At 68.6% G+C, this 226,943-nt stretch carries 224 protein-coding genes, 9 tRNA genes, 1 other RNA gene and 1 pseudogene (1 of these 235 cut by a window edge); 83 read left to right on the top strand and 152 right to left on the bottom strand.

All coding sequences use genetic code 11. The features are described from left to right. From ACOQPQ_RS10835 to ACOQPQ_RS10810, 6 genes are all read left to right on the top strand, one after another. On the top strand, positions 1-423 hold the 3' portion of the coding sequence (locus ACOQPQ_RS10835; protein ID WP_420640398.1) for an RNA polymerase sigma factor. Its footprint begins 150 nt before the window's first position; only the last 423 of its 573 coding nucleotides appear in the window; its start codon lies off the left edge, out of view; it ends in the stop codon at positions 421-423. Then, positions 423-1,508, top strand: a complete 1,086-nt coding sequence (locus tag ACOQPQ_RS10830; RefSeq protein WP_420639442.1) for an anti-sigma factor family protein — start codon at positions 423-425, stop codon at positions 1,506-1,508. Before ACOQPQ_RS10835 ends, ACOQPQ_RS10830 begins: the two co-directional genes overlap by 1 nt. A 49-nt stretch (positions 1,509-1,557) precedes the next feature. Continuing rightward, a complete protein-coding gene (locus tag ACOQPQ_RS10825; RefSeq protein WP_420639441.1) occupies positions 1,558-1,887 on the top strand; it encodes a hypothetical protein in 330 nt (109 codons plus the stop codon). Then, on the top strand, positions 1,884-2,855 hold the full coding sequence (gene trxB / locus ACOQPQ_RS10820; protein WP_420639440.1) for a thioredoxin-disulfide reductase: 972 nt from the start codon (positions 1,884-1,886) through the stop codon (positions 2,853-2,855). The genes ACOQPQ_RS10825 and trxB overlap by 4 nt, the downstream gene beginning before the upstream one ends. 90 nt (positions 2,856-2,945) lie before the next feature. Beyond that, on the top strand, positions 2,946-3,275 hold the full coding sequence (gene trxA, locus ACOQPQ_RS10815) for a thioredoxin (RefSeq protein WP_420639439.1): 330 nt from the start codon (positions 2,946-2,948) through the stop codon (positions 3,273-3,275). Between the two features lie 56 nt (positions 3,276-3,331). Beyond that, a complete protein-coding gene (locus ACOQPQ_RS10810; protein ID WP_420639438.1) occupies positions 3,332-4,312 on the top strand; it encodes a peptidoglycan-binding protein in 981 nt (326 codons plus the stop codon). A 25-nt stretch (positions 4,313-4,337) separates the two neighbouring features. Here ACOQPQ_RS10810 and ACOQPQ_RS10805 read toward each other — a convergent pair whose 3' ends face one another. The 9 genes and pseudogenes from ACOQPQ_RS10805 to rpmH all read right to left on the bottom strand — a co-directional run bounded on the left by ACOQPQ_RS10805 (position 4,338) and on the right by rpmH (position 9,799). Further along, positions 4,338-5,213 (bottom strand): ParB/RepB/Spo0J family partition protein, encoded by an 876-nt coding sequence (locus ACOQPQ_RS10805; RefSeq protein WP_420639437.1) that lies wholly within the window; start codon positions 5,211-5,213, stop codon positions 4,338-4,340. Further along, positions 5,188-5,946 carry a ParA family protein gene (locus ACOQPQ_RS10800; RefSeq protein WP_420639436.1) on the bottom strand — a complete coding sequence of 253 codons (759 nt, stop codon included), beginning with the start codon at positions 5,944-5,946 and terminating at the stop codon, positions 5,188-5,190. Before ACOQPQ_RS10800 ends, ACOQPQ_RS10805 begins: the two co-directional genes overlap by 26 nt. A gap of 186 nt (positions 5,947-6,132) precedes the next feature. Further along, entirely contained in the window at positions 6,133-6,702 is a 570-nt protein-coding gene (locus tag ACOQPQ_RS10795) for a 16S rRNA (guanine(527)-N(7))-methyltransferase RsmG (protein WP_420639435.1), read from the bottom strand. Positions 6,703-6,774: 72 nt separating this feature from the next. Then, on the bottom strand, positions 6,775-7,242 hold the full coding sequence (locus tag ACOQPQ_RS10790) for a protein jag (protein WP_420640397.1): 468 nt from the start codon (positions 7,240-7,242) through the stop codon (positions 6,775-6,777). A 471-nt stretch (positions 7,243-7,713) separates the two neighbouring features. Then, positions 7,714-7,818, bottom strand: a pseudogene (locus ACOQPQ_RS10785) (protein jag); the annotation flags it as partial. A gap of 2 nt (positions 7,819-7,820) precedes the next feature. Beyond that, a complete protein-coding gene (locus tag ACOQPQ_RS10780; protein ID WP_420639434.1) occupies positions 7,821-9,026 on the bottom strand; it encodes a YidC/Oxa1 family membrane protein insertase in 1,206 nt (401 codons plus the stop codon). Continuing rightward, complete coding sequence (yidD, locus tag ACOQPQ_RS10775; protein ID WP_420639433.1) at positions 9,019-9,291, bottom strand: membrane protein insertion efficiency factor YidD; 273 nt, start codon at positions 9,289-9,291, stop codon at positions 9,019-9,021. The genes ACOQPQ_RS10780 and yidD overlap by 8 nt, the downstream gene beginning before the upstream one ends. A gap of 32 nt (positions 9,292-9,323) precedes the next feature. After that, entirely contained in the window at positions 9,324-9,656 is a 333-nt protein-coding gene (gene rnpA, locus ACOQPQ_RS10770; protein WP_420640396.1) for a ribonuclease P protein component, read from the bottom strand. Positions 9,657-9,664: 8 nt separating this feature from the next. Further along, a complete protein-coding gene (rpmH, locus tag ACOQPQ_RS10765; RefSeq protein WP_420640395.1) occupies positions 9,665-9,799 on the bottom strand; it encodes a 50S ribosomal protein L34 in 135 nt (44 codons plus the stop codon). 311 nt (positions 9,800-10,110) lie between these two features. Here rpmH and dnaA point away from each other — a divergent pair, with 311 nt between their 5' ends. From dnaA to ACOQPQ_RS10710, 11 genes are all read left to right on the top strand, one after another. Next, positions 10,111-11,526 carry a chromosomal replication initiator protein DnaA gene (dnaA, locus tag ACOQPQ_RS10760; protein ID WP_420639432.1) on the top strand — a complete coding sequence of 472 codons (1,416 nt, stop codon included), beginning with the start codon at positions 10,111-10,113 and terminating at the stop codon, positions 11,524-11,526. 241 nt (positions 11,527-11,767) lie between these two features. Continuing rightward, complete coding sequence (dnaN, locus tag ACOQPQ_RS10755; protein WP_420639431.1) at positions 11,768-12,862, top strand: DNA polymerase III subunit beta; 1,095 nt, start codon at positions 11,768-11,770, stop codon at positions 12,860-12,862. A 7-nt stretch (positions 12,863-12,869) separates the two neighbouring features. Next, entirely contained in the window at positions 12,870-13,955 is a 1,086-nt protein-coding gene (gene recF / locus ACOQPQ_RS10750; RefSeq protein WP_420639430.1) for a DNA replication/repair protein RecF, read from the top strand. Positions 13,956-13,959: 4 nt separating this feature from the next. Then, the gene (locus tag ACOQPQ_RS10745) at positions 13,960-14,280 is read left to right on the top strand and encodes a DciA family protein (RefSeq protein WP_420639429.1); all 321 of its coding nucleotides are present in this window, start codon (positions 13,960-13,962) and stop codon (positions 14,278-14,280) included. Positions 14,281-14,468: 188 nt separating this feature from the next. Next, positions 14,469-16,475, top strand: coding sequence for a DNA gyrase/topoisomerase IV subunit B (locus ACOQPQ_RS10740; protein ID WP_420639428.1), 2,007 nt, complete (start codon positions 14,469-14,471; stop codon positions 16,473-16,475). Further along, positions 16,472-18,973 (top strand): DNA gyrase subunit A, encoded by a 2,502-nt coding sequence (gyrA, locus tag ACOQPQ_RS10735; protein ID WP_420639427.1) that lies wholly within the window; start codon positions 16,472-16,474, stop codon positions 18,971-18,973. The genes ACOQPQ_RS10740 and gyrA overlap by 4 nt, the downstream gene beginning before the upstream one ends. Before the next feature lie 46 nt (positions 18,974-19,019). Further along, on the top strand, positions 19,020-19,451 hold the full coding sequence (locus ACOQPQ_RS10730) for a hypothetical protein (RefSeq protein ID WP_420639426.1): 432 nt from the start codon (positions 19,020-19,022) through the stop codon (positions 19,449-19,451). Then, positions 19,427-19,960: a DUF3566 domain-containing protein gene (locus ACOQPQ_RS10725; RefSeq protein WP_420639425.1), complete on the top strand. Its 534-nt coding sequence runs from the start codon at positions 19,427-19,429 to the stop codon at positions 19,958-19,960. Before ACOQPQ_RS10730 ends, ACOQPQ_RS10725 begins: the two co-directional genes overlap by 25 nt. A gap of 17 nt (positions 19,961-19,977) precedes the next feature. Beyond that, positions 19,978-20,051: transfer RNA gene (locus ACOQPQ_RS10720), tRNA-Ile, on the top strand. A gap of 56 nt (positions 20,052-20,107) precedes the next feature. Next, a complete protein-coding gene (locus ACOQPQ_RS10715) occupies positions 20,108-20,245 on the top strand; it encodes a hypothetical protein (protein WP_420639424.1) in 138 nt (45 codons plus the stop codon). 19 nt (positions 20,246-20,264) lie between these two features. Then, a complete protein-coding gene (locus tag ACOQPQ_RS10710) occupies positions 20,265-21,236 on the top strand; it encodes an NAD(P)-binding domain-containing protein (RefSeq protein WP_420639423.1) in 972 nt (323 codons plus the stop codon). Between the two features lie 17 nt (positions 21,237-21,253). Here the strand turns inward: ACOQPQ_RS10710 and ACOQPQ_RS10705 are convergent, their stop codons facing one another. The 6 genes from ACOQPQ_RS10705 to pheA all read right to left on the bottom strand — a co-directional run bounded on the left by ACOQPQ_RS10705 (position 21,254) and on the right by pheA (position 26,963). After that, positions 21,254-22,054, bottom strand: a complete 801-nt coding sequence (locus tag ACOQPQ_RS10705) for an inositol monophosphatase family protein (RefSeq protein WP_420639422.1) — start codon at positions 22,052-22,054, stop codon at positions 21,254-21,256. Next, on the bottom strand, positions 22,051-23,283 hold the full coding sequence (locus tag ACOQPQ_RS10700; RefSeq protein ID WP_420639421.1) for a CaiB/BaiF CoA transferase family protein: 1,233 nt from the start codon (positions 23,281-23,283) through the stop codon (positions 22,051-22,053). Before ACOQPQ_RS10700 ends, ACOQPQ_RS10705 begins: the two co-directional genes overlap by 4 nt. Beyond that, positions 23,280-23,993: an SDR family NAD(P)-dependent oxidoreductase gene (locus ACOQPQ_RS10695; protein ID WP_420639420.1), complete on the bottom strand. Its 714-nt coding sequence runs from the start codon at positions 23,991-23,993 to the stop codon at positions 23,280-23,282. The genes ACOQPQ_RS10700 and ACOQPQ_RS10695 overlap by 4 nt, the downstream gene beginning before the upstream one ends. 106 nt (positions 23,994-24,099) lie before the next feature. Further along, positions 24,100-24,729, bottom strand: a complete 630-nt coding sequence (locus ACOQPQ_RS10690) for a TetR/AcrR family transcriptional regulator (protein WP_420639419.1) — start codon at positions 24,727-24,729, stop codon at positions 24,100-24,102. Next, a complete protein-coding gene (locus ACOQPQ_RS10685) occupies positions 24,719-25,945 on the bottom strand; it encodes an LLM class flavin-dependent oxidoreductase (protein WP_420639418.1) in 1,227 nt (408 codons plus the stop codon). Before ACOQPQ_RS10685 ends, ACOQPQ_RS10690 begins: the two co-directional genes overlap by 11 nt. A gap of 70 nt (positions 25,946-26,015) precedes the next feature. After that, positions 26,016-26,963, bottom strand: coding sequence for a prephenate dehydratase (gene pheA / locus ACOQPQ_RS10680; RefSeq protein WP_420639417.1), 948 nt, complete (start codon positions 26,961-26,963; stop codon positions 26,016-26,018). A gap of 81 nt (positions 26,964-27,044) precedes the next feature. Here pheA and larB point away from each other — a divergent pair, with 81 nt between their 5' ends. The 6 genes from larB to ACOQPQ_RS10650 all read left to right on the top strand — a co-directional run bounded on the left by larB (position 27,045) and on the right by ACOQPQ_RS10650 (position 30,684). Further along, the gene (larB, locus tag ACOQPQ_RS10675; protein WP_420639416.1) at positions 27,045-27,821 is read left to right on the top strand and encodes a nickel pincer cofactor biosynthesis protein LarB; all 777 of its coding nucleotides are present in this window, start codon (positions 27,045-27,047) and stop codon (positions 27,819-27,821) included. Continuing rightward, positions 27,814-29,001 carry a nickel pincer cofactor biosynthesis protein LarC gene (gene larC, locus ACOQPQ_RS10670; RefSeq protein ID WP_420639415.1) on the top strand — a complete coding sequence of 396 codons (1,188 nt, stop codon included), beginning with the start codon at positions 27,814-27,816 and terminating at the stop codon, positions 28,999-29,001. Before larB ends, larC begins: the two co-directional genes overlap by 8 nt. Positions 29,002-29,032: 31 nt before the next feature. After that, on the top strand, positions 29,033-29,749 hold the full coding sequence (locus ACOQPQ_RS10665) for an MBL fold metallo-hydrolase (RefSeq protein WP_420639414.1): 717 nt from the start codon (positions 29,033-29,035) through the stop codon (positions 29,747-29,749). Between the two features lie 66 nt (positions 29,750-29,815). Further along, positions 29,816-30,184 (top strand): hypothetical protein, encoded by a 369-nt coding sequence (locus ACOQPQ_RS10660; protein ID WP_420639413.1) that lies wholly within the window; start codon positions 29,816-29,818, stop codon positions 30,182-30,184. After that, a complete protein-coding gene (locus ACOQPQ_RS10655) occupies positions 30,181-30,354 on the top strand; it encodes a carboxymuconolactone decarboxylase family protein (protein WP_420639412.1) in 174 nt (57 codons plus the stop codon). The genes ACOQPQ_RS10660 and ACOQPQ_RS10655 overlap by 4 nt, the downstream gene beginning before the upstream one ends. A gap of 51 nt (positions 30,355-30,405) precedes the next feature. Next, the gene (locus ACOQPQ_RS10650) at positions 30,406-30,684 is read left to right on the top strand and encodes a carboxymuconolactone decarboxylase family protein (RefSeq protein ID WP_420639411.1); all 279 of its coding nucleotides are present in this window, start codon (positions 30,406-30,408) and stop codon (positions 30,682-30,684) included. A 46-nt stretch (positions 30,685-30,730) separates the two neighbouring features. Here ACOQPQ_RS10650 and ACOQPQ_RS10645 read toward each other — a convergent pair. Continuing rightward, positions 30,731-30,814, bottom strand: a tRNA-Leu gene (locus ACOQPQ_RS10645). A gap of 139 nt (positions 30,815-30,953) precedes the next feature. Here ACOQPQ_RS10645 and ACOQPQ_RS10640 point away from each other — a divergent pair. Both ACOQPQ_RS10640 and pknB read left to right on the top strand, forming a co-directional pair. Further along, the gene (locus ACOQPQ_RS10640) at positions 30,954-31,748 is read left to right on the top strand and encodes a PP2C family protein-serine/threonine phosphatase (RefSeq protein ID WP_420639410.1); all 795 of its coding nucleotides are present in this window, start codon (positions 30,954-30,956) and stop codon (positions 31,746-31,748) included. Between the two features lie 34 nt (positions 31,749-31,782). Next, the gene (gene pknB / locus ACOQPQ_RS10635) at positions 31,783-34,110 is read left to right on the top strand and encodes a Stk1 family PASTA domain-containing Ser/Thr kinase (RefSeq protein WP_420639409.1); all 2,328 of its coding nucleotides are present in this window, start codon (positions 31,783-31,785) and stop codon (positions 34,108-34,110) included. A 7-nt stretch (positions 34,111-34,117) separates the two neighbouring features. Here pknB and ACOQPQ_RS10630 read toward each other — a convergent pair whose 3' ends face one another. Next, positions 34,118-34,699 carry an anthranilate synthase component II gene (locus tag ACOQPQ_RS10630; protein ID WP_420639408.1) on the bottom strand — a complete coding sequence of 194 codons (582 nt, stop codon included), beginning with the start codon at positions 34,697-34,699 and terminating at the stop codon, positions 34,118-34,120. 37 nt (positions 34,700-34,736) lie between these two features. Here ACOQPQ_RS10630 and ACOQPQ_RS10625 point away from each other — a divergent pair, with 37 nt between their 5' ends. Beyond that, entirely contained in the window at positions 34,737-35,012 is a 276-nt protein-coding gene (locus tag ACOQPQ_RS10625; protein ID WP_420639407.1) for a cell division protein CrgA, read from the top strand. 76 nt (positions 35,013-35,088) lie between these two features. On the opposite strand, the gene ACOQPQ_RS10620 is transcribed toward ACOQPQ_RS10625, so the two are convergent. Further along, positions 35,089-35,346, bottom strand: a complete 258-nt coding sequence (locus ACOQPQ_RS10620; RefSeq protein WP_420639406.1) for a hypothetical protein — start codon at positions 35,344-35,346, stop codon at positions 35,089-35,091. Positions 35,347-35,450: 104 nt separating this feature from the next. Here ACOQPQ_RS10620 and ACOQPQ_RS10615 point away from each other — a divergent pair, with 104 nt between their 5' ends. After that, positions 35,451-35,963: a DoxX family protein gene (locus tag ACOQPQ_RS10615; protein WP_420639405.1), complete on the top strand. Its 513-nt coding sequence runs from the start codon at positions 35,451-35,453 to the stop codon at positions 35,961-35,963. Positions 35,964-35,966: 3 nt separating this feature from the next. Continuing rightward, on the top strand, positions 35,967-37,058 hold the full coding sequence (locus ACOQPQ_RS10610) for an Ldh family oxidoreductase (protein ID WP_420639404.1): 1,092 nt from the start codon (positions 35,967-35,969) through the stop codon (positions 37,056-37,058). A gap of 31 nt (positions 37,059-37,089) precedes the next feature. On the opposite strand, the gene ACOQPQ_RS10605 is transcribed toward ACOQPQ_RS10610, so the two are convergent. After that, positions 37,090-38,256, bottom strand: coding sequence for a zinc-dependent alcohol dehydrogenase (locus tag ACOQPQ_RS10605; protein ID WP_420639403.1), 1,167 nt, complete (start codon positions 38,254-38,256; stop codon positions 37,090-37,092). 74 nt (positions 38,257-38,330) lie between these two features. Further along, the gene (locus ACOQPQ_RS10600) at positions 38,331-39,674 is read right to left on the bottom strand and encodes a peptidoglycan DD-metalloendopeptidase family protein (protein ID WP_420639402.1); all 1,344 of its coding nucleotides are present in this window, start codon (positions 39,672-39,674) and stop codon (positions 38,331-38,333) included. Between the two features lie 209 nt (positions 39,675-39,883). Here ACOQPQ_RS10600 and ACOQPQ_RS10595 point away from each other — a divergent pair, with 209 nt between their 5' ends. Continuing rightward, positions 39,884-40,288, top strand: a complete 405-nt coding sequence (locus ACOQPQ_RS10595) for a hypothetical protein (RefSeq protein ID WP_420639401.1) — start codon at positions 39,884-39,886, stop codon at positions 40,286-40,288. A gap of 8 nt (positions 40,289-40,296) precedes the next feature. Here the strand turns inward: ACOQPQ_RS10595 and ACOQPQ_RS10590 are convergent, their stop codons facing one another. The 4 genes from ACOQPQ_RS10590 to ACOQPQ_RS10575 form a co-directional block, all read right to left on the bottom strand. Continuing rightward, positions 40,297-42,012, bottom strand: coding sequence for an acyl-CoA dehydrogenase (locus tag ACOQPQ_RS10590; RefSeq protein WP_420639400.1), 1,716 nt, complete (start codon positions 42,010-42,012; stop codon positions 40,297-40,299). A gap of 1 nt (position 42,013) precedes the next feature. After that, positions 42,014-42,973 (bottom strand): methylmalonyl Co-A mutase-associated GTPase MeaB, encoded by a 960-nt coding sequence (meaB, locus tag ACOQPQ_RS10585; RefSeq protein WP_420639399.1) that lies wholly within the window; start codon positions 42,971-42,973, stop codon positions 42,014-42,016. Continuing rightward, positions 42,970-43,365: a cobalamin B12-binding domain-containing protein gene (locus tag ACOQPQ_RS10580; RefSeq protein WP_420640394.1), complete on the bottom strand. Its 396-nt coding sequence runs from the start codon at positions 43,363-43,365 to the stop codon at positions 42,970-42,972. The genes meaB and ACOQPQ_RS10580 overlap by 4 nt, the downstream gene beginning before the upstream one ends. 70 nt (positions 43,366-43,435) lie before the next feature. Next, entirely contained in the window at positions 43,436-45,001 is a 1,566-nt protein-coding gene (locus ACOQPQ_RS10575) for an acyl-CoA mutase large subunit family protein (protein ID WP_420639398.1), read from the bottom strand. An 86-nt stretch (positions 45,002-45,087) separates the two neighbouring features. Here ACOQPQ_RS10575 and ACOQPQ_RS10570 point away from each other — a divergent pair, with 86 nt between their 5' ends. From ACOQPQ_RS10570 to ACOQPQ_RS10555, 4 genes are all read left to right on the top strand, one after another. After that, on the top strand, positions 45,088-45,477 hold the full coding sequence (locus ACOQPQ_RS10570) for a nuclear transport factor 2 family protein (protein WP_420639397.1): 390 nt from the start codon (positions 45,088-45,090) through the stop codon (positions 45,475-45,477). A 36-nt stretch (positions 45,478-45,513) separates the two neighbouring features. Next, complete coding sequence (locus tag ACOQPQ_RS10565; protein ID WP_420639396.1) at positions 45,514-46,710, top strand: amidohydrolase family protein; 1,197 nt, start codon at positions 45,514-45,516, stop codon at positions 46,708-46,710. Between the two features lie 4 nt (positions 46,711-46,714). Beyond that, positions 46,715-47,509 (top strand): SDR family NAD(P)-dependent oxidoreductase, encoded by a 795-nt coding sequence (locus ACOQPQ_RS10560; protein WP_420639395.1) that lies wholly within the window; start codon positions 46,715-46,717, stop codon positions 47,507-47,509. 90 nt (positions 47,510-47,599) lie between these two features. Further along, positions 47,600-47,857, top strand: coding sequence for a MazG nucleotide pyrophosphohydrolase domain-containing protein (locus ACOQPQ_RS10555; RefSeq protein WP_420639394.1), 258 nt, complete (start codon positions 47,600-47,602; stop codon positions 47,855-47,857). Here ACOQPQ_RS10555 and ACOQPQ_RS10550 read toward each other — a convergent pair. Further along, entirely contained in the window at positions 47,854-48,873 is a 1,020-nt protein-coding gene (locus ACOQPQ_RS10550; RefSeq protein ID WP_420639393.1) for an aspartate-semialdehyde dehydrogenase, read from the bottom strand. The genes ACOQPQ_RS10555 and ACOQPQ_RS10550 overlap by 4 nt on opposite strands. A 41-nt stretch (positions 48,874-48,914) precedes the next feature. Further along, entirely contained in the window at positions 48,915-50,129 is a 1,215-nt protein-coding gene (locus tag ACOQPQ_RS10545) for an aspartate kinase (RefSeq protein WP_420639392.1), read from the bottom strand. Positions 50,130-50,298: 169 nt separating this feature from the next. On the opposite strand from ACOQPQ_RS10545, the gene ACOQPQ_RS10540 reads away from it, so the two are divergent. Further along, complete coding sequence (locus ACOQPQ_RS10540; RefSeq protein WP_420639391.1) at positions 50,299-51,789, top strand: peptidylprolyl isomerase; 1,491 nt, start codon at positions 50,299-50,301, stop codon at positions 51,787-51,789. Positions 51,790-51,826: 37 nt separating this feature from the next. Beyond that, positions 51,827-52,540, top strand: a complete 714-nt coding sequence (gene aat, locus ACOQPQ_RS10535; RefSeq protein ID WP_420639390.1) for a leucyl/phenylalanyl-tRNA--protein transferase — start codon at positions 51,827-51,829, stop codon at positions 52,538-52,540. Here aat and ACOQPQ_RS10530 read toward each other — a convergent pair. The 3 genes from ACOQPQ_RS10530 to ACOQPQ_RS10520 are packed head-to-tail and all read right to left on the bottom strand — an operon-like array spanning position 52,497 to position 54,865. Then, positions 52,497-53,072, bottom strand: a complete 576-nt coding sequence (locus tag ACOQPQ_RS10530) for an MOSC domain-containing protein (RefSeq protein ID WP_420639389.1) — start codon at positions 53,070-53,072, stop codon at positions 52,497-52,499. The two genes, aat and ACOQPQ_RS10530, sit on opposite strands and share 44 nt — an antisense overlap. Then, complete coding sequence (locus ACOQPQ_RS10525) at positions 53,069-53,263, bottom strand: hypothetical protein (RefSeq protein WP_420639388.1); 195 nt, start codon at positions 53,261-53,263, stop codon at positions 53,069-53,071. The genes ACOQPQ_RS10530 and ACOQPQ_RS10525 overlap by 4 nt, the downstream gene beginning before the upstream one ends. Before the next feature lie 60 nt (positions 53,264-53,323). Beyond that, entirely contained in the window at positions 53,324-54,865 is a 1,542-nt protein-coding gene (locus tag ACOQPQ_RS10520) for an acyl-CoA carboxylase subunit beta (RefSeq protein WP_420640393.1), read from the bottom strand. Positions 54,866-54,990: 125 nt separating this feature from the next. Here ACOQPQ_RS10520 and ACOQPQ_RS10515 point away from each other — a divergent pair, with 125 nt between their 5' ends. Further along, a complete protein-coding gene (locus ACOQPQ_RS10515; protein ID WP_420639387.1) occupies positions 54,991-55,596 on the top strand; it encodes a TIGR00730 family Rossman fold protein in 606 nt (201 codons plus the stop codon). On the opposite strand, the gene ACOQPQ_RS10510 is transcribed toward ACOQPQ_RS10515, so the two are convergent. Further along, on the bottom strand, positions 55,587-56,462 hold the full coding sequence (locus tag ACOQPQ_RS10510) for a 5'-3' exonuclease (RefSeq protein ID WP_420639386.1): 876 nt from the start codon (positions 56,460-56,462) through the stop codon (positions 55,587-55,589). The two genes, ACOQPQ_RS10515 and ACOQPQ_RS10510, sit on opposite strands and share 10 nt — an antisense overlap. Positions 56,463-56,548: 86 nt before the next feature. Between ACOQPQ_RS10510 and ACOQPQ_RS10505 the strand changes: the two genes are divergently transcribed. Next, on the top strand, positions 56,549-57,727 hold the full coding sequence (locus ACOQPQ_RS10505; protein WP_420639385.1) for an acetyl-CoA C-acyltransferase: 1,179 nt from the start codon (positions 56,549-56,551) through the stop codon (positions 57,725-57,727). Positions 57,728-57,924: 197 nt separating this feature from the next. Here ACOQPQ_RS10505 and recR read toward each other — a convergent pair whose 3' ends face one another. The 3 genes from recR to ffs form a co-directional block, all read right to left on the bottom strand. Then, positions 57,925-58,545, bottom strand: a complete 621-nt coding sequence (gene recR / locus ACOQPQ_RS10500) for a recombination mediator RecR (protein ID WP_420639384.1) — start codon at positions 58,543-58,545, stop codon at positions 57,925-57,927. Next, entirely contained in the window at positions 58,542-60,425 is a 1,884-nt protein-coding gene (gene dnaX, locus ACOQPQ_RS10495) for a DNA polymerase III subunit gamma/tau (protein ID WP_420639383.1), read from the bottom strand. The genes recR and dnaX overlap by 4 nt, the downstream gene beginning before the upstream one ends. 69 nt (positions 60,426-60,494) lie before the next feature. Further along, positions 60,495-60,593: signal recognition particle sRNA small type (gene ffs, locus ACOQPQ_RS10490), an RNA gene on the bottom strand. A gap of 97 nt (positions 60,594-60,690) precedes the next feature. Between ffs and ACOQPQ_RS10485 the strand changes: the two genes are divergently transcribed. Beyond that, positions 60,691-60,775, top strand: a tRNA-Ser gene (locus ACOQPQ_RS10485). 79 nt (positions 60,776-60,854) lie between these two features. On the opposite strand, the gene ACOQPQ_RS10480 is transcribed toward ACOQPQ_RS10485, so the two are convergent. Further along, on the bottom strand, positions 60,855-61,610 hold the full coding sequence (locus tag ACOQPQ_RS10480) for an SDR family NAD(P)-dependent oxidoreductase (protein WP_420639382.1): 756 nt from the start codon (positions 61,608-61,610) through the stop codon (positions 60,855-60,857). 55 nt (positions 61,611-61,665) lie between these two features. Then, positions 61,666-61,756: transfer RNA gene (locus ACOQPQ_RS10475), tRNA-Ser, on the bottom strand. A 161-nt stretch (positions 61,757-61,917) separates the two neighbouring features. Between ACOQPQ_RS10475 and ACOQPQ_RS10470 the strand changes: the two genes are divergently transcribed. Next, positions 61,918-62,004, top strand: a tRNA-Ser gene (locus ACOQPQ_RS10470). A 44-nt stretch (positions 62,005-62,048) separates the two neighbouring features. Continuing rightward, the gene (locus ACOQPQ_RS10465) at positions 62,049-62,819 is read left to right on the top strand and encodes an SDR family NAD(P)-dependent oxidoreductase (protein WP_420639381.1); all 771 of its coding nucleotides are present in this window, start codon (positions 62,049-62,051) and stop codon (positions 62,817-62,819) included. A 29-nt stretch (positions 62,820-62,848) separates the two neighbouring features. Here ACOQPQ_RS10465 and ACOQPQ_RS10460 read toward each other — a convergent pair whose 3' ends face one another. After that, positions 62,849-63,979, bottom strand: a complete 1,131-nt coding sequence (locus ACOQPQ_RS10460; RefSeq protein ID WP_420639380.1) for a hypothetical protein — start codon at positions 63,977-63,979, stop codon at positions 62,849-62,851. Between the two features lie 92 nt (positions 63,980-64,071). On the opposite strand from ACOQPQ_RS10460, the gene ACOQPQ_RS10455 reads away from it, so the two are divergent. Next, complete coding sequence (locus ACOQPQ_RS10455) at positions 64,072-65,436, top strand: KamA family radical SAM protein (protein ID WP_420639379.1); 1,365 nt, start codon at positions 64,072-64,074, stop codon at positions 65,434-65,436. A gap of 68 nt (positions 65,437-65,504) precedes the next feature. Here the strand turns inward: ACOQPQ_RS10455 and guaA are convergent, their stop codons facing one another. The 10 genes from guaA to ACOQPQ_RS10405 form a co-directional block, all read right to left on the bottom strand. Beyond that, a complete protein-coding gene (gene guaA / locus ACOQPQ_RS10450; protein WP_420639378.1) occupies positions 65,505-67,136 on the bottom strand; it encodes a glutamine-hydrolyzing GMP synthase in 1,632 nt (543 codons plus the stop codon). Then, positions 67,133-68,296, bottom strand: coding sequence for a GuaB3 family IMP dehydrogenase-related protein (locus tag ACOQPQ_RS10445; protein WP_420639377.1), 1,164 nt, complete (start codon positions 68,294-68,296; stop codon positions 67,133-67,135). The genes guaA and ACOQPQ_RS10445 overlap by 4 nt, the downstream gene beginning before the upstream one ends. Positions 68,297-68,386: 90 nt before the next feature. Further along, entirely contained in the window at positions 68,387-69,796 is a 1,410-nt protein-coding gene (locus tag ACOQPQ_RS10440; RefSeq protein WP_420639376.1) for a pyridoxal-dependent decarboxylase, read from the bottom strand. 113 nt (positions 69,797-69,909) lie between these two features. After that, positions 69,910-71,556 carry a chaperonin GroEL gene (gene groL / locus ACOQPQ_RS10435; RefSeq protein WP_420639375.1) on the bottom strand — a complete coding sequence of 549 codons (1,647 nt, stop codon included), beginning with the start codon at positions 71,554-71,556 and terminating at the stop codon, positions 69,910-69,912. 5 nt (positions 71,557-71,561) lie between these two features. Next, entirely contained in the window at positions 71,562-71,852 is a 291-nt protein-coding gene (gene groES, locus ACOQPQ_RS10430; protein ID WP_420639374.1) for a co-chaperone GroES, read from the bottom strand. Between the two features lie 85 nt (positions 71,853-71,937). Then, entirely contained in the window at positions 71,938-72,987 is a 1,050-nt protein-coding gene (gene tsaD / locus ACOQPQ_RS10425) for a tRNA (adenosine(37)-N6)-threonylcarbamoyltransferase complex transferase subunit TsaD (RefSeq protein ID WP_420639373.1), read from the bottom strand. 61 nt (positions 72,988-73,048) lie between these two features. Further along, entirely contained in the window at positions 73,049-73,624 is a 576-nt protein-coding gene (gene rimI / locus ACOQPQ_RS10420) for a ribosomal protein S18-alanine N-acetyltransferase (protein WP_420639372.1), read from the bottom strand. After that, positions 73,621-74,319, bottom strand: a complete 699-nt coding sequence (gene tsaB, locus ACOQPQ_RS10415; protein WP_420639371.1) for a tRNA (adenosine(37)-N6)-threonylcarbamoyltransferase complex dimerization subunit type 1 TsaB — start codon at positions 74,317-74,319, stop codon at positions 73,621-73,623. Before tsaB ends, rimI begins: the two co-directional genes overlap by 4 nt. Positions 74,320-74,380: 61 nt before the next feature. After that, positions 74,381-74,881, bottom strand: coding sequence for a tRNA (adenosine(37)-N6)-threonylcarbamoyltransferase complex ATPase subunit type 1 TsaE (tsaE, locus tag ACOQPQ_RS10410; RefSeq protein WP_420639370.1), 501 nt, complete (start codon positions 74,879-74,881; stop codon positions 74,381-74,383). Next, positions 74,878-75,441 (bottom strand): uracil-DNA glycosylase, encoded by a 564-nt coding sequence (locus ACOQPQ_RS10405; protein ID WP_420639369.1) that lies wholly within the window; start codon positions 75,439-75,441, stop codon positions 74,878-74,880. The genes tsaE and ACOQPQ_RS10405 overlap by 4 nt, the downstream gene beginning before the upstream one ends. Positions 75,442-75,528: 87 nt before the next feature. Between ACOQPQ_RS10405 and ACOQPQ_RS10400 the strand changes: the two genes are divergently transcribed. Both ACOQPQ_RS10400 and ACOQPQ_RS10395 read left to right on the top strand, forming a co-directional pair. After that, positions 75,529-76,440 (top strand): P1 family peptidase, encoded by a 912-nt coding sequence (locus ACOQPQ_RS10400; RefSeq protein WP_420639368.1) that lies wholly within the window; start codon positions 75,529-75,531, stop codon positions 76,438-76,440. Positions 76,441-76,457: 17 nt separating this feature from the next. Beyond that, on the top strand, positions 76,458-77,321 hold the full coding sequence (locus ACOQPQ_RS10395; protein WP_420639367.1) for an SDR family NAD(P)-dependent oxidoreductase: 864 nt from the start codon (positions 76,458-76,460) through the stop codon (positions 77,319-77,321). Positions 77,322-77,392: 71 nt separating this feature from the next. On the opposite strand, the gene alr is transcribed toward ACOQPQ_RS10395, so the two are convergent. The 36 genes from alr to rplC form a co-directional block, all read right to left on the bottom strand. Continuing rightward, positions 77,393-78,502 (bottom strand): alanine racemase, encoded by a 1,110-nt coding sequence (gene alr / locus ACOQPQ_RS10390; RefSeq protein ID WP_420639366.1) that lies wholly within the window; start codon positions 78,500-78,502, stop codon positions 77,393-77,395. Next, positions 78,499-79,974, bottom strand: coding sequence for an NAD(P)H-hydrate dehydratase (locus ACOQPQ_RS10385; RefSeq protein ID WP_420639365.1), 1,476 nt, complete (start codon positions 79,972-79,974; stop codon positions 78,499-78,501). The genes alr and ACOQPQ_RS10385 overlap by 4 nt, the downstream gene beginning before the upstream one ends. Positions 79,975-80,041: 67 nt before the next feature. Then, positions 80,042-83,542, bottom strand: coding sequence for an SIS domain-containing protein (locus ACOQPQ_RS10380; RefSeq protein ID WP_420639364.1), 3,501 nt, complete (start codon positions 83,540-83,542; stop codon positions 80,042-80,044). Between the two features lie 58 nt (positions 83,543-83,600). Continuing rightward, a complete protein-coding gene (gene glmM, locus ACOQPQ_RS10375) occupies positions 83,601-84,908 on the bottom strand; it encodes a phosphoglucosamine mutase (RefSeq protein WP_420639363.1) in 1,308 nt (435 codons plus the stop codon). Next, positions 84,909-85,301, bottom strand: a complete 393-nt coding sequence (gene rpsI, locus ACOQPQ_RS10370; RefSeq protein ID WP_420639362.1) for a 30S ribosomal protein S9 — start codon at positions 85,299-85,301, stop codon at positions 84,909-84,911. Beyond that, positions 85,301-85,759: a 50S ribosomal protein L13 gene (gene rplM / locus ACOQPQ_RS10365; protein ID WP_420639361.1), complete on the bottom strand. Its 459-nt coding sequence runs from the start codon at positions 85,757-85,759 to the stop codon at positions 85,301-85,303. Before rplM ends, rpsI begins: the two co-directional genes overlap by 1 nt. Positions 85,760-85,838: 79 nt before the next feature. Next, positions 85,839-86,600 carry a tRNA pseudouridine(38-40) synthase TruA gene (gene truA, locus ACOQPQ_RS10360; RefSeq protein ID WP_420639360.1) on the bottom strand — a complete coding sequence of 254 codons (762 nt, stop codon included), beginning with the start codon at positions 86,598-86,600 and terminating at the stop codon, positions 85,839-85,841. 36 nt (positions 86,601-86,636) lie between these two features. After that, entirely contained in the window at positions 86,637-86,990 is a 354-nt protein-coding gene (gene rplQ, locus ACOQPQ_RS10355; protein WP_420639359.1) for a 50S ribosomal protein L17, read from the bottom strand. A 13-nt stretch (positions 86,991-87,003) separates the two neighbouring features. Then, complete coding sequence (locus ACOQPQ_RS10350; protein ID WP_420639358.1) at positions 87,004-87,945, bottom strand: DNA-directed RNA polymerase subunit alpha; 942 nt, start codon at positions 87,943-87,945, stop codon at positions 87,004-87,006. A gap of 79 nt (positions 87,946-88,024) precedes the next feature. Next, entirely contained in the window at positions 88,025-88,642 is a 618-nt protein-coding gene (gene rpsD / locus ACOQPQ_RS10345) for a 30S ribosomal protein S4 (RefSeq protein WP_420639357.1), read from the bottom strand. Position 88,643: 1 nt separating this feature from the next. After that, complete coding sequence (gene rpsK, locus ACOQPQ_RS10340; RefSeq protein ID WP_420639356.1) at positions 88,644-89,042, bottom strand: 30S ribosomal protein S11; 399 nt, start codon at positions 89,040-89,042, stop codon at positions 88,644-88,646. Positions 89,043-89,064: 22 nt separating this feature from the next. Next, complete coding sequence (gene rpsM / locus ACOQPQ_RS10335; RefSeq protein ID WP_420639355.1) at positions 89,065-89,445, bottom strand: 30S ribosomal protein S13; 381 nt, start codon at positions 89,443-89,445, stop codon at positions 89,065-89,067. 3 nt (positions 89,446-89,448) lie between these two features. After that, a complete protein-coding gene (gene rpmJ, locus ACOQPQ_RS10330; RefSeq protein ID WP_420639354.1) occupies positions 89,449-89,562 on the bottom strand; it encodes a 50S ribosomal protein L36 in 114 nt (37 codons plus the stop codon). 34 nt (positions 89,563-89,596) lie between these two features. Continuing rightward, positions 89,597-89,821 (bottom strand): translation initiation factor IF-1, encoded by a 225-nt coding sequence (gene infA / locus ACOQPQ_RS10325; RefSeq protein WP_419845009.1) that lies wholly within the window; start codon positions 89,819-89,821, stop codon positions 89,597-89,599. A gap of 132 nt (positions 89,822-89,953) precedes the next feature. Next, positions 89,954-90,511: an adenylate kinase gene (locus tag ACOQPQ_RS10320; protein ID WP_420639353.1), complete on the bottom strand. Its 558-nt coding sequence runs from the start codon at positions 90,509-90,511 to the stop codon at positions 89,954-89,956. A gap of 64 nt (positions 90,512-90,575) precedes the next feature. After that, positions 90,576-91,925, bottom strand: a complete 1,350-nt coding sequence (gene secY, locus ACOQPQ_RS10315) for a preprotein translocase subunit SecY (protein ID WP_420639352.1) — start codon at positions 91,923-91,925, stop codon at positions 90,576-90,578. 36 nt (positions 91,926-91,961) lie between these two features. Further along, on the bottom strand, positions 91,962-92,447 hold the full coding sequence (rplO, locus tag ACOQPQ_RS10310) for a 50S ribosomal protein L15 (protein WP_420639351.1): 486 nt from the start codon (positions 92,445-92,447) through the stop codon (positions 91,962-91,964). Beyond that, the gene (gene rpmD / locus ACOQPQ_RS10305) at positions 92,444-92,629 is read right to left on the bottom strand and encodes a 50S ribosomal protein L30 (protein ID WP_420639350.1); all 186 of its coding nucleotides are present in this window, start codon (positions 92,627-92,629) and stop codon (positions 92,444-92,446) included. The genes rplO and rpmD overlap by 4 nt, the downstream gene beginning before the upstream one ends. Positions 92,630-92,631: 2 nt before the next feature. Beyond that, a complete protein-coding gene (gene rpsE, locus ACOQPQ_RS10300) occupies positions 92,632-93,213 on the bottom strand; it encodes a 30S ribosomal protein S5 (protein WP_420639349.1) in 582 nt (193 codons plus the stop codon). Beyond that, positions 93,214-93,576 (bottom strand): 50S ribosomal protein L18, encoded by a 363-nt coding sequence (gene rplR / locus ACOQPQ_RS10295; protein WP_420639348.1) that lies wholly within the window; start codon positions 93,574-93,576, stop codon positions 93,214-93,216. A gap of 91 nt (positions 93,577-93,667) precedes the next feature. Then, entirely contained in the window at positions 93,668-94,207 is a 540-nt protein-coding gene (gene rplF, locus ACOQPQ_RS10290) for a 50S ribosomal protein L6 (RefSeq protein WP_420639347.1), read from the bottom strand. Positions 94,208-94,217: 10 nt separating this feature from the next. Beyond that, complete coding sequence (gene rpsH, locus ACOQPQ_RS10285) at positions 94,218-94,622, bottom strand: 30S ribosomal protein S8 (RefSeq protein WP_420639346.1); 405 nt, start codon at positions 94,620-94,622, stop codon at positions 94,218-94,220. A 12-nt stretch (positions 94,623-94,634) separates the two neighbouring features. Then, positions 94,635-94,820: a type Z 30S ribosomal protein S14 gene (locus ACOQPQ_RS10280; RefSeq protein WP_420639345.1), complete on the bottom strand. Its 186-nt coding sequence runs from the start codon at positions 94,818-94,820 to the stop codon at positions 94,635-94,637. A 5-nt stretch (positions 94,821-94,825) separates the two neighbouring features. After that, on the bottom strand, positions 94,826-95,389 hold the full coding sequence (rplE, locus tag ACOQPQ_RS10275) for a 50S ribosomal protein L5 (RefSeq protein WP_420639344.1): 564 nt from the start codon (positions 95,387-95,389) through the stop codon (positions 94,826-94,828). Continuing rightward, positions 95,389-95,697 (bottom strand): 50S ribosomal protein L24, encoded by a 309-nt coding sequence (gene rplX / locus ACOQPQ_RS10270; protein WP_420639343.1) that lies wholly within the window; start codon positions 95,695-95,697, stop codon positions 95,389-95,391. Before rplX ends, rplE begins: the two co-directional genes overlap by 1 nt. 5 nt (positions 95,698-95,702) lie before the next feature. Continuing rightward, the gene (gene rplN / locus ACOQPQ_RS10265; RefSeq protein ID WP_420639342.1) at positions 95,703-96,071 is read right to left on the bottom strand and encodes a 50S ribosomal protein L14; all 369 of its coding nucleotides are present in this window, start codon (positions 96,069-96,071) and stop codon (positions 95,703-95,705) included. After that, positions 96,068-96,355: a 30S ribosomal protein S17 gene (gene rpsQ, locus ACOQPQ_RS10260; protein ID WP_420639341.1), complete on the bottom strand. Its 288-nt coding sequence runs from the start codon at positions 96,353-96,355 to the stop codon at positions 96,068-96,070. Before rpsQ ends, rplN begins: the two co-directional genes overlap by 4 nt. Then, positions 96,348-96,587 carry a 50S ribosomal protein L29 gene (gene rpmC / locus ACOQPQ_RS10255; protein WP_420639340.1) on the bottom strand — a complete coding sequence of 80 codons (240 nt, stop codon included), beginning with the start codon at positions 96,585-96,587 and terminating at the stop codon, positions 96,348-96,350. Before rpmC ends, rpsQ begins: the two co-directional genes overlap by 8 nt. A gap of 5 nt (positions 96,588-96,592) precedes the next feature. Beyond that, positions 96,593-97,006 (bottom strand): 50S ribosomal protein L16, encoded by a 414-nt coding sequence (rplP, locus tag ACOQPQ_RS10250; protein ID WP_420639339.1) that lies wholly within the window; start codon positions 97,004-97,006, stop codon positions 96,593-96,595. Positions 97,007-97,011: 5 nt separating this feature from the next. After that, positions 97,012-97,917 (bottom strand): 30S ribosomal protein S3, encoded by a 906-nt coding sequence (rpsC, locus tag ACOQPQ_RS10245; protein WP_420639338.1) that lies wholly within the window; start codon positions 97,915-97,917, stop codon positions 97,012-97,014. Further along, positions 97,917-98,717 (bottom strand): 50S ribosomal protein L22, encoded by an 801-nt coding sequence (rplV, locus tag ACOQPQ_RS10240; RefSeq protein ID WP_420639337.1) that lies wholly within the window; start codon positions 98,715-98,717, stop codon positions 97,917-97,919. Before rplV ends, rpsC begins: the two co-directional genes overlap by 1 nt. Further along, positions 98,717-98,995 (bottom strand): 30S ribosomal protein S19, encoded by a 279-nt coding sequence (rpsS, locus tag ACOQPQ_RS10235; protein WP_420639336.1) that lies wholly within the window; start codon positions 98,993-98,995, stop codon positions 98,717-98,719. Before rpsS ends, rplV begins: the two co-directional genes overlap by 1 nt. 28 nt (positions 98,996-99,023) lie before the next feature. Continuing rightward, positions 99,024-99,860 (bottom strand): 50S ribosomal protein L2, encoded by an 837-nt coding sequence (rplB, locus tag ACOQPQ_RS10230; protein WP_420639335.1) that lies wholly within the window; start codon positions 99,858-99,860, stop codon positions 99,024-99,026. A gap of 8 nt (positions 99,861-99,868) precedes the next feature. Continuing rightward, positions 99,869-100,159, bottom strand: coding sequence for a 50S ribosomal protein L23 (gene rplW / locus ACOQPQ_RS10225; protein ID WP_420639334.1), 291 nt, complete (start codon positions 100,157-100,159; stop codon positions 99,869-99,871). Continuing rightward, positions 100,156-100,920, bottom strand: a complete 765-nt coding sequence (rplD, locus tag ACOQPQ_RS10220; RefSeq protein ID WP_420639333.1) for a 50S ribosomal protein L4 — start codon at positions 100,918-100,920, stop codon at positions 100,156-100,158. The genes rplW and rplD overlap by 4 nt, the downstream gene beginning before the upstream one ends. Then, the gene (gene rplC / locus ACOQPQ_RS10215; protein ID WP_420639332.1) at positions 100,917-101,561 is read right to left on the bottom strand and encodes a 50S ribosomal protein L3; all 645 of its coding nucleotides are present in this window, start codon (positions 101,559-101,561) and stop codon (positions 100,917-100,919) included. Before rplC ends, rplD begins: the two co-directional genes overlap by 4 nt. Positions 101,562-101,849: 288 nt before the next feature. Here rplC and ACOQPQ_RS10210 point away from each other — a divergent pair, with 288 nt between their 5' ends. After that, a complete protein-coding gene (locus ACOQPQ_RS10210; protein WP_420639331.1) occupies positions 101,850-103,103 on the top strand; it encodes an AI-2E family transporter in 1,254 nt (417 codons plus the stop codon). Positions 103,104-103,167: 64 nt separating this feature from the next. Here ACOQPQ_RS10210 and tpx read toward each other — a convergent pair whose 3' ends face one another. Together tpx and ACOQPQ_RS10200 are read right to left on the bottom strand one after the other, a co-directional pair. Then, positions 103,168-103,668 carry a thiol peroxidase gene (gene tpx / locus ACOQPQ_RS10205; protein ID WP_420639330.1) on the bottom strand — a complete coding sequence of 167 codons (501 nt, stop codon included), beginning with the start codon at positions 103,666-103,668 and terminating at the stop codon, positions 103,168-103,170. 34 nt (positions 103,669-103,702) lie between these two features. Then, a complete protein-coding gene (locus tag ACOQPQ_RS10200) occupies positions 103,703-104,098 on the bottom strand; it encodes a hypothetical protein (RefSeq protein ID WP_420639329.1) in 396 nt (131 codons plus the stop codon). 225 nt (positions 104,099-104,323) lie between these two features. Here ACOQPQ_RS10200 and ACOQPQ_RS10195 point away from each other — a divergent pair, with 225 nt between their 5' ends. Further along, positions 104,324-106,750 carry a hypothetical protein gene (locus tag ACOQPQ_RS10195; protein ID WP_420639328.1) on the top strand — a complete coding sequence of 809 codons (2,427 nt, stop codon included), beginning with the start codon at positions 104,324-104,326 and terminating at the stop codon, positions 106,748-106,750. Here the strand turns inward: ACOQPQ_RS10195 and ACOQPQ_RS10190 are convergent. From ACOQPQ_RS10190 to ACOQPQ_RS10095, 20 genes are all read right to left on the bottom strand, one after another. After that, positions 106,743-107,624, bottom strand: coding sequence for an HpcH/HpaI aldolase/citrate lyase family protein (locus ACOQPQ_RS10190; protein WP_420639327.1), 882 nt, complete (start codon positions 107,622-107,624; stop codon positions 106,743-106,745). The two genes, ACOQPQ_RS10195 and ACOQPQ_RS10190, sit on opposite strands and share 8 nt — an antisense overlap. Positions 107,625-107,635: 11 nt before the next feature. Further along, positions 107,636-108,805, bottom strand: a complete 1,170-nt coding sequence (gene serB / locus ACOQPQ_RS10185) for a phosphoserine phosphatase SerB (RefSeq protein ID WP_420639326.1) — start codon at positions 108,803-108,805, stop codon at positions 107,636-107,638. A 105-nt stretch (positions 108,806-108,910) separates the two neighbouring features. After that, on the bottom strand, positions 108,911-109,231 hold the full coding sequence (gene rpsJ, locus ACOQPQ_RS10180) for a 30S ribosomal protein S10 (protein WP_419845036.1): 321 nt from the start codon (positions 109,229-109,231) through the stop codon (positions 108,911-108,913). Positions 109,232-109,236: 5 nt separating this feature from the next. Continuing rightward, positions 109,237-110,427, bottom strand: coding sequence for an elongation factor Tu (gene tuf, locus ACOQPQ_RS10175; protein ID WP_420639325.1), 1,191 nt, complete (start codon positions 110,425-110,427; stop codon positions 109,237-109,239). A gap of 37 nt (positions 110,428-110,464) precedes the next feature. Continuing rightward, positions 110,465-112,543: an elongation factor G gene (fusA, locus tag ACOQPQ_RS10170; RefSeq protein WP_420639324.1), complete on the bottom strand. Its 2,079-nt coding sequence runs from the start codon at positions 112,541-112,543 to the stop codon at positions 110,465-110,467. A 24-nt stretch (positions 112,544-112,567) separates the two neighbouring features. Then, positions 112,568-113,038: a 30S ribosomal protein S7 gene (gene rpsG / locus ACOQPQ_RS10165; protein WP_420639323.1), complete on the bottom strand. Its 471-nt coding sequence runs from the start codon at positions 113,036-113,038 to the stop codon at positions 112,568-112,570. Positions 113,039-113,040: 2 nt separating this feature from the next. Beyond that, a complete protein-coding gene (rpsL, locus tag ACOQPQ_RS10160; protein ID WP_420639322.1) occupies positions 113,041-113,412 on the bottom strand; it encodes a 30S ribosomal protein S12 in 372 nt (123 codons plus the stop codon). Positions 113,413-113,477: 65 nt separating this feature from the next. Beyond that, positions 113,478-117,404 (bottom strand): DNA-directed RNA polymerase subunit beta', encoded by a 3,927-nt coding sequence (locus tag ACOQPQ_RS10155; protein WP_420639321.1) that lies wholly within the window; start codon positions 117,402-117,404, stop codon positions 113,478-113,480. Beyond that, complete coding sequence (locus tag ACOQPQ_RS10150; RefSeq protein WP_420639320.1) at positions 117,405-120,989, bottom strand: DNA-directed RNA polymerase subunit beta; 3,585 nt, start codon at positions 120,987-120,989, stop codon at positions 117,405-117,407. It lies immediately after the preceding gene. 209 nt (positions 120,990-121,198) lie between these two features. After that, positions 121,199-121,591, bottom strand: a complete 393-nt coding sequence (gene rplL, locus ACOQPQ_RS10145; RefSeq protein WP_420639319.1) for a 50S ribosomal protein L7/L12 — start codon at positions 121,589-121,591, stop codon at positions 121,199-121,201. An 84-nt stretch (positions 121,592-121,675) separates the two neighbouring features. Further along, the gene (gene rplJ, locus ACOQPQ_RS10140) at positions 121,676-122,254 is read right to left on the bottom strand and encodes a 50S ribosomal protein L10 (RefSeq protein ID WP_420639318.1); all 579 of its coding nucleotides are present in this window, start codon (positions 122,252-122,254) and stop codon (positions 121,676-121,678) included. Positions 122,255-122,456: 202 nt separating this feature from the next. After that, positions 122,457-123,158 (bottom strand): 50S ribosomal protein L1, encoded by a 702-nt coding sequence (rplA, locus tag ACOQPQ_RS10135; RefSeq protein WP_420639317.1) that lies wholly within the window; start codon positions 123,156-123,158, stop codon positions 122,457-122,459. Positions 123,159-123,244: 86 nt separating this feature from the next. Further along, positions 123,245-123,670, bottom strand: coding sequence for a 50S ribosomal protein L11 (gene rplK, locus ACOQPQ_RS10130; protein WP_420639316.1), 426 nt, complete (start codon positions 123,668-123,670; stop codon positions 123,245-123,247). A gap of 10 nt (positions 123,671-123,680) precedes the next feature. Then, positions 123,681-124,523: a transcription termination/antitermination protein NusG gene (gene nusG / locus ACOQPQ_RS10125; RefSeq protein WP_420639315.1), complete on the bottom strand. Its 843-nt coding sequence runs from the start codon at positions 124,521-124,523 to the stop codon at positions 123,681-123,683. Further along, positions 124,520-124,825 carry a preprotein translocase subunit SecE gene (secE, locus tag ACOQPQ_RS10120; protein ID WP_420639314.1) on the bottom strand — a complete coding sequence of 102 codons (306 nt, stop codon included), beginning with the start codon at positions 124,823-124,825 and terminating at the stop codon, positions 124,520-124,522. Before secE ends, nusG begins: the two co-directional genes overlap by 4 nt. 45 nt (positions 124,826-124,870) lie before the next feature. Further along, positions 124,871-124,943 (bottom strand) — tRNA-Trp (locus tag ACOQPQ_RS10115). Positions 124,944-125,036: 93 nt separating this feature from the next. Further along, complete coding sequence (locus ACOQPQ_RS10110) at positions 125,037-125,237, bottom strand: hypothetical protein (RefSeq protein WP_420639313.1); 201 nt, start codon at positions 125,235-125,237, stop codon at positions 125,037-125,039. A 2-nt stretch (positions 125,238-125,239) separates the two neighbouring features. After that, positions 125,240-125,836, bottom strand: a complete 597-nt coding sequence (locus ACOQPQ_RS10105; protein ID WP_420640392.1) for an RNA polymerase sigma factor — start codon at positions 125,834-125,836, stop codon at positions 125,240-125,242. Positions 125,837-125,927: 91 nt separating this feature from the next. Then, positions 125,928-126,004 (bottom strand) — tRNA-Met (locus tag ACOQPQ_RS10100). 42 nt (positions 126,005-126,046) lie between these two features. Next, positions 126,047-126,119 (bottom strand) — tRNA-Thr (locus ACOQPQ_RS10095). 152 nt (positions 126,120-126,271) lie between these two features. On the opposite strand from ACOQPQ_RS10095, the gene ACOQPQ_RS10090 reads away from it, so the two are divergent. Next, a complete protein-coding gene (locus tag ACOQPQ_RS10090; RefSeq protein WP_420639312.1) occupies positions 126,272-126,772 on the top strand; it encodes a GNAT family N-acetyltransferase in 501 nt (166 codons plus the stop codon). Positions 126,773-126,807: 35 nt separating this feature from the next. Here the strand turns inward: ACOQPQ_RS10090 and ACOQPQ_RS10085 are convergent, their stop codons facing one another. Beyond that, positions 126,808-127,995 (bottom strand): RtcB family protein, encoded by a 1,188-nt coding sequence (locus ACOQPQ_RS10085; protein WP_420639311.1) that lies wholly within the window; start codon positions 127,993-127,995, stop codon positions 126,808-126,810. A gap of 78 nt (positions 127,996-128,073) precedes the next feature. Then, positions 128,074-128,155: transfer RNA gene (locus ACOQPQ_RS10080), tRNA-Tyr, on the bottom strand. A 79-nt stretch (positions 128,156-128,234) separates the two neighbouring features. On the opposite strand from ACOQPQ_RS10080, the gene ACOQPQ_RS10075 reads away from it, so the two are divergent. Then, positions 128,235-128,723, top strand: coding sequence for a YajQ family cyclic di-GMP-binding protein (locus ACOQPQ_RS10075; protein WP_420639310.1), 489 nt, complete (start codon positions 128,235-128,237; stop codon positions 128,721-128,723). A gap of 190 nt (positions 128,724-128,913) precedes the next feature. Here the strand turns inward: ACOQPQ_RS10075 and ACOQPQ_RS10070 are convergent, their stop codons facing one another. The 9 genes from ACOQPQ_RS10070 to ACOQPQ_RS10030 form a co-directional block, all read right to left on the bottom strand. Then, entirely contained in the window at positions 128,914-129,774 is an 861-nt protein-coding gene (locus ACOQPQ_RS10070; protein WP_420639309.1) for a M48 family metalloprotease, read from the bottom strand. 115 nt (positions 129,775-129,889) lie between these two features. Then, positions 129,890-130,807 (bottom strand): ABC transporter permease, encoded by a 918-nt coding sequence (locus ACOQPQ_RS10065; protein ID WP_420639308.1) that lies wholly within the window; start codon positions 130,805-130,807, stop codon positions 129,890-129,892. After that, on the bottom strand, positions 130,807-131,853 hold the full coding sequence (locus ACOQPQ_RS10060) for an ABC transporter permease (protein WP_420639307.1): 1,047 nt from the start codon (positions 131,851-131,853) through the stop codon (positions 130,807-130,809). The genes ACOQPQ_RS10065 and ACOQPQ_RS10060 overlap by 1 nt, the downstream gene beginning before the upstream one ends. After that, positions 131,850-133,397, bottom strand: a complete 1,548-nt coding sequence (locus ACOQPQ_RS10055) for an ABC transporter ATP-binding protein (RefSeq protein WP_420639306.1) — start codon at positions 133,395-133,397, stop codon at positions 131,850-131,852. Before ACOQPQ_RS10055 ends, ACOQPQ_RS10060 begins: the two co-directional genes overlap by 4 nt. A 26-nt stretch (positions 133,398-133,423) precedes the next feature. Continuing rightward, positions 133,424-134,527 (bottom strand): BMP family ABC transporter substrate-binding protein, encoded by a 1,104-nt coding sequence (locus ACOQPQ_RS10050; RefSeq protein WP_420639305.1) that lies wholly within the window; start codon positions 134,525-134,527, stop codon positions 133,424-133,426. 111 nt (positions 134,528-134,638) lie between these two features. Next, a complete protein-coding gene (locus ACOQPQ_RS10045) occupies positions 134,639-135,412 on the bottom strand; it encodes an enoyl-CoA hydratase-related protein (RefSeq protein ID WP_420639304.1) in 774 nt (257 codons plus the stop codon). After that, a complete protein-coding gene (locus tag ACOQPQ_RS10040; RefSeq protein ID WP_420639303.1) occupies positions 135,409-136,608 on the bottom strand; it encodes a CaiB/BaiF CoA transferase family protein in 1,200 nt (399 codons plus the stop codon). The genes ACOQPQ_RS10045 and ACOQPQ_RS10040 overlap by 4 nt, the downstream gene beginning before the upstream one ends. Beyond that, a complete protein-coding gene (locus tag ACOQPQ_RS10035) occupies positions 136,605-137,966 on the bottom strand; it encodes an FAD-dependent oxidoreductase (protein WP_420639302.1) in 1,362 nt (453 codons plus the stop codon). The genes ACOQPQ_RS10040 and ACOQPQ_RS10035 overlap by 4 nt, the downstream gene beginning before the upstream one ends. A 3-nt stretch (positions 137,967-137,969) precedes the next feature. After that, complete coding sequence (locus tag ACOQPQ_RS10030; protein WP_420639301.1) at positions 137,970-138,554, bottom strand: helix-turn-helix domain-containing protein; 585 nt, start codon at positions 138,552-138,554, stop codon at positions 137,970-137,972. Positions 138,555-138,662: 108 nt separating this feature from the next. On the opposite strand from ACOQPQ_RS10030, the gene ACOQPQ_RS10025 reads away from it, so the two are divergent. Genes ACOQPQ_RS10025 through fdxA form a run of 3 tightly spaced genes read left to right on the top strand, consistent with a single transcriptional unit; the run spans position 138,663 to position 141,048 of the window. Continuing rightward, positions 138,663-140,306: a GMC oxidoreductase gene (locus ACOQPQ_RS10025; RefSeq protein ID WP_420639300.1), complete on the top strand. Its 1,644-nt coding sequence runs from the start codon at positions 138,663-138,665 to the stop codon at positions 140,304-140,306. Beyond that, positions 140,303-140,722 (top strand): hypothetical protein, encoded by a 420-nt coding sequence (locus tag ACOQPQ_RS10020; RefSeq protein ID WP_420639299.1) that lies wholly within the window; start codon positions 140,303-140,305, stop codon positions 140,720-140,722. The genes ACOQPQ_RS10025 and ACOQPQ_RS10020 overlap by 4 nt, the downstream gene beginning before the upstream one ends. Next, the gene (gene fdxA, locus ACOQPQ_RS10015) at positions 140,719-141,048 is read left to right on the top strand and encodes a ferredoxin (RefSeq protein ID WP_420640391.1); all 330 of its coding nucleotides are present in this window, start codon (positions 140,719-140,721) and stop codon (positions 141,046-141,048) included. The genes ACOQPQ_RS10020 and fdxA overlap by 4 nt, the downstream gene beginning before the upstream one ends. Before the next feature lie 48 nt (positions 141,049-141,096). Here the strand turns inward: fdxA and ACOQPQ_RS10010 are convergent, their stop codons facing one another. Beyond that, positions 141,097-141,588: a hypothetical protein gene (locus tag ACOQPQ_RS10010; RefSeq protein WP_420639298.1), complete on the bottom strand. Its 492-nt coding sequence runs from the start codon at positions 141,586-141,588 to the stop codon at positions 141,097-141,099. Beyond that, positions 141,589-143,547 (bottom strand): acetate--CoA ligase, encoded by a 1,959-nt coding sequence (gene acs / locus ACOQPQ_RS10005; RefSeq protein WP_420639297.1) that lies wholly within the window; start codon positions 143,545-143,547, stop codon positions 141,589-141,591. A 123-nt stretch (positions 143,548-143,670) separates the two neighbouring features. Between acs and ACOQPQ_RS10000 the strand changes: the two genes are divergently transcribed. Next, positions 143,671-144,084, top strand: coding sequence for a DUF6941 family protein (locus tag ACOQPQ_RS10000; protein ID WP_420639296.1), 414 nt, complete (start codon positions 143,671-143,673; stop codon positions 144,082-144,084). Here the strand turns inward: ACOQPQ_RS10000 and ACOQPQ_RS09995 are convergent, their stop codons facing one another. Then, positions 144,085-145,005 (bottom strand): SAM-dependent methyltransferase, encoded by a 921-nt coding sequence (locus ACOQPQ_RS09995; RefSeq protein ID WP_420639295.1) that lies wholly within the window; start codon positions 145,003-145,005, stop codon positions 144,085-144,087. Between the two features lie 115 nt (positions 145,006-145,120). On the opposite strand from ACOQPQ_RS09995, the gene ACOQPQ_RS09990 reads away from it, so the two are divergent. After that, a complete protein-coding gene (locus tag ACOQPQ_RS09990; protein ID WP_420639294.1) occupies positions 145,121-145,885 on the top strand; it encodes an acetoacetate decarboxylase family protein in 765 nt (254 codons plus the stop codon). A gap of 155 nt (positions 145,886-146,040) precedes the next feature. On the opposite strand, the gene ACOQPQ_RS09985 is transcribed toward ACOQPQ_RS09990, so the two are convergent. From ACOQPQ_RS09985 to ACOQPQ_RS09920, 14 genes are all read right to left on the bottom strand, one after another. Continuing rightward, positions 146,041-146,991, bottom strand: a complete 951-nt coding sequence (locus tag ACOQPQ_RS09985) for an SDR family NAD(P)-dependent oxidoreductase (protein ID WP_420639293.1) — start codon at positions 146,989-146,991, stop codon at positions 146,041-146,043. 64 nt (positions 146,992-147,055) lie between these two features. After that, entirely contained in the window at positions 147,056-148,558 is a 1,503-nt protein-coding gene (locus ACOQPQ_RS09980; RefSeq protein WP_420639292.1) for an NADH-quinone oxidoreductase subunit N, read from the bottom strand. 71 nt (positions 148,559-148,629) lie between these two features. Further along, positions 148,630-150,207: a complex I subunit 4 family protein gene (locus ACOQPQ_RS09975; protein ID WP_420639291.1), complete on the bottom strand. Its 1,578-nt coding sequence runs from the start codon at positions 150,205-150,207 to the stop codon at positions 148,630-148,632. 15 nt (positions 150,208-150,222) lie between these two features. Next, positions 150,223-152,427: an NADH-quinone oxidoreductase subunit L gene (locus tag ACOQPQ_RS09970; protein WP_420639290.1), complete on the bottom strand. Its 2,205-nt coding sequence runs from the start codon at positions 152,425-152,427 to the stop codon at positions 150,223-150,225. A gap of 7 nt (positions 152,428-152,434) precedes the next feature. Further along, positions 152,435-152,734, bottom strand: coding sequence for an NADH-quinone oxidoreductase subunit NuoK (gene nuoK / locus ACOQPQ_RS09965; protein ID WP_420639289.1), 300 nt, complete (start codon positions 152,732-152,734; stop codon positions 152,435-152,437). Between the two features lie 46 nt (positions 152,735-152,780). Then, complete coding sequence (locus ACOQPQ_RS09960; protein WP_420639288.1) at positions 152,781-153,299, bottom strand: NADH-quinone oxidoreductase subunit J; 519 nt, start codon at positions 153,297-153,299, stop codon at positions 152,781-152,783. Continuing rightward, entirely contained in the window at positions 153,296-153,829 is a 534-nt protein-coding gene (locus tag ACOQPQ_RS09955) for a NuoI/complex I 23 kDa subunit family protein (protein WP_420639287.1), read from the bottom strand. The genes ACOQPQ_RS09960 and ACOQPQ_RS09955 overlap by 4 nt, the downstream gene beginning before the upstream one ends. A 9-nt stretch (positions 153,830-153,838) precedes the next feature. Then, the gene (nuoH, locus tag ACOQPQ_RS09950; protein WP_420639286.1) at positions 153,839-154,891 is read right to left on the bottom strand and encodes an NADH-quinone oxidoreductase subunit NuoH; all 1,053 of its coding nucleotides are present in this window, start codon (positions 154,889-154,891) and stop codon (positions 153,839-153,841) included. Then, positions 154,888-156,033 (bottom strand): NADH-quinone oxidoreductase subunit D, encoded by a 1,146-nt coding sequence (locus ACOQPQ_RS09945; RefSeq protein WP_420640390.1) that lies wholly within the window; start codon positions 156,031-156,033, stop codon positions 154,888-154,890. The genes nuoH and ACOQPQ_RS09945 overlap by 4 nt, the downstream gene beginning before the upstream one ends. 59 nt (positions 156,034-156,092) lie before the next feature. Next, a complete protein-coding gene (locus tag ACOQPQ_RS09940) occupies positions 156,093-156,740 on the bottom strand; it encodes an NADH-quinone oxidoreductase subunit C (protein ID WP_420639285.1) in 648 nt (215 codons plus the stop codon). Further along, entirely contained in the window at positions 156,727-157,227 is a 501-nt protein-coding gene (locus ACOQPQ_RS09935; RefSeq protein WP_420639284.1) for an NADH-quinone oxidoreductase subunit B, read from the bottom strand. Before ACOQPQ_RS09935 ends, ACOQPQ_RS09940 begins: the two co-directional genes overlap by 14 nt. A gap of 8 nt (positions 157,228-157,235) precedes the next feature. After that, the gene (locus ACOQPQ_RS09930) at positions 157,236-157,601 is read right to left on the bottom strand and encodes an NADH-quinone oxidoreductase subunit A (RefSeq protein WP_420639283.1); all 366 of its coding nucleotides are present in this window, start codon (positions 157,599-157,601) and stop codon (positions 157,236-157,238) included. A gap of 44 nt (positions 157,602-157,645) precedes the next feature. Next, entirely contained in the window at positions 157,646-158,485 is an 840-nt protein-coding gene (locus ACOQPQ_RS09925) for a DegV family protein (RefSeq protein WP_420639282.1), read from the bottom strand. Positions 158,486-158,605: 120 nt separating this feature from the next. Beyond that, positions 158,606-160,663 carry a DUF6049 family protein gene (locus ACOQPQ_RS09920; protein ID WP_420640389.1) on the bottom strand — a complete coding sequence of 686 codons (2,058 nt, stop codon included), beginning with the start codon at positions 160,661-160,663 and terminating at the stop codon, positions 158,606-158,608. Positions 160,664-160,742: 79 nt separating this feature from the next. Between ACOQPQ_RS09920 and ACOQPQ_RS09915 the strand changes: the two genes are divergently transcribed. From ACOQPQ_RS09915 to ACOQPQ_RS09880, 8 genes are all read left to right on the top strand, one after another. Continuing rightward, complete coding sequence (locus ACOQPQ_RS09915; RefSeq protein WP_420639281.1) at positions 160,743-161,738, top strand: histone deacetylase; 996 nt, start codon at positions 160,743-160,745, stop codon at positions 161,736-161,738. After that, complete coding sequence (locus ACOQPQ_RS09910) at positions 161,735-162,970, top strand: CCA tRNA nucleotidyltransferase (protein WP_420639280.1); 1,236 nt, start codon at positions 161,735-161,737, stop codon at positions 162,968-162,970. The genes ACOQPQ_RS09915 and ACOQPQ_RS09910 overlap by 4 nt, the downstream gene beginning before the upstream one ends. A 19-nt stretch (positions 162,971-162,989) precedes the next feature. After that, positions 162,990-176,768 carry a fibronectin type III domain-containing protein gene (locus tag ACOQPQ_RS09905; RefSeq protein WP_420639279.1) on the top strand — a complete coding sequence of 4,593 codons (13,779 nt, stop codon included), beginning with the start codon at positions 162,990-162,992 and terminating at the stop codon, positions 176,766-176,768. Positions 176,769-176,858: 90 nt separating this feature from the next. Next, positions 176,859-177,107, top strand: a complete 249-nt coding sequence (locus tag ACOQPQ_RS09900) for a type II toxin-antitoxin system VapB family antitoxin (protein ID WP_420639278.1) — start codon at positions 176,859-176,861, stop codon at positions 177,105-177,107. Next, entirely contained in the window at positions 177,104-177,511 is a 408-nt protein-coding gene (gene vapC / locus ACOQPQ_RS09895; RefSeq protein ID WP_420639277.1) for a type II toxin-antitoxin system VapC family toxin, read from the top strand. The genes ACOQPQ_RS09900 and vapC overlap by 4 nt, the downstream gene beginning before the upstream one ends. A gap of 72 nt (positions 177,512-177,583) precedes the next feature. After that, positions 177,584-178,102: a nuclear transport factor 2 family protein gene (locus ACOQPQ_RS09890; RefSeq protein WP_420639276.1), complete on the top strand. Its 519-nt coding sequence runs from the start codon at positions 177,584-177,586 to the stop codon at positions 178,100-178,102. A gap of 77 nt (positions 178,103-178,179) precedes the next feature. Then, positions 178,180-178,794, top strand: coding sequence for a PadR family transcriptional regulator (locus ACOQPQ_RS09885; protein ID WP_420639275.1), 615 nt, complete (start codon positions 178,180-178,182; stop codon positions 178,792-178,794). A gap of 43 nt (positions 178,795-178,837) precedes the next feature. Further along, positions 178,838-179,917, top strand: coding sequence for an inositol-3-phosphate synthase (locus ACOQPQ_RS09880; protein WP_420639274.1), 1,080 nt, complete (start codon positions 178,838-178,840; stop codon positions 179,915-179,917). On the opposite strand, the gene ACOQPQ_RS09875 is transcribed toward ACOQPQ_RS09880, so the two are convergent. After that, a complete protein-coding gene (locus ACOQPQ_RS09875) occupies positions 179,914-180,363 on the bottom strand; it encodes a nuclear transport factor 2 family protein (RefSeq protein ID WP_420639273.1) in 450 nt (149 codons plus the stop codon). The two genes, ACOQPQ_RS09880 and ACOQPQ_RS09875, sit on opposite strands and share 4 nt — an antisense overlap. 44 nt (positions 180,364-180,407) lie before the next feature. Here ACOQPQ_RS09875 and ACOQPQ_RS09870 point away from each other — a divergent pair, with 44 nt between their 5' ends. After that, positions 180,408-181,874: an acetyl-CoA acetyltransferase gene (locus ACOQPQ_RS09870; RefSeq protein ID WP_420639272.1), complete on the top strand. Its 1,467-nt coding sequence runs from the start codon at positions 180,408-180,410 to the stop codon at positions 181,872-181,874. Between the two features lie 67 nt (positions 181,875-181,941). Continuing rightward, entirely contained in the window at positions 181,942-183,375 is a 1,434-nt protein-coding gene (locus ACOQPQ_RS09865; protein WP_420639271.1) for a cryptochrome/photolyase family protein, read from the top strand. Here ACOQPQ_RS09865 and ACOQPQ_RS09860 read toward each other — a convergent pair. Then, on the bottom strand, positions 183,372-184,454 hold the full coding sequence (locus ACOQPQ_RS09860; protein WP_420639270.1) for a mechanosensitive ion channel family protein: 1,083 nt from the start codon (positions 184,452-184,454) through the stop codon (positions 183,372-183,374). The genes ACOQPQ_RS09865 and ACOQPQ_RS09860 overlap by 4 nt on opposite strands. Positions 184,455-184,671: 217 nt before the next feature. Between ACOQPQ_RS09860 and ACOQPQ_RS09855 the strand changes: the two genes are divergently transcribed. Together ACOQPQ_RS09855 and ACOQPQ_RS09850 are read left to right on the top strand one after the other, a co-directional pair. Next, complete coding sequence (locus tag ACOQPQ_RS09855) at positions 184,672-185,370, top strand: ABC transporter ATP-binding protein (RefSeq protein ID WP_420639269.1); 699 nt, start codon at positions 184,672-184,674, stop codon at positions 185,368-185,370. An 86-nt stretch (positions 185,371-185,456) separates the two neighbouring features. After that, positions 185,457-187,436, top strand: a complete 1,980-nt coding sequence (locus tag ACOQPQ_RS09850) for a hypothetical protein (RefSeq protein ID WP_420639268.1) — start codon at positions 185,457-185,459, stop codon at positions 187,434-187,436. 10 nt (positions 187,437-187,446) lie between these two features. Here the strand turns inward: ACOQPQ_RS09850 and ACOQPQ_RS09845 are convergent, their stop codons facing one another. Together ACOQPQ_RS09845 and ACOQPQ_RS09840 are read right to left on the bottom strand one after the other, a co-directional pair. Continuing rightward, complete coding sequence (locus ACOQPQ_RS09845; RefSeq protein WP_420639267.1) at positions 187,447-188,580, bottom strand: acyl-CoA dehydrogenase family protein; 1,134 nt, start codon at positions 188,578-188,580, stop codon at positions 187,447-187,449. 103 nt (positions 188,581-188,683) lie between these two features. Then, positions 188,684-189,586: a 3-keto-5-aminohexanoate cleavage protein gene (locus tag ACOQPQ_RS09840; protein WP_420639266.1), complete on the bottom strand. Its 903-nt coding sequence runs from the start codon at positions 189,584-189,586 to the stop codon at positions 188,684-188,686. A 174-nt stretch (positions 189,587-189,760) separates the two neighbouring features. Here ACOQPQ_RS09840 and ACOQPQ_RS09835 point away from each other — a divergent pair, with 174 nt between their 5' ends. After that, positions 189,761-192,238 carry an ATP-dependent Clp protease ATP-binding subunit gene (locus ACOQPQ_RS09835; RefSeq protein WP_420639265.1) on the top strand — a complete coding sequence of 826 codons (2,478 nt, stop codon included), beginning with the start codon at positions 189,761-189,763 and terminating at the stop codon, positions 192,236-192,238. Between the two features lie 54 nt (positions 192,239-192,292). Then, positions 192,293-193,591 (top strand): N-acetylmuramoyl-L-alanine amidase family protein, encoded by a 1,299-nt coding sequence (locus ACOQPQ_RS09830; RefSeq protein ID WP_420639264.1) that lies wholly within the window; start codon positions 192,293-192,295, stop codon positions 193,589-193,591. Between the two features lie 33 nt (positions 193,592-193,624). Here the strand turns inward: ACOQPQ_RS09830 and ACOQPQ_RS09825 are convergent, their stop codons facing one another. Beyond that, positions 193,625-193,990, bottom strand: a complete 366-nt coding sequence (locus tag ACOQPQ_RS09825; RefSeq protein ID WP_420639263.1) for a carboxymuconolactone decarboxylase family protein — start codon at positions 193,988-193,990, stop codon at positions 193,625-193,627. A gap of 22 nt (positions 193,991-194,012) precedes the next feature. Here ACOQPQ_RS09825 and ACOQPQ_RS09820 point away from each other — a divergent pair, with 22 nt between their 5' ends. After that, positions 194,013-194,657: a histidine phosphatase family protein gene (locus tag ACOQPQ_RS09820; RefSeq protein WP_420639262.1), complete on the top strand. Its 645-nt coding sequence runs from the start codon at positions 194,013-194,015 to the stop codon at positions 194,655-194,657. 16 nt (positions 194,658-194,673) lie between these two features. Continuing rightward, positions 194,674-196,203 (top strand): class I adenylate-forming enzyme family protein, encoded by a 1,530-nt coding sequence (locus ACOQPQ_RS09815; protein WP_420639261.1) that lies wholly within the window; start codon positions 194,674-194,676, stop codon positions 196,201-196,203. Between the two features lie 44 nt (positions 196,204-196,247). On the opposite strand, the gene ACOQPQ_RS09810 is transcribed toward ACOQPQ_RS09815, so the two are convergent. Then, positions 196,248-197,258 carry a DUF445 domain-containing protein gene (locus tag ACOQPQ_RS09810; RefSeq protein ID WP_420639260.1) on the bottom strand — a complete coding sequence of 337 codons (1,011 nt, stop codon included), beginning with the start codon at positions 197,256-197,258 and terminating at the stop codon, positions 196,248-196,250. Beyond that, a complete protein-coding gene (locus ACOQPQ_RS09805; RefSeq protein WP_420639259.1) occupies positions 197,234-197,965 on the bottom strand; it encodes a hypothetical protein in 732 nt (243 codons plus the stop codon). Before ACOQPQ_RS09805 ends, ACOQPQ_RS09810 begins: the two co-directional genes overlap by 25 nt. 94 nt (positions 197,966-198,059) lie before the next feature. Between ACOQPQ_RS09805 and ACOQPQ_RS09800 the strand changes: the two genes are divergently transcribed. The 6 genes from ACOQPQ_RS09800 to menC all read left to right on the top strand — a co-directional run bounded on the left by ACOQPQ_RS09800 (position 198,060) and on the right by menC (position 204,549). Next, a complete protein-coding gene (locus ACOQPQ_RS09800) occupies positions 198,060-198,977 on the top strand; it encodes a formylglycine-generating enzyme family protein (protein ID WP_420639258.1) in 918 nt (305 codons plus the stop codon). A 10-nt stretch (positions 198,978-198,987) separates the two neighbouring features. Then, the gene (locus ACOQPQ_RS09795; protein ID WP_420639257.1) at positions 198,988-200,121 is read left to right on the top strand and encodes an LLM class flavin-dependent oxidoreductase; all 1,134 of its coding nucleotides are present in this window, start codon (positions 198,988-198,990) and stop codon (positions 200,119-200,121) included. A gap of 82 nt (positions 200,122-200,203) precedes the next feature. Further along, the gene (locus ACOQPQ_RS09790) at positions 200,204-200,620 is read left to right on the top strand and encodes a hypothetical protein (RefSeq protein ID WP_420639256.1); all 417 of its coding nucleotides are present in this window, start codon (positions 200,204-200,206) and stop codon (positions 200,618-200,620) included. Continuing rightward, the gene (locus ACOQPQ_RS09785; protein ID WP_420639255.1) at positions 200,617-201,786 is read left to right on the top strand and encodes an isochorismate synthase; all 1,170 of its coding nucleotides are present in this window, start codon (positions 200,617-200,619) and stop codon (positions 201,784-201,786) included. Before ACOQPQ_RS09790 ends, ACOQPQ_RS09785 begins: the two co-directional genes overlap by 4 nt. Then, positions 201,783-203,456, top strand: a complete 1,674-nt coding sequence (gene menD / locus ACOQPQ_RS09780; protein WP_420639254.1) for a 2-succinyl-5-enolpyruvyl-6-hydroxy-3-cyclohexene-1-carboxylic-acid synthase — start codon at positions 201,783-201,785, stop codon at positions 203,454-203,456. Before ACOQPQ_RS09785 ends, menD begins: the two co-directional genes overlap by 4 nt. Before the next feature lie 25 nt (positions 203,457-203,481). Next, positions 203,482-204,549, top strand: a complete 1,068-nt coding sequence (gene menC / locus ACOQPQ_RS09775) for an o-succinylbenzoate synthase (RefSeq protein ID WP_420639253.1) — start codon at positions 203,482-203,484, stop codon at positions 204,547-204,549. A 10-nt stretch (positions 204,550-204,559) separates the two neighbouring features. On the opposite strand, the gene ACOQPQ_RS09770 is transcribed toward menC, so the two are convergent. Beyond that, positions 204,560-204,916 carry a hypothetical protein gene (locus ACOQPQ_RS09770; protein ID WP_420639252.1) on the bottom strand — a complete coding sequence of 119 codons (357 nt, stop codon included), beginning with the start codon at positions 204,914-204,916 and terminating at the stop codon, positions 204,560-204,562. A 116-nt stretch (positions 204,917-205,032) separates the two neighbouring features. Between ACOQPQ_RS09770 and ACOQPQ_RS09765 the strand changes: the two genes are divergently transcribed. Continuing rightward, positions 205,033-206,229: an MFS transporter gene (locus ACOQPQ_RS09765; RefSeq protein WP_420639251.1), complete on the top strand. Its 1,197-nt coding sequence runs from the start codon at positions 205,033-205,035 to the stop codon at positions 206,227-206,229. Here the strand turns inward: ACOQPQ_RS09765 and ACOQPQ_RS09760 are convergent. Beyond that, complete coding sequence (locus tag ACOQPQ_RS09760) at positions 206,226-207,164, bottom strand: TIGR03619 family F420-dependent LLM class oxidoreductase (RefSeq protein ID WP_420639250.1); 939 nt, start codon at positions 207,162-207,164, stop codon at positions 206,226-206,228. The genes ACOQPQ_RS09765 and ACOQPQ_RS09760 overlap by 4 nt on opposite strands. A gap of 49 nt (positions 207,165-207,213) precedes the next feature. Between ACOQPQ_RS09760 and ACOQPQ_RS09755 the strand changes: the two genes are divergently transcribed. Then, the gene (locus tag ACOQPQ_RS09755; RefSeq protein WP_420639249.1) at positions 207,214-208,464 is read left to right on the top strand and encodes an acyl-CoA dehydrogenase family protein; all 1,251 of its coding nucleotides are present in this window, start codon (positions 207,214-207,216) and stop codon (positions 208,462-208,464) included. Between the two features lie 24 nt (positions 208,465-208,488). Here ACOQPQ_RS09755 and ACOQPQ_RS09750 read toward each other — a convergent pair whose 3' ends face one another. Next, on the bottom strand, positions 208,489-209,994 hold the full coding sequence (locus ACOQPQ_RS09750) for a class I adenylate-forming enzyme family protein (protein WP_420639248.1): 1,506 nt from the start codon (positions 209,992-209,994) through the stop codon (positions 208,489-208,491). 174 nt (positions 209,995-210,168) lie between these two features. On the opposite strand from ACOQPQ_RS09750, the gene ACOQPQ_RS09745 reads away from it, so the two are divergent. After that, a complete protein-coding gene (locus tag ACOQPQ_RS09745) occupies positions 210,169-210,951 on the top strand; it encodes an enoyl-CoA hydratase/isomerase family protein (RefSeq protein ID WP_420639247.1) in 783 nt (260 codons plus the stop codon). A gap of 4 nt (positions 210,952-210,955) precedes the next feature. Here the strand turns inward: ACOQPQ_RS09745 and ACOQPQ_RS09740 are convergent, their stop codons facing one another. From ACOQPQ_RS09740 to ACOQPQ_RS09730, 3 genes are all read right to left on the bottom strand, one after another. Beyond that, on the bottom strand, positions 210,956-211,945 hold the full coding sequence (locus ACOQPQ_RS09740; protein WP_420639246.1) for a hypothetical protein: 990 nt from the start codon (positions 211,943-211,945) through the stop codon (positions 210,956-210,958). A gap of 66 nt (positions 211,946-212,011) precedes the next feature. Next, a complete protein-coding gene (locus ACOQPQ_RS09735; protein WP_420639245.1) occupies positions 212,012-212,311 on the bottom strand; it encodes a putative quinol monooxygenase in 300 nt (99 codons plus the stop codon). A 64-nt stretch (positions 212,312-212,375) separates the two neighbouring features. Then, a complete protein-coding gene (locus ACOQPQ_RS09730; protein ID WP_420639244.1) occupies positions 212,376-212,675 on the bottom strand; it encodes an antibiotic biosynthesis monooxygenase in 300 nt (99 codons plus the stop codon). A gap of 78 nt (positions 212,676-212,753) precedes the next feature. On the opposite strand from ACOQPQ_RS09730, the gene ACOQPQ_RS09725 reads away from it, so the two are divergent. Next, the gene (locus tag ACOQPQ_RS09725) at positions 212,754-213,314 is read left to right on the top strand and encodes a MarR family transcriptional regulator (protein ID WP_420639243.1); all 561 of its coding nucleotides are present in this window, start codon (positions 212,754-212,756) and stop codon (positions 213,312-213,314) included. Next, positions 213,311-214,126: a TauD/TfdA dioxygenase family protein gene (locus ACOQPQ_RS09720; protein WP_420639242.1), complete on the top strand. Its 816-nt coding sequence runs from the start codon at positions 213,311-213,313 to the stop codon at positions 214,124-214,126. The genes ACOQPQ_RS09725 and ACOQPQ_RS09720 overlap by 4 nt, the downstream gene beginning before the upstream one ends. A gap of 54 nt (positions 214,127-214,180) precedes the next feature. On the opposite strand, the gene ACOQPQ_RS09715 is transcribed toward ACOQPQ_RS09720, so the two are convergent. After that, complete coding sequence (locus ACOQPQ_RS09715) at positions 214,181-214,951, bottom strand: SDR family NAD(P)-dependent oxidoreductase (protein ID WP_420639241.1); 771 nt, start codon at positions 214,949-214,951, stop codon at positions 214,181-214,183. 78 nt (positions 214,952-215,029) lie between these two features. After that, positions 215,030-216,229, bottom strand: coding sequence for a cytochrome P450 (locus ACOQPQ_RS09710; protein ID WP_420639240.1), 1,200 nt, complete (start codon positions 216,227-216,229; stop codon positions 215,030-215,032). A 122-nt stretch (positions 216,230-216,351) separates the two neighbouring features. Here ACOQPQ_RS09710 and ACOQPQ_RS09705 point away from each other — a divergent pair, with 122 nt between their 5' ends. Both ACOQPQ_RS09705 and ACOQPQ_RS09700 read left to right on the top strand, forming a co-directional pair. Then, positions 216,352-217,335, top strand: coding sequence for an NAD(P)-binding domain-containing protein (locus ACOQPQ_RS09705; RefSeq protein WP_420639239.1), 984 nt, complete (start codon positions 216,352-216,354; stop codon positions 217,333-217,335). Next, a complete protein-coding gene (locus ACOQPQ_RS09700; protein ID WP_420639238.1) occupies positions 217,332-218,738 on the top strand; it encodes an MFS transporter in 1,407 nt (468 codons plus the stop codon). The genes ACOQPQ_RS09705 and ACOQPQ_RS09700 overlap by 4 nt, the downstream gene beginning before the upstream one ends. 115 nt (positions 218,739-218,853) lie before the next feature. On the opposite strand, the gene ACOQPQ_RS09695 is transcribed toward ACOQPQ_RS09700, so the two are convergent. The 3 genes from ACOQPQ_RS09695 to ACOQPQ_RS09685 form a co-directional block, all read right to left on the bottom strand. After that, positions 218,854-219,105 (bottom strand): hypothetical protein, encoded by a 252-nt coding sequence (locus ACOQPQ_RS09695; RefSeq protein WP_420639237.1) that lies wholly within the window; start codon positions 219,103-219,105, stop codon positions 218,854-218,856. A 15-nt stretch (positions 219,106-219,120) separates the two neighbouring features. After that, positions 219,121-221,157, bottom strand: coding sequence for an elongation factor G (gene fusA / locus ACOQPQ_RS09690; protein WP_420639236.1), 2,037 nt, complete (start codon positions 221,155-221,157; stop codon positions 219,121-219,123). Positions 221,158-221,245: 88 nt separating this feature from the next. Further along, the gene (locus ACOQPQ_RS09685; RefSeq protein ID WP_420639235.1) at positions 221,246-223,582 is read right to left on the bottom strand and encodes a xanthine dehydrogenase family protein molybdopterin-binding subunit; all 2,337 of its coding nucleotides are present in this window, start codon (positions 223,580-223,582) and stop codon (positions 221,246-221,248) included. A 192-nt stretch (positions 223,583-223,774) separates the two neighbouring features. Between ACOQPQ_RS09685 and msrA the strand changes: the two genes are divergently transcribed. Together msrA and ACOQPQ_RS09675 are read left to right on the top strand one after the other, a co-directional pair. Continuing rightward, positions 223,775-224,425 (top strand): peptide-methionine (S)-S-oxide reductase MsrA, encoded by a 651-nt coding sequence (msrA, locus tag ACOQPQ_RS09680; RefSeq protein WP_420639234.1) that lies wholly within the window; start codon positions 223,775-223,777, stop codon positions 224,423-224,425. Positions 224,426-224,471: 46 nt separating this feature from the next. Continuing rightward, positions 224,472-225,662 carry an LLM class flavin-dependent oxidoreductase gene (locus ACOQPQ_RS09675; RefSeq protein ID WP_420639233.1) on the top strand — a complete coding sequence of 397 codons (1,191 nt, stop codon included), beginning with the start codon at positions 224,472-224,474 and terminating at the stop codon, positions 225,660-225,662. 24 nt (positions 225,663-225,686) lie between these two features. Here ACOQPQ_RS09675 and ACOQPQ_RS09670 read toward each other — a convergent pair whose 3' ends face one another. Together ACOQPQ_RS09670 and ACOQPQ_RS09665 are read right to left on the bottom strand one after the other, a co-directional pair. Continuing rightward, positions 225,687-226,127, bottom strand: a complete 441-nt coding sequence (locus tag ACOQPQ_RS09670) for an SH3 domain-containing protein (RefSeq protein ID WP_420639232.1) — start codon at positions 226,125-226,127, stop codon at positions 225,687-225,689. Between the two features lie 14 nt (positions 226,128-226,141). Continuing rightward, positions 226,142-226,918 (bottom strand): enoyl-CoA hydratase/isomerase family protein, encoded by a 777-nt coding sequence (locus tag ACOQPQ_RS09665; RefSeq protein WP_420640388.1) that lies wholly within the window; start codon positions 226,916-226,918, stop codon positions 226,142-226,144. Between the last annotated feature and the right edge of the window lie 25 nt (positions 226,919-226,943).

Here is a 226,943-nt window from a genome sequence, read left to right as displayed (position 1 = left end):
ACCCAGGAAGCCCTCATCACCCTAGTGCGGCGCATCGACCGCTTCGACGGCCGCTCGCGCTTCACCACCTGGATGCACCGGGTGGTGGTCAACGCCTGCCTCGACGAGCTGCGACGACGGAACCGTCGACCGGTGCCGGCCGACGTCGAGGAGCAGCCGCTGACCGATCGCGACCGACCGGTGGCCGACTCGGTGGCCGATCGCCTGGACATCGAATCGGCCTTGGCCCTGCTCCCCGAGGTGTTTCGGGTGCCGGTGGTGCTGTGCGACCAGTTGGGCATGAGCTATGAGGAGATCGCCCAGGACTTGGGCATCCCCCCGGGCACCGTTCGATCCCGCATCTCCCGGGGGCGTCGACAGCTCGCCGAGCTGTTGCGCGGGAACCGGGGCGGCCCCGACCAACGTCACACTGGGGAGAGATGATGAGTGACGATCACGGCGAGATGACCCCGGAAGAACGAGACGAACTGGCCTCCGCCCATCTGGACGGGGAGACCACCCCGGCCGAGTCGGCTCGGGTGAGCAGCGATCCCGACCTGCAAGCGGTGGTGGAGGAGTTTCGGTCCATCAAGGATCTGTCCGCCGCGCCGGTCGAGGCTTCCCTCCCCGAGCTACCGGCCGAGGTGCGGGATCAGATGATCACCCGGGCCCTGGATCATCGGGCCCCGGTGGAGTCCCTCGGCCGGGCCCGGCGCAGGCTGCGCTCCGTGCCCACCTCGGCCCGGGTGGTGTTGGCGGCGGCGGCCGCGGTCATCGCCGTCGCCGTCATCGGGGTGACCCTCATCGATCGGTCCGATGACGACACCGGCGACACGTTTGCGTCCAATGACGCGGCGCCGAGTGACACCGCGTCCAGTGACGCGGCCATGCCGGCAAGCGGAGAAAGCGACGACGCCGGCCTACTCCCCCGAGCCGAGAGCGCCGAGCAGACTGGGCCCGCTGAGGAGACAATGTCGGCTGACGAAGCAACAGCCGAGGAGCCGGAGGAGGCCGACGAAGGCTTTGTCCCAATGTACGACGACTCCGACGAGGCGCCTGCGAGCGAGGAAGCTCCGGCTGCCCCCGATGCACCGCTCGAACCGATGGATGAACCCGCGGCACCGGCGCCGGTATCCGGGCCGGATTCCCCCGACGGGGCTCCCCCGTCGGACGCGGACGCCACCGAAGAGGAGCCCCTGGGAGACGCCGCCATGGTGGCCGAAGCGTCTCCGCTGGTGTTCGACAGCGCGGCCGAACTCGTGGATCACCTCAACCAGCGAGCTCAACTCGCCCCCGAGACCTGGCGCGCCGATGGCGTCGAGGCTCCCCTCGCGGTCGACCTCCTGGGCTGCCCGGGGTCACCGACTTCGGACCTGCGACTGGTGGAGCGATTCCCCGTGGTGGTGGAGGGAAGCGATGGTCAGGCCTCGGTGTACGTGGGCGACGGACAACTCCTGGTCACCTACACGACGCCGCCGCCCGACTGCGACCTCCTCCGATCCGTTGATGCGTTGGAGGCGTCCGAGTAGCCCGACTCAACATCTGATTCGGGCCGGCCCGCCGATAGTCTGAGCGGGTATGGCCGACGCCGCCGAACCCCCCCAGGAAGCCAGCACCGCTTCGACGTTGGGCCTGCCCGAGGATTGGCCCGAGCAGGCCACCGACGTGGTGGTCCGCGGGGTGGATCGAGTCCGCCGCGTGACCACCGGCCCGGTGGTCAAACTCTGCCGCCTGCTGGCCTACCTGATCTTCGGGATCTTCCCGGTGATCATCGTGTTGGTGTTGGCTGTCATCGCCGCCGGCCGCGGCCTGGAGGTGGCCACCGGACGAGCGTGGGCCGCCCACGGCATCCTTGGCCTACTGTTTGTCTCCATGGGCATCTACGCCTGGTCGAGGCGACCCTCATGATCGACAGTGACGTCCACAAGGTGATCATCATCGGCTCGGGACCGGCCGGGCTGACCGCGGCCATCTACTCTGCTCGGGCCAACCTCAACCCTTTGGTCATCGAGGGGGAACCCTCGTCCAACAGCGACCAGCCCGGTGGCCAACTCATGCTCACCACCGACGTCGAGAACTACCCCGGCTTCCCCGAGGGGGTGATGGGCCCCGAACTGATGGTCAAGTTCCGGGAGCAGGCCCAGCGGTTCGGCGCCCACATGCTGGGCGGGAAGGTCAGCCGGGTCGACCTCTCCGGGCCACCTCACGGAGTCTGGGTGGGCGACCCCAACACCCCTGAACCGACGTACCGGGCCTGGGCCCTGATCCTGTCCACCGGGGCCCGATCGATCATGCTGGGCCTGCCCGCCGAGGAACGCCTCATTGGCCACGGCCTGTCCACCTGTGCCACCTGCGACGGATTCTTCTTCCGGGATCAGCACATCGCGGTCGTGGGCGGGGGTGACTCCGCCATGGAAGAGGCCAACTTCCTGACACGATTTGCATCAAAAGTGACTGTAATACACCGAAGAGATGAGCTGCGGGCCTCCAAGATCATGCAAGACCGAGCGTTCGCCAACGAACGCATTGAGTTCCTCTGGAACACCGTGGTCACCGACATCCTGGGGGAGGACACCCTCACCGGCGTCAAAGTCCGCAATGTGGTCACCGACGAGGACTCCGTGCTGGACGTGACCGGGTTGTTCATCGCCATCGGCCACCGTCCCAACACCACCCTGTTCGAGGGCCAGCTCACCCTCACCGACACCGGCTACCTGGTCACGCAGCCCGACTCCAGTCGTACCGAGATCGAGGGCGTGTTCGCCAGCGGTGATGTCCAGGACGACGTGTACCGCCAGGCGGTGACCGCCGCCGGGTCGGGGTGCATGGCGGCCATCGACGCCGAGCGCTGGTTGGAGGCGGCCGGACACGGCTGAACCGCCGGGCCGTTGTTGGTGGCGGGTCGCAGAAAAGGCCACGTGGATTGCTAGGCTGACGGCTCGCGGCAACCGAAGGGAAGGCCAAAAATGGCGGAGAGCATAACCACGCTCACCAATGAAACGTTTGATGAGGTGATCGGCAGCGCGGAGTTGCCGGTCGTCGTTGACTTCTGGGCGGAATGGTGCGGACCCTGCAAGATGATCGCCCCCATCCTCGATGAAATCGCCGTGGAGAAGGCCGGTGTGATCAGCGTGGCCAAGCTCAATGTGGATGATGCCCAGGACGTGGCGTTGCGCTACCAGGTGATGAGCATTCCCACCCTGATCGTGTTCAAGGACGGAGAACCGGCCAAGCGCATCGTGGGGGCCAAAGGCAAGCAGCAACTGCTTCAGGAAATCGGTGAGATCGCCTTCTAGTCGAACAGCATCCACCACCCCGGGAGGTGGCCTGACGCCGGCAAGGCGTGCCTGAGGTGGCCGAACACCCCTTGCCCACCCTGAAGCGGGGAGACGAGAACGAAAGCGTCGTGCGCCTGCAACAACAGCTCGCCGCCGCCGGATTTGCTCTGGCCCTGGCGGCCAACGGGGACTTCGACGCCGCCACCGCCACGGCGGTGGCTGATTTCCAGGCCAGTCGGGGCCTGACCGTCGACGGCATTTGCGGACCCCACACCTGGGCTGCCCTGGAGGAGGCCAACTGGTCGCTGGGTGACCGGAACCTCTATCTGAGCCAACCCATGCTGCGGGGCGATGACGTGGCCGAGTTGCAGTTGCGATTGGGTTCCATGGGATTCGACGCCGGTCGGGTGGACGGCATCTTCGGCCCCAACACCGCGGGCGCAGTACGGGAGTTCCAGCTCAACAGCGGGCTCGAGGCCGACGCGGTGTCCGGAGCAGCTACCACCAATGCCCTCATCCGCATGTCGGCCCGGGTCACTCCGGCCACCGTGGCCGCCGTCCGTGAGCGGGCCAAGCTCCAACGGGCCCCCCGGCGGTTGACCGAGCAGCACATCATGATTGCCACCCAGGGCAGCATGGCTGCCCTGGCCGGAGAGTTGGCCAGGGGATTGCGACGCTCCGGTGCCACCGTGAGCGAGAGCGGTGACTGGTCAGAGACCGAACGGGCCGACGAGGCCAACCGTCTGTCGGTGGATGTCTACATGGAATTGCTCCCCTCGCCGGTGGACGAGTGTCGAGTGGCGTACTTTGCCGTGGAAGGTTTCGTGTCCCCGGGTGGGCAACGCTTGGCTGCCATCCTGGGGCAGCGACTACCGGCGGCGTTGGGAGTCGAACACGCCGACGTCAAGGGGATGCGTCTGCCCATCCTGCGGCACACCCGAATGACCGCAGTGCAGTGTCTGCTGGGAGCGCCGGGATTGGTGCAGGCCCGGCTGTCGCCGTTGGCTCGTGCCATTGAGGGTGGTTTGGCCCGTTGGGCCACCCAGCCGGCCTGATCCCCCGCCGGCCCCTGCGTGGGCGCTACGAGTCCAGCATGACCCGGTAGATCCGCTCCAGATCATCCAGATCGGCGAACTGAATCACCAGCTTCCCCTGGCCCTTGCCCAAGGTCACGTCCACTTTGGTGTCCAGGTGGTCGCTGAGCAGGCTCTCCAGTTCGAGCACCGCGGCTCCCCGATTGGCATTGGCCGGCGATGGCGGTCCCCGTCGGGCATTCTTGGCTGTTTCCGGCCCGCGAGCTGCCGTCTCCACCATGCGCACGGTCAGACCGTCTCTGACCGCCTTCTTGGCCAAGGTGATCAATCGCTTCCGGTTGTCGACCCCGAGCAGGGCGCGAGCATGACCAGCCGACAGTGAACCATCCACCACCATGGCCTTCACCTCATCGGGAAGCTGCAAGAGCCGAAGGGTATTGGCCACCGCCGATCGGCTTCGTCCCAACCGTCGGGCCACCGCTTCCTGCGTGAAGCCGAACTCGTCGATCAACTGCTGACAAGCCGATGCTTCCTCGATGGCGTTCAGATCTTCCCGATGCAGGTTTTCCAACAGGGCCTGTTCCAGGGCGTCGGCGTCCGCCGCGGTTCGAACAATGGCCGGGATTCGGTCGAGGCCGGCCTGCTTGGCCGCCCGGCACCGACGTTCCCCGGCAATCAGCTCGTAGGTGCCCTCGGTACCGGGACGTACCAGCACCGGCTGCAACACGCCGACTTCGCGAATCGACTCGGTGAGCACGTTCAGCGCCGTCTGATCGAAGGTGTCCCGAGGCTGATACCGATTGACCGCAATGGCATCCAGCGGCAACTCCACATACGACGACGCATGGACCCCTTCACCAGGCGACGAAGAGTCCGTGATGAGGGCGCTGAGTCCCCTACCCAGCCCGGGCGAGCGCGCCATCGGCCACCTCCTTGGCGAGTTCTCGATACGCCAGCGCCCCTCGCGACTCCGGATGGGTGATGGTGATGGGCGCGCCGAAGGAAGGCGCCTCGGCCAGGCGGATGTTCCGGGGGATCATTTGTCGGCACACTTTGTCACCGAAGTACTTGCGGATCTCCGAAGCCACCTGCGAAGACAGCTTGGTGCGGCCGTCGTACATGACGAGAACGATGAGCGAGATCTCCAGATCGGGATTGAGGCTGTTACGAACCAGGTCGATGTTTCGCATGAGCTGCCCCAGACCCTCCAGCGCGTAGTACTCACACTGAATGGGGACCAGCACTTCTCGAGCGGCCGCCAACGCGTTCACGGTGAGCAGTCCCAGTGACGGGGGGCAGTCCATGAAGACGAAATCAAACTCGCCCTCCACGGTGGCCAAGGCGTCGCCGAGGCGCTTCTCCCGGCTGAATGCCGGTACCAGCTCGATCTCCGCGCCGGCCAGGTCCAGGGTGGACGGTGAGACCCACAGATTCTCGACCTGGGTGGCCAGGATGCTGTCCTTCATGCTCCCGTTCTGCAATAGCACGTCGTAAGTGGACACGCCGCCGGCGTACGGGTCTATGCCCAGCCCGGTCGTGGCGTTGGCCTGAGGATCCAGATCCACCACCAGCACACGGTGCCCGATCTCCGCCAGACATGCCGACAAGTTGACGGTGGTCGTCGTCTTGCCCACGCCACCCTTCTGATTGGCCACCGCCAGCACACGACACGGCGCTGACCGGTTCCTGTTGAGATCCGACACCGACACCTCCGACAACACCACCTTTCTCCCTGAGCCTCAACCTGGGATGTAGGTTACCCGCTCGGGACTCCCGAATGGTGTTTCACGTGAAACACCGTCCGTCCACCCGGAGCCCACCCGAGGACCGGGTCGGGTGTTTCACGTGAAACACAATCGGGTGGAGCGATGGAATCGAGGGCTGGACGGAGTGAGGCGATCGGCGGTCATCGAATGGGTGCGCAGTTGGTCCGGGGGCCACGGAACCGCGTTCGGTGCTGCACTGACCACCAACTCCCCGCCCACCCGAAGGAGCTGCGACGCCAGCTCGACAATCACCTCCGGTGACCCAAATCCGCGAGCGGTCACCAGGTCGACTCGGGCTCGGAACTGCGCTTGGCCACCGAGCGATTGGGCCGGCCCGTGGTGGACACGCACCCGCTCGGACCAGCCCAGACGAGCGCACTGCAATTCGAGAAACGCCGCCCGGGGGAGCGAAGACTCCGTCAACACCCATTCGGACTGCGGCCACACGGCGGCCAGAACGAGGGCGGGCAGACCGCCGCCGCTGCCCACATCCACGGCCAAGCCTGGGGGCCCGGCCGCCACGGCGGCAAACCCCAGGGCATGGTGAATGTGCTGGTCAACGGCTTGCCTGCCGATCCAGCCCCGCTCTTGCGCCTGCCGAAACACCTCGGAAAGCCTCGAACGTTCGGCCTCGGGCAGGTCCACGGCTCAATCCGGAATAATGACGGACACCGACGCGTTGAAATCGCCCCGCGCCGCCTGGGACAACGCCCTGGCTCAATCCGGAATGATGACGACCCATCGACGAGGTTCTTGGCCCTCCGATACCGTGGAGACACCGTCCATGTCGGAAACGACATCGTGGACCACCTTGCGGTCGGCGGCGTTCATGGGTTCCAGAGGACGCTCCTCGCCGGTGTCCAGGACTTCCCCGGCGATCTTCTCGCAAAAGGCCTCCAAGGCGGCTCGCCGGCGCTCGCGATACCCTCCGATGTCAACTCGGATGCGGCCTTCGCAGTTCCCGTCGGCTTTGCGCTGCACCAGCATCCGGGACAAGTCCTCCACCGCACGCAGGGTGTTGCCCTTGGGCCCGATGAGCAAGCCCACCCCCTCGGTGTTGCCCACCCGCATTTCCATGGTGGTGTCATCCACCCGCTCGGTCTCCACATCGGCATCCAATCCGAAGGCGTCCAGGAGGCCGTCCAGAAAGTCGGTGACCAGGTCGCTCTGCTCGTCAAGACTCATCGCTTCTTCCATGGGTTTGCTCTCCCTTGTTCGTTCCCCCTTGGGGGTGTTGGTCGGACGTTTGGTACCGGCGTCGCCTTTGGTACCGGTTGTTTGGCGATCCCTCTGCTCGTTCTGCGGCTTGCCCCGTGGCCGTCGATCTCCCTTGGACGCCTCCGGGCGTTGGTCGCGGCCTTCGGCCTGTCGGTCCGGTTTGCGCCCGTCCTGGGCCTGATTGTCCCCGTTCCGGCGACCCTGTTTGCGACCGTCCTGGCTCTGCCGATTCTGGCTCTGCCGATTCTGATCGGATTGACCGCCTCGGCGTCCGTCCTGCCTCCCGTCACCCCGACCCCCTTCACGGCCGCGCTGGCGATTTCGGCCGCGCGGCGTCCGTCGATTCTGCTTCTGGCGCTCACGGGGAGGAGCGGGTCGAACCCGGGCTCTGATCCGAGCGTCGGTCTTCCGCAATCCCAAGAGCTGGGACTTCGGTTCATCCATCACCGAGAACTCGGCCTCGCTTCGGTCCACCCCCAGCCGATCGAGGGCTACTTCCTCGGCCTGGGCGATGGTCTTTCCGGTGACTTCCAGCCACTCCATGGCTACCTTCTCCTCTTCTTCCGGCGGCGTCGCTGGGCCGTCGGATGCGACTGATGACCCTTCTGGGTGGTTCGGGCGGTCGCCCGACTGGCCGGCGCTGCTTGTCCCTTTTCTTGCCCCTTGTCCGTCTTGGCCTGGGCCGTCCGGCCATTCTTCTCGCGGGCGCTCTTCGGTTCGGTCTCCTTGGCCGCTCGGGATGGCGGTCGTGACTCCGCCGGTTTGGTGGTCGTGCGACGGCTGTCGGTGCGTCGTTGGGGCGGGGTCCTCGACGTCGGGCGGCGGCGGCCGTGGTCCGGGCCCGACGCCCGAGACCGAGGCGACGGACGAGGGCTCGGTTCCACCGGCGGTAGTTCTTCCTCGTCATCCTCCGTGCCCTTGAGCAAAGCCTGGCGTTCCTGGTGAGGCCGGTAGATCCGGCGGGTGATCACCGCCTGCTGCCCCACCCGCACGATGTTGGAGCTCACGAAGTACAAGTTCAGGCCCGCCGGGAAGCCGATGGAGATAATGGGCAGGAACCAGGGCATGAGCTTCATGATCATCTGCTGCTGCGGGTTCACCGGGGTGTCCGGATCGCGTCGCCCGGCGATCTGACGCTGCTGGACGTAACTGGTCACCCCGATGAGGATGATCAGCAGGAGAAACGGCAGTGACGTGGAGAAGGAATCCCGAAAGGCATCGGTGAGGCTGGACGACAGATCCATGCCCAGAAAGTTCATCTCCGTGTCGTTCTCCAGGGCCACCCGCATGTCGGAATCGGCCGCCAGGTACTCGGGGTTGAAGGTCCGCTCCGGAAAGTCCGGGGTGGGGACCGCGTTCTCGCCGAACGGCAGTCGCCATCCCGCGTAGGTGCCCAAATCACTCACCCGGCGAGTGAGACCGCGAATGAGTCGAAAGAGCACGAAAAACACCGGGAGCTGGGCGATGATGGGCAGGCAACTCCCCAGGGGGTTGACGCTGTTGGCCTGATAGAGCCGCATCGTCTCTTCGTTCATCCGCTGGCGGTCGCCCTGAAATTGAGCTTGGATCTTCTTCACCTGGGGCTGCAGGGCCTGCATTCGCAGCATGGATCGGGTGGTGTAGAAGGTGAGAGGCGTCAGCAGCAGCATCACCGTCAGGGTGAACAGCATGATGGCGATGCCGTAGCTCTCGCCCAAGGAGTAGTAGATGGCCAACAGCCAGGCCAGGCCGTCGAACAGAGCATCAAACACCGGTTGGCACCTCCTCGGCGGTCGGGTCGGGGGCCCGGCGGCCGTGCTCGTCGGGTACCGGATCCCAACCCGACGGTCCCCCTGGTCGACACCGCAACAGTCGGGTCAACCCCAGCCAGGTACCCTTGAGGGCCCCGTGGACTTCCACGGCCTCCACCGCATAGTAGGAACAACTGGGCACGTAACGGCAAGGGCTGGGCCGATGGTCGGTGGCCCGTTGGTACCCCACGATCAAACCCCGCACCAGCCGGGCCGCCGGCGTCAACGGAGGATCGCCACGGAGGTGGTGCCGGGTGGTCACGATGCCGTGGCGCCCAGCCGAGACCAGCAGGCCGCCAGGGAAACCCGCAGGTCAGCGTAGGAACACCGCCCGTCGGAGCGATGAACTCCGATCAGATACAGGCCCGGAGCCAGGCCCGTCGGACAATCCCGGTCCCGGTCCCGCACCAGGGCGCGCAAACGACGGCGGATGGTGTTCCGCTTCACCGCTGTTCCCACTCGACGGGGTATGGCGTAGGCCACGTGGGCTGCAGCCAACGACGGATCCGGCACATGGCGCACCCACAACCGGTCATGGTCGGTGCGGATCCCCTCGGTGGTCAGGCGACTGAACGCCGAACGTTCCCGAATCGGTTCGATCAGGCCGACAACCTTTGACGACCACGGCGCCGGCGGGCGTTGACAATCGCTCGCCCGCTCCTCGTCTTCATTCGGTGCCGAAATCCGTGCCGCCGAGCTCGTCGCTGCACATTCGGCTGATATGTACGCTTCACAGGTACCTCCAGGTGCGACCCGACCCCTGGCCAGGAGCCGCTGGATCGACGGCAATCCGGCGCCGATCCACCTCTACGCTACGGCCTCCCGCCAGATCGCGACAACCAATGGACCAGCCCGTCCTGATTCCCACCCTCAACGACAATGGCAACTTTGTCCACACAGGCCTCTGACCTGCGACTATTCGCCAACCAGCCCGTGCAGGACCGCCGGCGAGGTGCTACAGTGCGGCCCTCCAGTCGAGGTGGTGCCAGCTTGAGTGGGCGCAATAGAACGCTGCCAGTTATCCACAATTTATGCACATATGTGGATGACGCTGATCGAAAGTGATGGGGTTTCCGATAGCATGGTGTCAGCCACACTCCTCTGGTCCTCCTGTGCCAACAACATTCGAGCCCAAGTGCCGGATGCGGTTTGGCAGTCCACCTTCAACCCCGCAAGACCCACATCATTCGAGGAAGATGTCCTGGAACTCACGGTTCCCAATGCCATTATCAAGGACCGTCTCGAGGGGGAGTACTTTGAGGTTCTGCGGAACGCGTTGGCCAGTTCCAATGCGACCCACATCACCCTGAAGATCAGCGCAGAGACCAACACCAACGGAGACGAACCCCATACGGTGGAGCCTGCGCCACCTGTCGTTCTTCCCGAAGTCGAGAGTTCTCCGCCCACCCGCAAAGCCACTACGGCGCTTCACCCGAACTACACCTTTGACAAGTTCGTCACCGGGCCATCCAACCGCTTTGCCCTCGCGGCGGCCTTGTCCGTGGCGGAAACCCCTGGCAAGTCCTACAATCCCCTCTTTGTCCACGGACATGCCGGCTTGGGCAAGACGCACCTTCTCCAGGCCATTGGCCACTATGTCAAGAGCCATTATGTCGACGATCACCGACACCCTATCAGCCGTGTTGTGTATGTTTCCACTGAGACCTTTCTCAACCAATTTGTGGACGCCATCCGCACCAACAAGCGGAGTGAATTCAAGCGAGCCTACCGTGAAGTTGACGTCCTGCTCATGGATGATGTGCAGTTCCTGGAAGGCAAGGAAGGTCTCCAGGAGGAGTTCTTTCACACGTTCAATTCCCTGCACGAGGTCAACAAGCAAATTGTCCTGACCAGCGATCGCCCCCCCGACGCCATCCCTACTCTGGAAGATCGGATGACCAGCCGCTTCAAGATGGGATTGCTCACCGATATACAAGCCCCAGATCTGGAAACCAGACTTGCCATTCTCCGAAAGAAGGCTGAGCAATCCAATTTCTTCATAGACGACGAAGTGTTGACATTCATTGCCAGCAACGTCAAGGACAATATCCGCGAGCTGGAGGGAGCCCTAACTCGGATTACGGCCTACGCCAGTTTCAACAAAATGCAGCTTGATCTTGAACTGGCTCAGTTCGTCCTTCGGGACATTACCGCCCGCCGGGAACCCCAACTGATCACGGCCGACGTGATTCTTGCCGCAACGTCGGAACTCTTTGGCTTTGCCGTCGCGGACATCGTGGGACCGCGACGGCAACGTCCCTTGGTAAAGGCTCGCCAGGTGTCCATGTATGTGTTTCGGGAATTGACCGACTTGAGTTATCCCGATATTGCTCGGGTCTTCGGGGGCCGTGACCATACAACAGCAATCCACGCCGTGCAGAAGATCACCCGCCAGATGGGGGAGCAACCGGAGACCTTCAATCAAATCACCCAACTCATTCAACGGATCAAGAATGCATAGCCCGACGAGCTGGGGACAAAGTGGCGGAGGAATTCGGGAAAACGTCGCTAATCCTGTGGATGGTGCCGCCCTGGTACACAGGCTCAGGCATTCGCCAGGCTTGCGTCCCCACTCTTGGGGAAATTCCACCGAGAAGAAAACCGCATGTGACCAGGAGAGATGCGGGTTCTCCACATATCCACACACCTACTGCTGACAGCAGTAAAATATATAGCTATCAGAGAGGAAAGAGAGTCCACCTGTGAAATTCCGATGTGAACGAGATGCCCTGCTGGATGCCCTGGCTGTGGTGGGACGAGCAGCCGGTACCCGCGGGGGGTACCAATTGGTCTTGTCCGGGGTCCATCTGTCACTCGATGGCGACGACTTGGCATTGACCGCTACCGATCGTGAGCTGACCATCCGGAAGCACCTCACCGTGGCCGGTGGAGAGAACGGGGAGGCAGTGGTGACGGCCCGGTTGGCCGGTGATGTGGTTCGCTCCCTGGAAGCAGGTTCGGTCAACGTCGCGGTGAACGAGGAGGGGATCCACATCGAGTCGGCCCGATCGGAGTTTTCCCTCCAGACGATGGGGGCCGAGGACTTCCCGCAGATCTCCGACGTGGAGGGAGACTCGGTGGTCATCGGGGCGGAGGGGCTGTTGACGGCCTTGCGACAAGTGGTGAGGGCGGCTTCGGCTGACGAGTCACGGCCCGTGCTGACCGGCGTTCTCTTGGCCGCCGAGGAGGCCGGCCTCCGGCTGGTGACCACGGACTCCTACCGTCTGGCCTTGTGTGATCTGCCCGGCCTAGAGGTGTTGGGCTCGGAGCAGAGCGTGCTCGTCCCATCACGGGCTTTGCAGGAGGTCATTCGTCTCCTGGGCGATGTCGAGCAGGTGAGCGTGCGGTTCAGCGAGCGCGAGGCGTCATTCTCGTTGAACTCCGTGACCATCATGACCCGGTTGATCGAGGGGGATTTCCCCAGCTATCAGGGACTGATCCCGTCACACCAACCGAACCGGTTGACGGTGAACCGGGAGGAGTTCATCAATGCGGTGAAGCGGGTACGGTTGATGGCCCAGGATTCGACGCCAATCCGACTGGACATGTCCGCGACCGGCTTGGATTTGTCGGCAACGACGCAAGATGTCGGCCGGGCCAACGAAACCGTTGACGCCAGCTTTGAGGGTGAGGATCTGGTGGTTGCCTTCAACCCCGAGTATCTGTTGGACGGTGCTGAGGCGGCACCAGGTCAGGAGATCGTCCTGCACACCGTGGATGCTCTCAAGCCCGCAGTCATTCGAGCACCGGAGTACGAGGAGTTCCTCTATCTTCTGATGCCGGTACGGATCAATTGACGGAGGGGTGCAACTCCAACACCTTTGGTTGACCGACTTTCGCAACTACGCGGGCCTGGACCTGGAATTGCCCGCAGGGACCAGCGTCTTTGTGGGGCGCAACGGACAGGGAAAGAGCAACCTGCTGGAGGCGGTGTACTTTCTGGCCACGATGGCGTCGTTCCGGGTCCGTTCCACCGACGCCCTGATCGGTCACCGCCAGGACGAGTCTCCGGCGGTGGCACGAGGCGAGTTCGTGGGCCAGGGCAGGGAGATCCTGGTGGAAGCCGCTCTGCGGGCGGGCGGTCGACCGCAGATGCAGGTCAACCGGCAACGAGTGCGTCGCCGGGAACTATTGGGCCTGTTGCCGGTGTCGATCTTCATGCCGGAGGACTTGGAGTTGATCAAGGGAGGACCGGCGGCCCGCCGCCAGTTTCTGGACGAAGCCTTGGCCCAGATGGATCCTCGCCTGGACGGGGTGAGGAGCGAGACCGAGGGTGTGCTCCGCCAGCGGAACGCGCTGCTCCGACAAGTCAGGGGTCGCTTGGATGCGGACGCGGCGGTGACGTTGGACGTGTGGGACGAGAAGCTCGCTCACGCCGGGGAACAACTGCGCCGGGCCCGGGAGGATGTGGTGGCCCGACTGGCGGCGCGGGTCCCCAATGTATGCGCCGGGATTGCCGGGAGCACCGGCCAGGTCGAGCTGGCCTATTCGTCGGCGTGGGTTTCCGGGGAACTGCGGAACACCCTCTGCGAGGTTCGCCAGGAAGATCTGCGTCGGGGGGCAACCTCGGTGGGGCCTCACCGGGATGATCTTGTGGTGTCCCTGCACGGTCAGCCGGCCCGCACCCACGCTTCACAAGGGGAGCAACGCACCTTGGCCCTGGCGTTGCGGTTGGCCGTCCATGAGGAGTTGGCCACCGCCACCGGCCAATGGCCGCTGCTGCTGCTCGATGACGTGTTCTCGGAACTGGACGAGGAACGGGCCCGGGGGGTGCTGGGCGCCCTCGAGTCGGAGCAGACGCTGCTGACCACCGCGGGCTCGCTTCCTCCCGGCATTGCCCACAGTGCCCTCTTCCGAGTGGCTGACGGCCGCGTGGTACGGGAGGCCTGAGGGGATGGTGTGGGAACGACTGTCCGAGCACACCGGCCCCCGGCGATTGCGGGAGGCCCTGGATCAGTTGGCCGACCGGTTGCGCACGCCATCGGCGTCGGTGCTGCGTATGGTGTTCGACAACTGGGACGAGCTGGTGGGCTCGGTCATCGCCCAGGAGACCACGCCGGTGCGGCTGGTGGACGGCGAACTGGTGGTGGCGGTGGACGACCCGGCGTGGGCCACCGAGATGCGGTTCTTCGGGGCCGAACTCATGGAACGAATCAACGCCGTTGCCGGGAAGGAAGCGGTGACCACCGTGACCGTCAGGGTGCGTCGCCGATAGGGGCGCAACCGGCGGAGAAGCAGCCCTTCGGTGAGTCAATCCGGGCCGGAAAACTGGTAGAATAACGGCATCGGAGGCGGTGCCCTCGCCGGTGCCCTTGACAGGGGGATTTCCGATCGGGAAGCGCGACGGGAGCACCAACCCACCCCAACCACGAGGCCCGCGGCGCCGGGCAGAAAAGCCAGGTCGTGACGGATACGTCCGAGTCTTACCGAGCCGAAGACATCACCATTCTGGAGGGCTTGGACGCTGTCCGCATGCGTCCCGGCATGTACATCGGCTCCACTTCGGTCACCGGACTCCACCACTTGGTCTACGAGGTGGTGGACAACGCGGTGGACGAGGCGATGGCGGGCTACTGCACCACCATCGAGGTGACCCTTTTGGCCGACGGCGGCTGCGAGGTTCGAGACGATGGCCGGGGCATTCCCGTGGACCCCCATCCCCAGCACCCGGAGATGAGCGCGGTGGCCGTGGTGCTCACCCTCCTGCACGCGGGCGGCAAATTCGGGGGTACCGGCTACAAGGTGTCGGGGGGCCTGCACGGGGTGGGGGTGTCGGTGGTGAACGCGCTGTCGACACGGTTGGAGGTGGAAATCGACCGGGACGGGCAGCGCCACACCATGTCGTTTTCCGACGGGGGTGAGATCGAGAACGACTTGCGGGTGATCGGGGACAGCCCCGAGGGCCGGACGGGCACGACGGTTCGGTTTTGGCCCGACGAATCCATCTTCGACGACGTGAGGTTCCGGGCGCAGGCGTTGCTGGAGCGTCTGCAGATGATGGCGTTCTTGAATCGCAACCTGGAGATCAAGTTCCGTGACCTGCGGGCCGACGGCACCGTGGGGGCCGACTGGACGGTGTACTGCTACCAGAACGGCATCGCCGACTTCGTCCGAGAGGTCAACAGCTCCAAGGAGGCCCTCTTCGACGAGATCGGGTTCTTTGCCCAGGAGGCCGACGGCGACGAGGTGGAAGTGGCCTTCCAGTGGAACACGGGCTACAACACCGACGGTTTGCATTCCTTCGCCAACGGCATCAACACCGTCGAAGGAGGCATGCACGAGGAGGGCTTCCGCAAGGGCCTCACCCGGGTGGTCAACGACTACTGCCGGGCCAAGGGGCATCTCAAGGCGAAGGACGACAACCTGGCGGGGGAGGACATCCGGGAGGGGTTGACCGCCATCGTCAGCGTCCGGTTGCGGGAACCACAGTTCGAGGGTCAAACCAAGTCCAAGCTGGGCAACACGTCGATGCGCTCGTTGGTGGAGCGGGCCACCAACGAAAAGCTGGCCGAATGGCTGGAGGAGAACCCGTCCAATGCCCGCCGCATGGTCACCAAGTGCCTCCAGGCCCAGAAGGCCCGGTTGGCCGCTCGCCAAGCCCGGGACGCAACCCGGCGAAAGTCGGCCCTCGACGGTGCCGGGCTTCCCGGCAAGCTGGTGGACTGTACGTCCACCAATCGGGATGAATGCGAGCTGTTCATCGTGGAGGGAAACTCGGCGGGCGGCTCGGCCAAGGACGCTCGTGACCCCCGGACGATGGCGATTTTGCCCATCCGGGGGAAGATCCTCAACGTGGAACGGGTCCAGGTCGACCGAATGCTCCGCAACACCGAAATCCAGGCGTTGGTGGCCGCCATCGGGGCCGGTTTCGGCGATGAGTTCGACCACATGGGTTCCAATGGCGACCAGGGTTCGGACAACGGGGACACGAGCGCGGACAATGGCGGACCGGAGCTGACGTCCCGGATTCGCTACGGCAAGGTGATCCTGCTGGCCGACGCCGACGTGGACGGCAGCCACATTCGTACGTTGCTGCTCACGTTTCTCTACCGGCAAATGCGCAAGCTGGTGGTGGGGGGCCATGTGTACATTGCCCAGCCCCCGCTGTATTCCACCGAAGTGGGGCGCTCGAAGATCTACCTGAAGGACGACCACGCCAAAGAGGCGTTCTTGGCGGAAAACCCCAAGCACAGCGCCGAGTTCCAACGCCTCAAGGGCCTGGGTGAGATGGACGCCGACGAGCTGTGGTCCACCACCATGGACCCGGAACAGCGAACACTGCTGCGGGTGTCGGTGGAACAGGCGGCGGCCGCCGACGAGGTGTTCTCCAAGTTGATGGGCGAGGACGTGCAGTCACGCAAGCGGTTCATCCAGACGAACGCCAAGGACGTTCGCTTTCTCGACATATGAGCCCCGAGGAGTCCCCACCGGAGGATTCGGGCCGGCCCGAGGAAGCGAACGGAGGTGCCGCTCCCACCGGCACCGTCCAGGACATCGACATCCAAACGGAGATGGAGCAGTCGTTTCTGGACTACGCCATGTCGGTCATCACCGCTCGGGCGCTGCCGGACGTGCGCGACGGCCTCAAACCGGTCCACCGTCGAATCCTGTGGGGCATGTACGACCAGGGCAACCGACCCAACCGACCCCACGTGAAGTGCGCCCGGGTGGTGGGCGACGTGATGGGCAAATACCACCCCCACGGCGACCAGGCGATTTACGACGCGTTGGTGCGGCTGGGCCAGCGTTTCTCGCTGCGTCACCCGTTGATCGATCCTCACGGCAACTTCGGTTCTCCCAACGATCCTCCGGCGGCCATGCGCTACACCGAGTGTCGCCTCGACGAGCTGGCCATGCGGTTGCTGGACGGCATCGACGAGCAGACGGTGGACTTCACCGACAACTTCGACGCCACCGAGCAGGAGCCGTTGGTGTTGCCGTCGCGCTTTCCCAACCTGCTGGTGAACGGCAGCCAGGGCATCGCCGTGGGGATGGCCACCAACATTCCCCCCCACAACCTGGGTGAGGTGGTCGACGCGGTGAACCACCTGCTGGAGAACCCCGACGCCGACAACGAGGCTCTGATGCAGTTCGTGAAGGGACCGGACTTCCCCACCCGAGGCTGCATCATGGGTCATCAAGGGATTCGGGACGCCTACACCACCGGCCAGGGGGCGATCAAGGTGCGAGCGGCGGCGGAGATCGTCGAGGACGGCGCCAATACGCGAATCGTGGTGACCGAGATTCCGTACCAGACCAGCGCGGAGATCATCGAGGAAAAGGTGGCCGACCTGGTCAACCGGCGGGCGGTGGACGGCATACGTCAGATTCACAACGAATCGGCCAAGGGCCGGACCAAGTTGGTGTTCGACTTGAAGCGGGACGCTCCGGCGCTGGTGGTGCTCAACAACCTGTACAAGCACTCACCGCTGCAGACCAACTTCACGGTGAACATGGTGGCCCTGGTGGACGGGGTGCCCCGGACCATGACCCTGCGGGAATGTCTGGTGGCCTACGTGCGTCACCAGGAGGAGGTGGTCCGCCGCCGGACGGAGTTCCGATTGGAGGAGGCTCGCCGTCGGGAGCACATCCTGGAGGGGCTGGTCCGGGCGGTGGACATGATCGACGAGATCATCGCCGCCATCCGAAGCTCGGAGAACCGGGCGGCCGCCCGGGCGACGCTGACCGGTGAGCAGTTCGCGTTCAGCGAGATCCAGGCCAATCACATCCTGGACATGCCGCTGGGCCGACTCACGCAACTCGGCCGCCAGGAACTGAACGAGGAACTGGCCCAGAAGCGGGCCCTGATCTCGGAGTTGGAGGCCATCCTGGCCGACGAGGCCACCCTTCGGTCGGTGGTCCGAGAAGAACTGAACGAGGTGCGGACGGGCCACGCCACCGAACGCCGCACCAGGATTCTGGCCGATGAGGGTGAGATCGACATCGAAGCCCTCATCGACGACGAGGACTTGATGTTCAGCCTGAGCGCGGCCGGCTACGTGAAGACGGTGGTGCCCGATGAGTTCAAGACCCAGAGCCGGGGCGGCAAGGGGGTGATCGGGGCCAATCTGAAGGACGGGGACTACATCTCGACCCTCATTCACACCACCGCCCACGCCTATCTGATGTTCTTCACCAGCAGAGGACGGGTGTTCCGCATCAAAGCTCACGAAGTGCCCCGTACCAGTCGCACCGCTCGGGGTATGGCCATCGTGAACCTCCTGCAGCTCGCCCCGGACGAGACGGTCTCGGCGGTCATCGACACCCGCGACTACGAGACCATGCGGTACCTGTTGTTCGTGACCCGCGGCGGGATGGTGAAGCGCACCCGGTTCCTGGAGTACGACAAGACCCGCTCCGCGGGGCTCATCGCCATCAACCTGCGGGAGGGTGACGAGCTGGTGCGGGTGTTGCCCACCAGCGGCACCGACGACGTCTGTCTGGTGAGCGCCTCGGGGCGGCTCATGCGGTTCTCCGAGTCCGAGGTGCGATCCATGGGTCGATCGGCGGCGGGCGTGCGGGGGATGCGGCTGGTCGGCGAGGACGGGGTGGTGGCGGCCAGCGCCGTTCACCCCGGCGACGAGATGCTGGTGGCCACCGACCAGGGTTTCGGCAAGCGACTGGATCTGGATCACTTTGTGGCCAAGCATCGGGGTGGGCAGGGGAACATCGCCATGAAGCTGTCCGACGAACGCGGCGCCGTGGTGGCCGCTCGGGTGGTGGCCGCCACCGATGAGGTGTTCGCGGTGGCCTCCAACGGGGTCACCATCCGAATGCCGGTGGCGTCGGTGTCCCAGCAAGGTCCCTACGCCGCGGGCGTGCGGATCATGACGGTGCCCGATGATCAGACCATGGTTGCCATCGCCCCGGTGTTCGTGGGCGACCAGAGGGACGACCAGACGGAGTAGCCTGGGTCCGCGCTTCCCCCGCATCCACACCACAACAGGTAGGGCCATGGGCGATCGGGGTTGGAATTCGGTGGTGGCCGCGGCACTGTCGCGTGCCTCGGGACGGCTCACGAGCGAGCGGGGTTCGATTTCGGTGGTGGCCGCGGCAATGGTGGGGGTGTTGGCCATGGCGATAGGGCTGATGGGCCAACTGGGGGCGGACGCCGTTCGTCGGGCGCGGGTGACGGCGGTGGCCGACGTGGTGGCCATGGCCGCCGCCGCTGAGCCACACACCGCCACGACGGTGGCCGCGGCCAACGGGGCCACGGTGGTGTCGTCGATCCGCGAGGACTTCCAGACCGAAGTGGTGGTGCGTCTCGGCGCGGCCACCGCGGTGGCCCGGGCCGAGTACCGCCCCGAGGGATGGTGGCAGTGCCACCGGGATTCCGCCAACGATCCCGTACACTTCGAGTCGTGTCCATCGACCCCGGTCGGGTGAGCGACCCGCCTGTTGCCCCGGCGCCGAGTCAGGCCGTGGCCCACCAGCCGGTGAGGGTCACCCCCAGGGAGTACCGGCGAGCAGTTCGGTTGCAGGCCCGCAAGGTCCGCCGGGTGATTCGCCACATCGAACCGTGGTCGGCGCTGAAGATCTCCTTGATCTTCTACCTGTGCCTGTGGGTGATCGTGATGTTGGCCGGGGTCATGCTGTGGAGTGTGGCCGTGGGCTCGGGCACGGTGGACGACACCGAATCGTTCATCGAGGAGCTGTTCGCGCTGGAGGAGTTCAAGTTCAACGCCGGGCAGATCTTCCGGGGGCTGGCTGTGGGCGGACTGGTCCTGGTGGTGGCCGGCACGTTCTTCAACGTGCTGTTGTGCGTGCTGTTCAATCTCATCAGCGACCTCACCGGGGGCATGAGGATCACGGTGATCGAGGAGGAGACGGCTCGGCAGCGGCCCCGCACCCGGGCCCGGCGATTTCGTTGGCCTGAGTGGAACCCCCGAAAGTAGGCTGACGAGCCGTGCTCGGGGCTATAGCTCAGTCGGTTAGAGCGCACCCCTGATAAGGGTGAGGTCGCTGGTTCGAATCCAGCTAGCCCCACGTGGCGACCGGGCGGGCCGGTTGCGCCTTGGTGACGATTCGTTAGGATGGGGCGCGTGAAGATTCTGCGACGCGCTCTGATCGCGCTGGCCGGTGCCGCGGCCATCGCTGCGATCCTGCGGGCTCGGGGAACCGGGGGTGTGCCGCCCCAATCGGGGGGCTGGCGACAGTTGAGTGGGGGCCAGACCTCCTGATCCGGTCCGGTTCCCCAACGTGAACATCCTGGTTGTCGGCACCGGTGTGGTCGGCGCGGGCCTGGTGGAGCGCTTGGTGGCGTCCCCCCTGTCCATCACCCGGTTGACGGTGGTGGATCGTCACCCCGAGCGAGCGGGGCAGGTGGCCGAGGAGTGCGGAGCCCCGGTGACGGTGGGCAGACTCGAAGACCCGGCCGACGTGGTGGTGTTGGCCACGGCGGCGGGGAGCCAAGGTCGTCTGGCCCGCCGTCTCATGGGCCGGGGACGGGTGGTGCTGGCCACATCCGACTCGGTGTCGGACGTGAAACAGTTGCTGGACCTGGATGACGCCGCCCGCCGGCAAGAAGGACTGGTGGTTGCCGGGGTGGGTATGGCCCCCGGACTGAGCGACGTGTTGGCGGTGCGGGCGGCGGGCGACCTGGAACAGGTGAGCGAGGTACACGTGGCCAAGTTCGGCACGGGGGGCCCGGCGTGCGCCCGCCAGCATCATCGGGCGCTGGCTTCGTCGGCACTGGAGTGGCGGCGGGGTTGGCGGTCCCGCCCGGGGGGCACCGGGCGGGAGCTGTGTTGGTTCCCCGATCCGGTGGACGGGGCCGACTGCTATCGGGCCGCCCTTCCCGATCCCTTGCTGTTGGTGCGACGGTTCGGTGGCGCCGAGCGCATCACCGCCCGAATGGCGGCCACCCGCCGGGATCGGTTCAGCTCGTGGTTGCCCATGCTGCGGCCCCCGCACCCGGAGGGAAAAGTCGGGGCGGTACGGGTGGAGGTGCGGGGCCGCCGGGGCCCCCGGTGGAGCGGGCGGATCATGGGAGCCTCCGCACCCCCCGGTGAGGCCACCGCCGCGGTGCTGTTGAGCGTGATCACCCTCATCGAGCGGGGTCGGGTGGACCAGCGAGGGGCGATGGGATTGGCCGAAGTGGTGGAGGCTACCGAGTTCCTGGACGTTCTGGCCGACAACGGGGTGACCCCCCAGGTGTTCTCCGGCAGCTAGTGCCCAGTCCTCGGCGGTCAGCCGGTGAGATCCGACGGTGGGGGCGACAGCAGGGACAAGAGTTCGGAATGCAGTGCGCCGTTGGTGGCCAGCCAGTCGCCGGCACCGGCGTCGGTACCGCCGGACCAGGTGGTGATGCGGCCACCGGCTTCGGGAATGACCACCAACATGGGGGCGATGTCCCACAGGTTGAGCCCCGGATCCACCATGGCCTCCACCCGCCCGGTGGCCACCAGGACGTAGCCGTACCCGTCGCCCCACGTTCGCATCCGGGGTTCTCGGTGGCGGACCCGGTCGAAGGCGCCGTCGGGCCACCACTCGAACCCCGAGGCGCTCACGTACGACCGACCCAGGTCGGATTGGGTGCTCACCCGGCACCGACGACCGTTGTGGAAGCAACCCCGTTGCCGTCCGGCCCACACCGCTTCGTCGAGGCCGGGAACGGCCACCACGCCCGCCGCGGGCCCGTGACCGTCGAACATGGCCAGCAACGTGGTGTACAGGGGAACCCCCCGGACGAAACTGCGGGTGCCGTCGATGGGGTCGATGATCCAGGTCCTGTCCGAGGAGCCTTGCTGGTCGGCGAACTCCTCGCCCACGATGGCGTCGTCGGGGAAGCGGGTGGCCAACTCCTCCCGGAGAAACGTCTCCGCGGCCTGGTCGGCGTCGGTCACCGGTGACCCGTCGTCCTTGCGACGCACGGACAACTCGTGGTCGGCAAACCACCGGAGCGTGAGCCGACCCGCCTCTCGGGTCAGGTGGACGGCCTCGTCCAGCAGTTCCTGGTTCACCGGCGGGGGGCTGCCGGTGTCGGTCATCCCAGGATGCCCTCGTCACGCAGTCGGGCCAGGCGCTCCTCGCTGAGTCCGAGCACCTCGCTCAGCACCTCATCGGTCTGCTGACCGACCGTGGGCGCGTGGGTGGGGGTGGGGAGTTCCTCGTCGAAGAACCGGACCGGCAGGGGAAGCTGCTCGCACCCCAACTGTTCGGCGGAAAACAGGGGGAGCCGGTCCTGGAACTGGGGGTCGTCGACCACCGTCTTGGCGTTGTTGACCGGGGCGATGGGGGTGTTCACCCGGTCGCCGAACTCCAACCACTCGGCGCTGGTCTTGGTGCGGAAGATCTCCCGCAGCTCCCGCTGCAACTCCATGTTGCCCCGGGCGTGGTCGGCGTACTTGGACCCCGGCCAGCGGTCGAAGAGATCCATACGATCGAGGGCTTCGCAGAAGTTGCGCCAAAAGGCCTGCTCGGAGGCCATGAACAGCACGTGTCCGTCGGAGGACTCGTACATCTGGTAGCGGACCCCCTCCCACATGCCGGCCAGGCCGGGAGCGCGGCGCTCGTAGTTGTCGGCGGGGTTGCCGGTGACCTCGTCGGCGGGTCGCTCGTAGGCCCGCCACGTCTCGATCCGGTACCAGTCCATGTAGGCGGCGGCGTCGGATTGGGCCAGTTCCAGACGACAGCCCTCTCCGGTGGAACGGGCTCGGATGATGCCCGACAACAAGGCCAGGGCGCCGATGAGCGGCCCCACGTTGATGCCGATGTTGGGCATCTCCGGGATGCGGCAAAACCCGTCGTCGTCGTAGTCGGGGGGGATGAGTCCGGCCCAGGTGTCGTAGGCGATGCCGTGGCTGGGCATGTCCTTGTAGGGGCCGGTCATGCCGTAACCGCTGATCGTGGCGAACACGATGCGGGGGTTCACCTCCTTGAGCTGCTCGAACCCCAGGCCCCGACGCTCCAGCGCGCCCGGACGCATGGCCTCCACCACGGCGTCGGCGTTGCGAACCAGGTCCAGATACAGCTCCACCCCGTCGGGTTGGCGCAGATCCAACACGATGCTGCGCTTGCCGCGGTGGGTGTGCAGGTGCAACAGGGACACACCGTTGACGATGGGCCACGTCATCTGGCGGATGTAATCGCCCTGGGGCGGTTCCACCTTGATGACGTCGGCCCCGAGGTCGGACAAGAAGGTGGTGAGGAACCCCGGTCCGAGCAGCGAACTCTCGATCACCCGGAGACCGGCCAGGGGCGGTGCTGAGTGGCTCATGCCTGCATTCCTCCATCCACTCGAAGGATGATTCCGTTGCAATAGCTTGCGTCATCACCGGCCAGGAAGGCGAAGGCGGCGGCCAGCTCCGCGGGCCGGCCCATACGGTCGAAGGGAAGGATGCGGTTCATCAGGGCCAAGTCCACGTCGTCGGGGGGAAGGAATTGCTCGGTGATCGGCGTCTCCACGCCGCCGGGGGCAATGCAGTTGACCCGGACGCCCGTCTTCCCGTTGGTGATGGCCATGGTCTGGGTGAGGGCGATCACCCCGCCCTTGGACGCCGAGTAGGCCGAACTCCAGGGCTGGGCGTTGGTGCCCGCGGTGGAGGCGGTGTTCACGATGGCGCCCTTGGACTCGATCAAATGGGGGAGGCAGGCGGTGGACATGAAGTAGGTGCCGGTGAGGTTCACCCCGATGGTCCGGTTCCAGCCCTCGAGGGTCTCTTCCTCATCGCGGATGAAGTGGCCGAGGCCGGCTATGTTGCACAACACGTCGATGCGGCCGTAGGCGGCGATCACCTGATCGACCGCCGGTTGGATGGCGGCCACGTCCAGCAGGTCCAACTGGATGGCCAAATCCACGTCCGACACCGGGTCACGGTCGACGCCCACCACCGTGGCCCCCTCGGATCGCAGACGGGCTGCGGTGGCCTGACCGATGCCGGAGGCCGCGCCGGTCACGATGGCGACTTTGTCTTGAAATCGGTTCATGGCCCCAGCATTGCCCATGGGACCGATCAGTCGGGCATCGAAGCCGCCAATGTCCCTGCCCGTTCGGGGGCGGGCGTCGGGTGCGCCTGCAAGACGGCCCTGTCGGTCAGGGGCGGGTGACGGCCAGGGCTCGGGCGGGGGCTTCGATGACCCCGGCCAACATGTCCACCAGGTTGGCCTGGTAGACGTCCTCGGTGGTGGCCAGTGGCTCCCCGGCTTCGATGCACCGGGCCCGCTCGGCCAGCGACGAGATCATCAACTGGATCATGCCCAGAACCCGCTCATCCTGCTGGGCCGGGCTCTCCACCGGCGGCCGATCTCGCAGTCGCCGCAGGATGGTGTCCAGGTGGGCGGGTACGTGGGTGGGGTCGAGATTCCAGCGGCCGAACTCGGCGCTGAGCTGGGCCACGATCCGCAGGTAGCAGCGCCCGCTGGGGGTGGACAGCCGGCGGATCAAGGGCCGGATCAGCGCTTCGATGAGCGCCGGTGTTCGGTTGTCGTCCAGAGCGGTCCACACCTCACCCCGTTCCCGGTCGATGGGTTCCCCGTGGTCGGCCAGGATGGCGTCGAGCACCCCACGACGGGATCCGAAGTGGTAGGTGAGCGCGGAGCTGTTGCGTTGACCGGCAGCGGCCACGATGTCCTGCACCCGGACCCGCCAGATGCCCTGGTCGGCGAAGAGGCGCTCGGCCTCGGCGATCAGTCGGCTGCGAGTCTCGGTGGCGTCACGCGGCACTACCGTAACTCAGGGGCAAGAGGGCGGTTTCCGGGATGAGCTCCACGTTGATGCCGTCGGGCAGGGGATGCTGGAAATCGGGATAGCGCCGCTGGGCGGTGGCCCGGTAGCGGTCGGTGGAGTGGACCGGGTCGGTGTCGTACTCGGGAATGACCTTGGTACCGAAGACCTCGAGCATCTCCTCGATCTCCTCGTGCTCCATGCCCTCGCCGGGCAGGCCGAACACCACCTGGTCGCAGCCCACCTTCTGGTAGCGGGCCACCTGCTCGCAGACCTCCTCGGCGTTGCCGCACAGCATGTAGCCGCCGTCGATGGCCGCGTCGAGCATCTCGTCGGTCCAATCGATCTGCATCGGGGGCGAAGGCCAGGTGATGGCGTCGGGGGACTTGGGCATGGTGTCGTGGTAGAGGTTGACCATGGTGACCAGGTAGCCCCGGCCCTTGGTCTTGGCGATCTCCCGGGCCCGCTCCCGGTCCTCAAGGCAGACCACGGCGTTGGTCATCATGACGTTGTCGTTCTTGAACTGGCCGATCTGCTCGACGGGGTTCTGGATGGCCTCCTTGTAGGCGTCGATTCGATCCTGGAGGGCGAAAATGGGCTCGAAATTGAAGGCAATGGCCCCGATGCCCAGCGAACCCGCCTTGGCGAAGGTGGGAGGGTTGCCACAGGCCACCCAAATGGGCGGATGGCCCTGGCCGTGGGGCTTGGGCAGCACGTTGTGGGGCTTGGGCACCGAGAAGTGCTCTCCCTCGAAGTCATAATCCCGCTGCTCCCACATGCGGGGGATCTCGCGGATCACCTCGTCCCACATGGACTTGGTTTCGGGAGGCGTCAACCCGCCGAAGGTGGCCACCTCATGGCTGCCCGCCCCCCGACCGGTGCCGAACTCGAAGCGACCCTCGGTGATGTGGTCGAGCATGGCCGCCCGCTCGGCGATCCGGACCGGGTGTTCCTTGGCGGTGGGCAGGCTGGTGATGCCGGTGGACAGGTGGATGCGGTCGGTCTTGGCGGCCACGTAGCCCATCACCGGCGCGGGTGCCGACATGTGGCTGTACTCGGTCAGGCAGTGATGCTCACCGAACCAGGCGTACTTCCAGTTGTACTTGTCGGCGGTGATGGCGTAGTGGGCCTCGCGCATCAAGGCGGTGTGCTCGGCCGTGGTGTCGTGGGCCGCCGGCCCGGGAATGTAGCCGTTCAGGAAAACGCCGAACTCCATGGTCTCCTCCGAAGGTTGGTCGAGTCAGTGGACGAGACCAGTTCTAATGGATGCTATTAGAACTGTCAAGTCAGGGTCGGTCCACCTGGCGGTGCAGTTCCTCGATCCAACGCTGGGCATCGGCCCACGCCGAGGCCACCGCGGCGGTTTGGTCGTCGTGGCCCCTGGTGGAAGTGGGATAGGAGCCCAGGAACTTCACCTCGCCGTGTTTGGCCACGATGCTGGTCAGGCAGTCGGACACGAGTGGGTCGGCCACGTGGCCCTCCAAGTCGATGAGGAAGCAATAGTCCCCCAGCGCCTTCTTGGTGGGGCGCGACTCCAGCTTGGTGAGGTTGATGGAGCGAGCCGCGAACTCGGCCAGGATCCCCATCAACGAGCCCGACCGGTCGGACCGCTGAAACACCACGATGGAGGTCTTGTCGTGTCCGGTGGGGGCGGGCACGCCGGTGGGGGCCACCGCCACGAAGCGGGTTTGGTTGTCGGGATGGTCCTCGATGTCGGTGGCCAACAACTCCAAGCCGTAGAGCTTCTGGGACAGGGCGGTGCCGATGGCCGCGCTGGTGGGGTCGTGGGAGTCGGCCAGGTCCCGGACGGCGGCGGCGGTGGAGTTGGCCGCCGCCTCATCGGCGTGGGGGAAGTGCTTGTTCAGGTAGCGGCGGCATTGGGCGGTGGCCACGGGAAAGCTGAAGATCCGGCCGATCCGGTCGATTGTTGCGCCGGGCAGGCCGAGCAGGTGGAGGCGGATGTCGATGACCACCTCCCGCTGAATGAGCAGATTGTGCTCGAAGATCAGGGCGTCCAGGGCCACGTTGACCGTGCCCTCGATGGAGTTCTCGATGGCGGTGAAACCCCAGTCCACCCGGCCGTCGGTGGCGTATTCCAGCACCTCGGGGATGGAGCGGCAGAGCCGGTGGTCGGCGGCGGCCAGATCGGGCTGGGTCAACAGCGCTTCCTCGGTGAAGGTGCCCGGTGGGCCCAGGTAGGCCACAGAGGCCGGTGTCCGGGCCGTATTCGTCACAAAAGGGCAGGATAGTGGTACCGGGTCGGGGGAAAGCGGTGGGTAAATTGCAGGGACGATGGTGAAGGACGGGACCGAGCGGTGGATGAGGATCACCTGCGGCAACTGATGGCCGACGTGCGCGACGGCACGGTGTCGGCCGACGACGCCGTGCGGGTGCTGCGCAAGTTGCCCTTCGCCGACTTGGGGTTCGCCCGGGTGGATCACCACCGCAGCCTCCGCCAGGGTCTGGCCGAGGTGGTGTACGGGCCGGGCAAGACGCCTCAACAGTGTCGCGCCATCGTGAGTGAGTTGCTGGGGCAGCCGGGCGGGCCGGTGTTGTTGACCCGATGTACGGATGAGCAGTCCGAGGCGGTCCTGGCCGTGAATCCCGAGGGGAAACGCCAGGGCACCACGGTGGTGTGGCGACCGGCACCGACGCGGCCCGGCCACATTGTGCTGGCCGCCGCGGGCACCGCCGATCTCCCGGTGGCCGAGGAGTGCGAGGTGGTGCTGGCGGCCCACGGCGTGGTACCGGAGCGACTGCTGGATGTGGGGGTGGCCGGTCTCCACCGACTCCTGGGTGACGCCGAGACGCTGGTGCGGGCCGATGCGGTGGTGGTGGTGGCCGGAATGGAAGGGGCGTTGGCCTCGGTGGTGGGGGGTCTGACCCCGGCCCCGGTGGTGGCGGTGCCCACCAGCGCGGGGTACGGCTCGTCGCTGGAAGGGGTGACGGCGCTGTTGGCCATGCTGTCGTCGTGTGCGGCCGGGATCACGGTGGTCGGGGTGGACAACGGCTTCGGGGCGGCGTGCGCGGCGCTGCGGCTGCTGGCCGCTCGACAGCGCGGTCCCACGGTGAAGGAGGTGACCAATGGCTGAGCCCGCCCGTGTGGGGTGGTTTCACTGCTTCAGCGGCATCGCCGGCGACATGGCCCTGGGGGCGTTGATCGACGCCGGGGCGGACGTGGCCGAGGTGCGGGAGATCTGCGAGCTGTTGCCGGTGGGAGGCTGGGATCTGCAGGCTCATCCCACGCAGCGGGGAGGCATCGCGGCCACCGACGTGCGGGTGATCAGCAGCGAGACGTCGGTGGTGCGCACCGCCAGCCACATCAATGCCCTGGTCGGCGAAGCCCGGTTGCCGGAACGGGTGGCCGATCGGGCGTTGGCGGTGTTCGACGCCCTGGCTCGGGCGGAAGGCAAGCTGCATCGCCGCCCGCCCGAACAGGTCCACTTTCACGAGGTGGGCGGGCTGGACGCCATCATCGACGTGGTGGGCACGTGCGCCGCGCTCGAAGTCCTGGGCATCGAGGAGGTCCACTCCAGCGCAGTGGCCTGTGGCCGGGGCATGATCCGCAGCGCCCACGGGCGGCTCCCCAACCCGCCCCCGGCGGTGGTCGAGCTGCTGGTGGGCTGTCCGACGTTCGGTTTGGACGTGGGGTTGGAGCTGACCACCCCGACCGGGGCGGCCATCGTGTCGGCGTTGGCCACCGGCTGGGGCCCCATGCCCCCGATGACCGTGGTGGCCAGCGGATTCGGGGCCGGCGACAACCAACTGGAGGATCGCCCCAACCTGACGCAGGTGGTGATCGGCACCACGGCGTCGTCCCGCCCGGAGGGTCAGCCGGTCATGTTGTTCGAGACCAACGTGGACGACGCCACCGGGGAGTCGGTGGCGCACGCGGTGGCCGAGTTGCTGAATGCCGGGGCTCATGATGCCTGGATCACCCCCATTGTGATGAAGAAGGGGCGCCCGGCCTACACGGTCAGTGCCCTGGCCGATCCCGCGCTGGGCGAACAGGTGGCGGCGACGCTGGCGGCGGAAACCGGCTCGTTGGGGGTGCGGGGCCGACTGATGGAACGGTGGCCCCGGTCGCGCCTGGACCAGGAGGTGGACGTCCACGGACGCCGGGTGCGGGTCAAGGTGAGCGCCGGTCGGGTCAAGGTGGAGCACGACGAGGCGGTGCGGGCGTCCAATCTGTTGGGGATGCCCGCCCGGGAGGTGGTGTCGTTGGCCGAGGAGGCGTGGCGCCGCCGGGGCGACGACGAGCCGGTGGCCTAGTCATCAGGCCGGCCCCCTATCATCGATGGCTGTGAGCGAGGACCGGTTCTATTTTCGGCAACTCCTGTCGGGGCGGGATGTGGCCGTGGGGGACATGCTCGCCCGCCAGATGGTGAACTTCGTCTACCTGATCGGTGATCGGGCCACCGGCGAGGCCGTGGTGGTGGATCCGGCGTACGATCCCGAGGGAATCGTGGCCCTGTTGGAGGCCGACGGCATGCGCCTGACCGGGGTATTGGCCACCCACTACCACCCCGATCACGTGGGGGGCTCGATGATGCAGTTCTCCATCACCGGGGTGGCCGAGTTGCTGGAGTTGGTGTCGGTTCCGGTTCACGTGCAGGCCGACGAAGCCCACTACGTGAGCCTGGCCACCGGCATCAGCGAAGACGAACTCTGCGTGCATCGCAGTGGTGACGTGCTGTCGGTGGGCGCGGTGGACATCGAGATGATCCACACGCCGGGCCACACGCCGGGCAGCCAGTGCTTTCTGACCAACGGCAAACTGGTGGCGGGCGACACCCTGTTCCTGGAGGGGTGCGGCCGCACCGACTTGCCGGGCAGCGACCCGGCGGCCATGTACGAGAGCCTCACCCAGCGCCTGGCGAGGGTGCCCGACAGTGCGACGTTGTATCCCGGCCACCTCTACTCGCCCCAGCCGTCGGCGTCGCTGGGGGAGACCCGGCGCACCAACTACGTGTTCATGCCCCGCTCGGCCGAGCAGTGGCTGGCCATGTTCGGCGGGTGAGTACGGTGCGGGCTCCACGGGGGCGGCGGGTTCGGTTTGTGTCCCCTGATCGGCCCCTTTCGGCGGGTGACCGAGGTGGGTGACCCGCTGGCCGCTTTGGATGCCCACGTGGGGGAGTCGCTGGAGGCGTTGTTGGCGGCCCTGGACCAGGCGGGCTTCGACGCCGGGCTGTGGGAACTGTGCCGAGGGCGTATCGAACAGATGATAGGGGACGGCCCGAACGTCGAGGTCGGTCAACCCCGCAGCGAGCGGGAGCAGGTGGTGCTGGCCTTCGTGGAGCAGTACGTGCTGGATGCCCACGGCGTGACCGATGAGCTGTGCGCCGAACTGAACGCCTGCTTCACGCCACCGGAATTGGCCGCGCTCACCACCGCCATTGCCACCTGGGAGGGCTTGGCCCGTAGCCGAGCCGCACTGAAAGGAGTCATCTCTTGACCAGAATCGTCATCCCCGAGGGGGGAGCATCGCTGTTCGACCATCAGCCCGAGCTGTTTGCGGCGTTCAACCGCTTCTACGGCACGCTGTGGAGCGAGGGCAGGCTGGATCAGGCCACCAAGGAGGTGGGCCGGCTCCGCAACGCCCGGGTGAACGACTGCAACATTTGAAAGAACCTGCGCTTCGCAGGTGCGAAGCAGCAGGGGCTCACCGAGGAGCTGGTGGACCAGGTCCACGACGGCTACGCCGACGGCGACCTGCCCGATCGGTTCAAACTGGCCCTGCGGCTGGCCGACGCGGTGATCACCGATCCCACCGGCATCAGCCCGTCCGAGCAGGAGGCGTTGCGTGAGGAGTTCTCCTCCGAGGAGCTGGCCGAGTTGGCCTTGACCGTGGCCATGGCGGCGGGTTTCTCCAAGGCCGCCATCGCCTGGGGACCACCCCCACCCATCCCCGTCACCGAAATCCCCACCCCCACCCCCACCAGCACCGTGGCCTGAGGCTCGGCGTGGGGGCGCGGTCTGAGAGAGCAAGTTGAGGGGGACGTGCGCGAGGAGGGACTTGAACCCTCACGTCCTTGCGGACACAGGAACCTGAATCCTGCGCGTCTGCCAATTCCGCCACTCGCGCCGACTGTCGGGGTGCCAGCGTACAAGACGGATGGTCGGATCGGTAAGCGAGAATCGGTTGGTGGCAGTGAACTGTCGAGGGGGGTGGGGGGTGGGTATAGTCCATCGCAAAGTGGGGGCACCACGGCGATGGAACTCGGATGATTCGGCTGGAGGCGGGGCAAGCCACCGACACGGGCCGACGTCGGGAGAAGAACGAAGACTCGATGCTGGTGACCGACCGGTTGTTCGCGGTTGCCGACGGCTTGGGCGGTCACCAGGGCGGTGAGGTGGCCTCCGCGCTGGCGGTGGCCACGCTGGCCGCCGAGGTCGACGCCGCGGTGGCGGCCCGCAGCGAGAGCCGCCGCCGACTGGGCCGGGCTCGCCGGGACTCGGACCCCCCTTCGCCGACCGTCGGGGAGTTGCTGGAGGCGATGGACCGGGCCAACCAGGCGATTCTGAGCCGGGCATCGACGGATGCGGCCTTGACGGGAATGGCCACCACCCTGTGTGTGCTGGCCGTGGTGGAGGACGGCCCGCAGGAGGGGCTGGCGGTGTTGAACATCGGGGATTCCCGGGTGTACCGCAGCGACGACCGCGGCTTTCGCCAACTGACCCACGACCACACGGTGGGCCAGGAGATGTTGCGGTTCGGGGCCACCCAACAGGAGGCCGACGCCCACCCCGAGAGCCATCAACTGAGCCGCGTCCTGGGCGTTGAGCCGACGATCGCGGTGGAGGACTGGACGCTGACACCGGTGTGTGGTGATCGCTACCTGCTGTGTTCCGACGGATTGACCAACATGGTTACCGACCGGGACATCCATGCGGTCCTCCGGCTGAACCAGTCGCCGACGGCCGCCGCCGAGGCGCTGGTGCAGGTCGCTTTGGCCCACGGTGGCAAGGACAACGTCACCGTGGTGATCGTGGATGTAGCGGACGTAGGCCGCCCCTAGTTGGCCCCCACCAGCCGGTACGCTGTTTTCTGCCATGTCAGCCAACGACCAAGAGCTGCTGGGCGGTCGCTACCAACTCCGAAATCAGATCGCTCGTGGCGGCATGACCGACGTTTTCCTGGGACAGGACACCCTGCTGTCCCGTCCGGTGGCCATCAAACGCCTGTTTCCGGAGTTTGCCGCCGACCCCAGCTTCGTGGAGCGGTTCAAGCGGGAGGCCACCGCGGCGGCCAACCTCAGCCACCCCAACATCGTGGCGGTGTACGACTGGGGCTCGGCCGACCGCACCTACTTCATCGTCATGGAATACGTGGAGGGCCACAGCCTGGCCGAGCTGCTTCGCTCGAGCGGGCCGTTGCCCCCGGAGCGCGCCGCGGAGATCGCCATGTACGTGGCCGGTGCGCTGGGATTCGCCCACAACAACGGGGTGATCCATCGGGATGTGAAGCCGGGAAACGTGCTGCTGTCGCCCGACGGCAAAGTGAAGGTGACCGACTTCGGCATCGCCATCGCCGCCTTCGGGGGCGCGGAGTCGAACTTGACCCAAACCGGCTCGGTGATGGGAACCGCCACGTACTTCTCGCCCGAACAGGCCCAGGGCAAGGCCCTGGACCACCGGAGCGACCTGTACTCGTTGGGGGTGGTGCTGTACGAGATGCTGTGCGGGCGTCCCCCCTTCACCGGGGACAGTTCGGTGGCGGTGGCCTACAAGCACGTTCAGGAGACCGTGCCCTCCCCGTCGTCGTTGGGGGTGGTGCTGCCCGAGTCGCTGGAGGCCATCACCCAGAAACTGCTGGCCAAGAATCCGGCCCGGCGCTACCCCACCGCCTCCGACCTCCAGCGGGACCTGCGACGATTTCGCGAGGGACGCCATCAACTGGGATCCCGCCCGGCGGCGGGCGACGGGCCGCGGGGGACTCCGGCACCGCCCGTGCAGGAACCCGAGACTCCGGCCCCCGTGGCCGGTACCCCGGTGGCGGGGGGCGGCGGACCGATGCCGCCTTCGGCCCCCGCCCCGGCGCCGGTGCTGGAACCGTCGTCACGCGCCGGGCTGTACACCGCAGCGGCGGTGATTTTCGTGGCCGTGGCGGTACTGGTCTTCTTCGTGTTGTCCAACGTGCTCGACAACGGTGACGACCCACCGCCGGTGGTGGCCACCGCCACCCCCGTTCCCCTGGTGTCGGTGCCCGACGTGGTGGGGATGACGCACCAAGCAGCGGTCGGACAATTGCGGGCCGCCGGTTTCGGTGTGGTCCAGGTGTTCCAGGCCAGTGATGCGGTGGCCGCCAACGAGGTAATCGCCCAGGATCCGGCCGGGCTCACCGAGCTGGAACAAGGGGAGGAAATCGAACTGGTGGTGAGTTCGGGCGCCGAACCGGTCGCCGTGCCCGGCGTGGTGGGCCAGAGTGCCGATGACGCCGCCCGCTTCCTGCAGGATCGAGGGTTCGCCTCCGAATTACGAGTGGAGACCGGATCGACCGCGCCGGCGGGGCAGGTGTTGCGGCAGGATCCCCCGGTGGACACCCCGGTGGCACCGGGCAGCACGGTGGTGCTCTACGTGGCCGAGGGCATTCAGGCCATCGAGGTGCCGCAGGTGGCGGGGATGACCCTGCTCCAGGCCACCCAGGTGCTGGTGCAAGCCGGCCTGGAGGTGAGCGAAGAGGTGCTGGAGGAGCCGTCCCCGGAAGTGGAGGAGGGCTTGGTGATCACCACCGACCCCGCGCCGCCGGTGCTGTTGCTACCCGATACCCCCATCACCATCGTGGTGTCGACGGGTCCGGAGCGCGTGGTCGTGCCCAACCTGATCGGCTTGACCCCGCAAGCCGCCGGGCAGCGGCTGGAGGAGTTGCAACTGGTGTTGCTGCAGCCGGTACCGGAGTGCGACGTGCCCAACGACACCGAGGAGCTGGTGGGTCGAATCCTGGAGCAGGTGCCGGTCGCCGATGAGGAACTCCTGGCGGGCACCGAGGTCACGGCCTGTGTGGGCTCGCCCCCATCGGTCATCCCGGTGGTGACGCCCGGGCCCAACGGCACGCCCGTTGGGCCGGTGGACGCCCTGACCCCCCGCCGGAACGAGGCGGCCGCCGCTGCCGCCCAGGTGAATGCCCGATCCATCGCCGCCGCCCAGCAACCCAATGCCCTGAACAGCATTGCCCGGTGGAATGCCCTGTCGAGCAGGTTTGCCGCGGAGTGCCGGGCGTTGTCGGCCACTTACGCCGACATTCCCGGATTCGGCGTGGCCTGGAATCTGGAGCCCCCTTATCCGATGCCGGCATCCGCGGCCAATGCCGCCAACTGGGCCGAGGGCATCGACGGCGACACCCCCGGTGTGGACGACGGCTGCACCGTGTCCTGGAGTTAGCCCGGCCTCAGCGCTCGGTCAGGGCCAAGAAGTTGGCCAACATGTCGTGGCCCGCCGCGGTGAGGATCGACTCCGGGTGGAACTGCACTCCTTCCACCGGATGGTCCCGGTGGCGCAGGCCCATGACCAGCCCGTCGTCGGTTTCGGCGGTGACCTCGAGGACGTCGGGCACCGATGACCGTTCCACGATGAGGGAGTGGTAGCGGGTGGCCTCCAGGGGATTGGGGAGATCGGCGAAGACTCCTTGACCGGTGTGGCGGATGATCGACGTCTTGCCGTGCATGACCTGGGGGGCCCGCACCACCTGCCCGCCGAAGACCTCCCCGAGGCACTGCAACCCGAGACACACCCCGAGCACGGGCCGAACGCCGCAGAACGCCCGGATGACGGCGTTGCTCAGACCGGCGTCCGACGGCCGCCCCGGTCCGGGACTGATGAGCACGCCGTCGGGATCGAGTTGCCGGGCGTCGTCCAGGGAGATGGCGTCGTGGCGGTGGACGACGGGCGTGGCCCCCAACTCACCCAGGTACTGCACCAGGTTGTAGACGAAGGAGTCGTAGTTGTCGATCACCAGGATTCTGGGGCTCACCGTCGTCCACGATACCGGGGTCCGGTATTCTTGGGCCATGGCCAAGCCGACCAAGCGCAGAGTGCAGGGCGGGCGGGTGACCCCGAGGGGAACCCGGCCCGAGAACGAAGCCGCCCCCCGGGTGTCGGCCACCGCCGAGAAGATCAGCCCGACGTGGGTGCCGGTGCTGATGATCGCGCTGCTCTCCCTGGGGGCCATCGTGATCGTTCTCAACTACGTGGCCCTGCTCCCCGGCGACACCAGCAACTGGTACCTGCTCGGCGGGCTGGGTCTGTTGCTGGCCGGAATGATGGTGGCCACCCAGTGGCATTAGGGGTCAGCAGGTGACCGCCGCGTAGTTACGCTTTTGTAGTTTATGCCCAGATTGGTCCACAGTCTGTGGAAAACTCTCAGTCCTCGATGGGGGCCACCAGGTCCATGTCGTCGCCACAATGGCGGGGAGGATCCGGATCCTCCTCGGGGGCCACGGTCATGCGGACTTCGGTGGCACACAGGGAGCAGCGGTAGGAGATCTTGACCTTCCGCAACTCTCCCGGCGGCGGTGGCGGCGGGAGCGGTTGGCGGATCATCAGCAGGACTCCGATACCGACCCGGATCAGGGTCATGCCGACCACGATGGCAATGGGCACGCTGAGCCAAAGGGGCACTCCTCCAGGCTACCGGTGTGTTGTTGCCCAGAGCAGCAGTGGGCGGGCCGCCCCCGGGTTGCGGGTGTGCGGCCCCCGCCGGGGCATCACGGTACTGTGGGCTCATGGATGAGATGAATCTGGCCATGTTGATCCTGCGGGTGGGCATCGGCCTGACGTTTGCGGCTCACGGATACGGCAAGCTCTTCCAGGGCGGTCGCATCAGCGGAACGGCGGGCTGGTTCGACAGCATGGGAATGAAGCCGGGCAAATTGCACGCCTGGCTGGCGGCGCTCACCGAGATGGGGGCCGGGTTGCTGTTGGCCTTGGGGTTCTTGACCCCGCTGGCCGCCGCAGGCATGGTCGGCGTGATGGTGGTGGCCGGCTGGACCGTTCACCGCCACAACGGCTTCATGATCGTTCGGGAGGGCTGGGAGTACACCTTTGTGCTGGCCGTGGTGGCGGTGGTTGTGGCCACCATGGGCCCCCTGGAGTGGTCGGTGGACCACGGGTTGGGCATCGCCGAGGATTGGGATGGCTACATCGGTTTGGCCATCGCCGGCGGCGGCGGTGTGCTGGCCGCCCTGACCCAGCTCTTGGTGTTCTACCGACCGCCCAAGACGGACGACAACGGCTGAGCGGTGAGCGGCGGCGGCGTGGTCCTGGTGGATCACGAGGTCTTGCGGCGCTATGAGATCGCCATCCTGGAGCGGTGGGGGGTGCCCTCGGATCAGGCGGCGGTGGTGGCCGACAATCTGGTGGAAGCCGACCTGCGGGGTGTGGAATCCCACGGGGCCCATCTGGTGGAGCTGTACGTGGCCCGACTGAAGTCGGGGCATCTGCGGCCCCGCACCGAGGTCACCACCGTGCGCGACGACGGGGCCACCGTGATGTTGGACGGCGGTGTGGGCTTCGGCCAGGTGGCCGGGGTGGCCGCCATGGAACTGGCCGTGGCCCGGGCCAAGACCCACGGGGTGGCCGCGGTCACCGTGCGCGAGGGGACCCATCTGGGCGCGCTGGCCTACTACACCCTGCCCGCGGCCGAAGCCGGGTGCTTTGCCATGGCCGTGCAGAACGGACCGACCATCGTCCCTCCCTTCGGTGGCCGAACGGGCATCTTCTCGACCAACCCGTTCTCCTGGGCGGCGCCGGCAGGAAAAGAGCTGCCGGTGGTGTACGACATCGCCACCACCGCGGTGGCGGGCAACAAGATCCTGCTGGCCAAGAAGCGGGGCGACCCGACCATTCCCGAAGGGTGGGCCAACGACGAGATGGGTCGGCCCACCACCGACACCGCGTCGGCGTCGGCCCAGAACCTGTGCTGGTTCGGGGGCTACAAGGGGTTCGGCATCGCGTTGATGGTGGAGGTGCTGTCGGGGATCGTGGCCGGGAGCAGCTTCGGGCACACCGAACAGACCGACAGCGAGTTGGTCGGCAAGAGGCGACTGGCCAAAGGGTGGATGTTCCTCACCCTGGATTTGGAACGGTTCTGCGGGGTTGACCGGTTTCGGGAGCAGATGGATCAGCTCATCCGCGACGTCCACGCCACCGAGCGGGCCGAGGGGGTGGAGCGGATCTACGTGCCTGGCGAGATCGAACACGAAACCCGGGCCGAGCGGCTGGCCGGGGGCATCCCCCTGTCGGTGGAGCTGGCCGACGAGCTCAGCGCCCTCGGCGGCGACGTGGGCCTGGCTCCCCTGGGAACCCCGTCGACCGACGCCGGGGTTCCCTAGACGGGGGCTTGGCGATCAGCGGTCTCGGCGATCAGGGGTTCTGCTCGAAGACCACTTTGACGGCTCCCCGGGCCCCGGCCTCGGCCGCGTGGGTGATGGCCTCCCGGTAGCGTTCCAGGGGGTAGCGGGCCGACACCAGGCGGTGGAGCTCGGCGGACACCACCAAGTCGAAGGCCATGGCGAAGCTGGTGGCCGTTTGGTCGCCGGGGAGGGTCTCGGTGCCGTAGGTGTAGGCCCCGACCATCTCGGTCTCGCGGTGCCACAGGCCGGTCAGGTCCAGCCGAGCGGCTTCGGGCATGCCCAACAGCACGATGCGGCCCCGCGGCCGGGTGATGGCGATGGCGTCGGCCACCGAGGTCGGACTGCCCACCGCGTCGATGGTCACGTCCACCCCGCCGGAGAGATAGTCGCCCAGCATCCGACAGCCGCAGAACCGCCGCACGGCCCGGCGGGCCTCTCGGGGTTCGACCACGATGTCGGCCCCCAGGGAGTCGGCCAGGTCGCGCTGGTGGGGGTATTTGGCGGTGATGAGGACGGTGCCCGCCTCGGTGAGGGCCCGCACCGCGGCCACCGAGCACAACCCCATGGTGCCTGCCCCCAGCACGGCCACCGAGGCCCCCGGCTGAACGTGGGCCTTCAGGGCGGCGTGGACGCCCCCGGCGGCGGGCTCGAGCATGACGGCCGCCTCGTCGCTGAGATCATCGGGGACTTCGTGGAGCTGGCTCTGGTGGGCCACCAGGGCTTCTCCCCAGCCGCCACCGGTGGAGGCGCAAAAGCCGATCTGGATGCCGTCGTCGATGGCGCCCCCGAGGAGGTAGCCGTAGTCGAGGCCGTCGCCCGGCGCGGCGCCGGGGAAGGGGAGGGGTTCGTCACGGGCGGCGGGCCCCAACACCGGTTCCAGGGCCACCCGGCGGCCGGTCTCGTCGAGGCCCACCACCTCGTGGCCGGGCACGAACGGGAAGGACACCAGCGGCTCGAAGTAGCGGGAGGATCGCCCCTCGACGGTGGCCAGGTCGGATCCGCAAATTCCGGTCAGCCGAGGGCGGACGGTATGCCAACCGGGCCCCGGTACTTCGGGCGGGTCGATGTCGAGCCTGCGCAGCGGGCCGACGCCGCCCCCGGCGCCGGGTACCACCCGGGAGGCCACCGCGGCGGCGGCGTACCGGGCCGGCTTGCGCTCGAAGACCAGGGCCTGCATGGGCTCAGTCTTGCCGTGGCCCGGGGTCGGCGACAACCGAACGGGGCGACGTCACTTGGTGGGCGCCGTTCGGCTCAGGCGTTGAGGTAGAGGGCCGGGTCGCGGGGCGAACCCCGGTAACGCACCTCGAAGTGCAGGTGGGGACCGGTGGACCAGCCGGTGCTGCCCACGTAGCCGATGACGTCGCCGATCTCGACCTGTTGGCCGACGGAGGCGTTGAAGCCGGACAGGTGGGCGTACAGCGTGGTCCAGTCGTCGCCGTGGTCGACGACCACGGTGTTGCCGTAGCCCTCCCGCCACTGCGCCTGGGTCACGGTGCCCGAGGCGGCGGCCCGAATGGGATCGCCGGTGTTGCCGCCGAAGTCGGCCCCGGCGTGGAAGCGAACGGTGCCGAAGATGGGGTGGACCCGGTTGCCGAAACCGGAGCCGATGGTGCCCGGTACCGGCTGGAAGAATTCGGGGGGAGCGGCGATGTCGGGGTCGTCGAACTGGCCGCCGCTCGCTTGATCTGCGAGGCGGTCCAGGTCGGCCTGACGCTGGCGCTCCAGTTCGGCCAATCGGGCCAGCTCGGCTTCCCGCTTGCGTCGTTCCTCTTCGAGGCGTCGTCGTTCGTTCTCCCGTTCGATCTCGTTCTCGAAGCCGGAGATTTCCTGGTTGAGCCCGGCGATCTCGTCCTCCAGGGCACGCTGGACCTCGGCCTCGGCGTCGATGCGATCCTGCAGCTCTTGGCGGCGGTGGTCCCACTCTTCCTGGAGCTTCTCCTGGGCCTGGCGGAGGTCCTCGAGTTCGGCCAGGGTTGCCTGGATTTCGGTCTGGGCCTGGTCGAACTCGGTCTGGGCCTGCTCGGCCTGGTCGATGGCCGCCTGCAGGTCGTCGCTCGCTCGGCGCAGCCGGTCGATGAGCACCTGGGCGTCGGCCCCGAGTTCCTCGATGTAGTACTGGCGGCGGGCGTTGCGGTTGGGGTCGCCGTCCTCGAGGAGGAAGTTCTCCTCCTCCACCAAGTCCAGGTAGATCTGCACCACTTGCCCGCGCAGGCGCTCACGGATGGCGGTGATCTCCTGACTCAGTTCCCCCTGGCGCTCCTGGGCGTTGTCGGCCCGTTGGCGGGCGGCTGTCCGGGAGAGTTCCACCGCCTCCAATCGGGTCTGGGCGGCGGCAATCCACCCGTTGATTTCGGTGAGGTAGGCGTCCACCTCTTCGATCTGGGCGTTGGTGGCGTCAAGCTGAGAGACGGCGAACAGGGCCTGGTTCTGCAGGACCTCCTGTTGGCGTCGCCGCTCCTCGATGTCCCGCTCCCGTTGCTCGATGGCGGCTCGGCGCTCGTCGACGAAGGTGTCCTGGGCCACGCCGGTGGCGCTCAACACCAAGAGCTGGGTGGCGGCCACCAGCAGCGCAATGCGAGCAAACTTGGGAATCACGGCGACTCTACGGCCTCTTTCTGTGGCCCCTTGGCCTGCTCTCCGACCGCCCCACTGACGGAGATTGTAACCAAACCGCAATAATGAGCCAAGTACCCGCAGCCGCCCGCATTGTGGCCAATGTTGCTGAAGTTGTCAATATTGGGCTGGTTTGCTGGTGGTGCGTTGGTGGTTTCCCCGGATGGGCCGTCACTGGGTACCCTGAGGCGATGGCCGGAGGGACCGACGTGTTGGGTCGCCGAGATCGAGTCGTTTTGGCCGAGGATCTGGCGGGCGTGGCCGAGGGCACGTCGGGCGAGGTGTTGATGCACACCGGTATGCGGTGGCTGCGCTACTGGGTGCGGTTCGACACCGGGGCCGAGCGGGGGTCGATCCATCGCCACAAGCTGGTCCGGGAGGACGACTGGGAGGGTTTCCTGGCCCAGCGAGCCGCCGGCGAGGCCGCGGCGGCCTCCGGTGCGACGTCGGACACGGGGGATGGTTCGGCGGCGTCGGACGAGGCCCCAGCCGGTGCCAATGGCGAGGCTGCCGGGGACGTGGACGTGAACGGGGCCACCGTGCCCGCTCATCTTTTGGCCCGAAGCGCGGCCGCCCGCCAACGCCTGGGCGGTTAGTAGAGCAATCAGCCCAAAGCGGCGACTCCGGCGGTGACCGCCGGGTACAGCGCGGGAGCCGCGGGCAGGATTTGGTCGAGATAGAAGCGCCCGGTCAGCTCTTTCGTTTGCCAGAACGCCGTTCGATCAGGTTCGGTGGTGGCCAGGTGCTCGGCGGTGCGCACGGCCCGAGCCATGACCCAGCCCCCGGCGGTGAGGCCCAGCATCTGCAGAAAGGGGGTGGCGCCCGCCAGGGCGTCGTCGCCGGGGTGGGCGGCCAACCAGCGGGCGGCGTCGGCCACTGCGGCCACCGCCCGGTCCAGGTTGTCGTCCAGACCGGTCATGTCCTCCAGGAAGCGGGCCAAGGGGGCACCGTCGTCCATGGACAGCTTGCGGCCCACCAGATCGATGGCCTGGATGCCGTTGGTGCCCTCGTAGATGGGGGCGATGCGGCTGTCACGCCAGTGTTGGGCCGCCCCGGTCTCCTCGATGAAACCCATGCCCCCGTGTACCTGGATGCCCACCGAGGCCACCTCGACCCCCTGGTCGGTACACCAGGCCTTGACCACTGGGGTGAGCAACTCGGCCCGCAGCCGGGCGTGTTGCCGCTCGCCCTCGTCGGGATGGGCGGCCGCCCGGTCGGACGTCGACGCGGTGTACAGCACCAGACCCCGCATGGCCTCGGTGCGGGCCCGCATGTCCAGCAACATGCGACGCACGTCGGGGTGGTGGGCAATGGGTGCCTGATGGCCGGGATCGGTGTCGGGTCGGCGGCCCTGGCGACGCTCGGCGGCGAAGGCGGCCGCCTGCTGGTAGGCCCGCTCGGCGATGGCCAGACCTTCCAGCCCGACGAGGAGCCGAGCCTTGTTCATCATGGTGAACATCAGGCGCATCCCTTGGTTGGGCTCTCCCACCAACTCGCCCACGGCGCCGTCCAGTTCCATGACGCAGGTCGGGCTGGCATGGATGCCCACCTTGTGCTCCAAGCCGATGCAGCGAATGGCGTTGCGCTCCCCCAGGCCGCCGTCGGGTGCCACGAGGTGTTTGGGCACCAGGAACAGGGAGATGCCCCGGGTGCCGGCGGGAGCGTCGGGGGTGCGGGCCAACACGCAGTGGACGATGTTGTCGGCCAGGTCGTGCTCGCCCCAGGTGATGAAGATCTTCTGGCCCCACAGCTTGTAGCTGCCGTCGCTTTGGCGCTCGGCCCGGGTAGTGAGGGCGCCCACGTCGGAGCCGGCCTGGGGTTCGGTCAACAACATGGTTCCGGTCCAGGTGCCGGTGGTGAGTGACGGCAGCCAGCGGTGCTGCTGCTCGGGGCTGCCGTGGGCCGCGATGGCACCGATGGCGCTCTGGCTGAGCATCGGGCACAGCGAGAAGGCCATGTTGGCCGAGGTGAACATCTCCTGGATGGCCACGTCCACCACCAGGGGAAAGCCGGCCCCTCCGTGGTCGGGATCGGCCGACACTGCGGTCCAGCCGCCGTGGGTGAACTGCTGATAAGCCTCGCGAAATCCGGGCGGGGTGATCACGTTGCCCTCGTCGTCGAGCACGCTGCCGATCTGATCACCCACTCGGTTGGCGGGAGCGACGACCTCGGCGGCCAGCCGTCCGGCCTCGGCCAAGAGGTCCTCGGTGTGTTCCAGGCCGGCGTCCGCCCAGGCGGGGTACCGGCCCAGCTCGTCGAGATCGGCCAGGTGGCGCAGGGCGAAGGTCAGGTCGTCCAGAGGTGGGTGGTAGGTGGTCATGTCAGTTCTTCGGGGGTTCGGGGGCGGCCAAGGCAGCCAACAACTGGTACGCCCCCGCCGCCGGTGACAGCTCGCGGTGGTCCACCCGGTCGAGGACGGCCCGACCGGCGGGGCCTTCGAGCAACTCTCTGATGCGGGTGCGCAGGCCGAAGTCAAGCCGGTCGGCCACTTCGGTGCGAAGTCGTTCCCGGCGGCGCAGCCGGAGTTCGCCGGAGTCGTGCAGGTGCGTGGTGTGGCGCTCTATCTCGGCCCACAGGTCGTCGATGCCGGTTCCCTCGGTGGCCGTGGTGAGCACGATGGGCGCCCGCCAGTCGCCCCGGTGGCCGAAATCGAGCATCAACTCCAAGTCTCGACGGGCCCCGCGGGCGTCGGGTCGGTCGGCCTTGTTCACCACGAACACGTCGGCGATTTCCAGCAGGCCCGCCTTGTTGGCCTGCACCGCATCACCCCAGCCGGGGGTGACCACCACCACCGTGGTGTCGGTGGCCGCCGCGATGGCCACCTCCACCTGGCCGACCCCCACCGTTTCCACCAGGATCGGGTCGCAGCCGGCGGCGTCCAGCACCCGCACGGCGTCGGGTACCGCCACCGCCAGCCCACCGCCATGGCCCCGAGTGGCCATGGATCGGACGAAGGCTCCGGTGCCCACATGGTTGTCCATGCGGATGCGGTCGCCCAGGATGGCCCCGCCGGTGAGGGGAGAGCTGGGATCAATGGCCAAGACGGCGGGCCGAGGGGCGTGGGAGGCGGCGGCCAAGCGCCCCACGATGGTGGACTTGCCCGCGCCGGGGGCCCCGGTGATACCGAGGACTCGGGCCTGACCCGCCCGGCGATGGGCCCACTGGGCCACCTCGGTGGCCGGGGAGCCGCCACGCTCCACCAGAGTGAGCAACCGACCCAGGGCCCGACGGTCGCCCGCCCGGGCGGCCTCGCACAGGGGCTGAAGCGGCGGGCTGGTCACCGGGTGCCGGACGGCTGGCGGGCGGCGAGCCGGACTGCGGTCACCACCTCGGTGGCCGACGCCCCCGGACCCAGCACCGCGGCCACCCCGGCATCGAGCAGAAGGGGGATGTCGTCGGCGGGCACGATGCCGCCGATCACCACGGGAACGTCCAGGCCGGCGTCGGCGGCGGCCTGCACCATGCGGGGGGCCAGGGTGAGATGACCGGCATTGTGCATCGACAATCCGATCACGTCGGCGTCCTCTTGCTCGCAGGCGGCCACGATGCTGTCGGTGGTCTGGCGAAGGCCGAGGTAGATCACCTCCAGGCCCGCGTCCCTCAGGGTGCGGGCTACCACCTTGAGGCCGCGGTCATGGCCGTCCAATCCCAATTTGGCCAGCACCACCCGGATGGGAACGTCGTCGTGGGCATGGTGGTGGTTCGGGACATGTTCGGTGGGGGTGCTCGAGTCGCTCACCGGATCACACCACGGCGGCTTCGACGTAGGTGCCGAACACCGATTCCAGCGAGGCGATGATCTCCCCTTCGGTGGCGTAGGTCCGGGTGGCGTCGATGATGAAGGGCATCAGGTTGACGTCGGGCTGTTCGGCGGCCTCGGCCAATGCGGCCAGCGATTCCCGCACCGCCTGCTGGTTGCGGTCGCCCCGAATCTGGTGGAGCCGCTTGAGTTGCATCTCCTCGGTGTCCGGACCGATGGACAACAGGTTGGCCGGTCCGTCGTCGCCTTCGGTGAACTCGTTCACCCCCACGATGATGCGCCGTCCGGCGTTCACCTCCCGCTCGAAGCGGTAGGCCGCATCGGCGATCTCCCCGGTGAAGTAGCCCGATTCGATGCCGGCGTAGACCCCTTCCAGCATGGAGCCGTCGCCGAGCCGTTGGATGTGGTCGAAGATCTCGGTGGCCTGGCGCTCCATCTCGTCGGTCATCCACTCCACGAAGGGGGCGCCGCCCAAGGGGTCGACCACCGAGGCCGCACCGGTCTCGTGGGCCACGATCTGCTGGGTGCGAAGGGCGATGCGGGCCGCTTTCTCGGTGGGAAGGGCCAAGGCCTCGTCGTAGGAATCGGTGTGCAGGCTCTGGGTGCCGCCCAACACGGCCGACAGGGCCTGGATGGCCACCCGGGCGATGTTGTTCTCCGGTTGCTGCGCGGTGAGGGAGACCCCGGCGGTCTGGGTGTGGAACCGGCACATGAGCGACTTGGGGTTGGTGGCGCCGTATCGATCCCGCATCCACGTGGCCCAGATGCGCCGGGCGGCCCGGAACTTGCCGATCTCCTCGAAGAAGTCACTGTGGGCGTTGAAGAAGAACGACAGCCGGGGGGCGAACTGGTCGACGGGCAGCCCGGCGGCCATGGCCGCCTCCACGTAGGCGAAACCGTTGGCCAAGGTGAAGGCCAGCTCCTGGGCGGCGGTGGAACCGGCCTCGCGGATGTGGTAGCCGGAAATGGACACCGGATGCCACCGGGGCATCTCGGCGGTGGTGAAGCGAATCAGGTCGGTCACCAGGCGCACCGACGGGCGGGGCGGGAAGATGTACTCCTTTTGGGCCTGGTACTCCTTCAGGATGTCGTTCTGGATGGTGCCGCCGAGATCGGCCCGGCTCACCCCGCTCTTCTCGGCGACGGCCACGTACATGGCCATGAGCACCGCCGCCGGTCCGTTGATGGTCATCGAGGTGGTGACCTGGTCGAGGTGAATGCCGGCGAAGAGGTCTTCCATGTCGGCCAGGGTGTCCACCGCCACTCCGGCTCGGCCCACCTCGCCCACCGACCACGGGTGGTCGGAGTCGCGGCCCATGAGGGTGGGCATGTCGAACGCGGTGGACAGGCCGGTGCCCCCGGCCCGGAGCAGGGCATGAAATCGGGCATTGGTGTCGGTGGCGGTACCGAACCCGGCGAACATGCGCATGGTCCACAACTTGGTGCGGTAGCCGGTGGGGTGCAGTCCTCGGGTGTAGGGGTAGTCGCCCGGTTGCAGCCCATCGCCGTAGGTGGGGTCGAGGGGGATCCCCGACATGGTCTCGGCCATTGGCGGATGTTAGCAAGGAAGTCCGATAGTTGGAAGTGCAATGAATGGGATGAGGGGCGCCATCGGGGACGCGTTAGGGTCACGGCATGAATGACGACGCGGCAATTCGCAACGTGGTGGCCCGTTTGGCGCTACTGGCCGATGAGGGGGACCTGGAGGAGTACGCCGGGTTGTTCACCGAGGATGGGCTTTGGGAGATGCCGGGGTCGACCATTCAGGGGCGAGCAGACCTGTTGGCCGGGGCCATCGAGCGACGAGCCTCGGGCAACGTGGGGCCGGGCACCAACACCCGCCATGTGATCACCACCCAGGCGGTGGAGTTGGACGGCGACCAGGCCCACTCCGACGCCTACTTCCAGTTCTGGGTGAACACCGCCACCGAGCCCTCGGTGGTGTTGTTCGGAAGGTATCGGGATCGCCTGGTGCGCACCGATCAGGGGTGGAAGCTGGCCCATCGTCACATCTCCTACGGCTGAGGGGCCATGACGACGACCGTTCGGGGATAGGGAGGCATGGCCGTGGACGTACTCGTGGTGGACGGTGACGGCCACACCATGGAGCCCACCGACCTGTGGGTGGAGCGCATGGATGCCGCCAAGTGGGGAGATTGGATTCCCCAGGCTCGGGGGGAGTTGCTGTTCGGCGAGTTCTGGGTGGGGGGCGAGTTGCGCAGCGGGGGCCGGGAGGCCCTGGAGCGCATTTGCGACCATGCCGGGGTGACCGCCGAGGAGTACCGGGCCGGATTGGCCACCCTGATGCTGAAGGGCGGAGGTGATCCCGATGCCCGCATCGTGGACCTGGACCGGGTGGGGATCGACGTGGCCGTGCTGTATCCCACCCGGACGATGTTCTTCGGTCCCGTCGATCCGATCGGCGCGCTGGGCAATGCCGAGTTCGTGCGGGACTGCCAGCGGGCCTACAACCAATGGGTGGCCGAGTACTGCGGGGCCGCTCCCGACCGGCTGTTCGCGGTGGGGGCGGTGCCGCTGCAGGACATGGAGCTGGCGGTGGCCGAGGTGGAGCGGGTGGCGGCCATGGGGTTGGTGGGGGTGATGATCCGCCCGTCGGCCTACATCGACGAGCTGCCCTTGAGTCACGAGGTCTACGACCGATTCTGGGCGGCGTGCCAGGACCACGACCTGGCGGTGGGCTTCCACCCCGGTGTTCACGTGGACACCCCCGACGTGATCCGCAAACTCGGGCTGTGCCGGTTCGACAAGAACCTCCAGATCACCAACGCCGACGTGGATCCGGTGTACGGGGGCTCCGGGTTGGGTCAGGCCATCGGCAACACCGCCAACATGATGGTGACCATGGGCCGCATCCTCATGGGCGGCGTGGCCGAGAGGTTTCCCCGGCTGCGGTTCTTGTTCCTGGAGTCGGGTGGGGGCTGGTGCGCCACCCAGTTGGATCGGATGGACGAGCAGGTGGAGGCCTTTGCCCTGGAGGGCCGGTGGCTCTCCCTGTTGCCCAGCGAGTACTTCGCCCGCCAGTGCTACATCAGCTTCGAGCCCGGCGAATGGAACCTGGCGGCGTCGGCGGAGAAGCTCGGTGCCGACCGGGTGCTGTGGGCCTCGGATTACCCTCATCCCGAGTACCACGACGGGGTGGTGACCGAGCTACAGGCGTCGGTGTCCTCGCTCAGCGCCGAGGATCAGCGCAGGATCGTGGGGGAGAACGCCATCGAGGCCTACCGGTTGCCCCGGTGAGCTCATGGCGGGGGTGGTCGGGGTGAGCGGGTCGCTGGCCGGCCGGGTGGCGGTGATCACCGGTGGCGGCCGGGGGATCGGTCGGGCCCTTGCGCTGGGCATGGCGGAGGCGGGGGCCACGGTGGTGGTGTCGTCGCGCACCGGCGAGCAACTGGAGCAGGTGGTGTCGGAGATTGCCGCCCGGGGTGGCCAGGGGCGGGCGGTGGTGGCCGACGCCGCCGACGAAGCCCAGGCCCGGTTACCGGTGCGAGCGGCCGTCGAGCGCTTCGGGCGCGTCGACGTGCTGGTGAACAACGCCGGGGGTTCCGCCCCGGGCAACCACGATCCGTTCTCCGGCGACGCCGAGGCCTTTGCCGCCACCCTGCGGCTCAATCTGGAGTCCGCCTTTTGGACCAGCCAGGAGGCGCTGCCGGTGATGCGAACCCATGGCTTCGGTCGCATTGTCAACATTGGCTCGGGGGCGTCCAAACGGGCCGCGGCCAGCGTGGGGTACACCGCGGCCAAGCACGGGCTGGTGGGGTTGACCCGGCAACTGGCGGTGTCGGCGGCGGCCCACGGGATCACGGTCAACTGCTTGTGTCCGGGGTGGACCAACACGTCGTTGGTGGACTTTGAGCGATTGGGCCGGGCCAAGGGCGTCAGCGCGGCCCAGGCTCGGGCCGACGCGGAAGCCGAGAGCGCCCAGCGCCGGGTGCTGGAGCCCGACGAGCTGGTCCCCATGGCGGTGCTGTTGGCCTCGGAGGCCGGTGGCGGCATCACCGGCCAGGTGATCAGCGTGGACGGCGGGTACCGCCTCTGACCGGCATGGTCAAGGCTGGTCGAGGCCCTGGGGGCTCATCGCTCGTCGGGTCACCCCGATCGGTCCGGCGATCGAGTAGACAGAGCCGCAGTGGAGATTGCCGCCTTTCAGCAGCTCATGGAGGATCTCTACGGGCCTCAAGACCGGGAGCGGGGCATCGCGGCCACGGTGGCGTGGTTGTGCGAGGAGCTGGGGGAGCTGGCCCAAGCGGTGCGCAAGGGCACCGATGCCGAGCGGCTGCACGAGATGGGTGACGTGCTGGCTTGGTTGGCGTCGTTGGCCAATCAGCTCGATCTGAGCCTGGAGGAGGCGGCGATGCGGTATCGCCTCAACCCGCCAGGGTTCTAGGCGGCGACGAGGGCCTCGGCGATCTGGACGGCGTTGAGGGCGGCGCCCTTGCGGAGGTTGTCACCGGCCACGAACAAGGAGAGGCCGTGGGCCACGCTGGGGTCGGTGCGAATACGGCCCACCCGGGTGGGATCGGTGCCCGCGGCGGCCAGCGGGGTGGGAACGTCGTCGAGCACCACGCCGGGGGCGTCACCCAGCAGGGCGGTGGCCCGTTCCGGGCTGAGGGGGCGGTCGAACTCGGCGTTGACGGCCAGGCAATGGCCGGTGAACACCGGGACCCGCACGCAGGTGGCGCTCACCGCCAAACCGGGAAGCTCCAGGATCTTGCGGCTCTCGTCCACCAACTTGCGCTCCTCGGAGGTCTCCCCCGAACCGTCGTCCACCCATGACCCGCACTCGGGCACCACGTTGAAGGCGATGGGAGCGGCGAACACCGAGGGATCGGGGAACGAGGCCACCCGGCCGTCGTGGGTCAATCCGGCGGCCTCGCCCGCCACCTTGGCCACTTGTTGGTCCAGTTCGTCGACCCCGGCCAGACCGGCGCCGGAAACCGCCTGGTAGGAGGAGATCACCAAGCGGCGTAGCCCGGCCTCCACGGCCAGCGGCTTGAGCACCGGCATGGCCACCATGGTGGTGCAGTTGGGGTTGGCCACGATGCCCTTGGGAATGCGATCGAGGGTGTGGGCGTTGACCTCGGGCACCACCAGGGGAACGTCGGGGTCCATGCGCCACGCCGAGGAGTTGTCGATGACGATGGCGCCGGCGTCGGCCACCCGAGGGGCCAGCTCCTTGGCGGTGCCGCCCCCGGCGGAGAACAGGGCGATGTCCACACCGTGGTAATCAGCGGTGGCCGCATCCTCGACCACCAGGTCGTGCCCTCGCCAGGAGATGACCCGACCAGCGGACCGAGATGAGGCCAGCAGCCGCAGCCTGTCCACCGGAAAGCGGCGTTCATCCAAGAGGCGGCGCATCACCCCGCCCACCTGACCGGTGGCACCCACAACGGCGACGTTCACGGCCCCCATGCTACCGGCGATGCATCGAGTGACGGTTGTCGTTATTCGGCCAAACCGAAGGCCTCGTGCAGGGCTTGGGTGGCGGCGTCGGCGTGGTCCTGTCGGATCACGCAACTGATGCGAATGGGGGACGTGGAGATCATCTCGATGTTGATCTGATGATCCGACAGGGTCTCGAACATGGTGGCGGCCACGCCGGGATGCGACTTCATCCCCGCGCCCACCAGGCTGATGCGGGCGATGTCCCGGTCGGCGGTCACCCCGGTGGCCCCGATGTCGGCGGCCGCGCTCTTGGTGATTTCGGCGGCGGTGTCCACGTCACCGTCGGGGACGGTGAAGGAGATGTCGGTGATGCCCCGCTCGGAGGCGTTCTGCACGATCATGTCGACGTTGACCCCGGCGTCGGCGAGCCGGCGGAACACGGCCGCGGCCACGCCGGGGCGGTCGGCGACCCCGGTGACGGTGATTTTGGCCTCCGAGGTGTCGGGGGTGACCGATCGGATGATGGGTTGCTCCATGGAGGGCTCCTCCTTGACCACCCAGGTGCCCTGCTCCCAGGTGAATGCGGATCGTATGTGCAGCTTGACCCCGTAGTTCTGGGCGACCTCGACGGAGCGCATCGCCGGTTTGGGGCAACCCACCGCCGTCATCTCCAGCAGCTCGTCGAAGGAGATGCTGCTCAGCTTGCGAGCGTCGGCGCACACCCGGGGATCGGTGGTGAACACCCCGGACACGTCGGTGTACAGCTCGCAGGCGTCGGCGGCCAGGCTGTGGGCCAGGGCCACCGCGGTGGTGTCGGACCCGCCTCGACCGAGAAACGTCACGTCGTTGTGGGTGCTCACCCCCTGTGATCCGGCCACCACCGGTACCCGATCGGCGTCCAGCGCGGCCTGCACCCGGCTGGGCGTGATCTCGATGATCTTGGCGTTGCCGTGGTTGGTGTCGGTGACGAAGCCGGCCTGACTCCCGGTGAAGGAGTCGGCGGGAACGCCCAGATCGTGGAGGGCCATGCACACCAGGGCGCAGGCTTTTCGCTCTCCGGCGGTGATGAGCATGTCCAGTTCCCGGCCCGGTTGGGTGTCGGACACCGCCGCGGCCAGGGCCAGCAGCTCGTCGGTCTCCTTGCCCATGGCGCTGACCACCAGCACCACCTGGTCGCCCCGGTCGCGGCACCGGCGCACATGGTCGGCCACCTCGCGGATGCGGTCGGCGTTGGCCACCGACGTTCCGCCGAACTTCTGTACCACCAGGGCCACGGGGAAAACGCTACCGGGCGGGGTCTTCCGGTGAGTGCTCGTTGCCGCAATTCGGATGGTTCCCACTCGCGGCCATCCGGAGGTCGGCATGAACAGGCGCCGTTCGTCGCCGGGGGAGTTTCTCGGGCTGTTCGCCACGTTGGCAGCCGCGCCTCTAGATTTTCTGGCGATGGCCACGAACAAGCGGGAGCGGCAGCGGCAGCGACGCCAGGTTGCCCAACGGCGGAGCCAGGCGACGGCCGCCCGGGGTCGTCTTCGGTCTCGGGGGGTGCGGGTCACGCTGATCGTGCTGGCGATCGCCGCCGCGGTGGCCATCGTCTACTGGTACTCCACCCGGGGGGATGACGGGCCGGAGACGCCGGATCCCGTTGCCGTGGAGGCCGACGAGGGGACCGACGGAGAATCTGCCGGTAACGGCGGCTCACCCCCCGGCGACATCGGGGTACCCCCACCTGTTGCCGGGGGCAACGCGCGGTACGGGAGCACGCCGTGCCCCGACTTCCAGGGCGAGGTGCCTCGGACGACCATCTTCGACACTGCCCCGCCCCTGTGCTTGGACCCCGAGGTGGGCTACACAGCGGTGTTCGACACCAGCGCCGGGGAGATCCGGGTTGTGTTGGACCCCGCGGGGTCGCCGAATTCGGTCAACGCCTTCGCCGTGCTGGCCGGGTACGGCTACTACGACGGCTCCGCCGTGTTCAAGACCGATCCCGGCGGCGGCTACATCAAGGGCGGCTCGCCCAACACCAACACCTCGCAGGACCCCGGACCCGGATTCACGGTGCCGGCCGACGGCAACACCGACTACCGGGCCGGCCAACTGGTGTGGGCCCCCACCGAGGGGGCCATCGGCCAGTTCTACCTGGTGGCCGCGGAGCCGTTCGTGTCCGATGAGCCCACCGGCGATGTGTTGGGGGAGATCACCGCCGGCGGCGTCGACGTGGTGCTCGACATCCTGGAGACCCACGTGGACGATCCCGAAACCGCCTTCGGTGGATGGCCGAGCCCACCGGTGTACGTCAACTCCATCGACATCCAGACCACCGAACCCACTCCTGAAGGGACCATTGACGTGAGCAACTGTCCACCGGCCGACGGATCAGGCCCCACCGTTTTGAACTTCGACGGTCCCCAGCCCATGTGCTTGGACGCCTCCAAGCAGTACACCGCGGTGTTCGACACCACCGCCGGGGTGATGCGCATCGCCCTCGACACGGCCAACACGCCCATCACGGCCAATAACTTCGCGGTGCTGGCCCGGTACCACTACTACGACAACACCGTGTTGTTCCGCACCGATCCGGGCATCGGCATCATCCAGGGGGGCTCCCCCCACACCAACTCGCCCAGCGACCCCGGGCCGGGCTACACCATCGTCGACGAGGGCTCCGGCTTCACCTACGAACCCGGCCAGATCGTGATGGCTCGCACCGCCCAGCCCGACAGCGCCGGGGCCCAGTTCTTCTTCGCCGTCAACGAGAACACCGCCCTGCTGAACAATCAGGGCACCTACGTGGTGTTCGGCCAGATGGACGAGGAGAGCCTGGCGGTGGCCGAGGCCATTTTGGCCAGCCACGTGGACCAGCCCAACAATCCGCTCGGCGGGGCCCCCGACCCCCAAGTCATCGTGAACTCGGTGGTCATCGAGGAATCCGGCTAGCAGGCCGGTCGCCCGCCGCCTCGGCGAGAGCCACCCGGTGGAGCCCGAACCCAGCCGGTGGGAGTTTCCGTCGCCCGAGACCGCTGATGAACTGGGTTTGGTGGCCGTGGGCGCCGATCTGGCTCCCGGCACGCTGTTGGCCGCCTACCGGGCCGGCCTGTTCCCCATGCCGTTGGGGCGCACCGACAAGCTGGGGTGGTGGTCGCCCGATCCCCGGGGGGTGATCCCCCTGGAGGACCTGCGGGTGAGCCGTTCCCTGCGCCGGTCGCTCCGCCGCTATCGCATCACCACCGACGTCGCCTTTGGTGATGTGGTGGATGCCTGCCGGACCATCGCCCGGCCCCACGGGTGGATCTCACCGGCCATTCGGGACGCCTACGTCCGGCTGCACCGGTTGGGATGGGCCCACAGCGTGGAGGCCTGGTCCGAGGACGGGGAGTTGGTGGGCGGGCTGTACGGCGTGTCGATCGGTGGGCTCTTCGCCGGGGAGTCCATGTTCCACGTGGACCGGGACGCCTCCAAGGTGGCCTTGGTGTCGCTGGTGGGACGACTGGCCTCCGGCGGCGTCCCCCGGCTGCTCGACGTTCAGTGGGCCACCGACCATCTCCGCACTCTGGGGGCGGTGGAGGTTCCCCGGTCGGAGTATCTGGGCCGACTCCGCCAGGTGGTGTCGTTGCCGGCGCCCCCTTGGCCGGGTGATGGCTGGCTCAGGTCGGGTCGGCCAACCGGACCACCGGATCACCCTGGCTGATGGTGCCGGGGTGGACCACCCGGGCGTTGATGCCCCGCAGGTTCAGGGTGCGGCCGGTGGGGGAGTTGACGAAGCGCATGGCGTCGAGGCCGAAGCGGGACGTGAACTTGGCGCAGCCGGTGTGGGGTTCGGCGGTGACCTCGAGGACGGCGTCGCCGATGCCGAGCCGAGTGCCCGGGGGCAGGGTCTCGTAGCTGAGGTTCAGGTCGATGTAGAGCTGATCTCCGGCCAGGGCCCACCGTTCGGTCGGCCCGGCGACCGCGGCGACGGCCCGGGAGTTCATGATGTTGAGCTGCTTGTTGGGATCGGGGCTGCCGTCGGGGGTCGTGCGGTCGGGGCGCTGCCCCCAACTGTCGCCCTCCAGTCCGGCCTCCGGTGTGAGGGTGCCGGTGTCCAGGATCTCCCGCTGGTCGACGTCGGGTCGGCGCACGATCAGTTCCAGGGTGCCGTGGTCGTCGGGCGCAAGGCGGATGTGCGCAAGGGCGGCCTCCAACTCCTCGGGCGTGCGGTGGCGGGCAGGGTCGGCGGTCATCGTCGCAGTGTAGGAGACCGACGCAGGGGTGCCCCCGGGGTGGTCCACCACCGGCCGCTGAACCGCCAACCCGCCGTCGCCGATCGGATCGGGGCAACGGCCGCGGGCCGAGGCCGCAGGGCTTCGAAGGCGGCCATGATGGCCGCCACTTGGGCCTCGGTGGGTTGGGGGGTGATGCGGAAGGTGTTCACGATGGGTGGTCCTCGTTCACGGGGTGTCGGTGGTGGGCGCCCTCATTGCTCGGTGGCCTTCTAGAGGGGGATGACCCCGTGCTTTCGGGGCAACAGCTCCTCCCGCTTGGAGCGGAGCATCTCGAAACCGGCGATCACCAGCCGCCGGGTGTCGGCCGGGTCGATCACGTCGTCGATGTAACCCCGCTCGGCGGCGATGTAGGGGTTGGCGTAGCGCTCGGTGTACTCGTCCACCAGCTCGGCGCGCCGGGCCGCCGGGTCGGCCGCCGACTGGAGTTCCCGGCGGTGGATGATCTCCACCGCGCCCTGAGGACCCATCACGGCCAGCTCCGCCCCCGGCCAGGCGAACGACAGATCCGACCCCACCGACTTGGAGTCCATCACCACGTAGGCCCCCCCGTAGGCCTTGCGGGTGATGACCTGGATGCGGGGCACGGTGGCCTCGCAGTAGGCGTAGAGCAACTTGGCTCCGTGGCGGATGATGCCGCCGTGCTCCTGGTCGACGCCGGGCAGAAAGCCGGGCACGTCCACCAGGGTGAGGAGCGGGATGTTGAAGGCGTCGCACGTCCGAACGAAGCGGGCCGCCTTGGACGAGGATTCGATGTCGAGCACGCCGGCCAACACCATGGGCTGGTTGCCGACCACGCCCACCGTGTAACCGTTCAGGCGGCCGAAGCCGCACACGATGGACTGGGCCCAGTGGGCGTGATACTCCATGAACTCGCCGTCGTCGACGGTGGCCTGGATCACCCTGCGCATGTCGTAGGGCAGGTTGGGGCTGTCGGGCATGATGTCGCGCAGCTCGGGGGTGAGGCGCTCGGGGTCGTCGGTGACGTCGGTTCGGGGGGGTTCCTCGAGGTTGTTGGGGGGCAGGTGGCCGATGAGGAATCGGACCTCGTCGAGCACCTCTTCCTCGGTCTGGCCGACAAAAGTGGCGACCCCCGACTTGGTGGAATGGGATCGGGCCCCGCCCAGATCCTCGAGGGTGACTTCCTCCCCGGTCACCGTCTTGACCACGTCGGGGCCGGTGATGAACATGTGGGACTTCTCGGCCACCATGAACACGAAGTCGGTCATGGCCGGGCTGTACACCGCCCCACCGGCGCACGGTCCCAGGATGACGCTGATCTGCGGGATGACCCCGGAAGACTTGACGTTGCGGTGGAAGATGCCCCCGTAGGAGTCCAGCGAGACCACCCCCTCCTGGATGCGGGCCCCGGCCCCGTCGTTGAGGCCGATCATGGGGGCGCCCACCGACAGGGCCAGATCCATCACCTTGTGAATCTTCTCGGCGAACACCTCCCCCAGGGCCCCCCCGAACACGGTGAAGTCCTGGGCGAACAGGAACACCTTGCGACCGTCGATGGTGCCCCACCCGGTGATGACCCCGTCGGTGTAGGGCCGCTCCTCGATGCCGCTGTCCAGCGCCCGATGTCGGGCCAGCATGTCCAGTTCGTGGAAGGAGCCGTCGTCCAGGAGGTACGCGATGCGCTCCCGGGCCAGCATCTTGCCCTTGTCGTGCTGGCGGTCCACCGCCCGCTGGGGCCCGGCGTGCAGGGCCTCGTGCTTGCGGCGCTCCAGGTCGTCGAGGCGGTCCTTCATCGAGTGCTCGGCCATGATCGTGCCAGGCTACATGGGGCTCGCCGGGTGCCACTACGTGAGCATGGGCACCGGCCAGGCCGGCAAATGGGGCTCCGGGCCCCGGCGGCGGCCACTACCCTCGGCCCATGTCACAAAACGCCGGTACGACTCCCGAGGGCACTGCCGACCGCAGAGAAGGGCGTATTGCCGTCTTTTGCAGCTCCTCGTTGGGGACCGAACCGGGCCATGCGGCGTTGGCCGCGGCGTTGGGACAACGGCTGGCCGCCGAGGGCATCGGCGTGGTGTTCGGCGGGGGCCGGGTGGGCCTCATGGGCGTCTTGGCCGATGCGACCATGGCCGCCGGGGGCGAGGTGATCGGGGTGATCCCCGAATTCCTGGACGAGATCGAGGTGGCCCATCAAGGGTTGACCACGTTGCACCTGGTGAAGGACATGCACGAACGCAAGCAGCTCATGTACTCGCTGTCGGACGGCTTCTGCGCGCTGCCGGGGGGTTTGGGCACGATGGAGGAGTTGTTCGAGTCGGCCACGTGGACCCAGTTGGGGCTGCACGAAGAGGCCAGGTACAAGCCGGTGGTGTTGTTGGACGAGGACGGGTTCTGGACGCCGCTCATCGGGTTCGTCCAGCAGCTTGTGGAGACGGGATTCGTGAAGCGGGAAAAGGCCGGCATCATTCGCCGGGCCGGCTCGATCGATGAGGCGCTGAGGTTACTGGGGGCCGATCACGCCTGATCGTGTCGGCGCTGCAACTCCTCGGCCCGGGCGACCAGGTGCTCTCCTCCCAGCTCGCCCATGATGGCCGGGAATGCGGCGGTGGGGCCGGACCAGCGCAACTGCTGCAGGTGATCGAAGGTGGTCACGTCGTCGGCCAGGGTGGCGATGCGGCGGAACAACAAGGCCAGGTCGCGGTTGTCGGCCAAGGTGGCGGCCAGCTTGGCCGAACCCCGAACGCTCACCTCCCATTGGCCCACCGCGTCGGGAATGTGTTCCAGGTGGCGGTAGTGGGACAACACGGTGGCGGTGGAGCGCGCCCCCCAACCGGGTAGGCCGGGGAAACCGTCGGCGGTGTCGCCCACCAGGGCGAGGTAGTCGGGGATGGACTCGGGGAGCACGCCGAACTTGGCGATCACCTCGTCGTGGTCGATGAGGACTTGTCGGCGGCGGTCGTACTGCACGATGCGCCCGTCCTCGGTGACGCATTGGGCCAGATCCTTGTCGGGGGTGCAGATGACCACCTGCTCCACCTGCGGGTCCCGGATGGCCTGGCGGGCGGCGGCGCCCAGAGCGTCGTCGGCTTCGTACTGCACCATGGGCCACACACAGAATCCGGCCGCCTCCAGGGCTTCCTCCACCCGGGGGAACTGAGCCAAGAGCTCCGCGGGGACCCCCTCCCCCGTCTTGTAGCCGGGCCACAGGTCATTGCGGAAGGAGGCGATCACGTGGTCGGTGGCCACCCCCACGTGGGTGGCGCCGTCGTCGATGAGCTGGAGCATGCTGTGGACCACCCCTCGGGCGGCGCCGCGCTCGGGGTCGCGGTTGCCGGGTGAGAAGTGGTAGCGGAACAGCTCGTAGGTGCCATCGACCAGGTGGACCCGCACGCTGTGACCGTATCCGGCGATGGCTCCGGCGTGCTCGACGGACCGTATCCTGTTCTCCGACGTTGGCGAGTGGACGAAGGAAAACAATGAGCGAGACGGTGATCTTGTCCGGGGCCCGCACTCCGATCGGGAAGATGTCGGGCGGTTTGGCCTCGTTGTCGGCCACCGAACTGGGGGCTCGGGCCATCCGGGCGGCCCTGGAGCGGTCGGGGGTGACGCCGGAGCAGGTGGACTACGTGTTCATGGGCCACGTGCTGTTGGCCGGGGAGGGGCAGGCCACGGCCCGCCAGGCGGCGGTCGGGGCGGGCATTCCCATGACCGTGCCCGCCACCACCGTGAACAAAGTGTGCCTGTCGGGCATCAATGCCGTGTACCTGGCCCATCAGATGATCGCGGCCGGGGATGCCGACATCGTGGTGGCCGGGGGCATGGAGTCGATGACCAAGGCCCCCTACCTGTTGACGCAGGCCCGGGAGGGCTACCGGTTGGGGGACGGTGAGTTGGTGGACTCCATGATGTACGACGGGCTGTTCTGTGCCTTCGACCGCTGCGCCATGGGGAGCGGAACGGAGAAGTACGCCGCCTCCCGGGGGCTGGCCCGCGAGCCCCAGGACGCGTTGGCCGCCCAATCGCATCAGCGGGCCGCCGCAGCGCAGGCGGCCGGGCGGTTCGACGACGAGCTGGTGACCGTGGAGGTACCCCAACGTCGGGGTGATCCGTTAGCGGTGACGGCTGACGAAGGGGTGCGGCCGGACGCCACGGCGCAGTCGCTGGGCAAGCTGCGGGCTGCCTTTGCCGAGGCGGGCAACATCACCGCGGGCAACGCCTCGCAGATCTCCGACGGGGCCAGCGCCCTGGTGCTGGCCAGCCGGGCGCGAGCCGAGGCCCTGGGTTTGACCCCGCTGGGCACCTACGTGGGCTACGGGCAGGTGGCCGGCCCCGATCCTTCGTTGCTCACCCAGCCGTCGCGGGCCATCCGGCAAGCCCTGAAGTCGGTGGCCCGGGACGTGGACGCCGTGGACCTGTTCGAGATCAACGAGGCCTTTGCCGCGGTGGCGGTGGCGTCCATGGACGACCTGGGGATCACCGACGATGTGGTGAACGTGAACGGTGGGGCCATCGCCCTGGGCCACCCCATCGGGGCCAGCGGCAATCGCATCGTGGTGTCCCTGCTGCACGAGCTTCGCCGTCGTGGCGGGGGTTTGGGGGCGGCCGCTCTGTGCGGGGGTGGAGGCCAGGGGGACGCCCTGCTGGTTTCGGTCTGAATATTACAATTGACCTCTGACTTGACGCGGTTTCGTCATAGTTGTAATGTAACTGCAACAAACAAGCACCGCCTCTTGCGTGTCGGTTCCAATGCCCCCCGCCCGACTCGCAGAGGCGGTGTCTTGCGTTCGGGGTTGGCTGCCGGACCCCCCTGCGGTGGCGGGGGCGGTGGGGCCCCTTGGGGGAGCGGCGCGGGCTAATCGGCGTTGATGCGCCGGCGTCCTTCCAGGGCCCGGCTGAGGGTGAGTTCGTCGGCGTACTCCAAATCGCCCCCCACCGGCAGCCCGCTGGCGATGCGGGTGACGGTCACCCCGAGGGGCTCGATCAGCCGGGCCAGGTACATGGCGGTGGCCTCCCCTTCGATATTGGGGTTGGTGCAGCAGATGACCTCGGTGACGTTCTCGTCACCGATACGGGTCAACAGTTCCTTCACCCGCAGTTGGTCGGGGCCGATGCCCTCGATGGGGTTGATGGCCCCTCCGAGCACGTGGTAGCGGCCCCGAAACTCCCGGGTCTTCTCCAAGGCCACGATGTCGCGGGGCTCCTCGACCACGCACAGCATGGCCGGATCGCGGCGATGGTCGGTACACAGCTCGCATTCGGCGTGCTCGCTGATGTTGAAGCACCGCCCGCAGAATTGAATGCGATCCTTGGCGTCCCTGATGGCGTCCGCCAGGCGCAGGGCATCCAGTTGGTCCACCTTCAGGAGGTGAAAGGCGATGCGCTGTGCCGACTTGGGGCCGATGCCGGGCAGGCGGCCCAGTTCGTCGATCAGGACTTGAACCGGGGCGGTGTAGACGCTGCCGGAACGGTTCACGGTGTCGGTGGCCGGCCGGGCTCGACAGGGGGCTCCAGGGTGACCACCTCGGATCCGGGAAAGGCGGCCAGCAGGTTGGTGATGGCCTGCTGGGTGACGGTTTCCTCGTCCATGAGCTCGTCGGGGTCGATGGCCTCCGGTTCGTCGTCGGCGGTGCGAGCGGCGGGCGGGGGACCCTGGGGAAAGTCCGGCGGCGCGGCGGCGGTGTCGTCGTCGACCACCAGGCGCATGGCCACCGGCCGACCGAAGTATTGGTGCAGGGCCTCGTCCACCTCGTTCCGGGCCTCCTGGCAACGATCCAGGTGGATCCGGTTGGGGAGGGCGAAGACGGCGGAATCGGCATCGTGGGTCAGAAAGCGGCCGGCCTGGAAGCGGACTCGGGCTCGATTCGAGAGGTTGGCCAGGACGGTGTCGCCCCAGGCGAGCACCAGCTCCTCGCGGCTGGGCAGCGGGGGGCCGGCCGCGCTGGTGGGTTGGGTACCGGGGTTGGTGGGCTGGGCGGCATGGTCGTCGCCAGTCGACGGCCCGGCCCGGCCCGCCCGGGTGGCCCCCAGGGTGGGCCGCGGCACCCGGTCGGACGCTCCCGGATCCGTGAGTGGAGGGCCGGCGCGGTCGGGATCGGTCGCCGGTGGGGGGGTGTCGGCCTGGCGGGCTTGCATGTTGGCGATGGCAGCCCGGGCCTTCTCCGGTCCCCGGGGGGCGTCGCCCCCTCGGCGGCGGGGCGGTGGTGGCCCGGCGTCCGGCCCTCCGTCCCTGGGGGGGTCGTTGCCGGGGGCGGCGGGGCCCCGCCGTTCCAGCCGTTCCAGGCGCTCCACCACCGCGCCGAGGTCGGTGTCGAGGTCGCGGCGGGTGAGTCGGGCCAGGGCCACCTCCAGGTCCACCCGGGGATCGGGGGCTTGTCGCATTTCCACCAGCGCGGTGCCCAGCACCTCCAAGGCTCGGGTGAGACCCGCCGGGGAGATGCGGTCGGCGATGGCGCGGGCACGTTCCTGCTGGGCGTCGGTGAGGTGGCTGAGATCCACGCCCATGGTGCTGAGAAAAGCGCTGCGGAGGTGGTCGATGAGGGCTTCACCGATGAGCCGGGGCTCCCGGCCCGACCGAAGGGCGTCGTGGACGGCGGCGAAGGCCGGCCCGTAATCCATGTCGGCCAGCGCTTCGATGATGGCGTCCACCGCTTCCAGTCGGTCGGTGACGCCGCCCGCGGCGGCAATCTGGTCGAGGGCCGACAAAGTGTCGCGAGCCGATCCCGCTCCTCGGTGGACGGCGTGGTCGATGGCGTCGTCGCTCAGCTCCAGCCCGGCCTGTTGGGCCACCCAGCGGGCATGATCCTCCAGCACCTCGCCGTCGATGAGGTTGAACTCCAAGTGCTGCGTGCGGCTGCGAATGGTGGGCACCACCTTGTGGGGTTCGGTGGTGCAGAGCACGAAGACCACGTGGTCCGGGGGTTCCTCCAGCGTCTTCAGCAGGGCGTTTTCGGCGCCGGGGGTGAGCATGTGAACCTCGTCCAGCACGTAGACCTTGGCCCGGCCGGGGGAACCCATGGCCACCCGGGAGGTGAGGTCGCGAATGTCGTCCACTTTGTTGTTGGAGGCCGCGTCCAGCTCGATCAGGTCGTACGAGGTGTTGGCGGCGATGGCCTCACAGGACGGGCACTGGCCGCACGGTTCACCGTCGCCGGGGGGTTCGTTGCAGTTGAGGGCCTTGGCCAGGATCCGGGCCGTGCTGGTCTTGCCGGTTCCCCGGGGGCCGCTGAACAGGTAGGCGTGCCCGACCCGGCCCTGCTGCACGGCGTTCTGCAGGGCCCGCACCACCGGTTCCTGGCCGCGCAGCTCGGCAAAGCTGGCCGGTCGGTACCGGCGATACAGGGCTTGGTGGGCCATTGGGCCGACTCTACTCACACAGAACGACAACGAGAGGGCCCACGACCGGCCGATCCCGGTTTCGAAAGTGATGGCCAGGCGGTCTGCGGCACACCCCAGGATCCGCTGAGAGCTGCTGCCTCCCGGCCCTGACTCGGTTCACGGGCTGGCGTTGCACAGGACCCGACCATCACATTCCAAACCGGGCGTACGGCCCGGGACCGCCCAGGATAGCGGCAATTGTTGGGAGCCTGCCGGTCAGGGTGCGGTAGATTTCGGGGTTCCGGGAGGGGTGCGAGAGCGGCCGAATCGGCACGCTTGGAAAGCGTGTGTGGCGCAAGTCACCGTGGGTTCGAATCCCACCCCCTCCGCGTCCGGGTGTCGTGAGCCATCAGAAACGGGTGAACCTATGAGGTCCATCCATCACCTCAGGCCGGGTGCGCCGCACCGTTAGCGGAGGTAGGCGTCCCCGCCGTCGATGTTCACGGTGGTGCCGGTCATGTAGCCGGCGGTGTCGCTGCACAGGAAGGCGACCACTCGGCCGACGTCGATCTCGGCGTCGCCGACTCGCTTGAGGGCGAATCGTTCCTGGAGGGCGGCGTAGCCCTCGGGGTTGAACTCCTTCCAGTTCTCCATGGCCGGCGACATCGCCACCGGCATCAAAGTGATGGCCCGGATGCCGTCGGCCCCCCACTCCATGGCCGCCGCCCGGGTGATGGACTGCATGGCCGACTTCACCCCGGCGTACACCCCCATGCCGCTGGGGTCGGTCTTGAGGCTCGACCCCGAACTCTGGTTGATGATCACCCCGCCGCCGCAGAGGTGGGGATGGCAGAGCCGCATGAAGCGGATGGCGGCCAGGGGGCCTGAGGTCCACGCCGCCATCGAGGCTTCGTCGCTCACCTCCAGCAGGTGGCCATGGGGTACCTGCTGAGCGTTGTTGACCAGAATGTCCACCGTGCCGAAATGCGCCACCGTGCGATCCACGCACGACGCGATCTGTTCCAACTCGTTCACGTCACACACCACAGCCAGAGCCGAGCCGCCCCGTTGGGCGATCTCGGCGGCCACTGCCTGGACCTTGGATTCCGTGCGGGCCGCCACCGTCACCCCGGCTCCTTCGGCCGCCAATGCCAAAGCGATGCCCCGACCCACCCCCTGGCCGCCGCCGGTCACGATGGCCGTCTTCCCCTCAAGCATTCCCATGGGGCCTGACCCTACTCCGCCCCGCAACGGTTCCCCGGCGCGCGGGTCACAAACGCGGAGAGGGTGGGATTCGAACCCACGAACCACCTCGCGGCAGTTACTTCCTTAGCAGGGAAGCGCCTTCAACCTGACTCGGCCACCTCTCCAGGCCCTTCCACCCTAGCGTCTTGCTCCCAGCAGGGACCGGTGCTTTTGCGGACGGGCCTCCCATAAGCCCTCAGGCGAAGGCAGGCACGACGATTCCTGTGGCGTACCTCTTCCGAAACCGCCGCCCCTCGGCAATGGGCCCGCCGCTAGTCTGCTCCTCGGAGGGATGGCAGAGCGGACGAATGCAACGGCCTTGAAAGCCGTAGGGCCTTTTGGGGTCCCGGGGGTTCGAATCCCCCTCCCTCCGCCCCGTCAACGAAATGACTACACCGCTCAGGGAGGTGCATGGCAATGACCACCCCGGCCTGGTCCCAGCCTCGCGTGGCCATCGTGACCGGCGGCGGTTCGGGCATCGGTGCATCCATCAGCCGGCGCCTGGCTGCCGATGGCGCCGCCGTGGCGGTGTTCGATCGCATCGGCGAATCGGCCACAGCCACGGCCGCGGCCATCGAAGCCGCCGGTGGTCACGCCCTCGCTGTGACGTGCGATGTGGCCGATCGGACCTCGATCGCGGCTGGGGTGCAGAAAACTGCCGACATGCTCGGCCCCCCGACCATCCTGGTCAACAACGCCGGGATCGCTCCCTTCGAGCGGTTCCTGGAGATCTCCCCGGAGTCCTTCGAGCGGGTCATGGCGGTGAACCTGCGGGGCACTTTCGAATGTTGCCAAGTGGTCATCCCCCACATGATCGACCAAGGCTGGGGACGGATCGTCAACATCTCTTCCTCCAGCGCCCAAACCGGCAATTTCGGGCAAACCCACTATTCGGCGTCCAAGGCTGCGGTCATCGGATTGACCAAATCGTTGGCCAGAGAGTTCGGTCGCAAGGGCATCACCGTCAACGCCATCCCCCCCAGCTTCATCGAGACACCCTCGCTCCACCAGGCCGCCCAGGGGGGCCACCTCGGTGGCGGCATCGACGACCACATCCCCACCACCCCGGTTCGCCGGGTCGGCCAACCCGACGACATCGCCGCCGCCTGCGCCTACCTGTGCCGCGACGACGCCTCCTTCGTGACCGGCCAGGTCCTCGGCGTCAACGGGGGCCGCGTCATCATCTGACCGCCCGCTCCCGTTGCCGCGGCACACCGCTAGGGGGAGGGGGCGATGTGGCCTTCGAGGGCGTAGGGGCGGTAGGGGCCGAAGATGCTCTGCTCGAGGACGCCGATGCCCTCCCGGTCGCCCATGCGGACCTTCATGAGGTGCTGGACGTGCTGGTTCTCGAAGGCATTCTCGTCGACGTCGGCCAGGTTCCAGCGTTCGGACTCCATGGCCAACTCCCCCTTCCAGGCCCCGTGGGGCCAGGTGGGGTGGCTGTAGCCGATGCCCTTCATGCGGTAGGTGAACTGCTTGTCCATGGTGATCTGATGGCGAATGTCGGTTTCCAGGGAGGTCATGGCCAAGGTGGCCGACTGGATCATGCGGCTGCCGGGCTCGAAGGTGAGCTTGTGTTCCAGGCGGTGCATGGGCTCCACGTCGGGGTCCTCCACTCCGGGGATGTCGGCAATGGAGTCATAGGCGGGTAGGAAGGCCCCCACGTGGAATCGGGGACGACCCAGGGTGTCCTCGAAGAGCTGGTAGTGGCTGCACATGTCGTCCCAATGGAGCGGGGCCCACAGGAAGAACAGGCCCATGGCCCGGGGGGGCTGGGGAGCCCCCCGGTTGTCGCCCCCGGCCACCGGACGGACTCCCCAAGAGCGGTCCTTGGTGCCGTAGGTCTCGGTGCGGTCGATCTCCATGCGGCGGCCGTCGTACTGAATCCAGCCGTGCCAACGCCCGAACTGGGTGAAGCGGGTGGTGTCCATGATCCGGCGGCTGCCGTCCGACCAGTGATGACGGGGTTCTTCGATGGCGGCGGTGCGGGCCTCGAAGGTGAGATCGGCGGCAACGTCGGTGTCGTTCGGCTCCAGCACCACCCGACAGGCCTTCATCGGCTCGGTGATCTCCAAGCGGAATGGGCCCACGGCCACGTCCGTCGGCTCGGGGTTGGCCCGGGCCGAGGCGTGGAACGCATATTGCACGCCGTCGTGGACGAGGCTGATACCACAGTCCTGAATGCCGAGATGGGGATAGCGGGCGGTACCCACCCCGAGGTACATGTCGCCCACCTTGGAGTAGCCGTTGAACCAGTAGCGCTCGTAGAAATCCTTCTCCCCGGTGGCGGGAGTGGCGATGGGATCGGGGGTCTGATGGATGGGGAAGTCGTCGTACTTGCTCAGCATGTGTCCATGGTGCCAGATCGTCTCCCCGAAGGCGAGGGTCAGAGGGGCTGGTATCATCGCAGGGGCGAAGATCGCAGAGAGAGGAACCCACCATGAGCACCGGCAATGGCGACCAGCACACCTTCCGCACCTTCCAGCTCCGCAATCTGGAGGACACCCCCGGCTTCGACCGGCTGAGTGCCCACCAGCAGATGGTGACACGGGTGGTTGGTTCGGTGCTCCCCTTCAAGACCAACAACTACGTGTGCGAGCAACTCATCGACTGGGACAACGTGCCCGACGACCCCATGTTCCAGCTCACCTTCCCCCAGGAGGGGATGCTCGACCCCGAGCACTTCGCCCGCATTGCCGACCTGATCAACGCCGAGGCGCCTCAACCCGAGATCAAAGCGGCCGCTCGGGAGATCCAGTTGAGCCTCAATCCCCATCCTGCCGGGCAGGTGGAGATGAACGCCGGCTACCTGGAGGAGGAGGTGGTGCAGGGGGTGCAGCACAAGTATCGGGAGACCGTGCTGTTCTTCCCCACCCAGGGCCAAACCTGCCACGCCTACTGCACCTACTGCTTCCGGTGGCCCCAATTCGTGCAGCTCGACGATTTGAAGTTCGCCAGCAAGGAGATCGATCGGCTGGTGGCCTACCTCCAGCGCAATCCCACGGTCTCCGACGTGCTGTTCACCGGCGGTGATCCGATGATCATGCGCACCGAGCTGATTCGCCGCTACGTCGAGCCGCTGATGGCCGACGACCTGGAGATCAGCACCATCCGGTTCGGCACCAAGGCCCCGGCCTACTGGCCCTACAAGTTCACCGAAGGCGAAGAAGCCGACGACCTGCTCCGGTTGTTCGAGGAGGTCGTGGCCTCGGGTCGCCACCTGGCCATCATGGCCCACTATTCGCACCCGGTGGAGCTGGCCACCGACGCCTCACGGCAGGCCCTGCGCCGGATCATCGAGACCGGGGCGGTGGTGCGGTGCCAGGCACCGCTGATCCGCCACGTCAACGACAGCGCCCGGGTGTGGGCCGACATGATCACCACCGAGGTACAACTGGGAGCGGTGCCGTACTACATGTTCGTGGAGCGCGACACCGGGGCCAAGCGGTACTTCGAGGTGCCGCTGGTGGAGGCGTATGAGATTTACACCGACGCCTACAAGCAGGTGTCGGGGCTGGCTCGCACCTGGCGGGGTCCGTCGATGTCGGCCACGCCGGGCAAGGTGCTGGTGGACGGCATCACCGAGGTCGGCGGCGAGCGGGTGTTGGCCCTGAAGTTCGTGCAGGGGCGCAACCCGGACTGGGTGAACCGGCTGTTCTTCGCTGCCTACGACCCGCACGCCTCATGGTTGGACGAGCTGCGGCCCGCCTTCGGCGAGGAGAAGTTCTTCTGGAGCGACGAGCTGGACGCCATGAAGACCGACCACGGCCAGCGGGTGGAGCTCATCACCACCCGGGCCGCGTGACCGGGAGGGTCCGACGGGCCCGGTGACGGGCCGGCCGTGATCGATCGGCCGACAACGGCCGGATCAGCTCATTCCCATTCGATGGTGCCGGGGGGTTTGGATGTGATGTCGTAGGCCACCCGGTTGATGCCGTCCACCTCGTTGACGATCCGGCTGGACATCTGTTCCAACAGCTCGTAGGGAAGCCGAGCCCAATCGGCGGTCATGGCGTCGTCGCTGGTGACGGCGCGGATGACCACCACTTGTCCGTACGTGCGTTCGTCGCCCATCACCCCCACGGTGCGGATGTCGGGGAGCACGGCGAACGCCTGCCACACGTCTCGCTCCAGCCCGGCGGCGGCGATCTCGGCCCGAACGATGGCGTCGGCCCGGGCCAGCAACCCCACCTTGTCGGGGGTGACCTCGCCGATGACCCGCACCCCGAGGCCGGGGCCGGGGAAGGGTTGGCGCCACACGATCTCGTCGGGCAGGCCCAGCTCCTGGCCGACGGTGCGGACCTCGTCCTTGAACAGGTCGCGCAGCGGCTCCACCAACTCGAAGTCCATCTCGTCGGGGATCCCGCCCACGTTGTGATGGCTCTTGATCTTGGCGGCGGCGTCGGAACCCGATTCGATCACGTCGGGATACAAGGTGCCCTGCACCAGAAAGGCGGCCCCGTCGATGTCGTGGGCCGCCTGCTCGAAAATGCGGATGAACAGTTCACCGATGATCTTGCGCTTCTCCTCGGGGTCGATCACCCCGGTCAAGGCGTCGAAGAAGCGGTCGGCGGCGTTCACCGCGATCAGGTCGATGCCCTGGGAGCGGCGGAAGGCGTCGATCACCTGGTCGCTCTCGCCCTGGCGCATCAGGCCGGTATCCACGTAGACGCACGTGAGTTGGCGGCCCACCGCCCGGTGGACCAAGGCGGCGGCCACCGCCGAATCCACCCCGCCCGACAAGCCGCACACCGCCCGGCCGTCCCCGATCTGGCGGCGCACCGCGGCCACCGCCTCATCGATGAACGACGCCGTGGTCCACGTGGGGGCCAACCCCGCCCCCCGATAGAGAAACCGCTCCAGCACGGCCTGCCCGCCGGGGGTGTGGGCCACCTCGGGATGGAATTGGACGCCGAAAATGCGTTGTTGGGGATGCTCGAGGGCGGCCACCGGCGCCTGAGGGGTGGAGGCCGTCACCCGAAAGCCCGCAGGCGGGGTGGTGATGGAGTCGAAGTGACTCATCCACACCGACCGCTCCCCCCGTTCTTCGGTGTCCGCGGCGGTGGGGCTGTCGGGTCCGTCCCCCGCCGGGGTCCGGTCGTCGGCGTTGGCGTCCAACAGGAGGCTGGGAGACCGCACCTGCATGGCGGTGCGTCCGTATTCCCCCACGCCGGTCTGCGACACCCGGCCCCCCAGTTGGGCGGCGATGAGCTGCGCCCCGTAGCAGATGCCGAGAATGGGAATGCCCAAGCGGTAGACGTCGGGGTCGATGCGGGGTGAACCCTCGACGTGGACCGACTTGGGCCCCCCGGAGAAGATCACCGCGCCCGGTTGCCGGTCGGCGATCTCGGTGGCGGGCAGGGTGTGGGGGACGATCTCGCTGTAGATGTGGGCCTCGCGCACCCGCCGGGCAATGAGCTGGGCGTACTGGGCGCCGAAGTCGACCACCAAGACCGGGCGGTCTCGGCTTGCGGTTGCTGAAGGAGGCTGGTCCGGGGGGCTCACCGACCCATTCCGATGCCCTGGGCCCGCTGCAGGGATTTGCCCTCGGTCTGCAGGGAGGGGGCCACCATGATGTCGGCTTTCTGAAACTCCTTGAGCGTCTCGTACCCGCAGGTGGCCATGGAGGTGCGCAGGGCCCCGAACAGGTTGAGCCGGCCGTCGTTCTCCCGGGCCGGCCCGACCAGGATTTCCTTGAGCGTTCCCCGGGGCGTGGTCTGCACCCGGGCCCCCCGGGGCAGGGTGGGGTGAAAGGTGGCCATGCCCCAGTGGTGACCCCGACCGGGGGATTCACAGGCGGCGGCCAGCGGTGATCCGATCATCACCGCGTCGGCGCCGCACACGATGGCCTTGGCGATGTCGCCCCCGGTGGCCATGCCCCCATCGGCGATGACGTGGACGTACACCCCGGTCTCGTCCAGGTGGCGCATTCGGGCGGCCCGGGCGTCGGCGATGGCGGTGGCCTGGGGCACGCCGATGCCGAGCACCCCCCGGGTGGTGCAGGCCTGACCCGGCCCCACCCCCACCAGGATGCCCGCGGCCCCGGTGCGCATCAGGTGCAGGGCGGCGTCGTAACTGGCGCAGCCCCCGACGATCACCGGGATGTCCAGACCACGGACGAACTTCTTGAGGTTCAACGGCTCGGTGGTCTTGGACTTGTGCTCGGCAGTCACCACCGTGCCCTGGATGACCATGAGGTCGAGCTCGGCGGCCAGCATGTGGGGCGCCAATTCGGCCGTTCGTGGGGGAGTGACGGAGGCGCAGGAGATGACCCCGGCATCCTTGATCTGGCGGATCCGCTGTTCGATCAGATCGGGCTTGATCGGCTCGGCGTACAACTCCTGCATCCGCAGGGTGGCCTTGTCGGGGGGTTGGGCCGCGATGTCGTCCAGGACGGGTTCGGGATCCTCGTAACGGGTCCACAATCCCTCGAGGTTGAGCACCCCCACGCCGCCCAACTGACCGATGGCGATGGCCGTCTCCGGGCTGGTCACCCCGTCCATGGCGGCGGCCAGCAGGGGGAGATCGAATCGGTAGGCGTCGATTTCCCAGGCAATGCTCACATCGTCGGGATCACGAGTGCGACGGGTGGGCACGATGGCGATGTCGTCGAATCCGTACGCCCGTCGACCGGTCTTGCCCAGTCCGATCTCGACTTCGGCCATGGCGGCGACCCCTTCTGCGCTGGAAACCAACCAGTGTACGGCTGAACAGCCGGAGGTTGGGGATTTACCCCGAGCCTGCGTTGGGCGGCCTCACGCGGCGGCCCGGAGGAGCGTCCAGAGTTCCTGCAGATGGTGGTGTTCGGTGTGGGGGCTGCCGATGGCCACCCGCAAGGTCAGGCGATCCTCCAGGGTGGTGTGGCTGATGAAGGCCCGCCCCGAGTTGTTCACGTGATCCATGACCCGCCGGGAAGCCTCGTCGCCGTCGACGTGGCGGAAGCAGACCAGGCTGAGCACCGGGGTCACCGCCAACTCGAAGCGGTGGTCGGCCGCCACCCACTCGGCCAGCTCCTTGGCCCAGGCCACGTGGCGGCGGACGTGGGCTCGCAGACCCTCCAGCCCGTAGTGGCGAATCACGAACCAGAGCTTGAGGGCCCGGAATCGACGGCCCAGGGCCACACTCCAGTCGCGGTAATCCACCGTCTCGTGATCGCCTTCGGCCAAGGCGGCCGCCGTGCCGTCGGAGAGATACTCGGCCTCGGTGGCCAGGGCGTTGAGCAGGTGACGGCGATCGGCCACGTAGAACACCGAGCAGTCGAGGTTGGTGAGCATCCACTTGTGGGGGTTGAACAGGTAGCTGTCCACCTCGTCCAACCCGGCGTTCAGGTGTCGCAACTCGGGACAGACAGAGGCGGTGCCGGCAAAGGCGGCGTCCACGTGAATCCAAGCGTCGAAGTTGGACGCCACCCAGGCCAGTTCGGGGACGGGATCGACGGCGGTGGTGGAGGTGGTGCCGATGGTGGCGCCCACGAAGAACGGAAGCAGACCGTCGTTGCGGTCCTTGACGATCTCGTAGGCCAGATGGTCGGCCCGCATGGCGTAGTCGGGCGTGGTGGCGATCCGCCGAACGCGGCTGTCGGGCAGGCCGGCCACCCGCAGCCCCTTGGCCATGGAGTAGTGGGCCTGTTCGGAGACGTAGGCCGTCATGCGCCCCAGGTCGTCAGCGCCCCCGGCCCGGTCGCGGGCGGCCAGGATGGCGCACAGGGTGCCCGAGGAGGCCCCGTCGGTGATGACCCCGTTACCCCGGAACGCCGGGGGCAGTCCCAGCGCGGCCACCAGCCAGTCGAGCACGAGCTGTTCCAGTTCGGTCACCGCAGGGCCGGTGGTCCACATGGCCCCGTGGGCTCCGAGACCGGCCGAGATCAGCTCGCCCAGCACGGACGGGCCGCTGGAATTGGCCGGGAAGTAGCCGTACATGCCCGGTGCCTGCCAGTGGGTCAGACCGGGCAGGATCACCCGGTCCAGGTCGGCCAGCACGTCGGTGAAGTCCTCACCGTATTCGGGAGCTGCGTCGGGCAGGCGGTCGCGAACGTCGCCGGGGCCCACACCGGCCATCACCGGGAAGTCGTCCAGTCGGGCCAGGTAGTCGGCCACCCAGTCCACCGCCTGGTGACCCCGACGGCGGAACTCCTCGGGATCCATGTGGTCGGGACGCTCGGCCATGCATCCCATTGTGGCCGACGGTGGCGGGTGAACCGCCACCGTCAACGGCCGTGAGGCCCTGGAGGGGTTGGGTCGGGCCGGGCGAAGCCCCGGCACCGGCTCCCGACCAGGTGTTACATCATGCCGCCCATACCGCCCATGCCACCCATGGGGTCGCCGCCCGGTGGCATCGGCGGGGCCGGAGGTTCGGGCTTGTCGGCCACCAAGGCCTCGGTGGTCAACAGCATGGCGGCAATGGAGGCCGCGTTCTGCAGACCGGCTCGGGTGACCTTGGCCGGGTCGATGACCCCGGCGGCCACCAGATCCTCGGTGGCCCCGGTGGCGGCGTTGAAGCCGATGGTGCCCGAGGTGGCCTCGATGTCGCGTACCACGATCGATCCCTCGTAGCCGGCGTTGGAGGCGATGAGGGAACACGGCACGGTCAGGGACTCCAGCACGATCTTGGCGCCGGTGGCCTCGTCACCGCTCAGGCCCTCGACCACCGAAGCCACCGCGGGTCGGGCCCGCAACAGCGCGGTGCCGCCGCCGGCGACCACGCCCTCTTCGATGGCGGCCCGAGTGGCCGACAGCGCATCCTCGATGCGGTGCTTCTTCTCCTTGAGCTCCACCTCGGTGGCGGCCCCGACCTGGACGACGGCCACGCCGCCGGCCAGCTTGGCCAAGCGCTCCTGGAGTTTTTCCCGGTCCCAGTCGGAGTCGGTGTTCTCGATCTCCTGGCGGATCTGGGCCACCCGTCCGTCGACGTCGGCCTTGGTACCGGCCCCCTCGACGATGGTGGTGTCGTCCTTGGTGACGATCACCTTGCGGGCGGTGCCCAACAGATCCAGGGTCACGCCCTCCAGGTTGAGTCCGACCTCCTCGGCCACCACCTGGCCGCCGGTGAGGATGGCCATGTCCTGGAGCATGGCCTTGCGGCGTTCACCGAAGCCGGGGGCCTTGACCCCCACCGAGTTGAACGTTCCCCGGATCTTGTTCACCACCAGGGTGGCCAGGGCCTCGCCCTCCACGTCCTCGGCGATGATCAGCAGCGGCTTGCCGGTCTGCATCACCTTCTCCAGGACGGGCAGCAGATCCTGCACCGAGCTGATCTTGCCCTGGTTGAACAGAATGTAGGGCTCGTCCAGGACCGCCTCTTGGCGTTCGGCGTCGGTCACGAAGTAGGGGGACAAGAAGCCCTTGTCGAACTGCATGCCCTCGACGAAGTCCAACTCCATGCCGAAGGTGTTGGACTCCTCCACGGTGACCACACCGTCCTTGCCCACCTTGTCGATGGCCTCGGCGATGACCCCGCCCACCGCCTGATCGGCGGCGGAGATGGAGGCGACCTGGGAGATCTCCTCCTTCTGCGAAATGTCCTGGGACTGATCGGCCAGGGAATCCACCGCGGCGGCCACGGCCTTCTCGATGCCCCGCTTGAGGCTCATCGGGTTGGCGCCGGCGGCCACGTTGCGCAGGCCTTGGCGGACCATGGCCTGCGCCAACACGGTTGCCGTGGTGGTGCCGTCACCGGCGATGTCGTTGGTCTTGGTGGCCACCTCTTTGATGAGCTGGGCGCCCATGTTCTCGAACTTGTCGTCCAGCTCCACCTCACGGGCGATGGACACGCCGTCGTTGGTGATGGTGGGGGCGCCGAACTTCTTGTCGAGGACCACGTTGCGGCCCCGGGGGCCCAAGGTGACCTTGACGGCGTCGGCGAGCTGGTTGACGCCCGACTCGAGGCCGTGGCGGGCCTCCTCGCGGAATTTGAGGATCTTGGTCATCGTGGCTACTTGACGGTGGCGAGCACGTCACGGGCCGACAAGATCAACAGATCCTCGCCGTCCACCGTGATCTCGGTTCCGCCGAACTTGCTGTACACCACGGTGTCGCCGACGGACACGTCCAGCGGGATCAACTCACCGGTGTTCTCGGACCGCTTGCCCGGTCCCACGGCGATGACCTCACCCTGCTGGGGCTTCTCTTTGGCGGTGTCGGGGATGACCAGGCCGCTGGCGGTCATCTCTTCTGACTCACCGGGGCGGACAACGATTCGGTCATCAAGGGGCTGTAGCGCCATCTTGGCCTCCAAATGGTTGACTTGAGTGTTAGCACTCTCGATAGGCGAGTGCTAACAGTAGGGCCTGAACCGGTCGGAGGCCAATTCAGACCGCAGGATTGCCGGACGCCAACAGGGGCAGGGCCAAGTTGGGGTCGGCCCCGGTGTCCAGCGGGGAGGGGCCGTCGAGTCGGAGCCGCTGCCAGCCGGTGGCGGCCACCATGGCGGCGTTGTCGGTACACATGGATCGGCTGGGGAGAAAGCCGCTGATGCCGTCGGCCACACAGGCGTCCAGCAGCCGTTCCCGGAGCGAGGAATTGGCGGCCACCCCACCGGCCAGGCACAGCCCCTTGGCCCCGAACTCGGCGGCCGCCTTGCGAGCCTTGTGGACCAGCACGTCGACCACCGCTTCCTGGAACGACGCGGCCACGTCGGCCACGTCGAGGTCGGGGTGGCCCCGCACGTGGTTGACCACCGCGGTCTTGAGGCCGCTGAAGGAGAAGTTGTAGCCGTCGTCGTACATGGGACGGGGAAAAGCCACCGCCGTCGGGTCACCGGTGATGGACAGTCGGTCAATGACCGGTCCGCCGGGGTAGCCCAGATCCATGAACCGGGCCACCTTGTCGAACGCTTCGCCCGCGGCGTCGTCCAGGGTCTGGCCGATGAGTCGGTAGCGTCCGAAGGCCTCCATCAACACCAGCAGGGTGTGCCCCCCGGAAACCAACAGCACCACCACCGGTAGTTCCATGTCGGGCTCCTCCAGGAAGGAGGAGTACAGGTGGGCCTCCAGGTGATTGACTGCCACGAAGGGCACATCCCACACCAGGGCCAGGGACTTGGCCGCGCTCACCCCCACCAGCAGGGCTCCGATGAGGCCGGGCCCGGCGGTGGCGGCCACGGCCTGCACGTCGTGGTCGCTCAGCCCCGCTTCGATCACCGCCTGGGCCACCACCGGGGTGAGCCGCTCCACGTGGGCTCGGCTGGCCACCTCGGGGACGACCCCCCCGTAGCGGGCGTGCAGGTCGACCTGGCTGCTCACCACCGACGACAGCACGTCGGTGGGTCCGGCGACGACCGCCGCCGCGGTCTCGTCGCAGGAGGTTTCGATACCCAACACGATGGTCGAGGTGTCACAGTGGGATTCCGAGTTGATCATGTGCAGTCCAGTTCCACCGCTGTGTTGACGAGGCGGTTGGTCTCCGGGGTGTACGGGTTGGTCATGTGCAGTCCAGTTCCACCGCTATGTTGACGAGGCGGTTGGCGTAGTCGGGGTGATGGATGTTGTCGGCCCGCATCACCACCGCGTCGGGCGACAGGCCCATGTCGGCGTAGTAGCCCCGGTGAATGCCCACGGGGGCCAGACCGAACCGGCGATACAGGGCCTGGGCCACGGGATTGTCGGTGGCCACCTCCAGGGCGAGGCTGGTGCTGCGCCGGCGGGCGGCCAACGCCAAGGCCAGGAACAGGCGGGCCCCGATCCCCCGACCCTGAAGGACGGGCGCCACCGTCATGGTGGTGACGTGGGCTTCGTCCTGGTCGAAGGCCATGCCGCCGTGGCCCACGATCCGGCGATCCTCGGAGGCGTGGCGAGCCACCAGGTACAGCCGGTCGTCGGCCCGGGCCAGCTCGGACTCGTAGGCTGCTCGACTCCACGGCACCGGGTAGCAGGCCGCGTCGATGGCCATGACCTCGGGGAGCATCGAGGCGGTCATGGGTTGCACGGTGACGGCCCGGGCGGTGGTTCCGGGGACCGAGCTGAAGGCGGCCGGGGCAACGGGGGTGGCGGAGGTCATGGCGCGGGGCGGGTGTTCCAGTTGCTGTCGGCGTCGGGACCCCGAAGGTAGATCGGCCGCAGCTCCCAGGGCTTGACGAATTCCTCGCGCAGGGCCCGGGCATGGGCGAGCTGCACCAGCGAGGAGGCCGAGGGGTGAGCCAGGTCCTGTTCGGCGATGTCGATCTTCTGCAGCCGGTCGAACACCTCGCGGTAGCGATGGGCGCCGTCGCCCACCAGAAGCACATCGTCGCCCGCGGCCAGCAGCTCGGAGGCCAGGTCGTCGGGGGTACCCACCTGGGCGGGCGACACCCGCTGGACCCCACCGGGCACCTGGCGGTAGAAGGCGTAGAAGAGCTCGCTGCGCCGGGCGTCGATGGCCGCCACGATCACCCGCTGGGTGTGGCGCACGGCGAAGGCCAGGAGATCCAGGCTGGACACCCCGATCATGGGGGCGCCCAGGGCGTAGGCCACGGCCATGGCGCTGGAGATGCCCACCCGCAGGCCGGTGTACAGGCCCGGTCCCACGTCCACGGCCACGCAGCCCACGTCGCGCAACTCCACCCGGGCCTGGCGGATGATGAACTGGATTTGCGGGGCGATGGCCTCGGCGTGGCGTCGGCCCCGGGCGCTGTGGGCCGACGCCAAGGTCCCCTCATGACCGCCCAAGGCGCATCCCACCTGTTGGGTGGCCGATTCGATCCCCAGGATCAACACGGGGAGCGCCGGGGGTGAACGGTCGGCGGGCAGGAGGGCGCGAGTGGCAACACGGTGGTCCTCACGGGGCGCCGTCCCGCCACGGGGCCACGGCCTCGGCCACGAGCGCGGTGCGGGCTTGCCAGCGGGCGCCCCGGGGGGTGAGCGTCACCACCCGCGCATCGGGGGGACTGTCGGGACCGTCCCCGAAGGTGAGGGCCACCTCGAGGTAGTCGTCGGGCAGGGTTTGGCGAATGGTGTCGCCCCACTCGATGAGAATCACCCCATTGCTGTCCAGCAGCTCGGGCAGGCCCAGGTCGAGCACCTCGGCGGCGTGATCCAGCCGAAACACGTCCAGGTGATGCAGGAGCAACGTGCCGTGGTATTCCCGGGCCAGGGTGAAGGTGGGGCTGGTGACCGGATCGGTGATGTCCAAACCGGCGGCAAATCCCTGGGCGAACGTGGTCTTGCCCGCCCCCAGGTCGCCCACCAAGAGCAGCAGGTCACCCGGTTGGGCCGCCTGGGCCAAGCTGGTGGCCAGCGCCTTGGTCTCGTCGGGCGACCGGGTGTGGATGCGGATCATGGGGCCATGGCCAGGCGCGCTCGCACCAGATCGGAGCGCATTTGGGCTTCCTGGAGACCGCCGCCCCGCAGCACGGCGGCCGGGTGGAAGGTGGGGATGAGCACCGCGTCGGCATCGGGCAGGGGATAGCTCTGGCCCCGCAATTTGGTGATCCCGGTGGTGGTGTCCAGGAGCAGCTTGGACGAGAAGTTGCCCAACGAGACGATCACCCGGGGGGCGATCAGGCGGATCTGGCTCTCCAGCCAGGGGCGGCAGGCGGCCACCTCCTCGGGCTTGGGATCCCGGTTGTCGGGGGGGCGGCACTTGACCACATTGGCGATGTAGCACTGGTCACGGGTCATCCCGATCTCCTCGGCCATCAGGCGGTCGAGGAGCTTGCCCGACCGGCCCACGAAGGGGAGCCCTTGCTTGTCCTCCTCGGCGCCCGGACCTTCGCCGACGAACATCAAGTCGGCGTCGGGGCTGCCCATGCCGAAGACCACCTGGGTGCGCCCGTTGGCCAGCCCGCACTTGGTGCAGCGGGCCGCTTCGGCGCCCACCTGGGCCAGGGTCAAGGTCACCATCCCAGGATACGTTCCGGCTGCGACATTCCACGAGGAGGGTGGAGTAGCCGGACCGGCTGCGGCTCACCACTAGGGTCGGTGGTGATGCTGGGAGAGGGACAGGACGTGCTGGTGGGGCATTGGACCGATGCCGGGGCCCGTACGGGATGCACGGTGGTGGTGTTTCCCGAGCAGACCACGGCCTCCGGGGAGATCCGGGGGGGTGCGCCCGCCACTCGGGACTTCAGCCTGCTGGATCCGGGACGGACGGTGGAGCATGTGGATGCGGTGGTGCTGTCGGGCGGTTCGGCGTTCGGCTTGGCGGCGGCCGACGGGGTGATGCGCTGGTGCGAGGAACAGGGACGGGGGTTCCCCACCCGAGGTGGTCGGGTGCCCATCGTGGTGGGCCTGTCGCTCTACGACCTGGCCACCGGTGACGGCTCGGTGCGTCCCGGTCCCGACGAGGGCTACGCCGCGGCCCAGGCCGCCACCGACGCCGCCCGCCACAATCAGGCCGAGCTGGGCCGGGTGGGCGCGGGCACCGGGGCGACCATGAACAAATGGCAGGGGGCCGAGCAGGCCAAGCCCGGCGGGTTGGGTGGGGCGCTGGTGGTGGTGGACGGGGTCCGGGTGGGGGCATTGGTGGCGGTGAACGCGGCGGGCCGGATCAACGACGGCACCGTGGTGGACGCGTTGGTCGCCGGTACCTACCAGCACCGTGAGTCCGAGCCGTTCGCCCCCGACGACGAGAACCCCGCCGTGACCAACACCACCATCGGGGTGCTGGCCACCAACGCCATCCTCACCAAGCGGGACTGCCATCGGGTGGCCCGCAGCGGCCACAGCGGCATGGCCCGGGCCCTGATCCCGGTCCACACCGATGGTGACGGAGACGCCTTGGTGGTGGGGGCCACCGGCCGGGTGGAGGCCCATGTCGGCTTGGTGCGGCTGATGGCCGCCGCCGCCGTGGAGACAGCGATCCGCTCGGTGGGCCAAGATGACCACCGACACGCCTGACGACAAGGGGGACGGACATGGAAGAACTCGCCGGAAAAGTGGCGGTGATCACCGGAGCGGCCAGCGGTATGGGCCGGGCCATGGTTCGCAGGGCGGCGGCCGAGGGCATGCGGGTGTTGGCCGGGGACATCGACGAGGCCGGGTTGGCCGAAACGGTCGGCGGGCTGGAGAACGCCCAACTCATGCTGACCGACGTCACCAGCCCCGACGCCAACGAGGCCTTGGCCCGGGCCGCCCTGGACCGGTACGGGGGCATCCACCTGGTGCATCTCAACGCCGGGGTGCTCACCGGCGGCTTCACCTGGGAGAACACCGTGGACGACTGGCGGTGGGTGCTGGACGTGAACCTGTGGGGGGTGATCCACGGGGTGCGCAGCTTTGTGCCCCGGATGTTGGAGCAGGGTGAGCCCGGCCACGTGGTCATCACCGCGTCGGTGGGGGGCTTGACCTCCGGGGGGTTGCTCGGCCCCTACACCACCTCGAAGTACGGCGCGGTGGCCATCGCCGAAGCGCTGCACCGGGAGCTGGACATGATCGAGGCGCCCATCGGGGTGTCGTGTCTGTGCCCCGGCCCGGTGGCCACCGGCATCTTCCGGGCCGAGCGCAACCGGCCCGATGCCTACGACGACACCTGCGGTCCCATGTCGGCCGATGCCGAGGCCGCGGCCTTCCACGAGAGCCTGATCAACGCCATCGACGAAGGCACCGATCCGGCGGTGATACCCGACTTGGTGTTCGATGCCGTCCGGACGGACAAGTTCTGGATCTTCCCCCACCCGGAATTCAAGGAGCGGATCGCGGCCCGCACCGAGTCGATCCTCAACGAGACCAACCCCAGCTACACCATCGGCCTCCCCGACGGTGAGGTGTCGCCCCGGTAAGGAGCGGCCTCTACGAAGACCAGCGGGTCAGCCTGACCGTCGTCCGGGTGTGCTCGTGGTGTCCAACCTCATCAGGAAAACCGGTGGGGGACGCGACGGCCCAGTTGGCAGACGATCTCGTAGGCCACCGTGTCCAGCCGCTCGGCGATCTCGGTGGCGGTGATCTCCTCGTCGCCCTGTCGGCCCAAAAGCACCACCTCGTCTCCGGGTGCGACGGGGTGATCGACCCCGCAGTCCACCATGGTTTGGTCCATGGTCACCATGCCCGCGATGGCTCGGCGCCGGCCCCCGATCAGCACCTCACCGCCGCACACCCCCAACCGTCGGGACCAGCCGTCGGCGTAGCCGATGGGGATGGTGGCCAGTTGGGTGTCGGCCGGGGCCCGATAGTGGTGCCCGTACGACACCGGGGTGCCCGCGGCAATGGTCTTCACCATGGCCACTTCGGTGCGCACGGTCATGGCCGGCTGCAGGGGCAGGTGGGCGGCCATGGCCGGCGACGGCGGGATGCCGTAGATGGCGATGCCGCACCGCACCATGTCGAACCGACCGGCGGGATGGGCCATGGCCACCGCCGAGTTGGCCAGGTGGCGGCTGAAGCCGTGGTGGCCCGCGAGCCGCAGACGGGACAGCAGGTGGTTGTACTGCTCGATCTGGTAGGCGGTGAAGGAGTTGTCGGGCTCGTCGGCCACCGCGCAATGGGTCCAGACGCCGGCCAAATCCAACGTGCCCCGCTCGGCGATGGCGTCGGCCAGCATCAGGACTTGGGCCGGAGGAGCCCCGACCCGGGCCATGCCGGTGTCCACCTTGAGGTGGACCGGGAGACGCTCCCCGGCGGTGGCGGCGGCCGCCGCGGCGGCGGCCAGGCCCTCCCCCTGATACACGGTGGGCGTGAGCCGGTGCTCCACCACGGCGGCGAACTCGTTGGGGCGAGGCTCCGACAGCAGCAGAACAGGGATGTCGATGTCCGCCTCCCGGAGTCGGCGACCCTCGTCCACCAGGGCCACGGCCAACATGGTGGCCCCCGCTTGCGCGGCCGTGCGGGCCACCGGGACGATCCCGTGGCCGTAGGCATCGGCCTTCACCACCGCACACAGCTCGGCCGGCTGCACCAACTCGGCCAACAGGCCCACGTTGTGGGCGATGGCGGGCAGGCTGATGTCGGCCCAGGTCGGCCTCACGCTGAGGCCTCCGTTGTGGTGGCGGTTGCGTGGCCGGGGTCCCCGGCAGTGGTGCCCTGGGCCGCTCGGCGGGTGGGGGAAGCCGGCTGAGCAGCCAGGGCGGCCTCCCAGGCGGTGGGGATTCGCGGGGGCAGATCGGAGGCGGTCACGCCCACCGGCGGGGTGGCGGCCGCCGCCCGACCGTGGAGCCACGCGGCGGCGGCCGCCGCGGTGAAGGGTTCCACCCCCGCGCTGAGCAGCCCGCACAACAGACCGGCCAGCACGTCGCCGGTGCCCGCGGTGGCCAGTCGGGCGTCGCCGTTGGTGACGACCAGGGCGGGGCCGTCGGGATGGGCCACCACGGTGGTGGGGCCCTTCAGCAGCACGACCGACCGGGTGGCCGCCGCCAGCGAGCGAGCCGAGGAAAAGCGGTCGGGGTCGGGGCGGGTGCCCGTGAGGCGGTGGAACTCCCCGTCATGGGGGGTGAGGACGGTGGGAGCGGTCCGGGGCGCCAGCCGTTCGGCGGCGTCGCCGCCCAGCGCGGCCAGCCCGTCGCCGTCGATGACCAGGGGGAGAGGGGCGTGCGCCACCAGGTCGCGGATCATTTGGGTGGTGGTGGCCTCCCGTCCCAACCCCGGTCCGACCAGCATGGCCCGGAACCGGGACCAGTGGTCGAGCCCGACGTCGCGGGCCCAGGGCTCGTGGCCCAGGGCGAAACCCACGGCCTCCACGGGGGCGGCGGGATCGTGGTCAAGGCCCGGGGTGCTCAAACGCACGTAGCCCGAGCCCCCCCGCAGGGCGGCGGCGGCGGCCAAGTGGGCGGCCCCGGTCATACCCGGTGAACCGGCCACGATCCAGCAGGCGGACCGCCATTTGTGGGTGTCGGGCCGCCGTACGGGCAACCAGGCGCCGACGTCTTCGGCGGTCACCAGATGGGCGCGGGCTCCAGTGGTGTCCAGTCCGATGGGGGCCACCGTCACCGGGCCGCAGTGCTGGGCGCCGGGGTGCAGCAGCAGGCCGGGCTTCAGGGCCCCGAAGGTGACCGTTCCATCCGCGGTCCAGCAATGGCCGTGGATCCCGCCGGTCAAACCGTCCACCCCGGAGGGAATGTCGGCGGCCAGAATCGGGGCGGCCACGTGAGGGTCGTCCAGCGACGCCGGCGGAGGGGGTGGCCCGTGGGGGCGGCGCAAGCCGGTGCCGTAGGCGGCGTCGATTGCCAGGTGGGCGGGGGGCAGGGCGGTCGGGTCGTCGGCGGTGCTGATCACCGCCGTCCGTACCCCGCGACGTTGCAGCCGTCGGGCGGCGGCCCGGCCGTCGGCCCCGTTGTTTCCCGGCCCGGCCAGCACCGTCACCCGGCGCCCGTAGCCTCCCCCCAGCATGGCCAGCGCGGCGGCGGCCAGGGCCCCACCGGCCCGCTCAATCAGCTCCTCCACCGGTTCCGGGGCGGCGGCGTCGATGGCCGCCATCTCCGTGGGGGTGACGATGGGAATCATGGCGTGCCACCGGTGACCGGTGCCCGGGGCGGGGCGTTGCTGCGGGGGCCGAGACCGGCCCCGGTGCTCACGGCCGCCACCGGTCGGCCAACTCGGACACGGGCTCCAACAGCAGGTCTTCCATGGGGATGTCGCCCAGCCGGTCCAAGCGGAAATCGGGTTCGGTCTCGGTCACCTCGTCGCGCAGGGCGGCGAACCGGTTTCGGTAGCCCTCCAGGACCGCACGGGCCGCCTCCGTTTGCAGGCGGGAGCGGAATTGCACGTGCAGCAGGGTCAGGCCGGTGGTTTGACGGTCCTTGACCTCGGGAATGAGCACGATCGTGCGCCCGTCGGAGCGGCCCCGCACGGCGCGCACCTGACGTTCCACGGCCACCAGGTGCTTGCTGCCCCGCAACCCGGGATCCCGGTCGGTGCGAGAGGGCAACCCCACGGTGATCCCGCCCCGGTCGGTGGCGTGGATGGTGGTGCTGGGTGCCTCCGGGTCGCCGCTGATGGTGTACCGGATGTAACCGGTGACGGTGGCCACCGCCGGATCCAGGGCGGTCAGCGTGCGCAGCGTTTGGTAGCTGAGTTGGTGGCGGGGGGCGCCGGCGTCGAGCGCGGCCCGCACCAGGGGGACCTCCAGCAGGGATTCCTCGGCCCGGGAAATGCCCACGGTGACCGTCTTGGCCTGGTGGCGGATGGCGTCCACCGGTCGGGTGAGTTCACCCACGGCCACGGTGAGCATGGCGGTCAGATCCTCCAGGACCACCGCCGGGGTTCCCACCCGGCCTCGTTCCAGTTGGTAGGCGTCCAGTGGGGCGATGCCCAGGGCGTAACGGTACGTCGAGGCCAGCTCGGCGGCGGTGCCCGCGCCGAGACAGCCGTCGTAGCGGCCCTGGCGCAGGTCCTGGAAGAAGCGCTGGGCGGCCGGGGCGAACTGCGGGCGCAGGGCGGCCAGCAGCTCCTGGCTGTCGAAGTGGGGGGGACCGTCGGCCAACTCCGACTCGATGGCCGACCGGGTTTCCCGGAGCGGCTGGGCCAACTCGTCGATGGCCAGGGCCGACTCGTAACCGAACAGGTGCCCCACCATGGTGGCCAGCACGAAGGCCAGCTCGGGGGACTCGACGGACGGCGTGGCGATCACCTCGGAAGCGGCGTCGAAACGGGCCTCCCGGTCGGTGGTGATCACGATGGGTGCGGCCTTGTGGGCTCGGAAGATGGCCACTTCCTTGGCCACGTCGTCGGCGGTAGAGTCCGCCAGCCCGGCGGCACACACCAGGATCATGGGTTCCGACGACAGGTCGATGTGTTTTTTGTCCTCGGTGGCGTCGCAGGCGATGGACTTGTAGCACAGCTCCGAGAGCTTGATGCGCACCTCTTCGGCGGCCACCTGGTTGAGTCCGTTGCCCACCACCGCCCAATGGGGGCGGCCCAGGGCGTGGCGGCGGACGATGTCGCCGATGCGGTCCTGCAAGGTGAGCACGTCGGTCATGGCCGCGGGCAGATCGCGCAGCGAGTTGAGGAGTTGGTGGCGCCGTTGTCGACGGCGGGAGTCGAGGGGCCTTCCGTCACGGGCGGCGTCACCGATGGCCACGGCCAACAGCACCCCGGCGGCCACCTGGGCATAGAACGCCTTGGTGGAGGCCACGCTCATCTCCACGTCCCGACCGTCGGAGGTGTAGAGGACGCCGTCGGCCTTGTCGCACAGGTCACTGTTGCGCCGGTTGACGATGGCGATGACTGCCGCGCCCCGGCGCCGCACCAGATCCACCGTGCGGTTGGTGTCGGTGGTGGTGCCCGACTGGCTGATGGCGATCACCAGGGTGCTGCTCATGTCGGTTTCCAACCCGAACCCCGACAGCTCGGTGGCCTGCGCCGCGTTGACGTGGCGGTCGGGCAGCTCATGGCGCAAGAAATGGGCCAGGCTCCGGGCGGCCACCGCCGCGGTTCCCTGGCCGATCACGATCACCTCGGACAGGCGGCCCGCCGCCAGTTGCGTCCGGAGGCGGTCCGGGAGGGTCTCGGGGCCCAGGTGTACCTCCGGTGTCGGGGTGGTCGTAGCGTCCTCGGGGCCGGCCAGGCGGCCTCGCAGGGTCTTGCGGAAGGACTCGGGCGACTCGGTGATCTCCTTCAACAGGTAGTGGGGAAAGCCCCGACGGTCGATGTCGCGGGTGGTGATCTCCGCGGTCACGATGTCGGCGTCGGTCACCGGTTGGGGGGTGCCGTCGTAGGCCAACCGCCGGACGGCACTCAGGTCGCCCGCGTGTTCGGAGGTGAGCACCACCACTTGGCCCCGGACCTCTTTGTCGCTGCCGGGGTCGGCGGCGTCGCCCGTCTCGGCCTCGTTCATGAGGGTCTCGCCGTCCATGCGCAGGTAGCGGCGGGCCTGCTCCACCAGGCCGTAGGGCTCGCTGGCCACGATGTAGGCGTCCTCGCCCCCACCCACGTACAGGGCCTGGCCGCTGCCCCGAACGGCCAGGAGGAGTTGATCGGGGTGGGCGGCGGTCTGTCCGGCCACGGCCACCGAACCGCTGAGATCGGCCACCGTGTGGCGGAAGGCCTCGATCGCGGCCGCCGGCCCGGCGTCGGGGGCCAGGCGGGCCGACCAGAGGGTGGGAATGACCTTGGCGTCGGTGGTGATGCCCGGCGCCAACCTGAGCCCGTGACGGGCCACCAGATCGGTGTGGTTGTCCACGTCGCCGTTCAGGGCGCTGATGGCGTAGGGCCGGGAGGCATCGTCGGCCAGCTCCGAGTTGAGCGGATGAGCGTTGGCCTCGTTGATGAGGCCCACGCTGGCCCACCGGGTGTGGCCCATCACCACGGCGGAGGCGTGCTCGCCGTCGGCGGCGGCGGCCAACAGCTCGTCGGCGGCGATGGCCGCCCGCAGGGCGGTGGTGTTGTCCCCCAGTTCGCCGATTTCGGCTGCTGTCTTGTAGACGAAGCTCACGGCGTTGTCGGCCCACCGCACCGACCCCGACCGATAGAGCGGATCGGCCGCCCGCTGGGCCATCGCCGCGGTCACGGCTTTCGCCGCGGGATGAAACCCGTGGTCGCGGATCAGCACATGGAGGCCGGCCGAGTCCCGGCCCCGCACCTCCAAGCGGTCCAGGGCCGAAAGGGCGACGTGGACCGAGCTGAACACGGCCAGGGCGGCATCGCCGGCAGCGGGGCCGGCCAGTTCGGACACGGCGTCGGCAGCGCTCAGCCGGTCGTGGCCGATGGCCCACAGGGCGTCCTTGATGCGGATGAGGGCGGCGTTGATGGCCTCGGTCGCCCGGTCGCCCGTGTGGTGGTCGAGATCGGCCTCCCGGGTGGCCACCAACTGCTCGATTTCGCTGAGCCCGGCTCTGACGGTGGCCCGGAGCGACTTGTCGGCCAGCAAGGCGTGCAGTCCGGGCATTCCCTCCAGCAGGCGATCCACCTGCTCCAGTTGGTCGGCGGACGTGTGGAATCGGCGGGCCAGGTCAACGCCGGGGTGGAGGTTGCGCAGGGCGTCGACCACCGGATTCAACAGGGCGAAGACCTCGGCTGAGGTCGGGGGAACTCGCTGGGACCGGCGGCGGACCACCGCCACGATGCCGCACATCCGGCCCCAGGCTAGTGGCCCTTCTGGGCGATGGCGTGCCGCCGACAGCCGGTTGCACTCAGGCCAAGGCGGCGACCACGTGGGTGGCCGCCACTTCGGCGGCTTCGGCGGTTTCGGCCTCGACCATGATCCGAATGACCGGTTCGGTGCCCGAAGGGCGCACCAGGATTCGCCCGTGGTCGCCCAGGTTCTGCTGAGCGGTGGTCACGGCGGCCGACAGGCGGTCGTCGTCGATGCCCTCGGGTTTCACGGCCACGTTGCGGAGCACTTGGGGCATCCTGGTCATGGACTCGGCGGCCAGATCCCGCAAGGGGGCGCACCGGCGGGCCATCACCTCCAGGAGTTGCAGGGCGGTGATCATCCCGTCGCCGGTGTGGGCCAGTTCCGGGAAGATGATGTGACCCGACTGCTCTCCCCCCAGCGCCCATCGGCCCTGTTGGAGGGCGGCCGACACGTGCCGGTCGCCCACCGGGGTGGTGACCACGTTGATGCCCCGCTGTTCCATGGCCCGGTGAAAGCCGAGGTTGGTCATGACCGTGACCACCACCGTGTCCTCGGGCAGCCGTTGGTGTTGGTGGCGGTCGAGCGCGCAGATGGCGATGATCTGGTCGCCGTCCACCACCTCACCGGTGTGGTCCACGGCCAGCACTCGGTCGGCGTCACCGTCGAAGGTGAGGCCCAGATCTGCTCCCCGTTGCTCCACCGCCCGGGCCACGGTGTCGGGGTGGGTGGAGCCACACCGGTGGTTGATGTTGCGGCCGTCGGGCTCGGCGTTGATGACGGTGACGTTCACCCCGTGGGCCCGCAGGGGAGCGGGGAGGGTGGCCACCGCCGATCCGTGGGCCGCGTCCACCACCACGTGCAGGTCGGGGCTGTCGAAGTGGGCGGTGGCGCCGATCGCGTCCCGGTAGGCCCCCACCAGGGCCGACCCGTCGGTGGTGCGGTGACGGGGGGCCGGGTGAGCTGCCCACGACCGGCGCGGATCGGCCATGGCCGACTCCAGGGATTCCTGGACGTCATCGCCCAGCTTTTGGCCCCCCGGTCCGAACAGCTTGATGCCGTTGTCGGTCCACGGATTGTGCGACGCCGAGACCACGGCGCCGCACAGGTTGTCGCGGGCGGCGGCCCAGGCCACCGCGGGGGTCGGAACCACGCCCATGTCCAGGGTGGGAACCCCTGCGGTGGTGAACCCGGAGATGAGGGCGTCGGCGAAGTCGCGGCTGGACGCTCGGGTGTCGCGCCCGATCACCACCGGGTCGGAGATGCCCACCACGTCGACCATGGCCTGGGCCAGACGGACCACGTCGTCGGGGAGGAGTTCTTCGTAGGCTCGGCCTCGAACCCCGTCGGTTCCGAAGCGCAGCACTTAGCGCTTGGAGTACTGAGGTGCCTTGCGGGCCTTCTTCAGGCCGTACTTCTTGGATTCCTTCTTGCGGTCGTCTCGGGTGAGGAACCCCGCCTGCTTGAGGATGTCCCGCAACTGGGGATCCAGGGACACCAGGCCTCGGGCGATGCCCAGTCGCAACGCTCCGGCCTGCCCGTTGGCCCCGCCGCCGTGGACGTTCACGTCGATGTCGTACGCCTCGTGGGTGTTGGTGAGCCGCAACGGCTCCATGTAGGTCATCCGGTGGCTGCGGGACGGGAAGTAATCCTCGTCCTGGCGGCCGTTGACCGTCACCTGTCCGGTGCCGTGGCGGAAACGGATGCGGGCCACGGCCCGCTTGCGTCGTCCGGTCGCTTGGGTCAAGGGGGCGGCCATCACGAATCTCCCGTGCGGGACCGGGCTGCCGCGATCTCCAGGGGCTGGGGCTGTTGGGCGCTGTGCGGGTGCAACGGCCCGGCGTAGACCTTGAGTTTGCGAATCATCTGGCGGCCCAATCGGTTCTTGGGGAGCATTCCCTTCACGGTGCGCCGCACGGCCTCGGCGGGTTGGGTGGCCAACAGGTGGCCGTAGCTGGTTTGGCGCAGACCACCGGGGAAGCCGGAGTGGCGGTACACCTGCTTGTCGGCGCCCTTGCTGCCGGTGAGCACCACCTTGTCGGCGTTCACGATGATGACGTGGTCGCCGGTGTCGAGATGGGGGGTGAATTCGGGCTTGTGCTTTCCTCGCAACACCCGGGCCACCTCGGTGGCCATGCGGCCGAGTACCAAGCCGTCGGCGTCCACGACGTGCCACGCGCGTTCGACGTCGGTGATTTTCGGGGAGTAGGTGGGCATCGACTTTCCTTCAGACGCGATCCCGGAATGGATCATGATACGGCCTCGATTGGTGGCGTGACAACTGCCCCGGCCCCGCTCACGACGAAAAGCCCTCGTAGGAAACCGACCAGAGACACAGCCCGTGAGGCGGGGCCAAGGTGGGCACCCCGGCTCGGTCGCGGGCGGCCAGCATGGTGGCCATGGCGTGCGGGGGGCGGCGGCCGCGGCCGATGTCCACCAGCGCTCCGGTGAGGGCGCGCACCATCTGGTGGCAGAACGAGGAGGCCTCGATCTCGAACCGCACGAGGGCCCCGTCTCCCGAACTCCAGGAGGCTCGCTTGACGGTGCGCACCCGGGATTTCTCCGCGCCGTCGGCGGTGTGCTGTCGGCGACAGAAGGACGAGAAGTCGTGCTCGCCCACGACGGCGTCGGCGCCCTCGTTCATGGCACCGATGTCCAGCGGGTCGGGTTGGTGCCAGGCCGTGGCGGCCAGGAAGGGATGGTGGACGTCCTGGTTGAACACGCTGTAGCGGTAGGTGCGGCTTATGGCGTCGAAACGGGCGTCAAACCCGGCGGGGGCCGGTTCGATGCTCCGGATGGCGATGGCCGGGGCCAACATGCGGTTGACCGCTGTGCGGGCGGTGGGTAGGTCGGCATGGTCGGGGGCGGCGAAGCTGACCACTTGTCCCCACGCGTGGACACCGGTGTCGGTTCGGCCCGCACAGGTGACCTCCACCGGTTGGCGCAGGCAGCGGGTCAGGGCGTCGGTCAGCTCGCCACCGACCGTGCGGACCCCGCGGTTGACGGCAAAGCCGTGGAACGGTCCCCCGTCGTAGGCGACCGTGGCTCGAACCTGCACCGCGAGAACCGGCGCTCGATGCCCGTCGCCGAAGGGTCAGACCAGCTCGATGCGGGCCATGGGGGCGTTGTCGCCGTACCGGGGCCCCAGCTTCAGGATGCGGGTGTAACCGCCGGGCCGGTTGGCGTACCGGGGGCCGATGTCCACCATGAGCTTGTCGGTGATTTCCGGGTCACCCAGTTGGGCCATGATCTGGCGGTGGTTGTGCTGTCCACCCTTTTTCGCCTTGGTGATGAGCTTCTCGGCCACCGGGCGCATGGCTTTGGCCTTGGCCTCGGTGGTGGTAATGCCCTCGGCGGCGATGAGCGATGCCACCAGGTTGGCCATCATCAGCTTCTGGTGCTGCGAACTGCCGCCGAAGCGGCGTCCCTTGCGTGGTCGTCCGGGCATGGTGTTCTCGGTTCTACGAGCGGGGTCCGGCCAGCGCCAGGCCCCGTTCGTCCAGTTTCTCGTTGACCTCGTCCAGCGACTTTTGGCCGAAGTTGGTGATGGCCAACAGCTCGTCCTCGGTCCGGGACAGCAGCTCGCCGATCATGTTGATCTGGGCCCGCTTCAGGCAGTTGCGGGGCCGCTCCGACAGCTCCAGATCCTCGATGGGCAGATCCAGGTCGGGGGCGCCGGCCGGGGCGCTGCCCGCTTCGGCCATGCTCAGGCCTTGAGGCTCGTCGCTCATCTCCTCCACCAGTTGCACCAGGGTCCGCAGGGTGGCGCCCGCCGAGGCCAGTGCGTCTTTGGGGGTGATGGAGCTGTCGGTCTCGATGTCGAGCACCAAGCGGTCGAATTCGGTGGACTGCTCCACCCGGGTGGGTTCCACGTTGTAGGCCACCCGGCGCACCGGCGAGAAGATGGAGTCGATGGGGATGATGCCGATGGCGGCGTCCTCCTTGTTGACCTCGGCCGACACGTAGCCCCGTCCCTGGGCAACGGTGATGTCCATGGCCAGTCGGGCCTTGCCGTTAAGCCGGGCCACCACCAGGTCGGGGTTGAGCACCTCCACGTCGGGATTGACCATCAGGCTGGCCCCGGTTACCTCGCCCGGTCCCCGTTGGTCCACCCGAAGCTCCACCGGCTCTTCGCTGTGGCACTTCAGCACGAGGTCCTTGAGGTTCAAGATGACGTCGGTCACGTCCTCGGCCACGCCGGCGATGGTGTCGAACTCGTGGAGGGCGTCGTCGAACCGCACCCGAATCACGGCGGCGCCGGGAATAGAGGACAACAGCGCTCGGCGCAATGAGTTGCCCAGGGTGTGGCCGAAGCCGGGCTCCAGCGGGCCGATGGCGAACTTCTGGCGGTTGCCCTCGAGTTCACTGGCGGACTCGACGGTGGGTCGCTGCATTACCAGCATGATCCGGTTCCCTCGATTCTTGGAATGATGGTGTTCAACTTGGTGGGCACGGTGGCCGTGGTGGCACCGGTGGCGGGCCCTACTTGCTGTAGAGCTCGACGATGAGCTGCTCTCGCACCGGCACGTCGATCTGCTCTCGCAGCGGCACGTCCCGCACGGTGGCCTCGAAGCCGTCGTCGCTGCGGCTCAGCCAGGCGGGCGGCGTCCGGTCGAGCACATCCAGGTTCCAGCCGATCACGATCATGTCCCGGGCCTTGCTGCGCAGCGACAGCACGTCGTCCTTGCGGAGCCGGTAGCTGGGGATGTTGACCCGGCGACCGTTGACGTCCAGATGGCCGTGGGAGACGAGCTGGCGGGCCTGCGGGCGGGTGGCCCCCCAACCCAGGCGGTAGACCACGTTGTCGAGGCGCAGCTCGAGGAAGCGGAGCATGTTCTCGCCGGTGACCCCCTTTTGGCGGGCCGCCTCCTTGAACACGTTGCGGAACTGACGCTCGTTGAGCCCGTAGGTGTAGCGGGCCTTCTGCTTTTCCTGCAGTTGGAGCAGGTATTCGGACACGTTGCCCCGGCGGCGGGAGCGACCGTGATCCCCGGGGGGGTACGGGCGCCGTTCCAGGGCGATGGTCTCTCCCTTGGTGCCCCATACGTTGACGCCCAGGCGTCGGGACACCCGGGACCGGGGACCGGTGTAACGGGACATGTCAGACCCTCCGCCGCTTGGCCGGGCGGCATCCGTTGTGGGGGATGGGGGTCACGTCCTTGATGCCGGTGATCTCGATGCCCACCCCCTGCAGGGAGCGGATGGCGGTCTCGCGACCCGAGCCCGGCCCCCGGACATGAACGTCCACTTTGCGAATGCCGTGCTCCATGGCCTTGCGGCCCGCCTGCTCGGCGGCCATCTGGGCGGCGAACGGCGTGGACTTGCGAGAGCCCTTGAAGCCCACGTTGCCCGCCGAGGCCCAGGAGATGACGTTGCCCTGCTGATCGGCGATGGTCACGATGGTGTTGTTGAAGGAACTCTTGATGTGGGCCACCCCATAGGAGATGTTCTTGCGTTCCCGTCGCCGGGGTCGGCGTCCTCCGGCCGTTGGCTTGGCCATCAGCGATTGGTCCTTTCCTGATTCACTTCTTCATCACCTTCTTCTTGCCGGCCACCGTCTTCTTCGGTCCCTTGCGGGTGCGGGCGTTGGTGTGCGTTCGCTGACCCCGCACGGGGAGGCCTCGGCGATGGCGGATGCCCTGGTAGCAGCCGATCTCCATCTTGCGCTTCACGTCCTGGCTGGTCTCCCGGCGCAGGTCGCCCTCCACCCGCAGGCTGCCCTCGATGTAGTTGCGCAGCCGGGCGACCTCCTCGTCGGTGAGGTCCCGAAGGCGGGTGCTCTCGTCGACCCCGGTCTCCGCGCACACTTGGCGGGCCAAGGTCGGACCGACCCCGTAGATGTAGGTGAGGGAGATCACGGTGCGCTTCTCCCGGGGGATGTCGACGCCGGCGATACGGGCCATGGCTCAGCCCTGCCTCTGCTTGTGGCGGGGGTTGGTGCAGATCACCCGGACCCGCCCATGGCGGCGGATGACCTTGCACTTGTCGCAGATTTTCTTCACGCTGGGACGGACTTTCACGGCGTGCCTTTCGTTGAACCGTTGCGCTCGTCGGCTACTTGTATCGGTAGGTGATCCGGCCCCGCTGGAGGTCATAGGGGGTCAACTCCACTTGGACCCGGTCTCCGGGGAGAATCCTGATGTAGTGCATCCGCATCTTGCCGGAGATGTGGGTGAGCACCTTGTGCCCGTTCTCAAGCTCGACTCGGAACATGGCGTTGGGAAGGGACTCGGTGACCGTCCCCTCCATGATGATGGCGTCTTCCTTGTTTTTCGCCAAGGGCGACCTCTCCTGACGTCTTGGCGGGCTGGTGCGGCGAACCGCGCGAACAATGGCTCAGCCAGTGAGCCGACTGCTCATGCTATCCGGCTGCTCTGTTGGGAACAAACCGGCTGGTGACCCGAAGACCCCTCAAATGTCGTCGATGATCCGGCAGAGTCGGGCGAACACCTCGTCCTCGGTGCCCAGCCCGTCGACCACGGCCAAACGGCCCCGCTGCTCGAACCAGTCCAGCAAGGGCGCGGTCTCGGCTTCGTAGAGTTCCAGGCGGCGGGCGATGGTCTCTTCGGTGTCGTCGGCCCGGCCCCGGGTCAGCATCCGCTGGGTGACCTCGGCGATGGGCACGTCCAGATTGACGGCCACGTCCGGTCCGCTGCCTCCCAGGATGTGGGCCAGGGCGTCGGCTTGGGCCGTGGTGCGGGGAAAGCCGTCGAGCAACACCCCGTGGGCCTGAATGTCGGCGGCGCCCAGCCGTTCCCGGACGATGCCGATCATGATGTCGTCGCCGACGAGGTCGCCGGCGTCCATCACCGCTTGGGCCCGCAGTCCCAGCTCCGTGCCCGCATCCACCGCCGCCCGCAGCATGTCCCCGGTGGAGATGTGGATGACGCCGTAGTGCTCGGCCACCAACGCGGCCTGGGTCCCCTTGCCCGAACCCTGACGCCCCAAGATGACCAGGGTCAGGGGCATGGGGCGGTGCTTGCGTGGACGGTGGGGGACAGGGTCGAGACCGAGCGGCTGGCGGGGCCACCGATCACTTCAGGAAGCCCTCGTAGTTGCGCATCATGAGCTGGCTGTCGATCTGCTTCATGGTCTCCAGGGCCACCCCCACGGCGATCAGCACCGAGATGCCGCTGAAGCTGTAGGCCGAGGTGCTCTGGGTGGGAATGTACTGGGACAGGGCGATGGCGGGAATCACGGCCACCGCGGCGATGAACAAGGCGCCCGGCAGCGTGATGCGCGACAGGATGCGTCCCAGGTAGCGCTCGGTCTGGCGACCGGGCCGGATGCCGGGAATGAAGCCGCCCTGCTTGCGAATCTGGTCGGCTTGCTTGACCGGGTCAAAGGTAATGGCGGTGTAGAAGTAGGCAAAGCCCACGATCATCAGGGCGAAGACCACCAGGTACACGGTGTCGGCCGGGTCGCCCAGGTTGGTGTTCACCCACTCCTGGACGCTCTCCCCCCAGGTGTTGTGGTCGGGGTTGGAGTCCGACGGCAACACTGCGGCCAAGAGAATGGGCAGATAGAGCACCGAGCTGGCGAAGATGATGGGGATCACGCCCGACTGGTTCACCTTCAGGGGGATGTAGGTGCTCTGGCCCCCGGCCATGCGCCGACCCACCACCCGCTTGGCGAACTGCACCGGAATCTGACGCTGGCCGTTCTCCACGAACACGATGGCCACCAGCAGGGCCAAGTACATCAGGGCGATGACGAACACCGCACCCCAGCCTTCCGACGCCTTCACCAGGGAGAACTGGTTGGGGATGGTCGAGACCACCGAGGCGAAGATGATCAGCGACATGCCGTTGCCGATCCCCTTTTGGGTGATGAGCTCGCCCATCCACATCAACAGGGCGGTGCCCGCAGTGAGGGTGAGCACCACCAGGAACACGCGGGGGGCGGTGAAGTTGGGCAACAGGTCGATGGCCTGATTGGCGTTGCCGCCGGTGAGGCTCAGACCGCCGCCTCCGTTGTGGAACAAGAAGGAGAACGAGGTGGCCTGGATGATGGCGATGGCGATGGTGAGGTACCGGGTCCACTGGGTGATCTTGCGCTGACCCACCGCACCCTGGTTCTGCCATTGCTCGATGCGGGGAATGACCACGCCGAGCACCTGCATGATGATGGAGGCGGTGATGTAGGGGAAGATGCCCAGGGCGAAGATGGCGAACTGCGACAGGGCGCCGCCGGAGAAGAAGTTCAACAGCCCGGTGACCCCGCCGGCGTCGGCCTGGTTGCGGAGTTGGTCGACGGCGTCGAGGTCGACGCCCGGGGAGGGGATGGCCACCCCGAGGCGGAAGATCACCAGCATCGACAGCGTGAACAGGATCTTGTTCCGCAGGTCGGCCACCCGGAACATGTTGGTCACTCTGGTGAGCACGGCGTCTCCTGTTCCTTCGCCCCTGGGGGACTTCGGCTATCGGTTGGTGAGGGCGTTGCCCTTGGCGGGTGGCCGCCCGGTGAAGGGCTTGGGCAACACCTCCACGCTACCCCCTGCGGCGACGATGGCCGCCTTCGCCGATTCGGAGAAGCCGTGGGCCTTGACGGTGACGGCCCGGGTCAGCTCCCCCCGGCCCAGCACCTTGGCCAAGGCCCCCTTGTGCAGGAGGCCTCGCTCGTGCAACACGTCGGGGCTGATTTCGTTCAGACCGGTGGCCTCGATGACGTCCAGGTTGATGGCCTGATACTCCACCCGGAACGGGTTCTTGAACCCCCGCAGTTTGGGCACCCGGCGGGCCAGGGGCATCTGTCCGCCCTCGAACCCGACGGGGATCTTGCTGCGGGCTCGCTGCCCCTTGGTGCCCCGACCGGCGGTCTTGCCGCCCTTGCCCGCGATCCCCCGAGCCTTGCGCTGGGGTCGCTTGCGGGAGCCCGGAGGCGGCTGCAGCTCATGGATCTTCATGATTCGTCGGTCTCCTCCCACGAGATCAGGTGGGACACCCGATCGATCATCCCCCTGATTTCCGGGGCATCGGGCAGGACATTGGTTTGGCCGATGCCCCGAAGGCCCAGGGCCCGCAGCGTGCCCCGCTGCTTGGGCCGGGTACCGATCTGGGACCGGGTCTGGGTGACTCTGATGGCCATGGTCACTGGTCCTCACCGTCGGTGGGCGCCACCGCGGCCATGCGCTCCGACTCTCGGTAGGCGGCCAGCAGGCCGGCGGGCACGAACTCGTCGGCGGGCAGCCCCCGGTGGCGGGCCACCTCATCGGGACGTTTGAGGGCCTTGAGCCCGGCGATGGTGGCCCGAGCCACGTTGATGTGATTGGGGGAGCCCAGCGACTTGCACAAGACGTCACCGATCCCGGCCTCTTCCAGGATGGCCCGAGCGGCCCCGCCGGCGATCACCCCGGTTCCCGGTGCGGCCGGCTTGAGCAGGACTCGGCCCGCGCCCATCTCCCCGATCACCGGATGGGTGATGGTGGAGGACGCCAGCGGCACCCGGAACAGGTTGCGTCGGGCTTCTTCGGTGCCTTTCTGAATGGCCAACGGCACCTCTTTGGCCTTGCCGTAGCCCAGGCCGACCCGGCCGGCCCCGTCGCCGATCACCACCAACGCGGTGAACGAGAAACGACGACCGCCCTTGACCACCTTGGCCACCCGGTTGATGTTGATCACCCGGGAGTCGCGTAGCTGGGCGTCGCCGGTTGGGGTTGCGCGTTCTTCCATCTAAAACTCCAGTCCGGCTTCGCGGGCCGCGCCGGCCAGGGCGGCCACTCGGCCGTGGTAGCGAAATCCGCCCCGGTCGAACACCACCGCGGTGATGTTGTGCTCCTTGGCCCGCTCGGCGACCAGCTTGCCCACGGCCGCCGCGCCGGCCTGGTTGCCGGTGGGACCGCTTCGCAGTTCGGGCTCGGTGGTGGACGCGGCCACGATGGTGTGCCCGGTGGTGTCGTCGATGACCTGGGCGATGATGTGGCGGTTCGACCGGTACACCGACAAGCGGGGCCGCTCGGGCGTGCCGTGGATCTTCTTGCGGACCCGGCGATGGCGCCGAACCCGGCTCTGGTGCTTGTGCTTGATGCTGCTCATGACGACGTCTTGTGCTCCTGTGGGCCTTGTGGGAGGGCCGCAACCAAGAAACCCACTTGGCGGCTCTGCCGGTTCGGCCGGACCGAGAAACTCATTTGGCGGCCTTCCCGGCCTTGCGGATGATGCGCTCGCCCGCGTAACGAATGCCCTTGCCCCGGTACGGCTCGGGCTTGCGGATGGCCCGGATGTCGGCGGCGGCTTGGCCCACCACTTGCTTGTCGATCCCCAGCACGTGGATGCTGGTCTGGTTGGGCACCTCGAAGGTCACCCCGTCGGGGGCCTCCACGTGAACCGGGTGGCTGAACCCGAGCTGCAGTTCTAGTTTGTCGGCCCCTTGGGCAATGGCCCGGTACCCCACGCCGACGATCTCCAGCTCCTTGCGGTATCCCTGGCTGACGCCGGTGACCATGTTGGCCAGCAGCGAGCGGCTCAGGCCGTGCAACGCCTTGGTGGTGCGCTGCTCGTCGGCCCGGTCGACCACCACGAAGCCCTCGTCCAGCCGGGCCGAGATGGTGTCGGGAAGGTCGTGCTCCAGGGTGCCCCGGCTGCCGGTGACGGTCACGTGGGCGCCGTTGATGGTCACGTCCACCCCGTCGGGCACGGGAATGGGGCTCTTGCCGACTCGTGACATCCTCGGCCTCCTACCAGACCACGCACACGACCTCGCCGCCCATACGGCGGCGGCGGGCCTCGCGGTCGCTCATCAAACCCTTGCTGGTGGACACGATGGCCACCCCCAGACCGCCCAGCACCCGGGGGATCTTGTCCGACTTGGAGTACACCCGCAGGCCGGGTTTGGACACCCGGGTGATCCCGGAGATGACCCGCTCCCGCTGGTCGGAGTACTTCATGTCGATGGTGAGGGTTTGTCCCGGGCCGGCGTCGTCCTGGGCCACCGCGAAGTTGGTGATGTAGCCCTCCTGCTTGAGCACGTCGGCCAGCGCCACCTTCAACTTGGAGGACGGCATCCGCACCTCGTCACGCATGGCCGTGTTGGCGTTGCGGATGCGAGTCAGCATGTCGGCGATGGGGTCGGTCATGGTCACAGTTGCATCACCTCACCAGCTCGCCTTGGTCAGTCCGGGAATCTCGCCGGCGTGGGCCAGCTCCCGCAGGCACACCCGGCACAGGCCGAATTTGCGGTACACGGCTCGGGGCCGGCCGCAGCGACGGCAGCGGGTGTAGCCCCGCACCTTGAACTTTGGCGTTCGCTGTTGCTTCTGGACAAGCGCTTTTTTGGCCATGCTGATTACTGCCCCTCGGCTCGGAACGGGAACGAGAAGGCCTCGAGCAGCGCCCGGCCCTCCTCGTCGGTGGTTGCAGTGGTGACGATGGTGATGTCCATGCCCCGGATGGTGTCGATGGAGTCGTAGTCGACCTCGGGGAAGATGAGCTGTTCGGTGACCCCGAACGAGTAGTTGCCGTTTCCGTCGAAGGAACGGGGCGACAGTCCCCGGAAGTCCCGAATGCGGGGGATGGCCAGGTTGATGAGCCGGTCCAGGAACTCCCACATGCGGGCTCCCCGGAGGGTGACCTTCACCCCGATGGGGTTCCCCTCGCGGATCTTGAAGTTGGCGATGGACTTCTTGGCCCGGGTGATCACCGGGCGTTGGCCGGAGATGGTGGTCAGGTCGGCCACCGCCCCGTCGATCAACTTGGCCTGGGCCACGGCCTCGCCCACGCCGGTGTTCACCACGATCTTCTCGAAGCGGGGAACCTGCATGATGTTGTCGAGGCCGAGATGGTCCTTGAGCTGGTCGCGGATTTCCTCCCGGTACAGGGCTTGCAACCGGGGCGCAGTGGTGGTCGCCATTACAGATCAACTCCCGTTCGGCGACAGATCCTGATCTTGCGGCCGTCGGTGTCGAACCGGTAGCCCACCCGGGTGGGGCGGTCGTCGGCCGGGCTGATCACCGCCACGTTGGAGGCCTTGATGGGCATCTCCTTGTCGATGATGCCGGTCTGCATGATTCCCTGGCGGGGGCCCTGGTGCTTCTTGGCGATGTTGACGCCTTCCACGATCACGGTGCCCTCGGCGGGGTAGGCGAACACCACCTCGCCTTCCTTGCCCCGGTCCTTGCCGGTGAGCACCCTCACCCGATCTCCCTTGCGCACTTTCATGGCCGCTACAGCACCTCCGGGGCCAGCGAAACGATGCGCATGAAGCGCTTGTCCCGCAACTCCCGCCCCACCGGTCCGAAAATACGGGTCCCCCGGGGCTGCTGCTGCTCGTTGATGAGCACGGCGGCGTTCTCGTCGAAGCGGATGTAGGAGCCGTCCTTGCGGCGCTTCTCCTTCTTGGCCCGTACGAGCACGCAGCGCACCACGTCACCCTTGCGAACGGCGCCGCCGGGCATGGCGTCCTTGACGGTGGCCACGAACACGTCGCCGATGGTGGCGTACCGCTTGCGGGAGGAGCCCAGCACGCGGATGCACAGCACCTCTTTGGCCCCGGAGTTGTCGGCCACCTTGACTCGGGTCTCTTGTTGAATCATCGGGCCCGCTCCACGATCTCCAGCAGTCGCCACCGCTTGGTCTTGGACAGGGGACGGGTCTCCTGCACGCGTACCCGGTCGCCCACGGCCAGGTCATTCGACTCGTCGTGGACGTAGAGCCGGGTGGTGCGCTGCACGGTCTTGTTGTAACGACGGTGACGGACGCGGTCGGTGGACACCACCACCGCGGTCTTGTCCATGGACACCGACGTCACCAGCCCCTCCCGCACCTTGCGGCCGTTGGCCCGGGCGGCGGTGGTGGCCTCGGTGGTGGAATCAGCCATGGGTGGCCTCCTGCAGGTCGGCTTCGAGTGCTTCGGCCGCTCGGATCTCCCGCATACGCAGCTCGGTCATGGCCCGAGCCACCTCCTTCTTGGCCTGCTTCAGGCGGGCGGTGTTGTCGAGACGGCCGGTGACGATTTGGAAGCGGAGCTTGAACACTTCGTCCTTGGCCTCGTCGAGCCGTTCGAGGAGGTCGGCGTCACTGAGGTTGGTCCAGGTTGCTTTTCGGGCCACGGCGATCACCCCTCCTGACGTTCGACGAACTGTGCCTTGATCGGCAGCTTCTGGATGCCCCGCTCGATGGCCGTCCGGGCCACGTCACGGTCGTGGTAGGACAGCTCGAACAGGATGCGCCCCGGTCGGACGACCGCCACCCAGCGCTCCGGGTTGCCCTTGCCCGAACCCATGCGGGTTTCGGCGGGCTTCTCGGTGACCGGCTTGTCGGGGAAGATGTTGATCCACACCTTGCCCCCCCGACGGATGTGGCGGGTGATGGCGACACGGGTGGCCTCGATCTGGCGGGCGGTGATCCACCCGGGTTCGAGGGCCTTGATGCCGTACTCGCCGAAGCTCACGGTGGTGCCGCCCTTGGCGACCCCCTTGGTGCGGCCTCGATGGTGTTTGCGGTGCTTGACCTTCTTGGGCATCAACATGGTGATCAGTCCGCGTCGCCGGGTCGGAAGTGGGGGGTTTCGCGGTGTTCGCGGGTGGTACGAAGAATGTCCTCTTCCTCCTCGAGCAGCTTTTCGAACTCGGGATCGGCTTCTTTGATGAGGGGGGCCGGTTCCTCGGTTTCCTCGGCACGTTCGAACTCGCCGGGGCGACGGGGGGCGGCCGACGACACGATGGCCGCCCGAGGCTTCTGGGCCCCGGACGCCTCGCCCACCGCCATGGCTGCTTCCCGGCTGATCTTGTCCTCGGCCTGGGTCTTGTAGGGAAGGATGTCGCCCTTGTAGATCCACACCTTCACCCCGATACGTCCGTAGGTGGTGTGGGCCTCTCGGAATCCGTAGTCGATGTCGGCCCGCAACGTGTGCAGGGGGACCCGCCCTTCCCGGTACCACTCGGTGCGGGCCATCTCCGATCCACCCAAGCGGCCCGAGCACTGCACCCGGATGCCAAGGGCGCCGGCCTTCTGGGCGTTCTGCACGGCCCGCTTCATGGCCCGGCGGAAGGCGACCCGGTTGGCGAGCTGATCGGCCACCCCCTGGGAGATGAGGGCGGCGTCGAGTTCGGGCTGCTTGATCTCCTGGATGTTGAGCTGCACCCGGTTGTTGCCGGTGATCTTGGCCAAGCCGGTGCGCAGTCGGTCGGCCTCGCTGCCCCGGCGGCCGATGACGATGCCCGGTCGGGCCGTGTGGACGTCGACCCGCAGGCGGTCGCGGGTGCGCTCGATCTCGATGCGGCTGATGGCGGCGTGGGGCAACTCCGACATCAGGTAGTCGCGCACCTTCCAGTCCTCGATGATGAAGTCGCCGTACTCCCGCCGGTTGGCGAACCAGCGCGACTTCCAGTCGGTGGTGACCCCGAGTCGGAATCCGTAGGGATTGATCTTCTGGCCCATCAGGATTCCTTCTCGTCGTCGGATTCGCCGGCGTCGTCGGTTTGGTCAGTGGTCTCGGCCTCGCCGTCGTCGGCCTCGTCGGATTGGGCTGTTGCCTCGGGTTCGTCGGCGCTCTCGGCGTCGGCTTCGGCCTCGTCAGCTTCGGCTGTTGCCTCGGGCTCGTCGTCGGTTTGGTCAGTGGTTTCGGCCTCGCCGTCGTCGGCCTCGTCGGCTACGTCGTCCGTGCCTTCGGCTGCGATCTCCTCGGTGGTTTCGACGTCGTCGTCGGCATCGAGATCGTCGTCGTGCTCGTGATCCTCGGCTTCGGCCTCGGCTCGTTGGGCGTCGCGTTCTCGGCTGGCCGCCACCCGACGGCGGCGGGCCTCGGCGGGGGAGCTGCGTCGACCGGTGCCCTTGAGGGTGGCCCGAGCGTCGATGGCGGCCAGCTCCTCGTCGGTGTAGCGGGCCACCACCATGGTGATGTGGCAGGTGCGCTTGCGGATGCGGGTGGCCCGCCCCCGGGCTCGGGGCCGCCAGCGCTTCAGCGTGGGGCCCTCATCGGCGTAGCAGGCGGCCACGAACAGCTCGTCGCCGTCGAGGTCGTCGTTGTGCTCGGCGTTGGCCACCGCCGAGTCGAGGCACTTGGCGATGGTGTCGGAGATGCGCCGCTCGGAGAAGGTCAGGATCTCTCGGGCCTCGGCGTAGGACTTCCCGCGCACCAGGTCGAGCACCTCGCGGGCCTTGAACGCCGAGGACCGCACGTACTTGGCCACCGCTCGGCTCCCCGGACGGGCCTCGTTGCCCATGTCGATGACCGCCATCAGCGACGGGCTCCCCGCTCTTGGCCGGCGTGGGCCCGGAAGGTGCGGGTGGGGGCGAACTCGCCCAGCTTGTGGCCCACCATGGATTCGGTGATGTACACCGGGACGTGCTTGCGCCCGTCGTGGACGGCGATGGTGTGGCCCACCATGTCGGGGATAATGGTGGAGCGTCGGGACCACGTGCGGATCACCTGCTTGGCGTTCTGGTCGTTGAGGGCGTCCACCTTGCGCAACAGGTGTCCGTCCACGAACGGGCCCTTCTTCAAACTCCTGGGCATGGGTGGTCCCTCCTTTCGCTCCGGCTCCCTAGCGGCGTCCGCCGCGGGTGCGGCGCCGTCGGACGATCATTTGCTGCGACTTCTTCTTCTTGTTGCGGGTGCGGCCCTCGGGCTTCCCCCACGGTGAGGTGGGGTGGCGCCCGCCGGAGGACTTGCCCTCGCCGCCGCCCAGGGGGTGGTCCACGGGGTTCATGGCCACGCCTCGGGTTTGGGGCCGCACGCCCTTCCATCGGGCGCGACCGGCCTTGCCCAGCTTGATGAGCTCGGCCTCGGCGTTGCCCACCGCGCCCACGGTGGCCCGGCAGTCGATGGGCACGCGGCGCATCTCGGTGCTGGGCAGCCGCAGGGTGGCGAAGTTGCCCTCCTTGGCCACGAGTTGGGCGCTGGCCCCAGCCGAGCGCACCATGCGGGCCCCACCGCCGGGTTGCAGCTCCACCGCGTGAATGGTGGTTCCCACCGGCATGTAGCGCAGCGGCAGGGCGTTGCCCGGCCTGATCTCGGCGCCGGGGCCGTTTTGCAGCACGTCGCCCACGCCTACGCCTTCGGGGGCCAGGATGTAGCGCTTCTCTCCGTCATGGAAGTGCAGGAGCAGGATGCGGCAATTCCGGTTGGGGTCGTACTCCACGGTGGCCACCGTGGCGGGCACGCCGTCCTTGGCCCGCTTGAAGTCGATGACCCGGTAGCGCTGCTTGTGGCCACCACCCCGGTGGCGGGCCGTCTTGCGGCCGTGGTTGTTGCGGCCGCCGGTCTTCGTCTTCTGGGCGACCAGCGACCGCTCCGGCTTGGTCTCGGTGATGGCCGAGAAGTCCGACACCGTCTGGAATCGGCGTCCGGGGCTGGTGGGGTTGCGTCTACGAACTGCCATGGCTTGCCTTACACATCGAACAACTCGATTTCGTCACCTTCGGCCAAGGTGATCAGGGCCCGCTTGACATCGGGGCGACGGCCGTAGGTGGGGCTGCGCCGGTTGCGGCGCCGCTTGCCTTTGCGGTTCATGGTGTTGACCTTGAGCACGGTCACGTCGAACAGCGACTCGACGGCGTCCTTGATCTCGGGCTTGGAGGCATCCGGGTGGACGCGGAAGGTGTAGACGTTGGATTCCAACAGCTCGTAGGACTTCTCGGAAACCACCGGGGCCAGCACCACGTCGCGGGGATCCTTCATTGCCCGTTCTCCTCCTCGGCGGTGGTCTCGGCTTGGACCTCCTCGGCGCCTTCGGCTTCGGTGTCGCTGTTGGCCGGTTCCGTGGCCTCGTCGTCGGTGTCGCCGGTGGGCAGGGTGTCGAGCGTGAACACCACCGCGTCGGAAACCAACACGTCGTAGGCGTTGAGTTCGCCCGGGCTCACCAGGTGGACCTTGGGCAGGTTGCGGAAGCTCTTCCACACCTCCTGGTGGTCACGCTCGGCCACCACAAGCACCCGTCCGTCCACCTTCAGGGCCTTCAGGGCGGCCATGGCCTCCTTGGTGCGGGGGGTGGTGAACTTCCAGCGGTCCACCACCACCACCTTCTCGTCGCGGGCTCGATCCGACAGGGCCGATCGCAGGGCCAATCGGATCATCTTCTTGGGCGTGCGTTGGCGGTAACTCCGGGGCTTGGGGCCGAGGGCCACCCCCCCGCCCCGCCACTGGGGATTGCGATTGGAGCCGTGCCGGGCTCGACCGGTGCCTTTCTGGCGCCACGGCTTGCCCGCCCCCCCTTTGACCTCGGCCTTGGTGCGGGTGCTCTGGGTGCCCCGGCGCCGGGCGGCCAACTGGGCGGTGACCACCTGGTGCAAAACCGCCACGTTGGGCTCGATGCCGAACATCTCGGGATCCAGGTCCACCGTGCCGGTCTTGCGGCCCGCAACACTGCGAACGGTCACGGTGTGTTGGAGGCGCACCGGAGCCTCGTCGACGGCCGGGTCGAGGGTGGTCGGCGTGGTCATTTGGCACCGTTCTTGATGGCACTGCGGATCAACACCGTGGCTCCCCGCCGTCCGGGTACCGAACCCTTCACGAGGATCAGCTCGTTGTCGGCGTCCACCCGAACCACCTGCAGGTTGAGGGTGGTGACCTTCTCGGCACCCGCCCGTCCGGGCATCTTCTTGCCCTTGAAGATCCTCGAAGGGGTGGCGCACTGACCCACGGCACCGGGCTTGCGGTGGACCTTGTGGGCCCCGTGGCTGGCCTTTTGGCCGCTGAAGTTGTGACGCTTCATGACCCCGGCGAAGCCCTTGCCCTTGCTGACGCCGGTCACGTCCACCAACTCGCCCCCGTCGAACACCTCGACGCCGATCTCCTGGCCGGCTTCGTAGGCGCCCACGTCGTCGATGCGCAACTCCACCAGCGTGCGGCCGGCGGCCACGCCGGCCTTGGCCAGATGGCCTCGCTCCGGTTGGGTCAGTCGATCGGGGTTCTGGGTGCCGAAGGTGACCTGCAGGGCGGAATAGCCGTCGGTCTCGGGCCGCTTGACCTGCACGATGCGGCACGGGGCCACCCGCAGCACGGTGACGGGCACGACGCGGTCATCGTCGTCCCACACCTGGGTCATTCCGAGTTTTTCGCCGACAATCGCCTTGGCAACCATCGCGAACCTGCCTTCACGCGAACGCTCCGCACGGGTGCTGTCCCAGCAAGTGGGACGTTCCGGCGGAGCGGGCTTCGGTTGTGCCGTCTGGTTCCCGGAGCAGGCCAATGGCTGCCGGTGGGCCTGGACGGACGTCGCTTGACACGAACAGCGCCGACCGAGGTCGGCACAGAAGGAAGAGGATAGCGGGCTCCAGGGGATCGACCAAATTCCCGACGACGAGCAGATCGACTCTTCGAAGATCGGGCCGATGGCAAATCCCCGTTCCCCCGGTTGAGGGTGGGTAGCGTGAAAATCGTGGACGAGGCGTCGGACCCCGAGCCGGGCGGCGGATCGACACCCACGCCTCCTGACGGCTCATCGATGCCCCCCGAGGGTTCGTCCACCTCATCGGCAAAGCTGCCGCCGTGGCTGTTCCGGGCCATTCTCACCGGCGTGGCCGCCCTGGGGGCCCTGTATGTGCTGGGGTGGCTGGTTGACCAACTCAAGTCGCTCTTGGTGATCGTGTTGGTGTCGTTCTTCATGTCGTTTGCCCTGGAGCCGCCGGTGAACCGCATGGAGCGCATGGGCATCCGGCGGGGCCTGGGAACAGGGATCATGTTCTTGGGCCTGCTGGCCGCGGTGGCCCTGTTCCTGTGGGCCATCGGGGCGGTGCTGGCCGACCAGATCGAGCAATTCGTGGACGATGCCCCCGGCTACATCCAGGACGTGGAGGACTGGCTGGAGGGCACCTTCGACATCGAGGTGGACGCCCAGGAGCTGCTGGCCGAGTTTCAGGAGGGAGGAGCGGCCACCAATCTGGCCACCCGGCTGGCCGACAACCTGGTCAGCTTGGGAGCCACCGTGCTGCAAGTGCTGTTCCAGATCCTGACGGTTGGGCTGTTCACGTTCTACCTGGTGGCCGAGGGGCCCAAGCTGCGGCGCAACATCTGCTCGTTGCTCACCCCCCAGCACCAGCGCCAGGTGCTGAGCATCTGGAATCTGGCCATCAGCAAGACCGGTGGGTACATCTACAGCCGGCTCATCCTGGCGGTGGCGTCATTCCTGGTGCACTGGCTGGTGTTCACCCTGATCGGGGTGCCGTTCCCAGCGCCGCTGGCCCTGTGGGTCGGTCTGGTGTCGCAGTTCGTGCCGGTGATCGGCACCTACGTGGCCGGGGCGCTGCCGGTGCTGATCGGCCTCCTGGACGAGCCGTCCACCGGGCTGGGCGTGTTGGTGGCCATCGCGGTGTACCAGCAGGTGGAGAACTACCTGCTCCAACCCAAGGTGACGGCCCACACCATGGAGATCCACGTGACGGTGGCGTTCGGCTCTGTGATCGCCGGGAGCTTGCTGCTCGGGGCGGTGGGGGCGGTGCTGGCCCTGCCCGCGGCGGCCACCGCTCAGGCGTTTCTGTCCAGCTATCTCGAACGGGGCGACGTGGTGCAAGAACTCACCGACGCCGAGGCGGCCCAGCACCCGCCCCGTCAACCCATCGGACAGCGTCTGCGCCACGTGTTCCGCCGAGACGCCGACGCCTCCGCGGATGACGGGACGTCGTAGGGGGCTGATCGTTGGAGGGGGCAGCCGACGGGGTTGGGTTGGCCGAACGGCTCGGCCGCAGCGATTACGAGCAGGCGGCCAGGGCGGCGTCGTAGTCGGGTTCCGAGGTGATCTCGGGCACCAATTGGGAGTGGGCCACCGTGCCGTCGGGGGCGATGACCACCACGGCCCGGGCGGTCAGTCCGGCCAGGGGGCCGTCGACCATCTCCACCCCGTAGTCGTCCAGGAACTCCCGGTTGCGGAACAGGGAGCCGACGGTCACGTTCTCCAGGCCCTCGGCGCCGCAGAATCGGGCCCCGGCAAAGGGCAGGTCCAAGGAGGCGCACACCACCGTGGTGTTGTCCAGGCCCGCCGCCCGCTCGTTGAAGGTGCGCACGCTGGCGGCGCACACCCCGGTGTCGACGCTGGGGAATATGTTGAGCACCACGGTGCGACCGGCCAGCCCCTCCGAGGTGACCGGGGAGAGATCGCCCCCGGTCAGCGTGAAGGAGGGCGCGGCGGCACCCATCGCCGGCAGGTCTCCACTGGTGTTGACGGGTGCATCCCGGAACGTGATCTGAGCCATGGACGCTTTGTAGCACCTCAGTACCCCCGAGCCCCTATTGAGCCCACCCAAAGCTGTCACCACCGGTCTCTAGAATCTGACCATGTCTCCTACTGGCCCTCGACACGAGAAAGCCCATCGAGATGAGAAGGCCCTGAACGCGGCCATCGCCGTGGCCTTGGGCCGCTGTCTGGCGCAGTACACGGTTGAGGCTGAACGGGGCGGCCAACTGGCGGCCTCGTCCAAGCAGCCCGACATCGTGGTCGACGCTCCGAGCCGCGAGCGGGTCCTCGTGGAGAACAAGTACGAGACCGTTGCGCCCGCGGTGCTCGAACAGCAGTGCCTGGGCCACTTCGGTGCCCGCTGGGCGGCGGATGACCGTCCGGTCCGGGTGGTGGTGGGAATGAGGAGCCCACAACGGTTGAACGATTTCTCCGATGAGGAACTGCACGGCGGTGCATTCTTGGAGATCACCTTCCAGTGGGCGATGTGGTCGGTCAACGGCGACCAGGAACCCGTCCGCTTTCCGGCGTCCGGTTGGCTGGAGGGCAAGATCACCGACCTGGCTGCATCCATCGACCGAGCCGGAGCCGAAGGGGCCGATGTCAGCTCCTTGGCTGAATTGCTACGGATGAGGCTGGATGCCGCGGCATCCGTGGCCACCCAACCGGTCGGGGTGGCCGACGCTTTTGGCGAGGTGCTGTCGCAGGAGCCGGGCGCGCAGACCAACCGAATGGCCATGGCCATCATGTTCAACGCGGTGCTGTTTCAGTTCCACATTGCCCAACATCACCCTCACATTCCCACCCCTATCCAGATGATGTCCGACAACCGTTTCAATCAACTTCGGGTCCTGGAAGTCTGGCGTGAGATTCTCGACATGAACTACTGGCCCATTTTCGAGGTGAGCCGGCGTTTGCTCCTGGCCAATTCCGGAGCCAGGGCGTCGAAACAGGCCCTGGAAATCCTGAGCCGCACGGCAGCCGACATCGTCGAACATCCCGGTGCCTCGGGCCTCGTAGGCCGTCTTTTCGGCGAGTTGATCGGGGACCGCAAGTTTCTCGCCACCTTCTACACCCGTCCGGCCTCGGCCGCGTTGTTGGCCGAGCTGGCCGTGGACCGCTTGGAGGTCGACTGGTCGGAACCGAAGGCGGTGACCGACTTGCGGATTGGGGACATGGCCTGCGGCACAGGGGCCCTGTTGACCGAGATGTACCGCCGCGTCGTCGAACGCCACCGGATCGAGGGGGGCGACGATGCCGATATTCATCGGGGACTCATCGAGGAGGTGATGATCGGCTGCGACATCATGGGGGCAGCCGTCCACTTGACCGCCGCCCGGCTGTCGGGCGAGCGCCCGGACATCGACTACGCCAACACCAAGACGTGGCTGATGCCCTACGGGAAACATGCCGACAACCGGGGCGTCGAGGGGTATCGCATCGGCGCGTTGGACCTGCTCCATTCCGATAAACGTGCGGCCCTGTGGGGAGACGGGACGATGGCGGTGACCGCCGAAGGAGAGGAGCAACTGGCGGTGGCCGACATTCCGTCTGAGTCGCTGGACGTTGTCATCATGAATCCTCCGTTCACCCGTCCCACCAACCACGAGGGCGGCCACGCTGAGGTACCCAATCCCGCCTTTGCCGGCCTAGGGACGGATCCGAAGGAGCAAAGGGCCATGTCGGACGCACTCAGGGTGGGTATCTCGCGGATCAGCGGTCTCAAGGCCAGTCACGGCAATGCCGGTATCGCCTCGAACTTCATCGACCTGGCTCACGCCAAGCTCAGGCCTGGCGGTGTGCTGGCCCTGATTGTTCCTGCTTCCCTGGTGACGGGCACGGCCTGGAGCGGGGCGCGAGCTCTCTTGGCCGCCCACTATCGGGACATCGTCATCGTCTCCATTTCCGAACACGGAGAAGACGCCTCCGAGGGCCGGGCCTTCTCCGCCGACACCGGCATGGCTGAGGTGATGGTGGTGGCCACGAAGAATGACGGGTCGGTTCCCGGAGTCGAGTTGGACATCGAATATGTGATCCTGCATGAGCGGCCGGCCTCGCCAGTTTCTGGGATTGAGGCTGCTCGGCAGATTCGAAGCCAGTCCCAGCGGCCAGGGATGCTGATGGTGGGAGGCGAGACAGCCGGCCTGAGCGTCATTGCGTCCCTCGGCAGCGAGATGAAGGGCCAACCGATCGGGATATCGAGACTCGAAGTAGCCGCCGCGGCAAGTGAATTGGCCGAGGGCCGATTGCTGTTGCCTCGTCATCGGAAGGTCACCCTTCCGGTGACCCAGTTGCACCGACTGGGCATTCGGGGCCCCGTGCATCGTGACATCTCCGATCGCGATGAGAGTCGTGGACCCTTCGACGTCCGGCGACTAGCTGACCGGTCGGCCTATCGGCAGGCATCCTGGCCCATTCTTTGGTCGCACGACCACCGGGCGGAGACGTCGATGCGTGTCTTGCCCTGCTCCGAAGGGGTACTACGCGCCGGCATGAGGGAATCTGCCGTCGAGATGTGGGAAGGAAGGTCAAGGGGTGTGACCAGCGACGCGGCCGGGGCCACTCGTCTGCACCTCAACGCCGACTTCCAGGTCAACGCGCAGGCCACGGGAGCTTGCTTGACTCCGACTCCGGTTATCGGGGGGCGGGCCTGGCCCTCGTTCAGTCCGACCCCGGACGACGAGGCGGATGTTGAAGAGTGGGAGAAGGCGCTGTGTGTGTGGCTGAACAGCACCCTGGGCTTGTTGGGTCGTTGGTACGCATCGAATCGCCAGCAGAAGGGCCGGGCCAATCTCACCGTGACCACCATGGGGGCAATCCCGGTTCTGGATCTGCGAGCGGTTGCCGCTGGGCAGCGGCAGGCGCTGGCCGCGGTGTTCGATGAGTTCGAGGAGCGGGCCATGCTGCCGGCCAACGAGGCCTACCGCGACGAAGTCCGCCAAGCCCTGGACGAGTCGGTGCTGTGCGGCGCACTCGACTTCCCCGAAACGATCCTGGACCCGCTGGCCACCCTCCGCTGGCAATGGTGCGCAGAACCCTCCGTCCACGGCGGCAAAAGCACCCGCCCCCAAAGTCTCGAAGGCTGGGTGGGGGTTAGGTGAGGCCGAGGTGGGTGGCGCGGGTGAGGGATTGCCGGGCGGTGAGGACGTGGGCGTGGTCGATGAGGCGGCCCTCGTAGCGGAAGGCGCCGATGCCTTGGGCCTCCGCTTCTTCGGCGGCGGCGATGAGGCGGTGCCAGCCGTCGATCTCGGCGGGGGTGGGGGAAAACGTGGTGTTGATGATGGCCAGATGGCTGGGGTGGATGGCCATCATGCCCTCGTAGCCCAGTTGGCGGGTCTGGGTGGCGAACCGGGCCAGCCCGTCGAGATCGTCCACCGTGCCCCACAGGCCCGATAGGGGGTTGGCCACCCCCGCGGCCCGCACGTCGATGAGCACCTTCTGACGCAGGTAGAGGGTCTCGGTCCCCTCGGGGGTCCACTGGAAGCCCACCGAGCGGCCCAGATCACCGTGGCGGCCGGTGGCGCCGCCCATGTAGGCCACCCGGTCCGACGCGGTGGCCAGTTCGTAGGCCTGGCGCACGGCCGAGGCGGTCTCCACCAGCGGCATGAGCCACGCGTCGGTGCCGTCCAGGGCGGATGACGCGGTTGCCACCTCGGCCGGCTCGGCGACCTGGGGCAGCATCAACGCGGTGAGCGACCGATGGCGGCAGGCCTCCACGTCGGGGGTGAAGTCGTCGGTTCCCACCGCGCACACCCGCACGAAGACCGCCGGTTGCTCGGGGGTATGGCTGTCCAGGGCGTGGCGGACGTTGGCCCGGGCCTCTTCGGCGGCCCCGCGGGGGATGGCGCTCTCCAGGTCGAAGACCACCCCGTCGGCCTCGGTGGCCAGCGCCTTGTGCATTCGGTCGGCTCGGTTGGCCGGAACGAACAACAGGCTGCGAATCGGGGGCGGCGGGGCGGGCTGGTCTGCGGTCATGGCGATGCTGCTCAGATTCCCTCGGCCTCGACCTCTTCGCGGCTGACGCCGAGGAGGAACAACACGGCGTCCAAGTAAGGGACGCTCACCGCGGTGTCCACCGCCTGTCGAACCTTGGGCTTGGCGTTGAAGGCGATACCCAGACCGGCGGCGGTGAGCATGTCGATGTCGTTGGCGCCGTCGCCCACGGCCACCACCTGCTCGGGGGACACCCCCTCGGCGGCAGCCACCTCGAGGAGGATCTCGGCCTTGCGTTCCCGGTCCACGATGGGACCCTCCAGGTTGCCGGTGAGCCGGCCGTCGGCCATCTCCAGGGTGTTGGCGTAGGCGTAGTCGAGCCCGAAGTCCTGCTGCAGCCGGTTGCAGAATCGGGTGAAGCCGCCGCTGACGATGGCAATGGCAAAGCCCAACCGCTGCAGGGTGGCCACAAAGGTGCGGGCGCCGGGGGTGAGGGTGACCTGGTTCCACACCCGCTCCAACGCGGCCTCGTCCAAACCGGCCAGCAGCCGAACCCGGTCCTGCAGGGCGGTCTCGAAGTCGATCTCCCCCCGCATGGCCTGCTCGGTGAGGTTCCGGCACACCTCCGAGCACCCGGCCTCGGCGGCCAGCAGGTCGATCATCTCGTCTTGGATGAGGGTGGAGTCCACGTCGAGCAGGGCCACCCGCTTGGCTCGCCGGGCCAGGCCTTCCCGCTGAATGGCCACGTCGAAGTCGGGGTTGGCCGCGGCCACCGACAGCAGGTTCCGGCGGATGGCCTCGTCGTCACCGCCCTCCACCAGCAGCTCGTAGCTGTAGATGGGATAGCGCGACAAGCGCACGATGCGATTGATGTTCCCCTCGCCCTCGGCGATGGCTGCGGCGGTGGCGGCCAACATGGCCGGGGTCAACTCCCGGCCCAGCACGGTCACCGCGTGGGCGGCGGCGTGGGCCGTGGGCGTGGGGTCGACCACGTCGAACTCCACCGTCACCCGTTGCTCCCAGCCGAACAGCAGCAGGTCCTTGAGCAGGTCCTGGCCGGGCGGTACTTCCATGACGATGCCCAGCGTGAGCTGGCGGCGGATGACCACCTGCTCCACGTCCTGGATCCGGGCACCCCCTGCGGTGAGCACGTTGAGCAACGCCGCGAACAGCCCCGGTCGGTCGGGCCCGGAGACCCGGAGCAGGATGACCTGTGGCGTCACGGCCCGCCCGGGATCGTTCGGTGCTCGGCCTCTCGTTGACGGCCAGTGGAGATGACCCGAGGAGTCACGGCTTGCCCGAAGTTGGCCTGCCGTCTCGAACGGTCCTCAGCCGTGCTGGAGCTTGATCTCGATGTCGACGCCCGCGGGCAGGTCCAACCGCTGCAGGGAGTCCACGGTCTTGGGGCCGGGATCCACGATGTCGAGCAGACGCTTGTGGATCCGGATCTCGAAGTGCTCGCGGCTGTCCTTGTCCTTGTGGGGCGACCGGATCACGGTGAACCGGTGCTTCTCGGTGGGCAGCGGGACCGGTCCCCGCAGATCGGCCTGGGTGCGCTTGACCGTCTCCACGATCTTCTTGGTGGATTGGTCGATGATCTCGTGATCGTAGGCCTTCAGCCGAATGCGGATTTTCTGTCCTGCGGCCATGCGGGCTACTTGATGATCTTGGTGACGGTGCCCGCGCCCACGGTCCGTCCGCCCTCGCGGATGGCGAAGCGCAACCCCTCGTCCATGGCGATGGGGGCAATCAGGTCCACCACCATCTCGGTGTTGTCACCGGGCATGCACATCTCGGTGCCGTCGGGCAGGGCGATGGTGCCGGTGACGTCGGTGGTCCGGAAGTAGAACTGGGGCCGGTAGTTGCTGAAGAACGGCTTGTGGCGACCGCCCTCGTCCTTGGTCAGCACGTACACCTGGGCCTCGAACTGGGTGTGAGGGGTGATGGAACCGGGCTTGGACAACACCTGGCCCCGCTGCACCTCGTCCTTGTCGGTACCCCGCAGCAGCGCGCCGATGTTGTCGCCGGCGCGGCCCTCGTCGAGCAGCTTGCGGAACATCTCCACGCCGGTGCAGACCGTCTCGGCCGTCTCCCGGATGCCGACGATCTCCACCTTGTCGCCGGTGTTGACGATGCCCTGCTCCACCCGGCCGGTGACCACCGTGCCCCGCCCGGTGATGGAGAACACATCCTCGATGGGCATCAGGAACGGCTTGTCCACGTCACGCTCGGGTTCGGCGATGTAGCTGTCCACCTGCTCCATCAGATCCAGCACCTGCTGGGCGGCATCGGCGTCGCCGTCGAGGGCCTTGAGGGCCGATACGGGCATGACCGGGATGTCGTCGCCGGGGAAGTCGTACTCGCTGAGCAGCTCCCGAACCTCGAGCTCCACCAGCTCCAGCAACTCCTCGTCGTCGACCATGTCGACCTTGTTGAGGGCCACCACGATGGCGGGCACCCCGACCTGGCGGGCCAACAGCACGTGCTCCCTGGTCTGGGGCATGGGACCGTCGGCGGCCGACACCACCAGGATCGCCCCGTCCACCTGGGCGGCACCGGTGATCATGTTCTTGATGTAATCGGCGTGGCCGGGCATGTCGACGTGGGCGTAGTGGCGGTTGGAGGTCTCGTACTCCACGTGGGCCACGTTGATGGTGATGCCCCGCTCCCGCTCCTCGGGCGCCTTGTCGATGTTGTCGAACTCGGTGAACTGGGTGGTGGAAGGATCGGCCTCGGACAGCACCTTGGTGATGGCCGCGGTCAGCGTCGTCTTGCCGTGGTCGATGTGTCCCATCGTGCCCACGTTCAAGTGCGGCTTGGTGCGCTCGAATGTTTCCTTTGCCATTGTCTTTCAACCTCCGAGGGTGGTTGGTTGCCCCTGTCTACTCGCCCCGAATCCGGGCGACGATCTCCTCTTGCACCTTGGCCGGCGCCTGCCGGTAGGTGTCGAACTGCATGGTGTGCGTGGCGCGGCCCTGAGTCCGCGAGCGGAGTTCGGTAGCGTACCCGAACATTTCCGAAAGTGGCACATGGGCCTTGACAATTTGTTCCCGGCCCCGCTGCTCCATGCTGTCGATCTTGCCCCGCCGGGTGTTCAGGTCGCCGATGACATCGCCCATGTACTCCTCGGGGGTCACCACGTCCACGGCCATGATGGGCTCCAACAGGATGGGCTTGGCCCTGCGGGCGGCCTGGCGAAAGGCGGCGGTGGCTGCGATCTTGAAGGCCATGTCGGAGGAGTCCACGTCGTGGTGGCGGCCGTCGGTGAGCGTCACCTTGAGGTCGACCACGGGGAAACCGGCCAGCGGGCCGGTGGTCATGGCGTCCTTCATGCCGTTGTCCACCGCGGGGATGTACTCCCGGGGGATGCGCCCGCCGGTGACCTCGCTGGCGAACTCGTAGCCCTTGCCGGGGGCGTTGGGCTCCAGGTCGAAGGTGATCTCGGCGTACTGGCCGGAGCCGCCGGTCTGCTTCTTGTGGGTGTAGGTGAACTTGCCCACCGGCGCGGAGATGGTCTCCCGGTAGGCCACCTGCGGCTTGCCCACCGAGGCGTCCACGTGGAACTCCCGCAGCATCCGCTCGACCAGCACCTCCAGGTGCAACTCGCCCATGCCCGCGATGAGGGTCTGCGCGGTTTCCTCGTCGGTGCGGACCTGGAAGGTGGGGTCTTCCTCGGCCAGGGCGGCCATGGCCCGGCCCAGCTTGTCCTGGTCGGCCTTGGTTCGGGGTTCCACGGCCACCTGGATCACCGGATCAGGGAAGTCCATCTGCTCCAGCTCGAGCGGGTGGTCGATCTGGGCGAGGGTGTCGCCGGTGCGGACGTCCTTCAGGCCGATTCCGGCCACGATGTCGCCCGCGTGGACGAGGTCGAGATCCTCCCGGTCGTTGGCGTGCATCTCCAGGATCCGTCCGATCCGCTCCTTGCGGCCGGTGCGGGGGTTGACCACCTGGCTGCCCTTTTGCAACTTCCCGCTGTACACCCGGAAGTAGGTGAGCTTGCCCACATGGGGGTCGCTCATGATCTTGAAGGCCAGCGCGCTGAACGGGGCCTCGTCGTCGGCGGGCCGCTCGCACTCCTCCCCCTTGTGGAAGCCCTTCACCGGGGGGATGTCCAGCGGGGAGGGGAGGTAGTCGATGATGGCGTCCAACAGGGGTTGCACCCCCTTGTTCTTGAAGGCCGATCCGCACAGCACGGGCACCACGTCCAGCGAGAGGGTGCAGGTGCGCAACGAGGCCCGCAGGTCGGCGGGGGTGATGGAGTCCTCGTCCTCGACGTACTTCTCCAGCAGGTGCTCGTCGAACTGGGTGAGCTGGTCGATGAGGGCGAGGCGGCTCTCCTCGGCCTTGTCCTTGAGGTCGTCGGGGATCTCGGTCACTTCCCAGGTGGCGCCCAGGTCGTCGCCCCGCCACACCAGGGCCTGCATTTCCACCAGGTCCACCACGCCGAGCAGGTCGGCTTCGATGCCGATGGGCAACTGCACCACCGCGGTGTTGGCCCGCAGGCGCTCGGTGATGGTCAGCACGGCCCGCTCGAAGTTGGCCCCTGTGCGGTCGAGCTTGTTGACGAAGCAGATCCGGGGAACGTGGTACTTGTTGGCCTGTCGCCAAACCGTCTCCGACTGGGGTTCCACCCCGGCCACCCCGTCGAACAGGGCCACCGCCCCGTCGAGCACCCGCAGGGAGCGTTCCACCTCCATGGTGAAGTCCACGTGGCCCGGCGTGTCGATGATGTTGATGCGATGACCGGCCCACTCCGCGGTGGTGGCCGCCGAGGTGATGGTGATGCCCCGCTCCTGCTCCTGCTCCATCCAGTCCATGGTGGCGGCCCCGTCGTGGACTTCGCCCAGCTTGTAGGCCTTGCCGGTGTAGTAGAGGATGCGTTCCGTACAGGTGGTTTTGCCCGCGTCGATGTGGGCCATGATGCCAATGTTGCGGGTCTTTTCCAGCGGGTGACGAGGCATGATGCTCAAGGGGGGTTGGACCGCTTACCAGCGGTAATGGGCGAAGGCCCGATTCGACTCAGCCATCTTGTGCAAGTCGTCGCGTCGTTTCACCGACGCACCCAGGCCATTGGAGGCATCCAGGATTTCGTTGGCCAGCCGATCGATCATGGTGCGCTCGCGCCGTTCGCGGGCGTGGTTGACGATCCAGCGGATGGCCAGGGTGTTGGCCCGTCGAGGGCGAACATCCACGGGAACCTGATAGGTGGCCCCGCCGACTCGCCGGCTGCGGACCTCCAGTTGGGGGCGGACGTTGTCGACGGCTCGCTTGAGGGTGCCGAGCGGCTCGGCGCTGGTCTTCTCCTCGACGATGTCGAGGGCGCCGTACACGATTCGCTCCGCGGTGGAGCGCTTGCCCCGCTGCAGGATCTTGTTCACGAACTGGGTGACCAGCAACGAGTCGTACACCGGGTCGGTGGGCAGGTCGCGTCGACCGGCGGGGCCCTTGCGAGGCACGATCAGCTCTCCTTCTTGGCGCCGTAGCGGCTGCGGGCCTGGCGACGGTCGGTCACCCCCGACGTGTCGAGGGTGCCCCGGATGATCTTGTAGCGCACCCCCGGCAGATCGCGCACCCGTCCGCCCCGAACCAGCACGATGGAGTGCTCCTGGAGGTTGTGGCCCTCACCGGGTATGTAGGCGGTGACCTCCATGCCGCTGGTGAGGCGAACCCGGGCCACCCGCCGCAGCGCCGAGTTCGGCTTTTTCGGGGTGGTGGTGTACACCCGAGTACAGACCCCTCGACGTTGGGGCGCGCCCTTCAGAGCCGGCGTCTTCTCCTTGCGGAACTTTGACTGGCGACCCTTGCGCACCAACTGCTGAATCGTGGGCACAACACTTCCTCGGGATGGTGGAAACGAGATTTTGGGCGCAGCAAAGCCGCGCACCGGGGGAAAGTCTACGCCCCCAGGGTTCCGATCGGCAACACGTCGGCGTCGGCGGACTCCGCGGGCGCGGCCCACTGGGCGAACTGTTCGGCCAGTTGCACGTCCTCGTCGGCGGAGGTGTAGTACTCCATCGGGGTGTAGTCGGGAGCGCTGGTGGCGATCTCCCGGTACATCTCCAGGCCGGTTCCGGCGGGAATCAGCTTGCCGATGATGATGTTCTCCTTGAGGCCGATGAGCCCGTCCCGGCGGGACTCGATGGCCGCCTCGGTGAGCACCCGAGTGGTCTCCTGGAACGACGCCGCCGACAACCAGGAATCGGTGGCCAGTGACGCCTTGGTGATCCCCATCAGCTCGGGCCGACCCTCGGCGGGACGCTTGCCCTCCTGGGCCAGGGACCGGTTGACGTTGGTGAACATCTGGGAATCAACCCGTTCACCGGGCAGGAAGTCGGAGTCTCCCGGCTCCTGGATGGCCACCCGCCGGGTCATCTGGCGCACGATCAGCTCGATGTGCTTGTCGTGGATGGACACCCCTTGGTCCCGGTACACCCGCTGCACCTCGTCCACCAGGTACTGCTGGGTTTCCCGGACCCCGCGAATCTCCAGGAGTTCCTTGGGATCGCGGGGGCCGTCGGCCTGGGCCACCGCATCGCCGGCGGCCACGTCCTGGCCGTCGGTGACCGCCAGCTTCCAGGCCGGGTCGATGACCACGGACCATTCGGCCCCGTCGTCGCCCACCACGGTCAAGCGGCTGGCCTTGCCGTCCTCCTCGTCGATGCGGACCACCCCCGAGATGCGGGTGAGTTCGGCCTTGCCCTTGGGGGTGCGGGCCTCGAACAACTCCACCACCCGGGGCAGACCCCCGGCGATGTCCTTGCCCGCCACACCCCCGGTGTGGAAGGTGCGCATGGTGAGCTGGGTGCCCGGTTCGCCGATGGACTGGGCGGCGATCACGCCCACCGCTTCGCCCACCTCGATGGCCTGACCGGTGGCCAGCGACAGACCGTAGGAGGCCCGGCTGATGCCCACCTCCGAGTCGTCGGTGAGCGGGGACATCACCCGCACCCGGGTCACGGTGGTGTCGTCCCGCAGCCGGGCCATTTCCTCGTCGCCCACGATGGAGCCGCGGGCCAGCACGGTGCCGTCACCGAGGGCGACATCGTCGGCCAGGGTGCGGCCGAACAGGCGGGTCTCCAGGTAGGAGCGCTTGCCCGCCTCGTCGGGCACCACGTCCTCGATCCAGATGCCCCGAACCGGGCCGCCCGACTCGAATGGATCCCGCTCGTTGATGATCACCTCTTGGGCCACGTCCACCAGACGGCGGGTGAGATAGCCCGAGTCGGCGGTGCGCAGGGCGGTGTCCACCAGCCCCTTGCGAGCGCCGGGGGTGGCGATGAAGTACTCCAGCATCGCCAGTCCCTCGCGGAAGTTGCTCTTGATGGGGCGGGGAATCATGTCGCCGCGGGGATTGGCCACCAGGCCGCGCATGCCCGCGATCTGGCGGACCTGCATCATGTTCCCCCGGGCGCCGGAGCCCACCATCATGTCGATGGGGTTGAACTTCTCCGATGTGAGCACCGCTTCCATGCGCTGGCGCACCATCTCGGTGGCCTCGGTCCAGATCTCCACTTCCTTTTGCCGGCGCTCACCATCGGTGATGATGCCGCGACGGAACTGGTTCTCGACCTTGTCGGCCTCCTTCTCGTAGCGGTCCAGGATGCTCTGCTTGTCGGGTGGGACCTTGATGTCGTCCACCGAGACGGTGAGACCGGACTGGCTGGCGAACTGGAAGCTCAGGTTCTTGAGGGCGTCCAGGCTTCGGGCCACTACCTGCTTGGAGTACTGCTGGGCCAGCTTGTCCACGATGGTGGTGATGTCGCGCTTGGTGGCCACCCGGTTCACGTAGGGGAAGTCGTCGGGCAGGGCGCTGTTGAACAGCACCCGTCCCACCGTGGTCGGGTGGTAGGTGGCGGCGTCACCGTTGGCCGGGGTGTTCAACAGCTCGGGGATGCGGTACTCGATGCGGGCGTGGAGCCCCACCTCTCCGGCCTCGAAGGCCCGCTCGATCTGGTGCTGGTGGCGGAACACCCGCCCCTCACCGGGGGCGCCGTCCACCTCTTCGGTGAGGTAGTAGGCCCCGATGATCATGTCCTGACCGGGGGTCACCAGGGGCCGGCCGTGGGCCGGGCTCAGCACGTTGTTGGACGACAGCATGAGCACCCGGGCCTCGGCCTGGGCCTGGGCGGACAACGGCAGATGGACCGCCATCTGGTCGCCGTCGAAGTCGGCGTTGAAGGCGGTACATACCAACGGGTGGATCTGGATGGCCTTTCCCTCCACCAGGACCGGCTCGAAAGCCTGGATCCCCAGACGGTGCAGGGTCGGGGCGCGGTTCAGCAGCACCGGGTGCTCCTGGATGACCTCGTCGAGCACGTCCCACACCTGGGGACGGCGCCGCTCCACCATCCGCTTGGCCGACTTGATGTTCTGGGCCAGGTCTTCTTCGACCAGCTTCTTCATCACGAAGGGCTTGAACAGCTCCAGGGCCATGAGCTTGGGCAGACCGCACTGGTGCAGCTTGAGGGTGGGGCCCACCACGATGACCGACCGGCCCGAGTAGTCCACCCGCTTGCCCAACAGGTTCTGGCGGAACCGCCCTTGCTTGCCCTTGAGCATGTCGGACAGCGACTTGAGCGGCCGGTTGCCGGGCCCGGTCACCGGACGGCCCCGTCGACCATTGTCGAACAGGGCGTCCACCGCTTCCTGCAGCATCCGCTTCTCGTTGTTGATGATGATCTCGGGGGCACCCAGGTCGAGCAGCCGCTTGAGGCGGTTGTTGCGGTTGATCACCCGGCGGTACAGGTCGTTGAGATCCGAGGTGGCGAACCGTCCGCCGTCGAGCTGCACCATCGGGCGGAGCTCGGGGGGAATGACCGGCACGGAGTCGAGGATCATGGCCCGAGGGTCATTGATCCGGCGACCGTGCTGATCGCGGCGGTTGAAGGCCGAAACGATCTTCAGCCGCTTGATGGCCTTCTGCTCCCGCTGTTGGGAGAGCCGCTTCTGTCCCTCGGGGGGATCGAGCTGCTCACGGAGCTTGCGCTCCTCCTCGTCGAGGTCGACGCTGTCGATGAGGGTGGCGATGACCGCCGCCCCCATGCCCCCGTCGAACAGGTCGCCGTAGCGTTCCTCCATCTCACGCCAGAGTTCCTCGTCCTCCACGATCTTGCGGGGGAACAAGGCGGCGAACTCCTCGAAGGTGCGCTCGACGAGGTCGACTTCATTGTCGTAGTGCTCGTCCAGGGCCAACAGGTCCTTTTCCGCGGCTTTCTGCCGCTTGTCCAGGTCCCGGGCGTCGACCGACTCCAACTCGGCCAACTCCGCTTCCAGTTCGGCCAGGCGTTCCTCGCGCTTGTCCTGGTGCTCGTCTCGGACGGCCTCGATCTCTTCGCGCATCTCCCGCTCGAGCTCGGGAAGCCGCCGGTGGCGCTCCTCCTCGTCCACCTCGGTGACCAGGTTGGCGGCGAAGTAGATGACCTTTTCGAGTTGCTTGGCCTTCAGCTCCTCCTTGGGCTCGGTGCCCATGAGCAGGTAGGCCAGCCACGAGCGCGTGCCCCGCAGATACCAGATGTGGACCGCGGGAGCGGCCAGCTCGATGTGGCCCATGCGATCCCGACGCACCTTGGAGCGGGTGACCTCCACCCCGCAGCGCTCGCAGATGATGCCCTTGAAGCGAATGCGCTTGTACTTGCCGCAGTAGCACTCCCAGTCCTTGGTGGGACCGAAGATCTTCTCGCAGAACAAGCCGTCCTTCTCGGGCCGCAGGGTGCGGTAGTTGATGGTCTCGGGCTTTTTGACCTCGCCGTTGGACCACGTGCGAATGGCGTCGGCGGTGGCCAGCCCGATGGAGAGCTGGTCGAATGCGTTGACGTCCAACATCTAGAAGGTCCTCCCCATGACACGGCGCTCGTCTTCTTCGTCGGATCCCCGTTCGGGGCGGGAGATGTCGATGCCCAACTCCTCGGAGGTGCGGAAGGCGTCGTCGTCCAGCTCGGTGATCTCCACCTGCTGTCCGGCGGTGTCCCGCACCTCCACGTTCAGGCACAGGGCCTGCATTTCCTTGATGAGCACCTTGAAGCTCTCGGGAATGCCCGGTTCGGGGATGTTGTCGCCCTTGACAATGGCCTCGTACACCCGCACCCGGCCGATCACGTCGTCGGACTTGATGGTGAGCAGCTCCTGCAGGCAGTAGGCCGCGCCGTAGGCCTCCAGGGCCCACACTTCCATCTCCCCGAACCGCTGGCCCCCGAACTGGGCCTTGCCGCCCAGGGGCTGCTGAGTGATCATCGAGTAGGGGCCGGTGGAGCGGGCGTGGATCTTGTCGTCCACCAGGTGGGCCAGCTTCAGGATGTACATGTAGCCGACCATGATCCGGTTGTCGTAGGGCTCGCCGGTGCGGCCGTTGTAGAGCACGGTCTTGCCGTCCTCGCCGATCAGGCGCTCCCCGTCGTCGGTTTCCGGCCGGAGGTTGGCCAGGAGTTGCTGGATGGTGGGGTGCTGACCGGAGTGTCCGGCCTCGTCCCAATGGGCTCCGTCGAACACCGGGGTGGCCACCAGGGTGGCCGCTTCGGTGGTGGGGCGGGTCTTGCGATCCTGACCCCGTTCGGGCTCACGACCGGCCGCGCCGTTCATGTCCCAGCCCCAGCGGGCGGCGTAGCCCAGGTGGGCCTCCAGCACCTGCCCCACGTTCATGCGGGAAGGCACCCCCAGCGGGTTCAAGATGATGTCCACCGGGGTGCCGTCGGCCAGATGGGGCATGTCCTCCATGGGGAGGATCCGGGAGATGACGCCCTTGTTGCCGTGGCGCCCGGCCAGCTTGTCGCCGACCGAGATTTTGCGCTTCTGGGCCACGTACACCCGGACGAGCTGATTGACCCCGGGGGGCAGCTCGTCGCCGGCGAAGCGGTTGAACTTCTTGACGTCGATGACCTTCCCGTTCTCGCCGTGGGGCACCTTGAGGCTGGTGTCGCGCACCTCGCGGGCTTTCTCGCCGAAGATGGCCCGCAGCAGACGCTCCTCGGGGGTCAGCTCGGTCTCGCCCTTGGGGGTGACCTTGCCCACCAGCACATCGCCCGGTCCGACTTCGGCGCCGGGGCGGATGATCCCGTCCTCGTCGAGGTCGGCCAGGATCTCCTCGGAGAGATTGGGAATGTCCCGGGTGATCTCCTCGGGGCCGAGCTTGGTGTCGCGGGCGTCGATCTCGTGTTCGTGAATGTGAATGGAAGTGAGTACGTCGTCGCGCACCAGCCGGTCGCTCAAGATGATGGCGTCCTCGTAGTTGTAGCCCTCCCAGGCCATGAAGGCCACCAGCAGGTTCTTGCCCAGGGCCATCTCGCCGTGGTCGGTGGACGGGCCGTCGGCCAAGATGTCGCCCTTGCGGAACTTCTGGTTCACCTGCACCAGCGGCTTCTGGTTGATGCAGGTGTCCTGGTTGGACCGCTCGAACTTCATCAGCTTGTAGGTGGTCGTGCCGGCGTTCTGGTAATCGACGGTGATGCTGTTGCCGGCCACGTCGGTGACGGTGCCGGCCTCCTCGGCGATGATCATGTCGGCCGCGTCCCGGGCGGCTTTGCCCTCGATGCCCGTGCCCACGTACGGGGCCTCGGGTCGAACCAGCGGCACCGCCTGTCGCTGCATGTTGGCTCCCATCAGGGCGCGGTTGGCGTCGTCGTGCTCCAAGAAGGGGATGAGTGCGGTGGCCACCGAGACGATCTGCTTGGGGGAGACGTCCATGAGCTGGACCTCGTCGGGGGGTACCGAGGAGATCTCGGTGGTGGCCCCGAAGAACACCTCTTGTTCCAACTGGGCCTGCAGTCCCTTCATGGTGGCGGCCTGCGGGGAGCGCCGCACCAGCACCCGGTCGTTGACGAACCGGTTCTCGGGGTCGAGGGGGGCGTTGGCCTGGGCGACCACGTACTCCTCCTCGTCATCGGCGGCCAGCCAGATGATGTCGTCGGTGACGTGGCCGTCCTTCACCCGGCGGTAGGGCGACTCGATGAAGCCGAACTGGTTCACCCTCCCGTAGGAGGCCAACGCGCCGATCAGGCCGATGTTGGGGCCCTCCGGGGTCTCGATGGGGCACATGCGGCCGTAGTGGGAGAAGTGCACGTCGCGCACCTCGAAGCCGGCCCGTTCCCGGGACAGCCCGCCCGGACCCAACGCGGACAGGCGGCGGCGGTGGGTGAGCCCCGACAGGGGGTTCACCTGGTCCATGAACTGGGAGAGCTGGCTGGTGCCGAAGAACTCCTTGATGGCCGCGGCCACCGGCCGGTTGTTGATGAGCGAGGTGGGGGTGATGGCCTCCACGTCCTGGGTGGTCATGCGCTCGCGCACCACCCGCTCCATGCGGGACAAGCCGATGCGGACCTGGTTCTGGATCAGCTCGCCCACCGACCGGATGCGGCGGTTGGCAAAGTGGTCCTGGTCGTCGAGGCGGTAGCCCGGCTCGAACTTCACCAGGTGCAGCAGGTAGGTGCAGGTGGCCAGCACCTCGGCGGGGGTGAGCACCGGCTGGTCGGGCTCGGGACGCTCCAGGGTGATGCCGAAGAGCTCTTCGATGCGGTCCAGTTCCGGTCCCAGCTTGCGATCCAGCTTGTAGCGGCCCACCCGGGACAGGTCGTACCGGCGGCTCTCGAAGAATGAGTTGCGGAAGTAGTTGCGGGCGGCCTCCACCGACTGCGGTTCACCGGGCCGGGCCCGCTTGTAGATCTCCAGCAGGGCTTCGTCCTGGGTGGTGTGCAGGTGCTTGTCGCTCTCCCACTGGTCGGCCAGGAAGTCGAAGTGGGCCACGAACCGGTCCAGAAAGCCCGGGGCGTTCTCCTCGTCGTAGCCCAACGCCCTCAGCAGGGTGAACAGGCTCATGCGCCGCTTGCGGGCCACCCTGGCGCCGGCGGTGGGGTTGCGGCCCGGCTTGTGCTCCACGTCGAACTCGATCCACTCGCCCCGGTAGGGGTGAATGGTGCCGGTGACGAGCTGGTGCTTGCTCAGATTGCGGAGCCGGAACCGCTCACCCGGCTGGAAGATCACGCCGGGGGAACGCACGAGCTGCGACACCACCACACGCTCGGTGCCGTTGACGATGAACGTGCCCTTGTCGGTCATCACCGGGAAGTCGCCGAGGAACACCACCTGCTCGATGATCTCGCCGGTGTTGCGGTTGGAGAACCGAGCCTGCACCAGGATGGGTGCCGAGTAGGTCATGTCCTTCTCTTTGCACTGCTCCACCGACGTGCCCCAGCGGGGGCCGGGGTTCAGGTCTTCGTCGTCGGGGTCGAACTCCAGTTCGAGCTGCAGGGTCTCCGAGAAGTCCTTGATGGGGCTGATGTCGCGAAAGGCATCAGCCAGGCCGTGTTGGATGAACCACTGGAAGGAGTCCTTCTGCACCGCGATGAGATCGGGCAGGGGGAGCACCTCCTCCAGGTTTCCGAAGGAGTAGCGGTCGCGGGTCGCCGAGCGGGGGGCCAAGGTGAGCTCCTGAGATGATGTGGTGGACGGGCAACGCCGGTGAGCTGCCTGTACTCTTGCACGTCAACGGGAGGGCGGAATCCCGTACACGCGGCCGCGACAAAAGAAGAGGCGTGGCCAGGGAGACAAGCGAGCGCGTATCCGGGAATGATACGCGGTGCGGGCACCAATGACAAGCTGGGCCCGCGGGACGGAGAATCGCCGGTGAGCTACTGCAGCTCGACGGCTCCCCCGGCGGCCTCGATGAGCTCCTTGGCCTTCTCGGCGTCCTCCTTGGAGGCCTTCTCCAGCACGGGCTTGGGGGCGTTGTCCACCAGTTCCTTGGCGTCCTTGAGGCCCAGGTTGGTGAGGGAGCGCACCTCTTTGATGACCTGGATCTTCTTGTCGCCCGCGCTGGTCAGCACCACGTCGAACTCGCTCTGCTCCTCGGCGGCGGCGTCGCCACCGCCGTCGGCACCGGGTGCGGCCATCATCATGGGCATGGCGGCGGCCGGAGCGGCGGCCTCCACGTTGAAGCGTTCCTTGAACGCTTCCTTGAGCTCGGACAGCTCAAGCACGGTCATGGACCCGATGGAGTCCAGAATTTCGTCAACCTTGGACATTTCTTTTCCTCATTCCTTTTGTCGGTTTGTCGGTCGTTGGTCGGGGCCGTCGGCCGGGGTTCGGCCGGGGCCCTGGGCACGGTCTCAGGCGGCGGCACTCTTTTCGCTCAGGGATTCGAGCAGGCCGGCCATCTCCACCAGGGAGGCGTCGAGCAGGCCGGCCGTCTCCACCAGGGGGGCCTCCAGGAGACCGGCCATCTCCGTCATGGGGGCTTCCAGCAAGCCGACAATCTCGGACAGCAGCTCGCTTCGGGTTCCGAGCTTGGACAGGGCGCTGACATCGTCGGCCGAGATCACCTGGCCGTCGATCACGCCTCCCTTGATGGTCAGGAACCGGGAGTCGTCGGCGTACTGGCACAGCGCCTTGGCCAGCGACACCGCGTCGCCGGGGGTGCCGTCCTCACGGGTGCCCACGAACGCCAACGCGGTCGGACCTACCAGGACGCTGTCGAGGTCCAGGTCGAGTTCGCGGGCGGCAAAGCGGGTCAGGGTGTTCTTGTACACCTTGTACTCGCCACCGGCGGTGCGGAGTTGGCGGCGGAGGTCGGCCAGGGACGGCACGTCGAGACCCCGGTAGTCGGTGATCACCACCGCCTCGGTGGCGGCGATGCGCTCGCGAATCTCGTCGACGACGGCTACTTTTTCGGGACGGGGATTGTCCATGGGGATCGCCGGACCTTTCGCAAGACGCAGCAATGGGGCGCCGCTGACATGCGAACGCCCCATGATTCCGGGAGGTTCACCTCGTCAGGCCGGCCGGCGGTGCTGTCCTGGTTGGTCAGCGTGCCGGCGGATTAAGCAGCGGGCGTGCTGCGCCTGATGTCTGCGGCAAATCGATCAGTTGTGAGCGCCAAAAGCTACCAGCTCAGGTGGTGGCCCCCAAGTCGGCGGGATCCAACCGCACGCCCGGGCCCATGGTGGAGGAGATGGTGACTTTGCGGATGTAGCGGCCCTTGAGGGCGGCGGGCTTGGCCCGGTTCAACTCCTCCATGACGGCTCGGATGTTGGCCACCAGGGCGTCGGCCTCGAAGCTGACCTTGCCCACCGGCACGTGGACGTTGCCCTGTCGGTCGGTGCGGTACTCCACCTTGCCGCTCTTGAACTCACCCACCGCCTTGGCCACATCCGGGGTCACCGTGCCGGTCTTGGGGTTGGGCATGAGGCCTCGAGGGCCCAGGATCTTCCCGAGCTTTCCCACCACCGGCATCATGTCCGGGGTGGCAATGGCCACGTCGAAGTCCATCTTGCCCGCCTGCACCTGCTCGGCGAGGTCATCGGCTCCCACGACGTCGGCCCCGGCCTCTCCCGCCTGGGTGGCTGCCTCCCCCTGAGCGAAGACCGCCACCCGAACGTCGGTGCCGGTACCGGACGGCAGCGAGACCGTGCCCCGGATCATCTGGTCGGCCTTGCGGGGGTCGACCCCGAGCCGGGCAGCCAGCTCCAGGGTCTCGTCGAACTTGGCCGACGCCAGGCTCTTCACCAACTCAACCCCCGCGGTGGCGGTTTGTGGTTGTTGCTTGTCGTAGCGCTGGGCGGCGTCTCGGAATTGCTTGCCCTTTTTCGCCATGGTGGCTCCCTCCGTGGTATCGGCCCGTCAGGCGAGGTCGTCCTGGCGGGTGGTTGGTGAGACTGTGGGGTCGGTCGCGTGCTCGACTACTCCACCCGGATCCCCATGCTGCGGGCGGTGCCGGCCACCTGAAGCTTGGCCTGCTCGAGGTCGTCGGTGTTGAGGTCGGGCATCTTGATCTTGGCGATGTCACCGCACTGGGCCTCGGTGATGGCGCCCACCACCTCGCGGCCCGGTTCCATGGATCCCTTCTCCAGGCCGGCCGCCTCCCGAATCAGAAATGAGGTGGGCGGGGTCTTGGTGATGAACGAGAACGTGCGGTCCTCGAAGATGGTGATCTCGACCGGGATGATCTGGCCCCGCTTGTCCTCGGTCTTGGCGTTGTAGTCCCGGCAGAAGTCCATGATGGCCACGCCGTGGGGTCCCAGCGCGGTACCCACCGGGGGGGCGGGGGTGGCTTGACCCGCGGGAATCTGGATCTTGATGACGGTGGCGACTTTCTTCGGAGCCATGACCTTCCCCTTACAGCTTGGCGACTTGGGAGAACTCGAGTTCGACCGGGGTCTCCCGGCCGAAGATGTTGACCAGCACCTTGACCTTGAGCTGGTCTTCGTTGATTTCGGCCACCTCGCCGGAGAAGTCGGCAAAAGGCCCCTCTTTGACCCGGATGGTCTCCCCCACCTCGTAGAGCAGCCGCGGCTTGGTGCGACGCACGGTTTGCTCCCCGTCGGTCTTGACCTGGAGAAAGTTCTCCACGTCCTTGCGCTTGAGGGGCGAGGGCTTGCTGCCTCGGGGGCCGTGCCCCACGAAGCCGGTCACGCCCGGGGTGTTGCGGATGACGTCCCAGGAGATGTCGTTCATCTCGGCTCGAACCAGCAGATAGCCGGGGAACATCTTCTTCTTGGTGGTGACCTTCTTGCCCGCCTTGACCTCGACCACGTCTTCCATGGGAATGACCGTCTCGTGGATGTGGCTTTCCACGGCCATGGTCTTGCGCCGGGCCTCGATGTTCTGTTGCACCTTGTTCTCGTAGCCCGATTGGGTGTGGACCACGTACCACTTTCCCGGCATGTCGTAAGGGCTGATGGTTTCGCCCTCGTCCTCGGGCTTCTCGTAGATCAACGCCTCGGCGTCGATGACCTCGGCGTCCGCCTCGGGCAAGTCGGTGCGGGCCTCGGGCAACGTGGCTTCGGCCTCGGGCAAGTCGGTGTGATCCAGGCGGACATCGTCGTCGGTTTCGGGCGGGGCCCCCGGCCCGGTGGGCAGCAGGGCGGCGGCAGCTTCGGCGGCGTCGACCGGCTCGGCTTGCGGCGCGATCGTGTCGGTGGTGGCAGTCATCTCGGTTTCGTCTACCTCAAGGCTCATCGGTCGAACAATTTCAGGATGGCTTCGCTGAAGCCCCAGTCGAGCAGGCCGATGGCCCCGGTCAGCAGCACGAGGACCACCAGCACCACGATGGAGTAGTTGACCACCTCTTCGCGCCGAGGCCACGACACCTTGCGGAGTTCACCCCGGACCTCGCGCATGAATTGCACCGGGCCCACCCGCTCCTCGCCGGGGCGGGGCTGGTTCCGGGCTTGACGGCGTTCGCGGACCGGGTCGCCTTGCTCGTCGACGAAGCCCTGCTTTTGGGCCATCCGCTTCTGTTGTCGGTTGAGATCGCTCATGATGGTTCCAGTGCGCCCGGCACGACGGAGACGGGATTGCTTACGCAGGGCAGGAGGGACTCGAACCCCCAACCGCCGGTTTTGGAGACCGGTGCTCTACCAATTGAGCCACTGCCCTTTGTTCGTCAGGGGTCCGTCAAGGCTACCGTGCTCGGCCTTGCCACCCGCAATGCAAAACCGCCGGTGTTGGATCAGGGGGCGATGGGTTCGGTCAGCGGCGGAACCGGCGGCGAATGGCGATGGTGGCCGCGGCCAGGGTGGTGGCGGCCAGCCAGCGTTTGGCCAGGAGGCGACGCCGGTCGTAGGAGTCGAGGCGGGCCATGACCTTCCACAGCAGGGTGGGGGGCGCTTCGGCCGGAGGGCGGCGCCGAGAAGGCGAGGACCGCTCGCCCAACACGCGGGTGGCGTCCATGTTCACGAGGCCCTATCCGGGGGCGAGGCCGGGGAGCGGTCAGCAGGCACCACGGCGGCCATGGCGGCCTCCGGTTCGGTGGTGCGCTGCAGGGCGGCGCGAAGCCGCTGGCGGGCCCGGTGGAGTCGTACTTTGGCCGCCGAGGTGGTGATGCCCAACTCGGCGGCGATCTCGCTGTGGGTGAGGTCGTGCAGGTCGCGCAGCACCACCACCTGGCGCAGTCGCTCGGGGAGGGCCTTGATGGCCTTGTCGATGTGGTGGCGCAGGGCGGCCGCTTCGGCTCGCAGGGTCGGATCCTGCTCCGGTCGCACGTCCACGATGGGGGTGTCGTCGGTGAGTTCCTCGGTGCGTTGCCGGGACCGGCGGCTCAAGCTGGAGGAGGCGCAGTTGTAGGTGATGCGGTACATCCAGGTGGAGAAGCTGGAATCGCCTCGGAAGCGGCGGATGGCCCGGTAGGCCCGCACGTAGGCATCCTGCACCACGTCGGCGGCGTCGTCCCGGTTCCCGGTGAGGCGGTAGGCCAGGGAGTAGATGTCCCGGTAGGTGGACCGCACCAGCTCGTTGAAGGCGTCACGGTCGCCCCGGCGGGCGGCCTCCACCAACGTGGCGTCCTCGGAAAGCGGCTCACGGGATCGTGCAGGTTCGATGGGGGCGAGCCTATCTGCTGCCCCGAGGGTGGGAAAGAGGGGGTGGTAGCGGCGGCCAGACTCGAACTGGCGACCTCTCGATTATGAGTCGAGCGCTCTTACCGACTGAGCTACGCCGCCCCGGGCTCCCCTGAGCGGCGGATCGCCGTCGGAGGGAGCCGGAGCCTCCTGAGAGAATCGAACTCTCGACCTTTTCCTTACCATGGAAACGCTCTGCCGACTGAGCTAAGGAGGCGAATGAAACCGAGGAGGCCGACGCCAGGGTCCGCCTCCTGCAGTCTCCCATCATGCCACGCCACCCGGTGACCGGAAAACCGGATTGGACCGGTGTCGGAGGAGTGGGCGGAAGGCGGGATCGGGCCGGTGTCGGACGGTAGCGTGCTGGTCGTGGCGATTCGTGCGGCCCGGCTGGCCGATGCCGAGGGCATCCTCGAAATCGTCAATCACGAGATTCTGAACGGGGTCAGCATCTTCGAGTTGGCCCCGCGGACCCTGGCCGACCAGCGCACCTGGCTGCAGGACCGCGCCGGAGTGCATGCGGTGATCGTGGCCACTCCCGACGGCGATGACCACACGGTGTTGGGGTTCGCCTCGCTGTCGCCCTTCCACACTCGACCGGCCTACAACACCACGGTGGAAAACTCGGTGTACGTCCATCGTGACCATCGGGGGCAGGGCATCGGGCGGGCGTTGCTGGAGGAACTGGTCGGGCTGGCCAAGAGTCACGGCTTCCATACCGTGATCGCCCGGATTTCCGGGGGCAACGAGACGTCGGTGGCCGTTCACCGTTCGGTGGGGTTTGAGCTGGTGGGCACCGAACGCCAGGTGGGCCGCAAGTTCGGCCGCTGGCTGGACGTGAGCGTCATGCAGCTCATGCTGGCGGACTGAATCGGTCCCTCGGTGCTGCCTCCCGGAGGGGGTGGTCAGCAGCCCTTGTAGTTGAGCACGGCGGTGAGCTTGTGGTCCACGTCCACCAGTTCCTGCTGGGCCGCCATCACGTCGGCGATTCTCCGGTAGGCGGTGGGGGCCTCATCGAGGAGGCGCTCGGCCTTGCCCGCCTGCCAGGTTCGACCGGCCATGTCCTCGATGAGTTGGTCGACGTTGATCTCACGCTTGGCCTGACGGCGACTCATCAGCCGCCCGGCACCGTGCGCCGAGGAGTGGTACGAGGCGGCGCAGCCCTTGCCGGTGACGATGTAGGTGTCGTCGCCCATGCTCCCGGGTATGACGCCCCGGTCGCCGGGCCCCGCCCGGATGGCGCCCTTGCGGGTGATCCACAGGGTCTTGTCGTGGTGGGTTTCCTTCTCCGCGTAGTTGTGGTGGCAGTCCACCCGGTCGGCCTCGTCGAACGCCAGCCCAGTGGCGGACCGAAGGGCGCGCAGCACCGCGTCGGCCATCAGCTTGCGGTTGGCCTTGGCGTAGCTCTGCGCCCACAGCATGTCGGCCACGTAGGGGGCGAAACCGTCGTCGGCGTCGGTGAAGTAGGCGAGGTCGTTGTCCTCGAGGTCACGGCCTTGTTGTTTGCAGGTCTTCTGGGCGGTCTTGATGTGGGAGGTGGCCAGCATGTTGCCGATGCCCCTGCTCCCGGAGTGCAACACCACCCACACGTTGTCGTCGTTGTCGAGGCTCAACTCGATGAAGTGGTTGCCTCCGCCGAGGGTGCCCAGTTGAATCCCCATCTTCTCCTTGGCCTTGTTGGCCACGGCCTTCTTGTCGGGCAGCGGGTTGGCCCGCAGCCAGTCCCGGGCCTGCGGGGTGGCCTCGTCATGGCTCTCGAACCCCGCGGGGACGGCGTTGGCGATGGCGTCCAGCGACGAGTGGAGGTCGTCGGGAAGCTGGGAGGCGGTGTGGGTGGTGCGGATGGCGGACATGCCGCAGCCGAGGTCCACCCCGACTGCGGCGGGGATGATGGCCGCTTCGGTGGGGATGACCGAACCGATGGTGGAACCGACGCCCACGTGGGCGTCGGGCATGAGGGCCAGGGGACCGGACACCACCGGGCTGCGGGCGGTGCGCTGGGCCTGTTGCACGGTGCCGGGGTCGGCGTCGAGGACCCAACTCAGCACGGTGGCGTCGCTGCCGGCGTTGATCTCGACGGGCGCAGTGCCCATGACCGTACTCCTCCCAAGCGGATCCGGGCGGGGGTGAACTGCTCGGCGCAGCCACACCAACCTGGCGATGAAACTGAGTGGGCCGGGGAGGATTTGAACCTCCGAAGGCAATGCCGACGGGTTTACAGCCCGTTCCCTTTGGCCGCTCGGGCACCGACCCAACGAGGCCCAACCCTACCGGCCCCGCCGCCCACCCCCCTACTCGATTTCCCGTTCCCCCGGTGGGGTAGCGTGGGGGGATGCCGACGTTTGATGTGTCCTCGGAGTTGGACATGCAGGAGGTTCGCAACGCGGTGGATCAGGCGGCTCGGGAGATCGCCGGCCGGTACGACTTCAAGGGCACCGACAGCGAGGTTTCGCTGGGCGAGGGGGTCATCGCCCTGCGGTCGTCCACCGAGGACCGGTTGGCCGCCGCCCGCCAGGTGCTGGAGGAGAAGCTGGTGCGGCGCAAGGTGTCGCTGAAGGGGGTCACCTACGGTCCGGTGGCCGACGCCGCGGGCGGCACCGTCCGGCAGGAGGCCGCCCTGGCCGCGGGCATCTCCGCCGACAAGGCCCGAGAGCTGAACAAGTTCATCAAGGGCTTGGGCATGAAGGGGGTGTCCTCGCAGACCCAGGGCGGTCAGCTCCGGGTCAGCGGCAAGAAGCGGGACATGCTCCAGGAGGTGATCGCCGCCCTCAAAGAAGCCGACTTCGCCATCCCCCTCCAGTTCGGCAACTTCCGAGAGTGATCCCCATTCGTAGGATTTTGTGGCTGGGAAAATCCTAATGACAGGGGTGGAAGGCCCAAACGTAGGATTTTGTGGCTGGGAAAATCCTAATGACAGGGGTGGAAGGCCCAAACGTAGGATTTTGTGGCTGGGAAAATCCTAATGACAGGGGTGGAAGGCCCAAACGTAGGATTTTGTGGGCCTTGGTGGGTTAGTAGGGCTGGGGGGCCCATTCGCCGGCGCGGAGGCGGCGGATGCGCTCTTCGGCGGGGGGGTGGGTGCTGAACAGGTTGCGGAATTGGGCCCGGCCGGTGAGCGGGTTGACGATGTAGTGCGAGGCCTGCTCCACCGGCACGTTGACCGGGATGCGCTGGGAGGCGCTGTTCAGCTTCTCCAACGCCCGGGCCAAGGGCTCGCCGTCGCCGATCAGGCGAGCGGCCGAGGCGTCGGCCTGGTACTCCCGAGTCCGGCTGATGGCCATCTGGATCAGGCTGGCGGCGATGGGGGCCAAGAGGGCGGCGATCAGCACACCCGCCAAATCGCCCATGCCCCGGTCGCGGCCCCGCCCGCCGAAGAAGATCATCCCCCACACCGCCACCCGGGAGGCAAAGGTGATGGCCATGGCGATGGCCGCGGCCACCGAACCGATGAGGATGTCGCGGTTGCGGATGTGGGCCAGCTCGTGGGCCAGCACCCCCCGGATCTCGTTCCAGCTCAGGTGGTTGATGAGCCCCTCGGTGACGGCCACCGCGGCGTGCTTGGGGTTGCGGCCGGTGGCGAAGGCGTTGGGCTGGGGGTTGGGGCTGACGTACAGCTTGGGCATGGGGATCTCCGCCTTGACGGTGAGGTCCTCCATGATCCGGTAGTACTCGGGAAGCTGCTCCCGGGTGACCGGCACGGCCCGGGCCGAGGCGATGGCCAGTTTGTCGCTGAACCAGTACGACCCGCCCACCACGAGCACGGCCAGGATGATGCCGATGGCCAATCCGCCGCTACCCCCCAACAGTGCGCCGACGCCCACGAACAGCGCCGCCATCAGAACCAACAGAAAGATCGTCTTGACCGTGTTCATGCTTCGTACTGCCCCTTTTCGATCTCCTGTGAGGATATCCGAAGGCGAAGTCCGCGCGGCAAGGAACCGTTGTGCCCCCCGTGCTCATCCCCGGCGTCGCCCTTTGGCCGAAGCCTCAGTGGTCGGGTTCTCGCAGTTCGGCGTAGCCCGCCTCGGCCTCCAGGGACCGGCGTCGCCAGAGCCCGCCCAGCCAGACGGCGAAGATGGTGAGCACGAAGGGGATCATCAGCACGAACTCCCGCGGCACCCGCTCGGTGACGTTGATCTGCGACTGGATGCCGATGGCGTCGGCGAGACCGAAGAACAGTCCGGCGAGGGCCGAGCCGATGGGGTGCCAGGCCCCGAAGATCACGGCCACGAAGGCGATGAACCCGCGGCCGTTGGTCATGTTCTCGGTGAAGTTGCGCAGCGCGCCCACCGACAGCTCGGCACCTCCGAGGGCGCACAGGGCACCGGCAATGAGCAACGCCTGCAGTTTGATGATCTGTGGGCTCACCCCCAGAGAACGCGCCGCGAACGGGTACTCACCGGCGGCGGCGAGCCGAAGGCCGAAGCGGCTGCGTCGCAACACCACCCACGCGGCCAGCACGATCAGCGGGGTGAGCCACACCAGGATGGACTGGTCCGAGATGATGATTCCGGGGCCCGACGTGATCCCGCTCACCGGTCGGGGCAGGACGGTGTCGGTGAACAGGGAGCCCCGCTGGTCGTAGATGGCCCCGAGCGCGAACGCGGTGCCGCCCAGGCCGATGGAGGTGAGTCCCAAGCCGGCGATGATCACATTGGCTCCGAGGGGGCCGATCACCCACCAGTACAGCACGGATAGGGCCATGCACACCCCGATGGCGGCCAGGATGCCGAACTCCACCGACCCGGTGGCCTCGCCGACGGCCACCGTGGTGAATGCTCCGGTGATCATCAGCCCTTCCAGCCCCAGATGGAAGATGCCTGCTCGGAAGGCGAACACCCCGGCCATGGCCACCAGCACGAGCGGAGCGGCCGAGCGAATGGTGGTGGCCAGGATCTGTTCCATCAGGCGGTCAGGGTTTCCGTGGCGATCCCCGCTCGTCCCCGTCGCACGGATCGGATCCTGACGGTCACGAGAAAGGCCACCACCCCCTGCAGCAACACCAGGGCCGGGGGCGGAAGATCGGTCACGATGGGCAGGAACAAAATGGCCGACTGCAACCCGCCGAAGAAGACCGCGGCCACCACCGTGCCCCAGACGTTCAGCAGTCCGACGAGGGCCACCACGATGGCGGTGAAGCCCACTTCCGGCGAGAATCCGGTGACCAGGCGGGCCCCCGGACCGTACAGCTCCACGGCGCCCGCCAGTCCGGCCAGCACGCCCGACAGGGCGAAGGCCACCAGGCCGACCCGGCCCACGTTGATGCCTTGCCAGCGGGCCATGGTGGGGTTGCGCCCGACCAGGGTCATGGTCAACCCGAATCGGGTCCGGTCCAACAACAGCCACACCAGAACGGTCACCCCGCCCACGAGCAACAGGGCGGTGAGCGAGACACCGGTGCCGTCGGTGATGCGCAGGGACTCGGGTATGCGCTCGCTGGCGGCCGTCTGGCCCGTGCCCGCGGGATTGCGGAGTGGCCCGGCTGTCAGGTACTGAAGCACCAGCGCACCGATGAAGCTCATCATCAGCGTGGTCAGCACCTCGTCGGTGCCGAAGCGCACACGGAGGTAGCCGGGCAACAGTGACCAGGCCATCCCGGCGCCCATGGCGGCCAGCACTCCGCACAGGGTCACCAGCGGGGCGGGGCCCTCGCGCCAGGCCAGCGAGACCGCCAAGGCGGCGCAGGCCCCCACGTAGAATTGCCCCTGGCCGCCGATGTTGAAGTAGCCGGCCCGGAAACCGATCACCACTCCCAGGGCGATCAACAGCAGGGGGATCGACCACCGGATGGTCGACGTGGTCGCACCGGTACCGGTGATCGCCCCTTCGACGATGCCGGAGAACACGTCGCCCACGGGGTAGCCGCTCACCCGCAGGATCAACGCCGTCACCAGGAACGAGACGACCACCAGGGCAACGGTGTTCACCAGACGGCGCAAGGGCTCGGTCACCGCAGTGTCCCGGTCATGGCGTCGCCGACGGCCTGGCGATCAAAGGGCGCCTCGAAGCTCGCGGCCAGGCGACCGCCGTACATGACGAGCAGGCGGTCGGAGAGCTCGAGGAGTTCATCGAGGTCGGAGGACACCAGCAGCACGCCGGCCCCGGCGTCCCGCAGGCCGCGCAGGGAGCGGCGCACGAACTCGGTGGCGGCAAAGTCCAGGCCCCGAGTGGGTTGGGCGGCCACCAACAGCTCCAGCCCCGGTGCCAACTCGCGGGACAAGATGAGGCGCTGCACGTTGCCCCCGGACAGGCTGTCGGCCGGTTGACCCACCGAGTCGTAGCGCACCCGCCACAGGTCCATGGCCTCGGCGGCCAGTCGCTTGCGCCGGCGCAGGGAAACCAACGGGGATCGCCACCGGCGACCGCCGATGAGTTGGAGAACAGTCTGGTTCAGCCACAGGGGGGCACTACGGCTGATGCCCTCGCTGTTGCGGTCGAAGGGCACGAGCCGCAGGCCGTGCAGTCTTCTCTTCGTCGGAGAATCCCGGGTTGCCTCTCGCCCGCCGAGGCGCACCGACCCCTCGGCCACGCCGGTCAGCCCCGCGATGGCGGAGACCAGGCTCCGCTGGCCGTTCCCCTCCACGCCGGCGATGCCCACGATCTCATTGGTCGAGACCCGGAGGTGGATGTCGGCGAGTCCGGGCTCGAATGCCGACTTCTTCGTGGAGACGCCGGTCATCTCCAGCAACGCGTGCTGTTCGGCTCCGGTTCGACCTTCCAGGTGGATGGCGCGCTCGGCCCCGGACGCCGGTCCCACAATGGCGTCGCTGATGTGGCCGAGCGAGGTCTCCGCCATCTCCATCGGGCCCAGCACCAACGCTCCGTCGCGCAGGACGCTGACCGTGTCGGCGACCGCAGCCACTTCCCGCAGCTTGTGCAACACGACCAGGACGGTGACCCCGTCGTCGCGCAAGCGTCGCAGTCGCTCGAAGAGCCGGTCGATGGACGGCGGCGTCAACAGGGCGGTGGGCTCGTCCAGGAGCAGGATCCGTACGTCGGTGGCCAGGGCCCGAGCGATTTCCAGCGACTGGCGGGCCTCGACGGGAAGGTCACGAATACGGGTGGACAGGGGCCATTCGATCTCCTCGGAAACGGCCCGCCAACGCCGGTGCAACTCGGCGCGTCGGTAGACGGGACGACCCCTCGGGCGGGGGTCGGTCAGCTCGAGGGCCTCGGCCACCGTGAACGACGGTGGCAACGAGAAGTGCTGGTGCACCATGGCCAGCCCGGCCGCCCGAGTGGCCCGGACGCTGCCGGGTGGGATCGTGCGCCCGGCAATCCCGACGCCACCGGTGTCCGGAACCGCAAGGCCGCTCAACAGCTTGGCCAGCGTGGTCTTGCCCGCGCCGTTCTGGCCGACCAGCGCATGAATCCTCCCCGGTACCAGGTCGAGGTTCACATCGTGCAGGGCCCGCACCGCCCCGAAGGACAAGCCCAGCGACCGGCAGCGAATCACCGGGCTTCCGGTGGGAGCCGGTCCGGGGGGCTCGGCCATCGAGGCGAGGGTATCGGCCCTGAAGTTCAGAGTTCCGGGTTGAACGGTACCTCGAGGGTGCCATCGGTTATCTGCGACCGAGCCTGGTCGATCTCGCCCAGGGTGGCCTGGATGATCTCCACCATCTCGGACGGCCCGTCGTCGAGAAAAGCAGGATTGATGAGCAGATCGACGCCGCCTTCGGCCACTCCGGCGCCGACGTAGCCCGGGGTGTAGTCGTCGCTGAGGGCGTGCTCCACCTGGCTGTAGAGGACGTCGGCCCAGTACAACAGGACGCTGCCGATCACGGCCGAACTGTCGAAGTAGTTCTCCGAGCCGCCGATCACGTAGCCACCTTTTTCCTCTGCGGCCTGGATGACGCCGAGGTCGGTGGCGGCGGCGTCGGTCATGATGATGTCCACCCCGTCGTCGTACAGGGCGGCGCCGAGTTCCCGACCCTTGGCCGGATCCTCGAAGGAGTCGGCGAACGCCGCTTCTCCGGTGATGTCGGGGTTCTTGTCCTGGGCCGCAGCCACGAACGCGTTGTAGTCGGCGTTCAGGGGCGGGATGGAGGCGCCGCCCACGAACCCCACCTTGCCGGTGGTGTTCAGGGCCCCGGCCAGAATGCCCGCCAGGTACGTGCCCTTGTAGTAGTCGAAACCGATCGAGACGAGATTGTCCACGCCGCCCTCGAAGCCGAAGATGTGGATCCAGCGGGTGTCGGGGTAGTCCGGGGCCACGATGGTGACGGCTTCCTGCATGGGGGGAAACGTCACGGCGATGATGTCGGTGCCCTGGTTGGCCAGGTTGCGCAACGTCGTCTCGAACGTCGAAGGATCAAGGGCCTCGATGAAGGTGGTGTCGGCGCCGAAATCGGCTTCCACCAGTTCCAGACCCCGCACGAGGTCGTCGATCGGGCCGAGGTCGCCTGCGCTCTGGTTGACCACCAGGGCCACCGTGGGCGCCTCGGCCGGCGCAGCCGTGGGCTCCTCGTCGGGCTCCGGTTCCGGTGCCGGGGCCTCGGTGGGGGCTTCCGTCGGGGCCGGGGCGGGATCGGGGGTGGCCGTTCCTCCGTCGTCATCGTTCCCGCAGGCGGCGCCAACCAGGGTGAGCAGCAGCACCATGACGGCGAACTTGAGTCGATATCTCATCAGATCCCTCCCTGCGTCGAGCAGTGAGTTCACTATACTATAAATCTTCAGGAAATCAAAAAATGGCCGGGCGAAGGCGGCACCGGTTCAGCGGGCCGGGGGCGGGGTCACTCAACGGCCCTCCCAGTTGGGGGCCCGCTTCTCGGTGAAGGAGCGAATCCCCTCGTCACAGTCGGAAGAGGTCAGTACCTCGATCAGGGCCGGCAGGTTGGCCATGCGGGCGTCGGCCGGGGACATGTGGGCGGTTCGGCGAATGATCTGCTTGATGGCCCGCAGCGACAGGGGGGCACAGGCCAGCAGGTGCTCCAACCAGCGATCCACGGCGGCGTCGAGGTCCGACGCGGCAACGACCTCGTTCACGAGGCCCAAGGACAGCGCTTCGGCCGCGCTCAGTCGCTTGCCGGTCAGCAGGATCTCCATGGCCCATTTGGCGGGAAGTTGTCGGGCCAGCGTGACGATTCCCCCGTCCAGCGGAAGGCGACCCAGACGGGGTTCCACGAAGCCCAGCACGGCGTCCTCCGAGGCCACCGCCAAATCGCATCCCACCACGAGTTCCAGGCCCCCACCGAGGGCGTAGCCGTTGACCCTGGCCAACACCGGCACGTCCAGGGACTGGCGCAGGGGCAAGTGGCCGAAGCCGTCTCGTCGGGGGCGCAGCCAGTAGTCGAGGTCGGTGGCGCCCTCGGCGTGCATGTCGTCACCGGCACAAAAGGCGCGGTCACCGGCCCCGGTGAGCACCACCGCCCGCACCGACCGGTCGGCTTCGATGGCCTCCCAGGTCCGCAGCAGTTCATCCTGGTGGGTCTCGTCGATGGCATTGAGCCGCTCCGGACGGTTGATCGTCACCCGGGCGACATGGTCGGACACGACGAGATCAATGCTCATGACAGAACTCCGGCGGCCGTCAACTCATCCACGCGCCGGGAGTCGATGCCGTAGTCGCCCAGGGCCTCGACCGCTCCTTCGCCGAGGCCGGGCGGTGGGTGCCGCACCGCGGCCGGCGCATCCGACAGGTGGACCGGCGATGCCAAGGAACGGAGCGGCGCTCGTCCCGGCCGGTCCACCTCCAGGATCATCGGGGTGGTGTGGGGGTCTTCGAGGGCCTCGCCCAGGGTTCGTACCGGGGCGCAGAGCACGTCTTGGGCCTCGAGACGCCCGACGGTCTCGCCCACGGTGAACCGGCCGATGGCCTCGGCGAGCAGCGCCTGGAGACGGGGCCGGTGGGCGGCTTGGTCGGCCATGGTGGCGAATTCGGGCTCGGTCGAGAGGTCGGGCAGGTCCAGGGCGGAACAGATGTCGCGCAGGGGATTCTCCTTGAAGGCGCCCACCAGGACGATCTCGCCGTCGGACGCCGCGAAGGTGCCCACCAGAGGGAGTCGGGCCCAATTCAGGGAGCCGCGACCCATCAACGCCATGGTGGCCTCCAGAATCTGCATGGCCAGCAGAGAGTCGTACAGGGAGACCTCCACTTGCCGGCCTCGCCCGGTGCGAGCCCGTTGCAGCAGCGCCATGAGAATGCCCTGCACCATGTGCATTCCGGCGGTGTAGTCGGCCAGCGAGATGGGGTAGATGGCGGTGGGATGGTCGGCGTCGGCCTTGTGCGCCATGGCTCCGGTGAGGGCTTGGGCCAGGATGTCCTGACCGCCCTTGTGTACGTACACCCCGGTGGTTCCGAAGCCGGTGCCCTGGGCGAAGATGATGCCAGGGTTGATTTCCGACAGTCGCTCGTAGCCCAGACCGAGACGGTCCATCACGCCCGGTCGGTAGTTGTTGACCACGACATCGGCCGCGGTCACCAGTTCGTGGATGAGGGCCAGGCCCTCCGGTCGGCGGACGTCGATCACCAGGCTGCGCTTGTTGCGGTTCACCGCGCCGAAGGCCGGGTGCTCGGCTCCGTCGGGATCATCCAGGGCCTGGCGGAAGATGTCGCCGCTGCCGGGCCGCTCGATCTTCAACACGTCGGCCCCGTGGTCAGCCAGGAGTTGGGTGGCGACCGGGCCCATCATGATCTGGGAGAAGTCCAGAACCCTGATCCCGTCCAGCGGCTGGGCCGAGCTGCTCTCGGCGACCGGGCCGCTCACGGGCACCCCTTGGCCGGAGCAACTGCCGGTCGCGCCCGAGGGGAGGGGACGTCCCCCGGATCGGCGCCCTGGCGGCGCAGTCGGCGCTGCACCGCGGTCACGTCGGCCTTGCGGACGGCAACCCCGGCGCCCAAGGCCTCGACCGCGGCCGTGCCTGCGGCTTCACCCATGGCCATGCAGGGAGGGATCTCCCGGGAGAGCTTCTGGGCTTCGGGGGTCACCGAGTAGTGGCGGCCGGCCACCAGGAGCTGTTCCACGCCCTGCGGCAGCATGGCCCGATACGGGGTGTAGTAGCCCCGACCGCGGGCCACGCTGTCGGCGAAGTGCACCCGATCGACCACGTCTTCTTTGGTCACGACGTACTCCCCCTCGATGAGGCGCGATTGGCGGACGCCGATCTGGGGGGCCACGTCGATCACCACCGCCCTCTCGAACCCCGGATAGTGGCCGCGCACGTACTCCAGCAGTCCGGCGATCTTCTTGCGCCCCTCTCGGTCGGCGGCGGTGAGATCTTCCACCCGCAGACCGTCGTAGCCGGTCATGTGCGGGCAGTTGCACCACACCACGCCGGGCAGGGGGGTCTTCAACCACCACATGGCCCACGAACCGCCCAGGATGCGGCGCGCCTCGCGGTTCACCTGGTGGCACTCGGCGGGCTGGGATCGCTCGAAGTGATCGGCGGTGTCGGTGTCGACATTGCCGAGCCGGAAGACCGTGGTCACCATGTACGAGCCCTCCACGAAGGGCGCGCCCGCGGTGGCGGCCACGTCGGCGTCGCCGCTGGCGTCGATCACCACGTCGCCCAGGACGGCCTGGGGGCCGGTCTTGGTTTCGCAGATGACCCCGGAGATGGTGTCGCCATTCATGATGGGCGCCGAGTACCACGAGTGGAGCCGGAGGTTGACGCCCGCCTCCTCCACCAGGTCGTTGGCCACCCGCTTCCACCCGTCGGGATCGAAGGCCACGGCGTACACAATCGACTTCTTGGACCCCTTGGCGTAAAGGTCGAACACCCCGAAGCGAGACCAGCGATTCCACATCGCGTCGGACAGCACCCTGTCCTCGGGGGGCGGGTACACGGCCAGCCCGAGGGTGTCCAGGCGATCCACCAACTCCTGGGCCAGACCGCGCACGGTGATTTCCTCGGCTCCGTCGGCGAAGTCGTCCAGAACCAGCACCATGCCTCCGGCCGCCAGACCGCCCAAGTGGGCGTAGCGCTCCAGCAGTGTCACGCTCGCCCCTTGGCGAGCGGCGGAGACGGCGGCCGCCAATCCGGCCGGTCCTCCGCCCACCACCACCACGTCGCTCTGGGCAACAACCGGAGCGTCGGCGGCGGGCCGGGTGACGCGGGCATCCATCGTTCAGAAGCTCGGTGGGGTCACCACCCACAGCGACACCGAGGTGGACTCGCCGGGGTTCTCGTACCAGTGGGGAATGGTGGAGTCGTAGGAGATGGAATCGCCCGCTCGCAGCACGTAGTGGACGCCGCCCACGTTGACGGCGTGCGTTCCCTCCAGGACGATGCCGAACTCCTCGCCTTCGTGTACGAACGGCGTGTCCTGGGTGGTGTAGCCCGGCTCGGTGACGATGCGGATGACCTCGAGAGCGCTGTCGGGCCGTGAGGTCAGCAATTCGGCCACCACGAGTTCGTCCTGGGGGAGGTTGAGCCGACGCCGATCCTCGCGTCGCAGCACCGGCGAGGTCATCTGCTCGCCGGCGACCAGCCGGGCGACGGGGATGCCGAGGGCGTGGGCAACCTGCACCAGGGTGTTGAAGGAAGGGTTGCCCTGGCCTCGTTCCACCTGAGAGAGCAGCCCGGCGCTGACCCCCGAAGCCGACGCCAGGTCCTCGAGGGTCCGCCCTTGAAGCTTGCGCAGCCGCTTGATCTCGTTGCCCACCACCTGCACGGTGAGCGGTGGTCGATCGGCGGCATGGAGGCGGGCCACGGGTGGCCCCCCATGCCAGTTGGAACGCTGGGTGTTCGGGTTGGGAGCGTGCACGTCTTCTGCATCCACGAGAGAATGGCTTCCTTCAACAGACTATATTATTTCAATATGGTGAGGCAGAGCCACCCATCAGATCACCCATCGGACGTGGTGATCATCGGGGCGGGTGCCTCGGGGTCGGTGGCCGCCGCTCGTCTGGGGGCCGCCGGTTTCCGGGTGGTTTGCCTGGAGCAGGGTGACTGGACGGGACCGGCAGATTACATGAGCGCGGAACCCGAGGCGGAGCTTGCCTGGATCGAGCGCTGGAATCCCGATCCCAACGCCCGACGAGGGCCGGCCGACTATCCGTTGACCGGAGAGGCCGACGTGCGCCCGGTGATGTACAACGGGGTCGGAGGTGGCCTGGTGCAGTGGGCGGCGATGTGGCAGCCGCTGATGGCCTCCGACTTCCGGGTGCGATCCCTCGACGGGGTGGCCGACGATTGGCCGATCGGCTGGGCTGACCTGGCCGGCCCCTACGCCCGGGTGGCCAGGGACATGTCGGTGTCGGGCCTGGGCGGTGACCCTGCCCTGCCCGACCTGGGTCCTTATCCCAATCCCCCCATTCCCATCGGCAAGATCGGGCGGGTGGCGGCCGAGGGCATGGACCGGCTCGGATGGCATTGGTGGCCGGGGGCCAACGCCATCGCCTCGCGGCCCCACGGCTCGCTGCAGGCGTGTCAGCGGCGGGGGACGTGCATGTTGGGATGTCCCGAAAATGCCAAGGCCACGCCGTCGCTCACCCACTGGCCGTCGGCCATGGCCGCCGGTGTTCGCCTGGAGACCGGGGCACGCGTCATGCAGATCGCCCTCGACGAACGGGGTCGGGCGTGCGGGGTGGTCTATGCGGATCGAGACGGAGTTGAGCGACGCCAACGGGGCCAGGTCGTGATGCTGGCCGCCAACGCGGTGGGCACCGCCCGACTGTTGTTGCTGTCGGCCTCGACGCGGTTCCCGGACGGCCTGGCCAACTCGTCGGGGTTGGTGGGTCGCCGACTCATGCAGCACCCCTATCGGACGGTCGCTGCGGTGTGCGAGGAACCGCTGGACGGCTGGCTGGGTCCCTGGGGACAGAGCATCTACTCGCTGGAGTTCGCCGAGACCGATGCCGACCGGGACTTCGTTCGAGGCGCGAAGTGGATGGTGATGCCTCACGGCGGGCCCATGTTTGCCGTGGCCGAGTACCAACAGGCCCATCAGGGTGACGGCTTCGAGGCGGTGTGGGGCCCGAACTTTCACCGGGCCGCGGCCGAGGTGTTCGGTCACGCCTTCACCTGGGGCATCCAGGCCGAGGACCTCCCCGAGGAGGACAATCGCGTCACCCTGGACGGCGAGGCGAGCGACTCGTCGGGCCTGCCTGCCGCTCGCATCGAGTACCGGGTGTCGGGCAACACCCGCAGGATGCTGGATTTCAATGTGGCCCGAGCGGTCGAAGCGGCGCAGGCGGCGGGCGCGTCGTCCACCCTGGTGCGCGACGTCTGGCCCACCGGCATCGGCCATGTGCTGGGTACGGCGAGGATGGGCGACGATCCTGGTGCGTCGGTGGTGGACCGGTGGTGCCGCACCCACGACGTGGCCAATCTCTACGTGATCGACGGCAGCGTGTTCGTGACCGGCGGATCGGCCAATCCCACGGCGACGATCATGGCCAACGCGCTGCGGGTGACCGACCACCTGATCAAGACCCGGACCGCGCAGGAGGTGCCGGTGTGAGCCGGGCCGGGCTGACCGCCGCCCGCCGCCGGAGGTTCGCCCGCATGGCCGACGTCCTGGTCGCCGAGGGTCACGGTATGCCCGCGGCGTCCACGGTGGGGGTGGCGGAGGAGCTGCTGGACCGTTGTCTGGCCGCGGTTCCCTCCCTGCGGGAGCCTCTCCTGAACCTGCTGGACAATGCCCCTGATGAGGGGCTGGACGCATTCGTGCGGGGTTTGGCTTCGGCCCGACCCGAGGGCTTTGCCGTGTTGTCCACCACGGTGGTGGGCGCTTACTACCTGAGCCCGGAGGTGCGCGAGCGGATCGGTTATCCGGGCCAACAGCCCCGCCCTTTCTCGGTGGCCGACGAGCCCGACTATCTCGACCTGCTGGAACGGGTGTACGAGCGGCACCCCGGCTACCGGGCGTGCCCGTGACCTACGTCATCGGCCCCACCTGCATCGACGTCAAGGACGCCGCCTGCGTGGAGAAGTGCCCGGTGGATTGCATTTATGTGGGTGGCAGGATGCTCTACATCCAGCCCGACGAGTGCATCGACTGCGGTGCGTGCGAGCCCGTGTGCCCGGTGGAGGCCATCTATCCCGAGGAGTTCCTTCCCGCCGAGTACCGGGGGTTCACCGAGGTCAACGCCGACTTCTTTCGGGTGACCGGCCTGGACGCACCCGGCGGCGCGGCCCACGTGGAGGCCGTCGAGGGCGATCATCCCGTGGTGGCTGCTTGGCCGAGCGGGTCGTCTCCCTGAGGGATTTCTCCCCGACTGCCCACCGGCATCGGGAAGGGGCGGGGATGCTCAGCGGTCGTAGTAGCCGGAGTGGACGTAGACGCAGGGGACGCCCGCGGCGGTGAACATCTCCACGTTGCGGGGGTCGTCCTCCAGGGCGCACAGCAGGGTGAAGCCGTGGCTGCGGAGGCGGTCCACCTCGGCGGCCTTGTAGGCCCGCGACGAGGTGGCACTGGCGGGCGGTCGCAGCACCAGGAGATCCCAGCGGAGGCGGTGGGCCTTCAGCCAGCGCACCGTGACGTCGAGCAGCCGCCACGGACGGGCGGTGAGCAGGACCACGGCGAGATCGGGGTCCAGCGCCTCCACCAGGGCCACCCCCGGTTCGAGGGGTGTGTCGTCGGCCCCGGCGTCGAAAAAGTCGTCCCACCGGCGGGCGTTGGCCAGGTGCTGGCGGTGGCCGGCGTCGGAGATCACCCCGTCCACGTCCACGATCACGGCCCGGCCGCCGTCGAGGGCCCGGTCGCGCCAGGTCCAGTGGGCGGGTGGCGCGGATGGGCCCACTCAGTCTTCTTGGGGTGACTCGGCGGCCCGGGTGCGGATCTCCTCCACCACCGCGGGGTCGGCCAGGGTGGTGGTGTCGCCCAGGCTGCGCCCCTCGGCCACGTCCCGCAGCAGGCGGCGCATGATCTTGCCCGAGCGGGTCTTGGGCAGGTCGGGCACCAGCACCACCGTCTTCGGTCGGGCGATGGGCCCGAGCTTGACCGCCACGTGTTGACGGATTTCCTCACCCAACTCGTCGGTGGCGTCGTGGCCGCCCCGCAGGATGACATAGCCGATGATGGCCTGGCCGGTGGTGTCGTCGGTGGCGCCGACCACCGCGGCCTCGGCCACCGCGGGGTGGTCCACCAGGGCCGACTCCACCTCGGTGGTGGAGATGCGATGGCCGGACACGTTCATCACGTCGTCCACCCGGCCCAGGAGCCACAGGTAGCCGTCGTCGTCGATTTTGGCCCCGTCCCCGGCGAAGTAGCGGCCCGGGAACCGACTCCAGTAGGTGTCGTGGTAGCGCTGGGGGTCCCCCCAGATGCCCCGCAGCATGGAGGGCCACGGGTGGGTGATGGTGAGGTAGCCGCCGCCGGTGGCCACGGGGCGGCCGTTGTCGTCCACCAACTCGGCGAATACCCCGGGCAGGGGGTGGGTGGCCGACCCCGGCTTGGTGGTGGTCACTCCGGGCAACGGCGAGATCATGTGCCCGCCGGTCTCGGTCTGCCACCAGGTGTCCACCACGGGGCAGCGACCGCCGCCGATGTGGGTGTGGTACCACATCCAGGCCTCGGGGTTGATGGGCTCGCCCACCGTGCCCAGCACTCGCAGGCTGGACAGGTCGTGCTTGGCGGGCTCCTGGTGGCCCCACTTCATGAACGTGCGGATGGCGGTGGGGGCGGTGTAGAGCTGGGTGACCCCGTAGCGCTCCACGATGTCCCACAGTCGGTCGCGCCCCGGAGTGTCGGGGGTGCCCTCGTAGATCACCGAGGTGGCCCCGTTGGTCAGGGGGCCGTACACGATGTAGCTGTGGCCGGTGACCCAGCCGATGTCGGCCGCGCACCAGTAGATATCGGTGTCGGGCTTGAGGTCGAACACGTACCGGTGGGTGAACGCCACCTGGGTGAGATAGCCCCCGGTGGTGTGCATGATGCCCTTGGGCTTGGCGGTGGTGCCCGAGGTGTACAGGAGATAGAGCAGGGCCTCGGCGTCCATGGGCTCGGGGGGACAGTCGGCGTCGGCGGCGGCCATGAGGTCGTGCCACCACAGGTCTCGTCCCTCGGCCATGTCCACGTCGGTGTCGCAGCGATTCACCACCACCACGTGCTCCACCGAGGGGGCGCCTTGGGCGAGGGCGGCGTCCACGTTGGGTTTCAGCGACGAGGGGGCGCCCCGACGGTAGCCCGCGTCGGCGGTGATGATGAGGCGGGCCTCGGCGTCCTCGCAGCGGTCGACGATGGAGTCGGGGGAGAAGCCGCCGAAGATCACCGAATGGGCCACCCCGATGCGGGTGCAGGCCAGCATGGCCACCGGCAACTCGGGGATCATCGGCATGTAGATGGCCACCCGGTCGCCCGCCTGCAGCCCGAGGCCCTTGAGCACGTTGGCGAACCGGGCCACCTCGTGGAGCAACTCGGCGTAGGTGAGGGTGCGGGTGTCACCCGGTTCCCCCTCCCAGAAGAAGGCGATCTTGTCGCCTCGGCCGGCGGCCACGTGGCGGTCGAGGCAGTTGTACGACACATTCAGGGCACCTCCCACGAACCACCGGGCGAACGGCAGATCCCACTCCAGCGTGGTGTGGAAGTCGGTGTCCCAGCTCAGCAGCTCACGGGCCTGCCGGGCCCAGAACGCCTCGTAGTCGGCCTCCCCCTCGTCGTAGAGCGACCGGTCGTTGGCCAAAGCGGCCGCGGCGAAATCGGCGTCGGGAGCGAAGGTGCGCTCCTCGACGTAGTAGTCCTCGATGGTCGCTTCCGACATGGCCCTTGCCTTCCCGCTCGCTTCGGGCCTTGGCCCCAACCCGGTCGAGCCTACTTCCTGGGGGGTGGGAGGGGATATGGTCATCGGGTGATGCAGTTTGGGGCAGGAGGCTGAACGACGGGTATGGACATTCGAGTGGCGACGTTGTGCGATTTTGCCCAGGTGCGGGAGGGGCTGTTGTTCGTGAGTTCGGCGGGCATCACCCGGGTGTACCGGGAGTCGTTTCCCGCGCCCACCGGGGTGATGCTGGCCCTGGTGCTGGAGATGTCGCCGATCGAGGCCATGGATCCGCACAAGATCACGGTGCGCATCGAGGACGCCGACGGGCGCAAGCTGGCCGAGATGGTGGGTGAACTCCAGGTCAAGCTGGGGTCGGGCCACGACCCCGGCGAGCTGGTGAATGTGCCCTTCGTGGCCGACTTCCGCACCATGAAGTTGCCCACGCCGGGCCGGTATCAGGTGGCCATCCAACCGGACGCCGAGGGATCCAACCCGGTGGCCCTGTCCTTTCGGGCCGCGGTCCGCAACAAGTCCTGATCAGGGGCCGGCCGGGGCGGGCCGGTCCCACTCGGCCACGGTGAAGCCGCCCAGTCCCGACGGATCCAACAGGGCCTCGGCCTCGATGGCCCGGCTTCGACCGGCCAGCGCGGCCAAGTCCCCCCGGGCGGCGCCTGCCCGCCAGGCGGCGGTGCCCTCGGCCACCAGGGTGTCGATGCCGTGGGCCCGCAGCCAGGTGGCCTGGTCGGTGACGCGGGTGGGGGGGCGGACGGCGGCGAGCTGGTCGAGGGCCACCTCGCAGGTGATGTCCTGGGTGCCGGGGGCGGTCCAGGGGTCGTCGCCCCGCTGGTGGCCTCGGTAGGTGCGCAGCCACTCGGGCCAGGGTCGCCGGGTCATCGACTCGGTGGTGCTCGTGTAGTCGATCACCACCACCGTGCCCCGGTCCACCACCGACAGGGACTGGGCCAGCCAGGCGGCGGCGTGGTCCTGACGGGGGGTGAGGCGGTCCTCGGGGCTGGGTGGCTGGTCACCCACCTCGTGCCCATCGGCGTCGAATAGGCGCACGGGCAGGTTGTCCAGCAGCTCGTTGGCCAGGATCACGCCGGTCACCGGCCCTGGGGGCAGGTCCGAGCGTGACCGCCCCACCGTGTGGGCCGCCCGCCCGGCGGCGGTGCGTTCCACGTTGATCCACTGCAGGGCCGGCGAGCAGCCCGGGTCGGCCTTGGCCACCGTGCGGGCCAGGGTGCCCGGCCCGGCACCGGCATCGATCACGGTGAACGGGGCGGGGCGGCCCAGCTCCTGCCAGCGGCGGTCCAACATTCGAGCCACCACCGCACCGAAGAGCGGCCCCACCTCGGGGCTGGTGATGAAGTGGCCCTGGCGTCGTCCGGCTCGGCCCGACTCGTAGAACCCGTGGTCCGGGTCGTACAGCGCCCGTTCCATGAACTCGGCGAAGCCCATGGGCCCAGTATGGCGAGGGGAGGGGGTGTGAGGACGAGCACGGTGCGGGCAATGTCAATACACTGTGGCGCAGAGGACGAACGGCATCGTCCGACAATGCACCACGGGAGGCACCGTGACCGAGAACCCCCTCACCCGTCCCGGCGAAGTGGCCGGATGGCCCAAGCTCGTCGTCGAATACCGGACCGACCCCACCGGCATCGAACAGATTCTTCCCCCGGGGCTGACTCCGGGCGAGCCCATCGTGACCGTGGGGGTGTACTGCGTGCCGGTGCTGGGCGAGCCGGAGTACGGCGTCAGCGTGAAGGTACCGGCCAGTTGGCAGGGGGTGAGCGGCGCCTACAGCCTGGGTTTGGGCATCGACCAGGAGGCCGCCATCTTCATCAGCGGCGAGACCAACGGGCAGCCCAAGTTCCCGTGCGACATCCGATACTACCGTCTGGGCAACCGGGTGGAGGCTCGCACCATCCATCAGGGCTACACGTTCATCGAGTTCGAGGGTGACGTGACCGGTACGGTGACCCCGGAACCGGGCGAGTTCACCGAACACGAGTGGTGGACCAAATATTCCCGGGCCATCGGCGGCGCCGAGAAGCAGTACGACTTCCCCCCGCACGTGGTGGACGTGGCCACCACCTTCGAGCAGACCCACATCGAGGAGATCGACGGTGAACTGCGGCTGCTGGACAGCCCGTGGGATCCGGTGGCCCGCTACTTCCCCATCGTGGAGCAGCTCTCGGCCCGGTTGGTGACCAACACCATGAAGGACCGCAGCATCACCAACGCCGGGCCCCTCGACCCGGATGCGTTCTGGCCCATGGCCGACACCATCGGCGGCTCCCGCTGGCCCGGCACCCGAGGCGGCCCCCGCACCTCCTAACGGGCCCCAAAGGGCGACCACCCCCGAAAATGGGTAGCTATTCCCGTTTTCGCACGTAACTCATTCCCGTTTTCGCACGGAAATGGCTACCGAAAATGCACCAACGTCAGGTTTCGGCGCACGATGAGCGTCGGCGCCCAGCAGGGCAGCAGCGCTTACTTCGGCGATACACCGCCAACGAGGCGTTCGCTGAGGTCCCAGAGGGCGGCCTCGGTGGCGGGGTTGTAGATGTGGGGGGCGTAGCCGGTTTCGCCGGTGCCCGGCTCGGCCACCGCGCAATCGGCCAGGTAGGCCCCGTTGTGGTCGGCCAACTCCGGCGCGGTGGCGGCCCACACCTGGGTGGCGGCCCCCGACTCCAGGCTCTTCATCTGCAGGCCCTGCCCGGAGGGTGAACTCGCCTTGGCCCGCTCCCTCATGGCTTCCATCATTTCGGAGGTCATGTGCCGGCCCAATCGGGTGGGAATGGCGCCGGGGTGGACGGAGAGCGACAACAACTGGTCGCCGCTGCGTCGGGCCAGCTCGGCGGCAAAGTGGATGTTGGCGCTCTTGGAGCGGCCGTAGGCCACCCAAGGGTCGTAGGGCGTGCGCTCGAAGCTGTGGTCGTCGAGGTCGACATCGGAGATCCGATGCCCGCCCGACGAGAGGGTCACCACCCGAGGCCGGTCGGCCTGGTTCAGCAGGGGCATGAGTTGGGTGGTGAGGGCGAAGTGGCCCAGATGGTTGGTGCCGAACTGCATCTCGAACCCGTCGGCGGTGTGGCCGAACGGGCAGCACATGACCCCGGCGTTGTTGATCAACACGTCGATGCGCTCGAAGGTATCGCCGGCGGTTGCCGCGAACCGGGCCACGCTCTCCAGGTTGGAGAGATCCACGCTGTGCAGCGACACGTCGGCGTCATCCACCGACGTGTGGATCCGGGCCGCCGCCTCGGCGTTCTTCTCGGGATTTCGGGCCAGCATGGCCACATGGGCCCCTCGAGCGGCCAGCACCCGGGCCGACTCCTCGCCCAGCCCGCTCGACGTCCCGGTGATCATGAAGACCTGCCCCGACAGGTCTAGCCCGGCCACAACCTCCTCAGCGGTGGACTCCCGGCGAAACGAACCCATTGCAGACCTCCTCCTCAACGTTGTGACCCTAGCCTCTGGCCGCCCCCAGCGGGGTGGGGGGGAATCAGCCGGGGAGGGCGAGGAGGGTGCCTTCGGTGAAGTGGGTGATGGCGGGGGGGTAGATGCCGAACAAGAGGGTGGCCGCCGCGGTGAGGCCCAGGGCCGAGACCAGCGAGGGGGGCACCCGAACGGTGGAGGTGTCGGCGTCGGCGGGCGCGCTCTCGAACCACATCATGCGGGCCACCTTGGCGTAGTAGAACAGCGCGATCACCGAGTTGACCGCGGCGATGGCGGCCAGGGAGTAGCCCCAGCCGGTGTCGGCCTCCACCACGGCCCGGAACACGGCGAATTTGGCGAACCAGCCGCCCAGCGGGGGGATGCCCGCCAGGGAGAACAAGAACACCGACATGAGCACGGTCAGGCCGGGGGCGTAGCGGAACAGCCCGGCAAAGGAGCTGATGGCCCCGGAGGCGGTGCGGCGGGCCACGGCGATGATCACCGCGAAGGCCCCCAGGTTCATGGCCGCGTAGATGAGCACGTAGATGATCACCGCGGCCACGGCCTCGTCGCCGATGTCACCGGCCACCGCCAGCGGCGCCAGCATGAAGCCCGCCTGCGACACCCCGGAGTAGGCCATGAGCCGCACTATGTTGTCCTGGCGCAGGGCCATCAGGTTCCCGGCGGTCATCGAACCCACCGCCAGGATCCACAGCAACGGCTGGTACACGTCGTCGCGCCCGGGGAACCCGGCGTGTACCAACTGCATGAGGGCCACGAACCCGGCCGCCTTGGAGGCCACCGCCAGAAAGGCGGTCACCGGGGTGGGCGCCCCCTCGTAGGTGTCGGGGGCCCAGGTGTGGAACGGGAAGCCCGACACCTTGAAGGCGAACCCGATGATCACGAAGATGATGCCCAGGGTGATGACCGGCTCGGAACTCCCGCCCGACACCGCCTCGGAAATCTCCGACAGGCGGGTGTCACCGGTCACGCCGAACAACAGCGACATGCCGTAAAGCATGATGGCCGAGGCGAACACCCCCATCAGGTAGTACTTGAGCCCGGCCTCGTTGCTCTTGGCGTCGGCCTTGCGCCAGGTGGCCAGCAGGTAGGCGGGGATGGACAGCAACTCCAGGGCCACGAAGATGGTGACCAGATCGCGGGCCGAGGCCATCAGCACCATGCCCATGACCGACGACAGCAGCAGGCCGTAGTACTCGTTCTCCCAGTAGTCGCCCTCGGCCACGTAGTTGGTGGACAGCAGCACCACGATGTAGGCGGCCACGATGAACATGGCCTTGAGGATCAAGGCGAAATCGTCCACCACGAAGGCGCCGCCGAACATCGTCCGGGTGTCCCCGGCGGCGGCCAACGTCACGATGGGGATCAACGCCACCAACAGCCCGATGCCGGCCAGGGCCGAGGTGTAGGCCCGCCCCCGTTCCAGCAGCACGATGTCCAACAGGGTGACCACCGCACCCACGCCCAGCAGGGTGAGTTCGGGCGCGACGGCGTGCCAGTCGATCTCGGGTCGGACGAAGCCGGCGATGGCGGGCAGGGACGACAGCATCGGCGCGGCCTAGCTTCCTGTCCTCGAGCGAGGACGTACAGAGTGCGGTGCGACGGTCATGGGGAGGTCGCCTACCCGCCCGAACCCGCGGCGGCGTCGAAGCACGCCCCGCTGCGCACCGAGTCCAGACAGTCGCTGAGGGAGTTGGTCACCGCCGGATCGGTGGCCTCGAACAGCAGGTTGGGGTACACCCCCAGCACCACGATGAGGATGAGCAGCGGCGCCCACGCCACGTACTCGGCCACGGTGGCGTCGTGTACCCGGGGGTCATCGGCGAACTCCTCCTTGGGCGTGCCGAAGGCCGTCTTCTGGAGCATCCACAGCAGGTAGCCCGCGGCCAGCACCGTGCCCAACGCGGCGATCACCATGTAGGAGCGGAAGGTTTCCTCGGCCAGCACCTCGGCCGGGTTGTAGGAGGCCAGGATGGCGGGGAACTCCCCCCAGAAGCCGGCCAGGCCGGGCAGGCCCAGCGAGGCCATGGCGCAGAACCCCAGGATCCAGCCCATGCGGGGCGCCTGCACCAGCAGCCCTCCCAGCCGGGACATGTCCAGGGTGTGGTAGCGCTCCTTGACCGAGCCGGCCAGGAAGAACAGCATCCCGGTGATGAGCCCGTGGGCCACCATGCCGAACACGGCGGCGTTGATGCCGAAATCGGTGAGGGTGGAGATGCCCAGCATCACAAAGCCCATGTGGGCCACCGAGGAGAACGCCACCAGCCGTTTCAGGTCACGCTGGGCCAAACACCCCAAGGCCCCGTAGATGATGCCGATCACGGCCAAGAGCCCGATGTAGGGGGCCCACTCGGCGGCCGCTTCGGGCAGGATGGGGATGGCGACCCGGACAAAGCCGTAGGTGCCCAGCTTCAAGAGCACCGCGGCCAGGATCACCGAACCCACGGTGGGGGCCTCGGTGTGGGCGTCGGGCAGCCAGGTGTGGAAGGGGAACATGGGCACCTTCACCCCGAAGCCCAGGAACATGCCGCCGAACACCCAGACCTGCGACGACTTGGCGATGCCCGCGGCGGCCTCCGGCAGCAACCGCATGTCGAAGGTGCCGGCGTCGGCCAGGAAGTACAGGGCCAAAAAGCTCACCAGCATCAACGCCGAGCCGAACAGGGTGTAGAGGAAGAACTTGATGGCGGCGTAGCGCCGGTTCTCGCCCCCCCAGACCCCGATCATGAAGTACATGGGCAAGAGCACGACCTCGAAGAACACGAAGAACAAGATCAGGTCCTGCGCGGCGAAGGTGCCGATCATGCCGGTCTCCAGGATGAGCAGCAGGATTAGGAACGCCTTGGGGTTGTGGGGCTCGGGGAAGTGATTCCAGGAGTAGATGACGCACAGCGGCACCACCAGCATGGTCAGCAGCATCAACGGCAGGGAGATGCCGTCGACGCCCATGATGTAGCGGGCGTCGATGATGTCGATCCAGCCCTTGTCCACCACGAAGTTGAGGGCGCCGTAGTCGTCGTTGTCGATGAATTGGATGAGAAGCAGCACGCCGAACACGGCCACCGCCACGGTGGTGGCCAGCGCGATCAGCTTGTGGAGCTGCTCTCGGTCCTTGGGGATCAGCATCATGACGACCGCGCCGATCACCGGCAGGAACGTCGGGATGCTCAGCCCCCAGTCGTTCAAAAACTCACCCATGTGTACGTGTGCTCCCTAGATGACGATGATGAAGATCCCGGCCAGGATGGCGGCGGCGGCGAACATGATGGCGGCGTACTGCCGCACCTTGCCGGTTTGCATCCGGCGCAGCTCCTCCCCCGAACTGTCGGAGATGGAGCCGGTGGCGTTGACGATGCCATCCACCACGAGCTGGTCCACCTTGTGGTACACCACCTGGCCCGCCTGCACCGACCGCTTTCCGGCTTCGTTGACCACCCGATCGATCACGTGCTGGTTGGTCCAGTAGGCGGCGTTGGCCAGGGGCCGCTTGACGAAGCCGACGATCACCGTGGTGTACAGCCAGTCGAGGTAGTACTTGTTCACCAGTATCCGGTGGCCGAGGCGGGCCACCGCCCAGCGGGAGGTGAGCCCGTCGGGTAGCTCGGTGGCCGCCGGGCTCACGGCCCGGACCCGGACGAAGTAGTAGCGGTAGGCCAAGCCGATCCCGATCAACGCCACGATCACCGAGGCGATGGCCAGGGTCCACGACGGGGTGGCGTGGGCGATCTCGGGGAAGTAGCTCACGCCCACCGGTTCCACCCATTGGAAGAACTTCTCCTCCCAGCTCGAGGGAACGAGCTGGAAGCCGGGCGGGAAGTTGATGAAGCCGGCCACCACGGCCAGCCCGGCCAGAATCCACAGCGGCACCACGATGCGCGGGCCGGACTCGTGGGGGGTGCCGTGGCCCCGGAACTCCCCGAAGAAGGTCAGGTACACCACCCGGGTCATGTAGGCCCCGGTGAGGGCGGCGGTGATCATGCCCATCACCAGCATCACGGTGTAGGCCCCGTTGCCCCCGGTGCCGCCGAACAAACCCCACCCGCCGGTGCCCACCAGGATCTCGTCCTTGGACCAGAACCCCGAGAAGATGGGCAGCCCGGCCAGCGCCAGGGTGCCGATCATGAACGTGCGGTAGGTGTGGGGCATGTGGTGGCGCAAGCCGCCCATGTCCTTCTTCATGTCGAAGGAGTGCACCGCGTGGCTGACCGACCCCGAACCCAGGAACAAGCAGGCCTTGAAGAAGGCGTGGGTGAACAGGTGGAACAGGGCTGCCGTCCAGGCCCCCACCCCGAGGGCCAGCACCATGTAGCCCAACTGCGACACGGTGGAGTAGGCCAGCACCCGCTTGATGTCGTTCTGCACGAAGGCCAGCGTGGCCCCCACCAGGGTGGTCAGCCCGCCCAGCAAGGCCAGCAGGTTGATGCTGGAGCCGCCGATGGCGAACCCCTCGAAGAACACCCCGTAGAGCCGGGCCACCAGGTAGACCCCGGCCACCACCATGGTGGCCGCGTGGATCAACGCCGACACCGGGGTGGGTCCGGCCATGGCGTCGGGTAGCCAGGTGTGGAGGAAGAACTGCCCCGACTTGGACATGACCGCCGCGGTCAGGCCCAACGCCGCCACCAGCGTCACCGTGTGGCTGATGGTGCCGTTGAGGGCGGCTTCGTTCACCCCGATGATGTCGAAGGTGCCGGCGGCGAAGAACAGGATCGACACCCCGATGATGAGGCCCATGTCGCCCACCCGGTTGGTGAGCATGGCCTTGAGGGCGGCGTCGGAGTTGTCCTTCTCCTCCCACCAGTGGCCGATCAGCACGAATGAGCACACCCCCACCAACTCCCAGCCCACCAGCATCTGCAGGGTGGTGGAGGCGGTCACGAAGAACAGCATGGAGGCGGTGAACAGGCTCAAGAAGGCGAAGAAGTGGGTGTAGCGGCGGTCACCGGCCACGTAGTCGGTGGAGTAGACGTGGACCAGCAGCGAGACCACGGTGACCACGAAGATCATCATCACGGCCAACCCGTCGATCATGATGCCCGCGCCGATGGCCTCGGCCCCGTTGGTGAGCCAGGTGATCGACCGGGTGAGCGCGCTGACCCCGCCCGCGGCCTCCCCCTCGGCGGCGGCCACCAGGCTGTCGGCCCCCAGGGCGTAGTCCCCCTCGGCGTCGCCGCTGCCCGCTCCCTCCACCTCGCTGATCCACTGGATGGCGGTGAGCAGCCCGAACACGAACGAGGCCCCCACCGCGGCGATGCCCACCTCGGATCCCCCTCGGGGGAACCGCTTGCCGAACAGCAGGATCACTACGAACGACACCGCCGGGAAGAGCCAGATCAGCCAGGCGTGCTCCAGGAACCAGCCCGAGGCGGCCACGGCGGGCCCGGCGGCCTCGGCGGCGGTGACGGCGGTCTTCAGCACGACGGCCTCACCCCTTCATCAGATCGACCTGGTCCAAGTCGATGGATCGCCGGTTCCGGTACAACAGCAACACGATGGCCAGCCCGATGCCCACTTCGGCGGCGGCCACGGTGATCACGAACAGGGCGAAGATCTGGCCCATGACCGTGTCGTGGAACGCCCCGAAGGCCACCAGGTTGATGTTCACCGCGTTGAGGATGAGCTCGATGGACATGAGCATCAGCACGCCGTTGCGGCGGGCCAGCACGCCGTAGACCCCGATGCAGAACAGCACCGCGCCCAACAGCAGCATCTCGTTCAACAGCATGGGCGTTGCTCCCCGATGGGGGACGGGAGGTTCCGGGGGGCTGACATCAGCCGCCTTCCTCTCGGCGGGCGATGACGATGGCGCCGATGAGGGCGGCCAACAACAGCACCGACACCGCTTCGAAGGGCACGATGTACTGGGAGAACAACTCGTCGGACACCTGAGCGGTGGTTTGGGGGGTCTGCCCGCCGGGGAGGTTGGCGTCCAGCCGCACGTCCTGGAAGCGGTCCACCAGCGCGCCGATCATCACGGCCAACAGCAACAGGGCGGTGAGCACCGCCGGGAACCGCCGGGGATGGTCGGCCTCCTCGTCGTCCTGGGTGAAGCCGGTGCGGGTGAGCATGATCCCGAACAGGAACAACACGATGACCGCGCCGATGTAGATGAGCACCTGGGTGATGCCGGTGAACTCGGCCCCCACCAGCAGGAACAGGGCGGCCACCCCGGCCAGCACGATCACCAGGTACAGGGCGGCGTGCACGATGTCGCGGGTGGTCACCACCCGCAACGCCGAGGCCACCATCACCGCGGCGATGATCCCGAAGGCCACGTGCTCGGCGATCATCGGGGAACCTTGAGCACCTTTTGTTCTGATCCGGCCTCGTAGGGCTCGAAGTCGGGCACGGTGTCCATCCACTCGCTGAGGCGTTCCTTGTCGTGGAGCAGATCGGCGATGCGGGGCTCGGAGTACTCGTACTCGGGGCTCCAGAACAGCGCCTCGAACGGGCACACCTCCACGCAGATCCCGCAGTACATGCACAGGCTGTAGTCGATGTCGAAGCGGTCCAGGGCGTTCTTCTGGCGGGGCTTGCCCCCCTCCCGCCGGGGCGGGGCCAGGTACTTGTGGCCCTCGATGTAGATGCACCAGTCGGGGCACTCCCGGGCGCACAGCATGCAGGCGGTGCAGTTCTCCTCGTGGAGGGCGATCACCCCCCGGGCCCGGTCGGCGGGCATCTCCTTCACGTGGGGGTACTGCACGGTGTGGGCGTGCTTGGAGGGGGCGGGCACCACCGGGGGACCGTCGCCGAACAGGGTGCGCACCATGGTGCGGGCGGTCACCTTCAGTCCCGTGATCAAGCCTGGTACCAGTGCCATGAGCAGCTCCTACAGAATCACCTTGAACACACCGGTGACAACAATGTTGACCAGTGACAACGGAATCAAGAACTTCCAGGCGATGCGCTGGAGCTGATCCTCCCGAAAGCGCGGGTAGGTGAAGCGGAACCAGAAGATCAGCGCGGCCACCGCCAGCACCTTGACCAGCATGATGGCCGGCCCGGCGATGTTGAACCCCCAGTGGGTGATGTCGCCCCACGGGAGGGCCCAGCCGCCCAGGAACAGCACCGAGGCCAGGGCGGCGAAGGCGAAGGCGGTGCCGAACTCGCCCATGAAGAAGAACAGGAAGCGGAACCCGGTGTACTCCACCTGGTAGCCGCCCACGATCTCCGACTCGGCCACCGGCATGTCGAACGGCGGCTGGGTGAGTTCGGCCTGCACCGCCACCAGGAAGATGAAGAAGCCCACGAACTGAGTGAGGATGAAGGGGTTGCCGATGCCGCCCCAGCCGAAGATCTCCCCGGTGGCCTGGGCGGTGACGATCTTCTGCAGATCCAGCGTGCCCGCCTGGATCACCACCCCCATCACGGCCAGCACCAGCGGCAACTCGTAGGCGATGAGCTGGCCCGCGGCCCGCAGCCCGCCCAACAGGGCGTACTTGTTGGCCGAGGCCCAACCGGCCATCAGCACCCCCACCACCGACAGCGACGACACGGCCAGGGCGTAGAAGATGCCCACGTCGAGCTGGGCCACCACCGCGTCGGGGCCGGTGGGGATCACCACGTAGATCAAGAAGGTGGAGATCAGCACCACCAGGGGGGCCAGGGCGAACACCGTGCGGTCGGCCTTGGCCGGGAAGATGTCCTCCTTTTGGAGGAACTTCAACCCGTCGGCCAGCAACTGCAGGGTGCCGTAGGGGCCGGCCTCCATGGGACCGAGCCGGCTCTGCATGAAGCTCATCATCTTTAGCAGGAACACGTACCCCAGCATCAGCGCGGCGGTGGGGATCACCAGGGCCACCACCCCCATCTTGATGATGGCCGAAACCCAGTAGGGTACCTCCAGGGCGAGCACGCTCGCCAGTGGCCCGGCCGCGGTCATCGGTCGATGTCCCCGAGGATGAAATACAGGCTGGCCAGGATGGTGATGATGTCGGGCACGTACACGCCCTTGAGCAGCCAGGGGGTGATGGAGATGTTGGAGAAGCTGGCCGAGCGGATCTTCACCCGGAACGGCACCAGGTCGCCCTTACTGACCACGTAGTAGCCCATCTCCCCCAGCGGGTTCTCGGTGGCGGCGTAGGCCTCCCCGGCGGGCACCTTGATGATGCGGGGCACCTTGGCCATGATCGGTCCCGACGGCAGGCCGTCGAGCAGTTGGTCCACGATGTGGGTGGCCTCCCGGGTCTCCTGCAGTCGCACCCAGTAGCGGGCGAAGGAGTCACCGTCGGGATGCGTCCACACCTTCCAGTCCACCTGGTCGTAGGCCAACGCCTCGTGGCCGTCCCGGCGCAGATCCCAGTCCACGCCGCTGGCCCGGATGTTGGCCCCGGAGAGCCCGTAGGCCAAGCCGACGGCGGGGGGAATGATGCCGATGCCCCGGCTGCGGGCCTCGAAGATCTCGTTGCCCAGCACCAGGTCCTCGAACTCGTCGCAGAAGTCCCGGATGCGCTCCATGGCCTGTTTGGTGTCGTCGATCCAACCCTTGGGCAGGTCGTCCTTGATGCCGCCGATGCGGTCGAAGTTGGGATGGAAGCGCCCGCCGGTGGCCGCCTCGATCTGGTTCAGCACGAACTCCCGGTCGCGGAAGGCCATGAACACCGGGGTGATGGCCCCGAGCTGCACGGCCATGTCGCCCAGGAACAGCGTGATGTTGGCGATGCGGCTCAGCTCGAACAGGGCGGTGCGAATCCACTGGGCCCGAGGAGGGGCCTCCACCTCCATGAGCTTCTCGGCGGCCAGGATGAACGGCACCTCGTTGGCGAAGCTGCCCAACCAGTCGATGCGGTTGATGAGGGTGGTCACCTGGGGGTACGTGCGGACCTCGGCCAGCTTCTCGTAGCCCCGGTGCATGTAGCCCATGATGGGCTCGGCCTCCACCACCTGCTCCCCGTCGAGGCGGGCCACCAGCCGCAGGGTGCCGTGGGTGGCGGGGTGCTGGGGACCGATGTTGAGGGTCATGCCCTCGGTCTCGATCTCCACGTTCAGGCGGGCGTCGGCGGCCTGGGTGGCCACGTAGGCCATCTGCTGGCGGTCGGCCGCTCCACCGCTTCGGGCTTGCGCAGTGGAAGCCTCGACGGTGGTCACTCGTTGTCCTCGCCGGGGAACAGCTCCACGTCCACGATCCCCGGCCAGGGCTTCACCCGGCGGGCCAGCAGGGGATAGTCCTTGCGCAGCGGGTTGCCCTCGAACTCGCCGGGCAGATAGAGGTGGCGCAGATCGGGGTGCCCGTGAAAGAGGATGCCGAACATCTCCCAGGCCTCGCGCTCGTGCCAATTGGCCCCGGCGAACACCGGGATCAGGGTGTCGATGCTCAAATCGTCGTCGGGCAGATCGGCCTTGATGGTGAGGCCCCGGTGCTCGGTGATGGAGTGGAGCCGCATCACCATCTGGAACCGGGTCTCGCCGCCGGCGTGGCCCTGCTCCACGGGCTCGGCGGCCCGGGGTTCGGGGTCGTCCTCCTGGGCGTTCATGTCCCGCCCGTAGGGCGACGGCAGCCAGTCGATGGCCGACAGCCAGTCGAAGAAGGCGCAGCCCAGTTGGTCGCGGGCGGCGGTGGCGGCGTCCACCCACGACTCCCGGCTCACCCGCACCCACAGGTCCTGGCCGCCGATGATGTGGTGCTCGAGGTACCCGTCGCCCAGGGCGTCGGCCAACCGCGCCGCCCAGGCTTCCCGGTGCTCGTCGGGCGGTGGCCCGGCCTCGGTGGTGTCGGCTTCAGTCGACGACAATGGGGTCACCTCGCCACCGCACAGCGGGGTCTTCGTTGCCGATGCGCTCCTGGAGCAGCACGATGCCCTCCAGCAACGCTTCGGGCCGGGGGGGACAGCCGGGCACGTACACGTCCACCGGGATGATCTGGTCCACGCCCTTGGTCACCGAGTAGGAGTCCCAGTAGGGACCACCGCAGTTGGCGCAGGAACCCATCGAGATCACGTACTTGGGGTCGGGCATTTGCTGGTACAGGCGGAGGATGGACGGGGCCATCTTGTCGGTGACCGTGCCCGACACCACCACCAGGTCGGCCTGGCGGGGGCTGGCCGGGAACGGGATCACGCCCAGGCGCATCACGTCGTAGCGGGGGGAACCGATCACCGCGCCCATCTCGATGGCGCAGCAGGCCAGGCCCCACTGGTACATCCAAATGGAGTACTTGCGCCCCAGGTTCAGCAGCTTGGTCAGGGGTTTCGGCGCTTTGCCGCTGGCCACCAGTCCCACGCTCTACCTCAGATCCACCGAAGGACGCCCTTGCGCCAGGCGTACACCAGGCCCAGGGCCAGGATGAAGATGAAGATGGCCATCTCCACCAATCCGAACGTGCCGTAGGCCTCCAATCGGGTGGCCCAGGGGAAGATGAACACCGCCTCCACGTCGAACATCACGAACAGCAGGGCGAACACGTAGTAGCGGATGTTGCTCTGGGACCACCCCAGCCCCACCGGGTCGACCCCGCTCTCGTAGGTGATGTATTTCTGGGGTTGGGCCCGGTTCGGACGCAGCAAACTGCTGAGCCCCAACATCCCGAACACCAAGGCGCCGGCCAGCGCGAGGAACAGGACGACGAGCAGGTAGTCGCGGAGGAACTCCGACACGGCCCGAAGGTTACCGATGGCGTTTTCTGCGGGCCAAGACGGACTTACCGGGCCGCCACCATGGCGGTGGCGATCACCCCGGGGCCCGCGTGGGTGCCCACCACCGGGCCGATGAGGGTCACGGTGAGGGGGTTCTGGGCCGGGTTTTCGCCCAGGGCGGCCACGAAGGCGTCGATGTCCTCGGCGGCGCCGTGGGCCACGGCCAGGTGCTCCAATTCACCGGCGTCGGCCACCTGTTTGGCCAGCCAGGCCCGGGCCTTGCCCCGGGTGCGCTGCTTGCCCGCTTCCTCCACCACCCCGGAGGTGAGGTCCACGCAGGGCTTGATGGACAGGGCGCTGCCCAACAGGGCCTGGGCGGTGCCGATGCGCCCCCCCTTCTTCAGGTTGTCCAGGGTGTCGAGGGCGCCGTAGATGACCACCCGGTCCTTGAGCTGGGCGAGCTGCTCGACGATCTCGTCGGCGCTGCTCCCGGCGGCCGCCGCGGCGGCCGCCGCCTTAACCATCAGGCCGAGACCCACCGAGACCTTGCCGGAGTCCACCACCCGCACGTCCACCTCGCCGTCCACCGCTCGGGCCGCGGCCGACGCCGACTCCCCGGTGGCCGAGAGGGCGAACGAGAGGTTGACGCACACCACGGCGTCGGCGCCTTGGTCGGCCAGCTCCCGGAACACCATCTCGAAGGCGCCGGGGGCGGGGGCGGCGGTGGAGGGCAGCTCGGGGCTGGCGGCCATCTTCTGGTAGAAGCCCTCGGCCGTCAGCCCTTGACCGTCGGTGAACTCCTCGTCGCCGAAGCGAATGGTGAGGGGCACCACGGTGATGGCGTGGTCCTCGATGTCGGCGGCGCTGAGGTCGCAGGAGCTGTCGGTGACGATGCGAACGGTCATCACCCGACACTACTCGCAAAGGCCCGAGGGCGGTTCGGAGGGGCAGGCGCCCGTTGGTCACGACGGTTCGGGACCGGGGCACCCGTTGGTCACGACGGTTCGGGGCGGGGCGCCCGTTGGTCACGACGGTTCGGGACGGGAGGCGCGGCGGGACCACCAGTGGCGAGCCCACCACAGCAACAGGATGGCCAGGGCGGCGGCGGCGATGCCCACCCCGGCCCCCGACAACGAGGTGGCCCGCACGGTGAGCTGGGATTCGCCCAGCTTCACCAGACCGGTGGGGGAGTCCACGCTGATCTCCAACACGGCGTCGCCCGAGGTGTTGGCCCGCACCGGCACCCGCACCTCGTTGATGCCGGGTGAGAGCCGCCGCAGCAGGGAGGCGCCCTCGGGGAAGTCCAGCTTGTCGCTGTTGAACCCCAGTCGCACGATCACGTCGTGGTCGAGGCTGTTGCGGATGAGCATGGGAATGCTGCCCGACCGGCTGGTCAGGGTGATCCGCTGGCGGCTGGGCGGTTGGATGGCGGCCACCGTGTTGCGCACGATCTGGGATCCGACGGCCAGGTAGGCGTCCCGTTGGGTCTCGGTCAGGCCGTTGGCCCCCGACAGCAACAGGGCCCGCTCCAGGGTCTCGATCAACTGCCGCTCGGGGGTCCCCACCGTGGCGATGGGGTCCACCATGTTCTGGTACGAGCGGGCGATGCGCTGCCCGTCGCTCAGCGCGGCCTGGTAGTCCTCACCGAAGCCGTTCGGGTCGCCGGCGCGCACCGCTCGCACGGTGGTGGGGGTCAGGCCCTCCACAATGGCCGACGGATCGACGCCCGCCAGGATGGGGGCGGTGGCGATCTCGTCCAGCAGCACGCCCACTCCGGCGGCGCCGGTGGGGGCCTCCAGGGGCGGGGCCACCACGATGCCCCGGAGTTGGAGGGGATCCTCGAACCAGCGCACGGCCAGGTCGGCCAGCACCAGGTAGGGGGCCACCTCCGGGTGGGCTTCCCGGTCGAAGTGGGCGGTGGCGCCGGCGTCGATGGCCACCGCGGCCAGGGGCTCGTCGAGGGTGGGCAGCAGGAACGACGTGCGGGCCGCCGTGCTGGTGGGCTCATCGGCCGGATCGAGCAGCCCCTCGGGCACCAGCACCAACTCCACGCCCTCCCGTTGCAGCCGCTGGAGCAACTCCGCCGAGGCCGACGAGGTGAGCACCATGGTGGCGGGATCGGGCCGGGCGCCCAGATGCTCGTCCAGCGCGGCGGCCCCCGCTTCGATCTGCCAGCCGATCTGCAGGCTGAGGTCCTGTTCGATCCAGGCGTCGCTGTCCAGGGGCACGTAGGGGGTGGCGGTGAGGGGTTGGTTGATGGTGGCCTGCTGGAGGCGGGCCAGCAGTTGGGCGTGCTCGGGCCGCGGGCTGATGGCCAGGGCGTCGATGAGGTGGGGATCGAGCGCCACCGTGGCGGTGGCCAGGGGGCGCACCCGGGGGTCGAGCACGTCGGCCAGCATCTGCAGGCGCGGGCCCGTCGGCCCGAGGTCCACCTCGCCCCCGGCATCCACCACCGGCGGGCCGCTCACCGAGAGCACGGTGCTCACCAGGAGGGGGGGTTGGTCGACGTCCGGCGGGGGGGTGCGGACGACAAAGGTGTGGACGGCGTCGAGCCGGTCGCCCGCCGGGCCCCGCAGCACCAGGCTCACGGGGTACACCCCCTCGGCGGGGAGGGGGAGCCACAGCCCGTCGGTTCCGTCGGCGGTCGTGTCCTCGCTGCCGGTGGCGATGGGCAGGGCTACCACCCCGGTGGCGTCGGGTTCGGGTACGGCCAGTCGGGAGACGTGGTGCAACACCAGCCCGGTGGCGGGCTCGGCCACCCGATCCAGGAAGGCGGAGCGGGATCGGATGGGCCCCCCGATGCTCACGTCCACTGTGGCGTCGGCCGGGGCGTTCCGGAGGCGGAAGGCCACGAGGAAGGAGTCCCCGTCGGCGATCCACACGTCCTGGCTCACCAGCTCAAAGGATGCTGCTTGCTGGTCGGCGGAGTCCGAGGGCCCGGCAGGGCCGGTGCCGTTCTGCGCGACGGCGGCGGGGGCCAGGACCCCGAACGCGGTCAGCGCCACCCCTCCGACCAGAAGCCGGAGGAGCCTCGTGGTTCGCCGGCCGCCTTTCCCGGCTGGTGGGGGCCGTCGCCGCCGCATCACCAGTGGAGGGTAGTGGTCGTGGTCGATCGCCGGAATCCCGGCCCCCGGCGCAACCCGGCGGGAGTACCGTGGGGCGGTGTCGGTTCTGTGGATCACCGATGAGCGGTTTCTCGACCATGACACCGGTCGTTCCCACCCGGAGCGACCGGCCCGCCTGGGTGCGGTGATCGAGGGGGTGCGCCGGGCGGGCCTGGGCGACGCCCTGGTTCCGACCGAACCCCGCATGGCCACCGACGCCGAGCTGCTGGCCGTCCACCACCCGTCGGTGCTCGACGGGGTGCGCCGGGTGGCGCAGGCGGGCGGCGGTCGGTTGGACCCCGACACCGTGCTGGCCGCCGAGTCGGAGACCGCGGCCCGGCTGGCCGCCGGGGCGGGATTGGCCGCCATCGGGGGGCTGGAGGCGGGCACCGCCAACGCCGCGTTCTGCGCCGTGCGCCCGCCGGGCCACCACGCCACCCCCACCCGGTCCATGGGGTTCTGTCTGTACAACAACGCGGCGGTGTGCGCCGCGGCCCTGGCCGATCGGGGCGAGCGGGTGCTGGTGGTGGACTACGACGCCCACCACGGCAACGGCACCCAGGATGCCTTCTGGGAGGACGACCGGGTGATGTACGTGTCGTGGCATCAGTACCCCTTCTATCCGGGCACCGGCGCCCTGTCGGAACGGGGTGCAGGCGGGGGCCTGGGCGCCACCGTCAACCTGCCCATGCCCACGGGGGCCACCGGGGACGTCTACCGCCGGGGCTGGGACGATGCGGTCCTGCCCGCGGTGGAGGCGTTCGCCCCCGACTGGCTGGTGCTGTCGGCCGGCTTCGACGCCCACCGGGCCGACCCGCTGACCAGCCTGGGCCTGTCCGCCGGGGACTTCGCCGACCTGACCGAGGCCATCATCGCGGTGGTGCCGCCGGGCCGGTGCGTCGCCTTCCTGGAGGGCGGTTACGACCTCGACGCCCTGGGCGACGGCGCGGCCGCCGCGGTGGCCACCCTGGCCGGAGTGAGTTACCGGCCGGAGCCCGCCACCGGCGGCGGTCCGGGGGCCGAGGTGGTGGCGGCCGCCCAGTTGTTGCCGTGAGCAACCTCGACAACCTGGATCCCATTCGCCGCGAGGCGGGCGATCTGGCCGAGCGGTTTGCCGCCGCCGGTTACCGGCTCTACCTGGTGGGCGGGGTGGTGCGCGACGCCCTGGTGGGGTCGGCGTTGGACACCACCGCCGACTTGGACTTCACCACCGACGCCCAACCGGACGCGGTCAAGGCGATCCTGGAGGGCTGGGCCGACACGCTGTGGACCCAGGGCGAGCGGTTCGGCACCGTGGGGGCCCGGCGAGGCGACCGGCGGGTGGAGATCACCACCCACCGCCGGGAGCGGTATCACCCCGGCTCCCGCAAGCCCGAAGTGGACTTCTCCGACGCCATCGACGCCGATTTGTCCCGCCGGGACTTCACCATCAACGCCATGGCCGTGGAGTTGCCCGCCGGGGCGCTGGTCGATCCCTTCGGCGGGGCCGCCGACCTGGCCGCCCGCTTGCTGCGCACCCCCTTGGACCCGGCTGAGACCTTCCGTGACGACCCCCTGCGGATGCTGCGGGCCGCCCGCTTCCTGGCCCAGTTGCAGATGGCCGCAGAACCGTCGCTGGTGGACGCCATGGCCGCCATGGCCGACCGGCTGAGAATCGTGGCCGACGAGCGGATCCGCGACGAACTCGACCGCCTGCTGGCCCTGCCCGATCCGGGGCCGGGATTCGCCCTGCTGTTCCGAACCGGCCTGGCCGAACGGGTTCTCGGCCCGGTGGGCGACGACGCGGCCGCCCTGGCCCGCCTCCAAGGAGTAATCGACGATCCGGTGGCCCGCCTCGCCGCCCTGTTGCTCGACGCCGGCTCCCCCGATGAGGTGCGGGCCGCCCTGGCGGAGCGGCGGGCCACCTCCGCCACGGCCCGGGCGGTGGCCGCAGTGGTGGAGGCCGCCCGGGCAGCGGTGGACAATCCCCCCCGGACCCTGCCCGAATTGCGACGCTGGGTGGTGAACGCGGGCCCCCACCTCGACCAGGCGGTAGCGGTGGCCGTGGCCGCCGGGGCCCGCGGCCTGCAGGGGGAGGTGGAGGCCCTGGTGCGATCCGAACCCGACTTGGGTGGGCCGCCGGTGCTGGGCGGGACCGAGATCATGGCGGCGCTGGGGCTGGAGCCCGGTCCGGTGGTCGGGGCCGCCACCGCCGAACTCCGTCGCCTGCGGATGGACACCGGTCCCCTGACGCCCGCCCAGGCCCGCCGCCATCTGTTGGATTGGCTTGAGCACCACGCGGGGTGACGGTTCTAGTATCCCCCTCATGACGACAACCCAGGGACCACGTGGCGTCGGAGAAGCCCCCAGCCGGGCTCTTCGGGGTTCCCATGCTCAACCAGAACGGCGGCGGGGCGGCGGCTTTCGCCTGCTGGCGGTGGCCACGGCCTTCACCATGGCGGCCACCGTGCTCATGGTGGCCCCGGCCACCGCGCAGGGGTCCACCCCGGCGGCCCCCACCGGCCTGACGGCCACCCCCGGCGACGGGCGAGTCACCCTGAACTGGACCGACCCGTCCGACAGCGACATAAGCACCTGGCAGGTCCAGTACCGCAGCACCCAGAGCTACACCCCGTGGGCCGACGTGCCCAACAGCTCGGCCACCACCACCAGCCACACGGTGACCGGTCTGAGCAACTTCACGTCGTACACTTTCCGGGTTCGCTACGTGCGCAGCGGTGTGTCCAGCCAACCCAGCACGCCGGCCGCAACCATGCCGGGCCAGACGCCGCCGGCCCCCACCGGCGTGACCGCCATCGCCCGTGACGGGGCCGCCGACGTGTCCTGGACCGGGCCGTCGGGCAACGCCATCACCGGGTGGCAGTACCAGTACCAGGCCGAGGGGGAAACGAGCAGTGCCTGGGTTGCGTTCACCTCCAACGGCGACACCCGCTCGGTACGGGTCAGCGGCCTGACCAACAACACCCCCACCACCATTCGGCTGCGGGCGGTGAACCCGTTCGGCACCGGTGCCGCCCGCTCCGTTTCGGTGACCCCGCTAGGTGTGCCCGCCACCCCCACCGGCATTGCCCTGGAGCCGTCGTTCGGATCGGCCAAGATCTACTGGGATCCGCTGGCGGCCACCACCGAGTTTCAGGTCCGGCGCCGCAAGGTGGACGGCCCCTGGGAAGAGTGGTTCACGTTCTCCAACGCTGCCGCGGGTGAGCACGTCCTGTCGCTGCCCGGATACCTGAACGATGTCGTCATCGACTATCAGTTCCGGGCGGTCAACACCTCGGGGGCCAGCGACCCCACGGCCGTGTTCACCATCACCCACGCGCTAGTCCCTCTCGGGCCCAGGGGTCTCTCCACCACTCCCGTGGCCCCCAACACGGTGCGGCTGAGCTGGAACGAGCCCTTCTCGGTGGTCACCCACCAGTACCGGGTGGGCGCGGACCGGTCGACGCTGGGCGACTGGATCGACATTCCGGGCGACAGCACCACCACCAAGTTCCATGACGTGACCGGCCTCACCGCCGACCAGAGCTACGCCTTCCGCCTGCGGGCGGTGGACAGCCGCGGACCTTCGTTCTCGACTTCTCTGGCCACCGTCACAGTGTTGGGCCCGCCCCCCACGCCCACAGGTCTGACCGCCGTCGCCAGCGCGGGCCAGGTGGCCCTGGGGTGGGACGCGCCCGCCTACACCACGATCGAACGCTGGGAGGTGGGTCTGCGAGAATCGGGACAGACCACCTGGTCGACGGTGAACGTGCCCTCCAGCGGTCCGACCACCACGGCCTACGTGCTCGACTCCACCCACGTGTCCGACGCCAACACCTACGACCTCCGGGTGCGCTACCGGGTGAACCGGCACTTCAACAGCGATTGGTCGACGGTGGTCACCTCGGCACCGGCCGGCGTCCCCACCGCGCCCACCGACCTGGTGGCCGCCCCCCACAGCGGAGGCAAGGTGACGCTCACCTGGACGGCGCCCGCCACCTCCATCGTGTCGAGTTACCAGTACCGCTACCAGTCGGGCGAAGGGGCCTACGGCCAATGGACCGAGGTGACGGGCAGCGACGGCACCACCACCACGGCCGTGGTGGGCGGGCTCACCCCCGACACCGTCCATACGTTCGAGGTGCGGGCCGTGAATCGGACCGGCAACGGCCTGGCATCGGCGTCGGCCACGACCACCCCCGTGGCCGCTCCGGTGGCCCCCACCGACGTGCGCACCAGCGTGGACACGACCCCGGGGTCGATCACCCTGCACTGGGACTACCCCGACACCGCCGGGGTGGTTCGGTGGCAGCAACGCCACCGCCAAACGGGCACCGCCACCTGGAGCGGCTGGGCCCTCCTGGGCGCCGACACCTCCCGCACCGGCCAGATCACCGGCCTCACCAACGAGACGGAGTACCAGATCCAGGTGCGGGCGTGGATCAGCGACGCGGGCGTGGGCCCGGAGAGCACCGCCGCCACCGCCATGCCCCGGAGTGTGAACGCCCCGGTGAACCTCACGTCGGTCACGTTGTTGAGCGGTACTTCGGTCCTGCTCCTGTGGAATCAGGCGCAAAAACCCGGCGTCACCGGTTACCAGTACCGCTCCGCGCCCGACGGCGGGCACTACACCGCCTGGCAGGACGTGCCCGACAGCGACGCCTCCGACATCTCGGCGGTGGCCGGCAATCTCACCACCAAGACGGGCCACACCTTCCAGGTGCGGTCGGTGGACGCCACCGGCCCGCTGTCGAGCTCCAATGCCCGACGGGCCTTCGTCACCGGCCCTCCGGAAAAGCCGGTGGTGACCCGGGTCACCGGATTCTTCGGGTCGAACCTTCTCGCCTCATGGACGGCGCCGGACAACGAGGGCATCCAGTCCTGGCAGTACCGGGTGCGGGAGCAGGGCAAGGCGTGGTCGAACCCGAGACCGGCGGACAGCAGGACCTCCACGTCCGACCGATACACCCGGTTCCTTCTGCGGTTCCTGCCGTCGAATGAGGACTTGGACTTCGGCACGACCTACGAGTTCTCCGTCCGGTCGTACGTGCGGGCGAACATCCAGAGTCCGTGGTCGGACCCGGTGGCGTTCACCGATCTGTGGGCCCCGCAACAGCCATCACCGTTCACCGCCACCGAGAGCGGCACCACCATCGCCATGAGCTGGACCCCGGCCCTCTTTCGAGGAGTCAACGTGGCCACCTACTGGCAGTACCGGGTGCAGATCAACGGCGCCGACTGGGGGGAGTGGACCACCATTCCCGGCAGCACCGCCGACACCACCAGCCACACCCTGACCGGGCTCACCCCCGGCACGCTGTACGGGGTGCAGGTCCGGGGCATGAACTCCCTGCCGGATTTCTTCACGTCGGGCGGCGAGGGCATTGCATCCGAAGCCGTGTTCATTCATCTGGGAACACCGACGGCCCCCACCGACCTGACCTTCACCTGGGCCGAGACGTCGGTGACCGTGGGATGGACGGCCCCCACCAACACCACCCTCACCGGCTATCAGTACCGCCTGCGGCAGAACCAGAGCGAGACCCCCACGTGGCAAGCCGTCCCCGGCTCCGACGCCACCACCACGTCGTTCGCCCTGGCCGAGTCGGCCGTGCCCGACGGCACCGAGATTCAGCTCCGGGGCCTCAACGGGCCGACCAACGGCGAGGCCACCGAGTGGACCAGCATCGCCGGGGTTCCCGCCCCCGCCATGGTCACCGGCATCAAGGCCCTGCCCTCCTACAACGCCGTCTACCTGGAGTGGGACGCCACCGAAGGCGCCACCTCCTACGAGGTGGCCATCAGCGACCTGCAAACCGTTTCGTCGTGGGTGACCGTCGACCCCGTCGTCGACCCGGTGACCGGCAAGCTCACCGCGTTCATCACCGCGGTGACCGCGGGCACCGAGCAACAGGTGTGGATACGGGCTCGCAATCGCGCCGGGGTCGGTCCCCAGAGCGGGCCCTGGGCGGCCACCCCGTTGGATCAGCTCGCACCCCTCACCGGCGTGACGGCCGAGATCGTGGGCCAAGAGGTTCACGTGAGCTGGGATCCGGTGCTGCGACACCCCAAGGAGCCCGTCCCCGCCCCCCCCGGCCAGCCCCAACCGACCCCGCCCAGCAACCGGTGGGAGTTCGGAATTTACCTCATCCACATTTCCATTGATGGCCGCTCCTATCAGGGCGTAGGTCCAGGGGACATTCTGAAGCCGGATGGGACTTTCGGATCACCACGGGACAGAGAAATCGGCAGCGTCGTCCTGCCGACGGCGTTGGCCGTCACCAGCGGGGCCGGCCCGTCGACCGTGCGAATCCGGATGCGATCCGCGTATTACTCCTATCCGGATGAATTGCAGTACTTGTCCCCGTGGGTCGAGTCCGCGGTCGTGAACGTCCCGGCGCCCTTGGCCCTGCAGGCCACCGCCGGGGACGGCCAGGTGGAACTCTCGTGGCCCCGTCAGGAGGACGCCACCATCAGTGGCTGGCAGTACCGGATAAAGGGGGGCGAAGAGCCCGCGGCGTGGACCGACATCGCCGGGTCGGTGGCCACCAGCCGCGCCCACGTGATCACCGGGTTGACCAACGGCACGGCGTACTCCTTCCGGGTGCGGCCCCGCCACACCGATTTCCTGGGTCGCTCCTCCACCGAGGTGACCGTGACCCCCGCCCCGCCGGTCGATCAGCCGGCCAACGTCACCGCCACCGCGGGCGATCAGCAGGCGGTGCTGCAGTGGGGCGCGCCCTCCGGGTCGGCGTTCGACGCCTGGGACGTGCGCATTGCCGCCTCCGGGGCGGAGCCGGGGGCGTGGCTGCCGCTGGCGGCCGCGGCGCGGTCCCACACCTTCACCGGCCTCGTCAACGGCACCAGCTACCGGGTGTGGGTGCGGGGGGTGTCCGGCGGTTCGCCCGGATCGCCCGCCGAGGTCACGGTGGTTCCCATCCGCTCCTCGGCGGTGCCCGAGTTGCCCGAGGTGGCCGACGTGTACCTCGAACAACACGTGGACGGCTCGGTGACGCTGCCGCCGGTGGTGGCCGGGCAGGGCACCTTCACCTACGGCTTGGCCCCGCTGCCCGCGGGCCTCACCTTCGACGCGGTCACCCGGACCCTGTCGGGCCGCGCCGCCGCTCCGGGCACCACCACGGTGGTGTACACCGCCACCAGCAGCAACTCGCTGAACGCGGCCGAGTCGTTGCGGATCGTGGTGACCGCGTTTCGCGACACACCCACCTCGTTCCCCGGCCCCACCGCCGACGACGTGGTGCTGTTCGCCCTGCAGGACACCGACCCGGTGGCGTTGCCCCGGGCCACCGGGGGCGACGGGGCCGTCACCTACACCATCGCGCCCGCCCTGCCCGCGGGCCTGCGGCTGGATCCCGACACCGCGGAGATCGTCGGGGTCGCCAGTGAGGCCACGCCCCAGGCCACCTACACCCTGACCGCGGTGGACGCCGACAACGCCACCGACGACCACGGCACGCTGACCTTCGCCCTGGAGGTGCTGGAGGACACGGCGCCCGACTTCGGCGACACCAGGATCGACGCCCTGGTGTTCGCCGCCGGGCAGTCGGCGACCCCGGTCACCCTGCCCGCGGCTGACGGGGGCAACGGCACCGTTACGTACGCGATGTCGCCCGCGCTGCCCGCGGGGCTGACCTTCGACGCCGCGGCCCGCACCATCTCGGGCACCCCGACGGCGGCGGCCGCGGTGGCCACCTACACCTACACCGCCACCGACGCCGATGTGACCGGCCCCGACTCGGCGTCGCTGGACTTCACCGTCAAGGTGGTGGCCGCCGGCGACACCGCCCCGGCGTTCGCACCCGGAACCGGCATCGCCGACCTGGAGCTGACCGACGGGGTGGCCATGACCACGGTGACCCTGCCCGCGGCGTCGGGGGGTGACGGCCCGCCGACCTATGCGGTGTCGCCCGCGCTGCCCGCGGGGCTGGCCTTCGACGCGGCGGCCCGCACCATCTCGGGCACCCCCACCGCGGTGGCCGCCCCGGCGACGTTCACCTACACCGCCACCGACGCCGACCCGACCGACCCCGACTCGGCCGAGATCTCGTTTGTGATCGGGGTGGCCGCAGACACCTCGCCGGCGTTCACCTCCCCGCCCGCCCGGCGCACCTTCCTGCAGGACTGGCGGATCAACCCGGTCACCATCGCCCCGGCCACCGGCGGCAACGGCGCGCTCACCTACACCGCGACCGGCGTGCCCATGGGGTTGAGCTTCGATCCGGTCACGCTGACCCTGTCCGGCACCCCCACCTCTGCCCAACCCCGCACGGCGATGGTCGTCACCGTGACCGACGCCGACGGCGACACCGCCACGCTGGAGTGGCTGCTCACCGTGCAGGCGTCCGGCTTCCGGTTCGGCGTGGAGCGGGCCCCCGACCAGACGTTCAAGGTGGGCGACACCGTGGACGTCACGCTGCCCCAGCCGACCGGCGGCGACGGGGCCGTCACCTACGCGTTGGTGTCGGGCACGCTGCCGGCGGGCCTGGCCGTCGCGGGCGGCTACGACACCGCCACCCAGGCCAACCGGCCGCTCAAGCTGGTGGGTTCGCCCACCACGGTGACGGCGGCCGCCGAGGTGACCATTCGGGCCTTCCAGGAATCCTACAAGAACCGCCCGGTCATCCCACCGGGGGCGGTCTCGGCGGCCGCCGAGGCGGTGGAACCACCTCCCCCCGCCGACAGCTCGGCCGACGATCTGGTGGTGAAGATCGAGGTGCTGGCCAACCCGGCGCCGTCGTTCGGCACGGCCACCATCGCCGACATCACCCACCACGAGAACAACCCGTTCACCACCGTGACCCTGCCCGAGGCCACCGGGGGCGACGCGCCGTTGACCTACACGCTGACCCCGGCCCTGCCCGCGGGCATGACCTTCGACGCCACCGCCCGGACCATCTCGGGTACCCCCACCGCGTGGGTGGCCGAGACCACCTACACCTACTCGGCCACCGACCACGCCGTGCGGCAGGTGCCCGACACCGTGTCGCTCACCTTCACCCTGGAGGTGACCGAGGACACCGCGCCCGATTTCGGGGTGAGCCCACCCACCAGTTTCACCTACGCAGTGGGACAAGAGGTCAGACTCTGGTTGAGCGTTGCCCATGGCGGTAACGGGGATTTGCGGTACCACGTGGATCCGGCCCTGCCCGAGGGTATGTACCTGTGGAGCCATCCCCTGATCAACAACGGCAATCCCCAATTGCGGGGCCCGGCTCGTTGGCCGCAGCCCCGAACGACCCATTGGGTGTACGCCACCGACGAGGACGGGGACTACGACCGCAATCGGCTCAGGCTCACCATCACCCTGGACAACTGGAACTTCGGCAGCGCCACCGGTCCCGACGCCGAGGTGTTCGACGACCAGACCGCCGACATCACCCTGCCCGCGGCGGCCAACGGCACCGACGCCCTCACCTATCGGGTGCATCCCGCGCTGCCCGCGGGCTTGACCCTGTCGGGCGCCACCGTGAATCCGGGCGACACCAACGCGCCCAAGATCACCGGCAGCCCGACCGTCGCCACCGACCGCACCAGCTACCGCCTGTACGCCCGTACCGGCAACACCGACCGCGACTACGTGACCTTCCACCTCACCACCCGGCTGCGGAGCCTGCCGTCGTTCGGCGCCCAGACGGTGGCCGACCAGTGGTTCTACCCGGCGGCCACCGACGACAACGCGGTGGTGCTGCCCGAGGCCACCGGGGGCAACGGCACCGTGACCTACGCGGTGTCGCCCGCCCTGCCCGGCGGCGTCAGCTTCGATGCCGCCACCCGCACCCTGAGCGGCGTGCCCACCGCGTCGTTCGCGGCGTTGACCCTCACCTACACGGCCACCGACCCGCTCGGCCAGTCGTCATCGCTCACCTTTGTGCTGCGGTACGGGTCCAAGCCGGCGGCCACCAACGTGGTGGCGGCCGCCGGCGACGGTCAGGTGACCTTGACCTGGGACGCCGCCGACGATCCCGCGGTCACCTGGCTGGCCGAGTACCGCACGGTGGGGGCCGCCGCGGGGACACCGGTGGCCATCAGCCCCACCACGGCCGCCGGTCGGGTGACGGCCACCATCGCCGGTTTGACCAATGGCACCGGTTACGAGTTCCGCCTGATCTCCCGCAGCCCCGGCGGTGACGGCAGCCCCTCCGGTTGGGTGTTCGCCCAGCCCCAGGGCGGGCTGGCCGCGCCAACCGGGTTGACGGCCGAGGCGGGCAACGGCCTGGCCGTGCTGAGCTGGGATCGCTCCGCCGACCCCCGGATCACCGGCTGGCAGTACCGGGTGACCCCGGCGGGGGCCACGCCCGGGGCGTGGACCGACATCGCGGGCGCCAACCAATCGACCAACCGGCACTCCGTCGACGGGTTGGTCAACGGCACCTCCTACGCCGCCGAGGTGCGCAGCACCGATGGCACCACGCCGGGGGCGTCGGCCACGGTGGCGGTTGCGCCCAGCGCCGTCCCCGAGGCCCCCTCGGTCACGGCGGTGTCCGCACCGGGGAGCGTCACGGTGAGCTGGACCCTGCCCGCGGGCAGCGAGTCGGCCACCGACTGGCAGTGGGCCTGGGGCCTCGACGACGGCAACGGCGGGGCCGCCTACGGCCCGTGGTCCTCGGCCGGGTCGGCCTCGGCCACCTCGACCACAGTGTCCGGCCTGACGTACGGGCCGGGCGTGGTGTACCGGGTGAAGGTCCGGGCGGTGGGGGCCAACGGCGCGGGCCCCGCTTCGGAGGGCCTCAGGGCCGCGCCCCAACTCAGCGGGCCGACCATCACCTTGATCGAGGGATCGGACCGCAACAGTCACGCCACCATCGCCTGGGACCCCACCGACGCGACGGGGGTGACCACCTGGCAGTACCAGCACCGGAGCCTCCGGCCGACGGGAGGGTTCGTCGTTCCCGAGCCCTTCGGCTATTCGTATCAGGAGACCGTGTGGAGGGACCTGGCTCCGGGGTCCGCATCCAGCGCGGTGCGCACCCACTTTGCCGCGGGCTTCGAGAACCAGATCCGCATCCGGGGGGTGGCGGGCACGGTGGCCGCCGAGGCGTCCCCCTGGGTGTCGGTGACCCCGCCGGTGACGCTGACGGCCGTAGCCGGTGATGGGACCGTCACGCTCAACTGGACCCTGTCCGTCGGGCCCGTGGGGATTTGGCAGTACCGGGTGGACGACGGCAGCGGCTACGGAGCGTGGGCGACTTTGCCCGACTCGGATTTCCGTACCGACAGCACCACCGTGGACGGGCTGGTGAATGACACCGCCCACACGTTCCAGGTTCGCTTTGCCGGGGGCGCAGAAGTTGTCGATGGCTTGCCGGTGTGGGTCTTCGTATCGCCCTCCAACGAGGCGACGGCCACTCCGGTGAACGCCGCTCCCGCGTTCGACGGGGACGAGATCCTCGTGGGCTTCCCCCTGGGTGCGGGCACGGTGACCACCCTGCGGGAGGCCAAGGGGGGCCGGGCGCCGATCACCTATTCGCTCACGCCCGCCATCGGTCGGGGACTCGAGTTCTTTCCCGCCACCCGGAACATCGACGGGGTGCCCACTGAGGTCGCGACGACCATCCACACCCTCACGGCCTCCGACGCCGACGGCGACACCGGCACCATCACCGTGCGCATCGTGACCCACGGCGTGCCCGAAGGGGTGCCCGGTCTGCGGGCCACCGCCACCGACGACTCGATCACCCTCTCGTGGGACGATCCCCTGGAGCAGTTGTTGGTCTACGGGGTGAACAGCAGACAGTGGCGGCGTCGGCCGGTGTCGGCCGATCCGGCCCTCGCCCCCGGCGCTTGGACCGAGTGGGTGACCGTGGCCGGTGCCACCAGCGGCAGCGTGATCATCCCGGCGTCGCAACTCGGGGGATCGACCATCAACGAGTTCCAGGTGCGGGGGGAGAACCCGCTGGGCCTGGGTACCCCGTCGTCGGTGACCGCCGGTTTGGCCCAGTACCTCCCGGCCACTCCCACCGGGTTGGCCGCCGAGGCGGGCGACGGGTCGGTCACCCTGACGTGGACCGATCCCGTTGACGCCAGCATCGGCCCGTGGGAGTACCGCCAGGCCACCGGCGTGGGCGCCTTCGGCCCGTGGCAGACGGCGGTGGCCAACGCCCCGGCCACCTCCCACACCGTGGTCGGCCTGGTCAACGGCACCACGTACCGGTTCCAGCTCCGGGCCGTGAACGGTCTGGGGGCCGGCGCGGCGTCGGGGGTGGTCTCGGCCACGCCGCAGGCCGCCGATGCCGTGGCCCCCGCGGCGGTCACCGGGGTGACCACCGCGGCCGGTGACACCCAGGTGGTGGTGAGCTGGGCCGCGCCCGACGCCGACGATCCCGAGGTGACCGGCTATCAGCTTCGCTACGCCGCCGGCACCGCGGGCTACGGGCAGTGGACCGCGCTGAGCGGGGTCACCGAGGCCGACCTGTCGTTCACGGTGACCGGTTTGGTCAACGGGGTGGAGCACCGCTTCCAGATTCGAGCGGTGAACAGCATCGGCGAGGGTCCGGCCTCGACGGCGGCCACCGCCACCCCCACCGCGGCTGCGCCGGGGGCCCCGATCGGATTGACCGCCACCGGGGCCGACGCTCGGGTTCACCTGGCGTGGACCGCGCCGTCGGGCGTCAGCGAGATCACCCGGTGGGAGATCCGCCGACGTCTGGGCACCGCCCCGTGGGTCGACTGGACCGCCATCGAAGGGTCCGACGTGAACACCGTGACCCACACCGTGCTGGCGCTCCTCAACGACACGACCCACGGGTTCCAGATTCGGGCGGTCAACGCGGTGGGGACCGGTCCGGCCTCGCCGGAGGTGACGGCCACGCCTCAGGCCGAGGCGCCCGACGCCCTGGTGCTTAGCGCCGTGGCCGAGTACGCCCAACTGGAGTTGTCGTGGCCGCAGGTCACCAACACCGACCCCACCGGCTTCGAGCTGCGCCGCCGCAAGACCGGCGACGCCGCCTGGGGCGCCTGGACGGCGTTGTCGCCCGCCGATGCCACCACCACCTCGTGGGTGCTGGGCGGACTGACCAACGGCGAGAGCTACGACGTGGAGGTCCGGGCCGTGAACGGCGTGGGCTCCGGGACGGCCGGGTCGGCCACCGGCACCCCCTTCGACGCGGCGCCCGCCTTCGCCGCCGGTGAGACCGGAGCGCGTGCGCTGGTGTACCACCAGGGCACGGCCATCACGCCCGTCGTGCTCCCCGAGGGCACCGGCGGCAACTTCTCGGTGACCCACGCCGTGGTGGGGGCCCTGCCCGCCGGACTGTCCTTCGACCCGCAGACCCGCACCCTGTCGGGCACCCCGACGGCCGCTGCCCCGACGGTGGCGTTGACCTACGTTGTGTCGGACGGCGACACCAACACCGCCGACACCGACACCGATTCGGTGGCCGTCTCCATCACGGTGGACGCCGCCGACACCTCCCCGGCCTTTGCCGCCGGCGTGGCGGCCCAGCGGTGGGTGGCCGCCGATCCGGTGTCGTTGGTGCTGCCCGCGGCGAGCGGGGGCAACGGTGGGCTGACCTACTCGCTGTTGGGCACCCTGCCCGACGGTCTGAGCCTGGATCTGGCCACCCGCACCATCTCGGGCACGCCCACCGCCCGCACCGCCTCCGCGGAGTTCGTGTGGAGTGTGGTGGACGCCGACACCGAGGATCCCGACTGGGCCACGCTGAGGTTCGCCGGCGAGGTGGGGGTGCCCCGACCGGCGGCCCCCACCGGGCTGGCGGCCCTGGGCTACGGCCCCGCGCTGGTGGTGTCGTGGACGGCGCTGGGTGACGACACCGTGACCGGCTACGAGTACCGGGTGCGGCCCGCCGGGGGCGCCTTCGGACCGTGGACCGCGGTGGCGTCGAGTTCGGCGGCCACCTCCGAGGCGACGGTGGGCTCGTTGACGCTGGGCGTGAGCCACGACGTGGAGATCCGGGCCGTGAACGCTTCGGGGGCCGGGCCTGCGGGCGCGATCACCGGTACGCCGGTGGCCGACACCGCCCCGGTGTTCTCACAGGGCGCGCCCGAGGCCCAGTTGTGGCTGGTGGGCGAGCCGGTGTCGTTGGCGTTGTCCGGCGCCACCGGCGGCAACGGGGTGCTGACCTACGAGTTGACCCCGGAGGCTCCCGCCGGCCTGCGATTCGACCCGGCCACCCGGACGCTGGCCGGGACGCCGACCGCGGCGGCCTCGGGCACCTGGACGTTGACGGTGGCCGACGAGGATCCGTCCACCGGCGCCGACGACGCCGACACGCTGAGCTTCGGGGTGACCATCGAGGCCGCCTCGGTGCCCGGCTTCGGCCCCGACGCCCGGATCGAGGCGCTGGCCCTGATCCGGGGCGTGGCCATGAGGCCGGTGACGCTGCCTGCGGCCACCGGCGGCAACGGCGACCTCGGCTACCGGATCAGCCCGGCGCTGCCGTCAGGTCTGTCGTACGACGAGGCCACCCGCGAGCTGTCGGGCACGCCCAGCACCACGGTGGCATCGGCGACCTATACCTTCACGGTGTCCGACTCGGACTCCGCCACCGGTGCGGTGGACGAGAGCTCCCTGACGTTCACCATCGAGGTCAACGACGACAACGCCCCCCGGTTCGACGGCACTGTGGCCGACATCCAGGTGGCGGTGAACACCGCGTTGCCCAAGGTGTCGCTGCCCTCGGCCACCGGCGGCAACGAGCCCTACTGGTACGGGCTCACCCCGGTGCTGCCCGACGGTCTGCGCTTCGATCCGGTGGGCCTGACCATTGGGGGCACGCCCACGGTGACGCTGGACCGCACGCCGTTCTCGCTGGTGGCGATCGACGCCGACGGCGACGCCGCGCTGGTGACGTTCGACGTCAGCGTGTACGGCGCCAACCGGGCGCCGACGGTGGCGTCGGCCATTGTCGACCAGTCGGTTGACGCGGGGTCGTCGGTGTCGGTGGCGTTGGAGGCCGCCGGTGCCGCGGTGTTCGCCGACGCCGACGGGGATTCGCTGACGTACGCGGTGTCGTCGTCGGACTCGGCGGTGGCCTCGGTGTCGTTGGCGGCCTCGTCGTCGACGGTGACGGTGACCGGGGTGGCCGCGGGCACGGCCTCGGTGACGGTCACGGCGTCGGACGGTCGGGGCGGTTCGGTGTCCGACGTGTTCACGGTGACGGTGAGCGCGGTGGGCGTGCCCAACCAGGCGCCGACGGTGGCCAACGCCATCTGGAATCAGAACCTCCGCAGCAACGAGACCAACAGGATCAACCTGGAGGCCTCCGGCCGTCCGGTGTTCAGCGACGCCGACGGCGATGCGTTGACCTACACCGTGGTCTCGGGCAACCCGGCGGTGGTTCGGGCGAGCCTGAGCGGCACCCAGGTGAACCTGGTCGGCGTCAGCATTGGCGTGGCCGACGTGATCGTGGTGGCTTCCGACGGCAAGGGCGGCCTCGCCTACGACGTGTTCCCGGTGATCGTGGCCAACGGCGCCCCCCGGGTGTCCGGGACGATCGGCCGCCAGTACCTGATGGCGGACTCGTTCCCCGCTACGGCTCCGTTGAGGAACGTGGCGCTGGAGTCGAAGAGCGGTGGGGTATTCGTTGATCCCGACGGCGATGTGCTCACTTATGCGGCCACCTCGGCGGACCCGGCCATCGTCACCGTCTCGGTGGACGCCACCGAGGCCACGCTCGTCCTGAAGGGCGTGTCACGGGGATTCACCACCGTGGAGGTGACGGCCACCGATCCGTCCGGTGCCTCGGCCTCGACGTGGTTCGTGGTGGAGGTTCTGGTCAACGTGTACGAATCGGTGGTTGTGACGCCCGTGATCACGACGACCGGGACACCGGGAGAGATACGCGTGCAGTGGTCTCATCCCACCGGCGTTGCGCCCTGTGCGGTCGAGAATGTGCTCATCAGGGTGTACGAGCATCCCCCCAACGGCGTGGTACTGCGGGAGATCTTCGGCGCCAACACGCCTGGGTTGGATCCCGCAACGGCCACCTCGTGGACCATCAGCGGCCTGCCCACCGGAGCTTCGTACAACGTTGAGTTTTGGGTCTTCCTCGACTACATCTATGACAGCCAGCGGGTTTGCAACCGGTGGACCAAGAACACCGGGTTGACAATGGTCACCCTGTAGCCCCCCAGGGGCCCGCCGCCGGCGGATCCGCCCCAACAACCGATACACAAAGTTGACAGGCAATACACCAAGTACGTGTATCCTGGCGGGATGGATCAACGCCATGCCAAGACACGGACCAATATTGAGATTGACAACAACCTCCTGTCCACGGTGATGCGTCGCTACGGCGTCCACACCAAGACCGAGGCCGTCGATCTGGCTCTCCGCCATCTGGCCGGTCAGCCCATGACCATCGAAGAGATGCTGGCTGCGCAAGGGGCAGGCCGCATCGGGGAGGTTCCACCCGACCAAGGTCCCCGCGGCTTGGTCACCACGGCACAAGAGTCCATGGCGTGATCCTGGCCGACACCTCGGCCTGGGTGGACTACGACCGGGGCAATTGCTCTCCTGCCCACCTCCAACTGGCCGCGCTCATCGCTGAGGGGGGTCACGGCCTTGTCGTGACCGAACCTGTGCTCATGGAGGTGCTGGCCGGCGCCAAGAACTCTGGTGACTACGAGCAGCTTCGCTCCCTGTTGACTTCGCTGGCCTGGATTCCGGTCGATCCGATTGCCGACTTTGAGGGTGCGGCCCAGGTCTATCGGGGTTGTCGCCGTCGTGGCGTGACCCCCAGAGGGATGATCGACTGCATGATCGCCACCATCGCCCTGCGCGTTGGTGCGGAGGTGCTGACCACCGACCAGGACATGCGACGAATCGCCGACGTGTTCCCCCTGCGGCTCGCTTCCGCGGCGCCATAGCCGGTGGGGGTGGCGGTGGCCTTGGTGGGGAATAGGTGAACCCTGGGGGGTAGGGGAGGCACAATGGCGGGCATGAGCACTCCCAATCCAAGCGACGCACTGGCCGAGGTGGTGGCCAAGCAGGCCATCACCGAGGTGATCTACGGCTACTGCCGGGCCCTCGACCGCATGGACAAGCCGGCGGCCTACGCCGTCTGGCACCCGGACGGCACCGCCGATTACGGCGAGGACATCTACCAGGGAACCGGCCACGGATTCGTGGACTGGGTGTGGACGGCCCACGCCGCCATGAGCACCCACTCCCACCAGGTGACCAACATCTTGATCCAGGTTGACGGCGACCGGGCGACGAGCGAGTCGTACGTGACCGTGGCCCTGCGCACCCTGGCCGACGAGACCGGCGCCGCCCACGACATCTTCAGCCGAGGCCGCTATCTGGACCGCTGGTCGAACCGGTCCGGGCGGTGGGCCATCGACCAGCGGACCTACGTCACCGACCACAGCCTGACCCAGCCCAACACCCTCCCCGAGCCCCACGATCCCCGGTCGATCCGCGGCCCCGACGATCCCTCGGTGGCCCTCTTCGCCTGACCGCAGGGACGAGTCATTATCGACATAACGCCCCGACTCGTTGCATCGATATAGCGAATCGATATAATGACCACCCGATGTTGGATCTCGCCGTCCTCGGGCTGCTCAAAGAGGGCGATCTTCACGGCTACGAGCTGAACAAGCGCCTGAAGGCGCTGGTCGGCGGCTACGCCACCTCGTTCGGAGCGCTCTACCCGGCCTTGGCCCGGTTGGAGCGGAGCGGCTGGGTGCGCTCCACCGCCGAAGCCCCCGCCGTCGAGGCCCCCGCCGTCGAGACCGACGACGACGCCGTGGCCGCCCGGACCCGGCGCAATCGCCGGCGCAGTGGCCGGACCAAGGCGGGCCGTACCCGGAAGGTGTATCGCATCACGCAGGAGGGCGAGTCCCACTTCCTGGAGCTGCTCCAGGAAGACGCCGGCAACGAGCGTCGCTTCCGGCTGCAGTTGGCTTTCTGCCGATTCCTCACCCCCGACCGGCGCCTGGAGCTGTTGGAGCTGCGCCGAGCCCACCTGATGAGCGTGCAGGCCAAGGGCCGCCGCGACCCCGAGCAATCCACCGATCCCTACGTCCGCTCGCTCTTCCAGCGAGACCGGGAACGCCTGGAGCACGACCTGGCCTGGCTCGACCAACTGATCGCCGACGAACGCCGCAACCAACAAGGCGACCCCGGCGCCGGGCCCACCCATCCATGACCGATCGACCGTACAACGACCTCACCCCAGGAGGATGTCAACCATGAGCAAACCCATCCGCATCGCCATTGCCGGTGTCGGCAACTGCGCCAGTTCGCTGGTGCAGGGACTGCACTACTACGCCGACGCCGAGCCCGACGACCACGTTCCCGGCCTCATGCACGTGGTGCTCGGCGGCTATCACATCAACGACATCGTTCCGGTGGCGGCCTTCGACGTGGACAACGACAAGGTCGGCCTCGACCTGGGCAAGGCAATCAACGCCGGCCCCAACAACACCGTGCAGTTCTGCGAGGTGCCCGACCTGGGCGTGCGGGTGCAGCGGGCCCCGACCCTGGACGGCTTCGGCGAGTTCTACCGAGCCCACTGCGAGGAATCCCCGGCCGAGCCGGTGGACGTGGCCGCCGCCCTGCGGGAAGCCAAGGCCGACGTGCTCATCTCCTACCTCCCGGTGGGGTCCGAACAGGCCCAGCGGTACTACGCCGAGTGCTGCCTGGAGGCCGGGGTGGCCTTCGTGAACGCCATCCCGGTGTTCATCGCCTCCGACCCGGCGTGGGCCCAGCGGTTCGCCGAGGCCGGCGTGCCGGTGGTGGGCGACGACATCAAGAGCCAGGTGGGGGCCACCATCGTCCACCGCACGCTGGCCCGGCTCTACGAGGACCGCGGCGTGGAACTCGACCGCACCTACCAGCTCAACTTCGGCGGCAACATGGACTTCATGAACATGCTGGAGCGGTCACGGCTGGAGTCCAAGAAGATCTCCAAGACCCAATCGGTGACCAGCCAGCTCGACAACGGCATCGCCGCCGACGACGTCCACATCGGCCCCAGCGATCACGTGCCCTGGCTGCACGACCGCAAGTGGGCCCACATCCGCCTCGAGGGCCGGGGCTTCGGCGACGTGCCCCTCAACATCGACCTCAAACTCGAAGTGGTGGACTCCCCCAACTCCGCGGGCGTCATCATCGACGCCCTGCGCTGCGCCAAGCTCGGCTTGGACCACGGCATCGGCGGCCCGCTCATCGGCCCGTCGGCCTATTTCATGAAGAGCCCCCCGGTCCAACACCGCGACCAGGACGCCCGCGACATGGTCGAGGCCTACGCCCGAGGGGACGTCGGCTAGGGCGGGGGGTTGGGGGCGCCCCAGCTTCCGGGGATGTGGCCGTCGAGGGTCACGGATCGCTCGATGAACCGCCATTGGTCGTCCACCACCCCGTAGCGGTCGATGTATCGGCCCCAGTGGTCGAGGCCGTGTTCCATGAGGACGAAGTAGTAGCAGCGTCCCCGGGCCTCGTCCGGCGAGATCACGTCGATCTGGTGGGAGGCGGTGTGATGGCGGATGTACTTGGGGGTGCCCCCGCCCACTTCCGCCAGGGTGTCCTGTGCCCCCGTGAAGATGGTGCGGATCTGGTCGATGCCGTGCTTGTCCTCCTGGTTGGGGGTGCGCATCACCGCGTCGGGCGCGAACAGCTCCATCACCTGGTCGAACCGGCCGGAGTCCCCGTTGGCGTTGTAGCGGGCCACCAGGTCTCGGATGGACTCCCGGGCGATGAGTTCCCACAGCTCCATCCGCTCACCGTATCCGATGCCCCACCGGGCAATAGGGTGAGGGCGTGGATGAACGAACACCGGTGCTGGTGGGGGCGGGAACGGCCACCCAACGATGCGACGATCCGGCCGAGGCGGTGGAGGCCACCGAGCTCATGGCCACGGCGCTGCGGGCGGCGGCCGATGACGCCGGCGCCGGCGGGCTGCTGTCCCGTGTGGACCAGATATGGGTGCCCAAGGGCACCTGGGGTTACTCCGACCCGGCCCGGTTGGTGGCTCACTCCGTCGGCGCCGAGCGGGCTCGGTCCGGGCTGGCCGACGTGGGCATCCTGCAGACCGCCGTCATGGGACGGGCCGCCGCCGACATCGCCGAGGGCCGGGCCGATGTGGTGGCCGTGGTCGGGGGTGAGGCCAAGTACCGCGGCCTGCGGGCCGCCATCACCGGGGGGGAAGCCCCGGAGACCGACCAGGATGAGGCCGAGCCCGACGACTTCGTGACCCCCCACGGCATGATCATCAGCCGGGCGGAGATCGACACGGGGCTGGTGATGGCCACCCACCACTACGCCATGATCGAGAACGCCCGCCGCTACGCCGACGCCATGACGCTGGCCGAGCACAGCGACGCCGTGGCCGGGCTGTGGGCTCGATTCGCCCGGACGGCGGCGGCCAACCCCGACGCCTGGATTCGCGACGGCCTGGACGCCGCCACCATCGCCTCGCCCACCGACGGCAACCGGATGCTGGCCTGGCCCTACACCAAGTGGCACAACTCCCAGTGGAACGTGGACCAGGCGGCCGCCCTGCTGTTGTGCTCGGCCGGTACCGCCCGTTCCCTGGGCGTGCCCGCCGACCGCTGGGTGTTCCCCTGGGCGGCGGCCGAATCCAATCACATGGTGCCGGTGACCGAGCGACCGGCCCCGCACCGCAGCCCCGGCTTCGCTCACGGTGGGCAGGCCATCGCCGAGCACGTGGGCACCGCCACGGCCGACATCGACCACCTGGACCTCTACTCGTGCTTTCCCATCGCCGTTCGCACCCAGGCCCTGGAGCTGGGCATCGACCCCGGCCGGGACCTGACCGTCACCGGAGGCATGACCTGGGCCGGGGGACCGCTCAACAACTATGTGGTGCAGTCCATGGCCAAGATGGCCGCCGTGCTCCGGGACGATCCCGGCGCCACCGGGTTGGTGACCGCCATCAGCGGGATGATCACCAAACAGGGGCTCAGCGTGTGGTCGACCGAGCCGCCGCCCCGGCCCTTCGCCAATCGGGACGTGACCGAGGCCGTGGCCGTCGAACTGGTACCCCGGCCCTATCGGACCGGCGACGGGGAGCAGGCCACCGTGGTGTCCTACACCGTGCTGTGGGGTCGGGAGGGGCCGGAGCGGACGGTGGTGATCGGGGAGTTCGCCGACGGGGCCCGCACGCTGGCCACCTCCACCGACACGGAGATCATGGCCGAAGCCACCGCCACCGAGTTCTGTGGACGCACGGTGACCGTGGGGGCCGACCGGTCGTTCACGGTCTGAGCCCCCGTCGCCTGCGGCTTGAGCCGGAAAACAGCGTGACCCGCCACCCAGCCCGGTCCGGCCGCCCGTGACCACCCGGTCGCTCATGTGGTTTCGCCGCGACCTGCGGCTGGAGGACAATCCGGCGTGGGCCGCGGCCACGGCGTCCGACGAGGTGGTGGCCCTGGTGGTGCTCGAGCCCGCGCTGCTCGCCTCGGCGGGGGCATTTCGCCGTCGGGCCTTTCTGGCCGGTCTGGCCGGGCTGGAGCGGTCGCTGGTCGCCGCCGGGGGTGGCCTGCGGGTGGAAGTCGGCGATCCGGCGGCGGCGGTGCCCGCGGTGGCCCGGGAATTCGGAGCCCACCAGGTAGTGGTCAACGCCGACGTGACCCGATGGTCGGTGGCCCGTGACCGTGGAGTGGAGGGGGCCCTGGCCGTGCCGCTGCGGTCGCACTGGGGCACGTTGGTGCAGCCGCCGGGCGAGGTGCTCACCCGTTCGGGCACCCTCTCCCGGGTGTTCACTCCGTTCCATCGGCGATGGCAAGAGATTCCCGTGGCCGATCCGGCGGAGCCCGGCCCGGCCCTGGTGGCCGATCCCGCCGGTGGGGCCACGTTGTCCGATGCCCTGGACCTCCTGGGAGAAACGCCGGCCCCGGCCGCCGTGGACGAGGAGCAGGCCGGCGACCGACTCGACCGGTGGCTGGCCCAAGTGGACGACTACCCCACCACCCGCGACCGCCCGGATGTCCCCGGCACCTCGGCGTTGTCGGCCGATCTGCGGTTCGGCCTGTTGTCGCCCCGGCACGTGGCCCGAACGGTGGGGGAGCACACACCGGGTCGGGCCGCCTTTGTCCGCCAGTTGGCCTGGCGGGATTGGTACGCCCACCTCACCCTGGAGCACCCCGACATCGACCGAGCGGCCCTGCGGTCCGACTACGACCGCATCGTGTGGCGCACCGGCGCCGACGCCGACGCCGACTTCGCCGCCTGGGCGGAGGGCCGCACCGGCTACCCGATCGTGGACGCCGGGATGCGGCAACTGGCGGCCACCGGGTGGATGCACAATCGGGTGCGGATGATCACCGGTTCCTTCCTGGTGAAGGACCTCTTGATCGACTGGCGGCGGGGGGAGCGATGGTTCCGCCGGTTGCTGGTGGACGGCGACATCCCTCAGAACGCGGGCAACTGGCAGTGGGTGGCGGGCACCGGCCCCGACGCCGCCCCCTACTTCCGCATCTTCAACCCGGTGGCCCAGGGCCGCCGCCACGATCCCGACGGTGACTACGTTCGTCGTTGGGTACCCGAGCTGGCCGGGCTGGCGGCCAAGGCCGTTCATGCGCCCTGGGAACTCGGCCCCTTGGAGCTGGCCGCCGCCGGGGTGGTGCTGGGCGACACCTACCCCGCCCCGCTGGTGGATCACGCCGAGGCTCGGGAGGCCACCCTGGCCACTTACCGCTCGGCCCTCGACCACCTCAACGACCCCGACGCCGAGGGGCGGGTCGCAGCGACCGGCCCGGGAGGCTAGTCGCCGCCGTCCTCGCCGGCGTCGTAGGCCTGGACTTTCGGATCGCCACCCGCAGCCCGGCCGGGGTCGCGGGCCGACGAGTCGTCGTCGTCGCTGCGGAGCCACATGGTGCGCTGCGGGAAGGGGATCTCGATCCCGGCCTCGTCGAACGCGTACTTGATGCGGCCCCGCAGGATGCGGCCCACCGCCCACTGCTCGCTGGGGTCGGTTTTGACCACCAGGCGGATGACCACCGCGTTGTCCCCCAACTCCTGCACCCCCCACACCGACGGCTCCTCCAGGATGGTGGCGTCGGGGTTGTTCTCCTGCCAGAGTTCGTCGGCCACCCGCTTCATGATCTCGCTGGCCTCGTTGATGTCCGACCCGTAGCCGATGCCGATGTCCAAGATGGACCGCGCCCAGATCTGCGAGAAGTTGGCCGTGCGGTGGATCTCCCCGTTGGGCACCGTCCACACCGTGCCGCTCACGTCCCGAAGGGTGGTGGTGCGCAGGCTGACCTTCTCGATGGTGCCGGTGGCGTCGCCCACGTCCACCACGTCGCCCACCCCGAACTGATCCTCCACCAGGATGAACACGCCGGCCAAGAAGTCCCGCACCAGCGACTGGGCGCCGAAGCCCACGGCCAACCCGGCTATGCCCGCACCGGCGATCAACGGAGCCAGGTTGATCCGCAGCTCTCCCAGCACCAGCAGCAGGGCCACCGCCAGGATCAGGAAGGTGGCCAGGCTCTTCAGCACATCCGCGATGGTCTGGATGCGCTGGTCGGCCCGTTCCTGACGCTCGCGCAGCCGCCCCAGCGTGCGGGCGGCCCGCTCCCCGAAGTCCAGGAGCCCGGCCGATTTCACCTGCTTGTCGGACTCCTCTTGGCTCTGGGCCACCAGCCGCTTGGTGAACCGGTCGATCAGCCGGTGGGCGATCCGCTTGACCAGCCAGGCGCCCAGCAGGATGAGCGCGATGCGCAGCGGGCGTTCCACCACCCAGCCGACGATCTCGGCCAGCCGCTCGTTCTCGGTGTTGTCGAAGACCAGCTCGCAGAAGAACCCCGGATCAGCCCCACAGGCGTCATTCACGTCGGCCATCAGCCCAGCGTACCGACCCCCCCGACAACTTCACGTGTCCGAGCCCCGGAGGCAATCGCCCTCTCTTCCCGCCCAGGACGTCCACGCTGACCCCCCATCCCCCAGTCCCCGCCATAATCCTGCAACTTTTCCGGCAATATCATGATTTTCTGAAGGTCTCTCAGCTTCATTTCCATAAGAGGTAGGAGAACTGGGAATAGTGTCGCATTTTGGACGGTTGCAAGAGAATATGTCAACAGAACTGGCCATTGAATGCGAAAAACTTGTCTTTGCGTTTGATGGTCAAGAGAAGCCGGTATTGGATGGAGTCTCTTTCCTGGTTTTTGGAGGTCAGAGCGTCGCGATTATGGGTCCGAGTGGTTCCGGTAAGACAACGTTATTGCATTGTATAGCAGGCTTGCTCAAGCCAACGTTAGGACGACTATCAGTCGCTGCAGTGGATCTCATGGTTGCATCTCCCAGAGCGATAGCAGCGTTTCGTCGAAACAAGGTGGCCATGGTATTCCAGTTTGGGGAGTTGTTGCCGGAATTGACTGTGGCTGAAAATGTGCTACTACCGCTGTATCTCCGGGGTGAGCGGCCCGGCCGGGATGTCGTTTGGCGAACCCTCGAAGCAGTGGGGCTGAATGAACTAGAGGCTTGGCCGGCTCAGCTCTCTGGTGGTGAGATCCAACGGGTGGCGATCGCCCGTGCATTGGTCACAGATCCGGAGGTGCTCTTGTGTGATGAACCAACTGGTTCCCTCGATGAGGTGAACTCGGAATCCGTGATTCGACTATTGCGCGAGGCGGTCTCGCGTACCGGTGCGACAATGGTGACTTCCACGCACGACCACCTGGTCGCCGAGCAGATGGATGAGGTGTACGAATTGCACAACGGCAGACTGGAGCCAGGCGTCTTGCTGGGTCAAGCATGATTGTCCGGATCGCAATGGCAGGGATGGGGCATGGGGACGGAATCTCCCGCAGCCGGAGCTTGGTGGTGTCGAGCACCGTGGCCGTCGTGACATTTGTGTTCGGTGCCTCGATTGGATCGATCCTCATGGTGCAGCGGGTAGACGATCGAGCCTCGGCGCGTTCCTTTCGTCCGGCAACGGCCAGCGAGGCAGCCGATCTCTCGGGTGGCGTGATCTACGACTCGATTGACGGTGAGCAGATCACCGTGAACTACTGGCGGATTGAATCCCCCGGCGCCACCATTGCTGGGTTGCCCGGGGAGCCCTTCCGCGGCCAGTGGTATGTCTCTCCCGCATTGGCAGGGCGCTTACAGGGCGACCCGGTGTTGGGCGAGCGCTATGGGAATGCCCGGGTGGTAGCCAACGATGGGGTGGGGTCGGTAGAGGAGCTGTTTGCCCATCGAGTCGTGGGGCCGGGTGTCCCACTGCCCCACCGCTATGTGGACGCACCGGGTCCGGAATGGTCCGGGCTCAACGCCGGTGTCTCGGTGACCGCAGTGGGGTTCGGTGCGTTTGTTGTCGTGGGGCTCACCGGTGGAGGTCTCTTGCTCGCTGCGCTGGGTCCGATGGGCGTCGGACTGGCCCGGCGCATGCAATTGCTGCGGGTGCTCGGTGCCGGAAGAGCGCAGTTGTGGGCAATCAGTGGGGTGTCCGGTGTGGTGATGGCGCTGCCGGGTGTGGTGATAGGAGGCGTCGGGTGGTACCTGGCCGCATCCCGGCTCAGGCGAGTGCCGTTGGTCGGTCAACCGGTGTTGGCCGGCGACCTGTCGGTGCCGGTCTGGCTCCTAGTGACAGCATCCGCCGTGGTGGTGGTGATGACCGCCGCCCTGGGCGCCGGGAGGTGGGGGCAGCAGGTGGCCGGTGTCCGACCGGGGGCACGAATTCCGCTTCCTTCGTCGTACTGGAGGTTGGCACCCCTGATTGCCTCGCTGGGACTGATGGTGTTGGCCACCACTCGCTCGGGATCGGGGGCCGTTCGGATGTTGCTCACCGGATTGTTGCTCGGGGCGGTGGGCGTCGTGGTGGCCCTACCCGTGCTGGTGTTCTGGCTCGGTCGGCTGGTGGCCCGTGGGCGATCGGTGCTGGCACTGCTCGTTGGGCGGCGGATGAGCTTTGAGGCCTTGGGGAGTGCCCGACCCCTTCTCTCCTTGGCCGCGGCCGGGGTCCTGGTTCCCGTGGCGGCATCGTACATTGCTGTTGCCCGAACCCAGGACGAGCCCATCGACACCGGTCCCATTTCGGCATTGTCGATCCGAGGCGAGCTGGCGACTGCGGAAATGGACAAGCTGGCCCGCCACGCGGGTGGGGCGTTCGCTGAAGTGTTCGTCGCCCTTCCCGACCCCGGTGACTTTTCGGAGCCTCGGTGGCATGTGGTGGCCGATTGCCGATCGATCGCTGCGGTGGCCCCGTTGGACCGGTGCGGTCCAACGCAACTGGCCCTTACCGGATCGGCACAATCGGTGCTTGCTCAGTACCACGGTGGGGGAACAGTCGCTCCCGAGGGAGCATCATTCGATCACCGCTTGTTCTTGTCCTCTGATCTGGAGCGGGCTGAGTCAGTGATCCGCTCTTTCGTGGTCAACAGCGAGCGAGCCGATTTGCAGGTGACCAGCGCAGCCGACCTGCTGGCGAAGGAGGCTCGGTCGGTCCGCTGGATCATCGCTGCCCTCAAGCTGACTGCCGCCGGGGCAATTGCCGCGCTGGTGCTCTCCCTGATCACCACGTCGTTGCGATCGGCCGGAACGAGATTGCGGTTGTTCGGCATCGGAGCCGACACTGGGCTGGTGCGCAAGCTGGTCGGGGCAGAGTCAGCCATCGCCGTGGCCGTCATGGGCTTGACCGGTGTGGCAATCGGCACCGTGGGAGCGGTGGCCTACGCCCTCGTTGACGGCACGGTGAGTCCCAACTACACCCCGTCACTTTTGGTTGCCGCCGTAACGTTGCTTGCCGCGCTGGTAGCGGGCGTGGCCGGGTCAGCCCTGGTCACCGAGGAGTCCGCCCGAAAGTCCTTGCGAACCTTGGACTGACACCTGAAGGTCAAGGTTGGAGGGGGTTGTCGGGGGCGGCGTCGAGCAGGGCGCGGCCGAATTCGACGGTGGGGGCGGCGCCCGCGAACACGTGCTGGGTGCCGGCGTGGATGTCGCGGAAGGCCCGTTGGAGGCCGCCGGAGCGCAGAGCGTCGGTGCCCGCCAGCAGGTAGGCCCGGCGCAGGATGTCGGCCCCCTCCTGGGTGACGAACACGGTGGCCTGGCGGGTGAGGATCACATCGGCGGGGTCGACCTGGCCGGTTTCGGTCACGTTCCGCTCGGCGGTGGCGAACACCTCGTGCAGCCAGGTGCGGGCCGCCCGGAAGCGGGACTCGAGCTGGCCGATCTCGTGGACGAAGCGGTCGCTCTCGGCCAGGGGCGCGGCCTCGCCCATGCGGTGCTTGGACCGGGCCACCGAGCGCAACTCGTCGAGGCCCCGCTGCACCACCCCGATGGCGAACCCGGCGTGGCCCGCGGCGGTGAGCGGCATCACCCCGAGCCGGTAGAGGGGGCCACCCCGGTACACGGTGATGTCGAACATGTCGAAGGTGGCGGTGGCGGGCACGTACACCTCGTCGAGGGTGTAGTCGTAGCTGGCGGTGGCCTGCAGGCCCATGACCTCCCAGTTGCCGGTGATTTGGGCTTGGTCCACCGGGTAGATGGCGAACAGGTAGCGGGGGTCGGTTCCCTCGGGTTCCTCGGTGATCACCCCGGCGCCGGCCCACTGGGCGTGGTTGATGCCGCTGCCGAACGAGTAGTGGCCGCTGATCCGGAAGCCGTCGCCTTCGGGGGTGGCGGTGCCGTTGGGGGCGAACTGGCCGGCCGACAGGGGCACGCCGTCGGCGAACATCTGCTCCACGTGCTCGTCGGGGCACCAGGCGGCGAAGTAAGCGGTGGCCGCGCAACTGGCCATCAGGCACCAGCCCACCGAGCCGTCGGCCCAGGAGACTTCGCTCCAGATGTCGATGCAGTCGTTGACGGGCATTTCCAGCCCGCCCACCGCGGCGGGCACCATCACCTTGTGCAGCTCGGCGTCCACCAGGGCGTGGACCGTCTCCTGGGGGATGGGCAGCCCGTCGGATTTGGCCGCGTTCTCGTCGATCAGCGAGCGCAATTCCCGGGCACGATCCAAATGAACAGCCATGGCGACCATGGTACGGGGGCGCCGCCCCAGGGGAGCAGCCGAGCCGGGAGGGTCGAGTGGCCGAGTGGGCAGCCGCCCCAGCCGATCCGTCGAGCCGGGAGGGTCAGCGGGCGGGCAGTCCCAGGATCTCGGCGGCCTGGGCGGGGGTGGCCACCGGGCGCCCCATGTCGGCGGCCAATGCGGCCACCTCGGCCACCAGCTCCCGGTTGGGCGGGGTGCGGTCGCCCGCGTGGTCCTCATGGCCCACCCGGAGGTGGCCGCCCCGCTCCAAGGTCAACCCGGCGATCGGGGTGCGGACCAGGTCGCCCCCCACCACCGCCGAGAACCAGGGGAGGTCGCAGCCCGCCAGCTCCAGCATCTCCAGGTAGGCGTCCAGGGCCTTCTCGGTGGGGGGCAGGCCGAACGACACGCTGTCGCCGATGGCGAAATAACCGCCCGGTCCGCCGAAGTAGAACTTCACGAACGATCCGGGGGTGAGCCGGTCGTAACGCCAGTACGACAGCACGTTGCGGAGAAAGCCGGGCTCGAAGATGGCGAAGTGCATGCCCAGGCCGTGGCGGTTGCACTGCTCGATGGCCACCTCCATGTCGGCGAAGGTGTTCACGTAGACGAAGCTGTCGGGGTCGGGCAGCCCGTCGGCCCCGGCCTTGCCCAGGATCATCGAGCCGGGATCGATGAACCCCAGGCGCAGCACCCCGGCCTCGGCCAACAGGGCCACGTGGCCCAGCTTCTCGACCATGGTGGCACCCCACCCCAGGGTGGGCAGGGCCAGCACGTCGGGGTCGGCGGCCAGCCAGGGCTCGAAGGTGGCCCGGTACTCGTCGGCCGCCTCGGCCGCCGGTACCCGCATGTTCGCGATGTGGCAGTGGACGATGCTCGCCCCGGCCTCGATGCAGGCCAGGCCCTCGGCGATCAGCTCGTCGCGGCTGATGGGCACGTGGGGGTTGCGCTCCGGGGTGGTGGTGCCGTTGAGGGCGACTTCGATGATGACCGGGGTGGCGTCCATGGCGAACAGAGTACCGTCGCCTGCATAAGGCGGGAACCGAAGGCCGACCGGAGGTCGACGTCGGCCCCGTAGGCTTGGTCAACCACCAGAAGGAAAATTGAGTGGAATATTATCAACTTTTGGTGGTTGTTCCGGGAGAACCGAGAGAATCCCGAGAAGAAGAGGTTCGCGCTGATGCTTGACCCCAATCGGTGGACACTGAAGACCAGGGAGGCCTTCAACGCCGCCTCCGCGGTGGCCCAGTCCAAGAGCCACCCCGAGATCACCCCCGACCACGTGCTGTTGGCCTTGATCGGACAGTCCGACGGGGTGGTGTTGCCGGTGCTGCAGCGCACCGGGGTGGCCCTTCCGGAGCTGCGGGCCCAGTTGAAGGCGGCCATCGACAAGCTGCCCTCGGCCTACGGCACCGAGGTGCGCACCGCCCAAGAGCTGGTCAAGACCATGGAGACCGCCGATGCCGCCCGCATCGAGTTGGGTGACGAGTACCTGTCCACCGAGCACCTGCTGTTGGCCATGGCCGACCGGGTGGGGGTGGGCCGCAACCGCCTGCTGGAGGCGCTGGCCGAGGTGCGGGGATCGCACCGGGTGACCTCCACCACCCCGGAGGACTCCTACCAGGCCCTGGAGAAGTACGGGCGGGACCTCACCGTGTTGGCCCGCGAGGGCAAGCTCGATCCGGTGATCGGGCGGGACGAGGAGATCCGCCGCACCATCCAGGTGCTGAGCCGGCGCACCAAGAACAATCCGGTGCTGATCGGCGAGCCCGGCGTGGGCAAGACCGCCATCGTGGAGGGCCTGGCCCTGCGCATCGCCGACGGCGACGTGCCCGAGGGGTTGAAGAACAAGCGACTGGTGGCCCTGGACATGGCGGCCATGGTGGCCGGGGCCAAGTACCGGGGGGAGTTCGAGGAGCGGCTCAAGGCGGTGCTGAAGGAGATCACCGACGCCGAAGGCCAGGTGATCACCTTCATGGACGAGCTGCACACCATCGTGGGCGCGGGGGCGGCCGAAGGGGCCATGGACGCGGGCAACATGATCAAGCCCATGCTGGCCCGAGGCGAGCTGCACATGATCGGCGCCACCACCCTGGACGAGTTCCGCACCCACATCGAAAAGGACGCCGCCCTGGAGCGCCGCTTCCAGCAGGTGTACGTGCCGGAGCCCTCGGTGGAGGACGCCGTGGCCATCCTGCGGGGGCTGAAGGAGCGGTACGAGGTCCACCACGGGGTCCGCATCCACGACGCCGCCCTGGTGTCGGCCGCGGTGTTGTCGGACCGCTACGTGACCGGGCGGTTCCTGCCCGACAAGGCTATCGACCTGGTGGACGAGGCCGCCTCCATGCTCCGCATCGAGATCGACTCCATGCCCACCGAGATCGACGTGGTGGACCGCCGCATCCGCCAACTGGAGATCGAGCAGGTGGCGTTGGCCAAGGAGTCCGACGAGGTGTCGGCCGAACGGCTGGAAGCCCTCAACGAGGAGTTGGCCAATCTGCGGGAGGAGCTGGCCGGGATGCAGGCCCACTGGCAGTCGGAGAAGGAGGCCATCGGCCGGATCCGCACCCTCAAGGAGGAACACGACGCCCTCGGCACCGCCCTGGACCGGGAGGTGGACCTGGAGCGGGCCGCCGAGATCCGCTACGGCAAGCTGCCCGAGCTGGAGCGACAGATCGCCGAGGCCGACCGGCACTTGGTGGAGTTGCAGGCCGACCGGCAGATGCTGAAGGAGGAGGTGGACTCCGACGACGTGGCCGCCGTGGTGTCCCGTTGGACCGGGGTGCCGGTGACCCGCCTGCTGGAGGGCGAGACCGACAAGCTGCTGCGCCTGGAGTCGGTGCTGGGCCAACGGGTCATCGGCCAGGACGAGCCGGTCCATTTGGTGGCCTCGGCCATCCGCCGCAGCCGGGCCGGGCTGTCCGATCCCCACCGGCCCATCGGCTCGTTCCTGTTCATCGGCCCCACCGGGGTGGGCAAGACCGAGCTGGCCCGCACCCTGGCCGACTTCTTGTTCGACGACGAGCGGGCCATGGTCCGCATCGACATGTCGGAGTACATGGAGCGCCACAGCGTGGCCCGCCTCATCGGGGCCCCGCCCGGCTACGTGGGCTTCGACGAGGGCGGGCAGCTCACCGAGGCAGTGCGGCGCCGCCCGTACGCGGTGGTGCTGCTGGACGAGATCGAAAAGGCCCATCCCGAGGTGTTCAACGTGCTGCTGCAGCTCCTGGACGACGGCCGGTTGACCGACGGGCGGGGTCGCACGGTGGACTTCACCAACGCGGTGCTGATCATGACGTCCAACCTGAAGGTGGACCCCAAGGAGTACTTCCGCCCGGAGTTCGTGAACCGCATCGACGACATCGTGACCTTCGCCGAACTCCGGCCCGAGCACCTGGCCCGCATCGTGGACCTGCAGATCGATCTGCTGACCGAACGCCTGGCCGACCGCCGTATGCACCTGGTGGTCACCGAGAAGGCCCGGGCCAAGCTGGCCGCCGACGGCTACGACCCCGCCTTCGGGGCCCGTCCGCTCAAGCGGGTGATCCAGCGGGAGCTGGCCGACCGCCTGGCCGAGGCGCTGCTCAGCGGCTCGATCGCCGAGGGGGACACCGTGACCGCCGACGTGGACGCCGCCGGGGAGCTGGCCATCGGCTGATCGGCCGGCCCCCGTGCCGGTGGCAACGGGGTGGGTTCGGGTAGTTTTTCGCCCGTGCTTGGGTTTGGCCGTGCCCGCAAGGCGGCGGTGGCCGGCGCGGTGGTGCTGGCCGTGCTCGGCGGGGGGATGCGGGGGGCCGACGCCTCAACGGAGGGGGTGAGCCGGGAGGACGTGGTGATCCGCGACACCCTGATCGCTGCCCAGGAATCGTTGCTCAACGTCTATCGGTGTCGTTTCGGCATCGATGTGACCACCGTGCGGGGTGGGTGCAGCGACGGGCTGCCCACCGGCGGATTCTCCCAGCCCGGTGAGTTCGCCGGAGTGCCCACCGCCGGCGATCTGGCCGTGCGCGACGAGTTGGTGGCCGCCCAGGAATCGGTGCTCAACGTCTATCGCTGCCGGTTCGACTACGAGGTCGATCGCCGCCTCCTGCCGCAGGGTTGTCCGGCGCCCCCCGCCCCGGTTGCCGTCCCGCCGGGGCCGCCGTTGGACTTCGACTGGTTGGCCATGCTGGATGACTCCGACTGGCAGCCGCCGCGGGGGCTGCTTACCCCCACCGGCATTCCGGTGGCGGTGGCCGGGATCGTGGACGGCGGCTTCGCGGTGGTGACCCCGTGCGGCAACCTCTCGACGGTCAGCACCGGACGGCCCCTCACCGGCGTGCGGGTGGTGATTGATCCGGGCCACGGCGGCCGCTACGACGTGGGGGCGGTGGGTCCCAACCGCTTGGCCGAGCGCGACCTGAACCTCACCCTGAGCGAGGCGGTGTTGGCCGAGCTGGCCGACCGGGGCATCCCCGCCATCTCCACCCGCACCGGCGACTACGGGACGCTGTTGTCGGTCCGGGCCGGCCTGGCCGACGCACTGGGGGCCGAGGCCCTGGTGTCGATCCACCACAACGCCCCCACGTTCGTCACCGGGCGCCGACCGGGCACCGAGGTGTACGTGCAGTCGGTGTCGGCCCAACAGCCCCGGCCCGATTCCGCCCGGCTGGGGGGAATGCTCCACGAGGAGATCACCCGGGCGCTGTCGGGCTTCGACAACGTGGCCTGGAGCAGGCTGCCCGACGCCGGGGTGCTGCGGGTGCTGCAGGCCAACGGCAACGACGCCTACGGGATGATCAGCCGGCCCACGGTTCCGGCGGTGCTGATCGAGTACGGCTACCTGTCGAACCCCTCCGAGGCCGCCCTGTTCGCCACCGACGAGTACATCCGGGTGGCGGCCAAGGCCACGGCCAACGCCATCGAGTCGTACCTGAACTCCAATCGGCCCAGCGCGGTGTCGGTGCAGCGGCCCCGGGTGTTCGATCCGTCGCCCGCCCCCCGGGTCTGCGACGAGGTGGCCCTGGAGTAGCGGAGCCGGGCCGCCAACGGGCGGCGGGACGGTTCAGTCCTCGTCCTCGAAGCTCAGACCCAGTTCGGCCACCACCGTGCGCAGGGCGGTGTAGGCCTGGGCGCTGGCGGGCCAGCCCGCGTAGTGGGCCAACTGCACCACCCACTCGGCCAACTCGTCGGGGGTGAGGTCGCCCGACTCCAGGGCGGGCTTCATGTGGAAGGGCAAAATGGGGCCGTTGCCGGTGGCGGCGATGGCGGTCAGGGTGGTGAGCCGCCGCTCCCGGCGACCCAACCGGGGGCGGCTCCACACGTCGGAGAACACCCGCTTGGTGAACCGGAGATACAGGTCGTCGTGGTCGGGGGGATCATCTCCCATGATGTTGGCCCAGGCGACACGATCTGCTTCTTTGTTGTTCATCCGGTCAGCGTAGGCTGTGGCGGTGCAGATCGCCTTTGTGCGCCACGGGCAGCCCCTGCGGGAGTGGAACACCGACACCGTGGCCGATCCGGGGCTCAGCGAACTGGGCAAGTGGCAGGCGGAGCGGCTGGCCGACTGGCTGGAGCACGAACCCTTCGACCACATCATCTCCAGCACCAAGCGGCGGGCGATCGAGACCATCGAGCCCCTGGCTTCCCGTTTGGGCCAACCGATCGAGCTGGAGGAGGACTTCGCCGAGATCGACCGCAACTCCCGGGTGTATCTGCCCACCGAGCTGCTGGCCACCGAGGGCGGGGAGTACTACGAGGCCATCCGGGCCCAGGACTACGCCGCCATCGGGTGGGACACCCCCGAGGAGTTCCACAAGCGGGTGATGGCCTCCTTCGAGCGGCTCTGCGAAGCCCAGCCCGGCCAACACGTGGCGGTGGCCTGCCACGGTGGGGTGATCAATCGCATCGTGTCGGAGCTGGTGCTGGCGTCGGAGCGGATCCACATACAGGTGGCCTACACCGGCATCTGCCGGGTGTGGGTGGAGGACGCGCGGCGGGTGCTGATGAGCGTGAACGAGACCGGCCATTGCTGCGCCACCCGCACCGGTGTCACCGGCTTCATGCGCGACGGACTGGTCACCGCCCCTCAGTACTGATCGCGGTTCTGGTCCGATGCTGCGCGGGGGAACGTTCTGGTCGATGGTGGAGCGCCGGGCCGACCTCACGCCCGACGCCCCCATGATCATCGACGATGGCGATCGAGTGATGACCTTCGCCCAGTATCGGGAGGCCGCCGAGCGGGCGGCCGCGGGGCTGGCCGAACGGGGGGTGGGGCCGGGCACTCCGGTGTCGTGGCAGCTTCCCACCTGGCCGAGCACCCTGGTGTTGCAGGCCGCCCTGGCCCGGCTGGGGGCGGTGCAGAACCCGATCATCCCGGTGTACCGGGAGCGGGAGGTGGGGTTTTGTCTCTGCCAGACCGGGGCCCGGCTGTTCCTGGTGCCGTCGGTGTGGCGGGGGTTCGATTTCCAGGCCATGGCCCGGACGTTGGCCGCCGACATCGACGGGTTGGAGGTGGTGGTGTGCGACGTGGACCTGCCCGCCGCCGACGTGGCTGCGCCGGCCGACGTCGCCCCGCCCGATGACCCCGAGGCCATTCGTTGGGTGTACTACACGTCGGGCACCACGTCGGACCCGAAGGGGGCCCGGCACTGCGACACCTCGGCCATGGCCTCGGGCATCGCGATGGTGGAGCGTCAGCAGTTCACCCCCGACGACCGGTTCGGGCTGGCCTTTCCCTTCGCCCACATCGGCGGGGTGTGCAACCTGTCGGCGTCGCTCAGCTCGGGCTGCACCCTGGTGATCGCCGAGGCGTTCGACCCGGCGGCCACCACCGCCCTGTTCGCCCGCCACGGGGTGACGGTGGTGGGGGGCGGCCCCGCCTTCTTCATGGCCTTCCTGGCCGAGCAGCGCAAGCAGCCCGGCGAGCCCATCTTGCCCGAGCTTCGCCTGTGTTCCGGGGGTGGTGCGCCCATGCCCGCCTCCCAGCACTACGAGGTACGAGCCGAAATGGGCGGGAGGGGATGCGGCCACGCCTGGGGGATGACCGAGGCCCCGATCATCGCCCAGAACGCCCCGGACGACGCCGACGAGAAGCTGGCCGAAACCGAGGGCCGGCCGCTGGCCGGGGCCGAGATCAAGGTGGTGGGCTTCGACGGCTCCCCCGCCGGGGTGGGCGTGGAGGGGGAGCTGTGGATTCGGGGGCCGATGGTGTGCCGGGGCTACACGGACGAGGCCCTCACCGCGGCCTGCTTCGACGACGGCTGGTTCCACACCGGTGACGTGGGCTTTCTGGACGCCGACGGGTACGTGACCCTCACCGGAAGGGTGAAGGACATCATCATCCGCAAGGGGGAGAACATCTCGGCCACCGAGATCGAGGACCTCCTGCACGCCCACCCCAAGGTGGCCGACGTGGGGGTGATCGGCCTGCCCGACGAGGAGCGGGGGGAACGGGTGTGCGCGGTGGTGGAACCGGCGCCGGGGGTCGAGGCCATGACGCTGGACGAGGTGCGGGACTACTTCCGCTCCTCGGGGGTGATGGCCCAGAAGATTCCCGAGCAGTTGGAGATGGTGGACTCGCTACCCCGCAACGCCACCGGCAAGGTGCTGAAGCACGAGCTTCGGGATCTGTTTGCTGACTAGAGCAGTCCGCCCACGGCGTGGATGGGAAGGGCGCGGGTTTCCGACTAGAGCAGCCCGCCCACGGCGTGGATGGCCAGGCCGGCCAGGGCGCCGATGAGGGTGCCGTTGATGCGGATGAACTGCAGGTCGCGCCCCACTCGGCGTTCGATGCGGGCCCCGGTGTCGTCGGCGTCCCAGCGGGCCACGGTGGTGGCGATCACGTTGGCCACCTCGGCCCGGGCGTGCTGGGCCAACAGGCTCACGGCGGTCACCAGCCACCGGTCCACCCGGTTCTGCAGGTCGGGATCGGTCTGCAGCGACTGGCCCGCCCGCACCAGGGCGGCCTCCACCCGGGCGGCTCGGGCCGGACTGGTCTGCAGCCGTCGGGCGTAGGCGGCGAGTCCGGCGTCGATGCGTCGGCGCAGCTCGTGGTCCGGGTTGTCGGCCATGTCGGCCAGCACGCCCCGCACCCCCCGGTGGAGTCGGGTGAAGATGTGGTGATCGAGCACCTTGGGGGTGTAGGCCGGTGCCTCGGCCACGATCCGATCCCGCAGCACCTCGTAATTGTCCACCAGGAAGCGGTCGGCCCGGTCCACCGCAGCGTCCACCAGGGGGCGGTGGTGCCCGCCGGTGACCAGAGATTCCAGCAGCCGGCCCAGTGCGGGGGCCGACACCAGCCCGGCGTCGCCCTCGTCGGTCAGCCAACGGCCGAGGGCCTCGGCCGGGGCCCGGTCGGCCACCCAGCGGGCCAGATCGTCGGGATCGAAGAAGTTGTCCTGCACGAACTCGCCCAGGCTGGTGCCGATGGCGTCCTTGCGGCGGGGGATGATGGCGGTGTGGGGGATGGGGATGCCCAGCGGGTGGCGAAACAGGGCGGTGACCGCAAACCAGTCGGCCAGCCCGCCGATCATGGCGGCTTCGGCGGCCGCTTCCACGTAGCCCGACCAGCCGTGGCCGTCGGTGAGCAGGCGCATCACCACGAACAGGGCGGCGGCGGCCACCAGCAGGCCGGTGGCCCGCCGCTTGGCCCGCCGAAGCGAGGCCGGTTCGCTCAGGCGACCGTTTGGGGCATCCATGACCCGCGGATCTGGTCGGCCCACGGGTAGTGCAACGGCTCGATCAGCCGGAAGGGGCCGTCGAGGCCCACGGTGGTGGCCGCGGGTCGGGCCGGGGCCGCCGCCCGCAACGCCCCCACCACCGCCGCCGGGTCGCCCTCGATCAGGTGGAGGTCGATGGCGGTGTCGGGGACGAACCGGGAGGTGAACGACACCACCGCATGCACGCCGTCCACCGCCACGGCCGCCGGGGCGTACTCGTCGCGGTGCCAGGCTTGGTCGGCGAGGCCCCGGCGCAGCACCACGTGGAGGTCGGTGTGGGAGATGTGGGGGATGTCACCGGGATCGGCCTTGAGCGCCGGGTCGGCTACCGCCCAGTCGAGGACTAGGGCGTCGCCCAGGCGTACCGTCTTCTTCTCGTCGGGGAACATCCGGTCGGCGGCCACCAGGACCTCGCGGTAGTCGGTCATGGTGGCCATCACCCCGTCGACGTCACCGCACAGCCAGTAGACGGTGAGAAAGGCGCTGCGCCCATCGGTGAATGCCTCGTCGCCCCCGGCGGGGCGCAGAGCCTGGCGGTCGGGCGGGGCCACGTAGCGCCGGCCGTGCATCACGTCGGTCAGGGCGATGTTGGGCGGGAGGTGCTCCAGGTCGTACCAGCGATTCCACGCTTCGATGGCGTCGGCGTCGCAGTCGAGGGCGGCGAAGATGATTCCGGTGGTCTTCATGGTGGGTGGTGGTCCTTCTCCTGGGGGTGATCCGGTCGGTGTCCGTTGCTCGGCTGTCTGTTGCTCGGGTGTGTGGACATGGTATGACCCAGCCATGGAGTTCGTGTCGCTGGAGGGTGGGTCGTTCCTCATGGGGACCGAGGAGGTGTGGTTCGAGGGTGACGGCGAGGGGCCGGTGCGTGAGGTGGTGCTGACGCCGTTCCGGATGGCGGCCACTGCGGTGACCAACGCCGAGTTCGGGGCCTTCGTGGCCGCCACCGGCCATGTGACCGTCGCCGAGCGGGAGGGTTGGTCGTTCGTGTTCGCCGGTCTGTTGCCCGACGATTTCCCCCCCACTCGGGGGGTGGTGGGCGCCGAGTGGTGGCGTCAGGTGGAGGGGGCGTGCTGGCACCGGCCCGAGGGGCCGCAGTCGTCGGTGGCCGACCGGGGCGACCACCCGGTGGTCCACGTGTCGTGGTTCGACGCCGCCGCCTGCGCAGCGTGGTACGGGGCCCGGCTGCCCACCGACGCCGAGTGGGAGTACGCCGCCCGGGGCGGGCTGGTGCAGGCCCGGCTGCCGTGGGGCGACGAGCCGGCCCCCGACGGGCGGCCCCGGTTCAACATCTGGGAGGGGGAGTTCCCCCGGCACAACACCGCCGCCGACGGCTACGTGGGGACGGCCCCGGTGGACGAGTACGAGCCCAACGGGTTCGGCCTGTACAACTGCTCGGGCAACGTGTGGGAGTGGTGCGCCGACTGGTTCGACAACCGCTTCCCACCCGAGCGGCCCCTGGTCGACCCGATGGGCCCCGACACCGGCACGGCCCGGGTGATCCGGGGGGGCTCCTACCTGTGCCACGATTCCTACTGCAACCGCTACCGGGTGGCGGCCCGCCACGCCAACGGCCCCGACTCCACCACCGGGCACATGGGCTTTCGGCTGGCCGCCGACGCCGACGCGGTGGTGGGCGGTGCCGACGCGGTGGCAGGCGGCAATGGCCCCGAGATGCGGGCCGGCGAGGGGGCTGGATAACGTCGCCGCCATGAAGTTGGACTTGCTGTACGAGGTGGACGCCCCCAAACCGTGGGGCAAGCCCCATCCCTGGGGCCAGCGGGAGCGGGAGCAGAAGGCCTACCGGGATGCCGTTGAGCAGATCAAGCTGGCCGACTCGTTCGGGTTCAACACCATCTGGGCGGTGGAGCACCACTTCCGGGAGGGCCGCTCGCACTGTCCGGCCTCGGAGGTGCTGCTGGGGGCCCTGTCGATGGTGACCGAGAACATCAAGATGGGGTTCGGCGTGACCCTCACCCCCTTCGGGTTCATCCCGCCCCAGCGGATCGCCGAGAAGGTGGCCACCGTCGACATCTTGTCCAACGGTCGGGCGGTGTGGGGCACCGGTCGGTCCACCCCGATGGAGCAGATCGCCTTCGGGGTCGACCGGGAGCGCTCCCGCGACGACTGGCAGGAGGCCATCGAGATCGTGTGCGGCATGTGGCGGGAGGAGTACTTCGAGTACGAGTCGCCCCGGTTCACCTTCCCCAAGCGCATGGTCACCCCCAAGCCGATGCAGTACCCCCATCCCCCGGCGTGGATGGCGTGCGCCTCGGAGAACTCGGCGGCGGTGGCCGGCAAGGCCGGGATGGGCATGCTGTCGTTCTCCATCATGCAGCCGCTGGAGGCCATGGCCCGCCACATCCGCAACTACCGGGCGGCCGCCGAGAACCCCGAGCCCATCACCGACGTGACCACCAACGCCACCGCGGCCTACACCCTGGTGCACTGCGCCGACACCAAGGAGCAGGTACACGACAACGGGGTGTGGAAGTCGGTGGAGTGGTGGTACACCAACCTGGCCCAGTTCACGTTGGACTGGGAGCTGCCCGAGCTGTCCCAGGAGGAGCGCGACGCCACCTTCCCGTTGCTCAAGCCGCTCATGGAGGACGGCATCGACGACCTCATCCACGAGTTCGACGAGGCCGACATGATCGTGGTGGGCGACGTGGACACCTGCTACGAGAAGATGAAGCACTACGCCGACCTCGGCGTGGACCAGCTCATCTGCTACGTGCAGTTCGGCTACCACTCCCACGAGTCGATCATGCGCACCATCGAACTGCTGGGCAAAGAGATCATCCCCGAGTTGGAGAACTACACCCCGAACATTGCCGCCTCCTGAGGTAGGCTCCGGCGCGAGGACCGGCTCCCCGGGACCGACAGAGGGGTGGGAAGCCGCCCCGCGGTGGGTTTAGCCTTGATCGATGGCATCCGAGGGCCTCAGCCGGGCTGAGTTGATCGACCGGTCGGGCCTGGCCGCCGAGCAGGTGGACTTGGCCATCGACGCCGGCCTGTTGATCCCCGATGCCCTCGGGCGATTCAACGAGGACGCCATCACCATGCTGCAGGCCGGGGCCGCCCTGGTGGCCGCCGGGGTGAGCGTGCCCGATCTGGCCCGTCTGGCCGTTCGCCACGCCCGCAACGTGGAGGCGGTGGTGGACGAGGCCGTCGACCTGTTCCTGGCGGCCATGGGGTCGGCCAGCCTGGAGGAGGTCAAGCTGGAGGAGTTGGCCCCGCTGGTGGAGGCCTTGGTGCCCCAGGTGGTGGCCCTGGTGGGCGAGCACTTCCGTCGCACGTTGCTGAGTCGGGCATCGGCCCGGCTGTTGGAGTCCGGGCGATGACGCCGCTGGAGGCGTTCGGTGCGTGGACGGGGGACGACCGGGTGTTCTGGCGGGCCCCCGGCCAACGGGCGGTGGTCGGGTTGGGGGCGGCCCGGACGGTGGAGGTGGCCGGCCCGTGGCGATTCGACGACGCGGCCGCGGCCGCCGCCGAGATGCTGGACGAGGGAGAGATTGCCTTCGGCGGCTTCGCCTTCTTCGATCAGCGGGCGGCGGGGGCCTGGGCGGGCTATCCCAGCGGCCGGCTGGTGGTGCCCGAGAGGCTGGTTCGGGGACCGGTGCCGGAAGCGGGCGGCGCGGACGGCAGCCTGGGCGGCGGCGCGGACGGCGGCGCAGACGGCGGCTTGGGCGGCCGCGGGCTGCAGGTCCACGATGAGACCAGGTCGACGTATCGGGACGCGGTGAAGAAGGCGGTCGAGGCCATCGACGACGGGGAGCTGGCCAAAGTGGTGGTGGCCCGGGTGGTGGAAGCGGTGGGCCGAGTGGACCCCGCCGTGGTGCTGGCCCGCCTGGCCGGGCGGTTTCGGTCGTGCGCGGTGTTCGGCATCGGCCGGGGGACAACGTGCTTCGTGGGGGCCAGCCCCGAGGTGCTGGTGGAACAGGACGGCGACGTGGTCACCACCTACGCGGTGGCCGGTACCGCCCCGCGGGGGGCCGACCCCGCCGAGGATGCCGCGCACGCCGAACGGTTGGTGTCCGACCCCAAGGAGCAGGCCGAGCATCGCTACGTGGTGGACTACCTGCGCACCCGACTGGCGCTGGCCGGGGTGGAGTTGGATCCCACCGGCGAACCGGAACTGCGGACCCTGCCGGGCATCCATCACCTCAATACCACCATCACCGGGCGCATCAGCCCCGCACCGGGCGGGGCCCTGCGACTGGTGGGGGCGTTGCACCCCACTCCGGCGGTGGGCGGTACCCCGAGCACCTTCGCCCAACAGTGGATCACCGAGCACGAGGATCTCGACCGGGGGTGGTACGCCGGCCCGGTGGGATGGATCGACCACCGGGGCTGTGGCTCCTTCTACGTGGCCCTGCGCTCGGCCCTGGTCGGCCCCGCCGGCCTGCGGCTGATCGCCGGCGCGGGCGTGGTGGCCGGATCCGATCCCGAACAGGAGCTGATCGAGACCGACATCAAGCTGGACGCCGTGCTCGACGTGGTGACATGACCGGCCCCGTGGCCGACGCGGCCTATCGGGCCACGGCCCGGTTCTGGGCCGAGATGGCGGCCTGCGGGGTGACCGACGTGGTGATCTCGCCCGGCTCGCGCTCCACCCCGCTGGCGGTGGCCGCCCGCAACCAGGAAGGGCTGCGGGTGACCGTGCAGCTCGACGAGCGGGTGGGGGGTTTCTGTGCGCTGGGGATGGCCAAGGCGTCGGGCCGTCCGGTGGCCCTGGTCTGTACCTCGGGCACCGCGGCGGCCAACTACCTGCCCGCGGTGGTGGAGGCCCACCACGCCGGGGTGCCCCTGGTGGTGTGTACCGCCGATCGGCCCCCCGAGCTGCGGGGGGTGGGGGCGGGCCAAACCATCGACCAGGTCAAGCTGTACGGCGACCACGTGCGCTGGTACGCCGAGACCCCGTGCGACGGGGACGAGCCCGACTTCTCTGCCCGCCTGGCCGTGCGGGCGGTCAGCATGGCCGCGGCCGGTCCCGACCCCGGTCCGGTCCACGTGAACTGGCCGTTTCGCAAGCCGCTGGAGCCCCAGGGTCCGTTGCCCCGGACCGGGGCCACCGTAGGTCGTCCGTTGCTTGCGGTCCGGCCCCTGGTGGACGCCGAGGTGGAGGAGGTCTCCCGGTTGGGCGGGCGCCGGGGGCTGATCGTGGCGGGGGCCCTCGACATCGACACCGACGGGGCCGCCGCCATCGTCGGCTTTGCCGAGGCGGCCGGGTGGCCGGTGGTGGCCGACGCCGGATCGCAGCTCCGGGGCCGGGGCCCGCTGGTGCTGGACGCGGCCGAGTGGGTGCTGGGCCGTAGCGGGGAGGATCCCGAGGTGCTGCTCCACATCGGCGGCCCGCCCAGCAACCGGGCGATCATCGAGTTCGTGGCCTCTTGCGAGGCCGACGAGCGGCTGCTGGTGGACCCCCGACGGCGGTGGGAAGAACCGTCGCTGGGGTGGACCCAGGCCATGGCCTCCGATCCGGTGGCCTTGCTGGGCGCCGCGGCCCCCGCCATGACCCCGACCGATGAGGGGTGGGCGGCAGGCTGGATCGACGCGTCGGCGGACGCCTGGTCACGGGTCGAGGCGGTGTTGGGCCGGGGTGGGTTGCTGGAGCCGCTGCTGGCCGCCACCCTCTTGCGGTCGCTGCCCCCCCACGTTGCGTTGTATGCGTCCAACAGCATGCCGGTGCGGGACGTGACCTCGTTCTGGCCGCCGGACACACCCCCCCGCCGGGTGCTGGTCAACCGGGGGGCCAACGGCATCGACGGCGTGGTGGCCTCGGCCTTGGGAGCCGGTCTGGCCCTCGACAGTCCGGTGGCCGCCCTGGTGGGCGACGTGGCCGTGCTCCACGACATCGGCGGGCTGTTGGCCGCCGCCCGGGCCGGGGCCGATCTGACCGTGGTGGTGCCCAACAACGACGGGGGCGGCATCTTCTCGCTGCTGCCCCTGGCCGACGCCGGCGGGGAGGTGTACTTCCAGGAGCTGTTCCACACCCCCCACGGGGTTGCTCTGGGCGATCTGGCTCGTGGCCTGGGCGTCGGCTATCGCCGGGTGGAGCGGGCCGACGACCTGGCCGACGCCGTGGCCGAACCCTCCGGGGTGACCGTGGTGGAGGTGCCCATCGACCACCCGGCGGCCCTGCGCCAGCGTCGTGCGCTGACCGACGCGGTCTTGTGAGCCGGGCGACCCCGGCGGCCCGGTGATGCGGGTCGAACTCCGGGAGGTGGCCCTCACGCTGCGCCGCCCAGTGATGACCGGCCGGGGACCGATCGCCCGCAGAGAAGGCCTGCTGGTCCGCATCCACGACCACGACGTCAGCGGCTGGGGTGAGGCCCTGCCCCTGCCCGGTTGGCCGGGCGCCGATCTGGCGGCGACCCGTCGGGCACTGCAGGCTTGGGCGGCCGACCCCCATCCCGAGGCCCTGCCCACCGAGCGGTTTGCCCGCGGGGCGGTGGAGTTGGCCTTGCTGGATGTGGAGGCCCGCCGGCGCACGCTGACCCAGGCCGAGGTGTTGGCCGACGGCGGGCCGGTGGCGTCATCGGTAGCGTTGAACGCCCTGGTGCAAGGCCCCGAGGATGCGGCGGCTGCGGTGGCCCGGGGGTATCGGACGGTGAAGCTGAAGGTGGGGGCGTCGCCCCCGGAGGAAGATGTGGCCACGGTGGCCGCCGTGCGCGCCGCCATCGGGGAGGCCGCCAAGCTGCGGCTGGACGCCAACGGAGCCTGGACCGCCGAGCACGCGGTGACCGTGTTGGCCCAACTGGAGCCCCATGGCGTGGACTACGTGGAGGAGCCGGTCGCGGGCCTGGAAGCCCTGGCTGAGGTGGCCGAGCGATCCCCGGTGCCGGTGGCCGCCGACGAGAGCCTGAAGGATGCGGACACCGAGGTGCCCGAGGTGATTGCCGTGCTGGTGATCAAGCCGATGGCGCTGGGCGGTCCCCGCACAGCCCATGGCGCCGCCTGCCGGTGGATCGAGCGGGGTCACCGGGTGGTGGTGACCAACTTCTTCGACTCCGCCGTCGGCCAACACGCCGCCCTCAGCACGGCCGCCGCCCTCCCCGGCCCCCCCGAGGTCCACGGTGCGATCACCCCCGACCTGTTCACCCACGACCTCGCCCCCCTCCCCCCCATCGCTTCCGGCCACTGCCCCCTCCCTCCCCACAGCCCCACCCCCACCATCTCAGCGCCAGGAGAACTTGGGGATCGTTGGCCCACCATTGGGGTTGGTCGACAGATCACCTCAGAGGATGTAGCGAAAGTTGACCCCTGGTAGACGGGCCGGACTAGGGGTTGAGGACGACGGTGTTGGTGTTGGCGTCGATCAGGATGCGGCCGTCGAGGGGTTGGTCCAGGGTGATGGTGGCGGTCTGCTGGAGCCCGGCCCGTCGGCAGTCCTCGGTGGTCACCAGGGCGTAGACGGCCAGCTCCACCTGGGTGATGCCGTAGTCGATCTCGGCGTCGCTGAACTCCTCGCACTCGGTGCCCCAGTAGCGGACGGTCAGGGTGCGGTCGTCGTCGGCCACTGACACCTCGTTGATGATGCGGATTTCCCGGGGTGGCCCCTGGGGGAGTTCCTCGGTCCGGGTGGTGCAGCCCGCCACCAGCCCGGCGGCGGCCACCGCCACCGCGACTCGGGACAATGGGCGCCACCTCACCGTCTTGGGGGCGTCGGGGCCGGGGCGACCCGATCGGCGTCCACGCTGCGCTCCACGCTTTGATCATGCCACCCGGACGGGTGGGGCAATACCGTCAAGCCGTGGGACTCCGGCGGTCGCAGCTCGTGGTGGTGTGGTTGATCGGCGCCGCCGTGATCCTCCCCAACGCCACCATCGCCCCGGCCATCCCCGACATCGCCGACGCCTTCGGCATTTCCGACCAGACCTCGGTGTTCATCTTGATGACGGCCCACGCCCCCGGCCTGTTCATGGCCTCGGTGATCGGGGTGGCCGCCGACCGCTACGGTCGCCGCCGGATCATCGTGCCGTGCCTGTTGCTGTTCGGCGTCAGCGGGCTGGTCATCATGACGTCGAGCAACCTGGCCATGCTGTTGACCTTCCGGTTCATCCAGGGGCTGGGCTCCTCGGGGTTCTTGAGCCTGGCCCTGGTGATCATCGGCGACCACTACGAGGGGGTGGAGCGCACCCGGATAATCGGCCAGAACGCCCTGAGCATGAACCTGAGCGTGGCCATCCTGCCCGCGGCGGGGGGCCTGCTCACCGAGGTGTTCGGTTGGCGGGGGCCGTTCGCCCTGCACGCGGCCACCATCGTGTTGGCCGTGTGGGCGGCGGCGTTGCTGCCGGCCGACCGTCGCCGCGCGGTCGAGCCGCTGCGCAGGCAACTGCAGGCGGCCCGCCCCCATCTCATGAAACCCGAGGTCGGGGTGCTGCTGTTGGTGGGCCCGTTCACCTTCTTGATCTTCTTCGCCATCGGCATCACCACCATGCCCATCCACCTGGAGAACGAGTTCGGTTCCCCGCCGTGGGTGCGGGGGCTGATTCAGTCGCTGACCGCGGTGTCCGCCGGCCTGATGGCGCTGAACATGGGCCGCATGGCCGCCCGGTACACCCCATCCATGATCGTGCGGGCGGGCTACGTGGGATTCGTGATCTGCCTGGTGGGGATGGCGGCGTCACCGTCGTTGGCGGTCATCATCGCCCCGGTGCTGCTGCTGGGGGCCGCCGATCAAATGGTGATCGTGCCCCTGCAGAGCCGAGCGGCCTCGTTGGCCCCCGAACAGCATCGAGCGGTGACGGTGGCCGCCTGGGGCACGGCCATCCGCGTCGGCCAGGTGAGTGGGCCGGCCCTGGTGGCGGGCCTGTTGGCCGTGGGCGACACCCGGCTGGTGCTGTGGACCGGCGCCGCGCTGTCGGCGGTGCTGTTCATCCTGGTCACCGCCGTCCGCACCCTGATCGACCGCGATCTCCCCTTCCAGGGCAACCAGGAGGGCAGCTAGCGGCCGGCGGCGGGGCGGAAGGCGGCCACCACGTCGGCCAGGTAGTCGTGGGCGGCCGCCGGGTCGTCGGGGATGGGGAGGTGGGCCCGGAAATCGGTGACCCCGGCGTCGACCAAGGCGGGCACGCCCTCCATGGTGGCGGCCAGGTCCACTCCGTCGTCGGTGCGCACCACCGGCAGGGTGCCCACCACCCCGATGTCGGACGGGTCGCGGTCGAACCCGGCCACCGCCTCCCGCATCCGGGCGATGGTGGCGGCCATGTCGCCCCCCATGTCGGGGCCCCACGGCACCCATCCGGCGCCGAAACGGGCCAGCCGACGCATGGCCCGGGGATTGACCGTGCCGCTCACCCACACGGGCACCCCGCCCGGCTGCACCGGCTGGGGTTGCAGGTAGATGCGGGAGAAGGTGAGCCGGTCGTCGCTGAAGTCGGCGGGACAGGAGGTCCACAGGGCTTGGCACACCGCCAGGGTGTGGTCGAGCTGGCCTCCCCGGTCGGCGAAGTCGAGCCCGGCCGCCTCGTACTCCTCGGCCTGCCAGCCCACGCCCACGCCCAGGTCCACCCGGCCGCCGGTGAGCACGTCGAGGGTGGCCAGCGACTTGGCCAGGATCACCGGGCGGCGCAGGGCGGCCAGCAAGATGTTGTTGCCCAGTCGCAGGTTGTCGGTTATGGCCCCCAACATCGACAGCAGGGTGGTGGGCTCCAGCCAGTGGCCGTCGGGGCCGGTGGGCTGGCGGCCGCCGGCCATGCCCCCCAGTTCCGGTTGGCCGTAGGCGTCGAGGCGCTCGCCGAACACCACGTGGTCGCTCACCACCACCTTGTCCACCCCGGCGGCGTCGGCGGCCTTGGCCAGATCGAACACCGATTGCCAACCTCCCGGTCCGGGGTCGGCGGCGGCGAAGGAGCGGAGTTGCATCGAAAGCAGCGGTGTCATACGGCCTTGCTTAGCCCAGTCACGGGCCGTACCGCCACACCGCACCCCCATGGGCGGAACCGTTGCCTTTCCCCGCCCCGCCGCCGGCCACCAGACTCGCGGGGTGGCGCCCACCCTGGCCCAGTTCACCGCCGAGGCCCGTGCCTTCCTGGACGCCAACGCGGCGCGGGTCCACACCGACGAGTTCACCTGGGGAATCGGTTCGGATGAGATCACGGTGTACGCCGAGAAGAACGAGGCCGAGGAGGCCGCCGCGGTGCGGGCCGCCCAACGGTGGCGGGCCGAGATGTGGGACGCGGGCTTCGGCTGGATCACCGGCCCCCCCGAGTTCGGTGGCCGGGGTCTGGGACCGGAATACGAGCGGGCCTACCTGGACCTGGAGGCCACCTACCGGGTGCCGTCGCAGACCGTGTTCGGAACGGCCCTGGGAGTGGTGGCTCCCACCCTCTTGGCCCATGGCTCCGACTGGCTGAAGCAGCGGTACCTGGTCGGGCTGTTCCGAGGGGAGATCCTGGCCTGTCAGTTGCTGAGCGAGCCGGGTGCGGGGTCGGACCTGGCCTCGTTGAGCACCCGGGCGGTGCGCGACGGCGACCAGTGGGTGATCAACGGCCAAAAGGTGTGGAGTTCCCGGGCCCACTACTCCCACATCGGGCTCCTGTTGGCCCGCACCGACCCCGATGCGCCCAAGCACCAGGGCATCACCGCCTTCATCCATCCCTTGGACACCGCCGGCACCGAGGTGCGCCCGCTGCGGCAGATGACGGGCGGTTCGGAGTTCAACGAGGTGTTCTTCGAGGACGCCCGGATAAGCGACCGCTACCGGGTGGGGGGCGTCAACGCGGGTTGGTCGGTGTTTCGGACCACCCTGCAGTCGGAACGGGCCTCCATCGGTGCCCGGGGCGCGGGCTACGGGGGCAGTGGGTTGGTGGGTTTGGCCGCCCCGGAGCGGGTGGTGCGGCTTGCCCGCCATCTGGGCTTGGCTGACGACCCCACGGTGCGCCAGAACCTGGCCCGCCTCTACACCGGGCACCGGCTGGTGGAGTGGAACGCCACCCGCCGCCCCGCTATTCCCCCGGCGGCGGCCAAGTACGGCACCGCCCGCCACATGAACTGGGCGGCCTCGATGATCGCCGGGTTGCTCGGACCCCGCATCTGCGCCGACACCGGGGAATGGGGCACCTACGCCTGGAAGCAGTTGCTGCTGGGCACCCCGGCCATGCGCATCGGTGGCGGCACCGATGAGGTGATGAAGAACAGCGTGGGCGAAGGGGTGCTCGGCCTGCCCCGAGAACCCCGCTGACGGCCCCCGTGTTGCGGTGGCTCCTCAGCCGGTCGGATCGGCTTCGTCACGCTCCAGGGCGACGCGGTCGATCTTCGACATCGGGGTCATGGGAAAAGCATCGGTGAGTCGCAGGAAGCGGGGAAGCTTGAAGTCGGCGAGGTGACGGCGACCGAACTCGGTCAACTCCTCCAGCGAAGGCGGGTGCTGGGGATCGGCGGGGATCACCACCGCCACCCCCACCGCGCCCAACACCTCGTGGGGCCGGGGCACCACGCACACCCTGTCCACCTTGGGGTGCCAGGCCAGCACCCGTTCGGTCTCCACCGGGAACACCACCTCGCCGCCTTGGTGGTAGCCCTCTCCCCGTCGTCCCACCAGCCGCAGGCAGCCGGTGTCGTCCAGCCACCCCTGATCGCCGGTGTGCAGCCAACCGCCCCGCAGGGCCGCGGCGGTGGCCACCGGGTCGCGCCAGTACTCGGCCATCACCGCCGGGGATCGCAAACACACCTCGCCCACCGTTCCCGGTGCCACCGGCTGGTCGCCGTCGGGGTCGCGGATTTGCAACTCGATGCCGGGGCGGGGGCGCCCCACGGTGGCCAGCATCTCCTCCATGGGTGCGTCGATCCAGGTGAACGTGCCCACCCCGCCTCCCTCGGTGCAGGCATACCGCTGCGTCCAGTGGGCGTCGAACCGCCGGCGGGCCTCCTCGATGATGTCGGGCGGTGACGGTGCCCCACCGGTGACGATCAGCTTCACCGCGGAAAAGTCGTACCGGTCGAATTCGGGGTGGCGCAGCATGAGGGCGATCTGGGGGGCCACCCCACCCACGGCGGGCATCCGGTACCGGGCCACCGCGTCGAGCACCGCGGTGGCGCTCCAGCGGTCGATCACATGGAGGGTGGTGCCCGCGGCGAACTGGGCGGGCACCTTGCCCATCACCCCGATGTGGGCCATCTGGGTGTTGGAGGTGATGGGGCCGCCCTCGCCCCAGCCGTTGCCGGTGTCGACCACGGCGATGTCGGCCAGGATCCGATTGGTGAACATGGCCCCTTTGGGCACCCCGGTGGTGCCGGAGGTGAAGACCACGGTCACCGGTCGGTCCCCGTCGGGGGCCAGCGGGGGTGGGGCCTCGTCGGGGGCCCGTAGGCCTTGGGCCACCGAGCCGGGACCGTCGGCCAAGGTGATGTCGATCACGTCGATGTCGATGGCCATGTCATCGGCCAGGGCTGCGGTGGCGATGGCCCGGTCGGCCCCGGCCACGTCGTTCACCAATCGGGTGCGTTCGGGGGCGGCCAGGCGGCTGCTGACCCCGGCGGTGATGGCCCCCAGTTTGGCCAACGCGCCGTAGAGCACGATGTAGTCCACCGATGACGGCACCAGCAGGGCCACTACCTCACCTTGGCGCACGCCTCGGCGAGCCAAGCCCACGGCTACCTCGTCGGTCAGGCGGTCGAGCTGGGTGAAGCTGATCGTCCAACCCTCCTCGGCCACCAGGGCGGCGCGGTCCGCAAAGCGCCGTGCCGCCGCCGGAATGGTCTCGGCCCACATCTCATGGATTGTGTCAGTTCGGGCCCGCTGGGAGTGGCCGAGACCGGCTTACCCGGTGGCCGGGTGAGGCCTCAGCGTCTCGTGGCCATTGGTCGGGGGGATGACTGAGTGCCCGCCGGGTCGGGGGAATACGGTGGGCGGGTTCCCGTGGCAAGGACGGCAAGGAGTGTGGACATGGGCGAGTTCGTTCGGGTGGAGACCGGCGCGGCGGAGGGGGTGGCCACGCTGCGGCTGGACCGCCCCAAGGTCAACGCCCTCAATTCCCAGGTGGTGGCCGAGCTGCACCAGGCGGCCGATGAGCTGGCCGGGCGCACCGAGGTTCGGGCGGTGGTGGTGTGGGGCGGCCCCAAGGTGTTCGCCGCCGGGGCCGACATCAACGAGTTCTCCGGCATGGACGCCGAACTGGCCCGGCGGCTGACCCGGAACATCAACGACGCCCTGCGGGCCCTGGAGCTGCTCCCCCAGATCACCATCGCCGCCATCAACGGCTACGCCCTGGGCGGGGGCTGCGAGCTGGCCATGGCCGCCGAGTTCCGCCTGGTGGGCGAGGGCGCGGTGTTGGGCCAGCCCGAGATTCTGTTGGGGATCATCCCCGGCGGGGGCGGCACCCAGCGGCTCAGCCGGCTGGTGGGCATCACCAGGGCCAAGGAGCTGATCTATTCGGGGCGCAACGTGAAGGCCGATGAGGCCGTGGCCATCGGATTGGCGTCGGCGGTGCATCCCGACGGGGACGTGTACGACGAGGCGGTGAAGTTGGCCGCCCGCTACGCCGCCGGGCCCGCCGCGCTCACCCTGGCCAAGAGCGCCATCCTCGACAGCGTCTCGTTGCCCCTCGATGAGGGCCTGGCCGCCGAGTGCGAGGCCTTCGCCGCCTGCTTCGACACCGAGGACGCCCACATCGGCGTGGCCAGCTTCCTGGAGAACGGCCCCGGACGGGCCACCTTCACCGGGCGATAATTCGCTAAGCGGTGGGGCTTGGCCCGGCGGCGGCCAGCGCCTCCTCCTCGGGGGGTGTGGGCCCGTAGCGGCGCCAGAGCCAACCCCCGAACGCGCCGATCACGATCATCAGCACCCCGATCAGGGCCATGCCGATGAGCCGGCCGGTCAAATCCCCCAACAGGGCCTCGTGGATCGACTGGGCGGCCCGAACGGTGTCGGAGTTGTCGATCAACACGGCCAACAGCGCCCGGGAACCGTAGACGCCCACGCCCAGGACGGCGGCCATGGCCACGATGCCCGCACCGATGCTCCACAGCACCCGCGTGCGGGACGGGGAGATCAACAGCGAGGCGATGCCGCACAGGATGATCAGGGTGATGGTGGAGGACCGGCGGTCCTGGAGTTGGCCGAGGAACTCCCAGAACCGGTCGCCCGGTTCGGCCCGCTGAAGCACCGTCACCACCCCCGCGTCGGCGGGAGGGTTGGACTCGCCCAGAAAGGTGAGGTCCTCGTGGTCGGAGATCTCCGCCAACGTCTGGTTGAAGATCGGCCCCAGATCCACGTTGACGCTCCGCTCCGGCGGGTTGGCCACCGCGGTGCCGCCCACCACCGCCAACACGTCGCGGTGGGCCTGTCGCACCGCCCGGTCGAGCAGGAAATCGTTCTCCGCTGCGGTGAGCAGCCCGCTCACCACCGGGGGAATCTGCTGTTGGATGGCCAGTTGGGCCCCGGCCGATCCGGCGGGGGTGACGGGCAACTCGGCCATCTCCGTGGTGGTGGCGATGAACGAGGCCGCCACCACGTTGTGGACGTCCTCGTCGTCGAACATGTCGGCCAGTTCCTCGGCGAAGCGGTCCTCGTTGAAGATCACCAGGTTGGCGTAGGTGGTGAGCGCCGAGAACCCCGACCCCAGCACCACGATCAGCAACAGCAACACGGACACGGCCTCCCGCACCGTGCGGGAGGTGACGCTGCGCCACGAGCGCAGCAACTGTTGGAGCTGCTCTTCCACTGGGTTCAGTTTGCCCGGTGTCCGCCGGATACTTCCTGCCGACTCCCCCCGGCGCCGGTCACCGGGCTACTCGAACAGCGGGCCCACCGACGACACCTGGTACTTCTTGCCGTCCATCCCGGTCATGCCCAACTCGCCGATGGCCGCGCCGAAGGTGGCGATGTGGGGGGCGGTGAAGTGGGCGGTCAGGGCCTCCTCGCTCTCCCAACACTCGAAGAAGCGGACCTTGCCGGGTGCTTCCACCGAGAAGCAGTACTCGATGTTGCCCTCCTCGGCCCGGGAGGCGGCGGCCATCTCGGTGGCGGCGGCCATGAACGCTTCGGTGTTCTCGGGGGGAAGGGCGCCGGTGCCCGCAATGACGATCATGGTGTCTCCTCAGGTAGCGACTGTTGTGCTGAGCCTAGTGGTGTGTCGCCGACATGATGGGGGCTTACCCGAAGAGGGGGCCGACCGAGGCGATGTGGTACTTCTTGCCGTCCATCCCGGCCATGCCCAGGTCGCCCACCGCCGCCTGGAAGGCGCCGAACGGCCCGGCGGCGAACTGGGCGTTCATGGCGTCCTCGTTCTCCCAGCACTCGAAAAAGCGAAACGTCCCGGAGGCCTGCATCGAGATGCAGTAGTCGACATTGCCGTCCAGGGCGCGGGAGGCGGCGGAGAGTTCGGCGGCCGCCGCCATGAACGCCTCGGCGTTCTCGGGCGGGACGGACACGGAGCCGGCGACGACAATCATGCGATCTCCTCACGGTGCGGCGGGCGGCCTCAGCGTACCGACGGCCGGGCCGGGCCGCACCATCCCGTCGGTCGGCCAATGGCCCTGGCGACAACGGGGCGGGCCGAGGCAGTCACCTACAGTGTCGATCAAGTGCTGCCGTTCGATCCCATTGGCGAGGCCCGGCGAAACTGGGAGCTCAACGACTGGCGGGCCACCGATGCCATGTCGGCGGCCACCTCCATCACCCGGGCCAACCAGCTCGTGATGGCCCGGATCAACGAGGCCCTGGCGCCCTTCGACCTGACCTTCTCCCGCTTCGAGGCGCTGGCGCTGCTGCACTTCACCCGTCGGGGTTCCCTGCCGCTGGGCAAGATGGGCGATCGGTTGATGGTCCACCCCACCAGCGTCACCAACGCCATCGACCGCCTGGAGCGCGACGAGCTCGTTCGCCGGGTGCCCCACGCCGACGACCGCCGCACCGTTCTGGCCGAGATCACCGACGAGGGTCGCCGGGTGGTGGCCAAGGCGGCCGATGCGCTGGCCGACATCGAGTTCGGACTGGCCGGGTTGTCGGCCGAAACCCTCCGCGCCCTGGACGATGCCATCTTCACCCTGCGCCACGACGCCGGCGACTTCGCCGACGAGGAGTCCCGATGACCGACCTCGACATTCGCCCGCTGACCTCCGACATCGGCGCGGAGATCCACGGGGTGGATCTGCGTGAGGACCTCGACGACGCCACGGTGGCCGCCATCCGCCAGGCCCTGCTCGACCATCTGGTGGTGTTCTTCCGCGACCAGCCCATCACCCCCGACCAGCACCTGGCCTTCGCCCGGCGGTTCGGCCCCATCAACGTGGCCCCCTTCGGACCCAAGCTGGACACCCACCCGGCCATCACCGTGCTTGACCAGATCGCCCCGGTGGGGGGCTTGGCCGCCCGCTGGCACAGCGACAACACCTACATGCCCAACCCGCCGCTGGGCTCGGTGCTGCGGGCGGTGGAGCTGCCCGACGTGGGGGGCGACACCTGCTTCGCCAACATGTACAAGGCCTACGAGGAGCTGTCGGCCCCGGTGCGGGGGCTGGTGGACGGGCTGGAGGCGGCCCACGACCTCACCTACACCCTGAACCGGGCCATCAACGAGGGATTGGCCCGGGAGCACCTCGACAGCATGCAGGCCCAGTACCCGGAGCTGGTCCGACCGGTGGTGCGGGTCCACCCCGAGACCGGGCGGCGGGCGCTGTTCGTCAACAGCAACTTCACCACCCGCCTGGTGGGGCTGAGCGAGGCCGAGAACGAGGTGTTGCTGCCGTTCCTGTTGAACCACGTGCGCTCACCGGAGTTCCAGTGCCGCTTCCGCTGGACCCCCGACTCCATCGCCTTCTGGGACAATCGGGCCGTCCAGCACTTCGCCGTGCCCGACTACACCCAACGCCGCCTCATGCACCGGGTGACCATCGACGAATAGGGCCGCCGGGCAGGGGTCCAGGCCGTAGCCGCTTGTCGGGGAGGAACCCGGGGCTCAGACGGTGAAGGCCCCGTCGATGTCCAGCTTTTGGCCGCTGATGTAGTTGGCGGCGTCGGAGGCGAGGAAGCAGGTGGCCTCGGCGATGTCGACGGCCTTGCCGAAGCGGCCCAGGGGGATGTTCTGTCGGGCCACCTCCAGAGCCCGGTCGTCGAGGTCACCGTCGGCCATGAGCCGGGCGGCCATGCCGTCCTCCAACATGCCCGGTCCCACGCAATTGGCCCGCACCCCGAAGCGACCCTCTTCCACGGCGACGGCCCGCATGAGCGACTCCACCGCCCCCTTGGGGATCGACGACAGGGCGTCGCGCTTGGGGAACACGGTGGTGGCCGCAGTGGTGACGTACACGATGTTGCCTGCGGTGGTTCGGAGGTGGGGGAGCACGGCGGTGGTGAGGTTGAACGCACCGATCACATCGGCCTCGATTTGGCGGGCGAACAGGGCGGCGTCGGTCTGGGAAACGTACATCTGGGGCACATGGGGGCCGGCCGCGCTGACCACGGTGTGCAGTCCGCCCAGGCGTTCGGCGGCCTCGTCGGCCACCGCCACCATGGCCTCGGGATCCTCCAGCGCCGGGTTGGCCAGGTGGGCGGCCACCCCGGCGGCCCGCACCGCCTCGGCCACTTCTTCGGCGGCGGCGTGGTTCGACCGGTAGGTGAGCATCACCGGGCTGCCCCGCTGGGCCAACAGCACACAGATGGCCGCCCCGATCCCCCCGCTGCCCCCGGTCACCAACGCCCCGCCGACCCGATCCGAGAAATCACCCATGGCCGCCAACCCTAGGTTTTCCCAACCTCACCCCACCCATCGGGCCAAACCCAGCCACCCCGCCCCCATCGGGGACCGTTAGTTCCAGTCCACGTCCAGGGGGAGGTGATGGTGGCGGCGGACGAAGATGCTGTTCTCCCATTGAGGGGGGTCGTCGTCGGCCAGGGTGAACCAGTCCGTCTCTTGGAGCAGCCGTTCGATCGAGCACAAGCTCTCCAAGCGGGCCAACGGGGCGCCCACACAGTGATGGATGCCCCGGCCGAAGGCCAGGTGGCTGCGGGCAATGGGGCGGTTGAGCACCACCTCATCGGGGCGGTCGAACTCGGCAGGGTCGCGATTGGCGGAGGACCACAGGAGGAACACGGTGGTTCCGGCCTTCAGGGCGACGCCACCGAGTTCGCAGTCGCGCTTGGTCTGGCGGTAGTGGCCCCGAAACGGGGATTCCAGCCGGACGGCTTCTTCCAGGAAGTTGGGGATCAGGCCGTGATCCGACCGGACCTGTTCCTGCAGTGGGGGGTTGGCGGCCAGCATCCGTACGGCGTTGCCGATCAGCGAGGCGGTGGATTCCCCGCCTGCGCCGAGCAGCACCGTGAGGGTGCCGATGGCGTCGCCCACGGCCAAGTCGCCGTCGGCCACCGCCTGGGCGCACACCCCGAGCAGGTCGTTGCCCGGTGCGTCCCCGGCCTCCACCAGCTTGGCCCAGAGGTAGGCGCCCGCCTCCTGGGCTTCCTCGCTGATCGAGGCAATGGTCTCGGCCTTGAGGAGGCCGGCCAACAGCAAGCCGCCGTGCAGCGCCCACTTCATGACCAGGGGCCAATCCTGGTCGGGCAATCCGATCAGCCGGGCAATGACACGGGCGGGCACCGGATGAGCCACGGAATTGACCCATTCCACCCTGCGGCCCTGGGATCGTGCGGCTGCCAGTTGTTCGTCCACAAAGGACTCGATTTCGGCGCGCATGGCCTCCATGCGCCGGGACACCAACTCGGGGAACACCACCCGTCGATGGGTGGTGTGCTCAGGCGGATCGGCCGTGGCCAGGGTGGTGGTGCCCTCGCCGAATTGGTCGGTGCGCAGGAGGGCGGGGCTGCCGTCGTCGCCGGTGATCACGAGCACATCGAGGTGGTTGGAGAAGTCGTCAATCCGGCGAAGAGCGTCCAAGACCAGCTCGTGCGTGGCCACGAACGCCAGGTCGAGCCCGGGCACGAGCCATACGGGGTGCTCCCGCCGCAGCCGATCGAAGAACGGGTAGGGGTCGGCCCACACGTCCGCATCCACGACCGTCCCCGCCTCCAAGGCAACAGGGTGCGCCGCAGGGTCCATGCCCAATACTGACACGCCCAGCCCAATCGCTCCGGCCCGCTTCGGCTGGTGGGGGGTGGATTTGGGAGAGTAGGGGCGTGACCGGGTTTTTCTATGAGGCCGATGCTGATTTGGCCGCGGTGGATGGTCAGCGGGTGGCGGTGGTGGGGTACGGCAACCAGGGCCGGCCGTGGGCGCTGAACCTGCGGGACTCGGGGCTGGCGGTGTCGGTCCACGTGCGGGCCGACGAGAGCCGCGACCAGGCCATCGCCGACGGGTTCGACGCCGGGGACATCGCCGACGCCTCGGCCGCCGACATCATCTGCGTGCTGGTGCCCGATGACGCCATTGCCGGGCTCGGCCTGGCGCCCCGCCCCGAGGCCCTCACCATCGTGGCCAGCGGCTACACCCTGGCCTTCGACCGCTTCACCCCCGACGGCGACATCGCCATGGTGGCCCCCCGGATGCTGGGCCCCGAGGTGCGGCGTTGCTACGAGGAAGGCGTGGGTTTCATCACCGCGGTGGGCGTGCATCGGGACACCACCGGCACCGCCCAGGCCCGAATGCTGGCGGTGGCCCGGGCCATCGGCGGGCTGCGCCAGGGGGCCATCGCCATGACCCCCCACCAGGAGGCGGTGCTGGACCTCGCCGTGGAACAGCTTCTGTCCCCGGCGTTGACCCACGTGAACGCCGCCTTTGCCCTGGTGATGCTGGAACTGGGCATCCCCCTGGAGGCCGTCACCACCGAGCTGTTCTACTCCGGCGAGGTGGAGCGCAACTACCGGCTGTTGCGGGAGGAGGGATTCGTGGCCCAGCTCGATCACCACTCTCCGGCCAGCCAGTACGGCCAGCTCTCCCGGCGGGGCCGCTACGACCACCTGGACGTGGGGGCCACCATGCGGGAGTTGGTGGACGACATCGCCTCGGGGCGTTTCGCCGACGAATGGGATGCCGAGTCGGCCGCCGGCGCCCCCAGGCTGGCCGAGCTGCGAGAAGAGCACGCCGGGGAGCTGATGAAGGCCATTGAGCAGGATCTGCGAGCCAAATTGGGGCCCAACGCCGGTCGAGCCCCCGGGGGGTGAGCACGTCATCGCCGTGGGTTGACCGGCGCCGACGATTCCAGGATCGGCCCAACTACCGGTGGTTGGTGCTGGGGCTCACCATGGTGGGCATCGCCTCCACCAGCTTCCCGGTGACCGTGCTGTCGGCGGCGCTGCCCGTGATCGCCAACGATCTCGGCACCTCGGAGAGCGCGGTGAGCTGGGTGCAGACGGCCCCGCTGATCGCCATGGCGGTGGGCACCCCCATCGCGGGCAAGGTCGGCGACCTGTACGGCCATCGCCGCCTGTACCTGTGGGGGTACGGGATGGCCACCGGCTTTGCCGTGTTGACCGGTCTGTCGTGGAACGTGGGCTCGCTGGTGGCCATGCGCACCCTGGGCCAGTTCATCGGGGCGGCCACACTCCCGACGTCCATGGCCATCATCATGACGGTGTTCGCCCGCCGGGAGCGGGCGCTGGCCCTGGGTTACTGGACGGCGGTGACCGCCATATCCCCGGCCTTCGGGGTGGTCTTCGGCGGCCTCCTGGTGGACGCCGTCGGTTGGCGGACCATCTTCTTCGTCCAGTCGGTGCCCGCGCTGGTGGCCCTGTTGGCCGCCATACCGCTGTTGCCCGGCACCCCCCGCAAGCCCGCCGTCCACTTCGACCTCGTCGGCGCCTTCAGCCTGGGGGTGGCGGTGACCGGCCTGCTGCTGGCCATCAACCGGGGCCCGGCCTGGGGCTGGGACCACCCGCTGGTGATGGTGGCCCTGGTGGCCGGCCCGGTGTCGTTGCTGGTCTTCTTCGACGTGGAGCGTCGCACCCCCGAACCGCTGTTCCCGTTGGAGTTCCTGGCCCGACGGGGGTTCGCCATTCCCACCCTGGTTTTGTTCTTGGGCTACATGGCCTACATGGGCACCCTGGTGGTGGCCCCCTTCATGTTGGAGCGCTCGTTCGGGATCGAGGAGGTGAGCCGCATTTCCTTTGCGCTCATCGCCCGGCCGGTGGGATACAGCGTGGGCGCGTGGTTCGGGGGCCTGGTGGAGTCCCGCTACGGCGGCCGAACCATGATGGTGACCGGGACCATGGTCATGTCGGTGGCGTTGGCCGCCACCGGGCTGCTGGCGGTGGCCGACTGGCTGGCCGGGTTGATCGTGATCCTGTTCATCACCGGGGTGGGCCAGGGCACCGTGCGTCCCGCCGCGGTGGCCACCATGGCCAACTCGGTGGACGACGCCGACCTCGGCGCGGCCACCGGGTCGATGCAGATGGTGGGCAACATCGGGTCGGCCGCCGGCATCACCATCATGATCACGCTGCTCGGTGCCGCCGAGTCGGCCGAGCGGTTCTTGGCGATCTACCTGCTGGCCGCGGTCATCGGCGTGCTGTCGGCGCTGGTGGCCCTGTTGTCGCCGGATCTGCGGGCCTCACCGGGCCGTTCGTAGGGAGACAGCCGGACCTGCGGGCCTCACCGGGCCGTTCGTAGGGTGACAGCCGGACCTGCGGTCCTCACCGGGCCGTTTGTGGGGTGACAGCGGTGCCGTCGGCGGGGCCGGGCCCTCAGCTCAACGGGGGCAGGTCCCCGAAGTCGATGGTGAAGGGCAGATCGGGCTCGGGCTCGTCGTCTTCCTGCTGGATCTCCACCCGGGTCTTCTCCGGCTCGAGGATCTCCCCCAACGCCACCATGGCCGCCCCCAACGCCGAGCCCGCCGAGGTGCCGGTGGCCTTGCGCATGATCCCCTCGGGGGGCTGGTAGTCGCGGGGATCGGACCACTGGTACTCCAGATCCTCGCCGTTCTCGTGTTCGGGCACCGCTTCAACTCCTGGCTAAGCGGTGGCCGCTTCGGGGAGGGCCCCGCTGAGGATCTCGTAGGTCACCCGCTCGGCCTTGAACCGGGCCCGCCCGCCGGTGAGCGACCGCAGCTCGATGGCGTAACGCACCAGCTCGGCCTCGGGCACGATGGCGTGGATCACCTGCTCCCCCCACGGTCCGGCGTCGGTGCCCTGCACCTGGCCCCGGCGCGACGACAGGTCGCCCATCACGTCGCCCTGGTACTCGGGGGCGACGGTGATCTCCACCTGGGCCATGGGTTCCAGCACCACCGGGTTGGCCTGGGCGAAGGCCGCGCTGAACGCCAGCTTCCCGGCCATGTTGAAGCTGAACTCCGAGGAGTCCACCGAGTGGTGCTTGCCGTCGTACACCGTGGCCCTCACGTCCACGATGGGGAAGCCCAATTCCCCGCCATCGGCCATGGCGTCGCGAATGCCCGCCTCCACCGCGGGAATGTACTGCCGGGGAATGGAGCCGCCGGTCACCGCGTCCACGAACTCGAAGCCGCTGCCTCGGGGCATGGGCTCGATCCGCACGTAGGCCACCCCGAACTGCCCGTGGCCGCCCGACTGCTTCTTGTGCTTGCCCTCGGCGTCGCCGTTGCCGGTGACCGTCTGGCGGTAGGGAACCCGCAGGTCCTCGGTCTCCACCTCGATGCCCATGCGGTCCAGGCGGGCGATGGCCAGCCGCAGATGGGCCTCGCCCAGACCCCACAGCAGGGTCTGGCGGGTCTCCTCGCTGCGCTCCAGGCGCAGGGACGGATCCTCGTCGGTGAGCCGGCGCAGCCCGGTGCCGAGTTTGTCCTCGGCGGCCCGGGTCTTGGGCACCAGGCCGTAGGCCAGCACCCCCTCGGGCCAGGCGTCGAGCTGCACCTCGGCCCGGCCCGCGTTGGTGAGGGTGTCGCCGGTGCGGGTCTGCTGCAGTTTGGTCACCCCGCCGATGTCGCCGGCGGCGATGGCATCCACGTCGGTCTGCTTGCCGCCCACCAGGCTGACCAGGCCCCGCAGCCGCTCGCTGTTGCCGGTGGCGGCGTTGGTGAGGTTGTCGTCCCGGTTGATGGTGCCCGACAACACCCGGAACAACGAGATCTGGCCCACGTAGTCGTCGCTGATGGTCTTGAACACCACGGCGAGCTGATCGCCGTCGGGGTCGCAGGCCGGTTCGGTGTCGATGTCGCTCATGGTGACCGTCATCCGCCGACCGGTGGGCGACGGCCCGATCTCGGCCAGGAAGTTGGCCAGCCGGTCCACCGCGATGGGCCCGGTGGCCGAGCCGCACACCACCGGGAACACCGACCCGTCGGCCACGCCGAGCCCCAAAACCGCCTCCAACTCGGACGGGGTGGGGATGTTGCCCTCCAGGTACTGCTCCAGCATGTCGTCGTCGGCCACGACGATGCCCTCCACCAACTGCTCGCGGACCTCGGACTCCTGCTCCTCCATGTCACCGGGAATGGCGGCTTCCTCGGCCGATCCGCTGTCGTAGATGTAGGCCTTGTTGGTGAGCAGGTCGGCGATGCCGTGGAACTCGGGGCCTTCGCCGATGGGCAGCTCCAAGGGGGCCACCCCGGCGCCGAAGGCGTCCTGTAGTTCGGTGAGCACGTTCTCGAAGCTGGCGTGCTCCCGGTCGAGCTTGTTCACGAACACCATGCGGGGCAGCCCGGCGTCGGCCGCCTGACGCCAGATGGCGGTGGCCCGGTGGTCGACCCCGCTGGAGGCGTCGATCACGAACACCAACAGGTCGGCCACCTGCAGGGCGGCGTGCAGCTCGGCGGCGAAATCGGGGGCACCGGGGGTGTCGATCAGGTTGATCTTGTGGTCGTGCCACTCGAAGCTGGCCAAGGCCAGCGACTGGGTGTGGCCGGCGTCGCGCTCCTCGGGGCTGAAGTCGCACACGGTGGTGCCTTCTTCCACCCGGCCGGTGCGGTCGATGATGCCGGCCCGGTAGAGCAGCGCCTCGGCCAGTGTGGTCTTTCCCGAACCCTGCGACCCCACCAGCGCGACGTTGCGGATCTTCTCCGGTGCGACAGCCATCAATGTCCCCCTCTGGATTCTGGGTGTGTGCGCAGCAGGAGCCGAGCCTACCGCCAACCGGAGGCGGGCACGAAAGGGGGCGACTGGCTCAGTGCCCGGCGGCGCTCAGCAGCTCGCGCATCCGCTTGGGCGGGAGGTGCTGTTCGGTGATGTCGATGCCCAGGTGGCGCACGGCGTCGGCCACCGCGTTGGTGATGGCCGCCGGGGCGCCGATGAGCCCGCCCTCGCCCACCCCGCGCCAGTCGGCGTCGTGGAGGGGCTCCGCGTGCAGGTGTTCCACCTCGATCACGGGGATTTCGGCGGCCGAGGGCACCAGATAGTCGGCCAGCGTGCTGGTGAGCAGGTTGGCGTGGTCGTCGTAGTGGTGGCGCTCGTACAGCACCGCGGCGATGCCCTGGGCCACCCCGCCCAGGATCTGCCCGTCCACGATGGCCGGGTGGATCATCTCGCCGCAGTCCTCCACCACCACGTAGCGGTCGATGCCGATCTCGCCGGTCTCGGCGTCGATGTCCACCCAGCAGCAGTGGGTGGCCGACGCCCAGCCGCCCGGCGGCGTGCGGTACTCCACGGTGACCTCCATGGACTGGTCCATGCCCTCGGGCAGCGACGACGGGGCGAACCAGGCCTGCTGGGCGACGGCGGTCAGCGGCACGGACCGGCCGGGGGTGCCCCGCACCGCAATGGTGCCGTCGGCGATCTCCAGGTCGGCCGGGTTGGCCTCCAGCGCCTCGGCGGCGATGGCCAGCACCTTCTCCTTGATGCGGGCGGTGGCCGCCCGGGCCGAACCGGCGCCCATCATCGAGGATCGGCTGCCCCCGGTGCCCAGCACGGTGAACGGGGTGGCGTCGGTGTCGCTGAAGACGACCCGCACCCGGTCGAGGCCCACGCCCAACTCGTCGGCGGCCACCTGGGCGATGGTGGTCTCGTGGCCCTGGCCGTGGGGAGACTGACTGCTGGCGACGGTCAGCTCACCGGTGGGCTCCAGCCGGGCCGAGGCCAGCTCGCCGCGCAGGTCGAACCCGGCTGACTGGGCGAAGTCGGGCGGGCCGGGGGCGATCTCGATGAAGGTGGCGAACCCCAACCCGAGCAACCGCCCGTGGGCTCGGGCGGCGGCCTGTCGGGCGGCGAAGCCGTCGAGGTCCATGATCTCTGCCGCCCGGTCCAGGGTCTGGCGGGCGGTGATGCCCGACACGGTGGGCCCGGTGATCATGCGGGTGGGCTGGTCCTGGTGGATGAGGTTGCGGCGGCGGATCTCCACCCGGTCGACCGACAGCTCGGCGGCGATCTCGTCGAGCATCCGCTCCCGCACCCAGGTCTCCGCCGCCCACGGCCCCCGGTAGGCGATGTAGCTGGCCTTGTTGGTGGCCACCACCCGGCCCGAGAAGGCGTAGGCCTCCAGGCGGTAGGCGTTGGGGATCAGCATCTTCACCAGGTTGCAGAACAGGGTGGACGGGTAGGGGGGCATGGGGTAGGCCCCCTGGTCCATGGTCATGTCAGCCCGGATGCCGAGCAGCGTGCCGTCGCCCGTCACCGCCACCTCGACGGTCAGGTCCTCCTCCCGAGCGTGGCCCGCCATCTGGAGGTTCTCGGTGCGGTCCTCGGTCCACTGCACGGTGCCGCCCACCAGCACGGCGGCGGCCGCGGTGGCGATGTCCTCCCGGCCCATCTGGCCCTTGGAGCCGAACGCCCCGCCGATGTCGCCCGCCCGTACCCGGATGTTGCCGAATGCGATGCCCAGCAGATTGGCCAGGTTGAGCTTCACCGCGTGGGGCCGTTTGGTGGCCGAGTCGATGAGCAGCGTGCCGTCGGCGGGGGAGTACGACGCCACCATCACCCGGCCCTCCAGGGGGGCGTGACCGAAACGGTGCTGGTGGAAAGTGCGGGTGAACACGTGGTCGGCCCGGGCGAAGGTGTCGTCGATGTCGGCGCCCCACGACTGGGCCGTCTCGTACACCACGTTGGTGCCGAGGTCGTCGAACAGCAGCGGGGCGCCGTCGGCCAGCGCCTCGGCCATGGTGGCCACCGCGGGCCGGGGCCGGTAGTCCACCTCCACCGCGGCCGCGCCGTCGGCGGCGGCCTGGCGGGTGCGGGCCACCACCACGGCGAGCGGCTCGCCCACCGTTCGCACCCGGTCGGTGGCCAGCACGGTGAACGGGGTCACGGCCAACTCGGGGGGACCGGCGATGGTGATGGGGGCCACCACCCCTTCGAGGTGCTCGGCGGTGAAGACGGCCACCACGCCGGGGGTGGCCTCGGCGGCGGCGGTGTCGAGGCCGGTGATGTCGGCGTGGCCCAGTTGGCTGCGGGCGAAGGCCACGTGCAGCAGGTCGGGGTGGCGGATGTTGCCGGTGAAGCGTCCTTCGCCCCGCAGCAGGCGTGGCCCCTCCACCCGGTCGACGCTCTGGCCGGTCAATCGCGCTGCCATGGTGTGTCAGTCTCGCGGATGGGCCGGGGCTCAGCAGGCACCGGTGGTCCTGGCCGGTGGCCTGGCCGGTCTCGCCGAATGGGGCCGTGGGCGTGGCGGCCTCTCGGGCCGGGGCCGTGGGAGTGGGCCTCACGGGTCGGGGCCGTGGGAGTGGCCATAGGCGTGGCGGCTTCCACCTCCTACACTGGGGCCATGGGATTGTTCGGACTCGACAAAGCGATGATGGTGGATGCCGCCGATGCGTTGGCCGGCCGCGACGTGGAGATGCCGGTACCGGAGCACCACTTCGTGAACGGCAACCCGCTGAAGCCGCCGTTCCCCGAGTCCATGGCGCAGATCATGGTGGGGATGGGCTGCTTTTGGGGGGCCGAGCGGGTGTTCTGGACGGCCCCCGGGGTGTTCACCACCGCGGTGGGCTATGCCGCCGGCTTCACGCCGAATCCCACCTACCAGGAGGTGTGTACGGGGCGTACCGGCCACAACGAGGTGGTGCTGGCCGTGTTCGACCCGGCGGTTGTGGGCTACGAGCAGATGCTGGCGCTGTTCTGGGAGAACCACGACCCCACCCAGGGGATGCGCCAGGGCAACGACGTGGGTACCCAGTACCGGTCGGGCATCTATTGCTTCGACGACGCCCAGCTCGTCGCCGCCGAGGCATCCCGGGACCGCTTCGGCGCCCGGCTGCGCGAGGCGGGCTACGGCGACATCACCACCGAGATCATCGCCGCCCCCACCTTCTACTACGCCGAGGACTACCACCAGCAGTACCTGGCCAAGGTGCCCAACGGCTACTGCGGACTCGGCGGCACCGGGGTGAGCTGCCCGGTGGGCGTGGCCGGTTAGCGGCCTGCCCTCCGACGGAGTCCCGCCCCCCAACGGAGCAGCAAAGATGAAGTTCGGGTTGTTCTACGAGCACCAATTGCCCCGCCCCTGGCGGGCGGGCGACGAGCAGCGGCTGCTGCTGGACGCCCTCGACCAGGTGGAGCTGGCCGACCAGTTGGGGTTCGACTACGCCTGGGAGGTGGAGCACCACTTCTTGGAGGAGTACTCCCATTCGTCGGCCCCCGAGGTGTTCTTGGCCGCGGCCAGCCAGCGCACCGAGCGCATCCGCCTCGGCCACGGCATCGTGCAGATGCCCCCGGCCTACAACCACCCGGCCCGGGTGGCCGAGCGCATCGCCACTTTGGACCTCATCTCCGGCGGCCGGGTGGACTTCGGCACCGGGGAGTCGTCGGCGGCGGTGGAGCTGGGCGGGTTCGGCATCGACCACGCCGACAAGCGCCCGGCCTGGGCCGAGGCCACCGAACAGTGCTGCAACATGATGGTGATGGACCCCTATCCGGGGTTCGAGGGCCGCTACTTCTCCATGCCGTGTCGCAACGTGGTGCCCAAGCCGGCCCAAAAGCCCCACCCCCCGCTGTGGGTGGCCTGCTCCAACAAGGACACCATCAAGCTGGCCGCCCGCCTCGGCATGGGGGCGCTGTCGTTCGCCTTCCTCGATCCCGACGAGGCGGCCCAGTGGGTGGAGGACTACTACCGCATCCTGGCCACCGAGTGCGTGCCCATCGGCCACACCGTCAACCCCAACATCGCCATGGTGGTGGGCCTGTCGGTGCATCCCGACCAGGCCGAGGCCGAGCGCCGGGGCTTGGAGGGGTTCCGGTTCTTCGGCCACGGGCTCCTGCACTACTACGTGGGCGGACGGCACCAGCCGGGGCGAACCGACGTGTGGGCCGACTTCCAGCGCACCAAGGAAGAGTTCGACATGCTGGGGGGAACACTGGGCATCGGCACCCCCGATCTGGTGGCCAAGCAACTCCAGGGGTACGCCGAGGCCGGGGTCGACCAGGTGATGTTCGTGCAGCAGTCGGGGCGGGCCACCCACGAGCACATCTGCGATTCGATGCGACTGTTCGCCGCCGAGGTGATGCCCGCGCTGAAGGAGGGTGAGGACGAGCGGGAGGCGGCCAAGGCCGAGCGGCTGGCCCCCGCCGTGGCGGCGGCCCTGGCCCGGCGCACGCCCCTGGCCCCGCTGTCCGACGACGAGATACCCGCCGTCGGTGCCTTGGGGGCCACCTGATCGGGGGCTCGGTGGGCCGCTGCGTCAGGTGGCCGGGGTGAGGTAGGCGGCGAACACCCACCCGGTTTGGTTGTTGGTGCGGATCTGCACCCAGGTGCCGCTGGTGGGCGACTCCACCACCTGGCCGGTCAGGGTCACGGTGGAACCCAGGTTGGCCGTGCCCAGAATCTGGTGGCCGGTGGCCGGGCCGGCCCGGATGTTGAGGGCCGAGGGCACGTCAAACACCTGCCACTGGGAGTCGGGGGGATAGCGGTCGTCGATTTCCAACTCCACGGTCACCACTGTTTCGGGCATGGGCTCCTCGGTGGGAGTGGGGGTTTCGGTGGCGGTGGGGTCCGGGGTGGATTCCTCCGATTCGATGGTGACCCAGTCGAATCCCCAGGACGACACGACGCCCGCCAAGGAGAGGCCGACGATGGCCAAGGCGGCCACCACCACGCAGCAGACGATCGCCCGGACGCCCATCGAATCCGGCGGGGCTACCGAGCCTGCCAGTCGGGGGTGCGGCCCTCGGCCCGGGCGGTCATGCCCTCGGTGGCGTCCTCGGTTGCGCCGGCCACCAGGCGCATGGTCTCCCCGAAGCGCACGGCCTCCACCCACGATATGTTCCGGGTGCGCACGGCCACCTCTTTGGTGGCCCGCACGGCCAAAGGCGCCGAGGCCACCAATCGTTCGGCCAGGGCGTGGGCCTCGGCCATGAGGTCGTCGTGGGGGACCACCCGCCACACCAGGCCCATCTGCTTGGCCCGCTCGGCGTCCACCCGCTCGCCGGTGAGCAAGAGTTCCATGGCGTCGGCCCACGCCACCCGCCGGGGCAGGGTGATGGCTCCCACGATGGTGGGGACGCCCAGGCGGACCTCGGGGAAACCGAAGGTGGCCCGATCACTGGCGATGAGGAAGTCGCAGGCCAACGCCGCGGTGAACCCGTAGCCCAGGCAGTGCCCGTTCACTGCGGCGATCACGGGCTTGAACAGCTCCAGGCCCGACTCGAAGGAGTTGATGGTGGGCTTCTCCCAGAAGGTGCCCTCGAAGGTGCCCACCGATCCGGCGCCGTCGGCCATGTCGGCCCCGGCGCAGAACGCCCGACCGGCTCCGGTGAGGATACCCACCCAGGCGTCGTCGTCGCCCAGGAACCGGTCCCACGCGGCATTCAGTTCCTGCCGCAACCGCCCGTTCACGGCGTTCAGCACCTCCGGCCGGTTGTAGGTGATGGTGGCCACGTGACCAGTTCGCTCGTACAACACCGTCTCACCCACCACGATCACCTCCCCATCTCAACCC

It is taken from the genome of Candidatus Poriferisocius sp. (genome assembly GCF_965219775.1).
Taxonomy (GTDB): domain Bacteria; phylum Actinomycetota; class Acidimicrobiia; order Acidimicrobiales; family Bin134; genus Poriferisocius.
The sequence above is the reverse complement of the archived record's forward strand: the minus strand, read 5'-3'. Positions and strand labels throughout refer to the sequence as shown.

Coding starts and splice junctions, on each gene's coding strand:
- pknB (WP_420639409.1), top strand. CDS start 31,783: ATGTCAGCCAACGACCAAGAGCTGCTGGGCGGTCGCTACCAACTCCGA.
- ACOQPQ_RS10685 (WP_420639418.1), bottom strand. CDS start 25,945: ATGGAGTTCGGCGTTTTCCTGAACGGCTACATTCCCGGGCCGGCGGCC.
- ACOQPQ_RS09945 (WP_420640390.1), bottom strand. CDS start 156,033: ATGGCCTACGTGGCCACCCAGGCCGCCGACGCCCGCCTGAACGTGGAG.
- ACOQPQ_RS09735 (WP_420639245.1), bottom strand. CDS start 212,311: ATGATCGTCATTGCGGGCACCGGCGCCCTTCCCCCCGAGAACACCGAA.
- ACOQPQ_RS09825 (WP_420639263.1), bottom strand. CDS start 193,990: ATGAACAACAAAGAAGCAGATCGTGTCGCCTGGGCCAACATCATGGGA.
- ACOQPQ_RS09815 (WP_420639261.1), top strand. CDS start 194,674: ATGCTGCGCGGGGGAACGTTCTGGTCGATGGTGGAGCGCCGGGCCGAC.
- ACOQPQ_RS09875 (WP_420639273.1), bottom strand. CDS start 180,363: ATGGAGCTGTGGGAACTCATCGCCCGGGAGTCCATCCGAGACCTGGTG.
- rplJ (WP_420639318.1), bottom strand. CDS start 122,254: ATGGACAATCCCCGTCCCGAAAAAGTAGCCGTCGTCGACGAGATTCGC.
- ACOQPQ_RS09985 (WP_420639293.1), bottom strand. CDS start 146,991: ATGGGTTCGTTTCGCCGGGAGTCCACCGCTGAGGAGGTTGTGGCCGGG.
- gyrA (WP_420639427.1), top strand. CDS start 16,472: ATGAGCCCCGAGGAGTCCCCACCGGAGGATTCGGGCCGGCCCGAGGAA.
- ACOQPQ_RS10565 (WP_420639396.1), top strand. CDS start 45,514: ATGGCCGTGGACGTACTCGTGGTGGACGGTGACGGCCACACCATGGAG.
- ACOQPQ_RS10590 (WP_420639400.1), bottom strand. CDS start 42,012: ATGACCACCTACCACCCACCTCTGGACGACCTGACCTTCGCCCTGCGC.
- groES (WP_420639374.1), bottom strand. CDS start 71,852: ATGGCGCTACAGCCCCTTGATGACCGAATCGTTGTCCGCCCCGGTGAG.
- ACOQPQ_RS09920 (WP_420640389.1), bottom strand. CDS start 160,663: ATGCGGCGGCGACGGCCCCCACCAGCCGGGAAAGGCGGCCGGCGAACC.
- rimI (WP_420639372.1), bottom strand. CDS start 73,624: ATGACCTCCGCCACCCCCGTTGCCCCGGCCGCCTTCAGCTCGGTCCCC.
- ACOQPQ_RS09845 (WP_420639267.1), bottom strand. CDS start 188,580: ATGGCTGTTCATTTGGATCGTGCCCGGGAATTGCGCTCGCTGATCGAC.
- ACOQPQ_RS10455 (WP_420639379.1), top strand. CDS start 64,072: ATGAGCACCGGCAATGGCGACCAGCACACCTTCCGCACCTTCCAGCTC.
- ACOQPQ_RS09885 (WP_420639275.1), top strand. CDS start 178,180: ATGTTGGATCTCGCCGTCCTCGGGCTGCTCAAAGAGGGCGATCTTCAC.
- ACOQPQ_RS10025 (WP_420639300.1), top strand. CDS start 138,663: ATGGTGAGGCAGAGCCACCCATCAGATCACCCATCGGACGTGGTGATC.
- ACOQPQ_RS10050 (WP_420639305.1), bottom strand. CDS start 134,527: ATGAGATATCGACTCAAGTTCGCCGTCATGGTGCTGCTGCTCACCCTG.
- ACOQPQ_RS10400 (WP_420639368.1), top strand. CDS start 75,529: ATGCTGGGAGAGGGACAGGACGTGCTGGTGGGGCATTGGACCGATGCC.
- ACOQPQ_RS09745 (WP_420639247.1), top strand. CDS start 210,169: ATGGGCGAGTTCGTTCGGGTGGAGACCGGCGCGGCGGAGGGGGTGGCC.
- ACOQPQ_RS09795 (WP_420639257.1), top strand. CDS start 198,988: ATGAAGTTGGACTTGCTGTACGAGGTGGACGCCCCCAAACCGTGGGGC.
- dnaA (WP_420639432.1), top strand. CDS start 10,111: ATGACGCTGATCGAAAGTGATGGGGTTTCCGATAGCATGGTGTCAGCC.
- ACOQPQ_RS10505 (WP_420639385.1), top strand. CDS start 56,549: ATGAGCGAGACGGTGATCTTGTCCGGGGCCCGCACTCCGATCGGGAAG.
- ACOQPQ_RS09960 (WP_420639288.1), bottom strand. CDS start 153,299: ATGATCGCCGAGCACGTGGCCTTCGGGATCATCGCCGCGGTGATGGTG.
- ACOQPQ_RS09755 (WP_420639249.1), top strand. CDS start 207,214: ATGGGCGGAACCGTTGCCTTTCCCCGCCCCGCCGCCGGCCACCAGACT.
- groL (WP_420639375.1), bottom strand. CDS start 71,556: ATGACCAAGATCCTCAAATTCCGCGAGGAGGCCCGCCACGGCCTCGAG.
- ACOQPQ_RS10530 (WP_420639389.1), bottom strand. CDS start 53,072: ATGACCGCCGACCCTGCCCGCCACCGCACGCCCGAGGAGTTGGAGGCC.
- ACOQPQ_RS09685 (WP_420639235.1), bottom strand. CDS start 223,582: ATGGCAGCGCGATTGACCGGCCAGAGCGTCGACCGGGTGGAGGGGCCA.
- tsaD (WP_420639373.1), bottom strand. CDS start 72,987: ATGATCAACTCGGAATCCCACTGTGACACCTCGACCATCGTGTTGGGT.
- nuoH (WP_420639286.1), bottom strand. CDS start 154,891: ATGACCGCGGCCGGGCCACTGGCGAGCGTGCTCGCCCTGGAGGTACCC.
- ACOQPQ_RS10520 (WP_420640393.1), bottom strand. CDS start 54,865: ATGAAGGACCGCCTCGACGACCTGGAGCGCCGCAAGCACGAGGCCCTG.
- ACOQPQ_RS09725 (WP_420639243.1), top strand. CDS start 212,754: ATGGCCCTGGCGACAACGGGGCGGGCCGAGGCAGTCACCTACAGTGTC.
- ACOQPQ_RS10560 (WP_420639395.1), top strand. CDS start 46,715: ATGGCGGGGGTGGTCGGGGTGAGCGGGTCGCTGGCCGGCCGGGTGGCG.
- nusG (WP_420639315.1), bottom strand. CDS start 124,523: ATGAGCCTTGAGGTAGACGAAACCGAGATGACTGCCACCACCGACACG.
- ACOQPQ_RS09730 (WP_420639244.1), bottom strand. CDS start 212,675: ATGATTGTCGTCGCCGGCTCCGTGTCCGTCCCGCCCGAGAACGCCGAG.
- menC (WP_420639253.1), top strand. CDS start 203,482: ATGCGGGTCGAACTCCGGGAGGTGGCCCTCACGCTGCGCCGCCCAGTG.
- rplN (WP_420639342.1), bottom strand. CDS start 96,071: ATGATTCAACAAGAGACCCGAGTCAAGGTGGCCGACAACTCCGGGGCC.
- rplC (WP_420639332.1), bottom strand. CDS start 101,561: ATGGTTGCCAAGGCGATTGTCGGCGAAAAACTCGGAATGACCCAGGTG.
- ACOQPQ_RS09890 (WP_420639276.1), top strand. CDS start 177,584: ATGAGCACTCCCAATCCAAGCGACGCACTGGCCGAGGTGGTGGCCAAG.
- ACOQPQ_RS09980 (WP_420639292.1), bottom strand. CDS start 148,558: ATGCTGTCGTCCCTGCCCGCCATCGCCGGCTTCGTCCGACCCGAGATC.
- acs (WP_420639297.1), bottom strand. CDS start 143,547: ATGTCGGAAGCGACCATCGAGGACTACTACGTCGAGGAGCGCACCTTC.
- ACOQPQ_RS10695 (WP_420639420.1), bottom strand. CDS start 23,993: ATGAACCGATTTCAAGACAAAGTCGCCATCGTGACCGGCGCGGCCTCC.
- ACOQPQ_RS09880 (WP_420639274.1), top strand. CDS start 178,838: ATGAGCAAACCCATCCGCATCGCCATTGCCGGTGTCGGCAACTGCGCC.
- ACOQPQ_RS09800 (WP_420639258.1), top strand. CDS start 198,060: ATGGAGTTCGTGTCGCTGGAGGGTGGGTCGTTCCTCATGGGGACCGAG.
- ACOQPQ_RS09995 (WP_420639295.1), bottom strand. CDS start 145,005: ATGGGCTTCGCCGAGTTCATGGAACGGGCGCTGTACGACCCGGACCAC.
- ACOQPQ_RS09810 (WP_420639260.1), bottom strand. CDS start 197,258: ATGGATGCCCCAAACGGTCGCCTGAGCGAACCGGCCTCGCTTCGGCGG.
- ACOQPQ_RS09925 (WP_420639282.1), bottom strand. CDS start 158,485: ATGACCGTTCGCATCGTCACCGACAGCTCCTGCGACCTCAGCGCCGCC.
- ACOQPQ_RS10480 (WP_420639382.1), bottom strand. CDS start 61,610: ATGGGAATGCTTGAGGGGAAGACGGCCATCGTGACCGGCGGCGGCCAG.
- rpsC (WP_420639338.1), bottom strand. CDS start 97,917: ATGGGCCAGAAGATCAATCCCTACGGATTCCGACTCGGGGTCACCACC.
- rplQ (WP_420639359.1), bottom strand. CDS start 86,990: ATGCCCGGACGACCACGCAAGGGACGCCGCTTCGGCGGCAGTTCGCAG.
- ACOQPQ_RS10155 (WP_420639321.1), bottom strand. CDS start 117,404: ATGTTGGACGTCAACGCATTCGACCAGCTCTCCATCGGGCTGGCCACC.
- ACOQPQ_RS10110 (WP_420639313.1), bottom strand. CDS start 125,237: ATGGACGCCACCCGCGTGTTGGGCGAGCGGTCCTCGCCTTCTCGGCGC.
- ACOQPQ_RS09715 (WP_420639241.1), bottom strand. CDS start 214,951: ATGGGTGATTTCTCGGATCGGGTCGGCGGGGCGTTGGTGACCGGGGGC.
- rplM (WP_420639361.1), bottom strand. CDS start 85,759: ATGCCCACCTACTCCCCGAAAATCACCGACGTCGAACGCGCGTGGCAC.
- rplP (WP_420639339.1), bottom strand. CDS start 97,006: ATGTTGATGCCCAAGAAGGTCAAGCACCGCAAACACCATCGAGGCCGC.
- trxA (WP_420639439.1), top strand. CDS start 2,946: ATGGCGGAGAGCATAACCACGCTCACCAATGAAACGTTTGATGAGGTG.
- ACOQPQ_RS10575 (WP_420639398.1), bottom strand. CDS start 45,001: ATGGCCGAGACCATGTCGGGGATCCCCCTCGACCCCACCTACGGCGAT.
- ACOQPQ_RS10075 (WP_420639310.1), top strand. CDS start 128,235: ATGCCGACGTTTGATGTGTCCTCGGAGTTGGACATGCAGGAGGTTCGC.
- ACOQPQ_RS10640 (WP_420639410.1), top strand. CDS start 30,954: ATGATTCGGCTGGAGGCGGGGCAAGCCACCGACACGGGCCGACGTCGG.
- rplA (WP_420639317.1), bottom strand. CDS start 123,158: ATGGCGAAAAAGGGCAAGCAATTCCGAGACGCCGCCCAGCGCTACGAC.
- rpsM (WP_420639355.1), bottom strand. CDS start 89,445: ATGGCCCGTATCGCCGGCGTCGACATCCCCCGGGAGAAGCGCACCGTG.
- ACOQPQ_RS09675 (WP_420639233.1), top strand. CDS start 224,472: ATGAAGTTCGGGTTGTTCTACGAGCACCAATTGCCCCGCCCCTGGCGG.
- rpsK (WP_420639356.1), bottom strand. CDS start 89,042: ATGGCCAAGCCAACGGCCGGAGGACGCCGACCCCGGCGACGGGAACGC.
- ACOQPQ_RS09955 (WP_420639287.1), bottom strand. CDS start 153,829: ATGGCACTGGTACCAGGCTTGATCACGGGACTGAAGGTGACCGCCCGC.
- ACOQPQ_RS10385 (WP_420639365.1), bottom strand. CDS start 79,974: ATGATTCCCATCGTCACCCCCACGGAGATGGCGGCCATCGACGCCGCC.
- rplO (WP_420639351.1), bottom strand. CDS start 92,447: ATGAAGATCCATGAGCTGCAGCCGCCTCCGGGCTCCCGCAAGCGACCC.
- ACOQPQ_RS10540 (WP_420639391.1), top strand. CDS start 50,299: ATGGCCACGAACAAGCGGGAGCGGCAGCGGCAGCGACGCCAGGTTGCC.
- rpmD (WP_420639350.1), bottom strand. CDS start 92,629: ATGGCCATCAGAGTCACCCAGACCCGGTCCCAGATCGGTACCCGGCCC.
- menD (WP_420639254.1), top strand. CDS start 201,783: ATGACCGGCCCCGTGGCCGACGCGGCCTATCGGGCCACGGCCCGGTTC.
- rplB (WP_420639335.1), bottom strand. CDS start 99,860: ATGGCAGTTCGTAGACGCAACCCCACCAGCCCCGGACGCCGATTCCAG.
- ACOQPQ_RS09670 (WP_420639232.1), bottom strand. CDS start 226,127: ATGGGCGTCCGGGCGATCGTCTGCTGCGTGGTGGTGGCCGCCTTGGCC.
- rplD (WP_420639333.1), bottom strand. CDS start 100,920: ATGACCACGCCGACCACCCTCGACCCGGCCGTCGACGAGGCTCCGGTG.
- ACOQPQ_RS10035 (WP_420639302.1), bottom strand. CDS start 137,966: ATGGATGCCCGCGTCACCCGGCCCGCCGCCGACGCTCCGGTTGTTGCC.
- ACOQPQ_RS09905 (WP_420639279.1), top strand. CDS start 162,990: ATGACGACAACCCAGGGACCACGTGGCGTCGGAGAAGCCCCCAGCCGG.
- ACOQPQ_RS10320 (WP_420639353.1), bottom strand. CDS start 90,511: ATGCCCCTGACCCTGGTCATCTTGGGGCGTCAGGGTTCGGGCAAGGGG.
- ACOQPQ_RS10065 (WP_420639308.1), bottom strand. CDS start 130,807: ATGGAACAGATCCTGGCCACCACCATTCGCTCGGCCGCTCCGCTCGTG.
- ACOQPQ_RS10615 (WP_420639405.1), top strand. CDS start 35,451: ATGGATGAGATGAATCTGGCCATGTTGATCCTGCGGGTGGGCATCGGC.
- trxB (WP_420639440.1), top strand. CDS start 1,884: ATGATCGACAGTGACGTCCACAAGGTGATCATCATCGGCTCGGGACCG.
- ACOQPQ_RS09790 (WP_420639256.1), top strand. CDS start 200,204: ATGGCATCCGAGGGCCTCAGCCGGGCTGAGTTGATCGACCGGTCGGGC.
- ACOQPQ_RS10055 (WP_420639306.1), bottom strand. CDS start 133,397: ATGGCCGAGCCCCCCGGACCGGCTCCCACCGGAAGCCCGGTGATTCGC.
- tpx (WP_420639330.1), bottom strand. CDS start 103,668: ATGGCTCAGATCACGTTCCGGGATGCACCCGTCAACACCAGTGGAGAC.
- ACOQPQ_RS10595 (WP_420639401.1), top strand. CDS start 39,884: ATGGCCGGAGGGACCGACGTGTTGGGTCGCCGAGATCGAGTCGTTTTG.
- msrA (WP_420639234.1), top strand. CDS start 223,775: ATGGGATTGTTCGGACTCGACAAAGCGATGATGGTGGATGCCGCCGAT.
- ACOQPQ_RS10350 (WP_420639358.1), bottom strand. CDS start 87,945: ATGCTGGTAATGCAGCGACCCACCGTCGAGTCCGCCAGTGAACTCGAG.
- ACOQPQ_RS09900 (WP_420639278.1), top strand. CDS start 176,859: ATGGATCAACGCCATGCCAAGACACGGACCAATATTGAGATTGACAAC.
- tsaE (WP_420639370.1), bottom strand. CDS start 74,881: ATGATCCGCATCCACACCCGGTCGCCCGACGAGACCAAGGCGCTGGCC.
- rplW (WP_420639334.1), bottom strand. CDS start 100,159: ATGAAGGATCCCCGCGACGTGGTGCTGGCCCCGGTGGTTTCCGAGAAG.
- ACOQPQ_RS10605 (WP_420639403.1), bottom strand. CDS start 38,256: ATGCAGGCCCTGGTCTTCGAGCGCAAGCCGGCCCGGTACGCCGCCGCC.
- rplX (WP_420639343.1), bottom strand. CDS start 95,697: ATGAAAGTGCGCAAGGGAGATCGGGTGAGGGTGCTCACCGGCAAGGAC.
- nuoK (WP_420639289.1), bottom strand. CDS start 152,734: ATGCTGTTGAACGAGATGCTGCTGTTGGGCGCGGTGCTGTTCTGCATC.
- ACOQPQ_RS10445 (WP_420639377.1), bottom strand. CDS start 68,296: ATGGCCGAAGTCGAGATCGGACTGGGCAAGACCGGTCGACGGGCGTAC.
- ACOQPQ_RS09860 (WP_420639270.1), bottom strand. CDS start 184,454: ATGGCCGACGTGAATGACGCCTGTGGGGCTGATCCGGGGTTCTTCTGC.
- tuf (WP_420639325.1), bottom strand. CDS start 110,427: ATGGCAAAGGAAACATTCGAGCGCACCAAGCCGCACTTGAACGTGGGC.
- ACOQPQ_RS10000 (WP_420639296.1), top strand. CDS start 143,671: ATGGACATTCGAGTGGCGACGTTGTGCGATTTTGCCCAGGTGCGGGAG.
- secE (WP_420639314.1), bottom strand. CDS start 124,825: ATGAGCGATCTCAACCGACAACAGAAGCGGATGGCCCAAAAGCAGGGC.
- ACOQPQ_RS10730 (WP_420639426.1), top strand. CDS start 19,020: ATGGGCGATCGGGGTTGGAATTCGGTGGTGGCCGCGGCACTGTCGCGT.
- ACOQPQ_RS09805 (WP_420639259.1), bottom strand. CDS start 197,965: ATGAAGACCACCGGAATCATCTTCGCCGCCCTCGACTGCGACGCCGAC.
- rpsQ (WP_420639341.1), bottom strand. CDS start 96,355: ATGGCTGATTCCACCACCGAGGCCACCACCGCCGCCCGGGCCAACGGC.
- ACOQPQ_RS10745 (WP_420639429.1), top strand. CDS start 13,960: ATGGTGTGGGAACGACTGTCCGAGCACACCGGCCCCCGGCGATTGCGG.
- rpsJ (WP_419845036.1), bottom strand. CDS start 109,231: ATGGCCGCAGGACAGAAAATCCGCATTCGGCTGAAGGCCTACGATCAC.
- ACOQPQ_RS10625 (WP_420639407.1), top strand. CDS start 34,737: ATGGCCAAGCCGACCAAGCGCAGAGTGCAGGGCGGGCGGGTGACCCCG.
- dnaX (WP_420639383.1), bottom strand. CDS start 60,425: ATGGCCCACCAAGCCCTGTATCGCCGGTACCGACCGGCCAGCTTTGCC.
- ACOQPQ_RS09750 (WP_420639248.1), bottom strand. CDS start 209,994: ATGTGGGCCGAGACCATTCCGGCGGCGGCACGGCGCTTTGCGGACCGC.
- ACOQPQ_RS10465 (WP_420639381.1), top strand. CDS start 62,049: ATGACCACCCCGGCCTGGTCCCAGCCTCGCGTGGCCATCGTGACCGGC.
- ACOQPQ_RS09840 (WP_420639266.1), bottom strand. CDS start 189,586: ATGGACGCCACCCCGGTCATCATCGAAGTCGCCCTCAACGGCACCACC.
- rplK (WP_420639316.1), bottom strand. CDS start 123,670: ATGGCTCCGAAGAAAGTCGCCACCGTCATCAAGATCCAGATTCCCGCG.
- ACOQPQ_RS10805 (WP_420639437.1), bottom strand. CDS start 5,213: ATGGCGCGCTCGCCCGGGCTGGGTAGGGGACTCAGCGCCCTCATCACG.
- ACOQPQ_RS10790 (WP_420640397.1), bottom strand. CDS start 7,242: ATGAGTCTTGACGAGCAGAGCGACCTGGTCACCGACTTTCTGGACGGC.
- ACOQPQ_RS09835 (WP_420639265.1), top strand. CDS start 189,761: ATGCTTGACCCCAATCGGTGGACACTGAAGACCAGGGAGGCCTTCAAC.
- ACOQPQ_RS09975 (WP_420639291.1), bottom strand. CDS start 150,207: ATGGGTGAGTTTTTGAACGACTGGGGGCTGAGCATCCCGACGTTCCTG.
- ACOQPQ_RS10705 (WP_420639422.1), bottom strand. CDS start 22,054: ATGACCGACACCGGCAGCCCCCCGCCGGTGAACCAGGAACTGCTGGAC.
- ACOQPQ_RS10460 (WP_420639380.1), bottom strand. CDS start 63,979: ATGCTGAGCAAGTACGACGACTTCCCCATCCATCAGACCCCCGATCCC.
- larC (WP_420639415.1), top strand. CDS start 27,814: ATGGCTGAGCCCGCCCGTGTGGGGTGGTTTCACTGCTTCAGCGGCATC.
- ACOQPQ_RS09720 (WP_420639242.1), top strand. CDS start 213,311: ATGACCGACCTCGACATTCGCCCGCTGACCTCCGACATCGGCGCGGAG.
- ACOQPQ_RS10700 (WP_420639421.1), bottom strand. CDS start 23,283: ATGAGCCACTCAGCACCGCCCCTGGCCGGTCTCCGGGTGATCGAGAGT.
- rpsD (WP_420639357.1), bottom strand. CDS start 88,642: ATGTCCCGTTACACCGGTCCCCGGTCCCGGGTGTCCCGACGCCTGGGC.
- rplE (WP_420639344.1), bottom strand. CDS start 95,389: ATGGCGACCACCACTGCGCCCCGGTTGCAAGCCCTGTACCGGGAGGAA.
- ACOQPQ_RS10045 (WP_420639304.1), bottom strand. CDS start 135,412: ATGAGCATTGATCTCGTCGTGTCCGACCATGTCGCCCGGGTGACGATC.
- ACOQPQ_RS10825 (WP_420639441.1), top strand. CDS start 1,558: ATGGCCGACGCCGCCGAACCCCCCCAGGAAGCCAGCACCGCTTCGACG.
- ACOQPQ_RS10570 (WP_420639397.1), top strand. CDS start 45,088: ATGAATGACGACGCGGCAATTCGCAACGTGGTGGCCCGTTTGGCGCTA.
- ACOQPQ_RS10085 (WP_420639311.1), bottom strand. CDS start 127,995: ATGGGCACTGCGCCCGTCGAGATCAACGCCGGCAGCGACGCCACCGTG.
- ACOQPQ_RS10280 (WP_420639345.1), bottom strand. CDS start 94,820: ATGGCCAAAAAAGCGCTTGTCCAGAAGCAACAGCGAACGCCAAAGTTC.
- ACOQPQ_RS10440 (WP_420639376.1), bottom strand. CDS start 69,796: ATGGCCGAGCGTCCCGACCACATGGATCCCGAGGAGTTCCGCCGTCGG.
- ACOQPQ_RS10190 (WP_420639327.1), bottom strand. CDS start 107,624: ATGACCGCAGACCAGCCCGCCCCGCCGCCCCCGATTCGCAGCCTGTTG.
- ACOQPQ_RS10515 (WP_420639387.1), top strand. CDS start 54,991: ATGTCACAAAACGCCGGTACGACTCCCGAGGGCACTGCCGACCGCAGA.
- rplF (WP_420639347.1), bottom strand. CDS start 94,207: ATGTCACGAGTCGGCAAGAGCCCCATTCCCGTGCCCGACGGGGTGGAC.
- rplR (WP_420639348.1), bottom strand. CDS start 93,576: ATGAGCAGCATCAAGCACAAGCACCAGAGCCGGGTTCGGCGCCATCGC.
- ACOQPQ_RS10830 (WP_420639442.1), top strand. CDS start 423: ATGAGTGACGATCACGGCGAGATGACCCCGGAAGAACGAGACGAACTG.
- rplV (WP_420639337.1), bottom strand. CDS start 98,717: ATGGCGGTCATCGACATGGGCAACGAGGCCCGTCCGGGGAGCCGAGCG.
- ACOQPQ_RS10380 (WP_420639364.1), bottom strand. CDS start 83,542: ATGTGCGGCATCGTGGCGGTGGTCCGCCGCCGGTCCCAGCGAGTTCCC.
- ACOQPQ_RS09785 (WP_420639255.1), top strand. CDS start 200,617: ATGACGCCGCTGGAGGCGTTCGGTGCGTGGACGGGGGACGACCGGGTG.
- rpsS (WP_420639336.1), bottom strand. CDS start 98,995: ATGCCCAGGAGTTTGAAGAAGGGCCCGTTCGTGGACGGACACCTGTTG.
- ACOQPQ_RS09760 (WP_420639250.1), bottom strand. CDS start 207,164: ATGACACCGCTGCTTTCGATGCAACTCCGCTCCTTCGCCGCCGCCGAC.
- fusA (WP_420639236.1), bottom strand. CDS start 221,157: ATGGCTGTCGCACCGGAGAAGATCCGCAACGTCGCGCTGGTGGGGTCG.
- fusA (WP_420639324.1), bottom strand. CDS start 112,543: ATGCCTCGTCACCCGCTGGAAAAGACCCGCAACATTGGCATCATGGCC.
- ACOQPQ_RS10395 (WP_420639367.1), top strand. CDS start 76,458: ATGGAAGAACTCGCCGGAAAAGTGGCGGTGATCACCGGAGCGGCCAGC.
- rpsI (WP_420639362.1), bottom strand. CDS start 85,301: ATGGCCGCCCCCTTGACCCAAGCGACCGGACGACGCAAGCGGGCCGTG.
- ACOQPQ_RS10070 (WP_420639309.1), bottom strand. CDS start 129,774: ATGAACACGGTCAAGACGATCTTTCTGTTGGTTCTGATGGCGGCGCTG.
- rpsE (WP_420639349.1), bottom strand. CDS start 93,213: ATGGAAGAACGCGCAACCCCAACCGGCGACGCCCAGCTACGCGACTCC.
- rplL (WP_420639319.1), bottom strand. CDS start 121,591: ATGTCCAAGGTTGACGAAATTCTGGACTCCATCGGGTCCATGACCGTG.